The following is a 199,641-nucleotide window of genomic DNA, read 5'->3' on the forward strand; positions in this document are numbered from 1 at the left end:
GATGTCAACAACTTTCTGAAAAGCTTTTATCAACTGCCGGTCATCTAAGATAACCAGCGACTCGCTAGAAGCACGTTTGCTTCGTAACGAACAATAACTAGTATAGCGCCTACCCTCCTACTCGTCAATAGTTTTTCCATGTTTTTTAAAGAGATTCTAAAAGGGCGAAAGATACTTTTCTCGCCCTTTTATTAACGGATAAAACACGAACATTATTGCTATTGATTATTAAATCATCAATTAATATTTAACTAGCATCAAAGGATGTGAATGTTGATGGCTGAATTGTTGTCAACAATTCACGGATATCATCAGCACTCTTAAAGACCAATTCCTTCGGTAACTGCTTCTGTAATGCCTGATAATCAGTGACATGAAAGGAATATAATGACTCAGCATGACCTTCACCTTCGACTGCTGTGGCCAATTCACCCAAGCGCCAATCGTCAAAATTAGTCACACCAATCTTTTGAAATGCGGACAAAATCGTTCCCAAAGAGGTCTTTTCTTCATGATGGTGAACCTTGACCGCCCAAAAATGATCACCTGAATCCTTTTGATGGACTAAAAAATAGGGAATATCGTGGTCATATGCAATAACCGTCGCTGCTACCATTGTCATATAGTACTCCTCAGCTAATTCTTTTTTTTGCTTCCTCAATCCAACCTGGCAAGGCTAACGCAATTGGTTCAAAACCGTAGTCCAAATGATAGTTCGTCCAGAAATGTCGTTTCACGCTGTTGTTTTTAATAATCGGTGTGTCCTTGAGTGGCATGATGCCCACCTGACGAAGAGAGAGGGAAATCTTACCAGTGTACTGATCAATATCCAATACAATCACCTGTACCTGGTCACCGACTTTCAATTCGCCGTTCAAGTCCTTAACAATCCCTGATTTGAACTCCGAAATATGAACCAAACCTTGCGTTTGCTCGTCTAATTTAATAAAGCCACCATAGGGCTGAATACCAGTAACTGTTCCTGTCACCAGCTGTCCAATTTTATAAGGCATTTTTTTCTCCTACTGTCCTCATTATAGCAAAAAGCGCCCAACACTTTTAGTGAAGGACGACTTTTTCAATGACAATATCATCGATTGGGCGGTCAGCGTAGTCTGCTTTTGCCTTAGCAATCTTATCGACAACATCCATCCCAGAAACAACTTGACCAAAGACAGTATGCTTGCCATCCAACCATGGGGTTCCCCCATTTTCTTGGTAGGCAGTCTGAATTTCTTCTGGCAATCCCTTGAGGGCTGCCTTCATTTGCTTAGGAAAATGACTCGCTTGAACAATAAAGAATTGTGACCCGTTCGTCTTTGGTCCAGCATTCGCCATTGACAGAGCACCGCGAAGGTTAAACAAGTCATCTGAGAACTCGTCTTCAAAAGGCTTGCCCCAAATACTTTCACCACCGCGACCAGATCCTTCAGGGTCTCCCCCTTGAATCATAAAATCAGGAATCACTCGATGGAATATAACGCCATCGTAGTAACCTTCCTTGGCGTGCGTCAAAAAGTTTTCGACCGCCTTAGGTGCTTGTTCTTCAAAGAAAATCAGGTCAATATCACCATAGTTGGTTTGCAAAGTGGCTTGTGCTTCTTTTACCGCCAAATCTAACTGTGGAAAATCAGCCATCTTATTCTCCTTCATCCTGAACAACAGGGTTAATGACAACATCCCCTGCTTCAATTTCTTCTAGAGCTTGCCCAACTGATTTGTTGGAATCAAACTTAACCTTTGTTGCTGGCATCCCGGCATCCAATTCACGGGCGCGCTTTGAAGCTAAGGCAATCAACTTATACCGTGAATCAACTCGCTCTAACAACTTATCTACTGATGGATACAATAACATGTGCTACTCCTTTAGTCCGCAATTTGATCAAATACGCGGCTAACCTTCAAACGTTCAGCAGTAATAATTGCCTTAATTCGGTCAACGGCTAACTCGACGATATCATTCTCGACGGCATAATTATAATTGATCATTTTCTTCAATTCGTCCTTAGCGGCTTCAACACGTTGATTGATGACTTCAGGCGAATCAGTTCCCCGGCCCTCTAAACGGGTACGGAGATTTTTAATGTCAGGTGGGGTCAAGAAAATATAAACCCCTTCTGGCATTTTTGTCTTCACTTGCAAGGCCCCTTGGACATCAATTTCCAAGAATACATCCTTACCGGAAGCTAAAGTTTCATCAATGAAAGAACGTGGCGTTCCGTAGTAATTACCGACGTACTCGGCATATTCCAACATGTCACCTGCCTGAATCTTTTCTTCAAATTCCTCACGGGAAACAAAGAAGTAATCCTGGCCGTCCACTTCACCAACTCGTGGCTTACGAGTTGTTGCTGAAATGGAGTAACGGAAATCAACACCGTCATCTTCAAAGATTGCCTTACGAACTGTTCCTTTTCCGACACCAGATGGGCCTGAAAGGACGATTAACAAACCACGTTGTGTCATGCTCTTCCTCTTTAACATCAAAATCTACTTTAATGTTTGTATTTTACCAGAATTTTTCTCATTATTCAATGACGGGCTCAAGTGACCACTGATTTGTCAACCTAATTCTAACCTTCCCTGAGACATTTTAGAAAGTCTGTTCGCCTGAGGGGAACAAAGCCTTAAACGCCTTTAAATCAGCCTTAAATTAGTTCTTAATAAAAATTTAACCAAGAAAAGCACTTGCAATACCAAACATTTGTTCGTATACTAAAGGCAACAGTGAAAGAGGAGGCGGTCTCATGCAAGTCAATCTTGATAGCCGGACTTATTACAATCTAATCATTAAGCAAGGCAAGCATGTTTTTGCCCGCTTACGCGAACACTTTGCTGTCGTTCCATTGAAGCAACAACAAAATAGCCAGGAACTCATTACCCGCTTAGAGTTGGCCATTAATCTCCAAGAACCAGTGGACGTCCAAATGAACTATGGTTTTGATCAAGAACAAATCCAGGACTTCCATGGCGTCTTATCTCAGACGCCAGCTGGCGCATTGTTGATTCAGGATCAAAAGACGAAGCAAATTCATCAATTGATGCCGGACCTCTTGCGCCACATCTCATTTTCATAATTCTGCTAAAAATGCCTGTTGGTTTTCATTGAAGACCAGCAGGCATTTTTATCTTTACTTTTCTTTAACTAGTTCTTCAACGTCATCAACCGTTAGCTGTCCTAAGAGCTTGTTTAAGGCAGCAACATCCAGATAATGGTCGACGTCAGTTAAACCAGCTTCCATCTTCTTAAAGTCCGTCACGGCCTTCTTATTAGCTAAGAATTGCAAATAGCGGGTAATTTCGCCCCCTAAGCCATCCAATGAATAAAAAACAGGCTGCCAATAGTCAAAGAGATTCTCTTTGACAAAAGTAGCAATCAAGCTAGCCGTCCATTGGTGATGGTCAGCCTGCAACTTTTCTGCCAAGCCCTGATGTAAGGCCTGCAAAAGAGCCATTTCCTGGTCCGACACCACTCCGGCCGTCGATGTCTTTTGGAAGGTTTCCACCATCCGTTTTCCAAAGGCGATTTCTTCTTCCTGTTGCTCTGCCGTTAAAGCAGGTGTCAAAGGCTTTGCATCGGCATTTTTTAAATCAGGTAAGGTAACCGTTAAGCCACGAAAGACTTCTTGAATCGTTTCCAAGTCGAAGTCATCGGCGTCACCGTTTTGCTTTAAGAATTTAAATTGCAAGTCATCGATTGCTGATGACTCACTCATCAACTTGGCAACATCCTGGCCCTGGAAACGGAAGTAATTTACCGCCATGACCGTTCGCATAATCATTTTCCAGAAATTTGGATCAAACTTAGTCGTTTGTACGCCATAACGTGGTGAAACCTGCCCTTCCTTGGCCAAGAAGGCTTGAATATCATACAAAACCGGCGTCAGTAAGACAAAGTAGCGCCAGTCACGGTCTGTTGATTGAACCAAAGTGGCTTGCATCGCCTCGTTTAAGTTGACAATCACCCGTTCATCACTCGTAAAGGCAGAGAAATTTTGCTGCACCATGGTGGCAATCAAGTCATCCAAGAAAAATGAAGCCGCTTCAAAGACTGCTGGCTGGTAGGCAGTATTCTTAGTTAAAAAGAACCGTGCTCGCAAGAAACCAGCAAATTCATTGTAATCAAATGGTGCTAACTTCTTATTTTCACGAAACTTGTGCTTTGTATTTTGGTGTTTAAATGCTTTAATTTGTGCTGACTTTCCTTGTTTCACAATGGGCCTCCTACCTTAAATTGATAAATCGAGTTGGTAACGTCCGTGACCAAACTCACGCAACTTAAATTGAAAAATCTGTTCCTTACGCTCTAAGTTTGGTGTTTGGACCTTGGCCTGCAAGTCACCTTCAAGTTCTGCCACTTCAATGGCCTGGTTAATGGCTGACATGACCGGTGCAAAGCTCTTAGGATCGGCAGAAGCATAAAAGAGCTCCGCATTCCCGTAGGTATTGGAGCGACGAACTAAGTTCACGGACACTTTAAAGCGGTTGGCTTCAAAGACCAAGTGATTATAGTTAAAATCGCGAGCGTATAAAAATAGTGCGGATAAAAATTCTCCGGCTGGGTACTTATCAGACATGTTGTCTTCCCTTCTCGTTGTTTCAAGTAATTGGTGGCGGATTAAATACGTTACTAACATCAGGACTAAGCATGCTTTTTATAAATAAAGACGGGATTATTGGGCTGCTGCAAGGCTGATTTTTCAGTCCTGGCCAAATTCAAGCTTTAGCGCAAGGTCACGATCGTGGCGCCATCCCCGCCAGCATTGGCGGAAGCAAAATGGAAGTCCTTGACCCGGCGGTCGGACCGCAGAAAATCAGTGACACCCTTACGTAATGCACCGGTTCCCTTTCCGTGAATAATCTCCACGGAAGAGAGGTTGGCCAAAACTACCGTATCCAAGTACCGGTCCAAATCAGTAATGGCTGCCTCGTAGCGAACGCCACGTAAGTCAAGCTTGGCCTGCACGCGGCCGGTTGCTGAACCGCTATGGGCCGTCTTAGCAACCTTTTGTCGGTGTTGCCTCTGCTTTTCCTTTTGAGCCTTGGCAGTTGCTTCAGTCTTCGTCAGGTCATCTTCGTCAACCAGCATCTTTAAGATGCCCAATTGGACTTCCCACTGACCGTTCTTATGCTTTTTCACCAGAGTTCCCTGCTGGTTATAGGATTGAACCACCACGTCATCCCCAGGAGCAAGCACTTTGGCCTTCTTGGCTTTTTGAAGAATTTTATTTTTCTCCAAGTGATCACTTTGATGCAAGGAAGAGATGGCCTGCTTTTGCTTTTGCAATTCCTGCTCGGACAAGCCAGCCTTTTGGCCACCGGCCAAGCGTTCCTTGCGGATAGCCGCAATTAACTGGTCCGCCTCCTTTTTGGTCTTTGCAACCAAGTGGTTGGCTTCCTTTTTGGCATCCATCATGACCTTAGCCTGATTTTGCTCCAGCTTTAACGTCTTTTTTTCCAGAAGCGATTGTTCACTTTGAACCTGAGCAGTCTTTTTTGCCAAATCAGCTCGCTCGCTCTTGGCCAATTGGCGCTGGTCAACCAAGTCCTGAATCATCTTATTCAAGTTTTGATCCTCAGGGTTCACCAATGACTGGGCATCCGCCAACAACTCATCATCAAAGCCTAAGCGCTTGGCGATGGCCAGGGCATTTGACTGTCCTGGTACACCAATTAAGAGCTGGTAAGTGGGCTTGAGCGTTTCCACATCAAAGACCATGGAGGCGTTTTCCGTTTCTGGACGGTCATAACCATAAAGCTTCAATTCTGGATAGTGGGTCGTGGCAATGGTTTTAGCCTGCAAAGAGCGGGTTCGATCTAAAATCGCCATGGCCAATGCGGCCCCCTCTTGTGGATCCGTTCCGGCTCCCAATTCATCAAAGATGACCAGAGATTGGTCATTTGTCTGCTGCAAAATCTGCTTGATGTTGGCCATATGCGAGGAGAACGTGGATAAGTTCTGCTCAATCGACTGTTCATCCCCAATATCAGCAAAAATCTTGTCAAAGACCGCTACCGTCGATGGCCGACCGGTCGTAATAAAGAGTCCCGACTGAGCCAAAAGCTGCAAAAGTCCCAACGTCTTGATCGTAATGGTTTTTCCACCAGTGTTTGGTCCTGTAATAATCAGCGTTTGGTAATCAACACCAAGACTAATATCGTTTTTAACGGCCTTCTTTTCACCAATCAACGGGTGCCAGGCCTGGTTTAAGACAACCGACTGATCGGTTGACAAGGCTGGTGCCTGAGCATTTTGACTTTTAGCTAACCGTGCCTTGGCGTTGGCAAAATCCAATTGGCCCAAAATCAGCGCATTGGTGACCAGGTCTTCACTATGAAGGGCCAGTTCAGCAGAGAGCTCAGCTAAAATCCGATTTTCCTCAGCTCGGGCCAAAACATTTAATTCTGACCATTCGTTGGCTAATTCAACCACCACCTGCGGTTCAATGTAGTAGGTCTGACCACTTTGGCTTTGGTCATGGACGACTCCCGGAATTTGGTGCCGGTATTCGGCCTTCACCGGCAACACATAGCGGTCAGACCGCTTTGTGACAATCGGCTCCGAGAGGTACTGGGCTGATTTTCCCCGCGTATACCCCTGCAGCTTCTGTCGGATAGCATTCTCATGCCCCGTCATTCGCCGCCTAAGGCTTGCCAATGCCGAAGAGGCGTTATCCAATACTTGCCCCGTCTCATCGATGGCCTTATTGACCTGAACCGTCAATTCGGGCAAGAGCACTAAGTCAGCCGCCTTAGCAGCCAGACGGTCCACTGACCCCGCCAAATCATCCTGAATATTTTCAAAAAAATGAGCAATTGCGGCGGTAGCAGTTAACACTTGGGCCAAACTGACAATTTCCGCCCCATTGAGGCTTGCCTGAATTTCCAATCGACGAACCTGATCTTTAATGTCCACCAAGGCCGGCAACAACATGCCACCCTTTAATCGATCAATCAACACGGCCTCGTTGGTTTCCTGCAACCAAGCAGACACTTGATCAAAATCAGAAGACGGTTGTAAGTGATCAACTAGGACTTGTCCCTGTTCGGTCTGAATAAAGGGATACAGTTGGTCTTTGACCTTTTCATATTCTAATGTCTGTAAGACTTTTTTATTCATTCTATTTGTTCCTTATTACTTAAAGCCACCACTGATAAATTTGGTTCGAAAGAACCGGCGTGGTGTTCAAAAACTGATTTAAAATTGGGCTTTGGCTAAACTGCATTTGCAGCCAGGCATTGGGGACAACCGATAAGACCTGCAAAATGAAAAAGCTTAAAACAACTCCAATTCCAAAATACAAGATACCACCCAGTAAGCCGTCGAGTGCTCCTAAAATTGGCAAACGGCGGATAAAGCGAATGGGGCGCAATAAATAGTGGCCAACAAAAGAACCCAAGGCCATCACGACCATAAAGGCCAGACCCGATGATAAGAACTGGGTTCCTTGACGAGAAACCTCGTCTGGCACACCTGGACGGGAGAACTGGCCCGAAACCCAGTTAGAGAAGAGATCAGCGAGGGGCTTGGAGTAAACCGTGGCCATATAAAAGACCAAACAAAAAATCGCTAAACGGGCCAAGACGTGGACCAAGCCTTCCCGGTATCCGGACAAGGCCATGAGGAAAATTACAACAGCAAAAATCAGTGAAAGAATCATTTTCAAGCTCCTATTTCGGCGCGATTTTATCTGGCTCTCCCCAACCAAATGCGCTCAATTCACATACTTAATACCGTCAATTATACCATTAAAACTGCTATAATTAAGTGGTTACAACCCCATTTATCAAGAAGAAAGCGGGCTTCAATGCAAAGCGTACTATCCTTGTCAAAGGCAACCATTAAGAAATGTCAGGACTACTATGCAGGTCACATGAAAGAATCAGCACCGGCTGGCGCACTCTTCCAGGCCCAAACAAATGAGACGACCATCACAGCTTACCATTCCGGCAAAGTGCTCTTCCAAGGCAAAAATGCCAATCTAGAGTCAAACCGATGGGCTGATCAGCAATTAGACCTCAGTAAAAAGGGTGAAAAAAGAGTCAAGGTACGACCCCAGCAGAATCAACCTGGCCAAAATCTTCCTGCTGGCTTTCAAAATTGGAGCGTCATCGGTTCGGATGAAGTTGGCGCCGGTGCCTACTTTGGTCCACTAACAACGGCGGCTGTTTATGTGCCACAGGAACAAAGTGCTTGGGTCAAAAGCCTTGGTATCGCCGATTCGAAGACACTAACTGACGAAAAAATTAAGGCCATGGCGCCTCAGATCATCGAACGCCTCCCCCACCACGTTGTCAACCTCATGCCGGATAAGTACAACCAATTGCAACAAAGCGGACAAAACGTTGTGGCCATGAAGGCCCTTTCGCACAACTTTGTTTTAGCAACCGTCCTCGGAAAAATCAGCCCGACAAAACCGGATGGCTTCTTAATTGACCAATTCGTCACGCCCAATTCTTATTTTCGCTATCTAAAAAAGAACCACCAGCAGCCAATCGTTGAAAATCAGGTCTACTTCACCACCAAGGGTGAGCGTTACCACCTAGCCGTCGCCGCGGCTTCTATTCTCGCCCGCTACGTCGAACTGATTTCAATGGCCGAACTGAGCCAGGAAGCCGGTATTCACCTACCAATCGGTGCTGGTAAGGAAGCAGACCGCGTTGCTAGCCGCCTTATCAAAGAGGGAAAAGACTTGAACCACTTTGCCAAGGTCCACTTCGCCAACACCAAAAAGGCTGAAAAATTAGCCCGTGGGTGAGTTAATGCTAGTGAGCGTTAAAGGGTTCTAGGAACCCTCGGGCTCTTAAACCAAAACACTCCCCCAAAGCGGCTCTATTCCAAACCAAATTTTATTGATAAGAAAACCACTAAGCAGAATCACCTGCCTAGTGGTTTTCTTTACTTGTCATCGTTTAAGGACAAGTCATGTTCACTAATTTCAATATCATTGCGGTCCTGATCTTCTTGATCAACCACTTGGTTCGCCAATTCTACTTTCTTAGCAGCCAAGGTCTCCTTGGCTTTCGAAACATAGGGCGCCAAATTGTCTTGAACGCGACTAGCAGCCTGCTTCGCTTGGTCGGCCTTGGCCTGAACCTTTTCTTTGAGTTCATCTTTTTGTTCTTCGTGCATCAACTTGTAGGCCGCAGTGACACCAAGACCAAACAAGAAACCAGCAAAAATGCCATTCGTTGCTTTTGACATAGCAATTCCTCCGTTACTTTTTATTTTTTTTAGAAAAGAGACCGAAAACCTTCGACAATGCTAACGTAGCACCAGCCTTTGAGATTGTCCCCATCCCTGCTAAGTTATTTGATGCCTTGCGAACCGAACCATTCAAATCGGAAACTGTCTGCGATAAATCAGCAGCAGCCTGAACAGTAACGTCTAGCGTCGCCATCTTATCGTTGACATCATCCAACAACATGTTTGTGTTCGCCAAGACCTCGTTAGAAGAGCGGGCGATGGTATCGATATCAGTTGTCAAGATGCTGACCGATCGGGTTAATCGCAACAAAAAAATACCGATAAAAACAACCAAAAGCAAAAATGCTAAGGCAAAAATTAAAATTGAAAGTTCTCCAATAGTCATAAAGTGAGATTCTCCTCTCGTTGCAATAAAGGACAGGTGATTTGCTCTTATTGTAGCAGACTTGAAACATTATTGCAGGCTCAGACCTTAATTTAGTCCCTCAAATAAAAAAGCCCCAAAGGGCTTTTCATTAACGAGCGTAATCAACTGCTCTCGTTTCTCGAACAACTGTCACCTTCACGTGACCAGGATATTCGAGTTGTTCCTCGACTTCGGCCTTAATATCATGGGCCAAAACCGTTGCTTGAATGTCGGTCACCTTTGAAGGCTCAACAATCACGCGAACTTCGCGACCAGCTTGAATAGCATAGGCTGATTTAACACCCTGATAACCATCCGCAATATTTTCAAGGTCGGTCAGACGCTTCACGTAGTTTTCAAGCGATTCTGATCGAGCACCTGGACGAGCAGCAGAAATTGCATCCGCAGCTGCGACCAAGTCCGCTAGTGGTGAAATTGCCTCCGTATCGCCGTGGTGGGCGGCAATGGCATTCACAACCACTGGCTTTTCCTGATATTTCTCAGCTAAGCGAACGCCTAGTTCTACGTGAGAACCTTCCACTTCCGCATCAACAGCCTTACCAATATCATGTAAGAGACCAGCACGCTTTGCTTGTGCAACATCCATTTTAAATTCGGCAGCCATCAAACCGGTAATCTTCGCCACTTCAATTGAGTGTTGCAAGACGTTTTGTCCGTATGATGTCCGATAATTCATTCGACCAATTAACTTAATTAAGTCTGGGTGTAGGCCACGCAGTCCTAGTTCAAAGACAGCTTCCTCACCCTTTTGGCGAATATTTTCATCCATTTGGCGACGCGCCTTTTCAACAGCTTCTTCAATCTTAGCTGGGTTAATGCGCCCGTCAGAAATCAGAGCCTCTAAGGCGTTTTTAGCAATTTGGCGACGCAGGGGGTCAAACCCTGACAAGACAACCGACTCTGGCGTATCATCGATAATCAAATCAATCCCAGTCAATGCCTCAAGCGTCCGAATGTTGCGGCCTTCACGACCAATAATCCGACCCTTCATCTCCTCACCAGGTAAGTTCACAACGGAAACCGTGACATCTGAAACGGTGTCAGCAGCCGAACGCTGGATAGCTTCCACTACCACGTTCCTTGCCCGCTTTTCGCCTTCGCTTTTAGCATTAATTTCATACTCTTGAATCAAAGCTGCTCGTTCACGATCCAACTGAGCACTCGTTTCGGCTAAGATTTGCTCCTTGGCCTGTTCTCGAGTCAATGCCGCAATTTCCTGCAACTTCTCTTCCTGTGCAGTCAAAGTAGCCTGTGCAGCATCAGCCTTTTTTGTGGCTTCTGCTAACTGGCTTTGTACCTGGTTCTCTTTTTGAATCAGCGAAGCATCTCGCTGGTTCAAAGTTGCGTCTTTTTGATCCAAAGTATCTGTCCGATCCTGCAGACGACTTTCTTGGGCCTCGACCTTTTTTTCCCGACCTGACAGTGATTCAATCACTTCATGACGGTACTTTTGGACCAAGTCCTTTGCGTCAACTTCTGCATCCCGTTTGATACTTTTGGCTTCATCATTTGCTTGTTTTAAAATGTTTGCTGCAACCTGCTTGGCGCTATTGAAACGCATCTTGTCTAAGATTTGTTTTACAAAGTAGCCACCAGCCAAGCCGATTATCAAAGCAAAGAATGCTGAAATAATAATCATACCCATCGTATTTTCTTCCTTTCAGCAGTGAATTTTTTCAATTCACAATTCTAGTATAGACAAAAATAGTCTTTGGGTCAATTAGAAAAGAGAATGTCTTTTTCTTGTTTTTTAAATAAAATATTTTAAAAATCTTCGATAAAATCAAAACAAAGGCACAATTAATGAAAACAGGTCTGTTCTTAAATGCCACAAGAACAGACCTGTTATGCTTAATTTTTAAAACGACGATTTAAATCTCGTTCCTGGTCGCGCTTTTTAATTGATTGGCGCTTGTCATATTGCTTTTTTCCACGACCAACACCAATTAAAACCTTGGCAAAACCACGCTTCAGATAAACCTTCAACGGCACAATGGTTACCCCAGGTTCCTTCGCCAACCCGGTCAATCGGGCAATTTGTTTTTTGTGCAAAAGTAGCACCCGGTTGCGTAAAGGATCAACGTTAAATTGATTACCATTTTCATAGGCCGCAATATGAACATTGGTGAGGATTGCTTGACCATTGTTGATAGTCACAAAACCATCCCCAATCGTAATTTGACCGGCTCGAACTGATTTAATCTCGGTTCCGGTCAAAACAACTCCGGCCTCCAGGGTTTCTTCAATCGCATAGTTAAAGCGAGCCTTGCGGTTCTGCGCCAGGGCTGGATCGTCTTTGCTTTTCTTTTTGTCCATCCGGCTTCCCTTCTGCAAGTTTTAAAACTGCTTACTTTCGATGGTTAACCTTAAATTGGTGTCTACCGTTACTTGAGCCATTCTTTTGTTGGCCTGGTTTGGGTGAGCGACTCGAGTTATGACCACTAACACTACGATTAGCACCATGGTTGCGTTGTTGGCTACCAACTGACTTCTGACCGTTCTGTCCGCCATGATGACGGTTATCGGAACGGTTATTTGAACCATGACCGTTCGACTTCTGGTTAGAGCCGTTCCCATGACCAGCCCCCTTATTCTGACCACCACGACGGTTACCACGACCATTGCGGTCACGGCCAAACTTACCCTGATTTTGTTGTGGTACCCGAATATCGGTTGTGGGTGCTTCCTCAGGATTCAAGAGCACAAAGTCAACGGTTGATTCTTCCTTATTGGCACGAATGACCTTGATTTTGACCTTTTGCCCGATTTGGAAAATATGGTGCTTTGACCGACCAATTAAAGCGGCATGCTTTTCATCGTACTCATAGTGGTCGTCCGTTAGGTTCGAGATATGAACCAAACCTTCGACCGTGTTTTCCAGGGAAACAAAGAGGCCAAACTTGAGGGCAGCATTGACGACACCATCAAATTCCATGCCAACCTTATCTTCCATATACTCGGCCTTTTTCATCGAATCGACTAATCGTTCCGTATCGATGGCCCGACGTTCACGGGTTGACGTATCAATCCCGATTTGTCCCAATGAAGAAGCATACTTTTCTTGCGCTTCAGCACCCGTTCCATTCTTGGCATACCACTTAATCAATCGGTGAACAGTCAAATCAGGGTAACGACGAATTGGTGACGTGTAGTGCGTATAGTAATCAGCACCAAGACCAAAGTGGCCCAGTGGTTCCGGTGAATACTTAGCCTGCTTCATTGCTCGCAGCATCATCGTTGAAATCATTTGCTCTGCTGGATCATCTTTCACTTGGTCCATCAAGGTTTGCAACATCATTGGCGTGACCTTAGCCGGATCGCCTTTAACAGGATGTCCCAAAGCCTTACTAAATTCGAAGAAGGACTGTGCACGTTCTTCATCAGGCACTTCGTGAATTCGATAAAGGAATGGTACCTTCAGACGGTCATAATGTTCAGCCACCGTTTCATTGGCCGCCAACATGAATGATTCAATCATTCGTTCAGCTGTTCCTCGTTCGCGGACAACCACGTCAATTGCCTTCCCGTTTTCATCAACAACAATTGAGGCTTCTGGCGTATCGAATTCAATGGCACCACGGCGAACACGCTTTTGATACAAAATTTGATGTAACTCACCCATTTGATCAAACATGTCAGTCAAACCGCTATACTCTTCTCGGGTCTTATCATCCCCAGCCAAGATTTCGTTCACGGCCGTATAGGTCATTCGTGCATGAGAACGAATGACTGATTGCTTAATTTCATGCTTCACAACCTGGCCTTCGCGGTTAATTTCCATTTCCACGGACATAGCCAAACGATTGACATCTGGGTTCAAAGAAGCAATCCCATTTGACAATTTTTGCGGCAACATTGGAATCACACGGTCTGTCAAATAGACAGACGTTCCCCGGTTGTAAGCTTCCTTATCAATGGCTGAACCAGGACGCACATAGTGAGAAACATCTGCAATATGGACACCAAGGTGGTAGTTACCGTTATCCTTTTTCCAGACTACGACAGCATCGTCAATATCCTTGGTGTCGGCACCATCAATCGTTACCAATGGTTGGTCAGTAATATCCTGACGGCCTTGATAATCTTCTTCCAACACTTCATTTGGAATCGCATCGGCCTCAGCCATGACCTCATCAGGAAAATGGTTCGGTACCTTCTTATTTTCAACAATTTGCATGATATCCATGCCAGGTTCGTTTTCATAACCCAAAACCTGGGTCACGGAAACCAAAAGTTGCTTAGGATGAACACGGTCAGCAAAGCGGTCGACTTCTGCCACCACTACCTGGCCATCGTGCAATTCTAAGCCATCCTTAGCTTTTTGCACCAAAACCTGATAAGAACCCGCCTTCTTATCGTTTAAACGAATTTGACCCAGGGCACCCTCTTGTTGTGAACCTGCCGTATAAATGCCAACAAGGCGTTGGTAGGCATGGTCAATAATTTCTTCAACGTGGCCTTCAGGACCACGGTCATCAGACTGTGCCGGTTTCACCATCGAAACGCGAACAGTATCGCCTTGCATTGCCTGCCCAGTATTGTCAGGGGCGATAAAGTAGTCGGGTAAGTTTTCATCATAGCGGACAAAGCCAAAGCCCTTATCATTGGCCTTAAATTCACCCTCAATTTCACCGCTTACTGCTTGGTATTGATAGGCATCGCCCACCTGCTTAGCCGTCTTAGAAACGACCATTTGGTCCAAGACCCCAACTACCTGTCTGTAACCGGCTGCATCATTCATGCGCAGACCGTCAGCCAAGTTTTGTGCCGTAAAGGCCTGAGTTGAATTGGCCTTCAAAAAGCCCGCGATTTGTTCTTTTAATTGCTTTAATTCCATTATTTTCTTAATGTTCTCCTAAAAATGGTAAATAAAAAATCAGTCTACAAAAAAGTAAACTGACCTTTCAATTAATGAGCGGCAATATACATCAAGGCCAAGGCAATAATGAACCAGATGGCTCCCAAAATGGTTGTTGCCCGACGCAACACGGCTTCAAAACCGCGTGACTTTCGCTCGGTAAATAAATCGGCTGCTCCACCAGACAAAGCTGACAAAGCATCCTGTTGTTTGCTTGGCTGCATCATGACTGTCACGACTAACAGAAAACCGACAACCAGCAAAAGGATGGTGAGAATATTCGTCACAATGACCGCCTCCACTCGCTATTTCATATTTCTTAGTATAGCAGAACTTGCCTTAATTTCCAAGGCTCAGCCGGAACATCAAGATTCCGCCAGCCACGGCTACGTTCAATGATTCTGCTTGACCCAAAATTGGAATGTAGAGGTTAGCCGTTGTCTTCTTGGCGAATTCAGGGTTAATGCCCTGACCTTCATTTCCAACAATCAAAGCACCCGCCGACAACCCTTGAATTTCTTGGTATGGCTTGGCTTCCTGATTCAATTCGGAACCGTAAACGGGCAAGTTGTTGTCTTCAAAAGCAGCAATCCAATCGTTTAGGTCCCCCTGCAAAACTTCCAAATGGAAGTGTGAACCTTGCATAGCACGAACAACCTTCGGTGCATAGGCATCAGCAGTTCCTTCACCCAAAACAACTCCCTTAAAGCCAGCAGCATCCGCTGTTCGGATTAAGGTCCCAACGTTTCCTGGATCTTGGATGGCATCTAAGAAGAGCCAAAGCCCATCATGGACATAGGTAGGATCAAAAGTCTTTTCAGGTAAGGTTACTTCGGCAAAGATTCCCTGTGGCGTCTTTGACCCTGCAATATGGGCAGCAACTTCCTTTGAAATTTCAAAGGCGGGCACACCATGGGGAACATCTGGCAAGTGTTCTGCCATCTGCTCTTCTGTTGCCATGATAGCGTGGAACTTTGCCCCCGCTTTGATGGCTTCCTGCACTAGGTGCCAGCCATCAAGCAAGTAAGTCTTTTGCTCAAGCCGTCCCTTTTTTGTGGCTAACTTGGCCCAAGCTTTCACTTTGGCATTTTGTTTGGATAAAATTCGTTCCATTATATGTCCTTTATTAATTATTTCTCGTTCCGGCGTTGTTGCTTGCCGGCATTTCGTGGGCCAGATTGTTGGCTCTTGTCATCATCTGTTACATCTCGAGGGCGCAAATCTTCGGGGCGAACACGATTCTGATTTGTCCCAAAGGCAGCGGAAGCTGGTTGGCTCAACAAATCATCGGCACCCTTTTTAAGAACAAAGTTCTTATCCACGTCATCCTCTAACTTAGCATACATCAAATGCACGATGAATGCTTGCAAAACAACAGTAATTCCACCAACAATAAAGTAAAGACCCAAGGCCCCAGATGAAATCAGGGTAATCCCAGCAATCATTACTGGTGAAATCCACAGCATCTGTCCGGCTGTTTTCTTTTGTTCAGCTGGCATGTGGATCAATGACAAGTATGCTTGAGCCGCATAAATCACAAAGACGACCAGCGACAGCAAGATTTCAGGCTTTGACAAAGGTAAACCAAAGAAGGTAGCCGTCTTCAAGCCATCGGCGTGTTGGATAGCCAGGTACAAACCAGAGAAGATTGGCAATTGAATGGCCATCGTCAACCAGGAAATCCCGCCGGTCATCGAAACACCATTCTCACGGTACAAGGACATTGAAGCCATTGAAGCCGCCTGCTGCTCTTCTGCCGTCTTGGCACCCTTCACAGCCGCTTGAACCTTTTCCAATTCTGGTCGCAACTTTTGCATCTTTAATGATGACTTTGTCGTGTTAATTTGTTGGTTAACAAAAATTGGCAACAGGATTAAACGAATAATCGCCGTTAAGATAATAATGGCCCAACCAATGGCGTTGACACCGCCAACCCATTTGGCAATCTCCGTCAAAATATGGGCAATTGGTGTCGAAACAAACCGATACATTCGGCCATGAACGCCGTAACCACCGGTCATTAAGTAGATATCTAACAGGACAAACAAAATCGTGAATGTCCGCTTTGCTGATTTCATGAAAAAATTCCTCTTTTAATAATTTAATTAGTCTTAAACATTATAACAAGAATGTTCGCGAAAAACTGTCTTTTCTGAAAGCAAATAAAAAGACTAGTTCGTCGATACGCCAGAACTCCCAAAATTGGAAGTTAATAGCAAATCAGCCAATCAGTCTTTTTGATGGTTATCTGTTTCTTTAACCAGCGGGAAGCGCAACCGGAAAACCGAACCGGAACCAAGCGCTGATTCAACCTGAACCTGGCCACCATAGGCGGCGACCATCTTTTTCACGATACTCAAGCCTAAACCATTCCCACCAGTTTGGTGCACCCGCGCCTTATCGACACGGTAAAAACGATCAAAAACGCGATCCAAGTCCTCAGCGGCAATTCCTTGACCGAAGTCTTGAACGCCAATATCAACCCAAGAACCGGATTCCGCCAAAGCCAGGTGAATTTCCTTCCGGTCGGTTGAGTACTTCAGAGCATTATCGATCAAAATAATGAGGAGTTGCTCCAAATGATCTGAACGCACTGCCACTTCAGCCGGAGCTCCCAAAGCATTGTCCAATGTCCACGAAAAATCAGGATGGACCATCTGCAAGTCGTGGTAAACCCGTTCCAAAACGGGCGCCACCTCAGTCTTTTCAGGTTGACTGCTGACCGTTAAGTTTTCTGCTCGAGTCAACATCAGCATTTCGTTGACCAAGGTTTCCATCCGAGATATTTCAGACAACGAAGAGTGAATGGAATCTTCTAAGACCTCTGGATCATCCTTCCCCCAGCGTTCCAAAAGCTCCAAATGTCCCTTAACGATAGCCACTGGCGTCCGCAATTCATGCGAAACATCTGAGACAAAATCTTGCTGAGCGTGGATAAGACCCTGGACCTTATCCATCGTCTCGTTTTGCACCTGCCCCAAGTCATTGAGTTCCTTATTGTAGGCAACCGGCTTGACTCGGTCATCTGTCACAGGGTCCTCTTCAAAGGCCAGCATCGTTTCTTGTAACTTTTTAACTGGGCGCACCAAAAATTGAGCCAAAATCCAAGACAAGCAAATCGTCCAAATCACGGCGACAATGACTAGAAAAGCCCACCAATGGCTCAGCTTCTCAATCGTTTCACCATGAATATTTGGGCCTAAAATCAGGTCCAAACAAAATAAAATCACGGCTAACAATAGTAAAAAGCCCACCGACAAGGCCAGCGTCAATAACGTCTGGATTGAAAGGGTCGGTGAGACATCTTTTGTTTTCTGCTTGCTTGCTTTCATCTTAGCTCCGCATTACATAACCCGTTCCACGAACAGTTTGGATATAAGAAGTCTTTGATTCTGGATCATCCAACTTATTACGCAAGTAACGGATATAAACATCAACAACGTTGGTTTCGATTTGTGTGTCAAAGCCCCAAACTTCTTTAAGTAACTTTTCGCGTGACTGCACGACATTAATATTTTCAACCAATAGCAACAACAAATCGTATTCACGCTTCGTCAAGTTAATCACTTGATCATCACGGCGTGCAATCCGGTTTTCTTTTTCCAGTTGCAAGTTCTTAAAGCGAATAATCGAAGGTGACTTATCTGCTGGGTTTTGTTCAATATCGATTCGACGCAAAAGTGACCGCACGCGGGCCAACAATTCTTCAATGGCAAACGGCTTGACAACATAGTCATCAGCACCATAATCCAAACCTGAAACTCGGTCAATCACAGAGTCACGGGCCGTCATCATGATAATCGGCGTCTTCTTCACTTCACGCAAGCGACGAGCGACTTCAAAACCATTTAATTCTGGCAACATCAAATCAAGCAAAATTAGGTCGAAGTCCTCGTTTAAGGCCTTGTCCAAGCCCTCGCGGCCGTTTAAGACCGTTTCCACGTCATAACCTTCATGCTTTAACTCTAAACTGACGAACTTCGCCAAGTTTTCTTCATCTTCTACAATTAAAATCCGACTCATATTTTCCCTCACGACGTCCCTGGATGCTCAATAGCTCAAGTGCCATCGAACAAAAATGAATAAGTTCTAATCTTATTCTACCATAAACGTCAAAATTTTCTCATTTTTTAAAGAAATCATCCAGTTTCGACAGGCGGGGATCGAGAGCCTGTTTCTCATCTGTTGCTTCTTCTTTCTTTTCTTGTTCTTGTCTGGCAAAGTCCTCTTCTGAGATAACTTGCCAGTCCTGACCAGTTGGCAGATCTGCCCCTGCGGCCTCTTCTGTGGTCAAAATTTGACTTGGCAAAGCGGCTACCAAATTATCTAAGATAACCGAATCCAAGTCTAGGCTGCTTTCTTCTAAAACAAAAACTGCCTCATCCTCATCAAAACGTTGTAAGCGTTCTTCATCAGCCACATAGGTTTCATGGATATCAACAGCAGTTGACCAATCAACCGGTGCAAGTGACCTTGATGATGGCAGGATTAAATCAGCATGAACACTGGCAGACAAAACGATGTCTTCGTTTGCCAATGTTTTAATGGTCCCCTTAACCTGCACGAATGGCGCCTTAATAATTAAATCAGAAAAACGCTCATCAATCAAATATTGTAGGTCTAATTTTTCATCAATTACTAATGGGCTTTGTTGAAACTTTGCTAATTGTTGCTTGGCGTACTTCATGATTTCACTCCTGACTCTGATAAATTGGCTTACGACCGACGTCTTGCCCCTGCTTAGCATGAGTTTGACCAGCTAATACTTGCCAGATTTGACCGGCTTTATAATCGAGTCGTAAATTAGCTTTCGCCAGTGACATGTCCACTCGCGAAATAATTGGCAGCGTTGCTGTCCGCTTGACTTCACTCAAATAGGCCTGGCCCAAGTCATTAAAGCCGAGTAGACGAATATAAGAATCCGCCATGGCGGCCTGCATTTGATCGACCTTAATATTCAAAAGTGTGTACAACAACGTTCGTTGAATTCGAGCAAAGGTATAGCGCTTAGTCTTCACTGATTTAATAAAGGACTGGTAAGACTGTGGTCCTTCAACAGCTGAGGCAACACCCGCCAGTCGGTGTTCCAAACCTTCGGCCATTTGGTACACCTGTCCCAACTGCCCGACCGTATCAGTCAACAGGCGGTAGCGAAGCAACTCAAAGAAGGGCTTTTCAAACGCTAAAGCGGTTGGCTTTGTTGACAGGGCCTCGAAGGCTTGGTCCGAAACGACTGGCCTGATTTTTTCAAACTTTCCCTTGTGAAGAGCAAGTCGAATTGAAGAGGCCGAAGCAATCGTCTGCCCCTCCTCAAAGGTCTGATCATGGTAACCCGCTTCCAAACGGCCAATTGGGTACAATTTCATTTCCTGACCACTCGCAACCACGGCTTTGGCATAGGAAAATGCCAAAATATCGTTTGGGTCTTCCATTTTAAAGCCGGTCTGCTCTTCTAGCTGTTGAGCGTAGGCCGAAGCATAGGTCTGAGTCCGGTCAGTAAACTGCCCTTCGCTTTCAATAGCCAAGGCTTGCTTGGCCAAATCCAGAAAGTCAACTTCCGGGTGTTCCGAACCAAAAACCAGGTCTTTAACACCCAGCGCTTGCAAAATTTGAATGGCGCCAGCTGCAAACAAGTGGCCAGGTTGCACCGCATAAAAGATCGGTAATTCAACCACCAAATCAGCACCAGCAGCCAAAGCCAGTTTGGTCCGCTCCCACTTATCCAAAATGGCCGGTTCACCACGCTGGACAAAGTTGCCAGACATCACCACTACTGCTAAATCAGCATTCGTTAGCTCTTTGGCCTTTTGAATATGGTAAGCGTGGCCATTATGGAAGGGGTTATATTCTGCAATAATACCGACCGCTTTCATGATACTCCTCCTTTATGAGCCACAAAGAACCAACGATCATCCTGGTTATCAGCTGTTTTGCGACCAAAATCAGCGCTGATTTCCACTTGGTCAAAGCCAGCCTTGCGCAAGGCCTTTTGGTAGTAAGCCATGTCATAGGTCTGTTCGTGATGAACTTCGCGCACTAGGTTAAAGGCATCGATATCCTCATTGTACAAAAAGAACTTTAAATCATGATCAACGGAATTCTTTTCTTCACCGGGAAAACTAGTCCACATAAAGATTTGGTCCGGATCATCATCATTATTATAGCAGTAATTGTCATACAAAACGTTGACTTGGTAGGGCGTAATCACATCAAATAAGAAAGTCCCACCGGGCTCCAAGTGATCGTAAACCTGCTTAAGGCCCGCTTGAAAATCCGCTTTCCCAGGTAGGTAGTTAAAGGTATCCGCAAAGGAAACAATGGCTGGATACTTTTCTTCCCAATCTGAAAAGTCGCGAATATCGGCCTCCAATAAACGTAGGTCAACATTCGCCTCTTCGGCATGCTTTTGCGCCAAGGAGAGCATGGCGGGTGCCATATCTAAGAGATCAACCGTAAATCCTTTTTTCGCCAATAAAACAGCTAGTCGACCAGCGCCACCACCCAAATCAAGAATTTTACTAGCGGGTAGATGGTCTTCTACATAGTGCTGCCAGTCCACATACAAATCACCATCGAAGAGATTGTCATAGAGGCTAGCAAAGGTTTGGTATGGTGCATTATTTTCGTCAGTCATCTTTTTCTCACTTAAACAACATTGGCTGGTGGCCAGTCCATCAAAGACCAACCCCCAGCCAGATATCTTACTGATTGATTAATATACTTCTTCTGCGAGGTAATTCGTTAAGTCGACATTTTCAGCATCGAACCAAAGGCGGTCCAGATGGTAGAAATCACGAGACTCTTCATCAAAAACATGGACGATAATATCACCGAGGTCTAATGAAACCCATTCGGCACGGTCGTAGCCCTCAATATTGAGTACCTGTCCCCCGGCCTTTTGAACTTCTTCCTTGACTTCACGGACAATCGCTTGCACCTGGCGGCTAGAACCCGCCGATGCAATCACAAAATAGTCGGCCAGTAAGGATACCTTTTGCATATCTAAGGCGGTGATGCGATCACCGTGCTTACTATCAATGGCGGAAACAACTGTTTGCAACAAATCCTTTGAATTGATGGTTGTCATGTAAACTCCTTCTTATTCTGCAAAATGACGAGCCCAGTCATTATAACTGGTGAAGGTCTTGGGATAGATCACGTTACCATTCTCGGCCAAAAACGAGAGGGTGTGCTGTAACTGATAGAAAACACCCCGGTCCAAGGACTTATTCGTGATTTCTCGGGCCTCTTTGACGCCTGGAAAATCACGACCAGTTTCCAAGTAATCGGCCATGAAAACAATCTTCGCTAAAGTCGGCATCTCCACACCGTCTCCAGTTGTGTGCAACCGAACAGCATCTAGGATGGCTGGGTCATCAATCCCCAACTCATCTTGAATCATTTCTGCCCCAACAACACCATGCCAAATAGCTCGGCTCCAGTTTTTCAAATTAGGATCCAAGTGAAAACGGTCAATTGCTACTAAAAAGTCCTCAGCTGGCCGTTCCTTGGCATAGTCGTGGACCAAACCGGCCAATGCCGCTTGGTTTTCATCAACACCATTTTTTTGAGCCAACTTACGGGCATAATCTGAAACGCGTAAGCAATGTTGGAACCGGCCATCTGAAAGCTGGGCCGAAACCTTTTTTTCAACTGCATACAACTCTTCTTCAAAAGCTGTCATCTGTTCCCCCTCTTCACAAAATTTAGTGGAAAAGCTCTCTGTCTAGCGAATCTTTTCCACTTCAACTGAATACTTCACATATTTTGCATCCGTTGCTGGTTCATACAAGACCAAGGTTTTTCCAATTACCTGAGCAACCGTCACCGTTGATTCTTCTTCAATAAAGGCAGCCAAGTCCTTGGCTGACCAGTCACTTCCTTGTTGCAAGTTGACCTTAATCAACTCACGCTTAGCCAACGCCTTTTTGACCTCCGCCAACCATTCCTGGTTAGCTCCGGCTTTCCCAACAGAGAAGATCGGTGTTAACCCGTTCGCTTGTGACCGCAGGTAGCGTTTTTGTTTTCCAGTTAAATTTTGCATTAAATCATTGCCTTTCGTAAGAAGACCCCGACTCCCTTAGGAGCATAGGCCTGGACGTGAATTCCAGCTGGCAAGGTAATAAAGCCCAAACCAGCATAGACCAAGTCCATCTTTTCGTTAATTTTAAATTCGAATTTAGCGAAGTCAACATTTTCATCAGCTGGTGCTGGTGTCAATAATTGGCCTTTGTGCTTCGCATAGAAATCATCTGCACCCTGACGCTTCGTGCGATGAATCATCAGATTATTTTCAAAGTAGGCCGTGACAGCCGCTTTTGCTCCATCTGCAGGACCAATTACCAAATCAAAGCGTGCTAGAGCCCCAAAGAAAAGTGTTTGATCCGGATTTAATTGATAAGTCCGGGCTTTAATCTCAGCCTTTGGCAAAACGTACTTAAGGTCTTTATCAGTCACCCAATGGGCGTACTGGTCCTTTTTAATAATCCCAGGTGTGTCAATCAAAGATTGACCATCGTCCAATGGAATCGCAATTTGATCCAAGGTCGTTCCTGGGAAGCGTGAAGTCGTGATTAACTCTTGAACGCCTGTTTTTGACTTAATAATTTGGTTAATTAAGGTTGATTTACCAACATTGGTTGTTCCAACGACGTAAACGTCACGACCATCGCGCAGTGTATCAATTTTATCTAAAATTTGATCCAAATTTTTTGGATGGGCAGCAGAAACAAGTTCAATTCCAACAGGGTTAATGCCCTGTTCCTTTAACTGTCCTTGGACCCAATTCTTTAACTTATGTTCCTTTAAGGACTTAGGCAAAAGATCAACCTTGTTGGCAAGGACCAAAATCGGATTCTCTTGGCCAACAAAGCGTGGTAAGCCAGGGATGGTTGAGCCTGAAAAATCAAACAAATCCAAAACGTAGACAATCAAAGACTTCGTCTTAGAAACCTGATGAAGCAAGTTCGCAAAATCATCATCCGTTAGTTCAACGGGTTGAATTTCGTTATAATGGCGCAAACGGAAGCAACGTCGGCATAGTAATTCTTCGGCCATCAGTTGTTTCTTTAAGGCAGAAAGCGGCAAAAAACCCGCTTCTTCCTTATTATCAATTTGCATTTTAGCGCCACAACCAATGCAGTATAATCCCTCAGCTAAAGCTTCCTGGACCTCTTCATCGGTTGCAATCGTTTGCACTTGTTCTTGCTCAAATTCTTTTTCTGTCATTAATTTTTATCATTTTCCCTAGCAGAAACAGCTTCCTTGAAAGTTGCGTGCCAGATTAGCGGGTGCTTTTGGCTATAAATCAGTTTTTTAGCTAGCTTTTCAAGTGTCCGGTTAAACCATGTTTGCCACATGTCTGATTCGACCAATTGCTTGACCAAAACTGATTTAACGCCAGCCAAGTGAGCCGCCCAAACATCAGTTAACATCTGATCGCCAACCATCAACACGTCTTCTTTTTGCAAGCCCTGCTTTTTGAGTACCTTCAAAATACCACGCGGCATCGGCTTCAAGGACCAGGCAACATAGTCAACATCCAAACCAGAAACAGCCTTCTCGACTCGGTCCCAGGTGTTATTTGAAACCACAACAACCTCAATCCCGGCTGCTTTAATTTCTTTTAACCAAGCATGCAATTCTGGTGTCCCATCGGGGTTATTCCAAGCCAGCAACGTATTATCTAAGTCTGTTAATACGGCTTTTACACCTTGGTCTTTTAACTCCGCCACCGATAAGTTATAGACGGACTCAACCGTATAGGTGGGCTTTAAAAAATTAAGGGGCATATCTGTCTTCCTTTTTTATTTCCTTAGTCCCTATTATACACGATTAGGCCTTTCTTCGAGCAAAAAAGGACCCCTTAACGGGGCCCTTTGTTTTCCGATTTTTTATAGCTTAGTACCAACCATTACTTTGGAAGTGGCTAATAGCATTTGCTACAGAACCATAGCGGGCAGCAATATAAGCCTGCATAGCTTGTAATTGAACGGCATAATTACCTTGGTAGTTTTGGCCAGGTACATAAGTTGCATAGGCCGCAGGAGACAATTGCCCGATACCATAGAATTGTCCGTTTTGTGCATTCACGTTTCCGCCTGATTCACGAGAAATCAACCAGTTAATGTCACCAGAGGCTGTTGAAGTTGTTGCAGCTACTGATGTCGTTGCTGTTGATGCGGAAGAAGTTGATGCAGCTGCCGTGCTTGTCGATGAAGCTTGGGCAGCAGTTGAAGTGGCCACAGGCGTAGCTTGCGCTGCCTGAGTTGTCGTTGCAGACAACGAAGTCACTTGGCTTTGACTGTTGGATGTATCGTCAGATGAACTGGCAGTGTCATCATCAGATGAAGCAACAGTCTGGCTAGCTGCAGTATTTTCCAAGCTCTTGAGATTATCAACAGATGAAACGGCAGTAGAAACCTTCTTAGTGTTCACTGAATCAGTAACCTTGACCGCTTGGTCAGAGGTTGATTTTCCTTTATTAAATTGTGTGTTGGCGGCAGTCAGTGCTAAACCGGCTACGGCCATACTTGTAAGTAAAACTTTATTAAACATCATGGTTATTATTTTCCCCAATCAATATTACGAGAATATTAAAACAGATAACGCTTCCGTAACGTTCGTCAGGAAAATATACAAACATAGGATTTCTTGTATAAGAACTACTCGATTTCGAGAAATTCGCGCTTATCTAAGTGTTATTTCTTTCGATTCAACCACCCGTACAGTGGCAAACCAGCTAGAACTATGATAACCGAAATTCCGATTCCATGCAAATCGTTAATAATTTCAGAAATCTCAACGTAGAGTGAACCCAAGATAGCCACAATGGGAATAACAGGGTAAAACGGCATTGAGAAAGTTCTTTTCAGCCCCTTTGGATCTTGTCGGCGCAATTTAAAGGCACCGATAAAGACCAGGATATAGAACAAGAAAGTCACGAAGATCGCGTAATCCGATAATTGATCAGGGTCCGTCAAAGCCATCATCAGGTAGGCAATGGCAACCATTAACCAAATTGCGGCATTCGGCGTCTTGGACTTGTGGTTGATTTTAGCAAAAGTTTTAGCAAAAGGGAAGTCTCCTTTTTTAGCCATCACATACAAAATCCGTGGAAACGAGACAACCTTACCGTTTAACGTACCGATTAATGAAACCAAAACAGCAACCGAAAGGACACGGCCACCCCAGTAACCAAAAGCATTTGTGGCCATCTTCAATGTGGTGTTTTCCCCCAAAGCAACAATTTCATTAGCAGTTAATGAACGATAGGCCCCGTAAGAAATACCCATATAGGCCACAATCACAATCAAGATTCCGGTAATGATTGCCTTTGGCAAGACTTTTTGTGGGTTTCTGATTTCACCAGAAATGTTTGCTAATGTCACCCAGCCATCATAGGCGAAAAGCGTAGCCAAAACAGCGACTCCAAAACCACCAGCATTTGAGTGCGACATCGTCGTCACCATCTGACCTAAGGCATCATGCTTTCCAAAGAAAAGGCCGAAAATAATCAAGGCGATAATCGGCAACATCTTAATCACAGTTGTTAAGACCTGGAACCCGGCGGAAAAATGGTTTGGAATCGAGTTTAACAAACCAACCAGAGCGAGGGCCACCATGCCGGTAGGCAACGACCACACACTCTTTAAACCAAACAGAGAAACAAATAAAACACCAAAGTAAGCAGAGATTGCCCCCATCATCGCTGGACCGTAAAAAATCACCTGCATCCAACCAGCCAAATAACCGGTTGTTTTACCGTATAGATGAGTTAAGTAAGAATAGATGCCACCCGTTTCCGCCATTTGTGAGCCAACTTCGGCTACCGTCATTCCGGCGGTCAAGGTCAGGATTCCTCCCGCCAACCAAGCCCAAAGGGCAGTATTCGTATCACCTGCGGTTTGCAGGACAGATCCCTGCTTAAAGAAAATCCCAGAACCGATGATGGTTCCGATCACTAATGCTAACGATGACCAGAGACCAAATCCTCTGTTCAACTTTTCTTCTTCTGCCATGAGTGGCCCTCCAATTTAGATGAAAATTTAACATTCCTATTCTAGCATATATTCGGACATTCTGAATATATTTTCTCATAATTAATTTAATATAATAAAAAATCCGAACATTGTCAGCTTTTTATCTGATTTTATTTCTTTATATTTGCCGAAAGATTGAAAAAAGATACCATAATATTCTAACTAAGCTCTTCTCAAAAGGCAAGAAAAAAAGGACCTTGCGGTCCAATTTCATGTTTATTTTATAGTTCTTGCTTCAAATCTTCTGGTTCGAAAAGGTGCAAAACTTTGACGAAAATAAATTGAGTCAACAAACCTACCACAACAGGAATAACTACCCAGGCCAATAGCGCAACAACTGGTGAGATAAAGTTATTCATGACTGAACTTGGTACGGCAGCATCCTTAATCATTGATTGCAATGGTGAAACCAAACCAATATAACCGAAACCGGCCGTTGTTGGCGTTCCTTGGATGTCAAAGAGTGCCACTGCGACACTTGATAATGCACCCGAAAACATGAAGGACAAAATCATCACAGGCTTCTTAAAGATTGAAGGCATCATTCCCTTCATCGCTCCTAAGAAGATGGCAACCGTTGTTCCCTTCTTATTGACCTTCCATGAGTTCAAAAGCAAGATAATTGTTGTTGCAACAACACCCATGGCTGCTGCACCAGAAGCCATTCCATGTAAGTTAATCGCCAAGGCAATTCCAACTGTTGAAATTGGTGTGATAATAATGACGGCAAAAGCCATTCCAATCAAGATAGACATTGGTAATGGGGCTAATTTAGTGAAAACGTCCACCATATCCCCAATCCAAGTCGTAATCCGAGCGACATAAGGTGCAATTATCTTACCAAACAAACCAACGCCACCAGCAACAATAATTGGCGACAAGATAATCGCTACCGATCCAAAACCGGCCAGATAACGGTCAACCAGCCAGATAGCTAAAACAGCTAGACCAGCTACCAACATCGCATTGATCACATCACCAGCGCCGTTAGCAACAAAGAGACGCGTTGGAACAGCCAATGTCTTACCAGAAACGGGTTGTACCGTGCCAGCCTTAACCATTGCCCATTGAATTGAGTTTGAAGCAGCAACCGTTGCCAGTGCTACAACGCCCGTGTCAAGAGGCTTCATCTTGAAGTTCATCGCCACGGCCATTCCGATTAGGAATGGAATCATTGATGTAAAAAGTGTCAAAATTGCTGAGTAATCAGCCCCAAGGGGTGTCTTACCCAGACCTGAAAATTGAATGATGTACTTCATCACGGCTGATGGTAGCACACCGATTAAGATTCCTTGGGCGGACCCGGAAAGAACCTTAAAGAAGAAGTCCTTCACGCCCAATGGCGTTTTACCGGAAAATTGTTCTGCTGTTGTCATATTTTTCCTCCGCTTCACATCTTATAATTGTGAAGTTTTTATATTGCATAAAATAGTATAACAGGTCTTTTTGAAATTGTGAAGTCCATTACAGAAATTTTTGTGCCCATTGCCCCAATTTAATAGACTTTCACTTGTTTATAATCATTATCATTTCACTTATAAATCGCAAAAATGCATCGTGAAATTCATAATTATATCATCGAAATTCGGATTTTACAAAATTTTGTGCACAAAAAAGCTCAAACTATTCCTAATTTGAGCTAAAATTCTTAATATTCTAAAGCGTTATCCGATGGTTGACCATTCGCAAAGGCTAGTGCAGCACTCATTGATTGGTAAACCATTTCGTGGATTGCCTTTGTTGTGTAAAAGGCAACGTGTGGTGTGATTAAGACGTTATCACGAGCAATCAAGTCGGCCAATTTTTCATCAGGCAACTCTTCATGCGACCAATCATGTTCAAAGATACCAACTTCACCCTCGTAAACATCCAAAGCTAAATCAGAAATCTTACCAGAATCCAAAGCAGCAATCGCAGCATCCGTATCGATTAGGTTACCCCGTGATGTATTGACAATCACAACGCCATCCTTCATCTTAGCAAGACTTTCACCATTAACTAAGTGAACGTTTTCAGGAACACCTGGCACATGCAATGAAATAGCATCGGCTTGTGCAAAGAGTTCATCCAAGGTGTCAACGTACAAACCTTCTTCTTGCAACTCCTTGTTTGGGAATTTATCATAGGCAATGACTTTAGCGCCGAAGCCCTTCAAGATGTTAATGGCTTTACGACCAATGTTACCAGTACCGATAACACCAACAGTTTGCATCCGGACTTCACGACCAATTGTTGGCGCCCAGCGCAAATCATGCTTAGCAACCTTTGCATCCATTGGCTTCGTGCGGCGAAGCAAGCGAGACAATTGAATCATCGCATGTTCGGCGATGGCATTTGGTGAATAAACAGGAACATTTGAAAGGTTAAAGTCTAAACGCTTAGCAGCTTCAAAATCAATTGTTTCCGTTCCGACATTACGTAGGGATAGGTTCTTGATTCCTAAATCAGCCAAACCTTCTAAGACATCTGCCCCATAAGGGTCGAGCTGCAAAGTGACAACAGAATTAGCCCCCTTAGCCAGGGCAACTGTATCAGCTGTCAACACTTCGTTCGTGTAATCAACCTCAACAGTGGGGTTTTCTTCTTGCCAGCTTTTCAAAGCTGGTACTTCGTCATCACGAATTCCATAAGCAAAAACTTTCATTTCGACCTCCATCAATCCAGTTATTTATCGCTAGAAGTATAATACGCTCTTTTGAGTAAAAGGTCAATTAAATTGTCTAATTGTAAAAATCTAATTTAGCGCTTATAAATCGCTTGATAATCGCCACTCAGACTAAAAAAGGAATCTCACCGCTAATTTTTTAATCGACTCAAATGGCAAACAAATAAAAAAGCTAGGAACAATTATTCCTAGCTCTTTAAAATCAATTAAAACTTAACTGCGATGGCTGGTGTTTCGCCCTTAGCAAAAGCAACAGCGGCATCAAATGATTGGTGAACCATTTCGTCAACGGCCTTAGTAGTATAGAAGGCGATGTGTGGCGTAACCAAGACATTGTCGCGAGCAATCAAGTCCGCAATCTTTGGATCAGGGAATTCCTTACCTGACCAGTCTTCGTTGAACAAGCCAACTTCTTCTTCATAAACATCCATGGCAAAATCAGAAACCTTACCTGAGTTCAAACCATCGATAATAGCATCGATGTCCATCAAGTTTCCACGAGAAACGTTAACCAAGACAACGCCGTCCTTCATCTTAGCGATGCTGTCCTTGTTAATCAAATGATGGTTTTCAGGAACACCAGGAACGTACAATGAAATGGCATCGGCTTGTGCATACAAGTCATCCAATGAATCAACGTACAATCCTTCTTCTTGCAATTCCTTGTTTGGGAACTTGTCGTAAGCAATAACCTTAGCGCCGAAGCCCTTCAAGATATTGATTGCCTTACGACCGATGTTACCAGTACCGATAACACCAACAGTTTGCATCCGCATTTCACGACCGATAGTTGGCGCCCAACGCAAGTCATGCTTAGCAACCTTAGCGTCCATTGGCTTCGTACGACGAAGCAAACGAGACAATTGAATCATTGAATGTTCTGCAATGGCGTTTGGTGAATAAACTGGGACGTTTGAAACGTTGAAGCCCAACTCCTTGGCAGCATCGAAATCAATGTTGTCAGTTCCAACGTTACGCAAAGACAAGTTCTTAACCCCGACTTCAGCCAAGGCCGTCAAAGTTTCCTTTGTATAGTCCAATTGTTGGTAAACAACAGCTGAATCTGACCCCTTAGCCAATTGAGCAGTTTCGGGCGTCAACAATTCTTGCGTGTAACCAACCGTTACATCTGGGTTCTTCTTTTCCCAATCTTCCAAAGCTGGCTTTTCATCATCACGAATTCCGTAAGCAAAAATTTTCATTTTCGTCCTCCAAATTAACTTTCTAACAATATTATACACTAAAATTAATCAAAAAATATGGTTAAATTACTTATTTTTTCAAAGTAATTGGCTTTTCGCCAGCCTTTTCCATGATGCCGTCAATCAAACCGTATTCTAAGGTTTCTTCGGCAGACATCCAGAAGTCACGTTCTGTATCGTGTGCAATTTCATCCAAGCTCTTACCAGAACCATCGGCTAAAATCTTGTTCAACTTGTTACGCGTCTTAGTCAATTGGTCGGCAATAATGGCCATATCGGTTTGCTGTGTACCACCGGCTGCCCCACCCATTGGTTGGTGAATTAGGTATTCGGCGTTTGGCAACATAAAGCGGTGCCCCTTTTCACCAGAGGCGGCAATGATGGTTCCCATTGAAGCTGCCAATCCCATAACAATCGTTGTCACAGGGGCCTTAATGAAGTTCATCGTGTCTGTAATCGACAAACCAGCGGTCACAGAACCACCTGGTGAGTTAATATACATTGCAATTTCTTTTTCAGGATCTTGGGCTTCCAAGAAGAGTAGCTGGGCAACAATCGATGTTGCCATGCTATCCTCAACCTCACCTTGAACCAAAATAATTCGGTCCTTCAGTAAACGGGAAGGCAAGTCATAGGATTCACGCCCATTGGCGGTTTGTTCAATTACTCCTGGCCACATAGCAATACTCCTTTGTAGTGTTCTTAGAATATAATTGTAACGCACTTTATCAAGAAACTAAAATAAAGGCGAATGATTTCAAATTAAATATTGTCCAAATCAAAGTCACCACCAGATTGAATTAAATCAGCTAATTTCGCTAATTTACGCATACGATGGTTTGCTCCCGATTTAGAAATTTCTAAAATATCGCCAATTTCAGCCAAGGAACCATCAGGGTGGTCGAGTCGGGCTCTGGCAAAATCAGCTAACTTAGCTGGTAACTCATCAAGGTCACCAATTGCTTTTTGGATGGTCAAAATTGCTTGGACTTGGCTATTGGCTGCAACAGCCGTGCGCTGCATGTTGGCGACATCGGCGTTATTCATCCGATTGACCGAATTCCGGGTATCGCGAGCAATCCGAATATCGGCAAAATGAAGCATGGTTTGTACAGCACCAATTAGTTTTAGAAAATCAACAATTTTTTCAGCTCGTTTCATATAAACAATGTAACCAGAATGTCGGGGCGTCACCTTGACCTGAAGGTCAAAGTTTGTCATCAAAGCAACCAATTGCTCAGCTAGCTCCTCATGGCCAGTGTAGATTTCCAAATGGTAATTGGCCTTCTCCGGTGAGTTTACCGAACCAGCGGCCAAAAAAGCCCCTCGCAAGAAGGCTTGCTGCTTTTTTTTGCTGTTCAATAACCAAGCCGGTACTTCCTGGTCAATTCCCAATGGATCAACGCCCAGCTCTTTTAAAATTTGCTCAACTTGACTTTGTAAAACAACTAAAAGCTTTTTACGGTCAGATAAGGCGGCCCGCTGATTAACCTGAACTTCCACTACCGCTGTTGGGTAAATTTGCTTAATCAAAGTATAGATACGACGAGCAATAGCCGGATTTTCAGTTTGAACCCGGACTTCCTGCTCAATCCCCCAACTCGAAGCGCCATTCATTTGTAAAAGCGCAGCCAATTCTGATCTGGCAGCATCGTCTGAAACCGTTCGCCCGGTTAGTTCTTTTTTTACTTCTGCTGCGTACGACATCTTACTCCTCTGTCAGTGAAACTAACACGTCGGCAACCTTGTCTCCATCGTGAAAGGCTCCGGCATCACGCAGGGCCAAGAAGTCTTTAGAAATACTCTTAGCTCCAGCTTGTCTGATTTTTGCTGGGTCTTGAACAACTTGTTTGGAAATTTCGCCCCACTTTTGGTAGTCAACGAAATCTGCTGGCACCTCTTGATCATTCGTTAAAACATAATCAATCAAGTTTTGCCCTAAATGGTGATTTAGGACCGCTAAGTGTTCGGCATCAGTATAGGAATCCGTTTCCCCTTTTTGGGTCATGATGTTGGCAATGTAAACCTGCTTAGCCTTTGTTTCTTGCAATGCCTCTTTGATACCTGGCACCACAACATTCGGTAAAATCGATGTAAAGAGTGATCCCGGTCCAAAGACAATTAAATCAGCATCCAAAATAGCCGCAATGGCCTCCGGACTGGCGACAATTTCTTCACCTTTTTCATTTGGCTCTACCCAAACATGGTCCAAAGACTGGTGAGCAGCCGTAATGGCCGCCTCGCCTTCCAAAAATTGACCACTTTTCGTTTTGGCATGTAAAATCAACGGCTGCTTCGCTACAGGAAAGACATGGCCCTTAATTTTCAAATAATGGGCTAAACGGGCAATCGCTTCCGAAATATCACCGGTCATTTCCGTTAAAGCCGCAATCAGCAAATTACCAACTGCATGTTTAGCCAAAAAAGCATCATTCGTTTTAAAGCGGTACTGGAAAAGGTCTAATAGTTCCTGGTCCCCTTCAGACATGGCTACTAAGATATTGCGAATATCCCCAGGTGGAATAATGTTCACGTAGTCACGCAACAAACCAGAAGAGCCACCATCATCAGCAACCGTTACGATTGCCGTCAAATCGACATCGTGTTGGATTAATGGGCGAATGATGACGGGTAATCCCGATCCCCCACCAATCATCACAATTTTTGCAGTCATCTTTCGATCCTCTCTCGTGCTATTACTAACAATATTTTACCATTTTTACCGGTTTATCATGAGAGCGAAAGAAAGAAATTTCTAAACAAAATCAGTGGCTTCATCAATTTCACCACCCAGTAATTGGCCATTTTCTTGCATCGACCAATAGCCATCCTTGGCCACGATAAAGGCATCAAGGAGTGGCAAGTTTAAGTCCTGCCCCAAACAGTATAGTCGTTTGGTAAACTGTTTGTCTTGAACCGAAGGTCGTAAGTTTCCTGACGGATGGTTATGAGCAATGATGATAGCATAGGCATTGGCCAACAAGGCTCGTTGGAAAATCTCACGTGGTGAGGCGGCCACTTCGGTTAAGGTACCAACGAAAACGACTTCCCAACCAATCACGTCTAATTGCGTATTTAATAGGGCCAAAAATAGTTGTTCCTGCTTTAACGGTCCTAATTTTTCCTTTGCAAAAGCGCCAACCATGTTGGAATGCCGGGCAGAAAGTAAGATTGGTCGACGTTCCGATGCAAAGGTTACTCCTAAGTGCATCGCAATCAACAAGGCCCGGTTCGGGCCCGGATTTTCAGCGATAAAATCAGCCTTTGTCTCATAATCGAGTTCCCAAAAAAGATATTTTTCGGGAAAATACAGCTGAAAAATTTCACTATTCTTTTGGCCATCCTCGCCAATCGCCTCGTAAAAATTAAAAACCTGATTTTTCATCATATTGCAATTCTCCTTCATGCAATCAGACGAAAAAATCAGGTTCAAATCATCAAAAAAGAAAAGAGTCTTTAGTCCTTAATGACCATTGGACCATCACCAGCATCCTTCATGACCTTCAACGACAGATAAACGGCCAAAGCAATCAGAATCACATCAAAGCGATAAGTCCACTGAATACCATTCAAAGTTGCAGCAGACAAATTCGTTGCACCCTTTTGGAAAATGGAAATAATCGAGGCAGCCAAGGCGATTCCAACAGCGGCTGAATAATTATTAACTGCTGAAAAAATCGAGTTACCAGCACTATGAAAGACTCGGTCTAGGTGTGAAATGGCATTGGTCATATTGTTTCCAAACCAGAAGCCACCACCCAACTGGGTAATCACAAAGGCAATCGTCATCGACCAGACGGTAAATGGTACCAAGACAATCCATACCATGCCAAGAACAATGAATCCTAGACCAATCGCATTAGGCAACTTAGGGCCAAAGCGGTCATACAAGTTTCCAGAGATGATGGACATGATCGCAAAACCAATTGCACCAGGGAAAAGTGACAAACCAGCAACGCTTGAACTCTGCTTCAAAACCAGCTGCAGTCCCATTGGGATTGCATAGTTAAAGGTCAAGTTAACGACCTGAATTAAGACCGCCGCTAGGACCGCCTGGCGAAACATTGGCAGGGCAAACATCTTTGGTGAAAGCAGTGGTTCCTCTTCTTTTTGAGCATAGAAATAGTACCCGAAGATTCCAACCAACATCACTGCTAAAGCAGTTAAGCTCAAGATGTTGAACAGACCGTGACCAGACAAACGATCAACCGTGATTAAGCCGCCAACAAAGAAACAAGACAACAATAACCAGCCAATCAAATCAAAGCGGGCTTTCTTAAGCGGATCAATTTGCTGAATGGTGAACCAACCAACGATTAGGGCAAAGAGCTGGATTGGCAAAACCACCCAGAAAATCATGTGCCAACCATAATAGGCCGTTAAGAACCCACCAAAGGCTGGGCCCAAGGCAGGCGAAAAAGAAACAATTAAGGAGGCTAAACCAATCATCGTTCCACGGCGATTGTCGGGAACCTGTTCAAAAACGACGTTGTTCATGAGGGGCAAGCCAACGCCGGCTCCAACACCTTGCAGGAGGCGACCAAAAAGGATAAGACCAAATTGGTTGGAGGTCGCATCAATGAAAATTCCAATCAATGACACTACCCCGGCCACCATAAACTGAGACCGGTTACTAAAGCGGGCCTTCAACCAAGGCGACATAATGACAATCATCGACGTCAATAAGATGACCCCGGAGGTCAACCACTGAACCGTCGCTGAATCAACATGCAATTGCTTCATCAAAGCTGGGAAGGAAACGTTCAAAGCCGTCTCCAACATAATATCCGTAAAACCAAGTAAGGCAATTGCCAAAATACTCAAAATGAGCCGAGGGCTTAAGACTTTTTCTGGCATAATTCTCTCCTAACATCACTAATAAAGTACAAGGACCCTGTAATCACAACGTTTTGATTCTGATTTTCACTGAGGGCCTGGTCCAATGAATCGTACCAAATCAGGTCCTGATTTGCTAAGTCCACCTGGTCTTTTTGTAAGCCAGGGCGACCGGCAACACCCTCAAAGGGCACCAAGGCCAACGTAATCTGCGGGTCTTTTTCAAGTTCCAAGAAAGCTAAATCAACATTTTTATCGGCCAAAGAGCCAATGATGACTGTCACGGGGCCAGCCAAATTTTCCTTAATTGACTGGTGTAAGGCCTGAATACCAGCCTGGTTATGGGCACCATCTAAGTAAATCTTTGGCTTAATTTGTTCAAAGCGCCCGGCCAAAAAGGCCTGGTTCAAACCAGCTTGAATCACCTCATCTTGCAAATTGGGACGCCAAGTTTTCAGCGCTAGCACCGCGGTCGCCGTATTATCAGCTTGAAAGCTGCCAGACAAAGCCGAATGAAACGACCCAACCTGTGCCATCAAAACAGGACTGCCAACCGCTTTGGCCTGCGCTTCAATCACTTTTTTGGCCTCATTTGTGACACCAGGCCCAATCACCGTTTTTGATCCCGGCTTGATGATTCCGGCTTTTTGACCAGCAATTGCAGCAACGGTGTCGCCAAGCATTGCCTGGTGGTCCAAGGCCACGGTCGTCACCACGGCAACTTTGGTCATCTTTAAAATATTGGTAGAATCAAAGCGACCACCAATCCCTACCTCAATTACAGCCAAATCAAGGTCTTGGTCTGCAAAATACAGAAACATAATGGCCGTCACCACTTCAAATTCGGTTGGCGTCAACAGGCCAGAAGATGCCTGCTCCACCCGGTCGGTTGCTTCCTTCACCTTATTGGTATACAAAATCAGGTCAGCCGGTGTGATTAATTCCCCATTGATTTGAAAACGTTCCCGAAAATCGGTCATAAATGGCGAAGTAAAAGTTCCGACACGAAAGCCGGCTTCTTTAGCGACCGCCGTCACCATGGTCGCTACTGACCCCTTCCCATTGGTTCCAGTAATATGGATGGTTTCTTCCAGACGGTCTTCGGGATGACCCAAAACCGTCATCAAGGCGTCTAAACGGGCGAAGCTATCTTTTTTGCCAGCCCTTGGCCGACCGTGAATATAGGCTAAGGCCTCTTCAATTCTCTTCACTAACGGTTCTCCCAACTATAGTTCTAACACTCATTATAACGAGATAGGGACAAAAAAACCGCCTGATTACAGACGGTTTTACACTTTTTTAAGCGACCAATCCGCTCAATTTGTAGTGTATCTAATTTAGCCTTTTTCGCGGACGGTAAAGTCACGGCGACGACGGTTGCCACCACCTTGGTGTCCACCACGGTTATCGCGATTTTCGGAATGTGAACGGTTACCACCCCGGTAGCCGCCACCATTACCATTACGACGACCGCCGCCATTACCTCGGTAGCCACCACCGTTACCATTTGAACGACGGTTGCCACCACGGTAACCACCACGACGTGATGATGAACCACCCTTGCGACGAGGCAAAGGACGTTCGCGTGACAAAACAACTGGTGCGTTTTGCTTATCCAAGCCAGCCACGGCAGCCAACAAACCGGCGGCCAATTGTTCGGCTGTGAATTGTGACGTCATTTGGTTAACTTGGTCTTGCAATTCAGCTGGGTTCAAGCCCTTAATGGTTACGGCTGCGGTATCAATGGCACCATTAATCCGACCAATCCGAGCTTCCTTCAAAGTTGCTGGTTGCAATGGCGTCATGCGCTTCTTCGTCAATTCTTCAACGGCACGCAAGTAATCCATTTCGTTTGGTGCAACTAAGGTTACTGAAACACCTTCAGCACCGGCACGACCAGTACGACCGATACGGTGAACATATGATTCTGGATCTTGTGGAATATCGAAGTTATAAACGTGACTCACGTCCTTAACATCCAAACCACGGGCCGCAACATCGGTCGCAACCAAAAGATTGATTTCATGGGCCTTAAATTGGTCCAAGACACGTGAACGCATTTGTTGCGTCAAATCACCGTGCAAACCAGCGGCACGGTAACCACGAGCTTCCAAACCACGAGCCAATTCTTCAACTCGACGCTTTGTCCGGCCAAAGACAATGCCCAAGAATGGTTCTTGGATATCGATTGTTCGAGTCAAGGCATCAAACTTTTCTTCGTGACGAACGCGAATGAAGTATTGGTCAACCAAATCAGTCGTCAATTGCTTGGCCTTGATTTGGATGTATTCAGGATTCGTCATAAACTTCATCCCAATTCGCTTGATAGCTTCAGGCATTGTTGCAGAGAACAACAGTGTCTGACGGTGGTCAGGCACCTGAGCGATGATGGCTTCAATGTCATCCAAGAAGCCCATGTTTAACATTTCATCGGCTTCATCTAAAACCAATGTCTTAACACCGCCAAGCTTGGCAGTCTTACGGTTAATATGGTCTAACAAACGACCAGGAGTTCCAACTAAAATTTGTGGGTGTGACTTCAAGCCCTTAATTTGTGGGCGGATATCGGCACCACCGAAGACAACTTGGACGTTAACTGATTTGTCAGAGCCAAGCTTCTTCAATTCTTCGGCAGTTTGGATTGCTAATTCTCGTGTAGGTGAGATGATAACAGCTTGGATGTTTTGGTCATTCAAGTCGATGTTTTCCAAGATTGGCAAACCAAAAGCGGCTGTCTTACCAGTTCCTGTTTGGGCCTGGCCGATAACATCCTTACCTGCTAAGGTCAAAGGAATTGTCTTTTCTTGGATGGGGGTTGCTTCAACGTAGCCATGGGCTTCGATTGACTGCAAAATGGCTTGTGACAAGCCGAGTTCATTAAACTTCAAAATTATCTCCTTTTTGCGCACTGGTTCAGCGCGCCCTGACTCATCGCTGAGTCGTTTCCATCATAACGTGCCACCAGCACGTCAAAAATACGCCAAGCAGTTTATAGTCTAGCTGGGCTGACTAGTGTTTAGGAAGGAACCTTCGTTCCTGTTAGCTTCTCATATAGGTCACGTGAGAGACCCTCAAAACTGTGGCCATGGTAGTACTGATTTGCCAATAGAATCACAGCATCTTGGCTATTCTTGCCCAAAACAACGGATGGCTCAAAACCGTTAAAAATCCCATGAGAGGTATAAACGTTGCCATAACGATAAAGACCAGAGACATAGTGGGCCGGCAAATGCTGAACCAAGAGCTCCATTGGGTTCTGAAAGAAATCACCATGGAAGAAGAGCCAATAGGCTCGATAAAGCATACCAGCGGACATCGCGAGGTTTCCTGTTCCAGTTTCTCGCTCATTTTCAACCTTGGTGACACCAGTTGGGCTAGTAGTATCTTTTTGATAACCCAAGGCAGCCTGATTATCCTCTGCAAACTGTACATAATCGTCAATGCTGAGCTTGTACTGCTTGTTATAGTAGTCTTTAACCATTTTGTCAAAGGACTGACCCGAAATCTTCATTAAAATACCAGCCAATAACCGGTAATTAACTGGCTGATAAGACCAACCAGCCCCAGAACCAATGGCCGCTCCGGTATTCTCCGTATTATCAGCCGAGAATTGAGCGTTATCTTGATCAGACGTAAAAGTCGTTGGTTGCAACTTTTGCTGCAAAGAAGAGGTCATCGTCAACAAATCTCGGATCGAGATTTGATCAGCATTAGCAATGTTTGGATAAAACTGGCTGAGATGGTCATCATAGGAAAGCTTCTTTTCAGAAACTGCCTGACCGACTAAAACAGCTGTCAAAAATTTAGCAGAAGACGCAATATGATAAACCGTTTGGGCATTATTGTGCACCTGCTTACTATAATTAGCAAAGCCATAACCCTGGTTCAAAATGATTTTGCCATCCTTGATGACTAGGGCTGTTCCGGTGAAATTTTCACTCTTTAATTTTTGATCAATTGCTTCAGCAGTCTGATTCTGCGGACTAAGGTCCTTTTTTAAATTCTTGACATTATCAGCCGAAAATATTTTTTGTTCAGGCAAAATTGCTTGTGGACTAGCTTTGGTTAACTTTGCTAAGCCAATTGCTCCCCCAATAAAAAGAATAATCAAGGTAATCGTTGACAAAGCCAGCCAATGGTCCCTAAACCATAGTGATTTTACTTTTTCTGGGAAAAGATCGACCCGTTTAAGCATGGACACCTCCCTGCTTGCCTTGATCAGTGACCAAATGGTCTACAACTTTCTCCAAGTGGATGCCGTGACTGGCCTTCAAGAAGACACAATCATTTGAATCAAGGTCATTTGTCAAATCAGTCACGAGTGCTTCTAACTGGTCAGTTTGATATAAGTGAACCTGATCAGATGGCAACGTTTCTTTCAAAACTGTTCCTAGGTTTTCCACCATCAAAGGACCGACTAGGTAAACCGCCTTTGGTTGTGCCTGCAAAACAGCTTCCTTTAAGCCAGCGTGAAGGGCCGGTGCCGCTTCACCAAGTTCAAGCATGTCACCAAGAACTAAAACCAAATTTTCAGTATGATCCTTTGCCAACGCCAACAAAACTTCCTTGGTCGCCGTTGGGTTGGCGTTATAAACATCCGAAATGACCATTGCCCCATTAGCTGCCGTCAGCAACTGGGTGCGGTTTTTCGTTAACGCAAAATTTTTCAAGGCTGAAGCAATCGTTTGGAGGTCCAAATCGAAAGCTTGGCCAACACGAATTGCCGCCAAGGCATTCCTAACATTATAACGGCCCAGGAGCGGAATTGCAAATTCTTGACCCTGATCGCTAAATTTTGTTTCCTGCAGCGTTTCAACACAGTCCTTTGGTTCCGGTCCAAAACTAACCGTATTGGCTGGCAAACCCTCGGCATCCTGCAAGAGTGGTTCATCTTTTGGAATTAACAACTCCCCACCTGGCTTCAGACCAGCAATAATTTCCAACTTGGCCTTGGCAATGTTGGTTCGTGTCTTAAAGAATTCAAGATGGGCCTCACCAATCATGGTAATAACGTCCAAGTCAGGTTGCGCCAGCGTTGACAAAGCCGTCAGCTGACCCGGACGGTCCATGCCCATCTCCAAGACCAAGACCTCAGTTGTCGCTGGCATCGTCAGAATGGTGACCGGCAGGCCAATTTCATTATTAAAATTGGCTGGGGTCTTAAATGTCTGATACTTCGTGGCCAAAATCGCGGCAACCATATCCTTGGTTGTCGTTTTGCCGTTCGAACCGGTAATGGCAACGACCTTTGGCTGAATTGTTTGCAGGTAAAATTTCGCTAATTCCTGCAGGCCCGCTAAAGTATCATCAACAACCACCGCTGGTACGGCCCCATCGATAACATGTTGTGTCTGTGCTAGAACCCCGGTGGCACCGTTTTTGAGTGCCTGATCAATATAATCATGACCATCTTTGTCACCAACTAAGGCGACAAACAGGTCACCGGCTTTCACCTGGCGAGAATCGAAGGCGACACCCGTCACAGTCTGTTCGGCTGGTCCATGCAGACTTCCTTTAGTTGCTTGTGCAATTGTTTGTAACGAAAGATTCATAGCAATTGATTTCCTTACTTAGTAAAAATTTAGGTGGCACTTAATCTTGTTGCTTTTTAAACGACTAGCAGCTGATTTCAATAGCACTTAATTTTAACGCCTTTAAATGACCAGCAACTGATTTCAATAGCACTTAATTTTAACGCCTTTAAATGACCAGCACCCGATTTCAATAACACTTATAGCACTTAGTCTTCGCGCTTTTGTAAGACGGTAATCGTCTCGATATGAGCAGTCTGAGGGAATTGATCCACCGGAACAACCGGTCCTTTTACCTCATAACTCAGATCCTTAAACAGGGCAACATCACGAGCAGCCGTCACGGGATTACACGAAACGTAAACCACGCGGTCAGGGCCCATTTCAGCTGTCTTTTCAATTAACTTCGGCGTCAAGCCCCGGCGTGGTGGGTCGACAAAGACAACATCTGGTTGAATCCCTTGTTTTTGCCAATCCTCAAACTGATCAGGCGCATCGCGCTCAATATAGCTGGCATTGTCAATCTGATTTAATGCTAAATTCTTCTTGGCATCCATGACTGCCCCGGGAACAACCTCAACACCAATCACTTCCTTGACGCGGTCAGCAACTGAAATCCCGATTGTCCCAATTCCTGCATAGGCATCAACGACAACATCCGTCGGCTTTAAATCAGCCAAGTCGGCTGCCTTTTGATACAGCTTTTCCGTCATGACCGGATTAACCTGGTAGAAGGAATTTGGGCCGATCAAGAACTTTTTGCCGAGCAATGTGTCCTCAATGGTCGCTTGACCAAAGAGCACGCGGTTATTGGCACTTAATTGGACATAATCTTTTTTTGGTGCAAAGTTCAAAATTAAGGATGTCAAATCAGGCAAAGCTTCCACGATGTCAGCCACGAGGCCTGCCTCATCTGGCAAATTTTTCTCGTTGGTCACCAAAACCACCATTAACTGCTGGCTATAATAACCCCGGCGCACCATCACATAGCGAATTGCTCCTTCTTCTTGGTCCGGATCATAGGCAGAGACACCCCGTTTAGCAAGAATCTCACGAACAATGACAATCACTTCGTCTACCCGGGCATCATTAACATAGTAGTCTTCCATCGGTACCAAATGATGACTACCTCGTTGATAAAAGCCGGACAAAAGCTGGCCATCCTGCCACTTAAGGGGAACAACCGTTTTGTTCCGGTAATAAGTTGGCGTTGTGTCCATCGTAATCGGATTAACAACGGTTACCTCTAGACCAGCATCGTAAAAGTTTTTTTCCACAATTTGTTGCTTAAATTCTTTCTGATTTGCATAAGCCCAGTTAACCAAGGGCGCCGTACCGGCCTCAATCAAATATTGGCGGTTTTGATTTTTACGCCCAGTACTCTCTTTGACCCAGGTCAAAATTTTTCCGTAGGCGGAATACTTATCCACTTGGATAATGTCAATTTCAACTTCTTCACCAAGCATGGCATCAGCTAAATAAATCGGATAATCTGGCCGACCCTCTAAAAAGGCCATGCCCATCCCATTTTGGCGAATCTCCTTGATAGTGACCGTCAATTTTTCATGTAATTTAACAGGTACGATTGTCTTTGCCATCATGCCTCCAGCACTTTGCTTGGTGATAATTCACTGCAAACAAATTCTTTTTCCACAAGCCAAGAAAAAACGCCCACCGAGGTGAGCGTTTTTATAAAACAACTTAGTCGTTGTTCTTGAAGCCGAAGTTAGCAAACTTCTTGTTAAACTTGTCAACCGCACCATCAGCTTGAGTAAACTTCTGCTTACCAGTGTAGAATGGGTGTGAATCTGAAGTGATTTCCATACGTACTGATGGATATTCTTGACCTTCAAAATCAGTAGTTGTGTCAGTTGCAACAACAGATGCTGACAAGAACTTCTTACCAGTTGCGGCATCAATAAAGACAACTGGACGGTAATCTGGATGGATTTCTTTTTTCATGAGTATCTCCTTAGCGCCCTGATTTTATTAAATCAGAGTCAGTTATTAACTTAACTATTCTATCACAGGGATATTATCCATGCAAGGTTAAGGCATCAAGTTGATTAAATCAACACCTTCGATTTTTAAATCGACGCCCAGCGAAGCTAATTTATCAGCTAAGCGGTCGTAACCGCGCAAAATATGTGTGGCGTTTTCAATCACGGTTTGGCCGTCGGCCATAATACCGGCAATCACCAAAGCGGCTCCTGCACGAATCTCTGCCGCTTCCACAGTTGCGCCAACCAAACGTTCGGAATGGTTAACCCTAATTTCACCTGGGTTCAATGATGATAATTCTGCACCCATCCGTCGCAATTCAGCAATATGCTTATTGCGCATTGGATAAATGGTTTCAGTAATCGTGCTTTCACCTTCGGCTAAAAACAAGAGTGGTGTGATTGGTTGTTGTAAATCGGTGGCAAAACCTGGATACGGCATCGTCTTAATGGCAACCGGCTTCAAATCATGGCTTGGCCCGATAAAGACGGAGTCCTCACCGATTTGCATATCAACGCCCATTTCCAACAACTTTGAAGTGTATGACTCCAAGTGTTCTGGAATGACGTTTTTGATGGTTACGCCATCACCAAAGGCAGCGGCCATCGCCATGTACGTTCCCGCCTCAATTCGGTCAGGAATCACTGTGTGGGTATTGCGTGCTTCCAAACGGTCAACACCAGTAATACGAATTGTGTCGGTTCCAGCACCGCGAATATTGGCCCCCATGTTGTTCAAGAAGGTCGCAATATCAATGATTTCTGGTTCCTTAGCGACGTTTTCGATAATCGTCTGCCCCTTGGCCCTTACGGCAGCCAAGATAATATTGATGGTGGCCCCAACAGAAACCGTATCAAGAGTCACACGTGCACCAGTTAAACCATGGGCAGTTGCGTCAAGGGTAATAATATCACCGACTTCAGTCACCGTTGCACCCAAAGCTTCAAAGCCCTTGATATGCTGGTCAATTGGTCGTGATCCGAGGTTATCACCACCAGGGAAAGTTACCGTTGCTCGACCAAAGCGACCAAGCAACGCCCCCATGAAGTAATAAGAGGCGCGCAATGATTTAATGGCCGTTGAAGGCAATTCGGATTCCGTAATCGTGGTTGGATCAATCGAAAGGTCACCGTTTGCGAAATTAGAACGAACGTCCATCGCAGCGAGAATATACTGTAAGTTTTTAACATCTAAAATTTGTGGAACATTGTCAAAATTGACAGGCGTGTCTGCCAGAATTGCGGCTGGAATTAATGCAACCGTCGAGTTCTTAGCTCCGCCAATGGTCACCGCACCTGAAATCTTGTGGCCACCGTTAATAATAATTTTTGCCATAAGGGCTGTCCTACTTGCTTGTGGTTTTACCCTAATTATATCGTTTTTGTTACAACAAGACAATCCAAATCAGCGGATTTCCGCACCTAATTCTGCCGTTAAAGTTGTCGTCATCTTTTCAAAGGCATCCGTGACAACTGATTCAACTAAAGTATCAGTCTTATCTTGATAAGTCAACTGATAAGCCAATGACTTCTTACCAGCTGGTAATCCCCGGCCCGTGTAAAGGTCAAAGAAAGTCACATTTTGAAGGTAATCCCCCCCATTGGCTTTAATCATATCAAACACCTGTTGTTGGTCCAAACTGTCATCAACTAAGACGGCCAAATCACGACTGATTTGTGGGTACTTTGAAACAGGTTGATAAGCAACTGGTGCCTGTGAATGATCGATGACCACTTCTAGATCAATCTCAAAGGCAAAGGCTGCAGGCAACTTAGTATTCGCCAAAACGGCCGGATGAATTTGACCAACAAAGCCAAGGTAAGTCGAGCCAAGATAAACATCCGCTGTCTGTCCCGGGTGCATGGCTTCGTGTTGTGCACTTTGCTCAAAGCGCACTGCACTTGAATCAAGACCAATCGTCTGCAAATATGCCTCTAAGCGTCCCTTGATATCGTAGAAATCAGCAACTTCATCTTTTTCACCCGTTTGCCAGCTTGATTCAGCAACATTACCAACCAAAACGCCGGCTAGATGTTCACGTTCTTCCGGTTGAACATTCTCGCCTTGGGCCAAGAAAATTCGTCCCTGCTCATATAAGGCAAGGTCCTTAACAGACCGGGCAACGTTATAGGAAACATCATCCAACAGACCGGACAAAAGGTTCTGTCGAATAGTGGTCCGATCTGATGACATTGGATAATCCAAGGCCACCACGTTACGGTTCTGGTCCAAATTGAAGGCAGTTGCCTTTTCAGGAGTTGTCAGGGCATAGGAAATGGCCTGGTCAAATCCAAGGCTTTCCATAATTTCTCGACTAGCACGAATTTTCTTTTGCCGTGGTGTCAAATCACCCGGCGTGCTCTGTCCTTCAACTAGGGCAGTTGGCAAGTTGTCATAACCGTAAAGACGGCCCACCTCTTCAATCAAATCGGCTGGGATGGTCAAATCCGTCCGACGACCAGGAATAGTCACTAAGTACTGACCATCTTTTTCATCGATTGGCAAAGCCAAACGAGTGAAAATAGCAGAAATTGTGGCCACTGACAAATCAGTCCCCAGAATCTGATTAATACGATCGCGACTGATAGCAATCGTTTCCGGTGCTCGGTAAGCAAAGCCAAACTTGCTCAAACCAACAACAATCTTGCCCTTCGTCAACATGGCCATTTCGGCAGCCACTTGATCAAGAACTTCGAGAGTTTGATCCAAGTCAATTCCGCGTTCAAAACGGAATGACGACTCTGACCGCAACGTATGGCGGCGAGCACTTTGCCGCAAGAAGCTTGGGTTAAACTGTCCAGCTTCAACAATGACCTTCGTCGTATCAGCCGTCACAGCAACTGCTGGGTTCGTGGCAATTCCTGCCAAAGACAAAATTTGATCACCAGCTGCAACCACAATATCCTGGTCAGCACGGAGGGCCATTGCCTCTTCTTCACCCTGGGGCAACTTTTCACCCTCTTTTGCCAAACGAACTTCCAGCTGCATCGTGGCTAATTTATCCAAGTCATAGACGTGCAAAGGTTGTCCCGTCAGTAGGAGCCAATAGTTGGCTAAATCAACAATTTTGTTTTCTGGCTTGAAGCCTGCATTCCATAGACGGCTTTGCAACCAGAGCGGTGATGAATCGTTTTTAACTTGGCCCAAGACACGAACTGCATATCCAGTTGCCAAATCTTCGTTTCCGGCAACCGTCACCACCGCATTTGACTCTGATTGATCGCTCAAAACAGTTGTCTGTGGCAGCATCACCTTTTGGTCAGTCATGGCAGCCAATTCATAGGCCATCCCCCGCATTGACAAAAGATCAGCCCGGTTAGGGGTCAAATCAGTATCAATCATCGGATCTTTCAGGCCCAAGACTGCGAGTGCATCATCCCCGGGCTTAACATCATCTTCTTCTGTGAAGACATGAATACCTTCCTCAAAGTCCTGTGGTGCCACAGAATCGGCCAAGCCAATTTCTTGCAAGGCAACCAACATCCCATAAGAGATTTCCCCACGAAGTTGGGCCTCCTTGATGGTCACCAAGTCACCACTTTCACGGTCGACAATCTGAGCGCCAACACGAGCCAAGACAACTAACTGGCCTTCGGCCACATTTGGTGCACCAGTCACAACCTGGATGGTCTCTTTACCATCAAAAACCTGTGTGATCACCATGTGATCAGAATCTGGATGGGGCACAACCGAGTCAACTCGGACAACCACCAAACCAGACTGCTTGGCAGCAGCCGTTCCAACAGATTCCAATTCCACACTGGTCAATTCAATTTGCTGTGCCAAATCCAAGACAGCCTGCTCGCTTAAATCAAGCCCCGGCTGTAAGTATTCGTTTAACCATTTTAAGTTGGTCTTCATGATTAGTTCCCCCGCTTATTAAATTGATCCAAGAACCGGACATCGTTTAAGTAGAATTGACGAATGTCTTCCACGCCATACTTCAGCATGGCAAAACGATCAGGACCCAAACCAAAGGCAAAGGCTGAGTATTCTTCTGGATCAACGCCATCCATCTTCAAAACGTTTGGATGGGTCATCCCCGCTCCCAAAACTTCAATCCAACGGATATCTTCCGGCTTGGTGTCTTCCGTCACTTCGTTCCAAGAAACGTCAACTTCGACGGAAGGTTCCGTAAATGGGAAGTAAGATGGGCGCAGGCGAATTTGGTGCTTTTTACCGAAAAGCTCCTGCATGATTGACAATAATGTTCCCTTCAAATCAGCCATGGTAATGTTCTTACCAACAACCAACCCTTCCACTTGGTGGAATTGGTGTGAATGAGTCGCATCATCCGTGTCCCGCCGGTAAACCTTACCCGGCGCAATCATCTTCAATGGCCCCTTAGAAAAGTCATGCTTTTCCAAGGCGCGCGATTGAACGGGTGATGTCTGCGTCCGTAACAAAATTTCTGGCGTCACATAAAAAGTATCCTGCATATCACGGGCTGGGTGATCCTTTGGCAGGTTTTCCCGCTCAAAGTTGTATTCATCTGTTTCCACTTCAGGTGAGTCAATCGGGTCATCAATCACTTGATAGCCCAGTCCCAAGAAATGGCTTTCGATTTCATCCATGATTTGTTGCAACACATGGCGGTTCCCCAACTTGGGCTTTGTTCCCGGCAAGGTCACATCAAGCGTTTCCGCCTGCAACTTGGCATCCATTGCCGCCTTTTCTTGAACAGCCTTCATGGCTACTAAGCTATCTTGGATTTGTTGGCGGACCTGATTACCCACCTGGCCGACAGCCTTCTTTTCATCGATTGAAAGGTCCTTCATCGACTTCAAAACCGTCGTGATTTTTCCCTTTTTGCCAAGGTAAGCCACCCGGACTTGTTCCAAGTCGGCTCCTTTTGCTGCCAAATCAGCCTCAGCTTGCTTGGCGATTGCCTGTAATTCATCAATTAATGTCATTCATCTTCCTCTTTTTCCCAATAAAAAAGTCCCCTATGTTATTCACACAACATAAGGGACGTAAGAGAACTTCCGCGGTACCACCCAGTTTCTGACCAAAAGGCCAGCACTCTTGGCCGGTATCGGCGGCTTACCGTTGACTGTTAGGCCAAAGTCTCCAGACTGAAATTCGAGGCACCAGCAGACGGTCTTGCACTAGACACCGTTCGCTTTACTACTGGCTGACCCCTACTAGGTCCTTCATCGTAACTCTAGTATAACAAAAATCAGGAAAACCGCCTAGCCTGTTTTTAGCTCGACGGTTTTAAAAAATTCCTATTGATCTAATCGTTAACTTGGTCTTCGGCAGGCTTACCCTCGAAAACTGCTAAGACATTCTTAGCGGCCGTCTTGGCCACTTCAAAGTCTGCTTCCTTTGAGTGCGCTGCCACGTGTGGCAAAACAAAGGCATTTGGCAAGGACAACAGTTCGTTATCCGGACTAATTGGCTCTTGGTCAACCACATCCAGACCTGCAGCAGCAATCTTACCAGACTTCAAGCTAGCAATCATGGCTGCTTCATCAATCACTGGGCCGCGGCCAACATTGACCACCACTGTACTTGGCTTCATCTTGTCAAAAGCCTTTTGATCAATCAAGCCAGTCGTGCTTGGCGTTGCTGGCAATGCTGAAACAACGAAATCAGCCTGTTGGAAGATTTCATCAAGGTCAGCCATTCGGCCATTGGGAACATCACGGTCATGACGCGCATAGGCCAAGACGTGGACACCAAAGCCGGTCAATAATTTGGCAATTTCTTGTCCGATATGGCCAAAGCCGATAATCCCAACAATCTTGCCTGAAACTTGCTGGCCACTCTTGCCAACCATGTAGTCGGCTGCCTTCTTGTCCGTAATGGCGTCGTGGCTGGTTTCAAACAAACGGCCAGCCATCAACATCAACGTAATCGCTGTTTCAGCTACCGCACCGGCATTCGCACCAGGCGTGTTGGTCACAGCAATGCCACGTTCACTAGCAGCTTGCAGGTCAACGTTGTCATAGCCAACACCATGACGAGCAATGATCTTTAGGTTTGGGAAGCGGTCCATGACTGCTCCGTCAACTGGATACATCATCAAGATGATACCAATAACCTCATCATCACTTGCAAAATCCTCTGATGTTGCCTGTGGGTTTGAGACGATCTCCAATCCTGCTCGCTTCAATGGAGCAAGAGCGTTTTCATCAATCCCATCAAATACTAAAACTTTCGCCATGATTATCGAAACTCCCTTCTTACTTTGCCTGACCAAGTAATGCTTCTAGCTGATTTAACCGGTCTTCAAAGACGGCAAAGGCTTGGTCTAAGTATGCACCTTCTGTCATATCAACGCCAGCTTTGGCGATGACTTCTAATGGACTCGCTGAGTTACCGGCCTTCAAATAGTCCTTATAGCGTTCTGCCTCACCCTTTTCCAAAATGTTTTGGGCCAGCGTTGTGGCAGCCGCTTCACCAGTCGCGTACTGGTAAACGTAGAAATTGTAGTAGAAGTGTGGAATTCGTGACCATTCGTAAGCGATTTCTGGGTCCTTGGTCAAATCAGGACCATAGAACTTTGAATCCAAATCGCCATAGTAAGCAGCCATGGCTTCGGCTGTCAACGGTTGACCCGCAGCGTCCTGGTCATGAATCCAAGCTTCAAAGTCAGCAAATTCCGTTTGACGGAAGACCGTCCCCTTAAAGCCGTCTAAGTATTGGTTCAAAACGTAAGCTTGGACCTTAGGGTCATCATAGGTCTTCAAAAGGTAATCCGTCAAGAGGGCTTCGTTAGTTGTTGAAGCTATTTCAGCCAAAAAGATTGGATAATCGCCGTAGTGGTATGGCTGGTTGTGACGAGTCAAATAAGAATGAACGGTATGACCCATTTCGTGGACCAAAGTATAGACGTTATCCAATGTATCCTGCCAATTCAGCAAGATATAAGGGTTGGTATCGTATGCCCCACCAGAGTAGGCCCCTGACCGCTTTCCCTTGTTTTCAACAACGTCAATCCAGCGCTCGGCAAAGGTCTTCTTGACCACTTCCAGATAATCCTCGCCCAATGGTGCTAATGCCTTTAAGGCAATTGCCTTGGCATCTTCATAGGTAACAGGCAAGTCCACATCATCTGTCAAAGACACATACAAATCGTATGAATGAACTTCTTCCAAGCCCAAGACTTCCTTGCGTAATGAAACGTAGCGGTGCAAGAGTGGTAGGTTCTTTTCAACACGGTCCGTCAAGGTATCATAAACGGCCGTTGGAATCTGATTTGACAGCACGGCTGCTTCCTTAGCAGACTGATAGTGGCGTGTCTTCGCCAAGAAGTTGTGCTTCTTAACTGTTGAAGACAAGGTAGAAGCAAAGGTATTCTTTAACGCCATATAAGCATCATAAAGGGTCGTGAAAGCCTGTTGACGCGTTGGCTGGTTCTTAGACCGCAACATCACGCCATAGAGTCCGTTCGTCAATTCTTCAACTTCACCGTTTTCCGTCACTACATCACCAAAATCCATATCGGCATTGTCGAGGGCCGAGAAGGTTTGTTCAGCCGATGACAAAACAGTTGAAGCACCCGCTAGCAAGGCCTCTTGGTCGGCAGGCAGTGTGTGGGCCTTTTCTGAAAGCAAAACATCAAAGAAATGACGGTAAGGCACCAGTGCTTGATCTTCGAGATAAGTGGCTAGAGTCTTTTCATCAATCGCCAAAACTTCCGGTTGGAAGAAAGCAGTTGCTTGGCTCACAGCGGCCAAAAGGTCCTGAGCTTGAGCATAAACACCAGCATAGTGGTTATTCGCCGTGTCTTCATCATATTTTTGATTGGCGTAAACGTAAATCTTTTCAAATGACCGTTCGATTTGGAGGTCCGTTTCCAAACCGGCCAACAGGGTCTGGGCAGAATCACCAAGGTGACCGACATACTGGTCCAAGTCGGCCAGGCTAACCTTCAAAGCGGCAACCGCTTCTTCAAAGGCCTGGTCATCTGCAAAGACCGTGGTTAAATCCCAAGTCAGTTCCGTTGGCACTTCTTGTCGTGTGATTTGTCCCATATAGTTGTTGCCCAAGGCATTGGCTTGCTTCAGGCCCCCCTTTTCTGATATTTTACTCATTTTAACATAGCAATCTTAATCTGCGACAAATTGCAGGAGCTTTATCACTAAAATTTTGTTGTCCTGTAAGCAGATGACGCCGCTCGCTGCCAAATCAGCATACGTCGCTTTCAAAATTTTCTCGTGGTCTTGAAAACTGGGGTAAAAATACTGCCTTAACCGGGCACTAAGCCTTTCCTCAAAGATCCAATGATTAAGTCCAACTCTTTCCAACAACAAGACAAGAACCAACCGAAAGTGCCAATTGGGGACTGCTAGGCCAAAAGCTTGTCCCAGTAAACACCAATCTGGCAGTTGATCGAGCCGATGTCCCCGTTCATAAAGATAGTTAATCAGGTCAACCTTGACCCGGCCCTGCACCATCAGCAAGGTCAGTTTGGTTCGCTGGTAGAGTAAGTGCTGAACCAGGTCACTGGTTGAACTGACCAACCTTGTCTGATTAACGATTGGTTGGCCGGTTAACTGCCTCCCTACTCGCTCGTCATTATCAGTACCATTAGCCACGCTGGACAAGACGGCCCCAAAACCAGTCTGGCTTTCATACTGTAGTTTATGAAAGTCCGTTTTAGAAAAATTAAACCGGGTATCAAAGCGTTTCTGCTTGGGCACATAAAAAAATAGTCGGCCGCAATAAATAAACCGACAAATTAATTCGCCTGACAAGCGCCGTTGATAGTAGGCAGGCCCCAAAACCCACAAGACCTCTAATCCGAGACTCTGCAGGCCTTGATTGCGCTCTTGCAGTCTTTTTTTGCCAATTGATGAACACTGGTATTCAATTGCCAAATCTGTCCCTCGCGGACGTTTAACCAATAGATCCGGGCGCTGACTAATTTGACTTAAAACTGGTTCGACCACTACCTGATAGTCTTTTGCAAAATACCGATAGAGTGCCATCTTACCCAAGAGATGATCGATTGTTTCGCCCTCCGTAAAAGAGTGGCAGCCCGCCTGCACCTGGTGAGCAAAGTGGGCCACATTTTGTTGACCGTGACGAAGCACCACAGGCTTTTTGCAGGCCGGACATCGGTAATTTTCGCTTCGATTAGCCAAATTGGCAAAGCAGTATTGATTGGATGAATTAATCGCAAGTAACATAAAAAGGGCCTCTCAGTCAGTTAGACGAGAGAGCCCTTTAAAATCATTTTTAATTAATCTAAACGCTTCTTTAACCAGTTCGAGAACCAAGTCAACAGCGTAATCACAATCATGTAAATCAAACCGATAATGGCCCAAACACGGAATCCTTGTGAGTTACGAGCAACAATCAATGTTCCCGTTTGTGTCAGTTCCAAAATTCCGATGGCAGACAAGATTGACGTGTCCTTCAAAGTAATGATGAACTGGTTAACAAACGATGGCACCATAATCTTCAAACCTTGTGGCACCACGACCTTAGACATTGCCTTACCGTAAGGCAATCCCAATGAACGAGCAGCTTCCATCTGTCCTCGGTCAACGGCTTCAAAACCACCGCGAACAAAGGCCCCGGTATAAGCACCCTCATTCAAAATCAGCGTCAACAAGCCGGCCGTAAAGGCAGGAATCTTCGTTCCGATAACACCTGGCAAACCAATATAAATGAAGAAGGCCAAGACCATCAGTGGCAAACCACGGAAGGCGTAGATAATCGTTGTGGATAACCCACGCAAGAACTTTGACTTAGCCACACCCATCAAACCAAGGACCATGCCCCAAAGAGAAGCGAGGATAATACCAGCGACGGTCAACTCGATTGTTTGAACCAAGCCGTCGAAGAATGCCTTCTTGTTTGAACGCAAGATACCCCAAGTAGAGTTATTATCAGCAGATGAACCCGTAAAGTTTTTCTGGTCTGATTTCAAATACTTATCAACAATCTTTTGATAAGAACCATCGGCCTTCATTTCCTTCAAGGTCTTGTTAAAATCAGCAATCAACTGTGGGTTTTGCCCCTTCTTAACGAAGAAGCCGTAGCCACCGGCGTTACCAGGGTTATTTGGATTCTTAACTTCCAAATCTAGGCCGTTTTTAATGGCATACTGGATAACAGGCATATCTTCAAAGGTAGCAGCACTGTTACCGTTGACAACATCGTTGTACATTGTGTCCGTATCGTTGAAATACTTAACCTTAAAACCGTACTTCTTTTGCAAGGACAAGCCGTAGTTTGAGGCAGCCGTCCCAGACTTCAAGGCAACTGTCTTCCCTTTCAATTCGGATAATGACTTAATCTTGGAGCCCTTCTTGGTAATCCAAGCAACACCAGTCTTATAGTATGAATCCGAAACATCATAGACTTGCTTTCGTTCATCCGTGATGGCCATTCCCGCAATAATTCCATCTGCCTGGCCGTTAGCAACCATTTGAGCAGCGGCATTAAAGGACATTGGCTTCAATGTGTAGGTGAAGTGGTTTCTTTTCGCCACTTCCTTCAAAATATCTTGGTCAATACCGACGTACTCATTATTTTTGTCTTGGAAATCAAAGGGTGCATAAGTTGCATCCGTTGAGATGACATAATTAGGTTCAGCAGCATTTGCCTTCGTTCCAAAGGCAAAAAGCCCCAAGAAAAGCGTGAACGCCACCAAAATCGGCTTTACTCGTTGGTTGACCATTGTATTCATTCTTCCTATCTTTTCGTGTTAAGCGACCAATTGACTTTAGGCTTGCATCACCTTTGACAAGAAGGTTTGCAAACGCTCATTCTTTGGTGCATTAAACACTTCTTCAGGCGTACCAGATTCTTGAATCTTACCAGATTCGAAGAAGACAACCCGGTCAGCCACTTGCTTGGCAAAGCCCATTTCATGGGTAACGATAATCATCGTCATTCCTGACTTAGCCAAATCCTTCATCACATCCAAAACATCGCCAACCATTTCTGGATCCAAGGCTGATGTTGGTTCATCAAAGAGCATGATGTCTGGGTCCATTGCCAAGGCACGGGCAATGGCAACACGTTGCTTTTGTCCACCTGACAATGAGTTCACTGATTTGTCAGCCTTATCTGACAAACCAACAGTTGCTAACAATTCCTTACCACGCTTATCTGCTTCTTCCTTTGTCATCTTACCCAATTGAACAGGTGCCAAAGTAATGTTTTGCAAAACAGTGTAGTTGTTAAAGAGGTTAAAGTTCTGGAACACCATTCCGATGTTTTCGCGAACCTTATTAATATCAGTCTTTGGATCAGAGATGTCGTAACCATCAACTTCAACCAAACCAGAGTTTGGCATTTCCAACTGATTTAACATCCGCAAGAAGGTTGACTTTCCTGAACCAGAAGGCCCAATCATTACAACAACTTCGTTGGCCATCACGTCCAAAGAGATGTCACGCAAAACGTGGTTATCGCCATATGACTTGTTAACCTTGTCTACGTGTACTTTCACTTGCTTTTCTTCACTCATGCTCGTGTCCTTTTTTCAACCCAGTTACTCAACCATGTAAGTAACGTAATTACAATTAAGTATATCACAGCGATAATTGCCCAGACACGGAATCCCTGTGAATTCCGAGTAACAATCAACGTACCAGTCTGTGTCAATTCCAAAATACCGATAGCAGACAAAATTGATGTGTCCTTCAAGGTAATAATGAATTGGTTAATAAAACTTGGAATCATTAACTTCAAGCCTTGCGGAATAATAACCTTGCGCATAGCCTTTGAATGAGAAAGTCCCAATGAACGTGCGGCTTCCATTTGACCACCGTCAACAGAATTGAAACCACCACGAACGAAGGCCCCTGTATAAGCTCCTTCATTTAAAATCAGTGTCAAAACACCAGCCGTAAAGGCAGGAATTTTAACGCCAATCACACCAGGCAAACCGATGTAAATGAAGAAGGCCAAAACCATCATTGGCATTCCACGGAAGATATAGATAATCGTTGTTGACAAGCCACGCAAAAACTTTGATTTCGCCACACCCATGACACCCAAGAGCAAGCCCCAGATAGTTGCCAGGATAATTCCAACAATCGTCAAGTAAAGTGTTTCCTTCAAACCTGTCCAGAAAGCTGATGAGTTTGAACGCAAGATACCAAAGACGGAGTTGTTATCAGAAGCTGAACCAGTAAAAGTTGATGCCTTCGCATCCAGGTACTTGTTGACAATCTTGTCGTAAGTACCATCCTTCTTGATGGCAGCAAAGCCTTTGTCAAAGGCAGCCAACAAAGCAGCGTTAGCACCCTTCTTAACGGCAAAGCCATAGTCACCGGCGTTAAATGGATCCTTAGGGTTTTGAACCTTCAATTCTGTTCCGTTCTTAACGGCATACTGCAAAACAGGAAGGTCACCAAAAGTAGCGGCTGTGTTCCCGTTAATCACATCACGGTATGAAGTATCGGAATCAGAGAAGTAAGTAATCTTGAAACCATACTTTGATTGGATTGATTCGGCATACTGTGCACCGGCAGTTCCAGTCTTCAAAGCAACTGTCTTACCCTTCAAATCAGACAAAGACTTGATTTTTGAATCCTTGGCAGTTGCCCAGCCAATTCCACTACGGTAGTAAGGCGTTGAGAAATCAAAAACCTGACGACGGGCATCCGTAATTGACATTCCAGCAATTACCCCATCGGCTTGGTCAGAAGCAACAGCCTGGGTAGCAGCGTTGAAGGACATTGGCTTTAATTCATATGTAAATCCTTCACGCTTGGCAATAGTGGCCAAGATGTCTTGGTCAATTCCAACGTACTTGTTATTCTTATCTTGGAAATCAAAGGGTGCGTAAGTAGCATCCGTGGCGATAATGTAGTGGGGTTCGCTGGCCGAAGCTGGCTTTTGGCTTGCCACACCAAAGGCCAGGAAGGCTGCCACTACAGTCACCAAAGTCATTAGTACTTTTTTCATAATAACCTCTTTTTCATAATGTTCCCATTATATCAAAAACTAACAAGGCATTTACTAACAATGTTAGTTTTTATTACGTTAGTGGTCTAGTCCGAAAGGGTGGATAGAGTCTGCTATAATAGACTTCATGACTAATTGGATTACCCAAACAATTGAACCATGGATGCCAAAAGGCGCTTTGAAGGCCAAGGACGACTATGCTAAAATCGCTCAAGCAAGCGGTTTCTCTCACCTTCCTCTTGAGCGTTACAACGATCAACGTTTCTCAAAAACCGAACGTCAAGAGCGAATCGAGGAGGCACTCAAGCTGATTGTACCAGGTGATACCGTGGTTCATCAATTCCCAACTTACATGAGTGCTGATTTTGAAGCCGAATGGTTGGCAGCTATTAAAGACAAAAAAGCTAATTATGTCTTATTAATTCACGACTTTGAACCATTCCGAGTAACAAAAGCTAACCCGACAGAATTTGCTCTGGCCCAAAAGACCGACCTCATCATCACCCATTCAGAGGCGATGAGCCAATCTTTAGCAAAAATGGGCGTTAACCAAAAAACGATTGTCCAACCCCTTTTTGACTATTTGGGGTCAAATCCTCCCCTAGCTAGTTACCAAAAAATTCTAAATTATGCCGGCACTTGGCAAAAAGCCCCCTGGTTAAAAAATTACCAAGGACCGACACTGAAGCTCTTTGGTAATCGGCCTAAGAAGTGGCGCGATTGGCAAGCGCCGGCTGACATCGAATGGGCTGGCAACTTTGAACCAGACGACATCCAAAATCACTTGGACGCTGGGTTCGGCTTACTTTGGGATAGCGACTTTGGTACCCTTCACTATCAAAGCTACACGAAAATCAATGCCCCACATAAGGCAAGCCTCTACCTCAAGGCCGGTCTGCCCCTCATCGCTTGGCAAGAAAGCCATATTGGCCGGTTGATTGACCTCTACCAGATTGGCTTCACCATCAACGATTTGGACGAACTAGAAGGCCTGATGAAAACCTTGACGGCCGACCAGTATCAAAATTGGCAGGCTAATCTCTTGCCACTGCGAAAACAGATCAGCGAAGGGTTCTTCACTAAAAAAACGCTTGAGGCTGTCACTGATTTCTTCAATAAAAACTAACTAACTGCATTAGCACATAGAAAAAGCACCGCGAAGCGGCCAATTTTACTTGGTCGTCCGCAGTGCTCTTTTTTATACACCAAAGATTTTAGCAACTTGCGCTTGAACCTTGTTCAAGTAAGTTTCCTGATCAGCTTCAGATTGAGCAAATTTCTCGTCGTCAACCTTTTGGCCATCAAGGATCAATGCATCAGCCATCATGGCTGTCGCGTCAGCGTAATCCTGGTAAGCCTTTGCCAACGTCTTGTGAGCACCCATAAAACGAACAGGTACGGTCAAGGCGGCTAAAGTCTTAGCGTTTTCTTGGTAAACAGCCACAGCATCATCAAATTCCGCCTTTACTTCGGCAAAATCAGCCTTGGGCATGTCAGCGACTGCTGATTCTTGCTTAGCTGAATCTAATTTGACGAAGAATGGTGAAACGTGGTCAGCTGTCTCCTGTGTCTTTGTCAAGACATCTTGGAGTGCTTGGAGATAATACTGTAATTGCTTGGGGTTAAATTTTGCCACTATGCTTTATCCTTTATTGAAAAATTGTCGTTGCACCCATTTTACCAGTTCGACAATCACAATGATAGAGAAAGCTGCTAGGACAACGGTCAACCACTGGTGACTATCAAGGTAAGTCACGTGGAAGATTGGGTTCAATGGCTTGATAAAGACAACGGCCATCATAGCAAAGAGTGAGAAGACCAAGGCCCAGTTGAAGAACTTGTTGGCAAAGGCCTGTGGTCCCAACTCTGATTGGTAAACGCTCTTAACGTTAATGGCATTAAACATTTGCATCAATCCTAAGGTCATAAAGGCCATCGTCAAGGCATCCCCGTGAATCAATTCTGATCCTTGGTGCTCTGGGAAGGCCAAGGCAATGCCATAAACTGCCAAAACAAGGATGGCCTGCATCGTTCCCTGCCAGATAATAGCTGGGCCGACCCCACCAGACAAGAAGTTAGCGGTCTTACCACGTGGCTTCTGTGACATCACGCCCTTTTGAGCTGGTTCCAGTCCCAAGGCAATCGCTGGCAAGGTATCCGTTACTAAGTTAATCCACAAGATCATCACGGGTGCGAGCACTTCCCAACCAAGCAACGTCATCATAAAGATGGCAATCACTTCGGCCAAGTTTGATGCCAGCAAGTATTGCAAGGCCTTTTGAATATTGGCAAAGACCTTCCGGCCTTCCTTTACGGCCGCAACAATCGTTGAGAAGTTATCATCGGCCAAAACCATGTCGGCCGCTTCCTTAGAAACTTCCGTTCCAGTAATTCCCATGGCCACCCCGATATCGGCAGTCTTCAAGGCTGGCGCATCGTTCACACCGTCTCCAGTCATGGCCACGACCTTGCCCTTGCCTTGCCAAGCCTGAACAATCTTAACCTTGTGGGCTGGTGCCACTCGGGCATAGACACGAACATCCTTAACTCGGTCTTGGAAGTCTTCTTCCGGCATTTCATCCAATTCCGCACCCGTCATCACGGCCTTGGTACGGTCATCTTCATCCGTTAAGATACCCAAACGACCGGCAATCGCAGCGGCAGTCTTAGGGTGGTCACCCGTAATCATAATTGGCTGGATACCGGCCTTCTTGGCTTCAGCAACGGCGCCCTTAACTTCGGGACGTTCCGGATCAATCATGGCGATTAGGCCAACCAAGATTAAGTCCTTTTCCACATCATCGGCTTGTGGATTTTCTGGCACTGCTGCCAAATCCTTGTAGGCAAAAGCCAAGACACGGAGGGCCTGATCGGCTAACTCAGCGTTGATGTCTTGGTACTTGGCCAAATCAGCATCGGTCACGGGCCTGATTTCACCGTGGTCTAAGACCTGGCTGACGCGAGCCAAAATCGAATCTGGTGCCCCCTTAACCGTTGCTTCAAAACCACTAGCAACTGGGTGAATCGTCGTCATCAGCTTTCGTTCGGAATCGAACGGAATTTCACTGACACGTGGCATTTGAGCAAGCGTTTCCTTATAAGCCGGACGGTACTTCTTATTAAAGGCAATCAAGGCAGTTTCGGTTGGATCACCCACCAAGCCGTCATCGATTTCCTTTGTATCGTTATTCAAAGCCAGCAAGTCGGCCAACTTCAGCAAATCAGGGTTCACCTGGTCGGCCTCGAAAGGATTTTCAGCCTTCAAATCAACGATTTCCCCATCCAAGACCAACTTTTCAACGGTCATCTTGTTTTGGGTCAAGGTTCCAGTCTTATCGGAACCAATGATATCCGTTGATCCCAAAGTTTCAACGGCGGGCAACTTCCGAACCAAAGCGGCCTTCTTGGCCATCCGGGCTGTTCCCAAGGCCAGAGTAACCGTGACGATGGCTGGCAACCCTTCAGGAATGGCAGCCACGGCCAAGGAAATCGAAGTCAAAATCAAGTCAATCACTTTAGCATCCTGGGTAAAGTAACCAACCACGAAGGTCAAGGTTGCAATCGCCAAGATCAGGTAAGTCAAAATCCGACCCAACTGTGCCAAATTTTCCTGCAATGGTGACTTGGTTTCATCTGTTGACTGCAGTGATTCCGCAATCTGACCAACCTGAGTCTGCATTCCGGTCGCAATCACGATACCAGTTGCCTTTCCATAGGTCACATTGGCGTTCATAAAGGCCAAGTTCGCTTGGTCACCCAACGGCAAGTTGTCACCGGTCAAAACGGCATCCGTCTTTTCCACCGGTACTGATTCACCGGTCAACGTTGATTCTTCCACTTGTAAGTTAGCGACAGAAACCAAACGCAAATCAGCTGGGACAACGTCCCCTGCTTCCAGGTACACGAGGTCACCCACGACCAAATCAGGTGCGAGTACTTCTTGGTCTCGACCAGCACGCACTACTCTGGCCTTCGGTGTTGCCAAAGCCTTCAAGGCTTCGATTGCGCCTTCGGCCTTGCTTTCTTGGAAGACACCGAAGACCGCGTTAATAATCACGATGGCCAAAATAAAGGCAGCATCGGTTGTTTCGCCCGTAAAGGCAGCCACTAAGGCGGCGGCCAACAGGATACCAATCATCAAATCCTTAAATTGGTCGACAAACTTTTGAAAAAGGCTACGCTTTTTCTTAGCGACCAGGGCGTTTGGCCCATCCTTTGCCAAGCGTTCTTGGACTTGTTCTTCGGTTAAACCAGTTTGCACATTGGTTTTGAGCTCGCTGGTCAAATCAGTGACATCAATTTGATACGGTTGTTTTGCCACAATTCTCTCCTTTTCTGACTACTCTCTTTTTTATCTGGTCTGGGTAAAAGAAAAAAGACCCATACCAAACGCAAAAAAAGCGTTATGGTATGAGTCTCACTGTTTAAGGCTGAGCCGGTGCAATAAAGCTTGCACGATATAAAACACTACTGTTTTGCTTTGACGGTTATCAGCCACGAACATTTCGTCAGTTACTCCCTCAGAAATTTTATTATGTCTTTAGTATAACAGAATTTTTACGTCTGTATAGTTCTTTTTGTTATTTCTAAATGAATTAAAGAAATTAGAACAGCAAGGTCCTTCCGACCGGCAATTAATCGCATTTTGCCGACAACAACAAGTAGGATAAAATAGGAAATAATTACAAATCAGCCAAGCATATGCTTGCACGAGAAACTACGGTCAAAAAGCAGATTTTTCTCGTCCAATTAAGCGAAACAATCAAAACACAATTAGCACCACTGATTTTTCACTCTTAAACACGGATAGACAAAAGTAAGTTTTTAATAAGGAAAATAAATGGCAAAAACAAGTATTATGTGGTTTCGCAGGGACCTGCGACTGACCGATAACCAGGCGCTGCATGCCGCCATACAAAATAGCGACCAGGTCATCTTCATTTTTATTATTGACCCACAACAACTCCAAAGTGATGCAAGCGTTAATCAGAGCGCCTTCTTTGCCAGTGTCTTACATTTTAAAGAGACCCTTGCCAAAGACAACATCTCCCTCTTAATCCAAACTGGTTCGGTGACCGACGTTATTACAGAAATCAAAACAAAAGTTCCTTCCGTCAGCGACATCTACCTCAATTTCGATGAGCGTGGTTACGGTCGCAAAAGGGACCAACAAACCATCCGCTACCTCTCACAAAAACTTGGCATCATCGCTCACCCCTTTTTGGACTTTACCTTGACCAGCGCCTCTTCAATCAAAAAACCAGACGGAAGCGCCTACCAAATCTTTACTCCTTACTATAAAAAGTGGTTACCTTCTAAAAAAGACCAGCCATTGCCGGTTCTAGCCAGCACTGCAATTCGTAATAAACAGGTGGCGGAACCGTTCGAGGACCGCATTGATGACCTAAAAAAATTAATCAATCCCAACCACAGCTATGCCTACCAGGACAGTCTTGGTGAGCAGCAAGCAATCAACACTTTAGAGGACTTTGTCTCTAATAAATTAGCCGACTACGACCAAAACCGAGATATTCCAGCGCTGGATGGTACCAGCCATTTATCACGGTACTTAAGAACTGGTGAAATTTCCATCCGAACGGTTTACGATGCGGTCAACCGCCAACCTGATAGTCTGGGCAAAGAGACTTTTATCAAGGAACTCTGCTGGCGCGACTTTTATAATATGATTTACACCGTTTACCCTGACCAAAAGGACCAGGCTATTAACACGAAGTTCCAAAGCATTCCCTGGATTAACGACGAATCCCAATTTAACGCCTGGAAAACCGGTACGACCGGCTTTCCTATTATCGATGCGGCCATGCAGCAGTTGAACCAAACCGGTTGGCTCCATAACCGTTTGCGCATGATTGTTGCTTCCTTTTTAACTAAGGACTTACTGATTAATTGGACATGGGGCGAGCAATATTTTCAAGAAAAATTAGTTGATTATGATCCCGCTAGCAATATCGGTGGTTGGCAATGGGCTGCCTCAACCGGAACGGACAGTGTCCCTTATTTTCGAATTTTTAATCCGTTCACCCAGGCCGAAAAATTTGATCCGGATGCAAAATTCATCAAACAATACATCCCCGCCCTCGCTGATTTGCCAGCCGATAAAATCCACCACATCGACCGCCTAAGCGAAGCCGACCAGCAACAATACCAGGTAATTCTTGGAAAAGATTATCCAAAACCAATCGTCGACCATGCCCTTGCCCGCAAACGGGCAATCGCTACCTATAAGAATTTAAACGCATAAAAAGAAGAAGGAACTTGGATGCAAGTTCCTTCTTCTTTTTTCGTTCAATCAATTACTATGAAAAATCAGTTTAGCTTTCTGCACCGATCTTCTTACTAAAGATAATTCCGAATCCTAAGAAGCCCAAGGAAATTGCCAAAATCAAGTAAATCGTAAAAATCATATCCCAAGAATGGAACATGTTAATCAAATAACCAGAAGCAATCGGACCGATTGCGGCCAACAAGTAACCGGCTGACTGAGCGGTTCCCGATAATTCGGCCGTTTGTTCAAAGCGCACCGTCTTCTGTTGGAAAAAGACAATACTTAAGGTAAAGGCAGCCGCTGTCCCCATTCCAGACAGAGCTGACCAAAGGGCGTTCAAGAAAAAACTATGAGTAGGGAAAAGCATCCCAAAAGTTGCCACTGAAACAGCAATAGCACTAAATAACGCCATCCCAATCATCCCTGGCTTCCGCTTGGCAATCATTGGTGTCACAATGGCCATTGGAATCCCAAAAATCTGGAAAAAAGTAGCCAAGACGCCGGATGTTGTTGCCACAAAGCCATTATCAATCCAATATTTTGGCATCCAAGTCATTAATGAGTAGGCCAACAATGACTGAATCCCAAAGAACAACGTAATCAACCAGGTTACGCGATAATTTTTGACCGAAAAATCACCTTCAGCTTCTTCTTCGCTTTCCAGCTGATGGTTAGTTTGTGGTAATTGCTTAAAAGCACTTCCCCATACGATCAACGTTAAGACCGTTAAGACGGCAAAAACCATCATAGTTGTGGAAAAATTTGTGGCCTTTAAAATTGGTACCACCGTTGCTGTCCCGATACCAGAAAAGAGCGTCATCATGGCTGGGTAAATGCCCGTCAGTAAAGCACTTTGCTTTGGAAAATACTCTTGAATAATACTTGGTAACAAGACGTTCCCACCGGACAGACCAATACCAATCAAAACCATTCCCACAAAGAGCAAAATCGGATTCGTAATGACCCGAATAGCTACTCCAAACGTTAATAGTAACAGAGAATAGAATAAGACTTGCGGATTCCCAGCACGCACGCCCCATTTTCCAATTGCTGGTGATACTAAGGCAAACATCAAAACTGGAATCGTGGTGAGCCAGCCACTCACGCTGGTTGGCAAACCTAAAATGGTATGTAATTGAGGCAAAATTGGTGGCAAAATCGTAATTGGCAAACGCAAGTCAGCACCAATTAAAATGATGCCGAGTCCGGCTAACAAATAAACTCTTTTTTTCAAAAATCAGTTCCTCACATTCTATAAAATCGCACAAAAAAGGTCGCTAACGCGACCAGAGCAAGTTTTGCTTCTTTCGTATATTTTTATCTTAACCCCAAAATTGACATACGTATAATACTTATTAAGCTGATTTTCATGCCTTTTAGGCATTTTTAACCAATTGAATAAATTCCTGAGCAGTTGGGTTTAAAATGCGGTCCTTCTTCCAGACCAGCATTCGCTCATTTTCCAATCGTGGCTCTAGAGGAATAAACTTTGTCCCGTCCGTATTTTCATTGCTGGCCCCCTCGATGGCCAAAGCAACGCCAACCTCCTCTCGAACCAGTGGTAGAACATTAAAGAGCAAATTATACATGCCAATAATATTCATCTTCTCGGGATCAAACTGGCCCCACTGATAAAAACTTTCTTGAACTGCAGCCCGCTTGGCGCCAATAATTGGTAAAGGCAAAAGATCGGCGGCCGTCACAAACTTTTTATCGGCTAGTGAACTTTGCGAAGCAACCACAATCCCCAAGGCTTCAGTACCGGGTAACTTGACCACATTAAAATCAGCCTGGTCAAGGGTCAAAGGACCAACCATAAAGGCCAAATCAAGCAGCCCCTTCTCAAGCTTATCTAAGAGATCGTTTCCATTGCCACTATAAAGTTCAAAGGTCACCCGGTCGTGCTGTTTTCGCATGGTTTTCATAATTTTAGCCAAAAAAGTTGAGTTATCCGACTCAATACAACCAATAGTGACCTTCCCAGTTAGTTCCCGGTCCTGATAGGTTGCAAATTCTTGCTCGGTTTTCTGATCCAAAGCGACTAGTTCTTCTGCTTTGGCCTTCAAAAATCGGCCCGAATCAGTCAACGTCAGCTTTTTATTATCACGGATAAACAAATTAGTCTGCAAGCGTTCCTCAAAGGCGTGAATTTGCCGGCTTAATGTTGGCTGCGTAATATGTAAATCAGCAGCAGCCTGCGTGATATTTTGCGTTTCCGCCACCTTTAAAAAATATTGTAATAAGCGAATTTCCATCCGTCACTCCTTCAGAATTCATCGATAGTCATATAGGATGGTTCCTTTAATCAGCACTAAATTCAAGTAACCTAACATACCCTTAATGAGCTAAATCAGCCATGATTTTTCGAACAACTGCTTCTTGGCCAAGGCTCGGGGCAATGACCCTTTCACCTGTAACCTGTAATAAATCATGGGGTTGAAACCACTTTGCCAAATCAGCTTCATCAAAACCTGGATTCGTTTTTCCTTGATGTCGTTTGACCGTCTCTTCAAATGGCAAATCATAATAATAGATAAAGCTTTTCTCAGCTTGATTGATAATTTCGGACAGCATTTGGCCATACTTCGAAGTCGGAAGAATCCCCTCAACAATTGTATAACGACAATTTTTAATCCCAAACAAAGCCATCTCCTTGATCAGATTAATTGCTAGATTGTTGGGTGTATCTTTCACTCGTAACATTGTCCGCCGGACATAATCCTGCGGAATTAATAAATTATTTTCACCAAGTTGTTCATGTAAAGCGTTCGCAGTGACCGTTTTGCCACTACCCGAATTTCCTCGAATCACGATTAGATTTCCCATTTATGTCCCCCCACCATCACCTCATTGCTACTACTATATCAATAAATCAAAAGCCACATTCAAATGCTACGCCGGCCCGAATAAAACACCGAAATTTCAACCTAATTGTTTCAATGAAATCAGTAATATTTTTGATATAATAGTTCTAAACAAAGACTAATTTAGCACTTTTATTAAAATTTTTATCATTTTTGTTGACAAGGAAGCTAACATCTTGTAATATAAACACATCATATCAAACAAGTTGATCAGGAAAGTAAAAAGTAACTTTAGCCTAGAGACTTACCGGTTGGTGCAAGGTAAGGTAAAGAAGCTTTTGAAAATGACCTGTGATTGGCAACTACGAATCGGTTTACCGTTAGTAGTTGACGGACTGGCCCTCGTTACTTGGGCACACCATTCGGCTAGGATCATTCCCCGGGGCCCGATGGTTAGTGAGCAGCCTAAAGGCAACTTTTGGCTAAAACTCAGAATGGTAACGCGAAAGTCGCTTCTGTCTTAAATCTTAAAGATAGAAGCGGCTTTTTTTGTTGCTAAAATTAAAATAAAGATATAAGGAGATAATAACAAGAAAATGTCAAAAAAAGGTTGGTTGATTTCCGGTATCGCAGTCGTTGCTGTCGCTGCACTAGCTTACGTCAGCTTTGGTCATCACGGTACAAGCAATAATAAAACGGTGACAGTCGGCATTATGTCAGCGAACAAAGATGACGATGATATTTGGAAGAGTGTTGCTCAAACGGCCAAGGATAAGTACGGTGTGACGATTAAGTTCAAGCAGTTCTCCGATTACTCACAGCCAAACAAGGCTTTGCAAAACGGCGACATTGATTTGAACTCTTTCCAGCACTACGCTTTCCTGGATGCCTACAACAAAAAGAACGGCAACGAATTAACCTCAATTGGTGAAACGGCCATTAGCCCAATCCGCTTATACTCGAACTCATACAAGAATGTCAGCGACTTTAAGGATGGCAACACCATCGTCGTTCCAAATGACCCATCAAACGAAAGTCGGGCCCTTTACCTCTTGAAGTACGCTGGATTGATTGAGTTGAAATCAGGATTGACGCTGGCAACAACGAAGGACATCACTTCAAATCCAAAGAATTTGAAGATTAAGGAAGTTTCAGCAGATCAAACCGCTCGTAACCTTCCAGATGTTCAGGGGGCCGTTATTAATGGTAATTATGCACAGTCAGCTGGCCTAAAGTACCAAGATGCCATCTTCGTGGAACCTTTGAACAAGGATTCACACCAGTGGGTCAACATCATCGTTGCCCAAAAGAAGAACAAGAACAAGAAGTTTTACCAAGACGTCGTTAAGGCTTACCAAACAAGCAAGACCAAGCAATTGATCAAGGAAAAGTATGGTGAATCAGAAGTCGCCGCTTGGGACAAGCAATTTAATTAAAATAATTGAGTAACATAGGAAAGAGAGAAAGATATTATGAGTGCAAAAAAGACGATTATTGGAATTGTAGCCGCCGCAGCCATTGTTGGAATTGGTTACTTCAGCTTCTTCAACCACGGTAGCCAAGACGACAAGGTGGTTAAGATTGGTGTCATGAACGGTGACAAATCAGAAGACCAAATCTGGGCAGAAGCAGCCAAGACTGCCAAGGATAAGTATGGTATTACTTTGAAGACCGTTAAGTTCTCTGATTACTCACAGCCAAACAAGGCCTTGAGCAACCACGACATCGACTTGAACGCCTTCCAAAACTACCCATTCTTGGAAAACTGGAACAAGGCTAACAAGACAGACATCGTTTCAATCGGTGACACTTGGACTACACCATTGCGTGTCTACTCAGACAAGTACAAGTCAATCAAGGACATCCCTGATGGTAGCCAAATCGCCGTTGCCAACGATGTTACTAACGAAAACCGTGGTATCCACCTCTTGGCCGAAGCTGGTTTGATTAAGGTGAAGGACACGAACAAGGCCACACCAAACGACATTACTTCAAACCCTAAGAACTTGAAGATTGTGCCAGTTGATGCTTCACAAACTGCAACTTCATTGAAGGATCCTAAGTTTGCCGGTGCTGTTATCAACACAAACTTTGCTAAGTCAGCAGGAATCGACTTTAACTCTGCCATCTATGTTGAAGGTTTGAACAAGAACACGACTCAATTCTTCAACTTCGTTGCGGCTAACAAGTCTGACAAGGATAAGAAGATTTACAAGGATGTTGTGAAGTCTATCCAAACTGCTAAGACCAAGGAATTAGTTAAGAAGAACTACGACGGTGCCGAAATCACTGTTTGGGATTACAAGAAGTAATTCGACAAGGCGGGCTTGTCCCGCGTACATATTTAATCATCACCACGAAAGGAAAATTACTCATGTCAAATCGTAAAGAAGAATACCTCACTTTCTTAAAAGAATTGATTGCCCTCCCCAGTGTTTCAGCAAAGCACGAGAAGCTACCTGAAACGGCTGCCCTTCTCGGTCAAGCATTGGAAAAGCTTGGTGGCCAAGTCGAAATCGACGACAGTTACTTTGCCCCACTGGTCATTGCGCACTTTAATAGTAACCAAGCCGATGCAAAAAACTTGATTATCTATAACCACTACGACGTGCAGCCAGCGGAACCCTTTAACCTGTGGGACCAAGACCCCTGGACTTTGACTGAAAAAGATGGCCATCTGATTGGTCGCGGTGTCGATGACGATAAAGGGAATATCACGGCCCGTTTCACGGCCTTAGCCGAATACTTAGACGAAAACGATGGCCAATTACCCGTCAACATTACCTTCTTAATTGAAGGTTCTGAGGAAACCGCCTCACAGCACTTGGATGACTATTTAGCCAAGTATCCAGAATTAAAAGCTGATTTAATCATCTGGGAGTCCGGTAATAAAGACGAGCAGGGACAAATCGAACTTGGTGGTGGTAATAAGGGAATCGTGACCTTCGATGTGACGGCCAAGACGGCTGGCATCGACCTCCATTCCTCATTAGCAACCGTTGTTGATTCCGCTGCCTGGCGCTTAAGCCAAGGGTTATCAACCCTTTTTGATCCAAAGACGGGCCGCATTCAAGTCCCTAACTTCTATGAGGACGTCATCGCCCCTAACCAGCGCGAAAAAGACTTGGTTGCCGCTTTGCCTGGCACCAAGGAAGAATTTATCAAGGGCCATCAAATCACTGCCCCACTATTAACCGACAAGCGTGGTGACGATTGGAAGGAAGCCCTCTACTTCGAACCAAGTATTAATATCGAGGGTATCTCCTCTGGCTACGAAGATCAGGGTGTCAAGACAGTGCTACCAGCGGAAGCAACCGCTAAGCTGGAAGCCCGTCTGGTTCCCGGTATGGATCCAGACAAAACCTTAAAGCAGATTCAAGACTATTTGATCGACCAGGGCTTTGCTGATTTGACAGTAACAAAGACCCTTGGTCAACCTGGCTACCGGTCAGATATGTCGGATCCTGAAATCAAAAAGGTCATCGACCTGGCTAAGGACTTTTATCCAGGTGAACCCGTTGTTTCCCCAACTTCACCAGGAACCGGCCCAATGGCCTATGTCAACAATGCTATCAAGGCCCCCATTATTTCTTTGGGTGTCGGCTACCAAGGCGCCTTAGACCATGCTCCAAATGAAAACATTCGCCTGACTGATTACGAAGACAACATAAAGTTTGTTAAACTAATCATTGGTAGCTATGCTAATCACTAGTAGCAAACAGAAAGGAAAGTGCGCAAGCACCAGAATTTATCAATGACGAATCCAATTATTTCTTTAAAAAATATTGATGTGACCTTCCAACAAAAAAAGCGGACCATTGAGGCGGTTAAAAACGTTTCCATTGACGTGAACCGTGGCGACGTCTTCGGAATCGTTGGTTACTCCGGCGCCGGTAAGTCAACTTTGGTCCGGGTCATTAACCTGCTCCAGGTCCCAACAAACGGCCAAGTCATCGTGAATGGCGAAACCTTCTTTGACGGTCAAGGTGCTGGTAAGAGCGGTGTCCAGATTAAGCCAAATGAGCTTCGCGACCGCCGCCGCAAGATTGGAATGATTTTCCAACACTTTAACTTGCTCAACGAGCGTACGGTGGCTGAAAACGTGGCCTTTGCCTTGCAGCATAGCCCATTAAAGGCCGACGAAAAGCAGGCAAAGGTTGCTGAGCTGCTTGAATTAGTCGAATTGACTGATCGAGCTGACCAGTTCCCTGCCCAACTTTCCGGTGGTCAAAAGCAACGTGTCGCCATCGCCCGCGCTTTGGCCAACGACCCTGAAATTTTGATTTCTGATGAAGCAACCTCTGCCTTGGATCCAAAGACGACCAACCAGATTTTGGCCCTTTTGAAGAAGTTAAATCAGCAATACAACTTGACCATTCTTTTGATTACCCACGAAATGGATGCGGTCAAGGAAGTGGCTAACAAGGTTGCCGTGATGCAAGATGGTCAGGTCCTAGAAGAAGGTTCAACTTTGGACATCTTCACGAAGCCACAAGCCGCCTTAACTAAGGAATTTATTGAAACGGCCACAAACCAGGATAAGGCTTTGGCAACGATTGCTGAATCGGATGCCATTACAACCTTAAACGACAACGAGGTCTTTGCCCGTCTGACTTACTCTGGTAACAGCACGAACGAACCATTAATCACCACCCTCTATCAGAAGTATGAAGTTGTCGCCAACATCCTGTACGGTAACGTTGAGATTCTACAAGGAACCGAAGTTGGTTCCCTGTTAGTCATCCTCTCAGGCTCAGCCGATGGTTTGGCTGCCGGTTTGCAGTCCTTAAAAGACCAAGGCGTTTCTGTTGATATCTTGAAAGGAAAGCAAGCATGAGTAATTGGTTTTCACAAACATTTCCAAACGTCGTTTATCAAGGCTGGTCCGGTGATACCGGTTGGCTAACTGCAATTAACCAAACAATTTTTATGACCTTCTGGTCCGCTATCTTCGGTGGTCTTTTGGGCTTAATCTTTGGCTTTGGCCTTGTTGTCACAAGCCCTCGTGGTATTACCCCAAACAAAGTCCTCTTCTGGATCTTTGATAAGATTGTTTCGATTTTCCGAGCAATTCCGTTCATTATCCTGTTGGCTTTCATTGCTCCCGTCACTAAGACCATTGTTGGAACGCAAATCGGTTCTACTGCCGCTTTGGTGCCATTGTCATTGGGAGTCTTCCCCTTCTATGCCCGTCAGGTTCAAGTTGCCTTGACTGAAGTTGATTCTGGGATTGTCGAAGCTGCCCAAGCAGTTGGGGCTTCCTTCACTGAAATCGTCTTTGGTGTCTACCTCCGCGAAGGTCGGTCCGAATTGATTCGTGTGTCAACGGTGACACTGATTTCCTTGATTGGGTTAACAGCCATGGCCGGTGCCATTGGTGCTGGTGGTCTGGGAAACATGGCCATCGCCTACGGTTACAACCGTTTTGCCAATGATACAACCTTGGTGGCCACTTTCTTGGTCCTCGTCCTCGTCTTGATTGTCCAAGTCGTTGGTGACTACCTAGCAAAGCGCTATAACCACAAATAAAAAATCAGTACAAAAGGAGCTCAACACAATGTGTTGAGCTCCTTTTTTTCAAACTATTAATGATTCATTAGCGAGTCAATTGGAATTCAAAGCGATCACCAACGTAGTATGAGCGCACGTATTCAAAAGGGTGGTCTTCCTGGTCGTAAGAGACCTGACGGACGGCCAAAATTGGATCGCCACGCTTAATTTGCAAGAAATCAGCTTGTCGCTCCGTTGCCAGCGCCGCTGTGACCGTTTGTTCGGCCCGGCCTGGCTGAATGCCGGCCTGGATTAAAGTGGCGTAGAGCGACTCTGTCAGGCTTGAACGGGTAAAGTTATTGACCAGCTTTACAGGTAAGGTCGTCTGTTCCAACAAGATTGGTTCATCATCACCCAAGCGCAAGCGCTCCATCACCAAAACTTCGTCCTCTGGTTTGAGTTGCAAATGCTCCAACTCCGAAACGGATGGGGTCGTCACCTTATAAGAAACGGTCACGGTCTGCGCTTCACGACCTGATTTTTTCATCAATTCCGTAAAGGAAGTCACACCGAGCGCCCGTTCTGAAACCTTTTTCTCAGCCACATAGGTCCCGGATCCAACACGGCGTTCCAAGATGCCTTCATCAACTAGGGTCTGAATCGCCTGGCGGAGGGTCATCCGGGAAACGTGAAAGGATTCGGCCAAGTCACGTTCGGCCGGAAGGCGTTTATTCGTCCCCCATTCACCAGCTGCAATGCGCTGACGAATCTCATTATGAATCTCAATATAGCGTGGTATAGCCATAATTATTGCCGCTCCTGACTGTCATTATTGGTTGAAAACTAGGATAACTTGCTAGCATCTCTTTTCTCATTATAATTGGTCTAGGCAGATATTTCAAATCAGTCCCCTCTTTTTACCAATTTTTTGATTCACTCCGCTCCATCTGTTTTTTATAGAATTCATTACAAAAAAATCCAGAAAATTCTAAAAAAACCTTGCAAAATGAGAGAAAAGCGGGTAATATATATCAAGTAATTGCCCCTTAGCCAAGCGGTAAGGCGGTGGCTTCTGGTGCCATTATGCGCTGGTTCGAATCCAGCAGGGGCAATACGATAACTTAGAAAAGGCGGTCTTGCTAGTGTAAGGCCGCCTTTTATGTTATCTTGGTAGTATAGCGTAATTCCTTTACTAGATATTCTAGTAGCAGACGAAATGGAGACAAAAGTGAACATCCGTCCTCTTGCTAAGCAAGATTTGCCCCATATCTACCAGCAAAAAAATTCACGGTCTGTGATGGCCCTCTGGTTCGAGGAACCTTTTAATTCCCTAGATGAATTAAGCATCCTCTACGACCGCCACGTCCTCGATCAAAGCGAACGGCGTTTCGTGATTGAGGAAGACAACCAATTTGTCGGTGTCGTTGAATTAATCGATATCAATACCATTCACCGTCACTGTGAAATCCAAATCATTATTGACACTAAATTTCATGGCCAAGGTTTGGCCCAAGAAGGTCTGCACGCCGGAATCGAATATGCCTTCTCTGTTTTAAATCTTCACAAGATTTACCTATATGTCGATGTTGAAAATCCGGCTGCCATCCACATTTATAAAAAGTTCGGCTTTCAAGAGGAAGGCCGACTCCGCCAACACTACTTTGCAGAAGGACGTTACCATGATTCCTTAATGATGGGACTCTTCGCTAACGAATTTTATCAAGAAAAATAACCATTATGAAAACCGATGCCCGTTATACCAAAGCCGATGCCGCTATTCGTGCTACCTTTTTAGAAATTTTGGCTCATAAGGACTTTCATAAAATTTCTGTCCAAGAAATCATTAAGCAGGCTGATATTAACCGTTCAACCTTCTACGCTCATTTCTTAGATAAGGATGATTTGATGGAAACCATCCAACTGGACCTCTTAGAAGAGACTATGGGGGCTCTTCCCTCGCTTAATATTGAAAATTTCGACGTCGCTGAAATCTTTCAGCATCGAGCTGATTTTTTGGTTCAAAAGCTCTACGAGCAAAAGGAATTAGCCGCCCTTCTGCTTTCAAAGCATGCTGAGCATTCCTTTGAAAATCGAATGGTTGAACAGGCTAAAAAAGCTTTTTTCAATACAACTGATGGCCACGATTTAGCGATTCCACCGCGGTATGCTCTCAATATTTTGACAGGAACCGCCACAAATTTGATTATTACTTGGATTCGTTCTGGCTTTCAAGAGTCAACTGAAGAGTTTTCGGCCATCCTTGTTAGGGTTGTCCCACCACTTTTGACTAAGGTCATTCATGCCCAGAACTAATTTTTTCAACCAAACCACCCACCAATGGGTGGTTTTTTGTTGGATAAGTGGCCTAAAATCAGCTTATCCAACTTTTAAGCAACGATTGTTGGTTTTCTTTTTTTGTCGATTTCATATACTAAAATCAGTAAATGAAAAGAGGAAGTACACATGAAATCATCCAATAAGTTGATTTTAGGTTTGGCTCTTGGTTTGACAGTTGTCTTAGGAATTATGATGACTGCCTTCTCATTGCCAGCCGTTAAATCAGGTATTAACAATGTACCAATTGGTGTCGTTGCTCAAAATGACGCAACGTATGAAAAGTTGGCCAAGCCGTTGTCCGATAAGGGATTTAAGGTTAGCCAATATGGCAGCGAAAAAGACGTTAAGTCTGCTATCAAGGAACGTAAGATTTACGGTGCCTTTGAAATATCAGCAACTGGTGACTTGAGCTTGTACCAAGCAACAGCCGCTTCTGCAGCCGTTGCGCAAGGCTTGAACCAAATCGGTCAGGGTGTTGTTACCCAGCAAAAGGCTGCTGCTAAGGCTCAATTAGCACCAATGATGGCCCAAGCAAATGATGCCAACACATTGAAGACTTTGAGCCAAAAGTCAGCAGCAATCGATGCTAAGACATTGAAGGTTGTTGAATTACGTGCCTTCCCTAAAGATGACTCTAAGGGAACTGGTTTGGCCGCTGGTGCCTTACCAATTGCCCTTGGCGGTTGGATTGGTGCCGTTGCCATTGCCAACGTGATTAAGGGTAAGAAGCAAAAGTTCTTTGCTGCCTTGGCATTCGCCTTCGTTGGTGGACTTGGCCTTGTTGGTGTTATCCAATTCGGTGTTGGTACTTTCGATGGTAACTACTGGTTAACTTCACTTGGTGCCATGATTGGTATCGCCGCCACTGCATTCTTTGTTCTGGGTATTTTGGAAGTGATGGGCAATGGTGGTTTGATTATCGCTGCCATCATGTTGATCTTGCTTGGGAACCCACTTTCAGGGCTCTCATCAGCTCCTGAAATGTTGCCAAAGGGCTGGGGTTTCTTCGGACAACTCTTGCCACCTGGGGCAACTGGAACAATTTTGCGGAACATTGCCTTCTTTAATGGCAATGCCATTGCCTTGCCGTTAACAGTTTTGCTTAGCTATATTGCCTTTGGCATGATTCTCTTCGCCCTCGGTAAGAAGTCAACAATCGTTGTTTCAAAAACAACGGCTGACTAATCCAAATATTTTTTCTGCTTGAAAAACCGCTCGCAAGTCTGATTTCAGACAAGCAAGCGGTTTTTTGTTTTACTCTTTTCTTTTCATGAGGGGCCGATATTAAGCAACCAAGAACTCGATTCAATGAACCAGTTCGATTGCACCCCTATCCTTTGTTTGGTTAGCTTCAAAAATTGTCTTAGTGGCATCCCAGATTTTCTCAGCGATTTCCGGCTTATTCATCGTATATAAATGAATACCGTCGACCCCTTGGGAAACCAAATCAACGATTTGTTCGATTGCATAAGCAATACCGGCGTCTTTCAGCGCCAAGGGATTATCCGCATAGCAATCAAGCATTTTTTGATACTTTTTGGGCACTGGCACACCCGAAAATTTCGTTATCCGCTCAATTTGCTTTTTATTGGTACAAGGCATAATGCCAGCTTCAACCGGAACTGTTATGCCAGCCAGGGCTAGCCGTTCCTGAAATTCATAAAAATGCTGATTATCGAAAAATAGCTGTGAAATCAGGTGGTCCGCTCCTGCATCAACCTTGCGCCTCAGCCCTTCAATATCAGCCACCACAGATGGTGATTCCTGGTGCACTTCCGGATAGCAAGCAGCGGCAACATCAAAATTAGGATACTCGCGGTCAATATAAGCAACCAAATCAGAAGCATGGTAAAAGGTCCCATTTGGTGATAACCCATCTACCGGATCACCGCGCAGTGCCAGTACGTTTTGAATATTATCGGCCGCCAGTTGGTCAAGCAATTCGTCCACCTGATCTTGGTTCCGATACAAACTAGGAATATGGGCAACCGCTGGTACGTGTAGCTGATTTTGAATAAGATTCGCAACCTCAATCGTTTCATTGCCCTGGGCCGTTCCGCCCGCACCCAATGTGACCGAAATAAAATCAGGTGAAATATCATTTAACGAAGATAGCGTTGGCAGAATACTTTCTTTGGAAGTATTCTTTCGTGGTGGAAAAACCTCGAGGGAAAAAACTGTTTTTTTCTCAAATAAATCAACTAGCTTCATCGACATCCTCCCTGATTGCTTGAATGGCAGCAATCATGTTTTCTAAACTGGCGAAGGATTCCGCCTCGGACCGGGTCTTCAAACCGCAATCTGGATTGATCCAAACGTTTTCAGCAGGAATTTTTTCGATTACCTGCTCAATCAAACCTTGAATTTCATTTTGACTAGGCACCCGTGGTGAGTGAATATCATAGACACCTGGCCCTACCTGAGTTTGGAACTGGTGGTCAACTAGGTCATCAATTAAGGTGAAATCAGCTCGAGAGGCTTCAAATGAAATCACATCGGCATCCAAGTCATCGATTGCTTGGAGAATATCTGAGAACTCGCTATAGCACATATGAGTGTGAATTTGTGTTGTTGGCGCGACACCAGAGTGAACCAGGTGAAAGGCCGGAACGGCCCAATCTAGGTACTGGCTAAACCAATCTGATTTTCTTAATGGCAAATTCTCACGTAGAGCTGGCTCATCGATTTGAATAATCTTAATCTCATGCTTTTCCAAATCCAAGACTTCATCACGCAAGGCCAATGCAATTTGGGTCACGACTTCCTTGCGCTCGATGTCCTCACGAGGGAACGACCAGTTAAAGATGGTCACTGGACCCGTCAGCATCCCCTTCACGAGCTTATCCGTCAAACCATTTGCATAAACTGAGGCTGCAACCGTAATCGGTGCCGTGCGGCTAACATCCCCCCAAATAATTGGTGGTTTAACAGCTCGGCTCCCATATGACTGGACCCAACCATTTTGCGTGAAGACAAAACCACCTAATTTTTCACCAAAGTATTCGACCATGTCATTGCGTTCGTATTCCCCATGAACCAAGACATCAAGGCCTAACTCCTCCTGCTTACGGATAATCCGAGCGATCTTGTCTTCGTTGAATTGGTCATATTCTTCTTGACTGATTTCATGGTGCTTAAATTGACGACGGTTGGCTCGAACATCAGCTGTTTGTGGGAAGGAACCGATTGTCGTCGTTGGGAACAGTGGCAAGTCTAATTCTTCGTTTTGCAAAGCAATCCGTGTTTTTCGATCTGGCAGCCGAGTGTAGTCATCGTCGCGCAACGCCTCCACTCTCTTCTGAACCACCACATTAACTGGGTGTTTGACGTCGGCAAAGAGTCGTTGATTTTCTGCCAAATACTTCTCGCTACCTTCTCGGCCAGCAACAATCGCAGCCAATTCACTGAGTTCGTGCAATTTTTCAATAGCGAAGGCCAAATGTTGGGCAACATCTTGGTCCAACTGATTTTCATTAGCAACGGTATAAGGCACGTGCAACAAAGAGGAAGAAGTATTGAGGACCACGGATACTTCTGCTGGTAACTGGTGCAATTGCTGCAAAATTGTCTGGTAATGATTGCGCCAAACGTTCTTTCCGTTCACAACCCCAGCAAAGAGCGCCTTATCGGTTGGAAAACCGTATTGCTCAATCAATTGCCAATTTTCTTGCCCTTCAACAAAGTCCAAGCCGATTCCCGCAAAAGGCTTTTGAATCAAATCTTGGTAGACATCCCTGACATCACCAAAGTAAGTCTGCAAAATCACTTTGACTGTAGTTGGTTGGGCCAATATTTGGTCATAGAGTTGATCAAACAATTCTTGGTCTTGTTGACTGACATCAAACGTGAGGGCCGGTTCATCAACTTGTAAATAGTCGACCCCTAACTCCTGCAGGTTAGCCAAAAGTGCTTGATAGGCCTGGACCAAATCAGTAATGAAATCAGTTGGCTTGGCACCATCCACAAAACGCGCTAATTTCAAAAGCGTGTAGGGACCGATGAAGACAGCCTTAATCGAATTAATTCCTGCTGCCCGGGCTTCACGAATTTCATCAAGTAGCCTTTGACCATTAAACTGCACGTGTGTCTCTGGCGTAAATTCAGAAACGATATAGTGGTAATTCGTATTAAACCACTTCTTCATTGGCAGCGCCTTAACCGTTTGGTCACCATCCTGGTAACCCCGAGCCTGAGAAAAATACTCATCTAATTTTGACAATCCTAATTGTCGATAGCGGTCAGAAACAATATTTAAATCGTTGGCAACGTCCAAAAAATTATCAAAGAAAGAAAAGTCGCCAACTGGAATCAAGTCAATGCCAGCTTCCTGTTGGGCCTGCCAATGCGCCAACTTAATCTCATGCGCCTTTTTCAATAACTCGTCCTGGTTCAACTGCTTCTTCCAATAATGCTCTGTCGCAAACTTGAGTTCTCGCTTTTCACCAATCCGTGGGAAACCAATAATTGTTGTTGTCATATCCTTTTCTCCTCATCTTTTCTTTACTATTCTTGTCCGCACATAAAAACGCCCCTAGATAAACAATTACGTCTATCTAGGGGCGCCTTTTGGCACGGTACCACCCTAATTGTCTGATAACCATCAGACTTACTCAATACCCCAATTAGCATCGGAGCCACACAAGATAACGGTTGTGAACCGTGTCCATCTCACGCAAAATGTGCTCGACCGGCCAGTAACTCCAAGACCATCTTCTCTAACCATTTTTCTACCAATTCTCATCATCATGGCTCTCTGTCAGAAATTCGGATTAGATACTCATCTTTTCATTGTTTGTTTTCATTCTTTAATTTTCAAAAAGGCCTGGTGTAAATCAGCCTTCAAATCGTTGATATCTTCGAGGCCAACCGAGTAGCGGACCAAACCATCCGTAATGCCACGGTCATGGCGTTCTTCCGTGTTCATTTCAGCATGGGACATCTTCGGCGGATAGGAAATAATCGATTCCACAGCCCCCAAAGAAACCGAAAAAATTGGAATCTTTAATTCGGCTACTAGCTGACGCACATTGTCTTCACTACCAATATCAAAGGACAAGACCGCCCCACCTGATTTGGCCTGACTACTGTGAACTGCATAGCCAACATCCGCTTCCAGGCCTGGATAATTAACCTTTGTCACAAGTTCCTGTTGTTCGAGCCACTGAGCTAGTTCCAGGGCATTTTGCGACTCCTTTTCCATTCGGACCGCTAAGGTCTTAATGCCACGCATCAAGAGCCAGGAATCCGAAACGCCAAGCGTCGCACCCATGGCATTTTGGAGGAAGTAGATTTGCTTGCCAAACTCTTCGTCCTTGGTGACCACTAATCCAGCCAAAATATCACTATGGCCGGCTAAGAATTTCGTGGCACTATGCACGACCAAATCAGCACCAAGGTCCAGTGGCTTTTGCAAAACCGGGGTCATAAAGGTATTGTCGGCAAAAACTAAGGCACCATGGTCGTGGGCAATTTGGGCCACTAACCGAATATCCGTGACCTGCAAAGTTGGGTTGGAAGGGGTTTCCACATATACTACCTTGGTATTATCCTGGAAGGCCTCTTCCAAATCAGCCGGGTTCCCCAAGTCCACAAAGGTATGCGAAATCCCATACTTGGTCAAAACTTCTTCTACCAAGCGAAAGGTCCCACCATAAACGTTCTTGGTCAAAATCACGTGATCGCCCTGGTTCAACGTCAACAAGGCCGTCGAAATCGCTGCCATCCCCGTTGCAAAGGCAAAGCCCCTAGTGCCATGCTCCAGCTCTGCAATACTTTCTTCCAAAACATCTCGCGTGGGGTTCCCTGACCGGGCATAATCCCAGTGACCGAAATGATCAAAATCACGCTGCTCGAATGTCGAGGACAACTGGATTGCTGGGTTAATCGCCCCGCTTTCCTTATCGGGTTTGGTCGTGGTTTTAATGACCTTTGTCCAATCAGAAAATGCATCCTTAGTCATGAATTAACTCCTTTTCTACGCCAAACGTCTCTGCCACCTGTTCTTTAACCGAATTGGCCGCAGCCACATTGTCATCCTTTGCAGCAGCAAGGGCCTGATGGAAGTCTAAAATCAGGTCCGAACTAGCTTCAATCCCACAGGAGACACGCAACAAGTTTTCCGTAATCCCTGTTTTTTCACGTTCAGCTGGTGTCATGTCGGCATGGGTTTGCACGGCTGGAACGGTCACCAAGGTTTCCGTCCCACCCAGGCTTTCAGCAAAGGAAATCACCTTCAAGGCGCCCAAGAAGCGGTCAATATGAACTGATTTGTTCACATAAATGCTGACCATACCACCACGGCCAGGGTAGCGCACTTCATCAATCAACTCACTTTGGTTAAAATCCGCCACCAAGTCCTGAGCGTTTTCTTCCTGCTTGGCCAGGCGCAAAGGCAGCGTCTTCAGGCTACGCAAGAGCAACCAAGAGTCGAAGGGTGCCAAATTAGGACCCGTCGTGATCAGATTTTGACCAATGACTGCGGCCATTTCTTCGGTTTTACAAACCACCACACCGGCCAACAGGTCATTATGCCCTGACAAATACTTCGTGGCAGAATGAACCACGATGTCTGCTCCTTCATTCAAGGGTTGTTGAATCAAAGGTGTGTAGAAAGTATTATCTACGAACAATTGAGCCGAAGCCGCATGCGCATGGTCGGCCGTCTTTTGGATATCAATCACCTTCATGGTTGGGTTTGAAGGAGTCTCAATCCAAACAGCCTTCCCGCCATCTGCCAAAAGCCGGTCAAATTCTTGGTAATCCTGACCATCCCACTTGCTGAAGCGTAGATGGTACTGATTTGCTAAAAGATCAAAGAAACGGAAGGAACCACCATATAAGTCATCGGAGACGATGATGTGGTCATCACTCTTAAACTGGCTAAAGACCAGTTGAATGGCCGCCATCCCCGAGGAAACGGCAAAGGCTTTCACCCCATTTTCCATCTGAGCCAAGACGTCCTCTAAGACATCCCTAGTTGGTTCCGTCATCCGGGAATAGTCATAACCCGTTGACTTACCCAAACCCTCATGTCGGTAAGCGGTCGAAAAGTACAGGGGCATCGAAATCGACCCCGTCACATTATCAATTCGGTTACCCGCTTGAGCCAAAATCGTTTCAATCTTCTTTTGCCAAGAACAGTCAATTGCCATTAATTTTTACCTTTCCTTATTCCCATCTTTTACACGACCTGTTTTTTTTGCCAGGCCCTATAGCGCTTTTTAAATTCAGTCAATGCCAACATCACCGCACACATTTTTAATACATAGCCTAGGTTTCATCAGCACGCACGCCTTTAAATCTTAGCCAAGGCCTGGTCCAAATCAGCGATAATATCGTCAACATTTTCCACCCCGATTGAGAGGCGAATCAAGTCTGATGTCACACCGGCTGCCCTCAGTTCTTCCTCATTCAACTGGGCATGGGTTGTAGAAGCCGGATGGATAATCAGCGACTTCGCATCGGCAACATTGGCCAAGAGCGAGAAGAGTTTCAAGTTCTTAATCAATTCCTTACCGGCCTCTTCACCGCCAGTCAAACCAATGGTGAAAATCGATCCGACCCCATTAGGGAAGTACTTTTCTGCCAAATCATGATAAGGGCTATCAGCCAACTTGGGATACTTGACCCAGGCAACCTTTGGATGGTTATTCAGGTAGTCAACCACCTTTTCGGCGTTTGAAACGTGACGCTCAACTCGCAAGGACAGCGACTCCAATCCCTGCAGTAACAAGAAGGAATTAAAAGGACTAATCGTTGCCCCCAGGTCGCGCAAACTTTCGGCTCGCACCTTGGTCGTAAAGGCTGCCGGCCCCAAATCAGCAAAGACCAAGCCGTTATACTGCGCGTTTGGTGTTGTGAAACCTGGGTACTTACCGCTAGCCTTGTAATCAAAGTCGCCCTTTTCAACAATGACCCCGCCCATCGTTGTCCCGTGGCCACCAATAAACTTCGTGGCTGAATGAATCACGATATCAGCGCCGTGGTCCAATGGCCGGACTAAGTAAGGCGTCCCGAATGTGTTATCCACAAAGAAAAGGATTTGGTGACGGTGGGCAATTTCGCCAATGGCCTCAAAGTCAACCAAGTTAATATTGGGGTTTCCGATACTCTCCACATAAACCGCCTTGGTCTTGTCTGTAATCGCCTTTTCAAAGTTTTCGGGATCATCTGGATCAACAAAGGTCGTTTTAATTCCTAGTTTTGGCAGGGTGACCGCAAAGAGGTCATAAGTTCCGCCATACAGTGTGCTGGCAGCAACAATCTCATCCCCCTGACCAGCAATATTAAGAATCGCAGCCGTAACGGCCGCTGACCCTGTGGCTAAAGTCACCCCGGCACTGGCGTTTTCCAAAGCCGCTACACGGTCATCAACAACCGCCGTTGTTGGGTTTGTCAAGCGCGTATAAATATTGCCGGGTTCCGTCAAAGCAAAACGGTTGGCTGCCTGATTAGCGTCCTTAAAAACGTAAGAAGTTGTTTGATAAATTGGCACGGCCCGTGACCCGGTTTCTGGATCAACAACTTGGCCAGCGTGGACTTGCAGGGTTTCAAAGTGTAATTTCTTGTCGGTCATAATTTTTCTCCTTATTGACAACCAGGTTCAACCAGTTTTGATAGAGCTGGCGACTGCTAGCCATCCAGGTGTTTTCAATCTCTTCGCCACGGTCGTAATAACCTTCTGGGTAGTAGTTAGCTGGTTCGTGGATGGCCAAATGCTTAGCCAGGTCGCGCCGGTATTCGGCATCCAACGTTTTCGTTTGATATTCTGAATGCCCCGTCAGGTAAGTTTGCTTTCTCTCGGCCGAATGTAGCAGAAGCGGTCCTGCTTGGTCATTAGTTAAGAGGACTTGTAAATCAGCTGGCAAGTCTTCAATGTCAATCACCGATTCCGAATACCGCGACTGCGGTGTCTTGAAGTTTGCGAGGCCAGTGGTCAGTCCTGATTTTTCAGTGGCAGTTTCTTGGGTTGGTTGCTTGGCCTCATAGATACCAAACAATTTTGCCGGTAAGCGCCGCTTTTTGATACCAAAGTCTTGGTACAGTGCTGCCTGAGCCGACCAACAGGCGTTGATGGTTTGGCCGACATGGTCTTTCGCCCAATCCTTAATGGTCAAAAATTCCTGCCAGTAATCAACATCCTCGAAAGGCAACTGTTCCACCGGTGCCCCCGTCAAAATCAGCCCATCGAAGTTTTGATCCTTAATTTGGTGCCAACAGGCATAACAGTCGGCGACCGCATCCTTTGGAACAGTCTTGAAGTGGTGACTGCAGGCATATAAAAAGGTTACTTCAATATCCTGGTCCAAATCATTTAACAAGGACAAAAACTGTTGCTCTGTATTTTCCTTGGTTGGCATCAGGTTCCAAACCAAAATTTGCAGTGGTTGAATTAATTTCTGATTGTACCACGCTTGCTTTTGGTGCAAGAGCCCATTCTTTGCATTCGCCGTCATCGCCACTCTCCTTTTTTAAAACAAAAAAAATGCCCCTAGAATCACTATAAAAGTCATTCTAGGGGCGCCAAATAGCCTGGCACGGTACCACCCTATTGCTGGCTTATTGGCCAGCACTTAAGACACTAAAAAAGCTATCTCTTAACACGGTAACGTGTGTCACTCCGTAAGGGGCTCATCGACAAGACTCACCGCTTATACCGTAACCAAAGACCATCTTCAACATTTGCTCAAATACCCGCTTACACCAACCCAGGCTCTCTGTTAAAATCAGCTGAACGTTTACTCATCTTTTCTCAGTAATTTATAATTTATCTGTTGACACGTATAGTAAACTGTTCTTTTTTCTTTGTCAACAGTTATTTTATTTTTTAATAAAATTAGTCACCGATGGTTGACTCAAATAAAAAACCTCATCTAGAAGATAAAGGCTTAGTTATTTTATCGACCCCTTAATTTTACTTAATTAGTGTCAAAATTATTTTAATATTAGGGTCTGTTCTAAAGACCATCTTTACATGTAAGCATCACTAATCGGCATTTCATTTAAACAAATCAAACCAACTAAATGTCGTTTTGCTATAAACCTTGTTATAAACCTTCCTTTTGGGATTCAGCCACCCCCGCCCCTTCGTTCCATAACCTGGAATTAAATCCTTCTTAACCGCCCGCGTTGCCCGGCCGGAAGTTCGAGCCGCAATTGACTTCTTCAAACTCGGTGTCCGCATCCCATACTTCATATTCTGTCCCCTTTTTCTTCTCATTCTAGGTTGAGTATAGCACTTTTATCAGAACCATTCCTTTTTAAACGTTAAAAGAGTCATCGTGATTTTTATCATAAAAGTCTGATAACCCTTGAAAATCAGTCACTTTATCCACGCAAACAAGGCAAAATACAGTACAATAGTATCCGTATTGGAGGTGACGGATTTGTCTAAAAATTTATTTCCATCACATGAACGACTTCTCTTTGGAAGTCTCTTAACCTTCACCGCCGGATCACTAGATGCCTATTCTTATCTAATCCACGGTGAAGTCTTTGCCGGTTTACAAACCGGAAACTTAATCTTGCTCGGCATTAACGTGGGCAAAATGCACTTTTCAATGGCAAGTCACTACCTGATTTCACTGCTTACTTTCGGCTTTGGTACCCTTTTAATCAAGGTTATCCAGCATGGATTGGAAAAAAGGGGGGCCAGCAAGACGGCTGAGCGCCGCTTCATCCTTTGGTATATGACGGCCATCCTTGTTTTGTCCGCAATCCTGCAGGACCACGTTCCCAACCTTGTGGGCACATCAATTCTTTCCTTTGCCGCTGCTGCCGAATTACAAGAATTCCGCAAGCTCAAAGGGGAACCATTTATGCCACTGATGATGACTGGCAACTTCCGGACATTCTATGCAGCCCTCTATGAAGGCCTTTTTCGTGGCAACACTAAAATGGCACAAACGGCCATTGACATTGCCACAGTGATTTCCACCTTCTTCTTGGGAGCACTCTTGATTAGTGTCACTGTTCCCTTCCTGGACGGGTTGGCCATACTCATTCCAGCCCTGGTGACACTCATTATGGGCCAACTGGTCACAATGGAATAAGTGAACAGTCTCTAGCCATTTTGTTAGAGGCTTTTTCTTTTGGTTTATTTGCCAAATAACGCCACCGAACCACCACAGAACAAACTGATTGTACATAAAAAGGTAAGACATTTAAAAACGTCTTACCTTGAATCACTATTGGACACCCACCAGGTCCGCTAGCTACTTTTTAAAAGCATCCTTTGTTTTGTCGGCAAAATCTTTAGTGGCATCTTTAGCATCGGCTGCAAATTCCTTTGCCTTGCCCTCAGCCACTTTAGCCTCACCTTCCAACTTATCCTTTGCTGCATCAAATTTTTCTTCGAATGACATATAATGTTCCTCCTTTAAATTTGATTTCCCTTAGTATACACCAAAGTCCGTTGATGTAAACAAAAAATAAAAAAATTACGACAAAAAAAAGGTAGAACACTTTGTGTTCTACCTTTTTGAAAAGTCTTGCTCTACGAGCCTTATGCCGACTAGCGGTATTATAAACGCTGATTTATCAACGTTTGAAAGAAAATACGTGCAAATATCGTGCATTATTATGTATGTCATAACAGGATTTTTATTTTTTACAGAAAGTAGCACATATTTATTGATAAATCATATTTGCCAACGCTTTAACATTTTATTAAATTACCCAAAAAACAGCCTAAATCGGCTGTTTTTTGTTGTCATATGGAAGCCGACACAACAGTGCCCACATAATCATTATAAAAAAATAGCCAAGCTATCTGATCGGCTATCTCTTGGACGTAATATTTAGAATTCAAATCGTCCTACCATTAATGATGTAGTGGTTATTAATGAATGTATTCGTAAGAAGATGCATTATTCACCCATCGCGAAGACACAACACCTACACCATGAGCGTTCATCTCTTCAATATAAATACTATTGCCATTTACCTGTCGAACAACAGCTACGTGTCCATATCCCCAAGCAGCTCCAGCTTGTCCCCCTTGAAAAACAACTGCTGTTCCAACTGCAGGATTATGATCAACCGAATACCCGGCGTTCCTTGCACTATTAGCCCACTGATCGGCATTACCCCACCAATTACCAACATACCCAAGTTGTTGTTTCACATAATAAGTGCATTGTCCCCAAGGATAGGTGTTGTTACTTGATGCCTGTGGATGATTATACCCACCACCAATCAATTGGCCATCACTATTAAAGTGGTACAATTGACCATCAATCCAGCGGTCGCCAGTTACTTTTAAGTAAGTAGTTGAATCAAAATAGTATCGACTACCATACCAATCCGACCAGCCTGTAACAATCCGGCCATCTGATCCAAACATATACCACATTCCCCAAGAACTTTGAACATAGTTATTGCGAATCATGTTATATCCGTTACGATCAAAGGCATAATAAGTACCATCAATCGCCTTTACATCGTTATAAAACTTACCATCTGGCCCTGCGTAATATTGATTCCCCCATTGGCTAACCCATTGATCACTACGCTTAAAATAGGTATTATCTTCCCCAAAATAATAATAGTCGTTCCCAATACGTTGAACACCTTGGACCGCTTTTCCATCTGATCCAATGTAGTAATCATGTCCCCAGGCAGAAACCCACTGATTGTATACCTTTTGCCCATTTACGTAGTATTCATATCCTGAACTTGTACCACTAAACCCATCAGCCGAAGCGCTTATACTTTCACCTGTCAACGAACCAATTTCAGTATGGTTAACAGCAAAAAAACCGATACCAGCAGTTGCGGCCGCTACTACAACAAAATGTTTGAAATTCATTTTTGATTTCCTCCTTGTGAATAAAATAATTTGTGATAACAACAATAATAGTAACACTTTTATTATTAAAATCAACATAATTTTTGAAAAATAAAAAAAACCACGAGCACCCGACAACTCCATGAGTTGAAAAGATATGCTGAACTGCATGGCGACATGTAGAAGTGTCGGATAAAAAAACCAGCACGGTAACAACTCGAAAGCAGCTAACGCAGGAGGTGAAGCTATGAAAAACATGCAAGATACAGTTAAGAAAGCAAACGAACTTATTGGAAAATCACACGTTTCTATGCCAAAAGTAACAATTCCTGACGTTTCAGAAATCGGTAATACAGTCACCTATATGGTGGCTTTTTTGTTGCCGGACACTCGTTGACTGATTATTGTTAGCTATCTATGCTTGCTCATTAAAACCAAATGTCGCCCTTGTAATCTGTAAAATCAAACAGCTTACTTAAATTCTTACGTGCCACATTGCCCTTGGCTGATCCGTTCAAGAGTTGGCGCACATATGAAGGTGACTTACCAATTACCGATGCTAACATTTCCGGAGTTAAACGCTTCTTCTTACGATGCTTTTCAAAATCAAGCCGGTCATCTTCCAACGTATCTATTGCTTTTTGCGTAGTCATGTTCATTCTCCTTTCTAATTAACTGTAAAAAGTTTGTAAGTTTTACTTTACAAGTTGGTTTTTCCCAACTATAATGACAGCATAAAACAACCTAGCTATTACTTATTGAGCCAGCCAAGACACTTAAGTTCTATCTATTTTTTGTTTGCGTAATTAACTTACAAGACATATTATAATTGGCTATTTTCAACAAACCAACAATTTTGTTGGCTTTTCACAACTTTAATTATGTATTGAGACTGGAAACATTGATATGACAACACTTTATGAACGAATAAAAGAAGCATCAAATGTCCGAAAAATGTCGATTGATGAGGTAAATGACAAAGCTGGACTAAGTAATAAGGCAATTTATGGTTGGAAAAAGTCAACACCAAAGGCTGACAATTTACAAAAAGTTGCTGACGTTTTAAACGTATCAGTTGATTTCTTACTAGGTCGTACGGACGAGATGTCAACCATCAGGAGCGAGGAACAAGATGACATTGTTTTAAAAGCATTTGATGGGAAACCAATTGATGATGAAGACCGTGAAAAAATTCTTGAATATGCTCGGTTCATCATGAGCCAGAAAAAGGGGAAGTAATCAGTGTCTGAAAACATCAGAAATGACATTCTATATGATTTAGAACAAATTGCTCGATCAAATGATATTACAATCATTGACGTTGACCAACTATCAGAATCAGCTCCAGATTCTTCTATCGAAAAATCAAAGCTAATTTTAATGAACCCAGCATATGACAAATCTAGCTATGAATTTCGTTTAGCGCATGAAATGAACCATATTTTATATGTGAACGAATGTCCTGACGAGGTATATCAATTTAGTCCATATATCAAACATGGAGAAGAGTTGTCAGTACATTGACATGCCATCGAGATGTTGATGAAAATTGAAATGCCAACTAGTCCTATGACTTTCATGGAATATTTGAACGTCCCTAGTTGGTTGCTTGATGAAGTAACAACTCAATTCAATGAATTAGCTTAAAACCTACGTGCAGAGCCGGAACCACGTTAAAAGCTGACAGGAGAAATATTATGGAAACTACAATTACTGGGAATGTAAAGGTTAATAAAATTAATAAGCATATTTTTGTCTGGATTGGCACTTGGGTTGCTGGGTGTTTGGGGGTTGACCGCTTCATGCGTGGACAAATTGGATTAGGAATTTTCAAGTTGCTATTGGGATCGTGGATTACTTTGGGCATTTGGCCATTAGTTGACTTCATCATTGCTGTTGTTAAGGCTTATTCGACTTACAGCGATACAAACGAATTAACATTCATTAACGGAAAATACTCAAAGTAATACACGCCCTTTCGGGCATACATAAAAGGAGTACAAAACATGAAAAACAAATTTGATAAATCAATCTTGTCTGATATGAAAAATGACATCAAAAACAATGTACAAGAAATCAAAACCAGTGCCAAAGACGTTAAGGAAAATGTTAAATCAAAAACAGAGGAGTTATTCGACCACACGTCTTCGAATTTTGAACAGTTCAAACAGTTTATGTTCGCACCATTTTTGTTAACATTTGTCATTTCAATCGTGATTGGGTACAACTTTAGTGACGTCATAAAGAGTCTAACAAGCTTTTTAGCAAATCTTATCGGGTATATTTGGATGTGGATTTTTGCATTTAATGGTAATCACCCTACCCACACATTAGAATCTTCATTTGTATCATTACTTCAAAACTCCCTAACACTATTCTTCATTTCATATATTGTTTTCTACCTCATCAAGACAATCAACAAATACTTAAAGAAAAACAGAGAACAGCAATGGGGATATGACCAGGCACACGAAGATGCAATAAAAATCCAAAAACTTCAAGAAGAAAATATTAAGCTACAAAAACAATTAATTGAAAAGCTTGATGGTTTAAACAATAAAGAATTGTAACCACACATATTCGTTCAATAATAATTTAGACGCCCTTTGGGGCATACATACACTATGAAGGCGTAAGCCTTTTTATTTGACCAAAAATGGAGGAATTATGGCTAGTTTTGTAAAATTAAGTCCAAATAATTGGAGAGCATTTGCATCAATCACAGTAAATGGCAAAAAAACGTCCTAGCAAGCAGGGATTTAAAACAAAAAAAGAAGCTCAATTGTGGGCAGCATCGATTGAATCTGGCGCTATTGATTCAGAAATAAATAAATATGAGGATATGTTGTTATCTGATTATTTTGAAAACTGGGTAGATACGTACAAAAATGATTTGGAAAGTTCTACTGTTTATCAGTACAAAAATACGTTAGATAATATCATCAAATATTTGCCAAAAGCTCGATTACTTGATTTTACTCGTTCTGATTTTCAAAATTTTATCAACGAATTCGGCGAAACACATTCAAAAGAAACGGTTGCCAAGCGAAAAAATCATATGAGCCAAGCATTAAGAGATGCTTATGCTGATGAGATCATTGACAAAGACCCCACTATCAGAATCAAGTTGACGGGCCTAGATGGTAAATCAGCTGATGAGAAATTCCTCGAAACCGATGAACTGATTAAATTGAATAATTATGTATTGAGAAAATTAGCTGAATTTCCACATGCTCGTTCTTATCTGGCTATTTATATATCCATCCATACTGGTATGAGAATTGGGGAAATACGAGCACTTGATTCATCTAATGTCGATTTCCAAAATAAGACAATTTCAGTCAATAAAGCGTTAGATCAATACGGCCACGTCAAATCAACCAAAACAGAATATAGTAATCGTGTCATCACAGTTGATGATGAGTTATTGAATCAGCTAAAAGGTATCGCTGGAAGAGTGGCAAGCATTAGCAATTATGGAGCTGGTAAAACGCTCAAGAAAGCCATTAAAGAGTTAGGGATAAAAGAAGTGACATTTCACGCTCTTAGACACTCACATGGTAGTCTGTTATTATCGCAAGGCGTTGACATCAAATACGTTTCAAAACGTCTTGGGCACAAAAATATATCCACGACAATTGACATCTATACCCATCTTTTGGATGCTCAACGGAAGACAGAAGATGAAAAGACATTCGATATTATGTCTTCTATTTTTTAACCAAAAAGTGTGATAAAAGTGTGATAGACTTTTTAAAAAACGTCTGAAAACGACTTAAAATGCCTGGAAAATAGATATTCAAAAACAAAGAAAAACCGCTCTAAACTAACCATTAAGGCTGATATAGAGTGGTTTCTAGAATGTGATGAAAATTATAGCAAATGCCGACTAGCGGACTCAAACCGCTGACCCCCTCATTACTAGTGAGGTGCTCTATCAACTGAGCTAAGTCGGCAAAATCAGTACCTAAATATTATATCAAAACATTTTGAATACTTCAACAATATTTTTTAAATATTGTGATACGGATGACAGGAATCGAACCTGCACGGATTACTCCACTGGAACCTAAATCCAGCGCGTCTGCCAATTCCGCCACATCCGCAAATCTTGACGTACCAGGCTAACTCCCGATTTTAAACAACCGACAGACGCTTTGGCAACCATTTAATAATACTGGATTTTTTTCTCATCGTCAAGTAAAACTTTAGAAAAAATCATTATTTTTTAAAGCACACCCAACAAGTAATCGCCAAGAAGATTCCCCCACTAAAAAAGCGCCACAGGCTTTGTCTGTGGCGCTTTTTTATCAATTGTTATTCATTATCAAGGGTTTTCTTCGTTAATTCCGAAACAGACTGCTCTTTTCGTTGCGCTAAATGCAGTTTATAGGCATATAGGATAATTGTTCGAGCAATAGCGTAAACCGGCACAACAATGATCATGCCGACGATACCCCAAAGGTTCCCAGCCCCAAGCAAGAGCAGCATCACCGTCAGCGGATGAATCTTCAGGCTCTTACCGATCAATGCCGGATAAATGATTGAACCATTAACCTGCTGGACAATTGCCATCGTAATCACGATTCCGATGATCATCTTCCAGGAAATCGATAGAGCGACCAAGACTGCCGGCACAACCCCGATAAAGGGTCCCACATAAGGAACGATGTTAGCGACCCCGGCAATGAAGCCAAGGAGCCAAATATATGGTAATCCAGTCATCCAATAACCAATACTCATGGCAAAGCCAACAAAGACCATCTGAATGGCCTGACCCGAAATATAGCGTTCAATGGTCTTATCGAGTTGTCCCCCAAGTTCAAAGACGTCCTGCGCCTTGCTCTTCGGAAAGAAATTTTTGACCGTTGGCAAAAAATGGTCCGCGTCGTTCAGCATATAAAAGAGAATAATTGGGACCATCAAAGCGTTGATGGTAAAAGAAGTCGCTCCCGCAATCACAGCTTGAAGAGTACCGGCAGTAACTGAGAGGACAGAAGTCCCATACTTGGTCACAGACGTCTTAATATCGGTATCTGAAACCGAGATATTCATGCGCTTAAACCAGGGTTCCTTGACCATTTCATTGGCCAAATCTTGCACATGCTTGATAAACGATGGAATGGCGGTAATCATATTCGTAATTTCATTTAAAATCAGTGGCACAAAAATAATCAAGGCCCCACCAACCACAATCAAGAACAAGGCAAAGGTAATCCAGACGGCCAAAAACCGGGGCATCTGCCAGTTTTTAATTCTGATTTTTTCAATTGCCTTTAAAATCGGCTTCAAAACATAGTAAAAGAAGCCAGCAACCAATAACGGCATAAAAACCGTGTTAGCAAAGACTGCAATCGGATGCATTAAAAAGTCAAAGCGAAAGACTAAGAAAATTAAACGGGCTAGAGCCAGCGCCTCAATCGTCCAAAAGAATATGGTCCTTAATTTATCATTTGGAAACATCATCAATCTCCCTTAATTGATCTAATAGCTTATGTTGTACCTTCGGCAGGGCCAATGCCTCTTGCTCTGCTGGCGACAAAAAGGCCATGTTGGTGGGTAGGTTTTGCTGATTTTTAACCGGTAGGTCAACTAACCAAATTTCCCAGCGGCGGTGAGAAAAGACATGCACAACTGGCTTTAAGGTCAGCTGGTTGCCGGCCAATTCTTCAATTGACTCAACCTGTTTCAATGGCAAGGTCCAAAAATTAGCTAGCAGACCTGTTTTTGGCCGTTGTTCATACAACAGCCTGCCCTGGTCGTCATAAGCCACCTGAGCTTGATAAATCTGTCGCACTGGCTTTTTCTTTTTTGTCTTCACCGGATACTGGTCCTCAACCCCATCTCGAAAGGCCGCGTTATACTTTTTAACGGGTGAATGCAGGGTATCTGGATTATCCGTCTTCATATAAGTTGTGCCCAAGTCCATAATTGCTTGGTTAAAGTCACCAGGCCTCTCTGGGTCGACGATTGGTTCAATTGCTTGATAAAAAACCTTACGGGTTTTTGGTTGGGCAATATCATCATCAATCTTTAACAGGCGGGAAAAGACTCGAAAGAAATTACCGTCAATGGCTGGTACTACTTGACCAAAAGCGATTGAGGCGATCGCCGCTGCCGTATAGGGCCCAACCCCAGGCAAGTCCTGGAGGTCATCATATGATTCTGGCCAGTGACCCTGAAGGTCATAGACTACATACTTAGCCGCCTTATGCAGGTTTCTAGCCCGTGAATAATAACCGAGCCCTTCCCAAAGTTTTAAGACCAAATCTTCATCAGCAGCAGCCAAATCAGCCACCGTTGGCAAAGCTTCCATGAAACGGTTAAAATAGGTGATGACCGTATCAACTCTTGTCTGCTGGAGCATTAACTCCGAGACTAAAATTCGATAAGGATCCGTGTTTTGTCGCCACGGCAAAGCTGCTCGACCCTCTTGGTCGTACCAGGCAAGCAAGTCTTTGCGAAAGGCGTTGATTGTCGTTTGACTCCAATTCTCCATAACCACTATTATAGCACTTGAAAACCAATCTCTTATCAGGTATAATTGTTTTCTGTACGATACATTTATTTTATCTAATATAAGGAGTTACACCATGGCAGTTAAGACACCATTGAATTCATTTGCCCGCGGCCGTAAGGTCGGACATGACTCTTCTAAGAAGAAGCGTCAAGCTGCTGTTGCTCAATTGCAACAATGGGCTAAGGGAAAGACAACAGAAATCCCTAACACAAGCACTAAGTAAGGAAAACTAGCGTTCAGCTAGTTTTTTTTCTTGATTTTTTCATAAATCTGAAGAAAACTGCTTGTCTTGCCTGGTGGCCATGCTTATACTAAATGTTGAGCAATCACTTATTTGGAGACCAAACCTATGATTATTTCCGTCGAAAATAAACAACGCCGCCGGGCAGTCTTTGCCACCCTGCTCTTTATCGTTCTGGCCGTTTTAATTGGCACCAATGCGTCTTTTTTGTATGAAATGAATGAGTCAGTTCGCTTCTTTATGACTGGAATTCAAACGAGTTACGGTAATGCTATTATGTCGGCAGCAACCTTCTTAGGTTCGCCACTCATGTGTCTAATTTATGCCGTCCTCTTAGCAAGCGTCCTACTTTTGGCAAACTTAAAAATCCCGGCATTTTGGGTAATCTTTACCGCCTTTGGTCAAATTATTTTGGCCCAAATCATTAAGTTCTTTATTCATGCCTCGCGCCCCGTTGGCCACCTCTTAACGGACACCGGCTACTCATTCCCGTCACAACACGTCGTTGCCATTTGGTCAATCGTTTTTATCCTGTTCTTGTTGGTGACACCAAACATTAATTCGATGATCTTACGAATCTTGATTGACTGGATTTTAATTACCCTGGCGCTGATGGTTATGCTCTCGCGACTCTACTTTTCTTCGCAATTCGCCTCAGATGTTATTGCTGGCTACCTGCTTGCTTACGCTTGGGTTGTCCTCTGCGCTAGCCTTTATCCGGCAGTCGCAACCACATTGAAGAAAAACTTTTGGGCGTTCAAAGAACAGGAAATTTAATATTGATATGACTCAATCATTAGTGATTGAGTTTTTTTATTTACCATTCATAAGCATAACCCCCTAAAAAATCAACCTTCTGGCAAACAAAAAATGCCTACCGCTCAAGGCGGTGGGCATTCTGATTTGATTTATTAGAAGTTTAGTCTTCCTTATAGTCGTCGTCAGACATGGCTTCAACTTGTCCCAACAAGTAACCATTACCAACTCCTGAGAAGAAGTCATGGTTTGATGTTGAAGTTGAAATACCATTCATCACAACTGGGTTAACCTGGTCGGCATTATCTGGGAACAATGGTTCCTGTCCCAAGTTCATCAAGGCCTTATTGGCGTTGTAGCGCAAGAAGACCAAGACGTCATCCGTCCAACCAATTTGATCATAAATTTCGTGGGTAAACTTTTCTTCATTGTCATACAAGTCGTACAACAAGTCATACATCCAAGTCTTCATCTCTTCTTGTTCCGCTTCTGAAAGCTTGTTGAAGCCGATTTGGAACTTGTAACCGATGTAAGTACCGTGCACAGACTCATCACGCAAAATCAGCTTGATGATTTCGGCGACGTTCAACATCCGGTTGTGACCCAAGTAGTACAAAGGCGTGTAGAAACCTGAGTAGAACAAGAAAGTTTCCAAGAAGACCGAAGCAACCTTCTTTTGCAATGGTGTGCCATTTTGGTAAACATCATTAATCTTATTGGCCTTGTACTGCAAGAATTCATCGTGGTCGGCCCATTCGAAGGTCGCATCGATTTCTGACTTGTCGTTCAACGTTTCAAAGATTGAAGAATATGACTTGGCGTGAACAGATTCCATAAATTGGATGTTGTTCAAAACCGCTTCTTCTTTTTGGTTAACAGCATCGCGACGCAATGAAGCCATTCCGTCCTGTGACTGCAAAGTATCCAAAGTCGTCAAACCACCGAAGACCAAGTTGTAAACCCGGCGTTCCGTATCATTCAAATCACCACGCCAGTTGCGCAAGTCGTTTGAAATTGGGACACGGGTATCCAACCAGAATTGTTGGGTCAACTTTTCCCAGGTAGCCTTATCCAAGGCGTCTTCAATGTCGTTCCAGTTAATGGCAGTATATGAGCCGTTATTCACGTGTTCAACCATGTTTTTCTCCTAATGTTTCCCTGATGCTTTGGTAAATTTTTTCTGCGTCGTAAGAAGTCCCACGTAACTCGTAGTCCCCAATCACCGGTACCTGATACTTTTTGGCGTAGCGCTTCGCGGTCAAAATATATTGATCGTTGAAGTTACGGTTCCCCGACCCAACTACTCCCTTTATTAGTGTAGCATTGTCTTCAAAATCAATATAGTCCGCGAGAGCATTCGTAAAGATTTCAACAACTGCAGGACCGGTCCCGGTTCCGCCCGTCAGGTAGGTGGGCACAATCGCCACAAAGGGTTGGTGTTCAGCTTCATAATCGGTTTCATCACCGACTACCTTCACATCAATCGTGTCACCCTTTTCTTCAGCAACTGCTTGTAGCTTATTAATAAACGACTGTGTATTGCCTTCAATGCTGGCATATAAGAGTCGGTATGTTGCCATCGAACTTTCCTTTCTAAACAGCGCAGGCTGTTTTTCAGAACTTTGAATTAGAATAATTTGGTAATATTTGAACAAAGTTCACGCAACGTATTCAATTTAACAGCTGGGTTGACAGCCGTCAACCTCTAAAATATGTACGACTGAGCAGTGCTCAGTCATTTGTGAACCTGGTAAACAAGACCAGGCTAACAATTGAACACTTATTCACAATCGCATTTTGGTCAGAAAAAAATTCTAACTTAAATTCCTGTAAGCGTATCCAATTAGAATTAAATCGTCATTAAATTGAGCAAGACTCACATTCGTTGATACCAGCCTCTTGGTTATCATCCGTATATGTTCGGACATAATACAAAGACTTGATGCCCTTCTTGTAAGCATAATTACGTAACTTAGACAAATCACGGGTGGTCATCTTCTCCGTCCGACCGTTCTTCCAATCATAAAGGCCTTCAGGAATTGTTGAGCGCATGAAGAATGTCAAAGACATTCCCTGGTCAACGTGTGGCTGAGCGGCTGCATAAATATCAACGACCTTTTTCATGTTCGTGTCATAGGCAGAAACATAGTAAGGCAACGTCTCATTTGACAGACCGGGTGCTGGGTAGTAAACCTTCCCAATCATCCCTTCTTGACGTTCTTCAATCTTGTTAACGATTGGCAACAAAGAAGCCGTGGTGTTATTGACGTATGAGATTGAACCAGTTGGCGCTACCGCGTGACGGTAAGCGTTATACAAACCGTTCTTTTGCACTTGATCGCGCAATTCTGCCCAGTCTTCCTTTGTTGGCACGGGCAGGTTGGCAAACAGTTCCTTCACCTTATCAGTTTCTGGGCCCCAGTCTTGGCTGACATACTTTTCAAAATACGTACCGTCAGCGTAAGCTGATTTGTCAAAGTCCTTGAAAGTTTCTTGGCGGTCAAAGGCGATGTTCATTGAGGCCTTCAATGAGTAGAAGTTCAAGGTCATAAAGAAGACCTTGGTAAAGTCCAAAGATTCTTCATCACCATACATCATCTTATTTTGAGCAAAGAAGGCTGCCAGCCCCATGGCGCCCAAACCAACAGCGTGATTTTGCTGGTTACCGTTTTGCACAGATGGGACCACGTTCAAATTAGACTGTTCAGAAACAAAGGACAAAGCACGAATCATCGCATCGACAGAACCGGCGAAGTCATCCGTCTTCATCATGTTGACAATGTTAATTGAACCCAAGTTACATGAGATATCCTCACCCAACGTTGTATATTCTTGCTCGTCATCAATTGTTGAAGGTGTTTGCACCTGCAAAATTTCAGAACAAAGGTTTGACGAAATCACCTTTCCAGCAACTGGGTTAGCGCGGTTAACTGTATCGATATTAACAATGTAAGGGTAACCAGACTCTTGCTGAAGCTTTGAAATTTCTTCTTCAACCGTTCGAGCAGGAATCATCTTCTTCGTGATTTTGTCGTTCTTCAACATGTTGTCATATTCGGCAGTGATATCAACATAGTTGAATGGCATGCCGTACTCGCGTTCAACATCAACTGGTGAGAACAAGGCCATTTCTTGACCCTTTTCAATCAAGTCATAATACTTGTCAGGCACAATCAAGCCCAATGACAGGGTCTTCACGCGGACTTTTTCGTCGGCGTTTTCCTTCTTGGTAGCCAAGAAGGTCATCAAATCAGGATGGAAGATGTTCAGATAAACAACACCTGCCCCCTGACGAGCCCCCACCTGTGATGAAAAAGTAAAGGAATCTTCCAATAACTTCATTACTGGCACAATTCCACCGGCGGAATTGGCAATGCCCATCACGGGTGCGCCGGCTTCACGAAGGTTTGAGAGGTTAATTCCAACTCCTCCACCCATCTTTGACAACTGCAAAGCTGAGTTGATTGTTCGGCCGATAGAGTTCATATCATCGCTTGTTTGCAAAACGAAACAAGAAACCAATTCACCACGACGAGCACGACCAGCATTCAAAAATGATGGTGTTGCCGGTTGGTAGCGCTGGTGAATCATTTCATTGGCCAAGGCCATCGCTAAGTCCTCATCGCCATTAGCATAGAACAAGGCATTCAAGGCTACACGGTCTAAGTAAGATTCAACGTAGTAAGCCTTATCGTTTGTCTTTTGCGCATATTGATTATAAAACTTAAAGGCCGCCATAAAGGAACTGAAGTGAAAGTTCTGTCCCTCTAAAAAGTCATACAACTGGTTAATGAAGGCCATGTCATATTTTTTAACCAGGTCCTTATCCAAAAAATCGTTTTCAATCAACCAATCATAGTGGGCTTCAACAGAGTCAAACCGTTTTAAGTTTGGTTCAACGTTTTCCTTCATGAAGGCTGCCAAAGCTTCCTGATCCTTGTTTAACTGAATCTGGTTGTCCTTTGGAATATTGATTTCGTTATTTAAATCAAAGTAGGTGACCTGTGTGAGGTCAAGGTCCAATAATGACATATAATTCTCCTCGCTTTATATAATTTGTTCGTTTTCCCCTTGAGAAGAAAAATTCCGCATAGACCAATCGGGACTAGGCGGAAAAATTCGTGACACCAAAAAACTTAGGCCGTCAAAGACTTCAAGGCGTCAGGTTGGAAACCAGAAAAGGCTTCCTGACCAGCGATTTGAACAACCGGGGTTTGCTTAAAACCGGCATCCTTCAATTGAGCAAGGTATTCTGGTTGTTCTTCGATATTAATTTCTTCGTAGCCAACCCCCATGTTGTCGAGGTAGCGTTTTGTCATCTTGCACTGTACACAATTATTTTTGGTAAAGACCGTTACTTGAGCCATACTTTTGGTCCCACTTTCTTTTATATTTTTCAAGCAATTCCCCGCCGCACCCGCATTTACAGGCACTAACAAGCAATTGAGCTAATTACTAGTTTAGCCGATTTTTCTTAGAGTTCAAGGCCTAAAACTGTCCGCACAAACATTTGTTCGCCCAAAGGCCTTTCTAATGGGCTTTTGATTTTGCATATTTTTTAATTCACAATATTCACTGTATTTTTAAAAGCGCAATCTAATCCCTTTTGTTTATCCATGTGTGCTTACTTTGCCCCTATATTAGCGCCTTCTTTTGTCAAACAAAAAGAATTTTGTTTGTGAAATCAGTCTGGGCAAGAATACTAGACCAATTCTAACGCTGATAAAGATTGTCTCCTTTGTGTCATAAAGTTTGCTATAATAGAGGAAATATCTAAATTATATAAGTGAGGTAATAACTGTGGATTCTGGTCCCTCGTTCTTGTTGAATGCGTTCGTCATCATCTTTGTGTTGTTGTTGGCGGTTTTATTTACACTAACGGAATATTCTCTTGTTAAGGTGCGCTTGTCGGCCTTGGAGGCTCTTCAAGAAGATCGCGAAAAGCCATCAAAAAACATTGCACATGCCATTCACATGGTATCGCACCTAACGGAGTTCTTATCGACTGCTCAAGTCGGAATTACATTAACATCATTAATCTTAGGTTGGGTTGGTGAAGAAACCGTTGCTGATTTGATTTTAGCAACACATATCCTGCCAGCTGAATACGCCAAGCCAGTCGCTTCTGTTGCGGCCATCGTGATTTTTACGATTATTCACGCCGTCTTCACCGACTTGGTGCCAAAAAACATCGCGATTCAAGAGCCGATTAAGGTCTTGTTGTTAATTGTGCGTCCAGTCCGCTTCTTTCATGTTGCCCTCTTCCCATTCATTTGGATTCTAGATCACTTATCAAATTGGTTAACCCGTTTAATTGGTTTCCAGGTCACAAATGACGACGACATTTACTCACAGACGGAAATCCTTTCCTTGTCAAAGAGTGCTGCCGAAGCCGGTGAGTTGGATACTGAAGATTTAACCTTTATGCAACGTGCCTTTGAAATGAATGATAAGGTCGCCGCAGACGTCATGATTGATCGAACATCAATGGATGTTATCGATGTCCACGATACGATTGCTAAAGGACTTGATGAGTACCTACAAAAGCGTCATTCTCGTTTCCCAGTTGTTGCTGACAATGATAAGGATAAGGTTTTAGGTTATGTCTTTAACTACGACCTTGTTCGTCAAAATCGAATTTCGGGGAAAAACCCCGTTGCTCAAATTATGCGTGACATTCCAGCAGTTCCTGAAAACATGGACTTGCACGATGTCATGGATGAAATGACCATCAAGCGTTCACCAATTGCAGTGGTCGTCGATGAATACGGTGGTACTGCCGGAATCATTACTGATAAAGATATCTACGAAGAACTTTTTGGTTCCGTTCGTGATGAAATCAATGATGAATCCGATGAGTACATCGAAAAGCTTGGTAACCAACGCTATAAGGTTTCTGGTAAGACGACCCTGTATGATTTCCAACGTTACTTCCAAATTCATGTGAAGGAATTTGACGACGATGAAGCCGTGACCTTGACCGGTTACGTTTTGAAACGTGACCCTGATTTTCGAACTGGCGACTCATTGCGAATTGCAAACTATCAAATCACGGCGCTTGATTACGAAAACGCCTTTATCCCTGAATTTGCCGTCAAAGAGCTTGAGACCAAACCAGAACCTGATAACACAGATTCTGACCATGACGACAGCCAAGGCGCTTCTGAAAGCAAGCCCTCCATGTCTGAAAAAGATCGTGAGCGCTTAAAGTTTCAGCTTAAGGGTAAGGATACTGACCCCGAATAATATTTCGAAAAGTCGACGAAAATTCGTCGACTTTTTTGATTAAAAATCAGCCCGAAAGACCGGCAAAGCATTTGGCTCACCTGCCTTTCGTGGTACACTAGAAACAAGAAATCTTCTAACAAAAGAAGAAGGAAAACAGATTTGAAGGAGTCTTATTTCATGGCAGGAATTGATGTTTATATGGTCCGCCACGGCCAAACTTACTTTAACCTTTTACGCCGTTTCCAAGGATTTTCCGACGCACCATTAACCGATGCCGGCATCCAAGATGGGCATAAGGCCGGTCAACGCCTTGCCAAGATTCACTTTGATGGTGCTTATTCTTCTGATTTAACGCGGGCGATCCACACTGCCCGCTATGCCTTAAGTGAAAATCAGGCTCAGTCACCAGTTGAACCAACCACTCTGCCCAACTTCCGTGAAGAAAATTTCGGATCTTTTGAAGGTCGCGACTCCCAGGTAACATTAACGGACCTGAATGCTCGGGTAGCAAAACCCTACAATGATTACGCTGACATGGTTGAAGACCTCGGTATGCCAGTTGTCATGGACATTTTCCATGACGCAGATCCTTACCACCTAGCCGAATCTTACCAAGAATTTGTCGACCGAATCGAGGCTGGCTTCAAGGACCTTAAAAGTCGCCACCAAGACGGAGACAAGGTCCTTCTTGTCTCCCATGGAACAACCATTCGGGCAATCGCCAATTACTTTGGCTACCCTGAAATGGCCGCCCACTCGGTCCATAATGGTGCTGTCATGCACCTCCGCCTTAAAGATGATGGCGCAGATATCTTGACCTTCAACGACAACACGACCGTTTTTGACTAAAAAACCTTTTTATCGAATTGTTCCCCAACCGCTACTGCAAAACAGGGCGGTTTTATTTCACAGAAAGGCCTGTGTATGCCAACAACCTTTAAAGAAAGCTCACAACAACCTAGCCGACCTGTTTTGTTAGCCGGCTTGCGCACAGATCAAAAGCAAAACCTGGAATATGAATTAACGGAATTGAAAAACTTGACCTTAGCCAATAACTTACAACCAGTTGAGACATTCCTCCAGTCCTTGGACAGGCCCAACCCTGCCACCTACTTCGGTAAAGGAAAGGTTGATGAGCTCAAGGTTGCCGTTGAAACCTATGGTGCTGATTTAATCGTAACCAACGATGAGTTATCCCCATCACAAATCAGAAACCTAGAAGCTGAAACAGGCGCCACCGTTGTTGATCGGACCGGCCTAATCCTCGACATCTTTGCTAAACGGGCTCAAACCAAGGTTGCCAAGCTCCAAGTCCAATTAGCCCGCCTCCAGTACCAATTACCCCGGCTGCGGACTTCGATGTCCGTTTCGTTAGACCAGCAAACTGGTGCTGGGGGGGCCGGTTTCACCAGCCGTGGTTCCGGTGAAACAAAGCTTGAGCAATCCCGCCGACGACTCACCAACGAAATGGTCGCCATCAAGAAGGACTTGGCAGAATTGCAAAAGGATGCCTCAACCCAAGCCAAGCAACGACAGGAATCCGAACTACCAACCGTTGCCTTGGTGGGTTATACCAACGCCGGTAAGTCCACATTAATGAACCAACTCTTGGCCCGGTTCGGCCAGGGCGCCGGAAGTGACCAAAGCAAGCAGGTTTTCGAAAAAGACATGCTCTTTGCAACCTTGAACACCACTATCCGCCAGTTAACGCTGCCTGATAAGACTCAATTCCTCCTTTCGGATACGGTTGGTTTTGTTTCCAAGTTGCCCCACCACCTGGTGGCTGCCTTTGAATCAACTTTGCAAGAGGCCGCCCAAGCTGATTTACTCTTGCAAGTAGTTGACATTTCCGATGCTCATTACCAAGAGATGATGGCCACAACGCAAGAAACTTTGAACCGGCTAGGCATTACGGATAAACCAATGATTACCATTTACAACAAAGCAGATGTAGCTGAAATGGCCTTCCCACTGGTCGATGGCGATCAATCGATTACCATTTCTGCCCGCGACCGAACTTCCCAAGACGAAGTCTTGACACTCATTAAAAAAACACTCTTTGCCGACATGGCCGAAGTCAGCCTGCACGTTCCCTTTGCAGACTCCAAGGTTGTTGCTGAAATCTTAGACAAGCACGCCCTCCTGGATCAAGATTTCAACGAATCCGGGACAACTATCCGCGTTTCCTTGAAGCCAAAAGAAATCGAACAATACAAGCAATACCTAGCCTAAAAAAGGCCTGACAATGATGTCAGGCCTTTTTTATTTGCTTGTTGGTAAATAGGTATAGATTAATGATTTAATGTAGAAATCAGCATTAAGTCAATAAAAACATTATGGTCCTTCGAAGCTGACTTAGGCTTTGCCCTTATCTCCAAAAGGAGGTTGTGGCAAAAAATAGATACTACTTGTTAGAACAAAAATACGAGCAGCATCACCACAAATCATACCTAATCGATAGCTAGGACTCCCATGTAAACTCTTAAAGACTGCAAAACTTAAGAAATACAGCAATGCAACTATAATAAGAGCCAGCGCCCAACGATTTTTTAACAAATTAACCGGATGTTTGATTGTTGTGTACATCACTACAATAGCAGCAGTTCCAATAATCATTAATCCAATGCGCATCGCTGTTTCCAACTGGACATAGTTATTTATCATTGAGAGTCCCAGAAAAATAATATTAACAATATAGGCAAAGGTATACAATTTTCTTTGTCGGTTGAACTGACCATCAATCACTTCATAATGTTGAATCAATTCCATATCCTCCTTCATTAGTTCATCCAAAGAAACATCAAACTGATTACTAATTGCTACAATTTCCGCTATTCCTGGATAACTTTTTCCATTTTCCCAATTCGATATCGTTTGCCTGGTTAAATGTAATTGCTCTCCTAATTGTTCTTGAGTCATCTTTTCAGACTCCCGAATCATCTTTATTTTTTCACCAATTAACATGCTATACTCATCTCCTTTGTGTTCAATATAGCGAGACACGGTAACATTTCCTAGCAATTCTTTTTAACATTCTCCATATCATTACCATGTCAAAGAATTTTGACAGTCAGAATGAAGAAATTGTTAAAAGAACAGCTGTTTTGACACAACTTTTTCGTAATTTTAGTATTGAACAATCACAACAAAAAAAGACTAACAAGAAATTTCTTGTTAGTCTTTTTACTTATCATTGCCCCTGCTGGGATCGAACCAGCGCATGGAGGTACCAAAAACCTCTGCCTTACCACTTGGCCAAGGGGCAATCGTAAAGCAGTGGCTGTCACAGGGGCAGCGATGGGAGCGGTAGGATTCGAACCTACGAACCCGAAGGAACGGAGTTACAGTCCGTCGCGTTTAGCCAGACTTCGCTACACTCCCGTATATCTTTACGACTATAATAGTATATCAAGATTGGTACCCCTTTGCAATCATTTTTTTAATTTTTCTCCTTTTCCCAATCATCAGTTTCGAAATAGTCAAGCAAGCGAAAAACTGACTATTGCTGGTCTTGGATTAATGCAATTGACATGACCTATTTACTGACATTGACAAATAATCGATAATATTTTGAAAAAGTTCTATAATATGCTTAAAATGTACTTTGCTGGTCGGTTTATGGCAAAACTAATTGTACTAACTAGACCACAAAATGAATAAGGAGGTTTTTGATGCTTGGAATTATTGGATTAATTATTGTGATTTTGTCCATCTTAGTCTTAATTGCGGGGAACACCGCCCCACTGCTCCGCCTGTACTTTGGTGACCGCAGTGTCATCTCTCAGATCTTTTGGGGAGTCATTTTGTTTGCTATCGGCGCCTTAATCTTAGGCTACAATGCACTCCATCTTTAAGATTATAATCTAATAAAAAAGGCTAGTTTGCTGTTGCTGGCAAGTAAGAAAGCTCTTCACTTCCTTGCTTGCCAGCACTGCTCACTAGTCTTTTTTACGCTCAACTTCAGCCTTCTATTTTGTCTAAGAGCTCTTGAAGGTCACGAGGAACCTTATTTTTATTCACGACCTCTGGCCCATACACAACCCTGGTTTTAGAAATATTCGCCTGCAAATATGCACCGGGTTGGTAAGCTTTGACAGTGCTACCTGACAAGGCAAAATCCAACTTTCGCTGAGAACCATCAATCAAAACGAAAGTAAAGGTATAATTATACGAATATGAGTTTGGCACTACTTTACCGCTATCGTCTTTGGTCACCACTTTTTTTGGAACTTGGTCTGGAACTTTAGTATATGCAATTTGGTCGGCATAGGTATTTTGATAGTAATTGACCCCCTGGTAAAAGAGACCAAGGCCAAATAAAATAGTAATCAAACCCACTGCAGACAAAGCAACCTTCTTTTTCATTTGCTTACCCCCTTCTATCACCTAAACAAAAAAGCTATTTACTATCAATACCAGGGCTAAAATAGCATGAAAAACCTTGTGCTGTAATAAAATGGCGACATACTCCCGAATCAGGGCGTTGGGCAAAAAATACCGGCTCGTTTTGGCACCCAGGCCATCAATTTCTAGTCCGACAAATCGAGCAAAGCCTGCCGCGCGAAAGACATGGTAATCATTAGTGGCAAAGAGCCCCTGCTTTAAGGACCAACCATGCTTTAGCACAATTTTTTTAGAAAAAGCCATGTTTTGGTAGGTGTTTTTTGACTGGTCTTCAACCAAAATAGCATCAGCGGGAATGCCAATTTTCTCAGCATAAACTTTCATGGCCATTGCTTCAGGCAGCTTTTCATCCCCACCTTGGCCACCAGACATAATTAATTTCAAAGGCTTTTGCGTCTTATTTAACTGGCGTTGACGAAAGTCTGCAGCAACTTGGATCCTGGAAGCCAACAAGGGTGATACTTGATCACCATGGAGTAAACCTGCCCCTAAAACAATAATGTATTCACGGTCATAGCGATAACGAATTATTTTAGTTAAAAGATATGACGACAAAAATGACAAAACCCAAAACAGTAAATAAAGCTGAAATGAATTAGCTAATTTTTCAACCACCATTACCCAGTAGTTTTCAGCCCAAAACCGGTTTAACAGTCGAAAAAACGCTGGAACCACCAAGAGCAGGACCCCTAGCCACAAAGTCAAAGTATTCCCAAATGAATGACTTTCACGACGCCAAACCAAGTAGGCGTTCCAGAGAAACAGATAAGAACTGGACAAAACAAGCAAAAAAATTGGAATTAAAACCAAAAAGGCTCCAGCAACAAAAATTGTCCGTAGCCAGCCTTGGTTAACCTGGACAACAACAGCGGCCACCGTCAGAATGTAAGTGATTAACGTTACGTTCAACGCAATACCGCACAGTAATCGGTACCGATTTTTCTGAATTAAGTACCAACTACCTCCAGTTGCCAGTACCGAAGCCACCAATAAAATAATGGTGATTGAGTAGACACCTTGCATAAATACTCCTTCAAAACACTTTCTTAACTAACTGCTTCCTTAGCTAGGCACCTGCAATCAGGGCCAAGGACTTAATAGTCTTGTTGCTCGACTAAGCGCACCAGCGTTGGCTTTTTCTTACGCCACATGACTAAGGCATAAATGAAAATGCCAACCTTCAACCAGGTCATCGCGGCCAAGGCCCATAGGCCAAATTACCCACCAGCCGTTGTAGCTGTGTCATGCGCTGTTCGCATAAAATCATCCGTAAAATGTAGGGCAATCGGGTACCAGAGAGTGCCTGTTTGCAAGTAGATTACGGAAAAAACTAAACCAGAGATAAAGGCTAAAATGGACTGTAGCAAGACATAATTCAGTCCCGATTGGCCCAAATTGGTGAAGTGCATCAGCGCAAAAATCAAATTTGACCAAAAAATTGCTGCAAAAATTCGATCGAGGCTATATTTTTTCGAACAAAGTAGCTGGGCATTTTCCCTAAAAGGACACCTCGAGCTAAGAATTCTTCTGAAAAACCGCCCATTAAGCCCACCGCAATACTCGTGGTTAAGTCCTTAGTTAGCAAAAACGGTACGGCCATCAAGATGATGACAAAGCAAAGGCATAGGCTAACCCAATGGAATTGCCGGCTAAAATACAGTTGCTGTTTGGTCAGCAGGCAGTTAATAGCAATAACAATCAACAACTCATCAAATTTGAACAAAAAATTCGATTGTAACTCTGTCATCGATCAAGCATGGCGGAACCAAACCAGGCCACTATAGAGGACAACCTGAGTCAAAACGAGCTCGACAACCAGGAAAAGTGCAATGGTAAAGATTAAGTTCGATAATGTATTTTTTTATTTTTCATCAAAACAACCTCAAAAAAATATTGCAATTACTTTAGTTTTAAATTACAAATTCGAAACTATTATATACTATTTTCCCACAACCCGCTGTGGATTACCATTTGTTTTGACCCAAACTATGGGCGCACATTTCAAAATGAAGAGTGAAGAAGCAATTTGACCGAACCATAATAACGTCAGTCGTTTTTTATCAGAAATAAGCACACTCGCTATTTAGGGAATGAAGGAATGTTTTCTAATGCACTACGGGACCATTAAAGACTTGCCAAAAAGCAAAAAAGCCAGCTCAACTGAGCTAGCTTTTCCTTGACCTTCAATTTTTATTAAGCAGCAAAACTATGAAAGGTGTCGGTTTTTTATTTTTTATGACCCGGGAAAACCCAGTTGACTTTCCCAAAAATCTTTAACATTGCTGGCACGAAAAGCAAGCGAATAATAAAGGCATCGAAGAAAATCCCAAACGAGAGGGCCAAACCAATTGATTTGATTGTTGGATCCGGATCCAAAGCAAATGATCCAAAGACCGCAATCATAATCAAAGCAGCCGTTACCACAATCGGACCAGATGACTGCATAGCCACCGTGACAGCACGGTCATTATCGCCAGTCTTAACGTATTCTTCTCGGGCACGTGAGACCATAAAGACTTCGTAGTCCATTGCCAAACCAAAGATTAAGGCCGTTGTGATAATTGGCAAGAAGGCAAGGATTGGTGCCCCCTTAGCAACACCGAAAAGCCCCTTCATAAAGCCTTCTTGGATAACCAATGTGGTAAAGCCAAATGATGCTAACAGTGACAAGCCGAAGCCAACCATAGCCACAGCAGGAACAACGAATGAACGGAAGACAACCATCAACAAGATGAATGCCAGGACAATAATCGTCACTGCAAAGAGTGGTGTAGCATCGTTCAACTTCTTCGTGATGTCCAAGTTAACGGCATTGACACCAGTCATCGTAATCTTAGCATCATACTTTGACTCCGTTGTGTCAGAGTAATCCTTAATCTTGTGAACCAAGTCAGTTGTTTGCTTAGCAGCTGATCCCTTGGTTGGAATCACAACCATCATTGCGTACTTTCCATCCGCACTGATTTGATAAGGCTTTGATGCCTGGGCAATAATTGCTTGCTTAATTTGAGCTGCTGCTTGGTCCTGCTGAGCCTGAGTAGGTGCTTGACCCGTTGCTTGCGCTTGGGCCATCATCTTTTGCTGTGCTTCTTGGGTCAATTGCGTCTGCAAAGTGGCAGCCTTTTGCTGATCAACAGTCAATGGGCTCATCATCTTAACGCCCTTCATGTCAGCAATATAGCTGGCAATCTTGATCAAATTAGCTTCATTTTCTGTTTGCCCCTTATCAGTGTCCATCTTAACGACCGCAATCAAAGGTGAGTTCACCCCTTCACCAAACTTGTCAGAAATCATGTCATAAGCCTGACGCTCTGTTCGGTTATCAGGCAATGAACCGTTATATGGCATTCCTAAACGCATATTTTGCGCCGGTAGGGCGATTCCAACCAAGACCAAGACTGCCACAATCGAAACTGTCCAAGGGTGGCCTGTAATAAACTTAGTAATCTTTGATGGGTTCTTAGCCATATGTTCAACAGTCTGATTATTTGGCTTAATGAACTTAGCACAAGCCGCAATCAAAGCTGGCAAGAACGTCAACGCTGAAACAACGGCCACGGCTGTTGCCAATCCCATCGTCGTCACGAATTCGATGCCCGCAAAGGCCAAACCACAAACGGCAATAATAACTGTCACACCGGCGAAGATGACTGAACTACCAGCCTCTGAAAGCGCCAACCCCAGCGCCGTTTTCCGGTCACCGTTCGTATCAGCCAAATCAGTCCGATAACGGTTCAAAATAAAGAGCGAGTAATCAATTCCAACAGCCAATGACAACATGACGGCCAACGTTTGACTAACGCTAGCTAATGTAACAAAGTTGGTGCCGATAGTAATCAACAATACCCCTGCAATTAAACCAACCAAGGCTGAAATGATTGGCATTCCAGCTGTCACGAAGGAGCGGAACAATACCAATAACAGCACGAAGGCGATGACAATTCCAATTAGCTCAGACTTGCCGCCAACTCCGATTGGTGTCACCTTGACTGACCCAGTAAAGGCGACCTTAGTATCGGAGTCCTTCACCTTATCGTTAAACGTATCCTTTACGCCATCAATTGCATCCTGGGAAACGTTTGTTGAATCATCCTTGAAGGTAATGTCAACGTAAGTTGTCGTCTTATCAGAGCTGATTACCCCTGTTGTATAGGGGTTTGAAATTGACTTAATGTCTGAAGAATACTTCTTTTGCAACTTATCGATAGCAGAGGCCACTTCGGCCTTGGTCTTATCGTCAGCAACACCATCCTTCTTATTTTGAATAACGGCCTTCATCGTTCCGCTATTCGGGTTCATCTTAAACTCTTTTTCAAGAGTGCTTTGTATGTTGGTTGATGGAATGCCAGTAATTGTCAAATTAGTTGTGTAGTGAGAACCGAATCCCACTGCCCCACCAATTAAAACAGCAATGGCAACCAACCAAACAAGAAAGGTCTTGAACTTATTTTCATAAATCCATTCTCCAAGACGCTTGAGCATGGTTGCTCCTCCTTTTATTTAATCATTATGTCTATTTTATTAACGAACTGGCCACTTTTAAAGAGTTAAAATTGTTATACTGTTACAAAGAGCAACAAATCCAAGAAAGTGTCTCAGTTACCATGGCCAACAAGACCTACGAATTAATGCATAAACATATTATGGAGACAGCTGCTGGCTTATTTAGCACAATCCCCTTCTCTAAACTAACAGTGAAGCAAATCTGTGAAGCCGCCAATATTAATCGCAATACTTTTTACCGGCATTTTGACGATAAATTTGATTTACTGGAAGTCATGCTCACAGAAGCCTTTCAGCACCTTTTTCAGCATGTTAATATTGATCACTTCAAAGAGTACCCCTTCGAAACCCTGACTGCCTTAGAGTTCGCAGGGCCCCTGGCCACGTTAGACTTTCAATTTTCTGACCCACAATTTCAAGATATCTTTGACAGCTTAATTTTTAAAATCGTCACTCGGATGGCTAGTGACCCTTCTTCGCTTTGGAAATTAGGAAACATGTATATCATCCGCCTCTGGAATCACAATCAGGAAAAACCCTATACACTAGCTGAGGGCTATCAAATTTTCGACCAAATGTACCGCGAGAAAAAATTTCCTGGTGAAAATAATTGAAAATAATTGTAGAAGAAAAAATTTTTTAAACAAGCAAAAAGCCAGCTCAATTGAGCTGGCTTTTTCTTTATCTTCAATTTTTATAAGCAGAAAAAATTTAAAAGATGTCGGATTTCTTAGTTTTTATTACCCGGGAAAACCCAGTTGGCTTTCCCAAAAATCTTTAGCATCGCTGGCACGAAGAGCAAGCGGATAATAAAGGCATCAAAGAAGATACCAAAGGCTAAGGCCAAGGCCAAAGACTTGATGGTTGGGCTTGGATTCAAAGCAAATGAGCCAAAGACCGCAATCATAATCAAAGCCGCCGTCACCACGATTGGACCGGAGTCCTGCATGGCAACAGTCACTGCCCGGTCGTTATCACCTGTTTTCAGGTATTCCTCACGAGCGCGAGAAACCATAAAGACTTCGTAGTCCATCGCCAAACCAAAGAGAATGGCTGTAACGATAATTGGTAAAAAGGAAAGGACCGGTGCTGCTTTGGCGACGCCAAAGAGTTCCTTCAAGAAACCTTCTTGGATCACCAGTGTGGTGAAGCCAAAGGAAGCCAAGAGTGACAGGCCAAAGCCGGCCATTGCTACCGCTGGGACAATTAAGGAGCGGAAGACGACCATCAACAGGATAAAGGCTAGGACAATAATGGTGAACACAAAGATTGGTGTTGCATTATTAAGCTTCTTCGTAATATCTAAGTTGACGGCGTTAACCCCAGTCAAAGTAATCTTAGCAGCGTACTTTGATTTTGTTGTCTGGTCGGAGTAGTCCTGAATCTTGTGGACCAAATTAGTCGTCTCAACTGCTTCAGAACCCTTCTTTGGGATGATGACTAACATCGCATACTTACCGTCAGCGGAAATCTGATAAGGCTTCGTTGCCTGCTCCATAATCACTTGCTTAATTTGAGCGGCCGCCTGATCCTTTTGTGCCTGGGTTGGCATCTGACCAGTTGTTTGGGCCTGTAAGGCCATCTTTTGTTGGGCTTCTTGTGTCAGTTGCGCTTGCAAGGTCGCTGCCTTTTGCTGGTCAACTGACAATGGCGACAATGTCTTTGTGCCAGAGAGGCTGTTCAAATGGCTGGCAATCTTGGCCACATTGGCTTCGTTGACCGCAGCTGATTTGTCAGTATCTAATTTCACAACGGCAATCAATGGTGAGTTAATTCCCTCACCAAACTTATCGGAAATCATGTCATAAGCCTGGCGCTCCGTCTGCTTTTCTGGCAAAGAGCCGTTGTAGGGCATTCCTAAACGCATATTTTGCGCTGGCAAGCCAATGCCAACCAAAACCAAAACGGCAACAATCACCACCGTCCATGGGTGACCAGTCAAAAACTTCGTAAACTTTGATGGGTTCTTGGCCATGTGTTCAACCGTCTTTGTATTTGGTCGAATAAACTTAGCACAAGCCGCAATCAAAGCTGGCAAGAAGGTCAAGGCGGACAAGACGGCGATAGCCACCGCTACGGCAGCAGCAAAGCCCATGGTTGTCACGAATTCGATGCCGGCAAAAGACAAACCGCAAACGGCGATAATGACCGTCACACCGGCAAAGATAACCGACTTACCGGCTTCGGACAAGGCACTTCCCAAGGCTACCTTTTGATCACCGTTTGTCTCGGCCAAATCAATCCGATAGCGGTTCAAGATAAAGAGCGCGTAATCGATTCCAACGGCCAAGGCCAACATGACAGACAAAGTCTCGGCAACATTGGCAAGCGTTGCAAAGTTCGTCCCAATAATCACGAGGAACAAGCCAGTAATCAAGCCAACTAGGGCAGAAACGATTGGCATTCCGGCAGTAATAAAGGAACGGAACAATACAAACAACAAAACAAAGGCAATCACAACCCCAATAATTTCTGAAGGACCACCGATTTCAAATGGCTTTAACTGGACGGTTCCAGTATAAGCCACCTTCGTTCCACTTGTCTTCACTCGATCATCAAAGATGGAGCGGATACCGGTAATCGTACTGTACGCCACCGATGTCGAGTTGGCCTTGAAGGTAATATCGACATAAGTGGTCGTATTATCAGAACTGATAGTGTTGTTGGTATAAGGATTGGCAATGGTTTTGATATCAGAACCATACTTATCCTGAGCTTTAGCGATGGCCTTGGCAACATCTGCCTTTGTTTGGTCATCGTTAATCCCCTTCTGATTTTGAACGACAACCTTTAACGTACCGCTGTTAGGATTCTGATGGAATTCCCGTTCCAGGGTACTCTGGATATTTGTCGATGGCACACCACTAATCGTCAAATTCTGTGAAAAGTGCGAACCAAGACCGATTGCACCACCACCGATAAGGACAATGGCTACTAGCCAAATCAGGAAGGTTTTGACTTTATTTTCATAAATCCATTCCCCGAGTTTTTTGAGCATTTCTACCCCTCCTTTTTAATCATCACTAATATTTTAGTAAGGAATTTAGAAGATTTGAAGAGTCAAAAAATGTTACACTGTTCTAAAATGAAACAAAAACAAAAAAATGTTGCTTTTAAGCGAGGTGGAAAACTTTTATGGAAAATAAACGCTATGATTTAATGCACCGCCACCTGCTGATGACTGCCGGAAAATTGCTCCATGACATCCCCTTTTCCAAAATAAAAGTGAAGGGAATTTGCGTCGCTGCCGAGATTAACCGCAACACCTTTTATCGTCACTTTGTGGATAAGTATGAACTTTTAGATGAATTGTTAAACACAAGTGTCCAATCAATCTATACGACACTTGACATTGATAAGTTTAAAAAATACCCCTTTGAAACGATTAAAGCCTTTCACTTTGATGGCACCATTGAGGTTTTAGAATTTCAATTACAAGACCGTACATTTGAGGACCTATTTTATAAGTCAATTTTTAAAGCCCTCTCGACCGTCACAACGGACCAAGAACTCCTCTGGTTGGTCGGTAACCTCTACGTTGTCCAGCTGTGGAATACCAACCGTGACGTCCCCTATGATTTACGCCGTGACTACCATATTCTTGACCAAATCGTTACTACCAAGCAGTTCCCACCGGCTGAAACGAACGGTCCCCTCAATTAAAAAACGCTCAACAGCTGACCTTACTCTGCAAGCTAACTTTGCTTACAGAGGATGGCCAAGTAGTTGGACGTTTTTTTAAAACCAATAGGTGGCGAGGGCTAGTGCAAAGAAGACTGCACTGATAAGCATGACAGCCACCACAACGATTAGTTCAATTAAAAATCTACTATAATATTTATCATCATCCTTCATCTTCTCCCCCCTCTTTTAATTATCTAATATAGATTGATTTTTATCAACAATTGTTGGTACAGAAGTTAAAAATAATTCTAAAAATATTTTACCGTTTTTTGTCAAATATAACAACAAAGTTACAGTGTCCGTTGTGCCGGATAATGGCCATCCTTCCAGCTAATTTCATTATTTGCCTGATTTTCCGACCATTCCAATGGTATTTGTATCTTTTCAAGTTCATACCTGCTATAATATTGGTACCGTATTGGAGTTATATCCGGCTTTTAATGCTAGCCAAGTCTCTACCGCCCGGCAAAAAGGGCGACTATCACCAAGGGTTTTTTGAGCACGCTTGGGTACTGCGTGCTTTTTTTGTTGTCTGTGGGATGAGACTACTCCGATATTTTTTGTTTTTTATCATAACTTTTGGCCAACCAAGGATGGTTGGTCAAGCACAGGAGATCTCATGGAAACACCCAACCACCCCCTTCCAAAGTTTCAGGCCCTACTCTTAGGGTTGCAACACGTGCTGGCTATGTACGCCGGCTCCATCCTAGTACCACTGTTGATTGGGACGGCCCTGCACTTCAATAGTACGCAACTGGCTTACTTGATTTCAGTTGATATTTTCTGTACTGGTTTGGCAACGCTCTTCCAATTGAAGCAAACGCCAATCACTGGTATCGCTTTACCCGTTGTTTTGGGCTCATCAATCCAAGCAGTATCACCATTGATTAACATTGGCTCAAGCCTCGGCTGGGGTGCAATGTACGGCGCCACAATTGTGGCTGGTCTCTTCGTCATTTTGATTTCCGGGACCTTTGCTCGCCTCCGCGCCTTCTTCCCACCAGTCGTGACTGGTTCATTGATTACCGTCATTGGTTTAAGCTTAATTCCGATCGCCCTCCAAAACTGGGGTGGTGGCAGCTTAACGGCTAAGTCGTTTGGTGAATGGCAAAACCTCGTGATTGGTTTTGTGACTATCGTTTTGACATTATTGTTGATGAAGTTCGCCAAGGGCTTTTTGAAGGCCATTGCCGTCTTAATGGGGATTATTTTGGGAACCCTCTTCGCAGCCGCCCTTGGCCGCGTGTCATTGACGCCGGTTGCTGATGCTGCCTGGTTCCACCTTCCCCAACCATTCTTCTTGGGAACACCAACTTTCTCATGGTCTGCCTCATTGACGATGATCATCATTGTCTTGACTGCCATGGTCGAAGCCACTGGTGTTTACTTTGCCTTGGCTGATTTGACCGGTAAGAAATTAGAACAAAAGGACTTGGCCCGTGGTTACCGTGCCGAAGGTTTGGCCGTTGTTCTTTCTGGAATTTTCAATACCTTCCCCTACTCAACCTTCTCACAAAACGTGGCCGTTGTTCGCCTTTCAGGTGTAAAGACCAAGCAACCCATTTACTATGCCGCTTGCTTGCTTTTGGTCTTAGGGCTCTTGCCAAAGTTTGGTGCCTTGGCCACCATCATCCCTTCAGCCGTCTTGGGTGGCGCCATGATGGTCATGTTCTCAACGATTGCCATCCAAGGTTTGCAAATTCTTGGTAAGGTCGACTTAAACAAGGAAGGTAACCTCTTGACTGCTGGCTTGTCAATCGCTGCTGGCTTAGGCATTAGCTCAGTCCCAACCCTCTTGGCTCACTTGCCAGAGCAATTGCAAATGGTGATGACCAATGGCGTTGTCATGACGACCGTTGTTGCCGTGATCCTAAACTTGCTCTTGAACGGCTGGCCAAAGGCTGATCAAGACGTTAACGCTTAAGTTCATCCAGCTAAAAAATCTGCTGTTCTCCCAGCTGAAAAATCAGTCTCGCTGATGATCGACCTGGGTAAAAGAACAACAGATTTTTTTATTTTTCCACACGGATTTGGCAAGCGATCACCTACTTGTTTAACTGCCGGTTCATCTGCTCTTTAACCGGCCGTCCAATTGTTGCTTATGCTTAACCGTCGACCCACCTACTCTTTAATCCACCAAAAAAGGCCTGCGATTAAGCAGGCCTAATTAATAGAAGATAAAATCAGTGTTGGAGCAAGGTGATAATCGAGATAACTTGGATCCAACCATTGTGGAAAACGTGCATGATAATCGATGATGATAATTTGTCCGTTTTCTTGTAAACGTAAGCCAGCGAGAATCCGATAATCGCGTACGGTGGCAGATCCAAGAGCGATACCCAAGTGTAAGAGCTCAGGTGATAAAGGCCAAAGGACAAAGCCGACAGCACGACGACCAACCAAGGGAACTTCACCGATTTGAAATAACGGAAGAAGAGTCCGCGGAACAGGATTTCTTCCATCACCGGTCCTAAGAAAACAATAATCAACGAAAACATGACCAATGAATAGTGGCCGCCAGCCTGCATGATGTTATCAATCGCCGACTGGTTTTCCGTTGTCCCGTGGGTCAACTTATAAAAGAACAAAATTTCAATTTCGTTCCAGATGACCATCCCCGACCAACCTAACAGGTAGGCCGCAATAATTGTTCCAAATTCTGATTTGGTTGGCCAGGCAATTTTCTTCAAAGAAAAAGATAACTTAGCCTTATTATCTTTAATGGCCTGCAGGCCAAAGCGCACAAAGCAATACACCAAACCAAGGCCAAGTACCAACAGCCCATAACGGTGCTGACCGGAAAAATAAACTGAACCCTGGATAAAGACCATCGCCGCATATTCAAGGGCGAAGAAGCCTAAAAAGGCAGCTAGATTTAATAGAAAGGTTTTGCTAAGCCTCATCCACCTGATGAGCTTGTCTTGCTGATTTGGCATCGACATAATCCTCGTTTCATTAGTTTTTAATGTACCATATCTCTTAATGAATGCCAACTTTTGCCCTTGTAGCAAGCTTTTACCCTTGGTAAAATATTAATTAGATTACCGCTTGTAAGCGGTCTTAATAAAGGAGTCCTCATGAAGGAATTAGAAGCACGAATTAAAGAAGACGGCCGCGTCTTAGGCGCTGATATTTTGAAGGTTGATTCCTTTTTAAACCATCAAATTGATCCGAAGTTGATGCAGGCCATGGGTGCCGAATTTGCCCGTCTCTTCAAAGACCAGGGCATCACCAAGGTGATTACGGTTGAAGCCTCTGGTATCGCCCCAGCTGTGATGGCTGGCTTGAGTCTTGATGTCCCCGTCGTCTTTGCCCGCAAGTCCAAGTCCCGCATTCTCTCAGACGATGCCTATACCGCGGACGTCTACTCATACACAAAGCAAAGCACCAACCAGATCAGAATCGATAAGCGCTTCTTATCGGCCGATGACCACGTCTTACTAATCGACGACTTCCTCGCCAACGGCCAGGCCTTACTCGGTATGAAGGCCTTAGCCGATGATGCGGGTGCTACAATCATTGGCGCCGGCATTGTGATTGAAAAGTCATTCCAACCTGGTCGCCAAGCTGCCATCGAAGCCGGCTTAACGAACATCCACTCTTTGGCTAAGATTGCCGCCTTTGAAAACGGCCAAGTCGTTTTTGAAGAGGCGGACTAAGAGTTCCACCTCATTTCAACACAATTCAAAAAGACCCCTGATTTCGAATGGAAATTAGGGGCCTTACTTTTATTTATTTTATCAGAACTTCATGCGGCCTGGTCGTGACTAACAGTAAAATCAACTCGTCATTATTCGAGCCGATAAAACACAATCCAGCCATCATACCGTTTTCCATAACTGCCATATCTTGCTGGATGAAATTCCCGATAACCTTGCTACTTTCCTTTTCAGGTATGGTCTTTAATGCGCTTTAGCTCGTTCACTAATTTCCGGGGTCACACGAGTCGAAACTGTTTTATTTTTGATAGTTGCAAGGCTCATCGACGCTCCTCCTTTGTTTACGAACGTATTAAACATTGCATTATAACTACGATTATTCAGCATAGCAAAGACTACTGCAAGAGAATCAATTATCTATAGCACAAATAAAACCATTGACCGGTTGACGGCCAATGGCTTTTTAGATTTTATTAAAAGTACCCGTCGGCAAAATTTTAATCAAAAAATCCGCCAATACCAACACCAGTAAGACTGGAATTAGCCACAAAGGCATGCTGATATTACTCTCATAGACCTTCGTTTGGTAGTAATAAACGGCTAAGGATAGGCAGATTGCTACCGGTTCAATAGTGAAAGCCCAGGCCGTCAAGCCCGTATCGCGATAACGCCGATAGGAAATCGACAAAAACGGAATGACGTTAACCAACCAAAAAACCGTTAATAGAAAGGTAACTAGAACTAAGGTCACTAATACGACCCAATAAGCCTTCGAGTTGTCAGCAACCGACACAACCGTTTGCACCAAGTTACCCAATAGGTACAAGACCAACCAATAACCTAACAGACTAATCGCTGAGTTAATGAATATGACCGACCAATACTCCGAGCGAGAAGTCTGACCCCTAAAATGAAAATAGTTTTCCCAATATTTTTTATATGATTGTATCATCCTTCTCACCCCCTCTCCGGATAAATCAGCCTCCGACATTATAACATCAAGAAGCATTCTAAAAAAGCATTTTGGCCTCTTTAACACTAAAAAGCAGCCCGGCCGGGCTGCTTTGCACACAAATCAAGAACGGTGCCGACCGAAAGCATCGGTTGGTGTTAAGTTAATCACCAATAGAACAATTTCAACAATGACCCAAAGGATCATGAGCCAAAGAGAATTTGATGTACCGCTGCCATTAGCAGCGTGATAGGCATCGCTTAGTAAAGCTACTAGCGAAGCCCATGGCAAGAGATAAGCTAAAACGACCAGAATAAACCACCAGCCACTCAAGCCAGTGTCAATAATCCGTCGACTTTGCAAAGACAAATTGGGAATAATTGTTAGCAATTGATACAAAACAATAAAAACGACCGTAAAACCAGCCAAGCCAGTCGCTGCTTGCTCCTGATTGCCATTATTAAAGGCAGATCCCAGTGCAGCAAAGACTGAACCGTTACTAATCATTGTTACCAAAATACCAATTAAAATGTTAGCCAAGATAACCCACCAAAAATCAGACCGGGTTGACCGACCAGAAAAACGGAAATACTTCTTCCAATAATCCTTGTAAGCAGATAACATTTATATCTCCCATTTTACTTTTCTCTCAATCGTTCTTATCTTACCACGCTTCTTAAATCAGAACTACTAAAAAATGACTGATTTTTAACGCTTTAGTATCATAAGTCAACTTGCCTCAAAAAAATTATTGTCGTATAAAAAAGCCCGACCAACGGCCAGGCTTCAAAAAAAATTAACGTTTATGTGAAAAGCGATTAGTTCCGGCTAAGTTAATGACCAGAAGGACTAGTTCCACAACAGCCAAAGCTAAAAGCAAGAGGCCATTTTGAAAAATGGCATAAAAAATGACTAATACCCAAGCCACAACAGGGAGGGCAAACCAACGGGCGCTCAGTCCAGTATCCAAGATACGGCGGTACTGCAATGACAGGTTGGGAATAATGGTTGCTAAACCGTAAAATAGCGAAATAATCAAAGCCAACGCTGCTATCCCAACAACACCTAAACCAATGCCGGAAACATCATTGTCTAGCAGTTGTTGCGTCAATCCCCAAATGGATCCGCCTGTTAGCAAAAGGACCACAACCGTCAAGAGGATGTTGTCAAAGACCACTAACCAAAAATCAGCTAGACAAGCTCGACCAGAAAAGTCCAAATACTTTCGCCAATAATTTTTATATGCTTGTACCATAATCATTTGCTATCCGACCTTTCGAACTCTCTATTGCTCATTGTAGCACCAGCGTTGACGAATGTTTAGCACAAACCAAAAAAGGACCCACTTTCGTGGATCCTTTCCTGCAACTAACTTTTGTACGCTGAACTTATTTTTCTTTCTTGAAGGCATCTGTCTTAGACACGCTGATGACAAAAACAGCTAAGTTTAGGAAAAAAACAGCAGCTGTGATTGCGTTGTTTTGTGCCGCAGCACTAACTGACAAGAACTTGCCAATCACAACTAAGAGGAACCACCATGGGCTAAGACCTGTATCCACGATTCGTCGGTATTGCAGTGATAATCTGGGAATGAAGGTTGCCAATGCATAAAAGAGAGCCAGTAAAAGCAAAACGATTAATAGGCCTAACATTGGCGTATCGGCTTGCGTGAAACGCCCATGGTCGACATACTTCATAATTGGCCCAACAGCAACACCAGCAAAGACCGCTATCCAAAGTAACCAAATAATGGTATTGGCCAAAGTAAACCACCAATAGTCAGCTCGCGTTGTTCGACCGTTAAAGTTAACGTAATGCTGCCAGAACTTTTTGTACGCTTTAAACATTTTTTCTCCTTATCGCGTTACTGAAGTTAAAACCGCTCTGACTATTTTAGCATAAGACTTGGTATGATGACCAACGGGCTTAGTGGAGTCTGAAAAGAGAAAAGTTCAGATAGCAGTAAACCGTGACATACATGATACCTTTTCCGAAAATGATGAATGGGCTGAGGAACTGTTTTCGTTTAAGGCACTGTCGGCAACACCGCAAATGCCGATGGTTCGTTCTCGGGGATGCGATTATTTTGACATAGTAAACCTGATTTAAACGGGTCTGTTGAGTTTCATTAACACAATAATAATTAAACTGATTTATTACGCCTATTTGAACCATTCGGGCGCCTGTGTTTTGGCGCTGTTGCATTTTGATGGAATGTGATGTTGCCGCATTGCCATTGTTCATAGCAGTTAACCTCCTTTTGTACTAAGTTAGTGACATGGAGCTGCACTCGAAAGTTATCCGTGTGCCGCCCAAAAAAAGAATCGGTTAAGTGCTTGAAAACATACTTGATGCAAATGACCACCAATCGAATCAAGCTACTCATGTTCTACCTCCTTTCGTTTCGATACTTCATTTATAAGGTAAAAGCCAAAAATTCGCTACCAATAATTTTCATTTTTTGAATATGTAGTCAGTTAATTGTCATAATCAAAATCAATAGAACCAATTGGTTCTAAAAGTCCTATCATTTGGCATACATGACATGCTCTACCAGCAAAATTTTTCTAAAAAATCAGCAAAAAAGGACAAGCCGTTAGCGGATTGCCCTTTTCGTTAATTTGGGTTGTCAATATTTTTCAAATCAATAGGTCTTTTTAGTTGTCACTTATCGAAAATCATCATATCATTTCGATACTCTTTGCAAATAAATATTAATTTGCTTGCGTATTGCTAAATTAATTCCATCCAATTTAGATAAATCAGCAGGTGATCGTGTCTTATGTTCCGAATCAAATTCGTTAATTGCTTTTTCTGCAATACTTACCGCCTCTTTTATTGTCTCTTCAGTAATGTGCAAACCTCTTTCTTCTGTCATTGCAATTGTCAAATCCTGAGAACTAGGAGAAGATTTTTGAGTAATAATCGATGCAACAATCCACGCTACATGAAGAGAATAATATTTTTTAACATCATCAAAATACTTCGACGAAGTTCCAAACTCAATTTTTTTCATCAACATATCGACCGTTTTTCTAATTTTAACAACAGCTAAATAGGCTTCTAATTTAATTGTTCCACCAAATAAGTCATTATAATCTTCATCTTTCTTTATCAATATTGTTGGATTACTGCGCGCCTTGGATGGCTTTTGCCTTAAAATAGAAACTAAAGCCTGTACTAAATAATTTGTATCAAAAATTTTAGTTGCATCAATTCCCTGATTTCGATAGTAATTTTTCCTACGATCATAATAATAGCCATTTTCCTTTAGGTATATTTCAATATTTCGTTGAATAGGGTCTGTCGCATGAAGACTAGATGGAGCAAGTGCATTTTGAGAATTTGTCGACTTTATAATTTCATCCCGCACTTCGTTATCAGTCGTAATAATTATTTTCACAAACACACTATGACTATCCTGTTGTAAATCTTCATTATTTATATTTTTTAAGGCTCTAAATATTGAATACGAAGTTTGCAAACCATTTACTATTTGAATATTTTCTAAATTAAAAGACATTCCACGAACTGTCCCTTCATCGGCTAAAATCGTAATTCCATTGTTCAACCACCAAAAATCAGCCTTCATATCTTCCTGTGATTCTCTAGCCCCTGCACTCACAGTATTTTCTATCTGTTGATTAATAGTAGATCTGTTCATGTAGTCACGTATATTAGCATCAAATATTTTTTCATTCAGTTTACGATCCCCATTGTCGGTCTCAAAACTAATAAAATTAAAATAATCTTTAATTTTAACTGTTGCAATATACCCTATATTTTCTCCTTCAACTCCAAATTCCGTACTTAGTGGTGTTGAGCTAGAAATTAATTTTGCATTTACAGGAACTTCCTTACGATTTAAGATAACTAATTCGCCAGCTCCTATCTGTCCAAATTTAACCTCGTCAATTAGATTTGATTTTTCAAATTTTCCTTCCAGCAAATTTTTCTTTTCGATATAAGTATTTTGAATTTTTTCTGTATCACCTTGTGACGCGTGTATAACATTTAAAGAAATTTTATTTTTCGTATTATTCAAATTTAGAACTAAATATTGGAATATCGCCATATTTTTCAACAAATTCGGATTCATCGCATTTTGCTTTTTCATAGCCAAATAATCTTCATTCAAATTTAATAGTTTATCTGCGAAAATGTTCAATTTATTAATTACATTTTCTTCAAATTTTTCCTTATTTTTGAATTGAAAAATATAAATTTCAAAATTAAATACACTACGATTATTAAAATCGTATCCTAACTCTTCAAAATATTCCTCATCACTCATTTCTAGATCATCAGGGACAAAAATTTGCTGATCATTCAAAAACAAGAACATTCCATCTACGCCCCAATCATTTGAACCACCAACCAACCCTCGGCTTATATCAGATATACCAAGGTTCCGTTCTTTGAGATAGTTATCAGTAACAAAATACTCAAAGATTTTATCATCATTTAGTGTTTCATCCCCCAACTGGTCTCTGTATTTTCGCAGTTCTGTCTTAAGCAACGCTTTGGCATTTTCTTGATCTATAGATGTTCCCATATATATCGTTCCCCCCATATCATTTTGAGTAACATGATCACATAATCACATTATAAAAAATCTCCGTTATGAATTATTTATCTAAAAAATTAATTAATCCGCCTCTATACTATCAACTCACACCTTTTAATGAACATAACCAACATCTTTTTTTTATATAAATACTTAAACTAACGTAATTACTATAATTTTCACAGTCATGCACTTAATCTGTTAATAATTGAGAAACACAAAGCTCTCTCCAACCCAAACTAATCTTCTGTGGCTCTGATGATAATGTACTTTTAAATACTTCTATTATTTTCGAATCCATACGTGTCCCTTTTTCTAACAATTTTATTAGTTCGAAAGTAGTAAGAGCAAAAATACCAACACCCTCCGTAACTAATTCCTTATTAGATGAATCTTCTAGCGTAATCCATTGAACTGATCTGAAAATGTTAACTACGTTATTGTCCAATTCTGTAGCAACAAACAAGCCATACCAAGGTTTTTTCTTTATTGAAGTTCGCGTATTTAAATTCACTGTATGTCGAATAACAGGTTCCATCTCACCAGCTTTTTGCGAATTTTTATTCTGAACAGTAGCCTCCAACAACAGACCAAAATCATTATAGTCAATTTCAATATCACCTTGGCCACCAGATGCTGCACCTGTAGGCATAAAGTTACTATCTAAACGCAAATTATAAGCAAAATAAATATTGACATTTTTATCTGTAAGGTACCACCAAGCGATTCCTAACATATATTCAAAGATGCTAGGCGTATTTACATTATGCGTAACCTGATCCATAACACGATTATCCGCGGCAGATCCTTTTCGACCGTCATAAGCGACAATATCTCGAAGTATTTGAATTGTTTTATTTCGTGGGAACTTTTGTTCAACCATTTCATAAAATTCTTGTGATTCATTATGGCGATAATACTTAACTAAATCTGCCTCATTTTTAATAGAGCTAGAGGATTCAATATTCGCTTTACGTATTTCATTTTTTATGATTTGTGTTAATTTAATGTTACCTATACCTAAAATTTCTGATAACGTTTGTTCAGTCTTAAATATTCCATCTCTATCTTCTTCATACTTTTTTCTATTATCACTACCAAGCCAAATATTTTCTGTATATTTAAATAACTCCGAGAATAGTGGTTTCAAACGAAGTTTATATAATTTATTTTCACTACTAATTATTCGAGAAACGTTTAAATAACGAGTGATTAAATCAGCATATTCTGAAACATTATTAATAAATTTTTCTAATATAAATTGTGAATAAATTTCTTTGTATGTTCCTAACCATAATTTTGATCCTGGTTTTCCGGCTAACAATTGCTTTCTATAATTTTGATTTTGATTTTGATTAAATTTTTCAAAAGTGTTTCCTCTGGCAACTATTGCTTCCCTTCCAAAGGCACTATTAATTGAGGTCTTAACATCCGACGATTGATACTCTTTAATCAATGCAATAATTGATTCGTCATTTTTTTTAACTCGTGCTGTAATTAGCAAAAAAAGAAAACCAGCATAACGTTTTACATATGTTGATCCTTTACTATTTTTAAATATAGACCCAAATTTTTCAATATAGTACGGATTATCGAGATATTTATCAGTGAAAACTTCCAACGTCATCCCTTCATTAATAAACGTTTCGATCTCGATTAATAATCTCTCAGCTATATTTTCATCATCTTCATTTGTAGAAATATGTTTTGTAAAATGATTGTAATAATATGTAAAAAATTCCTCCTCACCTGAATATACTTTAGAATAATCATCCCTCAAGGCAACTAACTCTTCCTTAGTCATTGATGGACGTATACCCTCTAAAATATAATTCATATCGCGTGAGGGTACCCTGTCAAAATGCAATAAAAATTCTAAAGTATACAAAAAAGGTGAAAAGTATTTTTGCTCACTTAAACTATCATGACCACTATATATCCTGACCTTCAATAACTGTCGTAGAAACGTGCTACTTAAGGAATCTAAGTTAATTATTCGTTCCAAAGCGTCCAATGGTTTAGTTGACTCAGAAACTAGTGCTTGACCTATTGGCGTTAAATCATTTCCATTGGTAAAACCTAATTTAGAAATTGCCTGAACTAAAGTACGGGCACGTAATCCATCATTTGTTCTTTCATTTTTGTCACTCTTTTGTCGCTCAAATAAGCTTGTACTCTCAACGAGATCATCATACCATCGTTGTTGAACGATCTGCTTACTTTCACCTTTGTAATTGCTCCAACTATTTTGTTGCTTTTTATTTTCATCTAAAGATTTTAAAATTTCAGGAATAGATGTGTCATAGTCAGCACGCCTAAATGATGTATCTCCAATTCTAAACGCTGATGTTTCATTTGATAATTTCATTTTATACATTCTCCCAATAAAAAAGCCTATGTTTATTTAAACATAGACATTTTACCATTTAAGCTCAGTAATTGATAACAAGGACTTCATCGCTATACCCGTGTTTTTCACTAGTTTGATAATTTGAATTCGCATATGATTTATTCAAATGAATTACTCTGTATCTGTCCCCATTTTGTAGTAACCAATCTCGCAAAATATTGTTTGATTTTCCTTTACTCGTTAATACATTTGACAGAGCGAATTTATTACCACTTTGATGAATTTTATCCAAATAGCTCAATAAATCTTTCTCATCGGCGACAGTCCATCCACCGTTCTCGTTATAAACAGCAGTAGTACTCAAATATGGTGGATCCACGTAGAAAAAAGTATCTGGAATTAAAGTTGAAACATCACGAAAATCTGACATTACAAAAGTTATTTTTAAACTATTTATTCTATTTTTAAACTTAAAAAGCTTTTCACGCATCTGTCTGTTAAAATCGCGCTTACCAACTGGGTTATTAAAATTTCCCTCTTTATTAAATCTCATTTGATTATTGAAGCCAAATATAATCAAAACATACAACAAACTATAATCAACGTAACCATTGTTTACTTGATCGTTAAACGTTTTTCTTAATAAATTATAATTAGCCTTATTTATGGAACCAAGACCTTCATTTGAACTAACATTGTAATACATATACCCATTGTTGAATGTATCAGTTAAATTGAAATGTTGTATATTTTTTAATGTATTTGCTAATATTTCTTCAACATCCGTATCACAAACATACTGTAACAATCCAATTAAATATTGATTATTATCATAAGCTGATATACTAACGCTACTTGCAGGAATATTAGTTGCAACAACCGCAGATCCAGCAAATAAGTCTATAAAATGAACATACTCTTTTGGAAAATACTGTTTTAGTTGTGGTAATAATTTATATTTACCACCAGGATAGTTGATAAAAGACTTAATCATATATAGTTTACCTTTCTACTCTAACCAGATAAAGATATTCCATATGTTCTTGAACATTCGTCTTTCCTGTTGTATAAACCTGAAAAGGTAATTCATGCCTTACGACACGGCCACGCATGCTTAAAATGTCAGTTATCTCTTCGTTACTAATTTTTGCATTCGACCTACCCGACCCCTTATGTGCCATATTATTATATGAAACCAAAATATAACGAGCCTGAATGTTCATAATTAAATCTTTAAATGTCTGCGGGGCCTTGGCTGTACTATATAAACTTTTCTTACCAGATCTATCTTTAGGTTTCATAGCAACTCCGTATAATTGAGGTTTATTCCAATCAATTACATTTTCGAGGACATGATATACATCACCATATTGTCGACTATTATAGGGAGTATCAATATACACTAAGTCCGCTTTAATATGCCGTACTAATTCATTTGCATCACTATGATAAATAAAAGTTTTAGCATTCTTTTGGGCAATATTAGGTAACTTAAACACAATGGAGTCTGTTGAATCCATTACTTTTCGATATGCATCATAATGCCCCACAGTATTTGCCACTTTATCCATGGCATACAGGAGTGAAGTCAGCAAGATCGCTCGTTCTCGTTCATTAACGTCTTGTTCTTCAATAAACTCTCGTGCCTGACCAATTTTACGAGCATTACTCATAGAAAAAAATTTATTTCCGTAGTTCCTGCTAACATAATTATCGTTACCTGGCAGCTCGTTCATACTATTAAAAAGCTGATTTAATAAAATCCAATCTATTTTTTCTGATCCAAAGAAAGTTCGATAAGCCATATAATTACTATCTAAAATATCATTGACAATAATATTCTTTCCTTTACCTAAAAAATAATTAGCAACAGATCCGGTACCACCAAAGATATCAGCAACTGTGTTTACATTGTTTGTGTTTTCAGTAACAACTTTGCCAATAAAATCAAGCATCCTTTTTTTAGAACCCAAATATCTTCTGTTCCAAATGTCAAATTTCATTATTTCGTCACTTTTTTTCTTTATCTTTTTTTGTTCCATTTTATTCCTTGCAGCATTATTAAAATTTTCAAAAGAAAATTTATCCGCTATTATTCATTAAGTTATTGATTTTTAACAAAAAATTTTTACCCTGTAATCAACAAATACTGGTTTGAACACAACATAATAATTTGGTTAGTATCTCAATTTCATTAATATATAAAAATAATTGTATATCTTGCTTTTTTCTTAATTTATTATACACATATTCATCACAAAACACTTAAACCACTAATTACTCACACTATCGATCCTTTTTGTTACTTCTTCAAATAAATATTTTTTATCAACCTCTAATGCCGCTGCTAACATTACCAAGTTCTCTATCGAAGGAATATTTTTTCCTAACTCATAATTACACAAAGTTTTTTCACTAATCCATTCCTCATTATTAAACAGTTTTATACTTCTATCTTCAATAAAACCAATTCTACTCTTAGGAATATCTTTCAGTTCTTTTCTCAGCTGTTTCAAAAAAAAAACCCAACTCCTTATTTTCACTATTTTTGTGCCGAATTGTCATAAAATACGAACCTAGGTTCCTTTTCTTATTTTAATTATATTATATTATTTATTTACATCTTGTATAGAAACAATTATTAATAATAAATCATGGAGACAGTAGATATGGACCAAAAAGTTAATTTTAAAGTTTCAACACTGCGGACAATTAGCTCGCCCTCTCAACCGGATGTAACAACATACATTGCGTATGTTAATTTTCGCGATCTACCAAATACTTTTTCACTCGATATTAATCCACGTAAACCAAAAATGACGACTGCTGTCGCAAAATCATTAATTGAAGCAGTTAAATCCCCTGACACTGATTTCGATATTAACAATCGTGGTATTGTTATTGTAGCTAAATCTCTTACATTCAATACAAAAAGTGATTCAATTACACTAGATTTTGGTGCAGATTCAACACAAGCTGGTATTTTGGATGGTGGACACACTTATACAGCTATTACAGAGAATCGCAGTGAAATGGAAAACGATCTTGAGAAATATGTTCGCTTGGAAATTATAGTCGGCAATGATTTAACGGTTTCACGAATCGCTGATGCTCGTAATACTTCGGCTTCAGTTTCTGATATCGCTCTTTATGAATTAGATGATAAGTTTGACTTTATTAAAGAAGCAACAATAGATGAACCTTATGCAAATGACATTGCCATTAAAGATAATTCAAAAGAGCGTTTACCAATTATTGAATTACTAAAATTATTATTTGCTTACGACGTCTATGATTTCACATCTTCTAATGATACTCCAACGCAAGCCTATTCAGGTAAAGCTACCGTTTTTAAAAGTGTTAAACGTGATTTAGACGATGGTACGGAAAAGTACAAAAAACTTGCAAAACTATTACCTGACCTTGTTAGTTTATACGATTATATTGAACTTACCATTAAAGATAAGTATTTAGAATATACGCCAAATGGAAAATTCGGTGGTGTAAGAGGAATTACAGTAGCAAAAAATAATCAAAAAAAGTTTAATACTTTATTTTTAGAAAATAAAACAGAACATCAAGTGGCTACTGGTTATTTACTTCCAATTTTTGGATCTTTTCGAGTTTTAGTTGATCCGAAAACACTACAGTGGAAGCTCAATCCAAAAGATCTCTGGGATAAAATTGGAGCAGATCTTGTCAAAAATACTCTAGACAGTTCGAGAAATAATCCTCAGGATGCTGGTAAGAATACCGCTATCTGGTCAAATAATTATTCAAAGGTAGAAAACGAAATGTTCCGTCAAATGCTATCTGCTAAAAATTAAATAACGGTATTAATAAAACATTTTCCGCACTGCAAGAACATCCGTTCCCCTTAGTGTTTTTGATTGTACCACATCCACCCAATTAATTTCTCAACACATCCAAAAGCCCCCCTCACACTCATCTCGCAGCCCATACTGCTACCGAGTTTGAAGGGGGTTTTGTTTTATCTAGTTTGAGCTGATTGATGATTGAAATTGGTTGATTAGGCGTCCATCAAAAGCCACCCTACTCTCAAATTCTAATACCAAATTTCATACAGCTGAACCGCTAGACGCATCTTTTCATTGTCGTCTGCATTGTTGAGATCCATGTCGAGAATTTTTTCAATTTTTTGCAGGCGGTAAAAGGCCGTGTTGCGGTGGATGAAGAGCGCTTCAGCCGCTTTGGCGATGGATTCGTTGGAAGAAAAGAAGGTCATTAAAAGGGAAAGGTACTGTTCTTGGTCAGCGACCTTGAGCTCGAAGAGCGGTTGGAGGACCGCATCGATAAAGATGGTCGCTTCTTTTTTGGGAACCAGTCGTAAGACGTCCGTGACTTGTTGGGGGTTGTACTGGTGCGGCCTTTGCAACTGGCGATTTTTAGCCGTATCAAGGGCCTTGTCGGCTTCGTCGAGCAATTGTTGGAAGTTGATCAACGATTTTTGGTACATCGTATAGCCGATTAGATTGCGCTCATTGGGGAAATGAGCAAGCAGGAATTTTTCCAAATCCGGTAAAATATCCGGCAAATCAGATGTTTCCTTCACCAAAGCGAAAATTTTGAAATTCCAATTCATCAAAATGACTGGCTGCTTGATTTTATTGAAATACCAATAAATATAATCCGCGACCCGATGCATAACAAATTGGTGGTTGCCGGTATTTTGTGACCGTGCCTCATCAACCGCAAAGGCCTGGTACTGGTCATCAATATTTAAACCATTTAACTTGAGGATGCCGGCAAACGATTCCTTGGCAATCGGTTGGGCGATGATTGTTTCAAAGACCTCGCTCTTGCGTTGGCGTTCATTTTTGACGTTGATGTGGACCTGCAAACTTTCGAGACTAAGCAGGTTAACCATGTTTGAAATCAGCAAGTCCTCCGCTGATTTTTTAGCAGGAATCGCCGCAAAAATGACGAACCGGCGCGTCAGCTTATCGATGGTCTTAAGGGGGTAGATGGTGTAACGATCGAAGAGCATTTGAGGCTTTTCCATGTTGATTAAATCAAGATCTTTGCTGGTGTAAGCAAGCAATTCTTCGTCAATATCAGCCGTACTATTCTTGGCTTTCAGCCGGCCAAAGGAGTCGATGATATAGGCATCGACGCCGAGCATCGCTGTGATCTGATTTAGAATCTGATCATCTGGCTGTTTGGCAAGAATGTACTTCGAAATGGCCAAATTTTGATCCATAATCGCCGATAGTTGCTCGTTTTCTTCCGCCAAAATGGCATTTTCAACTTTATGCAGCATAGTGATTCTCGGGTCCACTCAAAAGAATCTTCACTTACTTATCCCAACATCTTTTTTTCTCGACCCTCTTCCCTTCGATTTGTTTCACATATCTTAAGCCTCTTGTGACTTTAATGCAAGGTCATCTGCCACTAAAAAATCAGTCAAGCGGTCCATTGCCATTTCTAAGTTAGCCGTACTCGTGGCATAACTAATCCGGAAATAACCTTCGCCACCAGGGCCAAAAGCATCCCCCGGCACCACGCCAACCCGGGCCTGCTCCGCCAAAGCCGTGCAGAATTCCAGGCTACTTTCGTAGTTTGCCGGAATTTTGGCAAAGATATAGAAGGCGCCCTCAGGAGTGACCGCCTCAATGCCAACTTTTTCAAGGGCGGCCAGCACCAAGTCCCGCCGTTCCTTGTAAACTTTTTTCATTGGATCGATATCATTAATTCCCACCGTGAAGGCCTCAATCGCTGCTTTTTGCACAATCGAAGACACATCGTAGCTATTAAAGACGTGGACCTTGGCGATGCCTTCCATCAAGGATTCGGGGGCGAAAATGACTCCAAACCGCCAGCCGGTCATCGCATGCGACTTGGACAAGCCATTAAAGACAATCGTCCGTTCCGGAATAAACTTTGCAATCGAACTATGCACCTTGTCATAAGTGATTTCCGCATAGATTTCATCGCTAATCACCGTCAAATCAAATTCACGGGCAACGGCAGCCAAAGCCTCCAACTCATCGTCTTCATAACTAACGCCGGTTGGGTTACTAGGCGTCGTCAACAAAATCGTCTTTGCCCTTGGGTTTTCCTGAGCCTCCTGACGGAGACGCTCAGGAGTCAACTTAAAGTTGTCGTTGGCCAGGTTAATATAGTCAACCTTTCCACCGGCGATGCTAATCGCCCCTTGGTAGACTGGGAAAACCGGTGAGGGCAAGAAAACCTCATCGCCCGGTTCCAGCAGTGCCAAGAAAACATCCAGGATGGCCTCACTCACGCCAATCGTTGTGACGACTTCTGTTTTCGCATCGTAGAAAATCCCATACTTTTTCGCTACGAAGTCGGCTGCCGCTTGGCGGACTGCCAAGGTTCCCAGCGGATCCGTATAGTGGGTATCGTTTTCTTGGATTGCCCAAATCCCAGCTGATTTAATATGGTCGGGGGTATCGAAATCCGGTTCCCCGACGGTCAACTTAATGATGCCCGGAATGTCTTCAATTTGCTTACTAAAGGTTGAAATGCCCTCTGGTGGCACCGACAAAATCGCATCGCGAATAATACTGTTTTGGTTCATTTTCACACCTCGATTCTTTTCATTCAGTTCATAATCAGTCAACACTCTTTTTTAATTACATCAATCCAATTCGTTGTCTGCTTCCGTCCGTTAGGTTCCGTTCTTTTTCATCAATCGCAACGAAACACAACGCCCCTAACAGTTGAAAAGTAGCCAACGAAGTTGATTATCTAATTAAAATTGGCGCTGACCAGCTTGGTAAACTTGCTTGTCTTCTTGTTGAACAGCCTTGACGTCTGCCAATGGATTGTCCTTCAGAACCAAGAAGTCAGCGTACTTACCGGCAGCCAATTCACCATATTCTCCGAGCTTCATCAAGGTAGCTGAGTTATGTGAACTCGACAAAGCGTCAAAATTCGTCATGCCGAGTTGGTCGACCATGATTTCAAATTCCTTTGGCGTTTCATCAAAATTAGTAAAGGGGCAGCCAGCATCAGTTCCCAAGGTAAGCTTAACGCCCGCCTTGTAAGCCTTGCGGAAATTGCGGAAGCCAGCTTCTTTGACCTCCGCGTTCTTTTGAGCTTCCCAATCGGGCAGCTCATCACTGTGGTCGACCATGCTTTGGACAACCAACAACGTTGGTGTCAGATAAGTCCCCTGGTCAACCATCATCTGAATTTCTTCATCCGTCAGATAGTCACCGTGCTCAATTGAATCAACCTTGGCCTTCAAGGCATTCATGATTCCTGGATTTGCTTCCGCATGGGCGGCTACGATACTGCCCTTGCTGTGCGTTTCTTCAACGGCGACCGCGATTTCAGGAATCTTCAACTGTGGTTGGACCATGTTATCGTTGATTGACATGACACCACCGGTTGCCATGACCTTGGTACACTGGGCGCCGTCGGCAAAGTTTTCTCGAACTTGCTTGCGCATTTCGTCAGGGGAATCCGTGACATTACCGCCGTGGAATAAAATCCCGTGGCCACCGGACATGGTCATTGGTGCACCGGAAGGCATGATTTGTGGTACTTTTTCCAACTTTCCTTCTCGTTGCAATTTAGCCAAAGTTCGATCAACCCCGTAGCTACTACCACAACCGCGGACATAGGTCACACCTGATTTCAACAGCTGGCGCAAATGTTCAACCGAGCGAACCGTGACGGTCACGATATCAGCGAACCCATCTCCATCATGGGTGTTGGGGTCCAAGGATACATGGGTATGGGCATTAATCAAGCCGGGCATCACGTATTGACCATTCAAATCAACTGTTTCGCTGGCAGTTGGCGCCGCGCCAGTGCCCGTTTCACTGATTTTGCCGTCGTCATCGACCAAGAACCAAGCGTCCTTGGCGATTTCATCTTTGATACCATCGAAAATGTTTGCATTTGTAAATACCGTACTCATAAGAATTTATCCTTTCTTTTGTTTAAAACAGCGACTAAATAATTACAACAACTTCAAGAAAATCGAAGCGATAATAACGGAGGCAACGGAGACTGTTGCAAACCCACCGACCAACATCTTCGGCAACGTGTTCGCTAAAATATAGCTTTCTTCCTCCGGCGTTTGAGCTAGGTTCTTGGCTGACTCATGCGTCACAATGTAGTCAGCTGGGAAACCAAAGAGTGCGGTTAGGGCACTGGCAAAGGCCATTTCCCGTGAGAAACCTAGCGGCTTAGCCAAGAGGAAGGAAACGATGAACATGCCCAAGATTCCTAGTAGAATCATCGTCACGATTGGGATCAAAATGTTGACCAAGTTCTGTGGCGTGACGGTTGCCAAGAACGAGAAGATGTAGGAAAGCAGACCATACATCAGCCAGTTAAAGACACCGGCCTTTTCCAAAACATGGCTAGGGAGCAAACCAGCCTGATGACCGATAACCCCAAAGACTAAGCAAATGATGTAAGGGTTAATGGTGTTTTTCAACAACGTTCCCAAACCAAGGGCCAGGCCGGCAAGAGCCATGACCGTAAAGATTTGAAAGGCCGATGTTTGATAAATCTTGGGTAGTCGATCAACAAACTTTGGCTTACTTTCCTCCGGTTGTTCAGGTTCGACGATCTCCTTGAATTCACCACGATGGTAATTCGTGAGCAGGCGTTTGCCCTCTTTCTTCAACAGAAAGGCGGTTAATGGATAACCGATGATGCTGTGAACAACGAACATCGAAACTGGGAAGGAAATCAAAGCCGTGATATGGGCCGCCTTTAGCCCGTTACTCATCAAGAAGGCGGCCACGATACCACCGGTCAACGGTGGCACACTGGCAATGACCGTCTGCCAGTTGAAGAGTAACAAGCCACCACCCATGGCCAACAGGGCCGTACCGGCGACACCACACAGGGCAATCACGACGGCGCGCCACTGGTGAAGCAAAGTCTTAAAGTCCATCAGCGTTCCCATGTGAACCAGCAAGGCCGCCTGAATCATGGTCGTAAATGCTGGCGTAAAGGTCGCGGTAGTGGTCACGTTCTTTGGAACAATCGTCCAATAACCAATTAAAAACAGCACGGCTGTGACAAAGACCGATGGAATATAGGCCTTACTTAGCGTCGACACCCACTCCCCAATGAAGAGGAAGAGCATGATGACGCTAAGAGCAATGACAGTCTGCATATGAATCACCTCATTTCTTGCGTGAATTTGTATTGCTTGGTCCCAAGTATAGAGACTTCCAAAAAATAATAATTTGAACAAATGAACAAAAAGTGCAGTAGATCCTCGTGAACAATGACCAAAAGAAATCAGCATGTAATCTTTGACTAAAATCAGCACCCGGATGAAGATTCATTCCAAACAATTGCTAAATGGGGGATTGAAAGCCCTTTCTCTTTGACCTTCTCTTGGCTTTTTTTCGTCTTGTTTTTGTTACAAAGACGTAAAAAAGCGCCCCTCTTCATCAACTTTTAGTTGATTTGGAAGAGCGCTTGCTCAATAATTTGTTGTTTTGGTATTTTTCTAGCGCACGGTCAACAAAGCTCGGGACGTGCAATCGCTAGGCCGCCCCCAGCCTATGCCTTCACTAATTCTTTGATAAAAATCATCAGCTTAAAGGTTTCATCTGCTGAAAGATAAGCCGCCTTGTAGCACGCCACCGCCTCCGCCGGACTAGTTGGCTGTTCACCCTCAATATACCACTTTTCAATTTGTGGCTTGAGTTCTTTCTCTAATTCAGCATAGCCAAACTCTTGCTTGCTTGCAATGGCAATCAAAGCATGCAAGATGGCATGCTCGATTAAGTTACAGTACACCAATCGGGTCTTTTGTTGACTAGCATAGGGGTACTGCTGAACCTTAATCATAGCCGGATCGGCCAGATTCAGGTACCGACTTTCATCGATATGGTGGCAATAAAGGCCCTCTGCCGTCCGGTCAATCGCTGGATTCTTTGGCAAAGAATACGTTTCACCAGCCAAAAAAGCCTGGTAGTTATCTTCAGCAAAGTAACTGTCCTTGGCTGGACCATACTTTTGCAAAAGTTCCGCCACGGCATCCGAATAGGATAATTTCAGCAATTGCATATATTGGTCAAGTTGTTCTGTCATGACGTATCTCCTTCTCGTTTTCTGCAAGCTCTTTTCCCCCATCTTACCGCAATAATTGTAAAATTTCTGGTCCTTTCTCAGTTTTACCAAAATTTTCCCTTGAAAAATCAGCAGAATCTTAAATATTTTTTATCGGCAACAAAAGATCCGCCAAAGTCGCGCCCAGACTAATTTTATAGATGAATTTTAACCAAGAAAAGGCTCACACTTTTCTCACTTTTCTCTAATTAATCCTTGACAGGCGAGAAAATATTCATTATGCTGTTGTCAACAAGTTGGCAAACAGCCAATGTTAATCAAAAAACGATGATCGGAAATTTTAGTTGACTTTGTTTTCACAGAAAAGCTGGATGTTAATTCGTGAGAACCGGCCAAACAAACCAACTAAATCGTGCCCGTGAGTTATCTTTCGAAATGAGTAGAAAGAATCGGTCAATGGCCCGTTACCGCCAAAGTCTTTTTTGACTTGCTAAGCTAGGAGTGTGCAAACCTTCTAGGAACTGAGGTGGTACCGCGCAAAAACGCCCTCTGACAGAATGATTTTCTGTCAGAGGGCGTTTTTTATTTGATTTATCGGCTAGAGGAGAACAGATTATGACAACCACAACATTTTTTCAAAACCAATTTTACGGTAAGAGCATTTTGAAGGAGACTGATTTATCAGTCAACGAACTAAACTACTTGGTCGACTACGGTTTGCACCTTAAGGGACTGGCCATGCAAAACATTCACACCAAGCTGTTGGCCGACAAGAACATCGCCTTAATTTTTGAAAAGAATTCAACGCGAACCCTATCAGCCTTTACCACGGCCGCCAACGAACTTGGTGCCCATCCCGTTTTCTTGGGCAAGGATGAAATCCACTTATTCCACAAGGAATCGATTGAAGATACCGCTAAGGTTTTGGGTTCCATGTACGACGCCATTGAATTCCGTGGCTTCCGCCAATCAAGCGTCGAAGCTTTAGCTAAGTACTCCGGCGTTCCCGTTTGGAACGGCCTCACAGATGACTGGCACCCAACGCAAACCATCCCCGACTTGATGACCATCAAGGAAAACTTCGGTCACTTGGCCGGCTTAAAGGTTGCTTACCTCGGTGATGGTCGCAACAACGTTGCCCACTCGCTGCTAGTTGGCTGTGCGATGGTCGGCGTTAACGTTGCCATTGTTAGTCCGGAATCATTGCAACCGGCTGCTGAAGTCTTAGAAATTGCCCAGGGCTATGCCAAGGAAACCGGCGCCGAAATCACCATCACTTCTGATTTGGCCACCGGTCTACAGGATGCCAACGTTGTCACCACCGACGTTTGGGTTTCTATGGGTGAGGATAACTGGAAGGAACGAATTGACCTACTCCTTCCCTACCAGGTCAACATGAACGCCTTGGCCATGACCGGCCACCTCGATGACGGTCAATTGATTGTCCTACACTGCTTGCCTGCCTTCCACGACCTTCGTACCGAAGTTGGTAAGGAAGTTTACGTCAAGTACGGTCTCAAGGAAATGGAAATCACCGACGAGGTCTTCCAAAGTGAATACGGCCGCCAGTTCGATGAAGCCGAAAACCGCAAGCATGGTATCAAGGCCATGATGGCCGCCACCCTTGGCACCCAATTTATTCCAAAAATTTAAAGCCATTGATTGGCTAAGCGGGAAAATGACCCACGCGGCCTGAATCCCTACCTACTAACACAGAAAGGAAGCTTGCTATGAATGCCGCGATTACAGGCGTGACCGGTTATGCCGGCATGCAACTTTACGCCCTCTTACAAGAACACCCCGAAGTCGAAACCATCAACGTCTACCAACACGATTTAGACGATGCCATCCCCCTTGTCGACCTCAACCCCCGTTTGAACCTTCCTCATCCCCAGCTCGCCTATCCATACGATAGCCAAGAAATCATGGCCAACAACGACCTGATTTTCCTAGCGACGCCGGCCGGAGTGGCCATCAACTTGGCCGAACCTTTCTTGAAGGCCCACTTCCCCGTGATTGATCTTTCCGGCGATTTTCGCCTGAAGGACCCAGCCGAATATGAGAAGTGGTATCATCTCAGCCCAGCCAAGGAAACTGATTTGCAAAACGCATACTACGGCCTGGCCGACATCTACGAAAATCCGGGTGCCTCATACATCGCTAACCCTGGCTGCTACGCAACGGCAACCCTCTTGGGACTAGCCCCCGCTGTCATGGGCGATTTGATTGAACCCGACTCAATCGTTGTGGATGCCAAATCAGGATTGTCCGGTGCCGGCAAGTCACTGAGCTCGTCATCACACTTTAGCCGGTCGAACGAAAACCTGCAAATTTACAAGGCGAACCAGCACAAGCATATTCCAGAAATCTTGGCCGAGCTCAGCAAGTGGAACCCCAAGGTGCAACACCTGCAATTCATGACCACCCTGGTACCAATCGACCGCGGGATCATGGCCACGATTTATGCTAAGGTTAAGCCTGATATTGACGAGATGGCCATCCTCAACTACTACCATGACCTCTACGACGAGGATCCATTCGTCCAAATTTGCGACGATTACCTGCCCGACATCAAGTCGGTCATCGGAACCAACAACTGCAAGATTGGCCTGACCTTTAACCCCGTTACTGGTTACCTAACCATCGACGCCGTCATTGACAACATGCTCAAGGGCGCAGCCGGTCAAGCCATCCAAAACATGAACCAGTTACTAAACTACCCAGTAACTGCTGGACTGGAATTAACGGCATTGGCCTTTTAAGAATTTGGGGCAGCATGAAGCCAAATAAAACTTCTGCTAAACCACAAAGAGGTCACTTAGACCCTTTCATCATCCCACCAATCTTGCCAGCACCTAGACCAAAACCAACACAAACACCCCCCCTTTTTATATAGAAGAAAAGGAGAACTTCTTATGCAAGAAATTGACTTTACCTGGCCCAAAGGTTTCCAAACGGGCACGGCCCATGCGGGCTTTAAAGAAGACCAGCAACTCGACATGGCCTGGATTGTTTCAGACGTTCCAGCCGTAGCCGCTGGCGTTTATACCAAAAACCAATTCCAAGCGGCTCCGGTGCAGTTCACCAAAAACCTGATTAACCAAAACCACGAACTCCAAGCCATCGTGATTAACTCTGGTAATGCGAACTCCTTCACTGGACAGGAAGGCCTGGACCACGCAGATGAAACCCACCAATTGGCTGCTAATAAATTAGCTATCGACCCCGACCTCGTGGCCGTTGCCTCTACCGGTGTCATTGGTAAACAACTGGAAATGAACAAAATTGAAAACGGCCTGGACCAATTAGGTTTGGCCCCCGAATCAGACATTGCCCACGCCATTTTGACAACCGATTCCTGTGAAAAGAAAACAACGGTTTCCGTCATGATTGCTGGCCAACCCGTGACCATTACAGGAATTGCCAAGGGTTCTGGCATGATTCACCCAAACATGGGTACTACCTTAGGCTTTGTTACCACGGATGCCAACATCACGGGTGAAGCCCTCCAAGGCCTTCTGTCTGATTTGATTCAATCTTCCTTCAACCAAATCACGGTCGATGGCTGCATGTCCACCAACGACATGGTCCTTGTCCTCGCTAATAGCCAAGCGGAAAACGCACTGCTTGACCAAAGTGCGGCCCAGGCCGACAACTTGGCTGATTTTAAAGCCGGACTAAAGGCAGCTCTGGTTGCCTTGGCCAAGATGGTTGCCCAGGATGGCGAAGGATCCAACAAATTTGTCCAAGCAACCGTTGTCAACGCTGCTTCAGTAGTTGAAGCCAACCAGGTTGCCCGGGCTATCGTCGGTTCCAACCTGATCAAGGCCATGCTCTTTGGCGAAGAAAACAATTGGGGTCGAATCGTCCAGGCCATTGGCCAAACCCAAGCGCAAATCAGCCCCAACCACCTCGATATTTTCTTGGCCGATGTGCCCCTTGTCAAGGACAGCCAAAAAGTCTTAGCTGACCAAGAACAAGTAGCGGCCATTCTTGCCCAAGATAAAATCGATTTGACCATTGACTTGCACGTTGGCGAAGCAACCGGCCAAGCCTGGGGCTGCGACTTGACCTACAAGTATGTTGAGATTAACGCTGCTTACGAGGGTTAAGACCATGATTGTCATTAAAATCGGTGGCAATGCCATCAGCCAACTAAAAGACGATTTCTTTCACCAAGTCAAGGAATGGACCAAGGAGGGCCAGCAAGTGGTCATCCTGCACGGTGGCGGGCAATTAATTTCTTCCACCTGCGCCTTCTTTGACTTGCCAACAGAAAAGATTGACGGGATTCGCGTCACGCCGCCAAGTGTTCTGGCCTTAACCAGCCACCTCCTGACCAACGTTATCCAGCCTCATTTTCAAAATCAGCTGGCCCAGGCGGGCATTTCGGCCCTGGCCGTGAACCAGGAAGCCGGTCCCCTCTTCACCGCCGACTACCTTGATCAGGATGCGTATGGCGAGGTCGGTGAGGTCACGGGCATCGATGAAGCGGTGTTGGCAGAGGTCAGCCAAGCTGGCAACGGGCAAAACCCCGTCTTATTGGTCAACTCACTCGCTATTGGCCCAAATGGTCCACTGAATGTGAATGCCGACTCAGCAGCTCAGGCACTGGCTACCATGGCATCAGCCGACCAATTGATCCTCTTAACCGATGTCCCCGGGGTCCTCGTCAATGAAGAGGTCGTCACGGCCCTTAACCCGCTCAAAGCCACCCAACTGATTGACCAGGAGTTGATTACCGCTGGCATGGTGCCCAAGCTCCAGGCCGCATTTTCCGCCCTGCACCATGGTGTCCACAAAATCACCATCACCAATCACCTTGGCCAAGGAACAAAGTTAGAACTATGATACGGACAAAAAATCGACAATTTTATCTCGCTTTTTTGGGGACTGCAAGCCCAAGCTTTTTTAAGTGCGCCTTCTTGACCACCTAGCGGTAGAAAACGACGAACAAGTCCCTGATTTTTCCATCCTAAAACAGACCAGTAGAACCAACAGGAGGCTTTACCATGACAACGACTATGCATACTTACGACCAATTCCCTTTTGATATCGTAGATGGACACGATGCTTATCTCATCGACGACCAAGGTAAGGAATACCTCGACCTGACTGCCGGTATCGGTGTCTGCAACTTTGGCTACAGCAACCAGCAAATTAAGCAGGCCGTGGCTAAGCAAGTGGAAAAGGTCTGGCATATTACCAACTTATACCAAAACCAGTTAGCAGAAGAAGTCGCAGAAGACCTTTGCCCAGCCAGTTACCAGGCCTTCTTCTGTAACTCTGGGACCGAGGCCAACGAGGCTGCGATTAAATTAGCCCACAAGGCGACTGGCAAGCACGAACTCGTTGCCTTTGACTATGGTTTCCATGGCCGCACCACCGGGTCGCTGTCTGTGACCGGTTATCCCCACATCCAAGAAGGATTTGCGCCGTTAATGCCAGCAGTCAAGATGGTACCCTTTAACGATCCAGCTGCCCTAAATGCCATTACCGAAGACACCGCTGCCGTGATTCTCGAAGTCATTCAAGGTGAAGGTGGGATTAATGTTGGGCAGGCAGACTGGCTCCATCAAGTGCAAGACAAGTGTCATGCAACCGGTACCCTATTGATTATTGACGAAGTCCAAAGCGGCATGGGTCGGACTGGGCACCGTTTTGCCTTTGAACACTACGGTTTGGAACCAGACATGATTACAGTTGCCAAAGGATTGGCTAATGGTCTGCCGGTTGGGGCCCTCCTCGCCAAGGAAAGTGTTGCCAAGCACTTCCAACCCGGCGACCACGGCACGACCTTTGGTGGCAACAAGGTCGTAATGTCCGCCGCGAAAGAAGTCCTGAAGCAGCTGAACCCAGAATTCTTAGCCACAGTCCAAGCCAAGGGTGACTGGCTCTTTGACCAACTGGAACAAAAGCTCAGCCCGCTAGAAGTCGTCACTGGTATCAGTGGTGCCGGCTTAATGGTTGGTATCCATTTGGCTGATTCCCTGCCCGTTGGCCAGGTCATTCAGGCCCTCCAAAAGGAAGGCATCTTAACCCTCTCTGCCCGTGGCAACACGTTGCGTCTTTTGCCACCATTGATTGTAGATCAAGACGATTTAGCCCAAGCCATCGATCAAATCAGCCAAATCATTCAACAACTGAGTAATGCTGACCAAGCCGCTGCCGTTAAATGACCTTCGTGGTCATTTTTTATTTTTTGGCAATTTTCTGATGGATTTAAGGTTTAAAATTTTCGTCCGCAAAGATTTGATTAGCTCATCTGAACTCAAACTATTTCGTCAAAAAACGTCAAGTTATTTTTTTAACAAGATAAAATTCCCCATTGTTTTATTTTTTTGACGAAATTTTTTTAGAATCATTTTCCTTTTCATAAAAATCCCCAAAACGCCAAATTTTCACCTTTTTCATAACGCTTCCTCCTATCTAACCCCAGAGCAAATGTTATATTTCCTAACAAAAATTCTTTTCGCATAATTTTTTCATTCTATTATAGACGAAATCGCAACGAAACACAGACTTATATTAGGAATTGATGATAATTGTTCGTTTGAATCTAAGATTCAAAGTAGAAGGAGGATGCTTATGGAACAACCTATTCAGGAGACCGAGGTGAACCAAGACGGAACCAAGCGCTCCTTGAGCAACCGTCACGTGCAAATGATTGCCATCGGTGGTACCATTGGAACCGGACTTTTCTTAGGTGCGGGCTCAACGATTTCAAAATCAGGCCCCACGATTTTACTTCTCTACGCCGTATTAGGTACGCTCTTTTTCTTCATGATGCGCGCCATCGGTGAAATGCTTTACTCACAACCCGACCAACACACCTTCGTTGGTTTTATTTCTAAGTATTTGGGCAAGGGTCCCGGAGTCTTTGCCGGTTTGACTTATTGGCTGGCACTAATTTTCGCCGGCATGTCTGAATTGACGGCCATTGCAACCTACGTCAAGTTCTGGTTTCCAACCTGGAACACGGCTGCAATTGAAATCTCTTTCCTCGCCGTCTTGGTTTTGCTAAACATCTTAGCAGCCAGGGCCTTCGGTGAAACGGAATTCTGGTTCGCGATGATCAAAATCATCGCCATCATTTCCTTGATTGTAACCGGAATCTTCATGGTCATGACCGGTTTTAAGAGTCCTGGTGGGGCCGAGGCTAGCTTTTTGAACATTTTCCATAACTTTAGCCTCTTCCCTAATGGTTTCCAAGCCTTCCTTGGCTCCATCCCAATGGTCTTCTTCGCGATGGCCGGGATGGAATTCGTTGGCATCACCATTGGTGAAACCAAGAACCCTCGTAAGGTTTTGAAGAAGGCCATTAATGAAACGGTTTACCGGGTCTTGTTGTTCTACATCGGTGCCTTGATCATCATCATGTCCATCATGCCATGGACGAGCATCACTGCCGGTAACAGTCCATTCGTTCAAGTCTTCAAGTTGGCTGGTTTGCCAGCAGCCGCAGCCGTGATTAACTTCGTGGTTTTGACTTCTGCTTCCTCAGCTTTGAACAGTGTTCTCTTCTCAAGTGGTCGACACCTCTACCAGCTTTCTCGCGAACTAGATTGGAAGCCATTGGCTAAGATTGCTAAGGCTGGTATTCCAGCACCTGCCATTCTCTTCTCCGGTGCACTTTTGCTCTTCGCACCTGTGATTGCTTCCATCCCATCCATCAACGATGCCTTCCAGTTCGTTACTGGTGGTGCCAGTGACCTTTACTTGGTGGTTTACTTGATGACGATGGTTGCTCACCGACGCTTCCGCGTTTCACCGGAATTCATGCCGGATGGCTTCAAGATGCCTTGGTATCGTTACACGAGTCCAATCACCATCGGGGCCTTTGTCCTCGTCTTCTTGTCACTTTTCGCTAATCCAAACGACGTTATCCCCGCTACCGGGGCTATCATTTGGGTTATCGTCTTCGGTGGCTACTGCTACTTACGCTTCCGCAACCAAGAAATGGCAACAATTTAATTCACTGTGTTTAGTTAATCAAAGTGTCCGGATTCACACGGGCACTTTTTTTGTTCGTTTAAATCAGCTTCCTTCTATTTATATAGGGTCCTTTCTCTTGCCAAAAACGTGTACCAATCCCCTGCTCTTGCCGTTAATTCAAACCGATTCTACACTCCGAGATTGTTAATCTGCTGATTTGATAAAAACTGTTTAAATTTATCCAAAACTCAGGTTTCAGTAAGAGGCTTTGTGGTAAACTGATTTTGACGATGAATTCTAACCTATCTAAGGCTAAAGCACCGCCAGATGTCGCCTGGCCCTTCTTTTTCAAGAAACGGGCGGCTCTTGTTTATTATTACAAACCGTAACCGAATGCCTATGGGTATTCGGTTGCGTTTTGCATTCCAGAAATACTAGGAGAGATTATGCTTGACATTTTTAAAGCCATTATTATTGGTATTGTCGAAGGATTAACAGAGTTCTTGCCAGTCAGTTCGACTGGCCACATTGATTTGGTGAGCCAATTCGTCCAAATCAGCCAAGGTAAAGATTTTGAAAACATGTTTGAATATGTAATTCAATTCGGCGCCATCATGGCTGTTGTGATTTTGTACTTCAGCAAGCTGAACCCATTTAGCGCCAAGAAGACAGTGCGAGAGCGCCAAGACACTTGGGTCCTCTGGTTCAAGGTCATTATCGCCTGCCTTCCATCAATCATTATTGGCTTGCCATTGAATGATTTCATGGATGAGCACTTGCACAAGCCAGCCGTGGTGGCGACTGCTCTGATTGTCTATGGTATCTTGTTCATCGTGATTGAAAACATCTACAAGAACAAGGCCCCTAAGATTAGCAGCTTAGCAAACATTGGTTACAGCACAGCCTTCTTTATTGGTTTGTTCCAGGCTTTGTCAATCGTGCCTGGTACAAGTCGTTCAGGGGCAACCATCTTGGGTGCCATCATCTTGGGTGCCAGCCGTTACGTGGCCACTGAATTTAGTTTCTTCCTGGCTATCCCAACTATGGTTGGGGTTACCATCCTCAAGGTTGGTTCTTACCTCTTGAAGGGCAACACCTTCACGGGCGAACAATGGGCCGTTTTAGCAACTGGAACTTTCGTTTCTTTCATCGTTGCCGTCGTTGCCATCAAGTGGTTGTTGAAGTTCGTGCAAACACACGATTTCAAGGCCTTTGGTTGGTACCGAATCATCATTGGTTTGATTGTCTTCGCCGTGATGTTTATGTAATTTGATCTTGAAAGTCCCCGCTTGGGGGCTTTTTTTATGCCCAAAATTTATAGAAAATCAGCTTAGCCGCCGGCCTTTCAAATACAAAAAAACCAGCAATTGCTGGTTTTTTGACTAATTTATTGGTTGTGAACGGCCTTAATAACCTCTTTAACGAGGTAAAAGGAACCCGTCGCCAAGATAACATCGTTCTCCTGGTCAAAGTGTTCCAGCGCATATTGGGTTGCATGAGCCGGATTGACAATCGTCAACACCCGCTTTGCATCGGTAAACTTCAAAAATTCTTGGTACAGGTCCTCAGCGGCTAACTGTCGGTCTTGGTTATCCGGCGTGGTCACGATGAAAGTCGTATCGTTCAAGGCACACAGGTCTTGAACGCAAGTTAGCGTATCCTTATCCGCCAAAAAACCGACAATCAGGACCTTGCGCCGGTTAGCAAACGAGCCCTGCACGGTTTCAATCAGGGCGTTAATCCCATCAACGTTATGAGCCCCATCGACAATCACCGGCCGGGGTTCTTCTTGCAAATATTCAAAGCGTCCGGGCATGTGGGCCGTGGCAATCCCTGATTTTAAGGCGGCCAATGGGATTTGACTGACACCATCGATTTGGGACAGGACCTGCCAGGTGGCAATAGCCGTCTGTAAGTTACCCAATTGGTAAGACCCCTGTAAGCCCAGGTGGATGTCCTTAATTTCCTGACCACCAACCGTGACGGCGACCGTTCGCTTTGTGCCGCTTTCTGCCACCTGGTTAAGTTCGACCATGGTGGCTGAAAAGACCCGATTGCCCCGCTCTTGGGCAATTTCTGTCACTACCTCATCGACCTCCGGCCGTTGTGACGCATAGGAAATAATGGTTTCACCCTCGCGGACCATCCGCACCTTGGTTTGGGCGATGGTGGTTAAATTATCGCCCAAAATCCGCATATGGTCCATGCCAATCCGAGTCAAAATCGTGTAGTCTGAGCGAGGAATCGCATTGGTTGCATCCAACTCGCCGCCAAGGCCGGCCTCCAAGACCAGGTAGTCTGGGTTCTGGCGAATGTAAAAGGCCATGGCCGTTAAGAAGGACGCCTCAAAACTAGAAATTTCAGTCAGCAAGTTCACTCCGTGATTGTCCAAGACGGCCAACAAATCAAAGAAGGCTTGGGCAAAATCAGCCTCCGCAATTGCATCCCCATTCCAGGTAATCTCTTCTCGAATTTCAAACAGGTGCGGACTGTTAAAACCGGCAACGGTCAGCCCACTGGCCACCAAGAAGTTTGTCACCATCTTTCCGGTCGAACCCTTACCGTTCGTGCCGGCCAAGCGCATAACCTTGCTTGAAAGGCGGTCAAAGCCTAACCAACCAATAATTTGGCGCAAGAAAGCCACTCGGTCAATTTCTTCCTTGTACTTCATCCCGGCCGGAATGCTCTCCAGGATGGCCAACGCCTGTTGATAAGTTTGGTCTTTATCTATGCTTTTCACCGTGACCTCCTGTGTTTTCACTGGCTAGACGAACTGCAAACCGCTTGCGCTGCTACTCAACTGACTGGACGACCTACAAACTGCTTGCGCTGCTGCTCAACTGACTGGACGAACTACAAACTGCTCACGCTGTTGGTCAACCGAATCAGCACCAGTCATCAACTTATCTAGCTGGATTGCAACCGCAGCCGACAGCCCAATTCTGTTTTTTTCAGCGACACTTATGCCTGTTGCAAAAAGAGACTTTGCTTGGCCAAATCACCCTTGAACTCACCCATATAGTAGGTCGTTTCCGTGATGTTGCCGACACTGCGCACCCCACGCATTTCCATGCACATGTGACGGGCACGGACAACGATGGCAATCCCCTTAGGGTGGATTAGCTCGTCTAACTTCTGGGCAACCTCAGAGGTTAAGCGTTCCTGAACATTGGGCTTCTTAGCAACGTGGCCAATCAACCGGGGCACTTTACTCAAGCCGACAATCTTCCCGTCATTCGGGATATAGGCCAACGAAACCTCGCCAAAGAATGGCAAGAGGTGGTGCTCACACATTGAGTAGAAAGGAATCTTCTTGACCGTGATGACTTCCTGGTCAACATCGTCTTCTGTTGAGTCAAAGACGGTAAAGTTGGTGAAATCAGTATTGACCGCGCCAAAGACTTCGGCATACATCTTAGCTACCCGCTCTGGCGTTTCCAACAAGCCCTCTCGGTTCACATCTTCGCCGACCGCCGTCAAAATGGTCCGCACTGCATCTTCAATAATTTTTTGATTTTTACTATCCATGGTCTTTTCCATTAATTAATATTCTAATTTTTCAGCAACAACTCGGACCGCCTGGTCGGCCGGTAAAGCCTGACTGGCTTCCTGAAACTTTTGGTAAGCGGGCTCGTCAACATCAAAGAGGTCTAACAGCGGCACTAAGACAAACTTCCGCCGGTAAAGTTCCGGATGTGGGACCTGCAGCACCTCATCATCGATTTGGTCATCCCCGTAGAAAAGAATGTCTAAGTCAATGGTTCGCGGACCCCAGTGAATCTCACGAACACGGTGCAAATCGGCCTCAATTTGATGAATCTTATCTAAGAGGTCGTGGGCCGAATAGGTTGTTTCCACCTTGGCGGCGATATTGTAAAAGTCATCTTGCTTGACACCACCAACTGGACTCGTCTCGTAAATTCGTGACACCTGGTCCACCGTGATTTGGTCATCGCCAGCCAACGCCTGCAAAGCAGCATTGATGGCTGCCAACCGGTCGTTCAGGTTACTACCAATACTTAAATAAGTGATCATTGGTCGACACCCCGCTTGCCAGTATCCGTCAATGTAATTTCCACACTATCGAAAATGCCATTGACCGGCACGGCTAATTTGCGAATATTCAGCGACATGGCCTCGATTTCGGCATCGTAGACGGCCCGAATATCATCAAAGATTTGTTGGCCCAAGCGTTCAACGAGGTCAACCTTACTGTCGGCAACGGTCTTTTCGATGATCCGATAGATAGCCCCATAGCTGACCGTATCCGTCAGGTTATCCGTGTAACGCGACTGGTCCGACTGCATTTGACAGGCCAAATCAATTTCGATGTTTTGCCCGATTTTCTTTTCCTCGGCGTAAACTCCGATATAGGAATGAAACTTCATATTATTTAACTTAATTGTCAACATGACACGACCTCATAATGTAAACAGAAAACCCTATTTCTTATCATAAAAATGATGATATTATTAATTGATAGGGTTTTAACGAATTAATTACCATTATACCTTAAAAGTGCCCCTTAATGACCGAAAGAACGAGGAGACTAGCAATGTCCATCAAGCACATTGATCAAGCAACTTTCAACCCATTAATTGCCGGCAGTCAGATGACGATTGCCTTCACTGATTTAACCGCGGACCAAAAAAGCGGCCTGGCCAACTATTTTGCCCAGCACAACCAACGCTTTACCACTCAGGAAAATCAGGACCTACTCCAAATCACCCACCGCGACCTGGAAACAGTGATCGCCGACTTCAAGCAAAACGCAATCATCGCCACGGACGAACTCGAGGCTATCTACAAAGACAGCCAAATCTTTTTCGCGGCCGGTAACCGGTCCTTTGATATTACCGATAAGCCCATGATTCACTCCATCATGAACTTGTCACCCGAATCCTTTTACGATGGCAAGGACCACAACTTAAAGGAATACCTCGGTCGTATCGAAGAGCAAATTGCCATGGGCATTTCCTTCTTTGACATCGGTGGTAAGTCCACCAACCCCAAGGCCGATGACATGAGTGCCGATGAGGAATTCAGCCGAATGGAACCCTACTTGAAGGAAATCAGAAAGGCTTTCCCCGACATTATCCTGTCAGTTGACTCCAACAACCCGATTACTATCGAACGAGCCTTGGACCACGGTGTTCAAGTGATTAATAGTATCTCCGGCTTTGACACGCCAGAAATGCTCGACTTGGTTGAACGCTACCAGGCACCTGTAATCACAACCTACAACAACCGTAACAAGCCAACCGACAATGTCCACCAATCCTTGCTTGACTACCTCGATGACCAGGTCAGCAAACTGAAAGCTCGTGGCTTGAAGGACGAAAACATCATCTTGGATCCAGGAGTCGGCTTTACTTCCCGTTACGAAGGTATCACCAAGGAAGAAATTGCTGCCGAAGACGTTACTAAGATTAAGGCTATTCGGGCCATGGCTGACTGCCGTCTGCCAATCTTGGTCGGCGTTTCCAACAAGAGCTTTATGGGCACGCTCTTCGACCGCGAGATTGATGACCGCCTCATCTCATCTTTGTTGGTCGAATACAACATGGTCATGAACGGTGGTCGGTTGATTCGTGTCCACAACATCGAAGAAACGCGCTTGATGATGGATATTTTCAATACTTTGGCTTTGTAAACTAGGGCAAAACGACAGCCACCGACGTAGCAACGTCTGCGTTAATGCAATCATAGAATCTTGTAAGCCACAGTAAATAGACAGTCGCTAACGTGGTCATATCCACGTCAACGCGGTCACAGAACTCTGTAAGCCAAAGCCAATAGACAGTCACCAAAGTGGCTGTCTATTTTTTGTGCACAGAAAAAGACGAACCAGACCGCCATTGCAGCAGGGTTCGTCTTTATTTTGAAGTCATAGAAGCTGATTTTCCAGAGTCCAGACCATTCTTTTATTGGTTAACAATTTGTTGGTAACGCTTGGATGTTAGCCAGTAAATCACCAGGTAAATCAGAATCACAATCACTGTGACCGTGACCATCACTGAAATAAAAATTGTTGGATCAAAGAGGCCCAAAGTCTTGAAGACCGTCTTCAAGATTGGGAAGGCAAAGAAGGCGTTCAACACCAGTAACAAGAGTGGCAAACCGAAGAGCAAGCGGATTTGGCGGTTAATCATTTGCTTGGTTTCCGCCAAGCTCAGGCCAATTCGTTGCATCTTCTTAAAGTTTTGCCGGTCAACCATTCCTTCGGCGACTTGCTTGTAGTAAACAATCAAGACCGTGGTAAAGGTTAACACAACAGCCGTTAAGACTCCAACGAAGACCAAACTACCAAAGACAGTTTCGATGCTTTGCACAGCGTCGGCTCGGTCCATGACCTGGCCACCCGTCTGTTGGAAAATCTTAGTCAAGTCTTTGCTAAAGGAAATTTCGTTGTTTTTAGTCCCTTTAACATCGTAGGCATAAATATAGTTAACCGCATCTGGCATCGCAGAGGCCCCTACTTGTTCATCAGCGGTCGCCGGTACTTGGATATCCTTCAAGAAGGCATCTAACTGGCTTTGCTGGTTCACGACCAAGTAATAATAGCTTGGACCGGATGGTGCAGTTGAATCAGGTGAGGTAAGTTGACCGATAGTCTTCACCTTATAGGCCTTACCACCAATTTGTAGTTGTGTTGGCACCTTTTTCTGGCGGGCGGCATAAATACCAACCTCATCACTGGCCAATGAAACGGATTTTCCTTGCCACTTTTGCAAACTTGCTGTCGTCATGGCCCGGAAAGCTGGCGTCGACATGATGTCACCTGTACCAGTAAAGCGACTCAACTTTCCCTGGCCACTCACGTTCACCAAAGTGGCGCTCGTTGCTTCCAGTTCGTGACTAGCGCTCAAAGTTAAGTTGTGCTGTTGGGCGCTCTGTTGAACCTGATTTAACTGGTCCTGTGACAACGCCTGGGTACTCGTAATCGTTGTATCGTAAGGCAGGTACTGGCCAAACTTGCTGGTTACTTGCTGCATCGAAATCGCTGCCGTCAAGGCCACAACGATGGTCGTGAATAGCAAGGCAACGGTGGCCAAGCCGGCCCCATTGTTCTTCACTCGGAATAAGAGTCCCGAGACAGGAACAAAATGCTTGTCCTGATAGTAGTACTTTTGGTTCTTGCGCAAGCGCTTTAAGAGCCAACCAATGCCGACAATCATCACCAGATAAGTGCCGACAATCACCAGGCCGACCGCCCAGATAAAGGAGAACAGGGCGTTCAAACTTGGCTTCGTTGTCAATGCCAGCCAGTAACCAGCGATTAAGATGACGAAGCCTGTGATACCTAGGAAGGCTTTCGCTTTTGGTTCTTTGGCAACCCTTTGATCGGACTTGGTCAAATTAATCAAGCTTGTCCGGCCGATTTTAAACCCTTCAATTAGGGTCATCAGGAAAAACAACGCTGCGTAAATCAGCCCAACAGTGACCACCGTGTTCCAGTCAAAGGAAACCCGGTAATGCTGACCACCTGCTAACTGATTTAACACGGGGAAGGCAATGAACAGGGCGCCAAATGAAGCTGCCAGTCCGATGACCGTCGTGATGAACCACAGGCCAAGTGACTGCCAGACCACCACCATGAAGCCCTGAAAGCGCGACATTCCCAACATCGAGAGCGTCCCGATTTGACGTTGCCGCCGACCTGAGACAAAGGAATTGGCGTAGAAAATAAAGACTGCCCCAACCAACAGTGACAAGACTAAGCCTAAGACCATCACAGCCTTGATAATCTTGCCATATTCGGAAGTAGCGATGCTATGGTTATTGCGAATGGCGAAGAACATCGCGTTAACCATCAACAAGAACGCATTAGCAAAAATAAAGAGGGCGTAGTGACGAAAATCCTTTTTGAGTGTTTGTAGTGCAAAGCGAAGACTCAACATCTTATTCACCTACTTTCGTCAACTCCGTTAGCTGGTTGGAGATGGCTGACAGGTATTCCTCCTGCGTCATCTCACCCCGGTCTAAGGCAGTTTGAATTCGACCATCCTTGATAAAGAGGGTCTTCTTAGCATAGGAGGCGGACAATGATGAATGAGTGACCATGACGATGGTCTGCCCCGCTGCGTTCACGTCCTGGAAAATTGATAGCATTTCTTGAGCAGTCTTAGAATCCAATGCCCCGGTTGGTTCATCGGCCAAAATCAGTGCTGGGCGCGTAATCAAAGCGCGAGCAGCAGTCACTCGTTGCCGTTGTCCACCAGAAATCTGACTGGGATACTTGTCCAAGAGGTCTTGGATCCCCAGTCGTGGAGCCAATTCGCTCAAGCGACTGTCCATTTGGGACTTAGGAGCCTTGGTCAAAACCAATGGCAAATAAATATTGTCGCGGTTGTTGAAAATGTCCAAAAGATCGAAAGACTGGAAGATAAAGCCGAGGTTTTCTCGTCGGAAAACCGCCTTTTTGCCGTCTGATAAATCAGTGGTCTCCACCCCGTTCAACTTAATGGATCCATTGGTTGGGTTATCAAGGGTGGCCATAATGTTTAACAGCGTGGTCTTACCCGCACCGGACTCACCCATGATAGCGACATAGTCCCCTTCATTAATTGTCAGTGAAATATCCTGCAAGACCTGCTTGTTTTGGCTGTCCGGATAGGACTTCTGTACGTGTGTTAGTTCTAGTATTGCCATTGTTATTCTCCTTTAGTCCAGATTAACATCGCCGGACTGATTCATTAAATGTAAATTAGCGCCATCGCCGTAACCGACATGGTAGGCCCGCTTCATTGAAAGCGAACCAGACTTGGTCTCAGCCTCAACGATTGGCAACTGGCTTTGTTCCACTTCGATATCACCATTTTCATTGGTAACATTGCCACCACCGTCGATGGTCACTTGCTTCAATTCAATGTCACCATTGGTATTGGTTAATTGAACTTGGTTCGTGCTGATATTTTTTAGCTTAATATCGCCATTCTTGGTTTGAATGTCCAACGTTTGCAGCTTGATATTCTTTGGCACCGTGATTTCTAATCGCTGGTCACCAGCTTGAAAGTTATTGGCCTTTCTTGATTTCTTAACCACAACTAACTGCTGATTTTCAACCTTGGTCTCAAATACTGCGTGCTCAGAAGAGTCAGTCTCCTCCACAGCGTACTTGTCACCACTTTTAACCACGATGTCAAAATTATTGGTATCAACTTTTAAGCCTTGAACATTTTCATTTGTCAGCTGACTTTTTTCTGGGCTGATATCGTGCGTTTCCGTTTTGACGTGAGATAAGTCACGCGTCAGCACCCTGGCAAAATCAATTTCTCCAGGCTTGGCTAAGACAAAGGAAACACTGGACAGCACTACCCCAACGCCCATCAAAAAGACACCTAATTTTAACGATTTTTTCATTATCTTAAATCCTTTCCCAAAGTTGTACAAGCCAACGACTCAGAGCAACAATGCCCTGAATCACCTTTTTCGTGACAAAAATAATACCCGGAATCACCAAGAACATCAGCCCGATAAAGATGATACCCAAGCCAGTAAAGAACAGTCCCGACCAGAAAGTGTGGAACAACGTGAAGAGGCCGTAAATAAAGAAGGCGACTCCCGCGGCCGTGGCCAATAACATCAAAATCGAGAAGAAGAAGATAAGCATAAAGAGTGAAAAGAAGATGCCACCAAAGAATGGTAGGGTTAACGGCAACGTGATGATGATCAAAGCTAAAATCAGAACCCGATAAGCCGTTGTGTGCTGCGACCCATAGGGCGGCACTTGTTCACCATTTTCGGTATAATAGTCAGTTTTAATTTTTGTTGCTAACTCTTCCGGTGTGCCTAGGCTTTCAACCGCCTCTGCATCGGATAATCCGCCATCCTCAAGGTATTCACGATAATACTCTAAGATATCGTCTTTTTCTTTTGTTGGTAATCCTTTAAGTGCTGCTGCTAATTTTTCTAAATAGTTCATGTTACTCTCCCAAAATGCCGTTCACCTGCTCAACAAAGGTCTGCCACTCTTTTTTCGCGTCAGCCAGTTGTGCCTCTCCCTCTTTCGTTAACTGATAGTATTTCCGGGTTCGTTCATCAAAGATTGCCGACCGGGTGGTCACAAAGCCTTTTTGTTCGAGCCGTCGTAAGATGGGATAGGTTGTTGAATCAGAAATCGGAATGACTTCCTGTATTTTTTTTGTGATTACGTAGCCGTAAAGTTCTTCTTCGGACAATGTCTGTAAAACAACCGCCTCAAGAACCAGATTCGGAATCTTTATTTTCATCATCATACTCCTTAACATCTAATACTATACGTCATATAATATAGTTTGTCAAATAGGTTGAAACAATTTTTAAATACTTATTTCTTCAATTTTGAAGAAATAATGCTATAAATCACCATTTATAAGGTTTATTTCATCCAGCCATTACCTTCATGACAGCACAAAAAAAGCCAGCACCATCGGTGATGGTGTTGACTTCTGGCAATCATGATAATCAAACAGACAATTATCTTGATTACATATAGTACTAGCAAACATGTTCATACAGATGAAGACCCAATTCAGCAAATTATTCAAAAATACAAAGCCATTAAAAAAAATTGGGCCCACTCTGTTCCGATTTTTAATCATCCCCATTCAATAAAAATTATGGAATCGCTTCATCTTATCCTAACGGCTTTTTTCGATCCTCTGGCCGGCCTAACGCCCCATACTGCAAAAATAATTGGAGTCCTTCAATTTTTTGCTTACTCAAATTTTCTTCCATTTTTCCCAGATAAGTAAAGACCCACGAAGCGACCATCAACATCACGTCATCACTTGCGGGCGTATTGATTTCCCCACTTGCTCGACCCTTTTTAATCAAAGTCGATATCAAAGACATTTGGGTATTGTATAAGTAATCGTAAACAATTTTGGAATGCTTAATCACTCGCTGAAATTCATAAAAAATATTCTCGCCCAAAAGTCGTTCACACTCTTTCTTCTCCTTTTTAAAGGCATTAATAACCTTGGCAAAAGTGGCATCTGAACCATCTGCCATCTCAATAATCGGCTTAAATCGGGTTTTATAAAAGTCCAAAACGACTTGCTCGGTTAGCTCCTCTTTTGTCGGAAAATACTTATACATAGTAACAATCGAAATATCTGCTTTTGAGCTAACGCCTTTCATACTGGTAGCCCGAATACCCTGGTGCGTCATCAAGTCAGTGGCAGCAGCTAAGATTTTCTGCCGGTTTAATTGTTTTAATTCTTCTCTTTTCACAGGGGTTTGTCTCCTTGGTCGATAATTTATTTTATTATAGGTGACTTTATTTGCAATAAAAGGTTTAATATAGCTTAACAATATTAAAGTTTATTGTGAAAGGACACGTATGGCATATTTAGAATTAAAGAACATTAGGAAATCCTATTTCCTCGGAAAGGAAGAATTTCCGGTCTTAAAAGGCATCGATTTAAACTTCGACCTTGGCGACTTCGTTTCCATCCTGGGTGAATCAGGTGGTGGTAAGTCAACACTGATGAACATCATTGGTGGGCTGGACCGTAACTTCTCTGGTGAAGTTTTAGTCAAGGGCAAGTTGCTCGACCACAAGCAAGAAAAGGAATTGGACCGTTACCGTCGAGAAACGATTGGCTACATTTACCAGTCCTATAACCTGGTTTCACACTTATCCGTCTTAGACAACGTCTTAGTTTCATTAGACATGACGACGCTAAACAAGAAGGAACGTGAAGACCGCGCCAAGGAACTCTTGCAAAAAGTTGGCTTGGAAAAGCAAATCAAAAAGTATCCAAATCAGCTGTCTGGTGGACAGAAGCAACGAGTAGCCATCGCCCGTGCCTTGGCCTCTGACCCGAAGGTCATCATTGCCGATGAGCCAACCGGTGCCTTGGATGCCGAAAATACGCTCGAAGTATTGGAATTATTAAACGACATCGCCAAAGAAGGTCGTTTGGTTATTACCGTTACCCACTCACAGGCCGTTGCCGATGCCGGTACGCGAATTGTGCGTTTGGCTGATGGCCAAATCGAGTCTGACGAGCGTCTCAAGCCAGCCTTTGAAACGGCCGATAAAGAAATGCTTGGTTCTCGTCCATTGCCTTTGATGGCTAGTATGCGAACAGCCGCTAAGCACTTTAAGTACAACATCAAGCACAATTCATTGATTATCTTGGGAACTGCCATTGGTTTGTTTGCCGTGGTCTTGTTCTCAGGACTTGGAAATGGAATTTCCGGCTATATTGGTGATCAGATTGCCAAGGTAGCCAACCCACAGTCAGTCACCGTTTCTCGTTATAGTAAAGAAACTGACGGCGAATCAAGCGCTGCCACCCTTCTTGGTGGTGGCAGCACGGAAGCCTTTACTGCTGACCAAATTAAGCAAATCAAAGACGCTTCCCACGTGTCAAAGGTTGAAAACTCTTATAACGCTTCCAATGTCAATACAACCTACAATGGCAAGTCAACAACCGTCACATCATTGACCAACTGGACCTCACAAAACACAATCGACTCAATCAAAGCCGGTCGCGCTCCGAAGACTAATGAAGTCCTCTTAGATGAAACAACCGTGACAAAGCGTCTTGGCTTCAGTAACTACAAGGATGCCATCGGTAAGGAAGTCACTTTGACTTACCAAGTCCAAAATGGGCAATCCGCTACTCCCGTGACATTCACTGCTAAGATTTCTGGTGTGACAAAGGCTAACAGCCAAGGTATCCCGCAAGCTTCTACAAGCACACGGACAATCGAAGCAGCCATGGAAAAAGCCGGCTTATCAACTGCCCCAAGCACATTGAGCTTGAAGGTTGACGATATGGACAACGTCAAGGCAACCACGAAGAAGATTGACGACATCAAGGATGGTTCTTCTAACCGCCTTTACAAGACTTCTTCTGTTATGAGCATCATTGACCAAGCTCAGACTTACGTCAACTTGGCAACTAACGTTTTGGCAACCATTGCAGGTATCTCATTGATTGTTTCAGCATTGATGATTATCGTCACGATGTACATGTCAGTTTCTGCCCGGACTAAGGAAATCGGAATTCTCCGTGCCATCGGTGAATCAAAGGGTGATATCCAATGGTTGTTCATTACTGAATCATTGATCACTGGTCTGATTTCAGCAGTCTTTGCTACTGGTTTGGCCTTCTTGGCCGAAGCTGGGGTCAACGCTGCCTTGAAGGGCACTGCTGATTACGCCTTCGTTCAAATTACTGTCGGCAATGTGACGACAGCGTTCGTCTTAGCAATCTTGATTTCATTGTTGGCCGCTATGCTGCCAGCCCGTCGAGCTTCTAAGTTGAACCCAATCGATGCATTGTCAGCTGACTAAGCTTTCATCATTGAATAGATAAATAAATAATATGAAACCTCAGAATTGAAACATAATTCTGGGGTTTTTGTTATGGGCAAATTTGGGCTACAACCCTAGACTAGTTTTATATTTTTTTATCGATTTTTCTTAATATGAATGACAAGTCAGCTAAATCATAATGACGGAATCTATTCGACCCATTAATTGATTTTCGATGTCAAAAAGCATAAAATGACATCGAAAGGAGAAAGTGACATTGAAAAATTTTGATTATCAAACACTCAATCACCTTGTTATTTCTCCAGAAATGATTAACAAAATGAATCAGATTTTTGAATTACGTGGTAAACTCACTGGCTTAAACAAAGTAAAAACACCCATTTTAGATCGTTTAGTCGAAGTTGCAAAAATTCAAAGTACAGATTCTTCTAATCGAATCGAAGGCATCTACACTAGTGATACCCGGCTGAAGCAATTAGTTGAAAAGAAAACCTCACCGCATAACCGAAGCGAGGCTGAGATTTCTGGGTACAGGGATGTTTTAGAACTTATCCATGAAAGTTACCCTTACATTCCGGTTTCTGGGAATACGATTTTAACCCTACACAAACGCTTACTTAGTTTTACAGAAAGTACTTGGGGCGGTCATTTCAAAGACATCAATAATCAAATCATCACGCAATACGCTGATGGTTCAACCAAAGTCAGGTTTACTCCGCCTGCAGCTCACATGACCCCCACACTGATTGAAGAGCTCTGTACTGACTACAATGAAGCACAACAACTAAATAAATTCCCCACGATTCTCCTTTGCGGTGCCTTTATTTTTGATTTTGTTTCGATTCACCCTTTTAGAGATGGCAATGGACGCATGTCGCGCTTATTAATGCTGTTAACCCTGTATCAGTCACAATTTGATGTGGGCAAATATATCAGTATCGAAGCACTAATTGAAAAAACAAAGAATGATTACTACGAGTCTTTAGAAAATAGTTCTACAGGCTGGCATGAAAATACTAACGATTATGCGCCGTTTCTCAATTACTTTTTAAGCGTCGTACTGCAAGCATACCGTGAATTAAACGAGCGAATTACTCTTTCAGAACAGGATAAAACGTCTGCAGAAGAGCTCATTCTACAAACATTGCAGGATCAATTAAAGCCCCTGTCAAAATCCGAACTTATTTCACTTATTCCGACGTACAGTAAAAAGACGATTGAAAGAGCCTTACTGGAATTGAGAGAAGCGAATAAAATTCAGATGACTGGTGTCGGACGTTCAACAAAATATATTCTAATTGGGTAAAAATAATCGTCCAGCTTTTACCAACACCAGTTATTACTTTAAATGAACGACAAAAAAGCACCAACCGCAATCGGTTGGTGCTTTTCCATGTTCTCGTAAAACGATAATGTAAAGATTAACGCTTTGAGAATTGTGAAGCCTTACGGGCCTTCTTCAAACCTGGCTTCTTACGTTCCTTCATTCGAGCATCACGGGTCAAAAGACCAGCTTGCTTCAATGCAGAACGGAAATCTGGGTCAACAGTGAGCAAGGCACGGGCGATACCGTGACGAGTGGCTCCAGCTTGACCAGAGAAACCACCACCATTAACGTTAACCAAAACGTCATAGTTACCCAATGTATCTGTAGCGTTGAATGGTTGCAAAACAACTTCACGCAAGTTAGGGAAAGGAATGTAGTCTTCGATTGACTTGCCATTCATAGTGATGGCACCGTTACCAGGAACCAAACGGACCCGAGCAACTGAGTTCTTACGACGACCAGTTCCGGCATATTGTACTGCTGCAGTCATATTATCGGCACTCCTTTCTTAGACCAACTTGTTGATGTCAAGTACTTCAGGCTTCTGAGCAGCATGGTTGTGGTCTGCTCCAGCGTATACGTGCAAGTTCAAGCCTTGCTTACGTCCCAAAGATGTCTTAGGCAACATACCCTTGATTGACAATTCCAACAACTTTTCTGGATCATATTGACGGTAGTTACCGGCAGTACGTTCCTTCAATCCACCTGGGTGGTTTGAGTGATGGTAGTAAATCTTGTCAGTTGCCTTCTTACCAGTCAACTTTACTTCACCAGCATTGATGATGATGACATTGTCACCCATATCAACGTTAGGTGTGAAAGTTGGCTTGTTCTTACCGCGCAAAATAGAAGCAACTACTGTTGACAAACGTCCCAAAACGACGTCCTTGGCATCAATAATGTACCACTTCTTTTCGATTTCGCTAGGCTTTGCTAAAAATGTTGTACGCATGGCGCGCTCCTTTGATTAGTTGTTTACATGTCAGGTCGTTCCTTACCTAACTTTTACAATAAGTTTCCGGGGCTTATCGTGAGGTAAACAATACCAACAACTATTATATCCATTAAGGCCGGCACTGTCAATTATTTTCCCGATTTTCTTGCTGGTTTTACATCAAAAAAATCAGTTTTATTCAAGCCCATTTTCTTCAGCAAAGAGCCCAAAGAATTCTAATTTTCAACATTATGTTACAAAGCATTTAATTTAATGTGACAAATAAGTCACAGTCGTGTTATAGTACCTTTAAAGGAGGAATCCGTATGCTACATCTTAGAGATATATGGAAAACAAAACCCTTCTGGATTTTTATCGTCTTAATGAGCTTAATCGTCCTTGGTGGTAACACCGCCATTGCTTCAGTGGGGCCTAGCCCCTTACAGCAGCAGCAAGCCCCCACCAAGGTCGCTCAACCAAGCACACCGATTACAAATACCAATGCTAAACACATCCTGATGAAGCAGGTAGATATCGCAAAAAAACATGCTGAGTAATGTGGGTGTGCATTGGTTTACTTCTGCTATCGACAAAATCCGGATTCAATAATCGAGAACACTGGCTACCCGAACGCTGCCCAGTTTGCTAACAAAGACAAATTGGAGTCCCATACTCTTCTCCCCGTCATCTCCTTTAGTAAACCGTCGGCCTAGCCACGACCCTACTTCTCCTCAATAAACTTTTCAGTTCACTGGCAGCACTGATAAAAAAGGAGCCCCAACCGTGATTCATCGGTTGGGGCTTTTTGTTGTTTGAATTTAAAGGTAAAAAAATTACGATTAATCGCCTGGCCTTCGCTACTAACACCGTTACTGCTTGGCTGTAGGCTATCGACCCGCTAATTAAGCAAAAGTTACTACTTCAGTACCGGCATAGGCGGCTAAACGAGCAGACTTAAAGGTTAATTCCAACAACACTTCTTCTTCAGGGTGTGGGTGGTTCTTCAAGAAAACAGGGTTGGTAAAGTAAGATTGCACATCCTGCCAAGTTTTCTTGGAACGCACCATGGTCACTTGGTTGGATTCGATTCGGGCACCGTTTTCATTCAAAGGCGTCATGATAGCCACCTTGGCGTTCTGGTCCAAATCGGCAATCTTCGCCGTATCTGGTTGTGAAACCAGGTACCAAACATTGGGGCGGTCCGGATCAGCCGCAAAGCCCATAATCCGCAGGCTTGGTTGATCATCCTTGGCCGTTGCCACAAAAATCAATCCTCGAGCAGCCTGAATATATTCTTCAAATAATGTCATGTTAACCTCCGTGTGTCGACTACCATCACTTAATCAGCCAGCAAAAGTGCAAGCTGATTTTTTAAAGCGAAAAATTATCCTAACTCACAAACTATTATACGCTACTTCATCCAAATATAAACCGGCTGCGGGCGCCGTGTAGCGCGCCTGCTCACGGTCCTTGGCAGCAATCAAAGCAGGAATGGCATCAACAGCCCGCCGGCCCGTGCCGATTTCCAGCAAAACGCCAACCATAATGCGAATCTGGTTATACAAGAAGGCGTTCCCCTCAAAGGTAAAGACCAGTTCGTGTTCGTCTTCTTTGACCTCGATTTCGGCCTTCGTGATGGTCCGGACGGTTGTCGCCGTCTGGTTTCCAGAGGCAGCAAAGGTGGCAAAGTCGTGTTCGCCAATCAAATCAGGCAGAGCCTGCTCAATCCGTTTCGGGTCCAAATGCCAGTGGAAGTGGCCGGTATAGCGGCGCTTAAAGGGATCGACATAGTCTTGGGTCGAAACCCGGTAGTAGTAACGCTTCTGGTGGGAAGCAAAACGGGCATGAAAGTCGTCTGAGACCTGGTCCACCTGCTTAATCAAAATGTCCCTGGGCAAAATGGTGTTTAGCCCCTTGCGGACGCCCTCACCCGGAATATTAAAAGGCAGGTCGAAGTGAACGACCTGACCATTGGCGTGAACGCCCGTATCAGTCCGTGAGGCCCCGACAACCTTAATTCGTTCAGCAGGATTCTTGCCCATCTGGTTGACGGCCTTGATTAATTCTCCCTGAACAGTACGGTGGCGTTCCACCCCATTTTTACTTTGTACTTGAAAGCCTAAAAAATCAGACCCGTCGTAAGCGACAATCGCACGATAACGCGGCATCGGCGGCTCCCTTCTTGCTAGTGTTGTTTAATTGATCCATAGTAATCCGATAAAAAGAAGGACAAACAATCCAGTGCCCAAAGCAGCCACTAAGTCTTGCTTGCTAAAGGATAAGACCCGGTACCGTGTCCGATTATCCGCAGATTCAAAACCGCGAACTTCCATGGCATTGGCTAAGTCTAACGCCCGTTGCAAGGCCCCGATAAAGAGCGGAATCAACAGGGGTAAAACGGCCTTCGACCGCTTGATGAGTGACCCGGTGGACAGTGACATCCCCCGCGACTTTTGCGCCTTCATCACCTTATCCGTTTCCAGCATCAGCAATGGCACAAAACGCAAAGCAATCGAGAGCATCAGTGCCAGTTCCGCAACTGGTACCTTAATCGCCTTCAGGGGCTTTAAGAGCGACTCGATGGCACTGGCAATAGCCGTTGGCGGCGTCGTCAGCGTTAGCGCCGTTGACATCAGGACGATCAGGACAAAGCGCAAAACTACATAGAGGGCGTTAATCAAGCCCGGCAACGTAATTTTTAAGAACTGCCAATGGAACAAGACGGGCGTGCCACCAGTAAAGAAGAGCTGGAGGCAGACGGTAAAGATGATAAGCCACATCACGGGTTTAATCCCCCGCCAGTAAAGTTCCAGGCTTTGTCCCGTTAAGACCAACGTTAGGGCCAAAAACAAGGTGGCAAGGGCGTAGGCCGGCCAGGTATTGGCAAAAATTAAGAGAAAGACATAGACTACCGTGACCAAAATTTTGGTTCTAGGATCAACCCGGTAAAGCCAAGCCTTGCCAGGAATAAATTGACCAATCACGAGGTTATTCATCTCGGTCACCTCCCGTCAAAGAATTTGGCATGGTCACCCGGTCCCAATCGACCTGGCACTTAATTTGCTCGGCCAAGTCCGCCACTGATTTTGGCAAATGGTCAAAATGATAACCATGGTCTTCGAGGTCCTTGGCGAAAGCCACTGGCTCCGGCAAGTCCAAGGCGTGGTCCAAGAACCATTGTCGGTCACGCAAAAAAAGCTGGTCGGGGGCTTCGATGGCCGCCACGCGACCGTCTTGCATCACGACCACTTGGTCTGAGAGCGCTAGCACCTGGTCCATCTGGTGAGAAATCAGGACCACCGTCTTCTGGGCGGCCTTTAACTCCTGGAGCAAGTCCAAAAGTTCCTCTTGGCCCTTGGGGTCGAGACCGGCAGCTGGCTCATCAAAAACCATGGCCTGCGGGTCCATTGCTAAAACACCTGCCAGCGCCACCCGGCGCATCTGTCCACCCGAAAGGTCAAAGGGCGAGTGCTGCCAAAATTCTTCCTTCATGCCGACCTGGATTAATGCTTCTTTCGCGAGGGCTTCCGCTTCCTCGTCATTCTTGCCAAAGTTTTTGGGGCCGTACATGACATCCTCTAAAACTGTGCTGGCGAAAAGCTGATTTTCCGGAAATTGGAAAACCATCCCCACTTGCGCGCGGACCGGTCCCAACGCCTTTTCCTTGGTCTTGCTGGTGACAACTTGGTCGCCAACCACAACTTGTCCACCACTTGGCAACAAGAGCGCATTCAGGTGTTGAACCAAGGTTGACTTGCCCGACCCAGTTTGGCCAACAATGGCTGTAATCTGACCGGCTTCAACCGTTAAATTGATATCGTCGAGAATCTGTTTGGCATTTTTCCCGGCGCCATAGTGAAAGCTTAATCCTTCAATGTTGATAGCCATGCTGCCAACTCCTGCTTCGTTAAATACTGATTGGGGGCCTTTGGCAAGGCCTGAGACAGCTGGGATTCAAAAGGTTGGTCTAAACCAAGCTCTTTGAGTGCCTGTCCCTGGACAAAGAGGTCTTGTGGCCGTTGATCAAAGGCTAACTGACCGTCGTTAATGACGACCACGCGGTCCGCCAGGGCGGCCTCCGCCATATCGTGAGTGATGACGATGAGCGTCAATTGGTCCTGATACTGATTTTTCAGGTCTTTTAAAGTCTGCAAAACAGCACTCTTCCCGGCTGGGTCGAGCATGGCCGTTGCTTCGTCTAAAATAATCACCTTGGGCTTCAGGGCCAAAACGGATGCCAATGCGACTCGCTGCTTCTGGCCACCCGAGAGCGTGTGTGGTTCCCGATCGGCAAAATCAGCCATCCCCACCTGCTTCAAGACTGCCTCAATCATCTTCGGCATTTCCTCAGACGGGACCTGGCGGTTTTCCAAACCAAAGGCAACGTCGTCAGCGACGGTAGCGCCGACAAACTGGTTATCTGGGTTTTGAAAAACCATCCCCACCTGGGCACGGGCTTCTGCCAGTGTCTCATGACCAAAGATACTAATCGTACCACTGTTGGCTTCTAAGAGGCCCAGGATTAGCTTGGCGAGCGTCGATTTCCCCGATCCATTATGGCCAACAATCGATAACCACTGGCCCTCTTGGACTTCGAGGTCAAAATCATGAAAGAGTGGGTCCTGGTCTGGGTACCCATAAGTCAAATTGTTAATTGTAATTGCGTTTGTCATTATCAAACATTTTACCATATTTGTAGGCTGAGGGCCGGTCACGGTGCCTTGCTTGGTGACAAGTTTGAAACGAACCAATTTTGATTTGGCTGAGATAGTTGACGAGCGCCACGAAAAAAGCCGACCAGTACGGTCGACTTATTATTCAATCCTTAGGCGGCAGCCCTTAAGGTTTTCGTAGTAGACCGCAATCCCAAGGCTTCGGGCTTAAAGTTCTCGTGGAGCACCACAACTCTTAGGCCTCGGGCTTAAAGTTCCTTTACCAGTTTGCTCGAATCACCGATTTCATTTTGTCTGGGTTCTTTTCAAGGCGGCATTGATTCGGTCCACCTGCGTTTGCTGGTCAACCTTGATAATCAACCAGATCACCAAGTAGGCGGTCACAAAAATCAACCAAAAGTTCAGGTTTAAGATGCCATGGAAGACACCAGCCAACCGATCCGTAAGGACGACCAAGGCAAAGGTCCCCAACAGATGAATGATAATGGCCGCCAAATAAGATAGGCGGTCAATGGTAAAAATCAAAGTTAATAGGCCAATCGCAGCACTCATCAGCAAGACGCCAACGATATCCTTTGTTGTGATTTCAATTGTCTGGACAGAAACCAGCAGGGCCAGTAAGTAGGTTAACGAACCATATTCCATACCACGAATTATTTTTAAGAATATTTTCTTCATTTTGTCTCCTATAGGCCTAAGTGGGCCATCAGGGCCTTCACGTAACGCCGGCTGACTAAGGCCTGATTGCCACCAGCCAATTCCGCCGTCATATTCCCAGAAAAGCTGTTTGACAGCGACTGCAAGTGGTCGAGGTTAATCACGGCGTGCTTGGAAATTTGAACAAAGTTCGCCTGACCCAACCGGTCAACAAAATGTCCTAACCGCTCCTTCGCCAAAACCTGCCGGTTTGTAGTCGTAATCACGAGCTGACCGGCTTCCACATCAATCAAAATCAGGTCAGCGACCTTCAACAAAATAATTTCATCGGCTGTTTTGACCGAGAGAATACCGGATTGAGCCGTCGTTGCCTGTTTGGCAGAAAGCGCCGAGTGGTCACCACTCTCATCTGAGTTTGAATTTGCTGAGTGGGCCGTGAGCTCCTGTGAATACGCCAACAGGGATTGGTCAGCCATTACGACAGACGATTTTAGCGTTGCGTCTGAATTAGCTGCTTCTCTCGATTGGTAGCGCCGCAAATAAGCCAACAAGTTGGTCACCTCTTGGGTAGTTTCTACCGCTTCTACCGTGACCTCCACCTGGTCAGTTTTCATTTGCTGATTTTTTCGAAAATGAACTTCCACTAAGCTTCTCCAACAAATTTTATTTCGTCTTCGCCTGGCTCCCACCGTCGTGCAGAACCTGTGCCAGTAATAAGAGACAACCGATTCCTATTAATCCTAACACAACTAGGTTGCTTTCCAGCCCCGTCAACAAGTGCCCCCATTGGGCCCGAATACCCATTTCTTGGTCAAAGCTCTTGATGACCGTGCTCTGTCCGGCAAAAGAGGATGAAATTGTCTTGTTCATCAGTACCTGGCGAAAAAGCGTCGCCACATAGAAGCTCGGGGTCACCTTCATCATTGTCTGGGCAAAATCAGGTAAGGAGCCGATTGGAATATAACCACCAACCAAAAAGCCACTGGCGGTCCCGACAATCGTTGCCACCTTTGACAAATTATCGACCGTTTCAATTCGGTTCAGAATCAAGGCATTCATAATCGTCGATAGAACAGCGCTTAACAGCATGACCCAAACGAGGCCCACCAAGCTTTCCACCGTCAAACTCAGACCATCAACCATCATAAAATAAACCGCCATCACTGCAAATACTGCTACCTGCATCAAGAAGCCCACAACCGCTGCACTCAAAAGATAGGCAGCACGACGGACAATTGGCTTTGTATCCGTTAAGAAAAGGTCCGCACTGACATGAGTCTCCTTGTCCTTCACCAGCTGTGAGAGGGCCGTCAGCGTTGTTGTAACCCCAGTAATAGTCAAAGTCCCACCAATCAACCAGGTATCAAGGAGCTGATTTTTATGGGGAATACCGGTCCAAGCTGAACTAATCCCCTTCTTCAAGAAAACAATGTAAAGAATAAAGGAAATCAGAGCGCCCATCAAGGACATCACCACACCACTGCGGTTACGGAAATACAATAATTGGTTTCGTTTCATTAAGGCAAACATTAGCGCACCTCCTGCCCGGTTAAAGCAATAAAGGCATCGTCCATTGTGCCTTGTAAGTATTCAAAATCAGTCACGACGTCTTTATTTTGACTCAGCAAGGCAATCACTTCGCTAGCCGTTAGTCCCCTGATCAGTAACTGGCCCTCGCCTTGGTTGCTCTCAAAGTCATAGCCCTGGCTCAACAACCGTTCTGGTCCATCAGCATGGACCTCCAAGCGCAATTGACTCGGTGCATACTGGTGTTTAATTTCCTTTGAGGACCCACTGGCAATTACCTGGCCGTGATCGATGATATAAACTTGATCAGCCTGGTCCGTTTCATCCAAGTAATGTGTCGTCAAAACAATCGTGAGCTGGTCTTTTTTCTGCAGGTCCGCTAACAAGTGCCAAATTGCCCGCCTTGTCTGGATATCCAAACCGGTCGTCGGTTCATCTAAAAAAAGAATATCCGGCTTGTTCAGCAATGCCCTGGCAATATCAACCCGTCGTTTTTGACCACCGGATAATGTCCCATAACGTTGATCAGCAAAGGACGTTAGTCCTAAATCGTGGATTAAGATTTCTATTCGATCTGTAGGAACTCCCTTGTACTGGGCAGCCCGAATTGCAAGGTTTTCATGAACAGTTAGTTCCCCGTCTAGGACACTGTTCTGAAAGACCACGCCGATCTTAGTTTTTTCTGCATAAACGACTTCCCCACCGGCTGCTTGATCCAAACCCGTCAGCATTCGCATCGTGGTTGATTTACCCGCCCCGTTTGGTCCGAGCAACGCCGTTAAGGAACCCTTTTGTATTGATAAATTAATTTGCCTAACAGCCTCAAAGCTGCCATAGCGTTGACTCAAGTTAATCGCTTTTAAAATCATTCGTCTCTCCTCCAACTTCTTTATTCTAACCATATTTTAGTTTGCTGTCTCGCAATCCTCGCTAAGCGGTTAACTTTTGACCTTAAGCGGTTAACAAATCAGTAGTGTTGACTGATTTACCACTGTATTTTGAATATTTTTCGAATTAATTCTAATATATGTCAGCATATTCCATATTATCCGCATTTTTGTAAAAAAACCTGTGTATAATAGGTTGAAATAGAGGAAAAGGGATCCATGAATGTCCAAAAACACCATTGCAATCGTCGGAGCAGGATTATCTGGCGTTTACATTGCTAAGCGGTTAGCCCGCAAACTCCGCAGAACTGATCACCAAGTTCTGCTTTTTAATGATGGCAGCAACGCGATGACCTTACAAAGCGTCTTACCACAAATCGCTGTTAATACTGTTCCCGTTGAGAGCGCCCGTTACGACCTCTACCAGCTTTTTAAAAACGACAAAAACGTCACCTTCATCAACCAACGAGTTGACGACATCAACTTTAACAAACGCATCTTGATGACTAAGAAAAACGATTACCACTATGACTATCTAATTTTAGCAATGGGTAGTATCGGTTCTGATTTTGGTATTCCCGGTGTGGCTGAACACGCCACATTATTTAACTCATTTGATGGGGCATTAGCGGTTCGAGCTGATTTAGAGGAATTTTTGGAACAGCAAAAAAACAATCCTGAGCAAAGCTTAAATATTACAGTTGTTGGTGGTGGTCCGAGCGGGGTCGAACTGATGGCCGAACTAGCAAACTTTAAAAACTATCACCAAATTGATCCAGAACGCATTACACTAACCTTGGTGAATGCTAGTCAAGTTCTCTTGCCAGCCTTAACAGAGCCTGAGTTAAGTCAAAAGGCAAAAGATTTTTTGACGAGGCGAGGTGTTGAAGTCTTGAATGATACGCGGGTACTGGGGATGACCAAGCACCGACTAACTCTGCTAGACGGACAGCAACTATTAACCGATAAGGTCTACTGGGCAACCGGCTTACAAGTTGAACCAATTTCTAATCGTTGGGGAATTGCCATCAACGATCATGGCCAGCTAACCGTCGATAAGCACTTCCGTGTCCTCACCGAAGAGGGTGTGCCACTCTCAAACGTTTTTGCGGCTGGTAACATTGCCGCCTTTACGCAAAACAATCAGGAAGGGCTGCCCCAATTAGCGCTAGCGGCCGAATATGCTGGTAATATCATTATCAACAGATTGATTTGCCAATTAGGACTAGCTAAGGATCATGGACAAAGTGCTAAAGAGCAAAAAAATCCAGGTTATTTTGTTTCCCTTGGTAAGAACTATGGCCTCTCAAACGCCTATGGTCGCAATGGTTCTGCGGGACTAGTTGCTCGCTGGGCAAAGCATGCCATTAACCTATCCTTTTTCGCTGGAATTGGATCTGCTTACGGTTTCTTCCGTTACTTCCGCTATGGTCGTCCAAAGCGATAATCATTGGGTGATAGACAACTTAACAACACAAAAGATGCAAAGCATTTCGTGATATGAACCCCGAAATTTGGACAACCAAATTTCGGGGTTTTACTATGTCCCAATTATCAAAAGAAGACAAAATTAATATTTATTATCTTTGGAAGAACCAACATTATAGTTCAAGACAAATTGCTAAAAACTACAACCTTAGTTTTAGCAATATCGAGTCCTTAATTGCTTTAATTGATAAAAATGGTTTATCTGTTTTAAATCCTCCTCATCAGTCATACTCAAATGTTTTGAAACTTGAAATTATACGGAAGATCCTTTATTCTAATCAATCAATACGGTCTATCTCACTTGAATTTGCTCTAGCAAGTAATGGACTTCTTTACAACTGGCTTCGTTCTTTCCATGAAAACAGTTATACTATCGTTACTAAGAAAAAAGGACGAAAGCCAAATGATCGATCAGGAGAAAGAACGGTTCGAAGCGGAAAATCGCAAGCTCAAGAACGAAAACCAAGCCATACAAGAGAAGAACTTGAGGCTGCGTACCATCAACAAATATACAAAAAAATTGGATGCCTTAGTGGACGAACGAATCGAACGCGAAAAACAGGACAAGCCGAAAAAAATCACCCAAGCGGTAACCCAACTAAGGCGAAAACTGAAAATACCCCTCACATTCATCTTGAATACCATTAACGGTAATCCGGATTTACCACACCTGTCTCGTAGCGATTACTACTACACCTTGAAAAAAGTTGGCAAGGACGTCAAGAATGAAAAGCTCATGAACCGAATTCGTGAGTTATTTGAGGAACATCATGCTCTCTATGGTTATCGTTGCATCACACTAAAGTTAAAGCGTGAAAGGATGATTGTGAATCATAAGAGGGTCAAAAGACTCATGACAATCATGGGCTGAGTGGCTTTGCACAATCGTAAGCACGCAAAATATAGTAGTTACCAGGATACGATTGGCGTGATTAAAGAGAATAAGATCAAACAGTCGTTTCACTCAAAACGCCCTGACCTAAAGTGGTATGCCGATATTACTGAATTTAAATTAAATGGTCAAAAGACTTATTTGTCCGCCTTACTGGACGCTTGTACACAAGAAATCGTTTCTTATGAAGTGTCAGGCATCCAAATTTAGCCCAAACAATTAGTATGATGGAAAAGGATGTGAAACGCTATCCGATCGCTGCTAAGCTAACCTTTCATACTGATCAAGGTTGGCAATATCAAAATCGTTACTTCCAACAGTGGCTATCGAGCCATGGTATGAGTCAGTCCATGTCACGCAAAGAAAAGTCAACAGATAATGGCTTGATTGAGAGTTTCTTCGGCACGTTGAAACGAGAAATGTTTTTTGAGTTTCAACAAAACTTTCAATCACTTACCGAACTCAATCAAGCCATCAAAGAATATATTCACTATTACAATACAAAACGAATTAAGAGCAAATTAAAAGGACTGACACCGATTGAATATCGGGTGTCGGTCCTCAAGGCTGCTCAATGACATGTTTTAATTTTGAGGTTCATATCGGAAATGTTTTGCACCTTTTTTAGTTTAAAAACAAAGTTGATAAAAAAGCTCGAAACCAATTAAGGTTTCGAGCTTTTTGCTTATCGAGCAATTAGTCAACTAACTCCAAGATAACCATTTGTGCAGCGTCGCCACGACGTTGAACAGTCTTTAAGATACGAGTGTAACCACCATTACGTTCTGCAAAACGTGGTGCCACTTCTTCAAACAACTTTTGCAAAGCAGTTTGTACGCGAATGTTGTCGCCATCTTCCTTGACATCAGCAACTTCGTTACGCACGAACTTAGCGGCCTTACGACGGGCAGCCAAATCAGCGTGCTTACCAAGCGTGATCATCTTGTCAGCTGTCTTGCGAACTTCCTTGGCGCGGGCTTCAGTAGTTTGAATCCGACCATTGATCAACAAGTCAGTAGTCAAGTCACGCAACATTGCCTTACGTTGTGATGAAGTACGGCCTAGCTTACGGTATGACATCGGTTAATCCTCCTTTTTCTAAACTTTTGATGAATATTAATCTTCTTGACGGAAGCCTAAGCCCATTTCGGTCAACTTCTCTTGAATTTCGTCTAATGACTTACGTCCTAAGTTACGGACCTTCATCATGTCGGCTTCTGAACGATCAGTCAACTCTTCAATCGTGTTGATTCCTGCTCGCTTCAAGCAGTTGTATGAACGAACGGACAAGTCCAAATCTTCGATTGGAGCGGCATCAGCTGCAGTACTTGTAGCCTTTTCCGTTTCAACCATGACTTTAGTCTCTTGGGCAACAGGGGAAATATCCGTGAACAAGTTCAAGTGTTCTGTTAGAATCTTTGAACCAAGACTCAAAGCATCGCTTGGCTTGATTGAACCGTTAGTCCAAACTTCCATGGTCAGCTTATCGTAATCGTCGCGAGAACCAACACGCTTGTTTTCAACGTGGTAGTTAACTCGTTCGATTGGTGTATAAATCGAATCAACCGTTAAAACACCGATTGGCATTTCATCACGTAATTGCTTGTTTTCTTCAGCTGAAGAATAACCCCGACCCTTTACAGCCGTAACGGTCATGTGTAATGACTTTCCAGCTGACAAAGTTGCAATATGCAAATCTGGGTTCAAGACTTCAATGTCAGCTGATCCTGTCAAATCAGCTGCAGTAACGTCCTTTGGTCCTTGAACATCAATTTCCAAAGCGTGCTCTTCAGCTGAGTCCGTAGCGAAAACAACTTTTTTCAAGTTCAAAATCAACTGGGTCACGTCTTCTACGACACCATCAACGGTTGAGAATTCGTGGACCACACCGTCGATTTGGACGGTGTTGACCGCTACGCCAGGAAGCGATGATAGCAAGACACGACGAAGGGAGTTACCCAAAGTCGTACCGTAGCCACGCTCCAGAGGTTCCACGATGAACTTACCGTAGTTGGCATCCTCTTCGATGTTATGAATATCTGGCTTTTCAAATTCAATCATCTGTTAACTCTAACCCCCTCTTTCAAAGCAAGCGCAATGAAATTAATTAAACACGACGACGCTTTGGTGGGCGTGATCCGTTATGGGGAACTGGGGTAACATCCTTGATTGACGTTACTTCAAGACCAGCTGCGGCCAATGCACGAATTGCTGATTCACGACCGGAACCAGGGCCCTTAACCGTAACAGCAACAGTGCGCATGTTAACTTCCAATGCGGACTTAGCAGCTGCTTCCGCTGCTTGTTGAGCAGCGAATGGTGTTGACTTACGTGATCCCTTGAATCCAAGGGCACCAGCTGATGACCAGGCAACAGCGTTACCTTGGGCATCGGTAATCATGACGATAGTGTTATTGAAAGTTGCGTGGATATGTGCCACACCAGATTCAATGTTCTTTTTCACACGACGCTTGCGTGTAGTACGAACTGCCATAATTTTGCCTCCTTTTCAATTTCTTTATAATTTCTCGGGTTAGTGATGACTAACCAACATTACACAACTGTGGTTGTGATAATCATTTCTCACAAAAGTGAGGCTCTTTTAGAAAAGGACAGCAGTCTTGCGACAATATGCCGTTTTCTTGTTAAAGAGATTAGTAAAAAGTCTTTTACTTCTTCTTACCAGCAATTGCCGTAGCTGGGCCTTTGCGAGTACGGGCGTTGTTCTTCGTGTGTTGTCCACGAACGGGCAATCCCTTACGGTGACGAATACCACGGTATGAGGCGATTTCTTGCAATCCCTTGATATCAAGTGATACCTTACGACGCAAGTCACCTTCCAACTGCAAGTTCAAAGCAGCGATAGCTTCACGGATTTGATCTTCTTGATCAACCGTCAAGTCGCGAACTCGAACGTCTTCAGAAACCTTAGCAGTAGCCAAGATCTTTTGGGCAGTTGTATTACCGATTCCGTAGATGTATGTTAAACCAATGACAATTCGCTTGTCACGTGGCAAATCGATACCTTCAATACGAGCCATAACAATTTACCTCCTTTTAATATTTTGAAAGAACTTCTAAGTTCATTTTCAAGCGTTTTTTATCTTTGTAAGTAAAAATTACTTACCTGCGCGTTGCTTGTGCTTAGGGTTAGCTGGACAAATAATCATTGTCCGGCCGTTACGCTTAATCACACGGCAAGATTCGCACATTTTTTTAACTGATGGACGTACCTTCATAATCTATTCCTCCTATTCGGTTAACTGATTATAGACCGCCTCGCTGATTTTTAGCGGAAACGGTAAGTAATACGACCCTTTGTCAAGTCGTATGGTGACATTTCAACCGTGACACGGTCACCTGGCAAGATCCGAATATAATTCTTACGAATCTTCCCGGAAACGTGTGCTAAAATGACCGCACCATTTTCAAGTTCGACTTGAAACATTGCATTTGGCATCGTTTCTTTCACTTTGCCTTCAATTTCAATGACATCGTTGGCCACGCAGATTACCTCCTATGTAACCATCATTCAACATAATCGATAAGGCGGTCAACCTTATTGATTATACCAGGATTCCCCTGAATTATCAAGAAAAGCCTTTTAGTCCAAGGCATTCAAGACCGATTTTACATCAGCGTAAATTCGATCTAATTCACCATTACCATCGATGGTGTGCAAGACACCATGATTTTCATAGTAATCAACCAAAGGCAAGTTGGCCTTCTTGTTGACTTCCAAACGGTGTGCGATGACATCCTTTGTGTCATCGGCCCGTCCCCGGTTCATTAACCGGTCAACCAAAACTTGGTCAGGAACTTCAAAATACAAGGTAGCCGAAACCTTGTCGTTCTTTTCGGCTAAGAATTGGTCCAAGAACTTGGCCTGTTCTTCATTACGTGGGTAGCCGTCAAGCATAAAGCCGTTTTCAACTACGTCAGGTTGTGATAGTCGATCAGCGACCATCGCATTTGTAATTTCATCAGGAACTAAGTTACCAGCATCCATGAAGGCTTTTGCTTGTTGTCCAAGCTCAGTTTCTTCTTTCATGTTGGCCCGGAAGATATCGCCAGTACTAATGTGAACCATTGGGTAGTCAGCAATAATCTTCTCAGCTTGGGTTCCCTTACCTGCACCAGGTAGACCCAATAAAATTAGGTTTTTCGTCATGATTGAACTCCTTTTAAACCAGCTTAACGGATGAAGCCTACGTAGTTCTTCTTTTGCAAGAGACCATCAATTTGACGAATCAAATCAAGGGTAACCCCGATGGCAATCAGCAAAGAAGTTCCACCCAAGCCAATCTTTTCATTAAGTCCCCATACATCAGATGCAATCAATGGTACCAAGGCAACAAAGCCAAGGTACAAAGCCCCAACAAACGACAAGCGTAAGAGCAACTTTGTGACGAACTTTTGCGTTTCGACACCAGGACGAACATCAACAATGTAAGCCCCCTGCTTTTGCAAGTTTTCGGCCAACTTTTCAGGGTTAACCTGTACAAAGGCGTAGAAGTAAGTAAAGAGAATAATCAAAACGGTGTAGAAAATCGCTCCGGTTGTTGTTTGCATGGAGAAAATCTGTTGTAAAATTTTAAACCAGCCAACATTACTATACTTACTCTGGAAGGCGAAGAGAATTGTCTGTGGTGTTGAAATCAATGACGAAGCAAAGATCACAGGAATCACCCCAGAAACATTTAACTTCAAAGGTAGGTAAGCTTCCGCCCCATAGGAGGAAGCTGACCGTGTATATTGGATTTGCAAACGACGACTTGCTTCATAGAACCAAGTCGTAATTCCCACAACCAAAATGATTGCCGTCAGCAAAACCGCCATGAAAATCCAGCCGGTAACCTTGTCGTTGCCACTAGATTGCAGAACATTTTCCTTGAAAATTTCCCACAAACCAGAAGGCGTTTGAGAAATAATTCCAGAGAAGATAATCATGGAAACACCGTTTCCAAGACCCTTTTCGGTAATCATTTCTCCCAACCACATGGCAAAGAAAGTTCCAATTGTCATGACCGACCCAATCAGTAGGAAGGAGGTCACGTTATTGGTCTGCTTCACCAAACCATAGGCGGCTAAGGAGTTGAACCCAGCGGTAATTCCCACTGATTGCAAAAAGGCAAAGATAATGGTCAAGTACCGGGTAGCTTGATTCAGCTTCCGGCGACCAACTTCGCCTTGTTTACTCCATTCAACAAAACGTGGCACGATATCTAACTGCAGCAACTGCACAACAATCTGTGCAGTAACATAAGGCGAGACCCCCATCGCAAAAAGCGAGAAGTTCAGTAAGCCTCCACCCGAGAAAATATTTAAAATATTCAGCAAGCCTGAGCCAGAAACTGAATTCAAGGCAGCAGGATTAACACCTGGAACAGTGATATGAGTCCCGATGCGGTAAACAAAGAGAATCAAAATCGTCCAAAGCATCTTCTTACGAATATCTTTTTGTCGGATTGCATTAAATAGCGTGCGCCACATTTTAGATCACCTCGGTTGTACCACCAGCTTGTTCGATGGCCTTAACTGCAGCAGCAGAGAACTTGTGGGCCTTAATCGTCAACTTCTTTTCCAATTGACCATTACCCAAGACCTTGATTCCGTCTTTTTGGTTCTTTACTACACCGTTTTCAATCAACAAAGCAGGTGTTACTTCAGTGCCGTTATCGAAGTTGTTCAACTTGTCCAAGTTAACAACTGCGAATTCCTTGCGTGAGATGTTTGTAAATCCACGCTTTGGAATACGACGGTACAAAGGCATTTGTCCACCTTCGAACCCAAGACGTGTCTTACCACGGGCCTTTTGTCCCTTTTGGCCTCGACCAGCAGTCTTACCGTTTCCAGATGAAGTACCACGACCCACACGGTTACGTGTCTGGCGTGAACCCAAAGCAGGTTGCAATTCGTTCAAATTCATCGTTTGGTCCCTCCTTTTTCTAAAATTTTTTTATTTTACTTCTTCAACAGCAACCAAGTGAGCAATATGGAAAATTGCGCCACGAGTAGCTGCGTTATCAGGCTTCACCACTGAGCTTGACACACGGTTAAGTCCAAGTGACTTAACAATGGCACGTTGCTTAGGCAAGCGATGAGCCGCACTCTTAATCAAAGTGATTTTCAAATCAGCCATGTTATCGCTCCTTATTCAGCCAAGTGTTCCAATGAAACACCACGTAACTTTGCCACTTGTTCAGCATCCTTCAAGTTGTTCAATGCATCAAAAGTTGCACGAACAACGTTGACAGGAGTTGATGAACCCAATGACTTAGCAGTCACATCGTTGATACCAGCCAATTCCATTACGGAACGAGTAGCACCACCGGCGGCAACCCCAGCACCTTCCTTAGCAGGCTTAACCAGGATCTTACCACCAGCCCATTCACCAAGAACTTCGTGAGGAATAGTAGTACCAACTGTTGGTACAGTGATCAAGTTACGCTTTGCGTCTTCAACGGCCTTACGGATAGCTTCTGGCACTTCTTGTGCCTTACCAGTTCCAAAACCAACGTGACCTTGCTTGTCACCAACGACAACCAAAGCACCGAAGCGCAAACGACGTCCACCCTTAACAACCTTGGTAACACGGTTAATTGCAACAACGTTTTCTTCTAATTCGCCTAATTCCTTAGGGTTTACGAATTCAACCATTTGTATTATTCCTCCTTTCCTTAGAACTTCAAACCGTTTTCACGAGCAGCGTCGGCCAAGGCCTTCACACGTCCGTGATAAACATAACCACCACGATCGAAGACAACTTCTTCGATGTTAGCAGCCTTAGCATTCTTAGCGATCATCTCGCCAACCTTAACGGCTTGTTCAACCTTTGTACCGGTAACATCGGCACTTTGTGATGAGGCACTTGCTAGCGTTACACCCGCTACGTCATCAATTAATTGAGCGTAGATGTTGACATTAGAACGGAAAACGTTCAAACGTGGGCGAGCAGCAGTACCAGAGATCTTGCCGCGGACACGCTTGTGGCGTTGTACGCGAAGCTTATTCTTATCTGGTTTCGTAATCATAGCTGTGCTTTCCTTTTCTTTAAGTGGTTCAACCACTTTCAAATAATCTTTGTTTATTAAATGTAAAACGGGTTAAGAAGCTAAAAGCTTACTTACCAGTCTTACCTTCCTTACGACGGACAACTTCGCCTTCGTAACGAATTCCCTTACCCTTATATGGTTCGGGTGGGCGAATTGCGCGAACTTCCGCAGCAAAATCACCAACTGCTTGCTTTGAGATTCCAGAAATCTTGATAGTCAAGGCATCAGGAACTTCAACAGTCAAACCTTCGCGGTCTTCAAAGTCAACTGGGTGTGAATACCCAACTGACAAAGTCAACTTTGAACCAGACTTTGCGGCACGGTAACCAACACCAACCATCTTCAAAGTCTTTGAGAAGCCGTTAGTAACGCCTTCAACCATGTTTGAGAAGTTTGCAGTAGTCGTACCGTGCAATGCACGGTGCTTCTTATCTTCCGCTGCACGAGTAAATGATACTTCAGTACCATCCATGTGCATCGTGATTTCAGGGTTGATCGTGTAGTTCAATTCACCCTTAGGTCCCTTAACAGTCACAAATTGACCATCTTGCTTAACTTCAACGCCAGCAGGGATCGTAACGATTTTGTTTCCAATACGGCTCATGGTAAGTCTCCTTTCTTAGATATATTACCAAACGTAAGCCAGCACTTCGCCACCGACTTGCTTAGCACGTGCTACCTTATCAGTTACAACACCGTTTGATGTTGAAACAATGGCGATACCAAGACCATTCAAGACCTTTGGCATTTCTTCGGCCTTAGCATACTTACGCAAACCAGGCTTTGAAACACGCTTAATACCAGTGATGACACGCTCTTGATCTTCTCCGTACTTCAAAAATACACGGATAACACCTTGCTTGTTGTCTTCCAAGTATTCTACATCACGGATGAAACCTTCTTGCTTCAAGATCTCGGCAATGCTCTTCTTCATTTTTGATGCTGGAATTTCAACGGAAGCGTGACGCGCCATGTTGGCGTTACGGATTCGAGTCAAAAAATCAGCGATTGGATCAGTCATAGACATCTATCGATATCCTCCTTTTATATTTTGAACGTCATCAAGAATTTGACACGCTCTTAAGTGTTCAAGACACTTGTCACAAACACTTAAAAACGCGCCACCCAAATGAGTGACCGCATTTTTAAATTACTTACTTGGCAAAAGGCATACCCAAGCCAGAAAGCAATTCGAAACCTTCTTCGTCGTTTGCAGCAGTCGTTACAATAACGATGTCCAAACCACGAACGCGGTTAACCTTGTCAAAGTCGATTTCAGGGAAAATCAACTGTTCACGGATTCCCAAAGTGTAGTTTCCGCGACCATCAAAGGCCTTAGAAGAAACACCGTGGAAGTCACGAACTCGAGGCAAAGAGATGTTAATCAACTTGTCCAAGAATTCAAACATACGTTCTCCACGCAAAGTAACCTTTGTACCGATAGCCATTCCTTCACGAAGACGGAATCCAGCGATTGACTTCTTTGCACGAGTGATAACTGGTTGTTGTCCAGCAATCAACTTCAATTCTTCAACCGCTTCATCGAGGTTCTTTGAGTTTGAAACCGCATCACCAACACCCATGTTCAAAACGATTTTTTCGATCTTTGGGGCTTGCATTGGTGAAGTAAAGTTAAACTTCTTGATCAAAGCAGGTTGAACTTCATTAACATATTTTACTTTTAATTCATTTGCCATGATAATGATTTCTACCTTTCAAAATAGATTATAGCTTTTTTTAGCCTAACACATTGCCAGACTTCTTAGCAAAACGTACTTTCTTGCCATCTTCAAACTTGAAGCCAACCTTGGTTGGTTCGTTAGTTGATGGGTCAATCAATTGTACGTTTGATGCGTGGATAGGTGCTTCGATATCGATAACACCACCCTGTGGGTATTCGTTAGAAGGCTTTTGATGCTTCTTAACGAGGTTTACGCCTTCGACAACGACACGGTTCTTGGCAGCAACAGTCTTAGTGATTGTTCCTTCCTTACCCTTGTCCTTACCAGCGATGACGCGAACCTTATCACCTGTTTTTACAAACATGATTGGCTCCTCCTAGTAGTATTAAAGCACTTCTGGTGCCAATGAAACGATTCGCGTAAAGTTGTTGTCACGCAATTCACGTGCGACAGGGCCAAAAATACGCGTTCCAACTGGTGACTTGTCATCCTTAACGATAACAGCAGCGTTTTCATCGAAGTTGATGTATGAACCGTCAGTCCGACGTACGTCAGATACAGTTCGTACGATGACAGCCTTAACGACGTCACCCTTCTTAACGTTACCACCAGGGATAGCTTGCTTGACAGTAGCAACAATCATGTCACCAATACCAGCAACTTTACGGCCAGAACCACCGAGCACTTTAATCGTCAAGATTTCACGTGCGCCAGAGTTATCAGCCACTTTCAAACGACTCTCTTGTTGAATCATGGTTCATCCTCCTTGTTAGCAATAGTTTACGACGATTGGATTAAAGTCCGATTAGAGGATAACTGCCTCTTCAACAACCTTTACCAAACGGAAGTGCTTCGTTGCAGACAAAGGACGAGTTTCCATGATTTCAACGATATCGTTCATCTTAGCGATGCTCTTTTCATCATGGGCCTTGAACTTCTTAGTATAGCGAACTCGCTTACCATAAACTGGGTGGTTGACATAAGTATCAACGGCAACAGTGATAGTCTTGTCCATCTTGTCAGATACGACACGACCACGATAAGTCTTACGAGCGTTACGTTCTTCACTCATTTTTCAGCTTCTTCCTTTCGTCTTATTTGTTGGCTTCTGCCAATTGTTGTGCACGAATGACAGTCTTCACACGTGCGATGTCCTTACGAACTTTTGAAATACGGGCCGTGTTTTCTAATTGACCAGTAGCCAATTGAAAACGAAGGTTGAACAATTCTTCCTTGAATTCGGCTTCGCGCTTTTGCAAATCCGCAAGTGACAAAGCTTTTAATTCATTTGCTTTCGTCATTATTCAGCCTCCCGAGCAATAATCTTTGTACGTACAGGCAACTTGTGTTGTGCAAGACGCAATGCTTCTAAGGCAACAGGCTTAGCCACGCCACCAACTTCAAACATTACCTTACCACGCTTAACTGGGGCAACCCATCCTTCGGGAGCACCCTTACCGTTACCCATTCGAACACCAACACCCTTAGATGTATATGACTTGTGAGGGAAGATCTTAATCCAAACCTTACCACCACGCTTCATATAACGGGTCATTGCAATACGGGCAGCTTCGATTTGACGGTTGGTAATCCAGCTTGAAGTTGTTGCTTGCAAGCCATAATCACCAAAAGCCACCGTCTTTCCACCTTTAGCTTCGCCACGCATGTGACCACGGTGTACACGACGGAATTTAACACGCTTTGGTACTAACATGTCTGCTTCCCTCCTTACTTGTTCTTCTTCTTTGGCAACACATCACCACGGTAGATCCAAGTCTTGATACCCAAGTTTCCGTAAGCAGTAGCTGCTTCGTCCCATGAGTAGTCGATGTCTGCACGAAGTGTGTGGAGTGGAACAGTTCCTTCAGTATACTGTTCGATACGTGACATATCTGCCCCGTTCAAACGACCTGAAACAACAATCTTGATTCCCTTAGCACCGGCACGGCGGGCACGTTGGATAGCACCACGCATTGCACGACGGAAAGCGATACGACGTTCCAAATCACCTGCAACTTGCAAGCCCACCAAGTGAGCTGACAAATCAGGCTTCTTAATTTCAACGATGTTGATGAAGACACGCTTGTGGCGTCCACGTTCGTCAACATTCGTCAACTTAGCTAATTGAGTCCGCAACTTTTCAACTTCGGAACCACCCTTACCAATAACCATTCCTGGCTTGGCAGTGTGCAAAGTCAAATCGATACGTGACTTAGTTGAGCGTTCGATTTCTACGCGATCAACTGAAGCGTCCGTCAAGTTCTCTTCGATGTACTTACGAATACGCAAGTCTTCAAGAAGTTGGTTAGAAAAGTCTGCCTTATCAGCAAACCACTTCGCATCCCAGTCACGGATGACACCGACACGGAAGCCAGTTGGGTTAATCTTTTGACCCATTACTTTTCCTCCTTCTCAGCTACCACAATTGTGATGTGGCTTGTGCGCTTGTTAATTGCAGAAGCAGAACCCTTGGCACGAGGACGGAAACGCTTAAGCGTTGGTCCTTCGTTGGCAAATGCTTCCTTAACGATCAAATCTTCACGGTCAAGTGAAAAGTTGTTTTCAGCGTTAGCAACTGCTGAGTTCAAAACCTTATAAATATCTTCAGTAGAAGTATTAGGCAGGAACTTCAAAATTGCGAATGCTTCGTTGACATTCTTCCGACGAATCGTGTCAAGAACTAAGCGCGCCTTACGAGGGGCAACGCGAACGATCTTGGCGGTCGCCCGAGCTGATGTTACTTGTTCAGCCATTTTTCATTTCCTCCTTACTTAGTCTTCTTATCGTCGTTCTTGTGACCCTTGAACGTACGAGTTGGCACAAATTCACCTAACTTGTGACCAACCATGTCGTCTTGGACATAAACTGGAACGTGCTTGCGGCCATCATAGACTGCAATTGTAAATCCGATAAAACTTGGGAAAATTGTTGAGCGACGTGACCATGTCTTGATCACTGACTTCTTTTCTTGGTCCGCTTGGGCCTCAATCTTCTTAAGCAAGTGTGGGTCCGCAAATGGTCCCTTTTTCAAACTACGAGCCATTAGTTATCTCCTTCCCTTACTTACTCTTCCGACCGCGAACGATGAACTTTGTTGAGTTCTTCTTCTTATCGCGAGTCTTCTTACCAGCAGTCTTCTTACCCCATGGAGAAAGTGGACTTGGACGGCCAACAGGGGCCTTTCCTTCACCACCACCGTGTGGGTGATCGTTAGGGTTCATTACAGAACCACGAACGTGAGGACGCTTTCCACGCCAACGGTTACGTCCGGCCTTACCCCAGTTGATCAATGAGTGTTCTGAGTTACCAACTTCACCGATAGTGGCGCGGTTAGTGCTCAAAACCAAACGTACTTCACCTGAAGTTAAACGAACGATAGTGTACTTACCATCACGTCCCAAAATCTGAGCAGATGCTCCAGCGGAACGTGCCAATTGACCACCCTTACCGTTCTTCAATTCGATGTTGTGAATCAAAGTACCTTCAGGAATAGCACTCAATGGCAAGGCATTACCGACCTTAATGTCGGCATCAGGACCAGATTGAACCTTATCGCCAACCTTAAATCCCTTAGGCGCCAAGATGTAGGCCTTGATACCGTCTTCATAAACGAGCAAGGCGATGTTAGCCGTACGGTTTGGATCGTATTCGATTGCCTTAACCGTTGCGAACTTGTCGTCCTTTGTACGCTTAAAGTCAATAATACGGTAGGCTTGCTTGTGTCCACCAGCCTTGTGGCGAACTGTCATGCGACCTTGTGCGTTACGCGCACCGGTCTTTGACTTCTTTGCCAACAAACTCTTTTCGGGCGTTGACTTCGTGATTTCTGCAAAATCAGAAGTCGTCATGTTACGACGTCCGTTAGAGGTTGGCTTGTATTTCTTGATAGCCAATGTCTTATCCTCCTATTAAAAATTAACCTTCGTTAAAGATTTGAATATCTTTTGAGTCAGCCTTCAAAGTAACGATAGCCTTCTTCATCTTACGAGTGAATCCAACATAACGTCCTTGACGCTTCTTCTTGCCGCGAACATTTGCGGTATTCAAACGTGCAACTTGTACATCGAAGATTTCTTCGATAGCACGCTTGATTTCTGGCTTAGTAGCCCGAACATCAACTTCAAATACGTAACGCTTCATTTCTGTTTGCGCCATTGAAGCTTCGGTAATGATTGGGCGGCGGATAATATCGCGTGCATCCATTAGGCGAGACCTCCTTGGATTTCTTCGATCGCTGCTTGAACAACCACCAGCTTATCAGCGTTAACAACGTCCAAGACGTTGATACCGTTTGTTGTCATCACTTGAACATTTGCCAAGTTACGAGCTGACAACAAAGCGTTTTGGTTACCTTCATCAACGATTACCAAGGCCTTTGAATCAACAGCCAAGTTTGCCAAAACTTCCTTGAAGTTCTTTGTCTTAGCTTCATCAAATGCCAAAGCATCAACTACGACCAACTTGTTGTCAGCCAACTTTTGTGACAAAGCTGACTTCAAGGCTAATTGATAAGCCTTCTTGTTGATCCGGTAAGAGTAAGAACGTGGGGTTGGACCGAATACGATTCCACCACCACGCCATTGTGGCGCGCGGATAGAACCTTGACGGGCACGACCAGTTCCCTTTTGCTTCCATGGCTTACGGCCACCACCAGAAACAGCGGAACGGTTCTTAACCGCATGCGTTCCCTGACGCATTGATGCGCGTTGCATCAAAACTGCGTCAGTAATCACAGCATTGTTTGGTTCAACGGCGAAAACTGCTTCGTTTAAGTCCAAGTCAGCAGCCTTTGAACCATCTTGCTTTAATACAGCAACTTTTGTCATGATTGATTGTTCTCCTTTCTATAAAGTATTAAGCTTCTTCAGCCTGAGCTTCAGCAGCTGGCTTTGCGCCGGCCATCTTCACTTCAGGGTGCTTAGCATTTGTCTTAACAGTTGACTTGATTGTCAAAAGTGACTTGTTTGCTCCAGGAACGTTTCCCTTCAACAACAACAAGTTGTTTTCAACATCAACGTGAACAATCGCAATGTTTTGCATTGTCCGCTTCTGGTTACCCATACGACCAGGCAAGAGCTTACCCTTGAATACCCGGTTGATGATGGCACCCATTGAACCTGGGCGACGGTGGTAACGAGAACCGTGACTCATAGGACCACGTGATTGACCCAAGCGCTTGATAGCACCTTGGAAACCGTGTCCCTTAGTAATACCGGTAACATCAACATATTCACCGGCTTGGAAAGTGTCAACAGCAATTGCATCCCCAACGCTGTATTCGCCTTCCGCATCACGGACTTCACGAATGTAGCGCTTAGGGGCTGTGTTGGCTTTTGCAACGTGGCCTTGTTCAGGTTTGTTTGACAAAATCTCGCGCTTGTCTTGGTAACCCAACTGCAAAGCGTTGTATCCATCAGTTGCTTGCGTCTTAACTTGCAAAACAACGTTTGGAGTAGCTTCAACAGCAGTCACGGCGATCAATTCACCAGATTCAGTAAAAACCTGAGTCATACCGACTTTACGGCCTAAGATACCTTTAGTCATGACTAATCTCCTTCATTTCATCGCTAAACTATTTTATCTAGCGGGGTGGTACTTTAAATTAGAGCTTGATTTCGATCGCAACACCAGCTGGCAATTCAAGTTTACGCAATGCGTCAACTGTCTTGTCAGTAGGGTTCACAATGTCGACCAAACGCTTGTGAGTTCGCATTTCGAACTGTTCACGAGCATCCTTGTACTTGTGGGGTGAACTAAGCACCGTGTACAATGTCCGTTCAGTAGGCAAAGGAATAGGACCGGCGATTTCTGCGCCAGTACGCTTTGCTGTTTCAACAATCTTGTCTGCTGATTGGTCCAAGATACGGTGTTCGTATGCCTTCAAGCGGATACGGATCTTCTTTTGTGCCATTTTCGTGCCTCCTCGTTGATTTTGTAAATCAGCTAACTCCGATCAAAAACCGACAACACCTTTTGCGGTGTTTTGCGCGCCCTTGGCAACGCGGCCGCGCGTGTCGCAACCTTAATCATCATCGCTAAACGTTGATACACCAGTCTTTTTAAGGGGTTTGCATCGGCAACCCCAAAAGGCGTACTTGAATATAATAACAGAAAAACCCTTGACTAGCAAGGGTTTTCACTGATTTATTTTATTTTTTTGCCAAATTCTTTTCGTTTAGAATCAGCAATTATTTTTTACAATATTTGTTAATTCTAACAAAAATTCTTCGTTTTAACCACTCACGCGGATTTTATCCATCAAAAAATCAGTAAAATCATTCATTTTATGATGGTCGTGAAATTTTGAATTCTAGGAAAGCGTCATTATAGCGTTGTGTCCACTCTTGATTGAAGGTTTGATAAACCTGCAACCGGTCCAAAGTGGCAGCGGATGGATAAAAGGCTGGGTCAGACTTCTCATCAGCCGGCAACAGGGCATAGGCCCCCTTGTTTGCCGTCGCATAGCCAACGTATTCAGCATTTTGCTTTGCGTTCTCGGGTTTATTTAAGAAGTTAATCAAGGCGTAGGCCGCATCCTTATGCTTGGCATTCTGTGGGATCACCAAGTTATCAAACCATTCGTTTGAGCCATCTTTAGGTACCAAATAGGCTAAGTCCGAGTTTTGCGACATTGCCTGAGCCGCTTCACCAGAGTAAGTTACCCCAATGCTAGCTTCTCCTTGGGCCATATAAATCTTTAACTCATCAGCCACAATAGCTTTGACGTTTGGCATCAAAGTATCTAACTTCCCCTTAGCCGCCGCCAAATCCGCAACATTTTGGTCGTTAACGGACTTACCTTGGGAAATCAGGGTCATCCCCAAAATATCACGGGCTGAATCGACCAACATAATTTGTTTCTTGAATTGCGGTGACCACAACTTCGCCCAGGTATCAATTTGATCAGCACTGACCTTCTTTTTATTATAAAGAATTCCCAGCGTTCCCCAGAAATATGGAACGGAATATTTATTGTGCGGGTCAAAGGTCTGATTTAAGAAGCGTGAATCGATGTTGTTCATGCCCGTAATCTTGGACTTGTCTAATGGTGCCAGCAGGCCCTCCTGGGCCATCTTATCTACCATATAATCGGATGGGACCGTTAAATCATAGTTTGTCCCACCCTGCTTAATCTTGGTGTACATAGCCTCGTTCGAGTCAAAGGTCTGATAGTTCACCTTGTAGCCAGTCTCCTTGGTAAACTTTGTCAGTAAATCAGGATCGATATAATCGCCCCAATTATAGAAGTTCAAGACTTTTTCACCTGTCACCTCATCCTTGCGGCTATTGTCAAAGACGGCTTTCCCAGCCACCAGGCCAACAACAACCAGTAAAATGGCTAAAATACTTAAGAAAACTTTTTTCATTTAACCTTCTCCCTTAGTTCCGGGGCCTTTTGGCGCTGATTTAACCGGTTAATAAAGTAGTAGGCCACGGCAATTACCAGAGAAAAGAGGAAAATCAGTGCCGACAAGGCATTAATTTCCAATGAAACCCCCTGGCGGGCACGTGAGTAAATTTCAACAGCCAAAGTCGAAAAACCGTTTCCAGTGACAAAGAAGGTCACGGCAAAGTCATCCAATGAATAGGTCAAGGCCATAAAAAAGCCCGCCACAATCCCTGGCGTAATTGCCGGAATGGTGACCTGCCCCAAGACCTGGGTTGGCCGAGCCCCTAAATCCTGGGCGGCCAAGACCAAGTCCGGGTTCATTTCCTGCAATCGAGGCAAGACCATCAAAACTACAATTGGAATTGAAAAGGCAACGTGAGCCAGCAACACCGTGACAAAGCCAAGCGAGAACTTAAAGGTCGTAAAGAGAATCAAGAACGCCGCCCCAATAATAACATCGGGCGAAACCAATAAGACGTTATTCAGGGAAAGCAAAGCCCCTTTAACCGCTCCCCGGTGAACACGAAAGATTGCCAATGCACCCAATGTTCCAATAATGGTTGCTAATAAGGAAGACAGCAAGGCTACAATTCCCGTTTCAAAAACGATGTCGATTAGGCGGGTATCCTGCCACAGTTCGCCATAGTGCTTAAAGGAGAAGCCCGCGAAGCCCTTCATCGTTGTCCCCGCATTAAAGGAATAGAAGACAAGGTACAAAATTGGCAAGTAAAGAATCAAAAACATCACAATCAAATATGGGGTTCTGATTTTTTTCATGACCGGCCTCCCTTCTGCTTATCCTGTGTTAAGAGCATCGTAATCACCATCGCTACGATGAGGATGACACCAATCGTTGATCCAAAGGCCCAGTTTTGAGTCACTAAGAAATGCTCTTCGATTGCTGTTCCCAAAGTAATCACTCGGTTACCACCAATCAAACGGGTAATCATAAAGAGTGACAGGCTGGGGATAAAGACCGCTTGAATACCGGCTTTTACCCCAGGCATCGATAAGGGCCAGATTACTTTTTTCAAAGTTTGCCAAGAGTTTGCCCCAAGGTCGCGACTAGCAGCCGTCAGCAATGGGTCGATATCACTTAAGGCGTTAAAAATCGGTAAAATCATGAAGGGCAACTCCACGTAAGCCGCCACCAAGAGAAATGACCAGTCAGTAAACAGTAACTGCATGGGGTGCAAACCAACCGCCGTCAAAGTTGAATTAACTAAGCCCCCCTGCCCTAACAAACCAATAAAGGCATAGGTTTTCAGCAACAAGTTAATCCAGGTTGGCAATATGACTAGCAACAGCCAAAACTGCTTATTTTTCAGCGTTGTCAAAAAATAAGCGGTTGGATAAGCAAAGACCAGCGTAATCACGGTAATCAAAAAGGCGTACCAGATGGAATTAAAGGTCATGGCCAAATAGGAACCCGAGGTAAAAAAGGCCTGATAATTCGCCAGCGTAAAGTGGTGGTTCTGGTCCTGCAAGGATTCAACGAGGAGCAACAAGAGCGGCAACACTACAAAGCCCAAGAGCCACAGACCATAAATCCCCATATAAGCAGAGGTAAAGCCCTGCTTTTGTTTTTTAAAAGACAGTGCCATTAGCCTTGTCCTCCTGATTGCGACTGATCATCCTTAGCAGCTTGCAAAGCCGCTTCGGCCTCTTCATCTTCATAGGATTCCAGCCGGGCATCAAAGGCAGCTTCACTTTCGTTATAGCGCATAATGTGAATATCCTCAGGGTCAAAGGTCAGGCCAACCCGAGCACCAACAGTTGCTGGGTTTGTCGCCTGGACCTGCCAGGTATTCATGTCATCATCAACGGCTGTGATCTCGTAGTAGTCCCCACGGAAAAGTTGGTCTTGAATGGTGACCACTAATTTACCATTAGCGGGATCAGTCAAATCCAAGTCTTCTGGCCGCAAGACCACTTCCACCCGTTCGTTTGGCCGCATGCCGGCATCAACGTTTTCAAAATCCTTACCGACAAAGTGAACCAGGTAATCATGTTTCATAATCCCGGGCACGATATTGGTTTCCCCAATAAAATCAGCAACGAAGTGATTAATCGGTTCATCATAAATATCTTCTGGCGTCCCATTTTGTTGGATTAAACCATCATGCATGACAAAAATCCAATCCGACATCGCCAGGGCTTCTTCTTGGTCGTGCGTCACGAAGACAAAGGTGATCCCTAAGCGCTTTTGGATATTACGCAATTCCTGCTGCAATTCCTTACGCAACTTATAGTCCAAGGCCGACAACGGCTCATCCAAAAGAAGGACCTCTGGGTCGTTAGCCAAAGCACGGGCAATAGCCACACGCTGTTGCTGCCCACCTGAAAGTTCGCTGATTTCTCGGCGCTCAAAGCCTGACAGCTTGACCAATCCCAACATTTCTTTAACCTTGTCTTGAATGTCTTTTTCAGACATTTTCTTTAATCGCGGACCAAAGGCCACGTTATCAAAGACATTCATATTTGGAAAGAGGGAATAATTCTGAAAAACCGTGTTGACCCGTCGTTTTTCAGCCGGCACATCATTGATCACCTGGCCTTCAAAAAAGATTTTGCCCGCATCGGCCTGTAACTGACCAGAAATCAGTTTCAAAATCGTCGACTTTCCGGAACCGGATGGGCCCAATAAGGTATAAAACTTACCTGATTCTAAGACCAGGTCAATTTCCTTTAATACTTCCGTATCGCCAAAAGAAAGGGCGACCTTGGAAAATTCAAGAATTGGCATCTTTTCAACCATGTTACTTCTCCAATCATTATTGTCACCATCTTACAACAAATGAGACAACAGACCAAACTTTAAAATTTTATCGGAAACAAAAAACCAGGCTGCCGCAGCAACCTGGTTTTCAGACAATGAGTGAAAGAAGCAATTAAGCTTCCTTACCTTGTGCTTTGATAATTTCTTCTTGAACGTTCTTAGGAACGGCTTGATAGTGGTCGAAGACCATCTGGAAAGTACCACGTCCTTGCGTAGCTGAACGCAAAGTCGTTGCATAACCAAACATTTCTGACAAAGGCACTTGTGCCTTAACAGCCAAAACAGGTCCACGGTTTTCTTGTCCTTCAATCAAACCACGACGTGCAGAAACGTGTCCCATCACATCACCAAGGTTTTCTTCAGGAACAACGATATCAACAGCCATGATTGGTTCCAAAATAACGGCACCGGCAGTCTTTGAAGCTTCCTTCAAAGCCAATGAAGCGGCAATCTTAAAGGCAGCTTCAGAAGAATCGACATCGTGGTAAGAACCATCGTACAACTTGGCCTTCAAATCAACCAATGGGAAGCCTGCCAAAGGACCAGCATTCAAGGCATCCTTCAAACCTGCTTCAACTGAAGGGATGTATTCACGAGGAACAACACCACCGACGATAGCATCTTCGAATTCGAAGCCAGCACCTTCTTCGTTTGGTGAGAATTCAATCCAAACGTCACCATACTGTCCCTTACCACCAGACTGACGCTTAAAGAATCCACGAGCTTGAACAGTCTTCGTAAATGCTTCACGATAAGCAACCTGAGGGGCACCAACAGTGGCTTCAACGTTGAATTCACGCTTCATACGATCCACCATGATATCCAACTGCAATTCACCCATTCCGGCAATCAAAGTATCACCAGTCTCCTGGTTCGTTGTGGCACGGAATGAAGGGTCTTCTTCAGCCAACTTCTGCAAAGCAGTTGCCAACTTGTCTTGGTCGGCCTTTGTCTTTGGCTCGATGGCCAATTCAATAACTGGTTCTGGGAATTCCATTGATTCAAGAATCAATGGGTGGTCCACAGCAGTCAAAGAGTCACCAGTAGTAGTGTTCTTCAAACCAATCGCAGCAGCGATATCACCTGAGAAGACTTCTTCAATTTCAGTACGTGAAGTAGCGTGCATTTGGAGCAAACGACCAACACGTTCACGAGTATCTGAAGAAGTGTTTTGTACGTATGAACCGGATTGCAAAGTACCAGTATAAACACGCATAAATGTCAAACGACCAACGAATGGATCTGTCATGATCTTGAAGGCCAAAGCAGCAAATGGCTTTGAGTCATCGGCAACCAAGTCAACTTCTTCATCAGTCTTAGGGTCAGTTGCGACATAAGGACGAACTTCTAGAGGACCTGGCAAGTAATCAACAACAGCATCCAACATCATTTGAACACCCTTATCCTTGTAGGCTGAACCAGCCAAAACAGGATAGAATTCCAAATTCAATGTGGCACGACGGATAGCAGCTTTCAATTCATCAATAGAAATTTCTTCACCTTCAAGGTACTTTTCCATCAATTCTTCATCAACATCCGCAACGGCTTCAATCAAAGTTTCGCGCTTTGTTGAAACGATGTCTTGGTAGTCAGCTGGGATTTCACGTGGTTCCCACTTTGAACCCAAGTCATCAGTAGGCCAGTAAGCCTTTTCTTCGATTAGGTCAATAACACCCTCGAAATCATCTTCGGCACCAATTGGCCATTGAATAGCTTCGGCGTTAACTTGCAAACGTTCGTGCATTGAGTTAACTGACATTTCAAAGTCAGCACCCAACTTGTCCATCTTATTAACGAAAACAATCCGGGGAACGTTATAAGTCGTTGCCTGGTGCCAAACAGTTTCAGTCTGTGGCTCAACACCAGCAGCACCATCCAACACGGCTACGGCACCATCCAAGACACGCAAGGCACGTTCAACTTCGATTGTGAAGTCCACGTGACCTGGAGTATCGATGATGTTAACACGGAATGGGTTCTTTTCATATTGGTCGAAGAAGCCACGCCAAACAGCAGTAGTAGCGGCTGATTGGATCGTGATTCCACGTTCCTTTTCCTGTTCCATGAAGTCCATTTGTGAAGCACCATCGTGTGTTTCACCAATTTTGTGAATCTTACCTGTATAGTACAAGATTCGTTCTGTCGTCGTCGTCTTACCGGCATCGATGTGGGCCATGATACCGATATTACGAGTGTGATCAAGCGGGTATTCACGCTTTGCCATGATGATCTCCTAATTTTTTTATCCTAGTTGCAACAAAAAGCGAGCAATATTTGTTCGCTTTTTTAAAAATTATGAGCCTATTAGTAGGCCCGTAAAAGCGAACCAAAGTCCACTTTTACGAAAATCCTACCAACGGTAGTGTGCGAAGGCACGGTTGGCTTCAGCCATCTTGTGCGTGTCTTCACGCTTCTTAACAGAAGCACCGTTTTCGTTGGCTGCGTCAATAATTTCCTTAGCCAAACGTTCTTCCATTGTGTGTTCGTTACGCAAACGAGCGTAATTTACCAACCAACGCAAGCCCAAAGTAGTCCGACGGTCTGGACGAACTTCGATTGGCACCTGGTAGTTAGATCCACCAACACGGCGGGCCTTAACTTCCAAAACTGGCATGATGTTTTCCATTGCTTGTTCGAAAACTTCCAATGGTTCGTTACCAGTAGTTTCCTTGATGCGGTCAAAAGCTGCATACAAGATAGTTGAAGCAGTTCCGCGCTTTCCATCAACCATCAACTTGTTGATCAAACGTGAAACTAACTTTGAATTGTAAATTGGGTCAGGCAAAACTTCCTGACGCTTCGTATAACCTTTACGTGGCATGAGTTGTCCTTTCCTTACTTCTTAGGAGCTTTCGTTCCATACTTTGAACGTGAAGTCATACGGCCGTCAACACCGGCAGTATCCAAGGCTCCACGAATAACGTGATAACGCACACCAGGCAAATCCTTAACACGACCACCACGGATCAAAACAACCGAGTGTTCTTGCAAGTTGTGACCAATACCTGGGATGTAAGCAGTTACTTCGTACAAGTTTGACAAACGTACACGAGCGTACTTACGCAAAGCTGAGTTAGGCTTTTTTGGTGTCAAAGTTCCGACACGAGTCGCAACTCCACGCTTTTGTGGGGCAACATTGTTTGTTGCCTTCTTCTTCATTGAGTTGTAGCCGAAGTTCAAGGCTGGTGACTTTGACTTAGTCGCTTGAGACTTACGTGACTTACGAACCAATTGGTTAATTGTAGGCATCCTACTATACTCCTTCATTCTTGTTTTTTCACAGTTCCAGGCGTATCATTTTTGTTCATAAACAAAAGTGCTCCTGGAAGTCCTGCTTCGACTTGCCTTTACACAGGCCTTTTGCCGGCTTTACCCGCGCAAAAGGACTAATGACTTAAAAGCACGTTGAATATAATAGCAGGTTTAGAGCTAATGTCAAGGGCTTTTTGCCAGTTTTTTAAGGGTCGATTTCAATTTTTAGGGTCGACTTTCGTCTAACTCCCTATGACTAACATTTTACTATATTTAACCAACTTAATCATCGTCTCACTGATTTTTTGCCTGGCCGACCGCTCCAGTCAACATCTTTTTCTGTGGACAAAGCGTTCATTTTGTTTCAGTTGTCACCACATTCTGTTTTGGTATGACCTCATCCCTGTTTTCTCAGCTTGGTTTTTGAAAGGACGCTGTCGTTACTGTAAACAACCTTTTGCCAACTGGCCGTTACTGGCTATCCTTGAAGGAATTCTACCGCTTTTCCTCACAGCTCTTTTTCACCAGAATAACCTGTGGGTTCTTGGCTCTGCCTACCTTTTGCTTTATTTAGCCAAGGAAGATTGGTCCACCATGACCTGCTCAGCATGGTTAGCCTGGCTGTGGGTTGCCGTCTTAATCTCGTTCGTTCACCATCCCTATAGTGGTTGGTTTCTCACCGCCTTGATTCTTCTAGTTCTATGGCTAACACTCAATGACTTTCTTGGCATAGGTGATATACCAGTTTTAGCAATTGGTTTTTTCTCACTAACTGAGCAAGCCTTCTCCCTCTTCTTACTCTTGTCTAGTACCAGTGTATTGATTTATTTAGCGTTTCAACAAGAAAATCAGCAAAGGTGTCTCCCCTTCATCCCCTTCTTGTTTGTCGGTTTTGTTTTGGCCGAACTGCTTAACCCCCTCTTAACATAGGACTGGCGATGATTCAGGCAATTGCTGACACAAAAACAGAGGTCAAGCCCTGGGGGCTTAACCTCTGTTTTCAAAAGCTCGGTTTCCCTAGCTCTGTGCACGCTGGCTACCAGATTGTTACCACTCTGGTGGCCATTTGTTGTGCTATTCCTTAACGAGTTCGCCCTTCTTTTCGGGCGTTTCGCATTTCTTAATCTTTAGCTTAATTTGACCGTGTTGTGCGCCAATCGTGACAACATCTTCCGTGGTAATTTCACCGTCCAGAAGCGCCTCTGAGAGCCGGTCCTCAACCTCGGTCTGGATAACCCGCCGAACTGGCCTTGCACCGTATTCGCGGTCATAGCCAGCGTCAGCGATGGCATCAATTGCAGCCATCGTCATCTTAACCTTAATGCCTTGCTCTGCTACTCGGCGGAGCAATGACTTGGTCATCAAGCGCACAATTTGTCGAACCTCGTCCTTGGTCAATGCATCAAAGACCAAGACTTCGTCGATTCGGTTGATAAACTCTGGGCGGAAAGTTTCCTTAACCGTCTCGCGAATCTTTTTGGCCACAGCCTGGTCATCATTTTTCAAATCAGTTGAGCCAAAGCCAAGCATCTTCTCGTCTCGCAATCGAGTTGCGCCCAAGTTTGAGGTCATGATAATCACGGTATTACGGAAATTAACCTTCCGGCCCTTCGCATCCGTCAAAAAGCCATCATCAAAGACCTGTAACATCAAATTAAAGATGTCTGGGTGAGCCTTTTCCACCTCATCCAAAAGAATAATGGAATAAGGATGGTTGCGCACCTGTTCTGTTAATTGCCCACCTTGGTCATAACCAACATAACCAGGGGCTGAACCAATCAAGCGTGAAGCAGAGTACTGTTCTTGGTACTCGGACATATCAACCCGAATCATATTATCTTCCGAACCAAACATGATTTCAGACAGAGCCTTGGCTAACTCAGTTTTACCAACACCAGTTGGGCCCAAAAATAGGAAAGTTCCAATTGGGCGGTTGGGGTCAGACAAGCCTGACCGTGATCGGCGGATCGCACGGGAAACCGCTGAAATCGCCTTTTTCTGGCCGATGACGCGTTTACCCAATTCCTTTTCCAGGTTCACCAAATGATCGGATTCTGATTTTTCAACCTGAGTCAACGGTACCCCGGTTTGCTGAGAAATGACTTGGGCAATGTTGGCCGGTGCCACCTTCAAACCAAAGCTTTGGTCCTTTTCTTGCTTCTTTTCCTTGCGAAGCAAAGCACGGTCAATCTTCTTCCGCAAACTCATTTCCTTCAAGCGCAAATCAGCAGCCTTTTCAAAGTCCATTGCAGCAATGGCCTCATCCTTGGCCTTTTGAATCTTGACTAATTCAATTCGGTCCTTGTGAAGTGGCGTTGCGCGATCGACATCGTCAATCCGCACCTTTGCCGCCGCTTCATCCATCAAATCGATGGCCTTATCAGGCAGGAAGCGGCCGGTAATATACCGCGATGATAGATTAACAGCAGCTTCAACAGCTTCTGGTTCGATATCAACCTGGTGGAAGTTTTCAAACTTCTTTTTAATCCCATTCAAAATCGTCATTGCTTCGGCCGTTGATGGTTCATTAATCGTTACCTGAGCAAAACGGCGTTCCAAAGCAGCATCAGACTCAATGTATTGTTGGTACTCATCAAAGGTAGTCGCACCTAACATCTGCAAATCGCCCCGGGCAAGGGCAGGCTTTAGAATGTTGGCCGCATCAATGGCCCCCTCAGCGCCACCGGCACCAACAAGCGTATGCAATTCATCAACAAAAAGAATCACATGCCCATCCGCCTCAATTTCTTCGATAACCTGCTTCAATCGGCTTTCGAATTCACCACGGTACTTGGTACCCGCGACCAATGACCCCATATCCAAGGCCATCAGGCGCTTTTTCTTCAAAGAATCCGGTACCAAACCGGCCACAATGCGCTGGGCCAATCCTTCGGCAATCGCGGTCTTTCCAACACCTGGTTCACCAACTAAGACAGGATTGTTCTTTGTCCGCCGTGACAAAATTTGGACAACACGCCGGACTTCAGTATCGCGACCGATGACGGGATCCAAGTTACCAGCCTTGGCAACTTCGGTCATGTCCCGAGCTAATTTATCTAAAGTGGGCGTGCCCAACTCCTTGGATTTCTGCTGTTTTGCCTGTTTGCGTAAATCAGTCACGCCTAGACGCCGCAAAATCGCCTTGTTCATGTCTTTCAAGTTGACGTCTAAGCCGATCAAAATGCGTGATGACAAGATGCTTGAATCCTGGAGCAGTGACAGGAGCAAGTGCTCCGTTCCCACTTCAGTCTGACCCATCAAATCTGCTTGATCAGCGGCCCACTTCAAAATTGAAGCCGCCTTAGGTGAGTATGGCAGGTAGGATTCCTGGTTGGCATCCTGGTCCATCCCATAGCCCGTAAACCGCTCGATTTCCTCTTTGATTTTGTCACTATTGACGTTAAATTCAGCCAAAACTTTAGCTGCCACACCCGCTTGTTCCAAAGACAAGGCTAGGAGTAGGTGTTCCGTCCCAACGGCACGGTGTTGAAAATACTTTGCTTGGTCTTGTGCCAATGACAAGACGTTTTCTGCAGAACTAGTATACTTGTTTTCCATTTTCCCTCCTTATATCATAACGGGGAATGTCAAATCCGATATTGGTACATATTATAACGCAAGTTTATTTTTTCGGAAATAATTCTGAAATAAGAAAAAGAAAACCAAGGAAATTCCTGGTTTTCTTTTCTGTGTTTTAATCTGGATTCTTCAGACTTAGTTGCCATTGGAGATAAGCATTAATCAATGGGTCTAAATCGCCATCCAAAACTTCTTGTGGTTGGTTACTTTCGTAATTGGTCCGGTGGTCTTTGACCATCTGGTAAGGGTGCATGACATAAGAACGAATCTGAGATCCCCAGCCGTTTTCCATCTTTTCCCCTGACAAGGCCGCCCGTTCCGCTTCCTTCTTCTCCAACTCTAACTGGTAGAGCTTTCCCTTCAAGAGGCGCATGGCATAATCACGGTTACCATATTGTGTTCGTTCAACGGTTGAAGAAACAACGATTCCTGTTGGTTCGTGGGTCAAACGGACACCCGTTGAAACCTTGTTGACGTTTTGTCCTCCAGCTCCACCGGAACGGAAGACATCCATCTTAATGTCATCATCGCGAACTTCGACTTCGATACTGTCGTCCAACTCTGGCATCACATCAACGGAAACGAAAGATGTGTGTCGCCGGCCAGCAGAATCAAAAGGTGAGATCCGGACAAAACGGTGAACACCCTTTTCAGACCGTAAAAAGCCATAAGCATTGTGACCGGTAATCTTCAAGGTTGCTGAATCAATACCAGCCTCATCACCAGCGTGATAGTCCAAAACATCAACCTTAAAGTCATGGGCTGAAGCCCAGCGGGTATACATCCGGTACAAGTTGGCGCCCCAGTCGGTTGACTCGGTTCCACCAGAACCAGGATGAATTTCCAAAATGGCATTGTTAGCATCGTACTCACCCGTCAACAATTGCTCCAGGTTATAAGCCTCAACGTCTTTTTGTGTCTTTTCAACCAAGTTGGTTAATTCTTCTTGGCTGTCTTCATCTTCAGGATCTTCTTCCACCATCTCAATCAAGACCTCGATTTCATCGGCCTGTTCGGATAGGTTCAAGAAAGAATCACGCCGATTTTTCAATACATTGCTTTGCTCAATGATTCCCTGGGCCTTTTCTTGGTCATCCCAAAACCCCGGTTCTGTCATTTGGTATTCAAAATCAGCAATTTCTTCTGTTAGCGCATCCAAATCCAACGTTTTGGCAAAACGTTCGATATCCTCTTGGATGGCTGTTAGCGCCTGTTTGGCTGCCACTGTTTCCATGGCGGGTCCTCCCACATAAGAAAAGCGAACTGAGCGTTCGCTTTTTGTTTACGCTGTTAAGTTCGTACGAATCTCGGCCTTCATAAAGGTCCGGGTAGCATCGTATTCGATATCAGCAATCATTCGATTAAAGTTTGCAAAGGCTTCATTTTGATACTCCACCAATGGATTTAACTGGCCATAACCACGCAAGCCGACTCCTTGGCGCAAACGATCCAAGGCATCAATGTGGTCCGTCCAGTGTTGGTCAACTGTTCGCAAGATAACAATGCGCTCGAAAGCCAACAATTGTTCTGCTTCCTGCAAGTCTTGCTTCTTTTCGGCCAGATTATCAAGGGCCAACTGGTACAAGCGGTCCTTGATTTCTTGGCGGTTCAAGTTTTGCAAACGAACAGCACCGAGGTCCTTAGAGGTTAATGACGTTTCTACGAAGGCAGAGAGGGCCTCCAAATCCCATTCCTTTTCGTCCTTACCAGGCGTTTGGGCATCAACCACACGGTTGATTGTCCGCTTAACCATTGGCAACAAAACATCATCCAAGCTCTTCTTTTCATCCAAAACTTGGTCACGTTCACGATAAATCAGCTCACGCTGCTCACGGACAACATCATCATACTGCAAGACGTTCTTACGAGTATCGTAGTTGTTTCCTTCAACTCGCTTTTGAGCTGATTCAACCGAACGCGTAATCCAACGGTGAGTAATTACCGTATCTTCGTCGTCCATGTTCATCCGCTGCAGCATCGTCCGTACTCGTTCGGCACCAAAACGAATCATCAAGTCATCTTGCAATGACAAAAAGAATTGTGAAGATCCGTGGTCTCCCTGACGACCAGCACGACCACGCAACTGGTTATCAATTCGACGTGATTCGTGACGTTCCGTGGCAATCACGGCCAAGCCACCCAAATCGTCGATACCAGGGCCTAATTTAATATCAGTTCCACGACCGGCCATGTTCGTCGCCACCGTAACGGCACCACGTTGACCAGCATTAGCGATAATTTCGGCTTCCTTTTCGTTGTTCTTGGCATTCAAAACGTTATGTGGAATCTTGTGCGCCGTCAACAACTTCGCCACTAATTCAGAAGATTCAACTGAACCTGTTCCCAACAAGACGGGTTGGCCCTTCTTGTGCAATTCCGCTACCTTATTGATAACCGCATTAAACTTAGTCTTCAATGATGGGTAAAGCAAATCAGGCAAGTCCTGACGTTGGATTGGCCGGTTGGTTGGAATTTCAACGACTTCCATGTTATAGATTTCGCGTAATTCTTCTTCTTCCGTCTTAGCCGTTCCAGTCATACCAGACAACTTCTTGTACATCCGGAAGAGGTTCTGATAAGTGATTTGAGCCATTGACTTATTTTCTTCACGAACCTCGACGCCTTCTTTGGCTTCGATAGCCTGGTGCAAACCATCAGACAAACGAGTTCCTTCTGAAATACGGCCAGTTGATTGATCAATCAACTTGACTTCACCATCCTGAACAACATAATCTTTATCGTTCAAGTAGTTGAAGTTGGCACGCAAAGCCTGGTCCACGTGGTGGGTCAAAGCTGTGTTTTGCGCATCGTACAAGTTATCCAAGTTAAAGAAGACTTCAGCATTCTTGATCCCTTCACTCGTGAGTGAAGTATTCTTGCTTTCTTCATCGACCTTATAGTCTTCGTCACGAGTTAAAGTCTTAACAAATCGGTCAACCTGTTGGTACAAAGGTGAAACCCCTGAACCAGGACCAGAAATAATCAATGGCGTTCGTGCCGTATCGATCAAAATTGAATCCGCTTCATCAATCAAAGCGTAGTTCAAACCACGTTGCATCACGCGGTCTTCTGCCCGAGTAACCATGTTGTCACGGAGGTAGTCAAAACCAATATTAAAGTTTGTTGAATAAGTGATATCAGCGTCGTAAGCAGCCCTCTTTTCATCAGGAGCAGCATCACCAACGTTCACACCAACAGTCAGACCCAACCAATTATAGAGTTGACCCATCTGTTCCGCATCACGCTTTGAAAGGTAATCGTTCACCGTCACAACGTGGACACCTTGGCCGGCCAATGCGTTCAAATAAACTGCCATTGTGGCCGTTAATGTCTTTCCTTCACCGGTCTTCATTTCGGCTAGGTTTCCACCATGCAAAACGATGGCACCCATGATTTGTACTCGGTATGGATAAAGACCCAAGACACGCTTAGCACCTTCTCTTGCCACCGCGAAGGCTTCAGGCAAAAGGGCATCAAGCTCTTTAGCCGTTGCCTTTTGCTTTTCAGCTGCACTTGTCTTACCAGCTAAAGCTGCTTGAATTTGAATTTGAAAGTCTTGCGTCTTCTTTTGCAAGGCTTCATCAGACAGGGCAGCAACCGTGTCTGCGTATGACTCTACCTGGTCAGCAATCTTTTCAATCTTTTTTAATTGACGCTTTGAATTGTCGTAAAGTTTACGGACTGGATTAACCATGCTTATATCGGTGACCGTTAAAAAACGGACACACTCCCTTCATCACAAAATGTTCATTAAAATTTAAGAATACTACAGCCTAGTATAGCAAAAAAGCCGTGGAAATAACAGACGTGGCAGTCTGAAATCAGCCAACAGCTTGGTTGTTTTTAATGATGTGGCGTTGCCTGCAATGTTTCTTGACCACCCAAATATGGACGCAAAACTTCTGGAACCGTTACTGTTCCATCTTCATTTTGGTAGTTTTCCAAAATGGCAGCCACTGTTCGACCAACGGCCAAACCGGAACCGTTCAATGTGTGAACCAATTCCAACTTACCATCTTCATTTCGGTAAGTAATGTGCATTCGGCGGGCCTGGAAATCACGAGTATTTGATACCGAAGAAATTTCACGATACATTCCCTGAGCTGGCAACCAAACTTCCAAGTCATGCGTCTTAGCAGCAGAGAAGCCCATATCGCCTGTTGACAACGTAATCACGTGATATGGCAAACCTAATTTTTGCAGAATATTTTCGGCATTGTTCGTCATCTTTTCCAATTCTTGATCGGACTGGTCAGGCTTGGCAAACTTCACCATTTCAACCTTATTAAATTGGTGCAAACGAATTAATCCGCGCGTATCACGACCCGCAGCACCGGCTTCCTTTCGGAAAGATGGTGACAAAGCCGTGATGGAGATTGGCAAGTCCTCTGCAGGGATTGTTTCCCCAGAATAGTAATTCGTCAAAGATACTTCGGCCGTTGGGATATAGGTTTGATTTAACCCTTCCACCCGGTAAGCATCATCTTGGAACTTAGGATACTGGCCAGTTCCAAACATGGCCGAATCATTCACCACGATTGGCGTAATCATTTCGGTGTAACCTTCTTCACGGTGCTGGTCTAGCATGAAGTTATACAATGCTCGTTCCAAACGTGCACCATCACCAACGTAGTACAAGAACCGTGCACCAGAAACCTTGGCTCCACGTTCGAAGTCCAAGATTCCCAAGTCCTCACCTATTTCATAGTGAGGCTTCAGCCAGGCTGGTGCTTCCGTCTTAACCAATGGACGGCCTTGGTAGTCTTCAGGTTCCCAAGTTCTGATTTCAACGTTTGCTTCTTCATCAGGACCAACTGGCACATCATCCTCGGCAATGTTTGGCAAGTGTGCTGCCTGGTCCTTAACCACTTTGTCTAAGCCTTCTAATTCTTGGTCGAGATCCTTGATTTTCTTGGCAACGGCTTGCATTTCCTGAATAGCTGCCGAAGCATCTTCTTTTTGACGCTTTGCAAAGGCAATCTTATCAGATGCCTCATTGCGCTTAGCCTTGAGTTCTTCCACCTTGGCGATCACGTCTCGTCGTTTCTGGTCTGCGGCTAACAAATCAGCTAAAACGTCGCTTTGAACGCCACGATCTGCTAATTTTTGTCTTGCAACTTCCTGATTTTTTCGCAAGTACTTCAAATCTAACATGGTTTTTTCTCCTCTTTTGGATAATAAAAAGCGCCTTTTCATCCAACTATTCCTAGTCAAGGGACGAAAAAAGCGCAATCCGTGGTACCACCCTAGTTCTGCAAAGTATGCAGCACTCAATTAAGGCCTGATAACGGTGGTAAACCGAGCGACATTACTCGCTAACGTAAATCTGTCGGAGTTTCGATCTGACCCTTTTCACCAACCAGGGCCTCTCTATGTTTATCTACTTATAACAGATATTTGCTTAAATTTAGTATAGCTATTTTAATCAAAAAAGGCAAGACAAGGCGGCGTTCAATCACCAAATCGGCAAAAATATCTGTAGATGACTTAGTAACAGACCAAAGAGGCAATTCGTATGCGGTATGAGGCTTAGCAAACAATCTGTGCACACCACAATGCACAAAAAAAGAAGACCGGAGTCTTCTTTGTTATGGGCCATCCAGGACTCGAACCTGGGACCTCTGCGTTATCAACACAGCGCTCTAACCAACTGAGCTAATGGCCCATCTCTTCGGCTTCTTGCCTAAGCGAATGACGGGAATCGAACCCGCATAGCCAGCTTGGAAGGCTGGAATTCTACCATTGAACTACATTCGCATCTTTTCTGGGTTCCCCCAATGGCGCTGGACGGAATCGAACCGCCGACACATGCAGCTTCAATGCATTGCTCTACCAACTGAGCTACAGAGCCAACTTTTCTTTTTTCAGAAAACGGTCACAACGGGGTTCGAACCCGTGATCTCCTGCGTGACAGGCAGGCGTCCTAACCAGCTAGACCATGCGACCAATTGCGGGAGTAGGATTTGAACCTACGACCTTCGGGTTATGGGCCCGACGAGCTACCGAACTGCTCCATCCCGCGATAATATTATTTTTGGGTAACACCCGTAAGGAGAATGGGGGATTCGAACCCCCGCGCCGGTTTCCCGACCTGACGGTTTTCAAGACCGTTCCCTTCAGCCAGACTTGGGTAATTCTCCATGCTTTTTTAATCCACTTCCATGGACCATGTTGGACTCGAACCAACGACCGGACGGTTATGAGCCGTCTGCTCTAACCAGCTGAGCTAATGGTCCCAGCTCGAGTCATCGCGGCAGGGGGAATCGAACCCTCGACCTCTCGGGTATGAACCGAACGCTCTAGCCAGCTGAGCTACACCGCGATACTTTGCTGTAGTACTCACAGCGATCGGGACGACAGGATTCGAACCTGCGACCCCCTGGTCCCAAACCAGGTGCTCTACCAAGCTGAGCTACGTCCCGCTTTCTTTTTGGACTTCTTCGCCCTAGACCTTTTGGGGCCTTATGCACCTAGCAGGAGTCGAACCTGCAACCTTCTGATTCGTAGTCAGACACTCTATCCAATTGCGCTATAGGTGCATTATGCCGGCGACCGGGATCGAACCGGTACGATGTTTCCATCGCAGGATTTTAAGTCCTGTGCGTCTGCCTATTCCGCCACGCCGGCATCCAAGCGAACGACGGGATTCGAACCCGCGACCCCCACCATGGCAAGGTGATGTTCTACCTCTGAACTACGTTCGCATAATCATGCCGACTAAAGGATTCGAACCTTCGACCCCCGCTTTACAAGAGCGGTGCTCTACCAGCTGAGCTAAGTCGGCTGGATTGCCCGACGCGGCGTGCATATCTTGGCCTTCGCCAATGGACGATACAGGGATCGAACCTGTGACCCCCTGCTTGTAAGGCAGGTGCTCTCCCAGCTGAGCTAATCGTCCAAAATAAAAAAAGAAGTCCCCTTCTTTTTTATATGTATCGGCATCGCGTCGTCCTATCCTCGCAGCCAGCGTTCCGGCAACTACTTTCGGCGCTATAGAGCTTAACTTCTGTGTTCGAGATGGGTACAGGTGGTTCCTCTATGCCATCAACACGACACC

At 44.2% G+C, this 199,641-nt stretch carries 204 protein-coding genes, 19 tRNA genes, 1 rRNA gene, 2 pseudogenes and 2 other annotated features; of the genes and pseudogenes, 50 read left to right on the plus strand and 176 right to left on the minus strand.

The window, feature by feature from the left end; translation table 11 throughout:
* Positions 1-247 precede the first annotated feature (247 nt).
* Genes AABI20_RS03295 through gmk form a run of 5 tightly spaced genes read right to left on the minus strand, consistent with a single transcriptional unit; the run spans position 248 to position 2,466 of the window.
* Entirely contained in the window at positions 248-622 is a 375-nt protein-coding gene (locus AABI20_RS03295) for a hypothetical protein (protein WP_047974326.1), read from the minus strand.
* A gap of 10 nt (positions 623-632) precedes the next feature.
* Positions 633-1,013 carry a CvfD/Ygs/GSP13 family RNA-binding post-transcriptional regulator gene (locus AABI20_RS03300; RefSeq protein WP_047974325.1) on the minus strand — a complete coding sequence of 127 codons (381 nt, stop codon included), beginning with the start codon at positions 1,011-1,013 and terminating at the stop codon, positions 633-635.
* 46 nt (positions 1,014-1,059) lie between these two features.
* Positions 1,060-1,638, minus strand: a complete 579-nt coding sequence (locus tag AABI20_RS03305) for a peptidylprolyl isomerase (protein WP_047974324.1) — start codon at positions 1,636-1,638, stop codon at positions 1,060-1,062.
* A gap of 1 nt (position 1,639) precedes the next feature.
* Positions 1,640-1,855 (minus strand): DNA-directed RNA polymerase subunit omega, encoded by a 216-nt coding sequence (gene rpoZ / locus AABI20_RS03310; protein WP_047974323.1) that lies wholly within the window; start codon positions 1,853-1,855, stop codon positions 1,640-1,642.
* An 11-nt stretch (positions 1,856-1,866) separates the two neighbouring features.
* The gene (gene gmk, locus AABI20_RS03315) at positions 1,867-2,466 is read right to left on the minus strand and encodes a guanylate kinase (RefSeq protein WP_047974322.1); all 600 of its coding nucleotides are present in this window, start codon (positions 2,464-2,466) and stop codon (positions 1,867-1,869) included.
* Positions 2,467-2,747: 281 nt separating this feature from the next.
* On the opposite strand from gmk, the gene AABI20_RS03320 reads away from it, so the two are divergent.
* Positions 2,748-3,077 carry a hypothetical protein gene (locus tag AABI20_RS03320; protein WP_047974321.1) on the plus strand — a complete coding sequence of 110 codons (330 nt, stop codon included), beginning with the start codon at positions 2,748-2,750 and terminating at the stop codon, positions 3,075-3,077.
* Positions 3,078-3,131: 54 nt separating this feature from the next.
* On the opposite strand, the gene AABI20_RS03325 is transcribed toward AABI20_RS03320, so the two are convergent.
* The 4 genes from AABI20_RS03325 to AABI20_RS03340 all read right to left on the minus strand — a co-directional run bounded on the left by AABI20_RS03325 (position 3,132) and on the right by AABI20_RS03340 (position 7,661).
* Positions 3,132-4,214: a metaphase chromosome protein 1 gene (locus AABI20_RS03325; protein WP_338346772.1), complete on the minus strand. Its 1,083-nt coding sequence runs from the start codon at positions 4,212-4,214 to the stop codon at positions 3,132-3,134.
* A 15-nt stretch (positions 4,215-4,229) separates the two neighbouring features.
* A complete protein-coding gene (locus AABI20_RS03330) occupies positions 4,230-4,577 on the minus strand; it encodes a hypothetical protein (RefSeq protein WP_047974319.1) in 348 nt (115 codons plus the stop codon).
* A gap of 146 nt (positions 4,578-4,723) precedes the next feature.
* Positions 4,724-7,120: an endonuclease MutS2 gene (locus AABI20_RS03335; RefSeq protein ID WP_288846760.1), complete on the minus strand. Its 2,397-nt coding sequence runs from the start codon at positions 7,118-7,120 to the stop codon at positions 4,724-4,726.
* A 19-nt stretch (positions 7,121-7,139) separates the two neighbouring features.
* Positions 7,140-7,661 (minus strand): CvpA family protein, encoded by a 522-nt coding sequence (locus tag AABI20_RS03340; protein WP_047974317.1) that lies wholly within the window; start codon positions 7,659-7,661, stop codon positions 7,140-7,142.
* Between the two features lie 147 nt (positions 7,662-7,808).
* Here AABI20_RS03340 and rnhC point away from each other — a divergent pair, with 147 nt between their 5' ends.
* Complete coding sequence (rnhC, locus tag AABI20_RS03345; RefSeq protein WP_338345940.1) at positions 7,809-8,759, plus strand: ribonuclease HIII; 951 nt, start codon at positions 7,809-7,811, stop codon at positions 8,757-8,759.
* Between the two features lie 140 nt (positions 8,760-8,899).
* Here rnhC and AABI20_RS03350 read toward each other — a convergent pair whose 3' ends face one another.
* From AABI20_RS03350 to AABI20_RS03560, 43 genes are all read right to left on the minus strand, one after another.
* Positions 8,900-9,205, minus strand: a complete 306-nt coding sequence (locus AABI20_RS03350; RefSeq protein WP_047974315.1) for a hypothetical protein — start codon at positions 9,203-9,205, stop codon at positions 8,900-8,902.
* Positions 9,206-9,218: 13 nt separating this feature from the next.
* Positions 9,219-9,593 carry a DUF948 domain-containing protein gene (locus tag AABI20_RS03355; protein ID WP_047974314.1) on the minus strand — a complete coding sequence of 125 codons (375 nt, stop codon included), beginning with the start codon at positions 9,591-9,593 and terminating at the stop codon, positions 9,219-9,221.
* 130 nt (positions 9,594-9,723) lie between these two features.
* On the minus strand, positions 9,724-11,280 hold the full coding sequence (gene rny / locus AABI20_RS03360) for a ribonuclease Y (protein WP_338346774.1): 1,557 nt from the start codon (positions 11,278-11,280) through the stop codon (positions 9,724-9,726).
* A 206-nt stretch (positions 11,281-11,486) separates the two neighbouring features.
* A complete protein-coding gene (smpB, locus tag AABI20_RS03365) occupies positions 11,487-11,951 on the minus strand; it encodes an SsrA-binding protein SmpB (RefSeq protein ID WP_047974312.1) in 465 nt (154 codons plus the stop codon).
* Between the two features lie 31 nt (positions 11,952-11,982).
* Positions 11,983-14,472, minus strand: a complete 2,490-nt coding sequence (gene rnr / locus AABI20_RS03370; protein ID WP_338346775.1) for a ribonuclease R — start codon at positions 14,470-14,472, stop codon at positions 11,983-11,985.
* A 71-nt stretch (positions 14,473-14,543) separates the two neighbouring features.
* Positions 14,544-14,780 carry a preprotein translocase subunit SecG gene (gene secG, locus AABI20_RS03375; RefSeq protein ID WP_047974310.1) on the minus strand — a complete coding sequence of 79 codons (237 nt, stop codon included), beginning with the start codon at positions 14,778-14,780 and terminating at the stop codon, positions 14,544-14,546.
* A gap of 52 nt (positions 14,781-14,832) precedes the next feature.
* Positions 14,833-15,606 (minus strand): TrmH family RNA methyltransferase, encoded by a 774-nt coding sequence (locus AABI20_RS03380; protein WP_338346776.1) that lies wholly within the window; start codon positions 15,604-15,606, stop codon positions 14,833-14,835.
* A gap of 17 nt (positions 15,607-15,623) precedes the next feature.
* Positions 15,624-16,571 (minus strand): membrane protein insertase YidC, encoded by a 948-nt coding sequence (gene yidC / locus AABI20_RS03385; RefSeq protein WP_288846747.1) that lies wholly within the window; start codon positions 16,569-16,571, stop codon positions 15,624-15,626.
* 150 nt (positions 16,572-16,721) lie between these two features.
* The gene (locus AABI20_RS03390; RefSeq protein WP_047974307.1) at positions 16,722-17,825 is read right to left on the minus strand and encodes a sensor histidine kinase; all 1,104 of its coding nucleotides are present in this window, start codon (positions 17,823-17,825) and stop codon (positions 16,722-16,724) included.
* 1 nt (position 17,826) lies between these two features.
* Complete coding sequence (locus AABI20_RS03395; protein ID WP_047974306.1) at positions 17,827-18,516, minus strand: response regulator transcription factor; 690 nt, start codon at positions 18,514-18,516, stop codon at positions 17,827-17,829.
* 100 nt (positions 18,517-18,616) lie between these two features.
* A complete protein-coding gene (locus AABI20_RS03400) occupies positions 18,617-19,180 on the minus strand; it encodes a YceD family protein (RefSeq protein ID WP_047974305.1) in 564 nt (187 codons plus the stop codon).
* Between the two features lie 4 nt (positions 19,181-19,184).
* Entirely contained in the window at positions 19,185-20,366 is a 1,182-nt protein-coding gene (locus tag AABI20_RS03405) for a nucleotidyltransferase (RefSeq protein WP_338345933.1), read from the minus strand.
* Entirely contained in the window at positions 20,363-21,127 is a 765-nt protein-coding gene (locus AABI20_RS03410; protein ID WP_047974303.1) for a class I SAM-dependent methyltransferase, read from the minus strand. The genes AABI20_RS03405 and AABI20_RS03410 overlap by 4 nt, the downstream gene beginning before the upstream one ends.
* Positions 21,128-21,205: 78 nt before the next feature.
* Positions 21,206-21,580 (minus strand): ribosome silencing factor, encoded by a 375-nt coding sequence (rsfS, locus tag AABI20_RS03415; RefSeq protein WP_047974302.1) that lies wholly within the window; start codon positions 21,578-21,580, stop codon positions 21,206-21,208.
* A 12-nt stretch (positions 21,581-21,592) separates the two neighbouring features.
* Positions 21,593-22,177, minus strand: coding sequence for a bis(5'-nucleosyl)-tetraphosphatase (symmetrical) YqeK (yqeK, locus tag AABI20_RS03420; protein WP_288846742.1), 585 nt, complete (start codon positions 22,175-22,177; stop codon positions 21,593-21,595).
* A 42-nt stretch (positions 22,178-22,219) separates the two neighbouring features.
* Positions 22,220-22,537, minus strand: coding sequence for a ribosome assembly RNA-binding protein YhbY (gene yhbY / locus AABI20_RS03425; protein ID WP_047974300.1), 318 nt, complete (start codon positions 22,535-22,537; stop codon positions 22,220-22,222).
* Positions 22,537-23,691, minus strand: coding sequence for a ribosome biogenesis GTPase YqeH (gene yqeH, locus AABI20_RS03430; protein ID WP_338345955.1), 1,155 nt, complete (start codon positions 23,689-23,691; stop codon positions 22,537-22,539). Before yqeH ends, yhbY begins: the two co-directional genes overlap by 1 nt.
* 29 nt (positions 23,692-23,720) lie before the next feature.
* On the minus strand, positions 23,721-24,284 hold the full coding sequence (locus tag AABI20_RS03435; protein WP_047974299.1) for a YqeG family HAD IIIA-type phosphatase: 564 nt from the start codon (positions 24,282-24,284) through the stop codon (positions 23,721-23,723).
* 109 nt (positions 24,285-24,393) lie between these two features.
* Entirely contained in the window at positions 24,394-25,053 is a 660-nt protein-coding gene (locus AABI20_RS03440; RefSeq protein ID WP_053068891.1) for an aggregation-promoting factor C-terminal-like domain-containing protein, read from the minus strand.
* A gap of 140 nt (positions 25,054-25,193) precedes the next feature.
* Positions 25,194-26,513, minus strand: a complete 1,320-nt coding sequence (locus AABI20_RS03445) for an APC family permease (RefSeq protein ID WP_047974298.1) — start codon at positions 26,511-26,513, stop codon at positions 25,194-25,196.
* 242 nt (positions 26,514-26,755) lie between these two features.
* Positions 26,756-27,910, minus strand: coding sequence for a PTS sugar transporter subunit IIC (locus AABI20_RS03450; RefSeq protein WP_288846741.1), 1,155 nt, complete (start codon positions 27,908-27,910; stop codon positions 26,756-26,758).
* A gap of 272 nt (positions 27,911-28,182) precedes the next feature.
* A complete protein-coding gene (locus AABI20_RS03455; protein ID WP_338345929.1) occupies positions 28,183-29,178 on the minus strand; it encodes a D-2-hydroxyacid dehydrogenase in 996 nt (331 codons plus the stop codon).
* A gap of 227 nt (positions 29,179-29,405) precedes the next feature.
* Entirely contained in the window at positions 29,406-30,401 is a 996-nt protein-coding gene (locus AABI20_RS03460) for a D-2-hydroxyacid dehydrogenase (RefSeq protein WP_047974297.1), read from the minus strand.
* Positions 30,402-30,471: 70 nt separating this feature from the next.
* On the minus strand, positions 30,472-31,080 hold the full coding sequence (locus tag AABI20_RS03465) for an ATP-dependent Clp protease proteolytic subunit (RefSeq protein ID WP_047974296.1): 609 nt from the start codon (positions 31,078-31,080) through the stop codon (positions 30,472-30,474).
* Positions 31,081-31,163: 83 nt separating this feature from the next.
* On the minus strand, positions 31,164-32,108 hold the full coding sequence (whiA, locus tag AABI20_RS03470) for a DNA-binding protein WhiA (protein WP_047974295.1): 945 nt from the start codon (positions 32,106-32,108) through the stop codon (positions 31,164-31,166).
* A gap of 1 nt (position 32,109) precedes the next feature.
* Positions 32,110-33,075 carry a gluconeogenesis factor YvcK family protein gene (locus AABI20_RS03475; RefSeq protein WP_047974294.1) on the minus strand — a complete coding sequence of 322 codons (966 nt, stop codon included), beginning with the start codon at positions 33,073-33,075 and terminating at the stop codon, positions 32,110-32,112.
* An 81-nt stretch (positions 33,076-33,156) separates the two neighbouring features.
* Complete coding sequence (locus AABI20_RS03480) at positions 33,157-33,789, minus strand: JAB domain-containing protein (protein ID WP_338346778.1); 633 nt, start codon at positions 33,787-33,789, stop codon at positions 33,157-33,159.
* 68 nt (positions 33,790-33,857) lie between these two features.
* Entirely contained in the window at positions 33,858-35,258 is a 1,401-nt protein-coding gene (locus AABI20_RS03485) for an MFS transporter (protein WP_047974292.1), read from the minus strand.
* Entirely contained in the window at positions 35,240-36,448 is a 1,209-nt protein-coding gene (locus AABI20_RS03490) for a bifunctional folylpolyglutamate synthase/dihydrofolate synthase (protein WP_338346780.1), read from the minus strand. The genes AABI20_RS03485 and AABI20_RS03490 overlap by 19 nt, the downstream gene beginning before the upstream one ends.
* Positions 36,449-36,574: 126 nt before the next feature.
* Positions 36,575-38,125 carry a degradosome RNA helicase CshA gene (gene cshA / locus AABI20_RS03495; RefSeq protein WP_288846737.1) on the minus strand — a complete coding sequence of 517 codons (1,551 nt, stop codon included), beginning with the start codon at positions 38,123-38,125 and terminating at the stop codon, positions 36,575-36,577.
* 128 nt (positions 38,126-38,253) lie between these two features.
* The gene (locus AABI20_RS03500; protein WP_338346782.1) at positions 38,254-39,432 is read right to left on the minus strand and encodes a serine hydrolase domain-containing protein; all 1,179 of its coding nucleotides are present in this window, start codon (positions 39,430-39,432) and stop codon (positions 38,254-38,256) included.
* Positions 39,425-40,789, minus strand: coding sequence for a UDP-N-acetylmuramoyl-tripeptide--D-alanyl-D-alanine ligase (locus tag AABI20_RS03505; protein WP_338346783.1), 1,365 nt, complete (start codon positions 40,787-40,789; stop codon positions 39,425-39,427). Before AABI20_RS03505 ends, AABI20_RS03500 begins: the two co-directional genes overlap by 8 nt.
* Before the next feature lie 188 nt (positions 40,790-40,977).
* The gene (gene rlmD / locus AABI20_RS03510; protein WP_288846732.1) at positions 40,978-42,366 is read right to left on the minus strand and encodes a 23S rRNA (uracil(1939)-C(5))-methyltransferase RlmD; all 1,389 of its coding nucleotides are present in this window, start codon (positions 42,364-42,366) and stop codon (positions 40,978-40,980) included.
* A gap of 103 nt (positions 42,367-42,469) precedes the next feature.
* Positions 42,470-42,730: a type B 50S ribosomal protein L31 gene (locus AABI20_RS03515; protein ID WP_047974287.1), complete on the minus strand. Its 261-nt coding sequence runs from the start codon at positions 42,728-42,730 to the stop codon at positions 42,470-42,472.
* A gap of 87 nt (positions 42,731-42,817) precedes the next feature.
* On the minus strand, positions 42,818-44,104 hold the full coding sequence (locus tag AABI20_RS03520) for a UDP-N-acetylglucosamine 1-carboxyvinyltransferase (protein ID WP_338345923.1): 1,287 nt from the start codon (positions 44,102-44,104) through the stop codon (positions 42,818-42,820).
* A gap of 69 nt (positions 44,105-44,173) precedes the next feature.
* Positions 44,174-46,630, minus strand: a complete 2,457-nt coding sequence (gene pheT, locus AABI20_RS03525; RefSeq protein ID WP_047974285.1) for a phenylalanine--tRNA ligase subunit beta — start codon at positions 46,628-46,630, stop codon at positions 44,174-44,176.
* Positions 46,631-46,632: 2 nt separating this feature from the next.
* Entirely contained in the window at positions 46,633-47,682 is a 1,050-nt protein-coding gene (gene pheS / locus AABI20_RS03530) for a phenylalanine--tRNA ligase subunit alpha (protein ID WP_338346784.1), read from the minus strand.
* Positions 47,683-48,005: 323 nt separating this feature from the next.
* A complete protein-coding gene (locus AABI20_RS03535) occupies positions 48,006-48,938 on the minus strand; it encodes a phosphoglycerate dehydrogenase (protein ID WP_288846729.1) in 933 nt (310 codons plus the stop codon).
* 19 nt (positions 48,939-48,957) lie between these two features.
* Positions 48,958-50,751, minus strand: a complete 1,794-nt coding sequence (pepF, locus tag AABI20_RS03540) for an oligoendopeptidase F (protein WP_338346870.1) — start codon at positions 50,749-50,751, stop codon at positions 48,958-48,960.
* 75 nt (positions 50,752-50,826) lie between these two features.
* Positions 50,827-51,909 carry a competence protein CoiA gene (locus AABI20_RS03545; RefSeq protein WP_288846728.1) on the minus strand — a complete coding sequence of 361 codons (1,083 nt, stop codon included), beginning with the start codon at positions 51,907-51,909 and terminating at the stop codon, positions 50,827-50,829.
* 53 nt (positions 51,910-51,962) lie between these two features.
* Positions 51,963-53,408 (minus strand): ABC transporter substrate-binding protein/permease, encoded by a 1,446-nt coding sequence (locus AABI20_RS03550; RefSeq protein WP_338345951.1) that lies wholly within the window; start codon positions 53,406-53,408, stop codon positions 51,963-51,965.
* Between the two features lie 45 nt (positions 53,409-53,453).
* Complete coding sequence (locus tag AABI20_RS03555) at positions 53,454-54,203, minus strand: amino acid ABC transporter ATP-binding protein (RefSeq protein ID WP_047974281.1); 750 nt, start codon at positions 54,201-54,203, stop codon at positions 53,454-53,456.
* Positions 54,200-55,648 (minus strand): ABC transporter substrate-binding protein/permease, encoded by a 1,449-nt coding sequence (locus tag AABI20_RS03560; protein WP_338345918.1) that lies wholly within the window; start codon positions 55,646-55,648, stop codon positions 54,200-54,202. Before AABI20_RS03560 ends, AABI20_RS03555 begins: the two co-directional genes overlap by 4 nt.
* 127 nt (positions 55,649-55,775) lie before the next feature.
* On the opposite strand from AABI20_RS03560, the gene AABI20_RS03565 reads away from it, so the two are divergent.
* A complete protein-coding gene (locus AABI20_RS03565) occupies positions 55,776-56,774 on the plus strand; it encodes a glycosyltransferase (RefSeq protein ID WP_338345917.1) in 999 nt (332 codons plus the stop codon).
* A 72-nt stretch (positions 56,775-56,846) separates the two neighbouring features.
* On the opposite strand, the gene AABI20_RS03570 is transcribed toward AABI20_RS03565, so the two are convergent.
* A complete protein-coding gene (locus AABI20_RS03570) occupies positions 56,847-57,284 on the minus strand; it encodes a hypothetical protein (protein ID WP_047974276.1) in 438 nt (145 codons plus the stop codon).
* Between the two features lie 6 nt (positions 57,285-57,290).
* Positions 57,291-59,969, minus strand: a complete 2,679-nt coding sequence (locus AABI20_RS03575; protein WP_338346785.1) for a cation-translocating P-type ATPase — start codon at positions 59,967-59,969, stop codon at positions 57,291-57,293.
* A gap of 519 nt (positions 59,970-60,488) precedes the next feature.
* On the opposite strand from AABI20_RS03575, the gene AABI20_RS03580 reads away from it, so the two are divergent.
* The gene (locus AABI20_RS03580) at positions 60,489-61,910 is read left to right on the plus strand and encodes a cryptochrome/photolyase family protein (protein ID WP_288846723.1); all 1,422 of its coding nucleotides are present in this window, start codon (positions 60,489-60,491) and stop codon (positions 61,908-61,910) included.
* 70 nt (positions 61,911-61,980) lie between these two features.
* On the opposite strand, the gene AABI20_RS03585 is transcribed toward AABI20_RS03580, so the two are convergent.
* The 3 genes from AABI20_RS03585 to AABI20_RS03595 all read right to left on the minus strand — a co-directional run bounded on the left by AABI20_RS03585 (position 61,981) and on the right by AABI20_RS03595 (position 64,760).
* Positions 61,981-63,168: an MFS transporter gene (locus AABI20_RS03585; RefSeq protein WP_338346786.1), complete on the minus strand. Its 1,188-nt coding sequence runs from the start codon at positions 63,166-63,168 to the stop codon at positions 61,981-61,983.
* Positions 63,169-63,310: 142 nt separating this feature from the next.
* Positions 63,311-64,189 (minus strand): LysR family transcriptional regulator, encoded by an 879-nt coding sequence (locus AABI20_RS03590; RefSeq protein WP_047974273.1) that lies wholly within the window; start codon positions 64,187-64,189, stop codon positions 63,311-63,313.
* Positions 64,190-64,271: 82 nt separating this feature from the next.
* Complete coding sequence (locus AABI20_RS03595; RefSeq protein ID WP_288846719.1) at positions 64,272-64,760, minus strand: P-loop NTPase family protein; 489 nt, start codon at positions 64,758-64,760, stop codon at positions 64,272-64,274.
* Between the two features lie 235 nt (positions 64,761-64,995).
* Positions 64,996-65,258 (plus strand) — a binding site (T-box leader).
* 76 nt (positions 65,259-65,334) lie between these two features.
* Between AABI20_RS03595 and AABI20_RS03600 the strand changes: the two genes are divergently transcribed.
* The 5 genes from AABI20_RS03600 to AABI20_RS03620 all read left to right on the plus strand — a co-directional run bounded on the left by AABI20_RS03600 (position 65,335) and on the right by AABI20_RS03620 (position 70,267).
* On the plus strand, positions 65,335-66,174 hold the full coding sequence (locus tag AABI20_RS03600) for a MetQ/NlpA family ABC transporter substrate-binding protein (protein WP_338346788.1): 840 nt from the start codon (positions 65,335-65,337) through the stop codon (positions 66,172-66,174).
* Positions 66,175-66,210: 36 nt separating this feature from the next.
* On the plus strand, positions 66,211-67,050 hold the full coding sequence (locus AABI20_RS03605; protein WP_047974271.1) for a MetQ/NlpA family ABC transporter substrate-binding protein: 840 nt from the start codon (positions 66,211-66,213) through the stop codon (positions 67,048-67,050).
* Positions 67,051-67,112: 62 nt separating this feature from the next.
* Positions 67,113-68,450 (plus strand): M20/M25/M40 family metallo-hydrolase, encoded by a 1,338-nt coding sequence (locus tag AABI20_RS03610; protein ID WP_338345913.1) that lies wholly within the window; start codon positions 67,113-67,115, stop codon positions 68,448-68,450.
* A 42-nt stretch (positions 68,451-68,492) separates the two neighbouring features.
* A complete protein-coding gene (locus AABI20_RS03615; protein WP_047974269.1) occupies positions 68,493-69,575 on the plus strand; it encodes a methionine ABC transporter ATP-binding protein in 1,083 nt (360 codons plus the stop codon).
* Complete coding sequence (locus tag AABI20_RS03620) at positions 69,572-70,267, plus strand: methionine ABC transporter permease (protein ID WP_047974268.1); 696 nt, start codon at positions 69,572-69,574, stop codon at positions 70,265-70,267. The genes AABI20_RS03615 and AABI20_RS03620 overlap by 4 nt, the downstream gene beginning before the upstream one ends.
* A 67-nt stretch (positions 70,268-70,334) precedes the next feature.
* On the opposite strand, the gene AABI20_RS03625 is transcribed toward AABI20_RS03620, so the two are convergent.
* The gene (locus tag AABI20_RS03625; RefSeq protein ID WP_047974267.1) at positions 70,335-71,033 is read right to left on the minus strand and encodes a GntR family transcriptional regulator; all 699 of its coding nucleotides are present in this window, start codon (positions 71,031-71,033) and stop codon (positions 70,335-70,337) included.
* Positions 71,034-71,268: 235 nt separating this feature from the next.
* On the opposite strand from AABI20_RS03625, the gene AABI20_RS03630 reads away from it, so the two are divergent.
* The 4 genes from AABI20_RS03630 (at position 71,269) to AABI20_RS03645 (ending at position 73,750) form a co-directional block, all read left to right on the plus strand.
* Positions 71,269-71,340: transfer RNA gene (locus AABI20_RS03630), tRNA-Gln, on the plus strand.
* 116 nt (positions 71,341-71,456) lie between these two features.
* Complete coding sequence (locus AABI20_RS03635; protein ID WP_288846763.1) at positions 71,457-71,960, plus strand: GNAT family N-acetyltransferase; 504 nt, start codon at positions 71,457-71,459, stop codon at positions 71,958-71,960.
* A gap of 5 nt (positions 71,961-71,965) precedes the next feature.
* Entirely contained in the window at positions 71,966-72,541 is a 576-nt protein-coding gene (locus AABI20_RS03640) for a TetR/AcrR family transcriptional regulator (RefSeq protein WP_288846713.1), read from the plus strand.
* 150 nt (positions 72,542-72,691) lie between these two features.
* Entirely contained in the window at positions 72,692-73,750 is a 1,059-nt protein-coding gene (locus AABI20_RS03645; RefSeq protein ID WP_288846712.1) for an ABC transporter permease, read from the plus strand.
* A 120-nt stretch (positions 73,751-73,870) separates the two neighbouring features.
* Here the strand turns inward: AABI20_RS03645 and metF are convergent, their stop codons facing one another.
* The 7 genes from metF to AABI20_RS03680 all read right to left on the minus strand — a co-directional run bounded on the left by metF (position 73,871) and on the right by AABI20_RS03680 (position 82,760).
* Complete coding sequence (gene metF, locus AABI20_RS03650; RefSeq protein WP_338345909.1) at positions 73,871-74,776, minus strand: methylenetetrahydrofolate reductase [NAD(P)H]; 906 nt, start codon at positions 74,774-74,776, stop codon at positions 73,871-73,873.
* Positions 74,763-77,042: a 5-methyltetrahydropteroyltriglutamate--homocysteine S-methyltransferase gene (gene metE / locus AABI20_RS03655; RefSeq protein WP_338346789.1), complete on the minus strand. Its 2,280-nt coding sequence runs from the start codon at positions 77,040-77,042 to the stop codon at positions 74,763-74,765. Before metE ends, metF begins: the two co-directional genes overlap by 14 nt.
* A 75-nt stretch (positions 77,043-77,117) precedes the next feature.
* Positions 77,118-77,363 (minus strand) — a binding site (T-box leader).
* On the minus strand, positions 77,364-78,524 hold the full coding sequence (locus AABI20_RS03660) for an aminotransferase class V-fold PLP-dependent enzyme (protein WP_288846709.1): 1,161 nt from the start codon (positions 78,522-78,524) through the stop codon (positions 77,364-77,366).
* Positions 78,517-79,716 carry a PLP-dependent transferase gene (locus AABI20_RS03665; protein WP_338346790.1) on the minus strand — a complete coding sequence of 400 codons (1,200 nt, stop codon included), beginning with the start codon at positions 79,714-79,716 and terminating at the stop codon, positions 78,517-78,519. Before AABI20_RS03665 ends, AABI20_RS03660 begins: the two co-directional genes overlap by 8 nt.
* 143 nt (positions 79,717-79,859) lie before the next feature.
* Positions 79,860-81,140 (minus strand): O-acetylhomoserine aminocarboxypropyltransferase/cysteine synthase family protein, encoded by a 1,281-nt coding sequence (locus AABI20_RS03670; RefSeq protein ID WP_338346792.1) that lies wholly within the window; start codon positions 81,138-81,140, stop codon positions 79,860-79,862.
* Positions 81,115-82,020, minus strand: a complete 906-nt coding sequence (locus AABI20_RS03675) for a homoserine O-acetyltransferase/O-succinyltransferase family protein (RefSeq protein WP_288846705.1) — start codon at positions 82,018-82,020, stop codon at positions 81,115-81,117. Before AABI20_RS03675 ends, AABI20_RS03670 begins: the two co-directional genes overlap by 26 nt.
* A gap of 542 nt (positions 82,021-82,562) precedes the next feature.
* Positions 82,563-82,760, minus strand: coding sequence for a hypothetical protein (locus AABI20_RS03680; RefSeq protein ID WP_338346795.1), 198 nt, complete (start codon positions 82,758-82,760; stop codon positions 82,563-82,565).
* Between the two features lie 190 nt (positions 82,761-82,950).
* Here AABI20_RS03680 and AABI20_RS03685 point away from each other — a divergent pair, with 190 nt between their 5' ends.
* Positions 82,951-83,616, plus strand: a complete 666-nt coding sequence (locus AABI20_RS03685) for a YoaK family protein (protein WP_338346797.1) — start codon at positions 82,951-82,953, stop codon at positions 83,614-83,616.
* Positions 83,617-83,778: 162 nt separating this feature from the next.
* Here the strand turns inward: AABI20_RS03685 and AABI20_RS03690 are convergent, their stop codons facing one another.
* Both AABI20_RS03690 and AABI20_RS03695 read right to left on the minus strand, forming a co-directional pair.
* A complete protein-coding gene (locus AABI20_RS03690; RefSeq protein ID WP_168779055.1) occupies positions 83,779-83,928 on the minus strand; it encodes a hypothetical protein in 150 nt (49 codons plus the stop codon).
* Positions 83,929-84,404: 476 nt separating this feature from the next.
* A complete protein-coding gene (locus tag AABI20_RS03695; RefSeq protein ID WP_338346800.1) occupies positions 84,405-85,373 on the minus strand; it encodes a CHAP domain-containing protein in 969 nt (322 codons plus the stop codon).
* A gap of 226 nt (positions 85,374-85,599) precedes the next feature.
* Here AABI20_RS03695 and AABI20_RS03700 point away from each other — a divergent pair, with 226 nt between their 5' ends.
* Positions 85,600-85,749 carry a hypothetical protein gene (locus AABI20_RS03700; protein ID WP_338345899.1) on the plus strand — a complete coding sequence of 50 codons (150 nt, stop codon included), beginning with the start codon at positions 85,600-85,602 and terminating at the stop codon, positions 85,747-85,749.
* 31 nt (positions 85,750-85,780) lie between these two features.
* Here AABI20_RS03700 and AABI20_RS03705 read toward each other — a convergent pair whose 3' ends face one another.
* Entirely contained in the window at positions 85,781-86,005 is a 225-nt protein-coding gene (locus AABI20_RS03705) for a helix-turn-helix domain-containing protein (protein ID WP_338346802.1), read from the minus strand.
* Between the two features lie 253 nt (positions 86,006-86,258).
* Between AABI20_RS03705 and AABI20_RS03710 the strand changes: the two genes are divergently transcribed.
* From AABI20_RS03710 to AABI20_RS03730, 5 genes are all read left to right on the plus strand, one after another.
* Complete coding sequence (locus AABI20_RS03710; RefSeq protein ID WP_338345896.1) at positions 86,259-86,591, plus strand: helix-turn-helix domain-containing protein; 333 nt, start codon at positions 86,259-86,261, stop codon at positions 86,589-86,591.
* Between the two features lie 3 nt (positions 86,592-86,594).
* Positions 86,595-86,876: a hypothetical protein gene (locus AABI20_RS03715; protein WP_338346804.1), complete on the plus strand. Its 282-nt coding sequence runs from the start codon at positions 86,595-86,597 to the stop codon at positions 86,874-86,876.
* A 173-nt stretch (positions 86,877-87,049) separates the two neighbouring features.
* Entirely contained in the window at positions 87,050-87,319 is a 270-nt protein-coding gene (locus AABI20_RS03720; protein WP_338345893.1) for a TM2 domain-containing protein, read from the plus strand.
* A gap of 39 nt (positions 87,320-87,358) precedes the next feature.
* Complete coding sequence (locus AABI20_RS03725; protein WP_338345892.1) at positions 87,359-87,922, plus strand: MscL family protein; 564 nt, start codon at positions 87,359-87,361, stop codon at positions 87,920-87,922.
* 158 nt (positions 87,923-88,080) lie between these two features.
* Positions 88,081-89,073 carry a tyrosine-type recombinase/integrase gene (locus AABI20_RS03730; protein WP_338346805.1) on the plus strand — a complete coding sequence of 331 codons (993 nt, stop codon included), beginning with the start codon at positions 88,081-88,083 and terminating at the stop codon, positions 89,071-89,073.
* Positions 89,074-89,235: 162 nt separating this feature from the next.
* On the opposite strand, the gene AABI20_RS03735 is transcribed toward AABI20_RS03730, so the two are convergent.
* The 4 genes from AABI20_RS03735 to mutY all read right to left on the minus strand — a co-directional run bounded on the left by AABI20_RS03735 (position 89,236) and on the right by mutY (position 91,851).
* Positions 89,236-89,308, minus strand: a tRNA-Thr gene (locus AABI20_RS03735).
* 68 nt (positions 89,309-89,376) lie between these two features.
* A tRNA-Leu gene (locus tag AABI20_RS03740) sits at positions 89,377-89,458 on the minus strand.
* 211 nt (positions 89,459-89,669) lie between these two features.
* Positions 89,670-90,815 carry an AI-2E family transporter gene (locus AABI20_RS03745; protein ID WP_338346872.1) on the minus strand — a complete coding sequence of 382 codons (1,146 nt, stop codon included), beginning with the start codon at positions 90,813-90,815 and terminating at the stop codon, positions 89,670-89,672.
* The gene (mutY, locus tag AABI20_RS03750) at positions 90,802-91,851 is read right to left on the minus strand and encodes an A/G-specific adenine glycosylase (RefSeq protein ID WP_338345890.1); all 1,050 of its coding nucleotides are present in this window, start codon (positions 91,849-91,851) and stop codon (positions 90,802-90,804) included. The genes AABI20_RS03745 and mutY overlap by 14 nt, the downstream gene beginning before the upstream one ends.
* A gap of 94 nt (positions 91,852-91,945) precedes the next feature.
* Between mutY and AABI20_RS03755 the strand changes: the two genes are divergently transcribed.
* Complete coding sequence (locus tag AABI20_RS03755) at positions 91,946-92,095, plus strand: hypothetical protein (RefSeq protein WP_168779053.1); 150 nt, start codon at positions 91,946-91,948, stop codon at positions 92,093-92,095.
* A 126-nt stretch (positions 92,096-92,221) separates the two neighbouring features.
* Positions 92,222-92,890 (plus strand): phosphatase PAP2 family protein, encoded by a 669-nt coding sequence (locus AABI20_RS03760; protein WP_047975090.1) that lies wholly within the window; start codon positions 92,222-92,224, stop codon positions 92,888-92,890.
* 142 nt (positions 92,891-93,032) lie between these two features.
* Here the strand turns inward: AABI20_RS03760 and nrdF are convergent, their stop codons facing one another.
* The 4 genes from nrdF to nrdH form a co-directional block, all read right to left on the minus strand.
* Positions 93,033-94,007, minus strand: a complete 975-nt coding sequence (gene nrdF / locus AABI20_RS03765; protein WP_047975091.1) for a class 1b ribonucleoside-diphosphate reductase subunit beta — start codon at positions 94,005-94,007, stop codon at positions 93,033-93,035.
* Positions 94,000-94,449, minus strand: coding sequence for a class Ib ribonucleoside-diphosphate reductase assembly flavoprotein NrdI (gene nrdI / locus AABI20_RS03770; protein ID WP_047975092.1), 450 nt, complete (start codon positions 94,447-94,449; stop codon positions 94,000-94,002). Before nrdI ends, nrdF begins: the two co-directional genes overlap by 8 nt.
* 280 nt (positions 94,450-94,729) lie before the next feature.
* Positions 94,730-96,901 (minus strand): class 1b ribonucleoside-diphosphate reductase subunit alpha, encoded by a 2,172-nt coding sequence (gene nrdE / locus AABI20_RS03775; protein WP_338346808.1) that lies wholly within the window; start codon positions 96,899-96,901, stop codon positions 94,730-94,732.
* A gap of 104 nt (positions 96,902-97,005) precedes the next feature.
* Positions 97,006-97,236 carry a glutaredoxin-like protein NrdH gene (nrdH, locus tag AABI20_RS03780; protein WP_047975094.1) on the minus strand — a complete coding sequence of 77 codons (231 nt, stop codon included), beginning with the start codon at positions 97,234-97,236 and terminating at the stop codon, positions 97,006-97,008.
* A 433-nt stretch (positions 97,237-97,669) separates the two neighbouring features.
* Between nrdH and AABI20_RS03785 the strand changes: the two genes are divergently transcribed.
* The 3 genes from AABI20_RS03785 (at position 97,670) to hflX (ending at position 101,329) form a co-directional block, all read left to right on the plus strand.
* Positions 97,670-99,115, plus strand: a complete 1,446-nt coding sequence (locus tag AABI20_RS03785; protein ID WP_288846930.1) for a hemolysin family protein — start codon at positions 97,670-97,672, stop codon at positions 99,113-99,115.
* Between the two features lie 159 nt (positions 99,116-99,274).
* The gene (locus AABI20_RS03790) at positions 99,275-99,946 is read left to right on the plus strand and encodes a histidine phosphatase family protein (RefSeq protein WP_288846929.1); all 672 of its coding nucleotides are present in this window, start codon (positions 99,275-99,277) and stop codon (positions 99,944-99,946) included.
* A gap of 75 nt (positions 99,947-100,021) precedes the next feature.
* On the plus strand, positions 100,022-101,329 hold the full coding sequence (gene hflX / locus AABI20_RS03795) for a GTPase HflX (RefSeq protein WP_288846928.1): 1,308 nt from the start codon (positions 100,022-100,024) through the stop codon (positions 101,327-101,329).
* Positions 101,330-101,452: 123 nt separating this feature from the next.
* Here hflX and AABI20_RS03800 read toward each other — a convergent pair whose 3' ends face one another.
* The 3 genes from AABI20_RS03800 to AABI20_RS03810 all read right to left on the minus strand — a co-directional run bounded on the left by AABI20_RS03800 (position 101,453) and on the right by AABI20_RS03810 (position 102,478).
* Positions 101,453-102,061, minus strand: coding sequence for a helix-turn-helix domain-containing protein (locus tag AABI20_RS03800; RefSeq protein WP_047975098.1), 609 nt, complete (start codon positions 102,059-102,061; stop codon positions 101,453-101,455).
* A 229-nt stretch (positions 102,062-102,290) separates the two neighbouring features.
* Positions 102,291-102,362 (minus strand) — tRNA-Gln (locus AABI20_RS03805).
* A gap of 33 nt (positions 102,363-102,395) precedes the next feature.
* Positions 102,396-102,478: transfer RNA gene (locus tag AABI20_RS03810), tRNA-Tyr, on the minus strand.
* A gap of 290 nt (positions 102,479-102,768) precedes the next feature.
* On the opposite strand from AABI20_RS03810, the gene AABI20_RS03815 reads away from it, so the two are divergent.
* Complete coding sequence (locus AABI20_RS03815) at positions 102,769-102,951, plus strand: hypothetical protein (protein WP_047975099.1); 183 nt, start codon at positions 102,769-102,771, stop codon at positions 102,949-102,951.
* Between the two features lie 106 nt (positions 102,952-103,057).
* On the opposite strand, the gene AABI20_RS03820 is transcribed toward AABI20_RS03815, so the two are convergent.
* From AABI20_RS03820 to AABI20_RS03830, 4 genes are all read right to left on the minus strand, one after another.
* Entirely contained in the window at positions 103,058-103,462 is a 405-nt protein-coding gene (locus AABI20_RS03820; protein WP_047975100.1) for a YxeA family protein, read from the minus strand.
* A 21-nt stretch (positions 103,463-103,483) separates the two neighbouring features.
* Positions 103,484-104,524 (minus strand): YdcF family protein, encoded by a 1,041-nt coding sequence (locus AABI20_RS03825; RefSeq protein ID WP_047975101.1) that lies wholly within the window; start codon positions 104,522-104,524, stop codon positions 103,484-103,486.
* A 194-nt stretch (positions 104,525-104,718) separates the two neighbouring features.
* A complete protein-coding gene (locus tag AABI20_RS07570; protein ID WP_421825117.1) occupies positions 104,719-104,910 on the minus strand; it encodes a CPBP family glutamic-type intramembrane protease in 192 nt (63 codons plus the stop codon).
* A gap of 11 nt (positions 104,911-104,921) precedes the next feature.
* Entirely contained in the window at positions 104,922-105,248 is a 327-nt protein-coding gene (locus AABI20_RS03830) for a hypothetical protein (RefSeq protein WP_047975103.1), read from the minus strand.
* 82 nt (positions 105,249-105,330) lie between these two features.
* Between AABI20_RS03830 and AABI20_RS03835 the strand changes: the two genes are divergently transcribed.
* The gene (locus AABI20_RS03835) at positions 105,331-105,531 is read left to right on the plus strand and encodes a hypothetical protein (protein WP_047975104.1); all 201 of its coding nucleotides are present in this window, start codon (positions 105,331-105,333) and stop codon (positions 105,529-105,531) included.
* Positions 105,532-105,727: 196 nt separating this feature from the next.
* Here the strand turns inward: AABI20_RS03835 and AABI20_RS03840 are convergent, their stop codons facing one another.
* A complete protein-coding gene (locus tag AABI20_RS03840; RefSeq protein ID WP_338346810.1) occupies positions 105,728-107,983 on the minus strand; it encodes an MMPL family transporter in 2,256 nt (751 codons plus the stop codon).
* Between the two features lie 122 nt (positions 107,984-108,105).
* Between AABI20_RS03840 and AABI20_RS03845 the strand changes: the two genes are divergently transcribed.
* Positions 108,106-108,618 carry a TetR/AcrR family transcriptional regulator gene (locus AABI20_RS03845; protein WP_338346811.1) on the plus strand — a complete coding sequence of 171 codons (513 nt, stop codon included), beginning with the start codon at positions 108,106-108,108 and terminating at the stop codon, positions 108,616-108,618.
* Between the two features lie 116 nt (positions 108,619-108,734).
* Here AABI20_RS03845 and AABI20_RS03850 read toward each other — a convergent pair whose 3' ends face one another.
* On the minus strand, positions 108,735-111,002 hold the full coding sequence (locus AABI20_RS03850) for an MMPL family transporter (RefSeq protein ID WP_338346813.1): 2,268 nt from the start codon (positions 111,000-111,002) through the stop codon (positions 108,735-108,737).
* Positions 111,003-111,139: 137 nt separating this feature from the next.
* Here AABI20_RS03850 and AABI20_RS03855 point away from each other — a divergent pair, with 137 nt between their 5' ends.
* Both AABI20_RS03855 and AABI20_RS03860 read left to right on the plus strand, forming a co-directional pair.
* Entirely contained in the window at positions 111,140-111,667 is a 528-nt protein-coding gene (locus AABI20_RS03855) for a TetR/AcrR family transcriptional regulator (RefSeq protein WP_338346815.1), read from the plus strand.
* A gap of 640 nt (positions 111,668-112,307) precedes the next feature.
* Positions 112,308-113,612, plus strand: coding sequence for a nucleobase:cation symporter-2 family protein (locus tag AABI20_RS03860; protein WP_047975706.1), 1,305 nt, complete (start codon positions 112,308-112,310; stop codon positions 113,610-113,612).
* Between the two features lie 259 nt (positions 113,613-113,871).
* Here the strand turns inward: AABI20_RS03860 and AABI20_RS03865 are convergent, their stop codons facing one another.
* Positions 113,872-114,591: a CPBP family intramembrane glutamic endopeptidase gene (locus tag AABI20_RS03865; RefSeq protein ID WP_338346817.1), complete on the minus strand. Its 720-nt coding sequence runs from the start codon at positions 114,589-114,591 to the stop codon at positions 113,872-113,874.
* Between the two features lie 174 nt (positions 114,592-114,765).
* Here AABI20_RS03865 and AABI20_RS03870 point away from each other — a divergent pair, with 174 nt between their 5' ends.
* The gene (locus AABI20_RS03870; protein WP_338346819.1) at positions 114,766-115,347 is read left to right on the plus strand and encodes a xanthine phosphoribosyltransferase; all 582 of its coding nucleotides are present in this window, start codon (positions 114,766-114,768) and stop codon (positions 115,345-115,347) included.
* 73 nt (positions 115,348-115,420) lie between these two features.
* Here AABI20_RS03870 and AABI20_RS07575 read toward each other — a convergent pair.
* The 10 genes and pseudogenes from AABI20_RS07575 to AABI20_RS03915 form a co-directional block, all read right to left on the minus strand.
* Positions 115,421-115,565 (minus strand): annotated as a pseudogene (locus AABI20_RS07575) (type II toxin-antitoxin system mRNA interferase toxin, RelE/StbE family); the annotation flags it as partial.
* Positions 115,566-115,810: 245 nt separating this feature from the next.
* Positions 115,811-116,299, minus strand: a complete 489-nt coding sequence (locus AABI20_RS03875; protein WP_047975610.1) for a DUF805 domain-containing protein — start codon at positions 116,297-116,299, stop codon at positions 115,811-115,813.
* Between the two features lie 123 nt (positions 116,300-116,422).
* Positions 116,423-116,923 (minus strand): DUF805 domain-containing protein, encoded by a 501-nt coding sequence (locus AABI20_RS03880; RefSeq protein WP_338346821.1) that lies wholly within the window; start codon positions 116,921-116,923, stop codon positions 116,423-116,425.
* Between the two features lie 172 nt (positions 116,924-117,095).
* The gene (locus tag AABI20_RS03885) at positions 117,096-117,554 is read right to left on the minus strand and encodes a DUF805 domain-containing protein (protein WP_161795115.1); all 459 of its coding nucleotides are present in this window, start codon (positions 117,552-117,554) and stop codon (positions 117,096-117,098) included.
* Positions 117,555-117,687: 133 nt separating this feature from the next.
* On the minus strand, positions 117,688-118,146 hold the full coding sequence (locus tag AABI20_RS03890) for a DUF805 domain-containing protein (RefSeq protein WP_338346823.1): 459 nt from the start codon (positions 118,144-118,146) through the stop codon (positions 117,688-117,690).
* Positions 118,147-118,985: 839 nt separating this feature from the next.
* Entirely contained in the window at positions 118,986-120,854 is a 1,869-nt protein-coding gene (locus AABI20_RS03895; protein ID WP_338346825.1) for an AIPR family protein, read from the minus strand.
* 205 nt (positions 120,855-121,059) lie between these two features.
* Positions 121,060-123,234: an AlwI family type II restriction endonuclease gene (locus AABI20_RS03900; protein ID WP_338346826.1), complete on the minus strand. Its 2,175-nt coding sequence runs from the start codon at positions 123,232-123,234 to the stop codon at positions 121,060-121,062.
* 64 nt (positions 123,235-123,298) lie between these two features.
* Entirely contained in the window at positions 123,299-124,210 is a 912-nt protein-coding gene (locus AABI20_RS03905; RefSeq protein ID WP_338346828.1) for a Dam family site-specific DNA-(adenine-N6)-methyltransferase, read from the minus strand.
* A 7-nt stretch (positions 124,211-124,217) separates the two neighbouring features.
* On the minus strand, positions 124,218-125,258 hold the full coding sequence (locus AABI20_RS03910) for a DNA adenine methylase (protein WP_338346829.1): 1,041 nt from the start codon (positions 125,256-125,258) through the stop codon (positions 124,218-124,220).
* A gap of 231 nt (positions 125,259-125,489) precedes the next feature.
* Entirely contained in the window at positions 125,490-125,732 is a 243-nt protein-coding gene (locus AABI20_RS03915; RefSeq protein WP_338346830.1) for a helix-turn-helix domain-containing protein, read from the minus strand.
* Between the two features lie 153 nt (positions 125,733-125,885).
* Between AABI20_RS03915 and AABI20_RS03920 the strand changes: the two genes are divergently transcribed.
* Positions 125,886-127,043, plus strand: a complete 1,158-nt coding sequence (locus tag AABI20_RS03920; RefSeq protein WP_338346831.1) for an AIPR family protein — start codon at positions 125,886-125,888, stop codon at positions 127,041-127,043.
* A gap of 239 nt (positions 127,044-127,282) precedes the next feature.
* On the opposite strand, the gene AABI20_RS03925 is transcribed toward AABI20_RS03920, so the two are convergent.
* From AABI20_RS03925 to AABI20_RS03945, 5 genes are all read right to left on the minus strand, one after another.
* Positions 127,283-128,497 carry a PucR family transcriptional regulator gene (locus AABI20_RS03925; RefSeq protein WP_338346832.1) on the minus strand — a complete coding sequence of 405 codons (1,215 nt, stop codon included), beginning with the start codon at positions 128,495-128,497 and terminating at the stop codon, positions 127,283-127,285.
* Positions 128,498-128,590: 93 nt separating this feature from the next.
* Positions 128,591-129,778: an aminotransferase class I/II-fold pyridoxal phosphate-dependent enzyme gene (locus AABI20_RS03930; RefSeq protein WP_338346834.1), complete on the minus strand. Its 1,188-nt coding sequence runs from the start codon at positions 129,776-129,778 to the stop codon at positions 128,591-128,593.
* A gap of 174 nt (positions 129,779-129,952) precedes the next feature.
* Entirely contained in the window at positions 129,953-131,128 is a 1,176-nt protein-coding gene (locus AABI20_RS03935) for a metal-dependent hydrolase family protein (RefSeq protein WP_047975631.1), read from the minus strand.
* Positions 131,129-131,170: 42 nt separating this feature from the next.
* Complete coding sequence (locus tag AABI20_RS03940; RefSeq protein ID WP_338346835.1) at positions 131,171-132,343, minus strand: hypothetical protein; 1,173 nt, start codon at positions 132,341-132,343, stop codon at positions 131,171-131,173.
* Positions 132,344-132,738: 395 nt separating this feature from the next.
* Complete coding sequence (locus tag AABI20_RS03945; protein ID WP_047975632.1) at positions 132,739-133,272, minus strand: SAV1803-related protein; 534 nt, start codon at positions 133,270-133,272, stop codon at positions 132,739-132,741.
* 594 nt (positions 133,273-133,866) lie between these two features.
* On the opposite strand from AABI20_RS03945, the gene argF reads away from it, so the two are divergent.
* The 7 genes from argF (at position 133,867) to AABI20_RS03980 (ending at position 142,454) form a co-directional block, all read left to right on the plus strand.
* Positions 133,867-134,904 carry an ornithine carbamoyltransferase gene (gene argF / locus AABI20_RS03950; RefSeq protein WP_338346836.1) on the plus strand — a complete coding sequence of 346 codons (1,038 nt, stop codon included), beginning with the start codon at positions 133,867-133,869 and terminating at the stop codon, positions 134,902-134,904.
* 77 nt (positions 134,905-134,981) lie between these two features.
* Complete coding sequence (argC, locus tag AABI20_RS03955) at positions 134,982-136,013, plus strand: N-acetyl-gamma-glutamyl-phosphate reductase (RefSeq protein ID WP_288846907.1); 1,032 nt, start codon at positions 134,982-134,984, stop codon at positions 136,011-136,013.
* A 153-nt stretch (positions 136,014-136,166) separates the two neighbouring features.
* On the plus strand, positions 136,167-137,363 hold the full coding sequence (gene argJ, locus AABI20_RS03960; protein WP_338346837.1) for a bifunctional glutamate N-acetyltransferase/amino-acid acetyltransferase ArgJ: 1,197 nt from the start codon (positions 136,167-136,169) through the stop codon (positions 137,361-137,363).
* A 4-nt stretch (positions 137,364-137,367) separates the two neighbouring features.
* Positions 137,368-138,102, plus strand: coding sequence for an acetylglutamate kinase (argB, locus tag AABI20_RS03965; RefSeq protein ID WP_338346839.1), 735 nt, complete (start codon positions 137,368-137,370; stop codon positions 138,100-138,102).
* 161 nt (positions 138,103-138,263) lie between these two features.
* Positions 138,264-139,430, plus strand: a complete 1,167-nt coding sequence (locus tag AABI20_RS03970; RefSeq protein ID WP_338346841.1) for an acetylornithine transaminase — start codon at positions 138,264-138,266, stop codon at positions 139,428-139,430.
* A 409-nt stretch (positions 139,431-139,839) separates the two neighbouring features.
* Positions 139,840-141,225 carry an amino acid permease gene (locus AABI20_RS03975; RefSeq protein ID WP_338346004.1) on the plus strand — a complete coding sequence of 462 codons (1,386 nt, stop codon included), beginning with the start codon at positions 139,840-139,842 and terminating at the stop codon, positions 141,223-141,225.
* A 407-nt stretch (positions 141,226-141,632) separates the two neighbouring features.
* Positions 141,633-142,454: an undecaprenyl-diphosphate phosphatase gene (locus AABI20_RS03980; protein WP_288846900.1), complete on the plus strand. Its 822-nt coding sequence runs from the start codon at positions 141,633-141,635 to the stop codon at positions 142,452-142,454.
* Between the two features lie 119 nt (positions 142,455-142,573).
* Here AABI20_RS03980 and AABI20_RS03985 read toward each other — a convergent pair whose 3' ends face one another.
* The 4 genes from AABI20_RS03985 to folB all read right to left on the minus strand — a co-directional run bounded on the left by AABI20_RS03985 (position 142,574) and on the right by folB (position 145,598).
* Positions 142,574-143,926 (minus strand): bifunctional folylpolyglutamate synthase/dihydrofolate synthase, encoded by a 1,353-nt coding sequence (locus AABI20_RS03985; protein ID WP_338346842.1) that lies wholly within the window; start codon positions 143,924-143,926, stop codon positions 142,574-142,576.
* A 221-nt stretch (positions 143,927-144,147) separates the two neighbouring features.
* Positions 144,148-144,714 carry a GTP cyclohydrolase I FolE gene (gene folE / locus AABI20_RS03990; protein WP_047975639.1) on the minus strand — a complete coding sequence of 189 codons (567 nt, stop codon included), beginning with the start codon at positions 144,712-144,714 and terminating at the stop codon, positions 144,148-144,150.
* A gap of 15 nt (positions 144,715-144,729) precedes the next feature.
* Positions 144,730-145,221, minus strand: coding sequence for a 2-amino-4-hydroxy-6-hydroxymethyldihydropteridine diphosphokinase (gene folK / locus AABI20_RS03995; protein ID WP_288846896.1), 492 nt, complete (start codon positions 145,219-145,221; stop codon positions 144,730-144,732).
* Entirely contained in the window at positions 145,218-145,598 is a 381-nt protein-coding gene (folB, locus tag AABI20_RS04000) for a dihydroneopterin aldolase (protein ID WP_338346844.1), read from the minus strand. Before folB ends, folK begins: the two co-directional genes overlap by 4 nt.
* A 143-nt stretch (positions 145,599-145,741) precedes the next feature.
* On the opposite strand from folB, the gene folP reads away from it, so the two are divergent.
* Positions 145,742-146,839, plus strand: coding sequence for a dihydropteroate synthase (gene folP, locus AABI20_RS04005; protein ID WP_288846893.1), 1,098 nt, complete (start codon positions 145,742-145,744; stop codon positions 146,837-146,839).
* Positions 146,840-147,110: 271 nt separating this feature from the next.
* Here folP and AABI20_RS04010 read toward each other — a convergent pair whose 3' ends face one another.
* The 6 genes from AABI20_RS04010 to AABI20_RS04035 form a co-directional block, all read right to left on the minus strand.
* Complete coding sequence (locus tag AABI20_RS04010) at positions 147,111-149,087, minus strand: FtsX-like permease family protein (RefSeq protein WP_338346845.1); 1,977 nt, start codon at positions 149,085-149,087, stop codon at positions 147,111-147,113.
* Between the two features lies 1 nt (position 149,088).
* Positions 149,089-149,838: an ABC transporter ATP-binding protein gene (locus AABI20_RS04015; RefSeq protein WP_047975642.1), complete on the minus strand. Its 750-nt coding sequence runs from the start codon at positions 149,836-149,838 to the stop codon at positions 149,089-149,091.
* A 12-nt stretch (positions 149,839-149,850) separates the two neighbouring features.
* Positions 149,851-150,549, minus strand: coding sequence for a DUF4097 family beta strand repeat-containing protein (locus tag AABI20_RS04020; RefSeq protein WP_047975643.1), 699 nt, complete (start codon positions 150,547-150,549; stop codon positions 149,851-149,853).
* A 4-nt stretch (positions 150,550-150,553) separates the two neighbouring features.
* A complete protein-coding gene (locus AABI20_RS04025; RefSeq protein WP_047975644.1) occupies positions 150,554-151,111 on the minus strand; it encodes a DUF1700 domain-containing protein in 558 nt (185 codons plus the stop codon).
* A 1-nt stretch (position 151,112) separates the two neighbouring features.
* Positions 151,113-151,418, minus strand: coding sequence for a PadR family transcriptional regulator (locus AABI20_RS04030; RefSeq protein ID WP_047975645.1), 306 nt, complete (start codon positions 151,416-151,418; stop codon positions 151,113-151,115).
* A gap of 385 nt (positions 151,419-151,803) precedes the next feature.
* Positions 151,804-152,403, minus strand: a complete 600-nt coding sequence (locus tag AABI20_RS04035) for a TetR/AcrR family transcriptional regulator (protein ID WP_053068992.1) — start codon at positions 152,401-152,403, stop codon at positions 151,804-151,806.
* 109 nt (positions 152,404-152,512) lie between these two features.
* Between AABI20_RS04035 and AABI20_RS04040 the strand changes: the two genes are divergently transcribed.
* Together AABI20_RS04040 and AABI20_RS04045 are read left to right on the plus strand one after the other, a co-directional pair.
* Entirely contained in the window at positions 152,513-154,480 is a 1,968-nt protein-coding gene (locus AABI20_RS04040) for an ABC transporter ATP-binding protein/permease (RefSeq protein ID WP_338346847.1), read from the plus strand.
* A gap of 238 nt (positions 154,481-154,718) precedes the next feature.
* Complete coding sequence (locus AABI20_RS04045; protein ID WP_338346849.1) at positions 154,719-155,768, plus strand: Fic family protein; 1,050 nt, start codon at positions 154,719-154,721, stop codon at positions 155,766-155,768.
* Between the two features lie 115 nt (positions 155,769-155,883).
* Here the strand turns inward: AABI20_RS04045 and rpsI are convergent, their stop codons facing one another.
* Together rpsI and rplM are read right to left on the minus strand one after the other, a co-directional pair.
* Positions 155,884-156,279 (minus strand): 30S ribosomal protein S9, encoded by a 396-nt coding sequence (gene rpsI, locus AABI20_RS04050; protein WP_047974990.1) that lies wholly within the window; start codon positions 156,277-156,279, stop codon positions 155,884-155,886.
* Positions 156,280-156,297: 18 nt separating this feature from the next.
* Positions 156,298-156,741 carry a 50S ribosomal protein L13 gene (gene rplM, locus AABI20_RS04055; RefSeq protein ID WP_059393906.1) on the minus strand — a complete coding sequence of 148 codons (444 nt, stop codon included), beginning with the start codon at positions 156,739-156,741 and terminating at the stop codon, positions 156,298-156,300.
* Positions 156,742-157,049: 308 nt separating this feature from the next.
* Between rplM and AABI20_RS04060 the strand changes: the two genes are divergently transcribed.
* The gene (locus AABI20_RS04060; protein WP_288846883.1) at positions 157,050-157,280 is read left to right on the plus strand and encodes a hypothetical protein; all 231 of its coding nucleotides are present in this window, start codon (positions 157,050-157,052) and stop codon (positions 157,278-157,280) included.
* A gap of 345 nt (positions 157,281-157,625) precedes the next feature.
* Here AABI20_RS04060 and AABI20_RS04065 read toward each other — a convergent pair whose 3' ends face one another.
* The 9 genes from AABI20_RS04065 to AABI20_RS04105 form a co-directional block, all read right to left on the minus strand.
* On the minus strand, positions 157,626-158,033 hold the full coding sequence (locus tag AABI20_RS04065; protein ID WP_168778928.1) for a pyridoxamine 5'-phosphate oxidase family protein: 408 nt from the start codon (positions 158,031-158,033) through the stop codon (positions 157,626-157,628).
* Positions 158,034-158,117: 84 nt separating this feature from the next.
* Positions 158,118-158,891 (minus strand): tRNA pseudouridine(38-40) synthase TruA, encoded by a 774-nt coding sequence (gene truA / locus AABI20_RS04070; protein ID WP_288846881.1) that lies wholly within the window; start codon positions 158,889-158,891, stop codon positions 158,118-158,120.
* A 27-nt stretch (positions 158,892-158,918) separates the two neighbouring features.
* Positions 158,919-159,719, minus strand: a complete 801-nt coding sequence (locus AABI20_RS04075; RefSeq protein ID WP_047974995.1) for an energy-coupling factor transporter transmembrane component T family protein — start codon at positions 159,717-159,719, stop codon at positions 158,919-158,921.
* The gene (locus tag AABI20_RS04080; protein WP_338346852.1) at positions 159,712-160,611 is read right to left on the minus strand and encodes an energy-coupling factor transporter ATPase; all 900 of its coding nucleotides are present in this window, start codon (positions 160,609-160,611) and stop codon (positions 159,712-159,714) included. The genes AABI20_RS04075 and AABI20_RS04080 overlap by 8 nt, the downstream gene beginning before the upstream one ends.
* Entirely contained in the window at positions 160,587-161,396 is an 810-nt protein-coding gene (locus tag AABI20_RS04085) for an energy-coupling factor transporter ATPase (RefSeq protein ID WP_288846877.1), read from the minus strand. The genes AABI20_RS04080 and AABI20_RS04085 overlap by 25 nt, the downstream gene beginning before the upstream one ends.
* A 285-nt stretch (positions 161,397-161,681) precedes the next feature.
* Entirely contained in the window at positions 161,682-162,074 is a 393-nt protein-coding gene (locus tag AABI20_RS04090; protein WP_047974998.1) for a DUF3021 domain-containing protein, read from the minus strand.
* A gap of 8 nt (positions 162,075-162,082) precedes the next feature.
* Entirely contained in the window at positions 162,083-162,697 is a 615-nt protein-coding gene (locus AABI20_RS04095; protein WP_338346855.1) for a LytTR family DNA-binding domain-containing protein, read from the minus strand.
* Between the two features lie 19 nt (positions 162,698-162,716).
* On the minus strand, positions 162,717-163,583 hold the full coding sequence (locus AABI20_RS04100; protein WP_288846873.1) for an ABC transporter permease: 867 nt from the start codon (positions 163,581-163,583) through the stop codon (positions 162,717-162,719).
* Positions 163,583-164,449, minus strand: coding sequence for an ABC transporter ATP-binding protein (locus AABI20_RS04105; RefSeq protein WP_047975000.1), 867 nt, complete (start codon positions 164,447-164,449; stop codon positions 163,583-163,585). The genes AABI20_RS04100 and AABI20_RS04105 overlap by 1 nt, the downstream gene beginning before the upstream one ends.
* 241 nt (positions 164,450-164,690) lie before the next feature.
* Between AABI20_RS04105 and AABI20_RS04110 the strand changes: the two genes are divergently transcribed.
* The 5 genes from AABI20_RS04110 (at position 164,691) to AABI20_RS04130 (ending at position 167,425) form a co-directional block, all read left to right on the plus strand.
* A complete protein-coding gene (locus AABI20_RS04110) occupies positions 164,691-165,914 on the plus strand; it encodes an NAD(P)/FAD-dependent oxidoreductase (RefSeq protein ID WP_338345975.1) in 1,224 nt (407 codons plus the stop codon).
* Between the two features lie 95 nt (positions 165,915-166,009).
* A complete protein-coding gene (locus AABI20_RS04115) occupies positions 166,010-166,603 on the plus strand; it encodes a transposase (protein WP_338346877.1) in 594 nt (197 codons plus the stop codon).
* Between the two features lie 88 nt (positions 166,604-166,691).
* Positions 166,692-166,826 (plus strand): IS3 family transposase, encoded by a 135-nt coding sequence (locus tag AABI20_RS04120; RefSeq protein ID WP_338346873.1) that lies wholly within the window; start codon positions 166,692-166,694, stop codon positions 166,824-166,826.
* Between the two features lie 57 nt (positions 166,827-166,883).
* A complete protein-coding gene (locus AABI20_RS04125) occupies positions 166,884-167,057 on the plus strand; it encodes a hypothetical protein (protein WP_338346857.1) in 174 nt (57 codons plus the stop codon).
* Positions 167,058-167,086: 29 nt separating this feature from the next.
* Positions 167,087-167,425 carry an IS3 family transposase gene (locus AABI20_RS04130; RefSeq protein WP_288846861.1) on the plus strand — a complete coding sequence of 113 codons (339 nt, stop codon included), beginning with the start codon at positions 167,087-167,089 and terminating at the stop codon, positions 167,423-167,425.
* A 118-nt stretch (positions 167,426-167,543) separates the two neighbouring features.
* Here the strand turns inward: AABI20_RS04130 and rplQ are convergent, their stop codons facing one another.
* The 35 genes from rplQ to rpsL all read right to left on the minus strand — a co-directional run bounded on the left by rplQ (position 167,544) and on the right by rpsL (position 189,002).
* Complete coding sequence (gene rplQ / locus AABI20_RS04135) at positions 167,544-167,927, minus strand: 50S ribosomal protein L17 (RefSeq protein WP_047975003.1); 384 nt, start codon at positions 167,925-167,927, stop codon at positions 167,544-167,546.
* Positions 167,928-167,963: 36 nt separating this feature from the next.
* Positions 167,964-168,908 carry a DNA-directed RNA polymerase subunit alpha gene (locus tag AABI20_RS04140; protein ID WP_338346860.1) on the minus strand — a complete coding sequence of 315 codons (945 nt, stop codon included), beginning with the start codon at positions 168,906-168,908 and terminating at the stop codon, positions 167,964-167,966.
* Positions 168,909-168,954: 46 nt separating this feature from the next.
* Entirely contained in the window at positions 168,955-169,341 is a 387-nt protein-coding gene (rpsK, locus tag AABI20_RS04145; RefSeq protein ID WP_047975005.1) for a 30S ribosomal protein S11, read from the minus strand.
* A gap of 175 nt (positions 169,342-169,516) precedes the next feature.
* Positions 169,517-169,888 carry a 30S ribosomal protein S13 gene (gene rpsM / locus AABI20_RS04150; protein WP_047975006.1) on the minus strand — a complete coding sequence of 124 codons (372 nt, stop codon included), beginning with the start codon at positions 169,886-169,888 and terminating at the stop codon, positions 169,517-169,519.
* Between the two features lie 78 nt (positions 169,889-169,966).
* Complete coding sequence (gene rpmJ, locus AABI20_RS04155) at positions 169,967-170,086, minus strand: 50S ribosomal protein L36 (RefSeq protein ID WP_074717856.1); 120 nt, start codon at positions 170,084-170,086, stop codon at positions 169,967-169,969.
* A 50-nt stretch (positions 170,087-170,136) separates the two neighbouring features.
* Positions 170,137-170,352: a translation initiation factor IF-1 gene (gene infA / locus AABI20_RS04160; protein ID WP_010691205.1), complete on the minus strand. Its 216-nt coding sequence runs from the start codon at positions 170,350-170,352 to the stop codon at positions 170,137-170,139.
* Positions 170,353-170,451: 99 nt separating this feature from the next.
* On the minus strand, positions 170,452-171,018 hold the full coding sequence (locus AABI20_RS04165) for an adenylate kinase (RefSeq protein ID WP_047975007.1): 567 nt from the start codon (positions 171,016-171,018) through the stop codon (positions 170,452-170,454).
* Positions 171,019-171,041: 23 nt separating this feature from the next.
* Entirely contained in the window at positions 171,042-172,340 is a 1,299-nt protein-coding gene (gene secY / locus AABI20_RS04170; protein ID WP_047975008.1) for a preprotein translocase subunit SecY, read from the minus strand.
* Position 172,341: 1 nt separating this feature from the next.
* Positions 172,342-172,776: a 50S ribosomal protein L15 gene (gene rplO / locus AABI20_RS04175; protein ID WP_047975009.1), complete on the minus strand. Its 435-nt coding sequence runs from the start codon at positions 172,774-172,776 to the stop codon at positions 172,342-172,344.
* Between the two features lie 30 nt (positions 172,777-172,806).
* Positions 172,807-172,989, minus strand: coding sequence for a 50S ribosomal protein L30 (gene rpmD, locus AABI20_RS04180; RefSeq protein WP_047975010.1), 183 nt, complete (start codon positions 172,987-172,989; stop codon positions 172,807-172,809).
* Positions 172,990-173,000: 11 nt separating this feature from the next.
* Positions 173,001-173,507 carry a 30S ribosomal protein S5 gene (rpsE, locus tag AABI20_RS04185; RefSeq protein WP_047975011.1) on the minus strand — a complete coding sequence of 169 codons (507 nt, stop codon included), beginning with the start codon at positions 173,505-173,507 and terminating at the stop codon, positions 173,001-173,003.
* Positions 173,508-173,527: 20 nt separating this feature from the next.
* Complete coding sequence (gene rplR, locus AABI20_RS04190) at positions 173,528-173,881, minus strand: 50S ribosomal protein L18 (RefSeq protein ID WP_047975012.1); 354 nt, start codon at positions 173,879-173,881, stop codon at positions 173,528-173,530.
* 88 nt (positions 173,882-173,969) lie between these two features.
* Positions 173,970-174,506: a 50S ribosomal protein L6 gene (gene rplF / locus AABI20_RS04195; protein WP_047975013.1), complete on the minus strand. Its 537-nt coding sequence runs from the start codon at positions 174,504-174,506 to the stop codon at positions 173,970-173,972.
* Between the two features lie 24 nt (positions 174,507-174,530).
* Entirely contained in the window at positions 174,531-174,929 is a 399-nt protein-coding gene (gene rpsH / locus AABI20_RS04200; protein WP_047975014.1) for a 30S ribosomal protein S8, read from the minus strand.
* A gap of 127 nt (positions 174,930-175,056) precedes the next feature.
* Positions 175,057-175,599, minus strand: coding sequence for a 50S ribosomal protein L5 (gene rplE, locus AABI20_RS04205; protein WP_047975015.1), 543 nt, complete (start codon positions 175,597-175,599; stop codon positions 175,057-175,059).
* Between the two features lie 40 nt (positions 175,600-175,639).
* Complete coding sequence (gene rplX / locus AABI20_RS04210; protein ID WP_047975016.1) at positions 175,640-175,948, minus strand: 50S ribosomal protein L24; 309 nt, start codon at positions 175,946-175,948, stop codon at positions 175,640-175,642.
* Between the two features lie 21 nt (positions 175,949-175,969).
* Positions 175,970-176,338 (minus strand): 50S ribosomal protein L14, encoded by a 369-nt coding sequence (gene rplN, locus AABI20_RS04215; RefSeq protein WP_047975017.1) that lies wholly within the window; start codon positions 176,336-176,338, stop codon positions 175,970-175,972.
* Between the two features lie 51 nt (positions 176,339-176,389).
* A complete protein-coding gene (rpsQ, locus tag AABI20_RS04220; protein ID WP_047975018.1) occupies positions 176,390-176,656 on the minus strand; it encodes a 30S ribosomal protein S17 in 267 nt (88 codons plus the stop codon).
* Between the two features lie 22 nt (positions 176,657-176,678).
* Positions 176,679-176,885: a 50S ribosomal protein L29 gene (gene rpmC, locus AABI20_RS04225; RefSeq protein ID WP_047975019.1), complete on the minus strand. Its 207-nt coding sequence runs from the start codon at positions 176,883-176,885 to the stop codon at positions 176,679-176,681.
* A complete protein-coding gene (gene rplP / locus AABI20_RS04230) occupies positions 176,885-177,298 on the minus strand; it encodes a 50S ribosomal protein L16 (protein WP_047975020.1) in 414 nt (137 codons plus the stop codon). The genes rpmC and rplP overlap by 1 nt, the downstream gene beginning before the upstream one ends.
* A gap of 14 nt (positions 177,299-177,312) precedes the next feature.
* Positions 177,313-177,981, minus strand: a complete 669-nt coding sequence (rpsC, locus tag AABI20_RS04235) for a 30S ribosomal protein S3 (protein WP_047975021.1) — start codon at positions 177,979-177,981, stop codon at positions 177,313-177,315.
* On the minus strand, positions 177,981-178,337 hold the full coding sequence (rplV, locus tag AABI20_RS04240; RefSeq protein ID WP_010691186.1) for a 50S ribosomal protein L22: 357 nt from the start codon (positions 178,335-178,337) through the stop codon (positions 177,981-177,983). The genes rpsC and rplV overlap by 1 nt, the downstream gene beginning before the upstream one ends.
* A gap of 14 nt (positions 178,338-178,351) precedes the next feature.
* Entirely contained in the window at positions 178,352-178,627 is a 276-nt protein-coding gene (gene rpsS, locus AABI20_RS04245) for a 30S ribosomal protein S19 (RefSeq protein ID WP_047975022.1), read from the minus strand.
* Positions 178,628-178,643: 16 nt separating this feature from the next.
* On the minus strand, positions 178,644-179,477 hold the full coding sequence (gene rplB, locus AABI20_RS04250; protein ID WP_338346862.1) for a 50S ribosomal protein L2: 834 nt from the start codon (positions 179,475-179,477) through the stop codon (positions 178,644-178,646).
* Positions 179,478-179,499: 22 nt separating this feature from the next.
* Positions 179,500-179,787 (minus strand): 50S ribosomal protein L23, encoded by a 288-nt coding sequence (gene rplW, locus AABI20_RS04255; RefSeq protein WP_047975024.1) that lies wholly within the window; start codon positions 179,785-179,787, stop codon positions 179,500-179,502.
* The gene (gene rplD, locus AABI20_RS04260; RefSeq protein ID WP_047975025.1) at positions 179,787-180,410 is read right to left on the minus strand and encodes a 50S ribosomal protein L4; all 624 of its coding nucleotides are present in this window, start codon (positions 180,408-180,410) and stop codon (positions 179,787-179,789) included. The genes rplW and rplD overlap by 1 nt, the downstream gene beginning before the upstream one ends.
* A gap of 28 nt (positions 180,411-180,438) precedes the next feature.
* Positions 180,439-181,128: a 50S ribosomal protein L3 gene (gene rplC / locus AABI20_RS04265; RefSeq protein WP_047975026.1), complete on the minus strand. Its 690-nt coding sequence runs from the start codon at positions 181,126-181,128 to the stop codon at positions 180,439-180,441.
* A 58-nt stretch (positions 181,129-181,186) separates the two neighbouring features.
* A complete protein-coding gene (rpsJ, locus tag AABI20_RS04270; RefSeq protein ID WP_047975027.1) occupies positions 181,187-181,495 on the minus strand; it encodes a 30S ribosomal protein S10 in 309 nt (102 codons plus the stop codon).
* A 373-nt stretch (positions 181,496-181,868) separates the two neighbouring features.
* A complete protein-coding gene (locus tag AABI20_RS04275) occupies positions 181,869-182,951 on the minus strand; it encodes an ABC transporter substrate-binding protein (RefSeq protein WP_288846854.1) in 1,083 nt (360 codons plus the stop codon).
* Complete coding sequence (locus AABI20_RS04280; protein WP_047975029.1) at positions 182,948-183,751, minus strand: ABC transporter permease; 804 nt, start codon at positions 183,749-183,751, stop codon at positions 182,948-182,950. The genes AABI20_RS04275 and AABI20_RS04280 overlap by 4 nt, the downstream gene beginning before the upstream one ends.
* Positions 183,748-184,578: an ABC transporter permease gene (locus AABI20_RS04285; protein ID WP_288846853.1), complete on the minus strand. Its 831-nt coding sequence runs from the start codon at positions 184,576-184,578 to the stop codon at positions 183,748-183,750. The genes AABI20_RS04280 and AABI20_RS04285 overlap by 4 nt, the downstream gene beginning before the upstream one ends.
* Entirely contained in the window at positions 184,578-185,732 is a 1,155-nt protein-coding gene (locus AABI20_RS07580) for an ABC transporter ATP-binding protein (RefSeq protein WP_047975031.1), read from the minus strand. Before AABI20_RS07580 ends, AABI20_RS04285 begins: the two co-directional genes overlap by 1 nt.
* A gap of 133 nt (positions 185,733-185,865) precedes the next feature.
* Entirely contained in the window at positions 185,866-187,977 is a 2,112-nt protein-coding gene (fusA, locus tag AABI20_RS04300) for an elongation factor G (RefSeq protein WP_288846852.1), read from the minus strand.
* Between the two features lie 126 nt (positions 187,978-188,103).
* The gene (gene rpsG, locus AABI20_RS04305) at positions 188,104-188,574 is read right to left on the minus strand and encodes a 30S ribosomal protein S7 (RefSeq protein WP_047975033.1); all 471 of its coding nucleotides are present in this window, start codon (positions 188,572-188,574) and stop codon (positions 188,104-188,106) included.
* Between the two features lie 14 nt (positions 188,575-188,588).
* On the minus strand, positions 188,589-189,002 hold the full coding sequence (gene rpsL / locus AABI20_RS04310; protein WP_047975034.1) for a 30S ribosomal protein S12: 414 nt from the start codon (positions 189,000-189,002) through the stop codon (positions 188,589-188,591).
* A 255-nt stretch (positions 189,003-189,257) separates the two neighbouring features.
* Here rpsL and AABI20_RS07585 point away from each other — a divergent pair.
* Positions 189,258-189,506 (plus strand): annotated as a pseudogene (locus AABI20_RS07585) (prepilin peptidase); the annotation flags it as partial.
* A 93-nt stretch (positions 189,507-189,599) separates the two neighbouring features.
* A complete protein-coding gene (locus AABI20_RS04315; protein WP_338346863.1) occupies positions 189,600-189,935 on the plus strand; it encodes a hypothetical protein in 336 nt (111 codons plus the stop codon).
* A gap of 144 nt (positions 189,936-190,079) precedes the next feature.
* On the opposite strand, the gene AABI20_RS04320 is transcribed toward AABI20_RS04315, so the two are convergent.
* The 19 genes from AABI20_RS04320 to rrf all read right to left on the minus strand — a co-directional run bounded on the left by AABI20_RS04320 (position 190,080) and on the right by rrf (position 199,639).
* A complete protein-coding gene (locus AABI20_RS04320; protein WP_338346865.1) occupies positions 190,080-192,563 on the minus strand; it encodes an ATP-dependent Clp protease ATP-binding subunit in 2,484 nt (827 codons plus the stop codon).
* Positions 192,564-192,699: 136 nt separating this feature from the next.
* Positions 192,700-193,818, minus strand: coding sequence for a peptide chain release factor 2 (gene prfB, locus AABI20_RS04325; protein WP_047975037.1), 1,119 nt, complete (start codon positions 193,816-193,818; stop codon positions 192,700-192,702).
* Between the two features lie 48 nt (positions 193,819-193,866).
* Positions 193,867-196,278, minus strand: a complete 2,412-nt coding sequence (gene secA, locus AABI20_RS04330; RefSeq protein WP_047975038.1) for a preprotein translocase subunit SecA — start codon at positions 196,276-196,278, stop codon at positions 193,867-193,869.
* A gap of 149 nt (positions 196,279-196,427) precedes the next feature.
* A complete protein-coding gene (gene serS, locus AABI20_RS04335) occupies positions 196,428-197,738 on the minus strand; it encodes a serine--tRNA ligase (protein ID WP_338346868.1) in 1,311 nt (436 codons plus the stop codon).
* 437 nt (positions 197,739-198,175) lie between these two features.
* Positions 198,176-198,249 (minus strand) — tRNA-Ile (locus AABI20_RS04340).
* A 21-nt stretch (positions 198,250-198,270) separates the two neighbouring features.
* Positions 198,271-198,341: transfer RNA gene (locus tag AABI20_RS04345), tRNA-Gly, on the minus strand.
* 21 nt (positions 198,342-198,362) lie between these two features.
* Positions 198,363-198,435: transfer RNA gene (locus AABI20_RS04350), tRNA-Phe, on the minus strand.
* A 21-nt stretch (positions 198,436-198,456) separates the two neighbouring features.
* Positions 198,457-198,530, minus strand: a tRNA-Asp gene (locus AABI20_RS04355).
* A gap of 2 nt (positions 198,531-198,532) precedes the next feature.
* A tRNA-Met gene (locus AABI20_RS04360) sits at positions 198,533-198,606 on the minus strand.
* A gap of 28 nt (positions 198,607-198,634) precedes the next feature.
* Positions 198,635-198,724, minus strand: a tRNA-Ser gene (locus AABI20_RS04365).
* A gap of 22 nt (positions 198,725-198,746) precedes the next feature.
* Positions 198,747-198,820, minus strand: a tRNA-Ile gene (locus AABI20_RS04370).
* 12 nt (positions 198,821-198,832) lie between these two features.
* Positions 198,833-198,906 (minus strand) — tRNA-Met (locus tag AABI20_RS04375).
* Positions 198,907-198,932: 26 nt separating this feature from the next.
* A tRNA-Pro gene (locus AABI20_RS04380) sits at positions 198,933-199,006 on the minus strand.
* Between the two features lie 43 nt (positions 199,007-199,049).
* A tRNA-Arg gene (locus tag AABI20_RS04385) sits at positions 199,050-199,123 on the minus strand.
* 4 nt (positions 199,124-199,127) lie between these two features.
* Positions 199,128-199,211 (minus strand) — tRNA-Leu (locus AABI20_RS04390).
* A gap of 5 nt (positions 199,212-199,216) precedes the next feature.
* A tRNA-Gly gene (locus AABI20_RS04395) sits at positions 199,217-199,288 on the minus strand.
* 7 nt (positions 199,289-199,295) lie between these two features.
* A tRNA-Thr gene (locus AABI20_RS04400) sits at positions 199,296-199,368 on the minus strand.
* Between the two features lie 41 nt (positions 199,369-199,409).
* Positions 199,410-199,482: transfer RNA gene (locus tag AABI20_RS04405), tRNA-Val, on the minus strand.
* A 40-nt stretch (positions 199,483-199,522) separates the two neighbouring features.
* Positions 199,523-199,639: ribosomal RNA gene (gene rrf / locus AABI20_RS04410) — 5S ribosomal RNA — on the minus strand.
* Positions 199,640-199,641: the final 2 nt, after the last annotated feature.

Source organism: Fructobacillus cardui (assembly GCF_963580785.1).
In the GTDB taxonomy this organism is placed as follows: Bacteria; Bacillota; Bacilli; order Lactobacillales; family Lactobacillaceae; genus Fructobacillus; species Fructobacillus cardui.

What these genes read in the sequence shown, in the direction of transcription:
- smpB (WP_047974312.1), bottom strand. Translation starts at nt 11,951, where the DNA reads ATGGACAAAAAGAAAAGCAAAGACGATCCAGCCCTGGCGCAGAACCGC.
- AABI20_RS03555 (WP_047974281.1), bottom strand. Translation starts at nt 54,203, where the DNA reads ATGAGTGAAGAAAAGCAAGTGAAAGTACACGTAGACAAGGTTAACAAG.
- AABI20_RS03295 (WP_047974326.1), bottom strand. Translation starts at nt 622, where the DNA reads ATGACAATGGTAGCAGCGACGGTTATTGCATATGACCACGATATTCCC.
- folK (WP_288846896.1), bottom strand. Translation starts at nt 145,221, where the DNA reads ATGATCACTTATTTAAGTATTGGTAGTAACCTGAACGACCGGTTGGCA.
- AABI20_RS03890 (WP_338346823.1), bottom strand. Translation starts at nt 118,146, where the DNA reads ATGTTTAAAGCGTACAAAAAGTTCTGGCAGCATTACGTTAACTTTAAC.
- AABI20_RS03700 (WP_338345899.1), top strand. Translation starts at nt 85,600, where the DNA reads ATGAAAAACATGCAAGATACAGTTAAGAAAGCAAACGAACTTATTGGA.
- nrdH (WP_047975094.1), bottom strand. Translation starts at nt 97,236, where the DNA reads ATGGCTCAAGTAACGGTCTTTACCAAAAATAATTGTGTACAGTGCAAG.
- rpoZ (WP_047974323.1), bottom strand. Translation starts at nt 1,855, where the DNA reads ATGTTATTGTATCCATCAGTAGATAAGTTGTTAGAGCGAGTTGATTCA.
- AABI20_RS03695 (WP_338346800.1), bottom strand. Translation starts at nt 85,373, where the DNA reads ATGAATTTCAAACATTTTGTTGTAGTAGCGGCCGCAACTGCTGGTATC.
- AABI20_RS03520 (WP_338345923.1), bottom strand. Translation starts at nt 44,104, where the DNA reads ATGGCAAAAATTATTATTAACGGTGGCCACAAGATTTCAGGTGCGGTG.
- AABI20_RS03760 (WP_047975090.1), top strand. Translation starts at nt 92,222, where the DNA reads ATGATTATTTCCGTCGAAAATAAACAACGCCGCCGGGCAGTCTTTGCC.
- rpsK (WP_047975005.1), bottom strand. Translation starts at nt 169,341, where the DNA reads ATGGCAGTTCGTACTACACGCAAGCGTCGTGTGAAAAAGAACATTGAA.
- AABI20_RS03395 (WP_047974306.1), bottom strand. Translation starts at nt 18,516, where the DNA reads ATGAGTCGGATTTTAATTGTAGAAGATGAAGAAAACTTGGCGAAGTTC.
- AABI20_RS03580 (WP_288846723.1), top strand. Translation starts at nt 60,489, where the DNA reads ATGGCAAAAACAAGTATTATGTGGTTTCGCAGGGACCTGCGACTGACC.
- AABI20_RS03880 (WP_338346821.1), bottom strand. Translation starts at nt 116,923, where the DNA reads ATGTTATCTGCTTACAAGGATTATTGGAAGAAGTATTTCCGTTTTTCT.
- rplR (WP_047975012.1), bottom strand. Translation starts at nt 173,881, where the DNA reads ATGATTACGAAACCAGATAAGAATAAGCTTCGCGTACAACGCCACAAG.
- AABI20_RS03830 (WP_047975103.1), bottom strand. Translation starts at nt 105,248, where the DNA reads ATGACAGAGTTACAATCGAATTTTTTGTTCAAATTTGATGAGTTGTTG.
- rplP (WP_047975020.1), bottom strand. Translation starts at nt 177,298, where the DNA reads ATGTTAGTACCAAAGCGTGTTAAATTCCGTCGTGTACACCGTGGTCAC.
- AABI20_RS04285 (WP_288846853.1), bottom strand. Translation starts at nt 184,578, where the DNA reads ATGGCACTGTCTTTTAAAAAACAAAAGCAGGGCTTTACCTCTGCTTAT.
- rplO (WP_047975009.1), bottom strand. Translation starts at nt 172,776, where the DNA reads ATGAATTTGAACGAATTGCAACCTGCTTTGGGTTCACGCCAGACACGT.
- gmk (WP_047974322.1), bottom strand. Translation starts at nt 2,466, where the DNA reads ATGACACAACGTGGTTTGTTAATCGTCCTTTCAGGCCCATCTGGTGTC.
- rpsG (WP_047975033.1), bottom strand. Translation starts at nt 188,574, where the DNA reads ATGCCACGTAAAGGTTATACGAAGCGTCAGGAAGTTTTGCCTGACCCA.
- AABI20_RS03730 (WP_338346805.1), top strand. Translation starts at nt 88,081, where the DNA reads ATGGCAAAAAAACGTCCTAGCAAGCAGGGATTTAAAACAAAAAAAGAA.
- rnhC (WP_338345940.1), top strand. Translation starts at nt 7,809, where the DNA reads ATGCAAAGCGTACTATCCTTGTCAAAGGCAACCATTAAGAAATGTCAG.
- AABI20_RS03620 (WP_047974268.1), top strand. Translation starts at nt 69,572, where the DNA reads ATGAGTAATTGGTTTTCACAAACATTTCCAAACGTCGTTTATCAAGGC.
- AABI20_RS03710 (WP_338345896.1), top strand. Translation starts at nt 86,259, where the DNA reads ATGACAACACTTTATGAACGAATAAAAGAAGCATCAAATGTCCGAAAA.
- AABI20_RS03460 (WP_047974297.1), bottom strand. Translation starts at nt 30,401, where the DNA reads ATGAAAATTTTTGCTTACGGAATTCGTGATGATGAAAAGCCAGCTTTG.
- AABI20_RS03790 (WP_288846929.1), top strand. Translation starts at nt 99,275, where the DNA reads ATGGCAGGAATTGATGTTTATATGGTCCGCCACGGCCAAACTTACTTT.
- AABI20_RS04060 (WP_288846883.1), top strand. Translation starts at nt 157,050, where the DNA reads ATGCTACATCTTAGAGATATATGGAAAACAAAACCCTTCTGGATTTTT.
- AABI20_RS03600 (WP_338346788.1), top strand. Translation starts at nt 65,335, where the DNA reads ATGTCAAAAAAAGGTTGGTTGATTTCCGGTATCGCAGTCGTTGCTGTC.
- argB (WP_338346839.1), top strand. Translation starts at nt 137,368, where the DNA reads ATGATTGTCATTAAAATCGGTGGCAATGCCATCAGCCAACTAAAAGAC.
- rpsL (WP_047975034.1), bottom strand. Translation starts at nt 189,002, where the DNA reads ATGCCTACAATTAACCAATTGGTTCGTAAGTCACGTAAGTCTCAAGCG.
- AABI20_RS03925 (WP_338346832.1), bottom strand. Translation starts at nt 128,497, where the DNA reads ATGCTGCATAAAGTTGAAAATGCCATTTTGGCGGAAGAAAACGAGCAA.
- AABI20_RS03865 (WP_338346817.1), bottom strand. Translation starts at nt 114,591, where the DNA reads ATGAGGCTTAGCAAAACCTTTCTATTAAATCTAGCTGCCTTTTTAGGC.
- AABI20_RS04090 (WP_047974998.1), bottom strand. Translation starts at nt 162,074, where the DNA reads ATGAAGAAAATATTCTTAAAAATAATTCGTGGTATGGAATATGGTTCG.
- AABI20_RS03665 (WP_338346790.1), bottom strand. Translation starts at nt 79,716, where the DNA reads ATGGCAATTGACTGTTCTTGGCAAAAGAAGATTGAAACGATTTTGGCT.
- AABI20_RS04140 (WP_338346860.1), bottom strand. Translation starts at nt 168,908, where the DNA reads ATGATTGAATTTGAAAAGCCAGATATTCATAACATCGAAGAGGATGCC.
- metE (WP_338346789.1), bottom strand. Translation starts at nt 77,042, where the DNA reads ATGACAACAACAATTATTGGTTTCCCACGGATTGGTGAAAAGCGAGAA.
- AABI20_RS03675 (WP_288846705.1), bottom strand. Translation starts at nt 82,020, where the DNA reads ATGACGGCGAATGCAAAGAATGGGCTCTTGCACCAAAAGCAAGCGTGG.
- AABI20_RS03505 (WP_338346783.1), bottom strand. Translation starts at nt 40,789, where the DNA reads ATGAATCTTTCGTTACAAACAATTGCACAAGCAACTAAAGGAAGTCTG.
- AABI20_RS04120 (WP_338346873.1), top strand. Translation starts at nt 166,692, where the DNA reads ATGAACCGAATTCGTGAGTTATTTGAGGAACATCATGCTCTCTATGGT.
- folP (WP_288846893.1), top strand. Translation starts at nt 145,742, where the DNA reads ATGTCCATCAAGCACATTGATCAAGCAACTTTCAACCCATTAATTGCC.
- yhbY (WP_047974300.1), bottom strand. Translation starts at nt 22,537, where the DNA reads ATGCAAAATTTAACTGGAAAACAAAAACGCTACCTGCGGTCACAAGCG.
- AABI20_RS03340 (WP_047974317.1), bottom strand. Translation starts at nt 7,661, where the DNA reads ATGATTCTTTCACTGATTTTTGCTGTTGTAATTTTCCTCATGGCCTTG.
- AABI20_RS03565 (WP_338345917.1), top strand. Translation starts at nt 55,776, where the DNA reads ATGACTAATTGGATTACCCAAACAATTGAACCATGGATGCCAAAAGGC.
- AABI20_RS03450 (WP_288846741.1), bottom strand. Translation starts at nt 27,910, where the DNA reads ATGACAACAGCAGAACAATTTTCCGGTAAAACGCCATTGGGCGTGAAG.
- AABI20_RS04030 (WP_047975645.1), bottom strand. Translation starts at nt 151,418, where the DNA reads ATGAAAATAAAGATTCCGAATCTGGTTCTTGAGGCGGTTGTTTTACAG.
- rplN (WP_047975017.1), bottom strand. Translation starts at nt 176,338, where the DNA reads ATGATTCAACAAGAGAGTCGTTTGAAAGTGGCTGATAACTCTGGCGCA.
- AABI20_RS03815 (WP_047975099.1), top strand. Translation starts at nt 102,769, where the DNA reads ATGCTTGGAATTATTGGATTAATTATTGTGATTTTGTCCATCTTAGTC.
- folE (WP_047975639.1), bottom strand. Translation starts at nt 144,714, where the DNA reads ATGGATAGTAAAAATCAAAAAATTATTGAAGATGCAGTGCGGACCATT.
- nrdF (WP_047975091.1), bottom strand. Translation starts at nt 94,007, where the DNA reads ATGGTTGAACACGTGAATAACGGCTCATATACTGCCATTAACTGGAAC.
- AABI20_RS03680 (WP_338346795.1), bottom strand. Translation starts at nt 82,760, where the DNA reads ATGAAGTATGGGATGCGGACACCGAGTTTGAAGAAGTCAATTGCGGCT.
- hflX (WP_288846928.1), top strand. Translation starts at nt 100,022, where the DNA reads ATGCCAACAACCTTTAAAGAAAGCTCACAACAACCTAGCCGACCTGTT.
- AABI20_RS03615 (WP_047974269.1), top strand. Translation starts at nt 68,493, where the DNA reads ATGACGAATCCAATTATTTCTTTAAAAAATATTGATGTGACCTTCCAA.
- rpmC (WP_047975019.1), bottom strand. Translation starts at nt 176,885, where the DNA reads ATGACGAAAGCAAATGAATTAAAAGCTTTGTCACTTGCGGATTTGCAA.
- AABI20_RS03390 (WP_047974307.1), bottom strand. Translation starts at nt 17,825, where the DNA reads ATGAAAGCAAGCAAGCAGAAAACAAAAGATGTCTCACCGACCCTTTCA.
- rpsI (WP_047974990.1), bottom strand. Translation starts at nt 156,279, where the DNA reads ATGACTGCAGCAGTACAATATGCCGGAACTGGTCGTCGTAAGAACTCA.
- rplV (WP_010691186.1), bottom strand. Translation starts at nt 178,337, where the DNA reads ATGGCTGAACAAGTAACATCAGCTCGGGCGACCGCCAAGATCGTTCGC.
- AABI20_RS03690 (WP_168779055.1), bottom strand. Translation starts at nt 83,928, where the DNA reads ATGTCATTCGAAGAAAAATTTGATGCAGCAAAGGATAAGTTGGAAGGT.
- argF (WP_338346836.1), top strand. Translation starts at nt 133,867, where the DNA reads ATGACAACCACAACATTTTTTCAAAACCAATTTTACGGTAAGAGCATT.
- argC (WP_288846907.1), top strand. Translation starts at nt 134,982, where the DNA reads ATGAATGCCGCGATTACAGGCGTGACCGGTTATGCCGGCATGCAACTT.
- AABI20_RS03855 (WP_338346815.1), top strand. Translation starts at nt 111,140, where the DNA reads ATGGAAAATAAACGCTATGATTTAATGCACCGCCACCTGCTGATGACT.
- secA (WP_047975038.1), bottom strand. Translation starts at nt 196,278, where the DNA reads ATGGTTAATCCAGTCCGTAAACTTTACGACAATTCAAAGCGTCAATTA.
- AABI20_RS04275 (WP_288846854.1), bottom strand. Translation starts at nt 182,951, where the DNA reads ATGAAAAAAGTTTTCTTAAGTATTTTAGCCATTTTACTGGTTGTTGTT.
- AABI20_RS03835 (WP_047975104.1), top strand. Translation starts at nt 105,331, where the DNA reads ATGGTAAAGATTAAGTTCGATAATGTATTTTTTTATTTTTCATCAAAA.
- AABI20_RS03885 (WP_161795115.1), bottom strand. Translation starts at nt 117,554, where the DNA reads ATGGTACAAGCATATAAAAATTATTGGCGAAAGTATTTGGACTTTTCT.
- AABI20_RS03920 (WP_338346831.1), top strand. Translation starts at nt 125,886, where the DNA reads ATGGACCAAAAAGTTAATTTTAAAGTTTCAACACTGCGGACAATTAGC.
- metF (WP_338345909.1), bottom strand. Translation starts at nt 74,776, where the DNA reads ATGAAGCTAGTTGATTTATTTGAGAAAAAAACAGTTTTTTCCCTCGAG.
- AABI20_RS03330 (WP_047974319.1), bottom strand. Translation starts at nt 4,577, where the DNA reads ATGTCTGATAAGTACCCAGCCGGAGAATTTTTATCCGCACTATTTTTA.
- AABI20_RS03725 (WP_338345892.1), top strand. Translation starts at nt 87,359, where the DNA reads ATGAAAAACAAATTTGATAAATCAATCTTGTCTGATATGAAAAATGAC.
- AABI20_RS03560 (WP_338345918.1), bottom strand. Translation starts at nt 55,648, where the DNA reads ATGAAAAAAGTACTAATGACTTTGGTGACTGTAGTGGCAGCCTTCCTG.
- AABI20_RS03645 (WP_288846712.1), top strand. Translation starts at nt 72,692, where the DNA reads ATGAAATCATCCAATAAGTTGATTTTAGGTTTGGCTCTTGGTTTGACA.
- nrdI (WP_047975092.1), bottom strand. Translation starts at nt 94,449, where the DNA reads ATGGCAACATACCGACTCTTATATGCCAGCATTGAAGGCAATACACAG.
- AABI20_RS03745 (WP_338346872.1), bottom strand. Translation starts at nt 90,815, where the DNA reads ATGTTTCCAAATGATAAATTAAGGACCATATTCTTTTGGACGATTGAG.
- AABI20_RS04115 (WP_338346877.1), top strand. Translation starts at nt 166,010, where the DNA reads ATGTCCCAATTATCAAAAGAAGACAAAATTAATATTTATTATCTTTGG.
- AABI20_RS03670 (WP_338346792.1), bottom strand. Translation starts at nt 81,140, where the DNA reads ATGACCGACAAGAAATTACACTTTGAAACCCTGCAAGTCCACGCTGGC.
- pepF (WP_338346870.1), bottom strand. Translation starts at nt 50,751, where the DNA reads ATGGGACAAATCACACGACAAGAAGTGCCAACGGAACTGACTTGGGAT.
- AABI20_RS03870 (WP_338346819.1), top strand. Translation starts at nt 114,766, where the DNA reads ATGAAGGAATTAGAAGCACGAATTAAAGAAGACGGCCGCGTCTTAGGC.
- AABI20_RS04085 (WP_288846877.1), bottom strand. Translation starts at nt 161,396, where the DNA reads ATGACAAACGCAATTACAATTAACAATTTGACTTATGGGTACCCAGAC.
- AABI20_RS03535 (WP_288846729.1), bottom strand. Translation starts at nt 48,938, where the DNA reads ATGGCGAAAGTTTTAGTATTTGATGGGATTGATGAAAACGCTCTTGCT.
- AABI20_RS03605 (WP_047974271.1), top strand. Translation starts at nt 66,211, where the DNA reads ATGAGTGCAAAAAAGACGATTATTGGAATTGTAGCCGCCGCAGCCATT.
- rpsJ (WP_047975027.1), bottom strand. Translation starts at nt 181,495, where the DNA reads ATGGCACAAAAGAAGATCCGTATCCGCTTGAAGGCATACGAACACCGT.
- AABI20_RS04015 (WP_047975642.1), bottom strand. Translation starts at nt 149,838, where the DNA reads ATGGCAATACTAGAACTAACACACGTACAGAAGTCCTATCCGGACAGC.
- AABI20_RS04100 (WP_288846873.1), bottom strand. Translation starts at nt 163,583, where the DNA reads ATGTTTGCCTTAATGAAACGAAACCAATTATTGTATTTCCGTAACCGC.
- AABI20_RS04315 (WP_338346863.1), top strand. Translation starts at nt 189,600, where the DNA reads ATGACCTGCTCAGCATGGTTAGCCTGGCTGTGGGTTGCCGTCTTAATC.
- pheT (WP_047974285.1), bottom strand. Translation starts at nt 46,630, where the DNA reads ATGAAGACCAACTTAAAATGGTTAAACGAATACTTACAGCCGGGGCTT.
- rplM (WP_059393906.1), bottom strand. Translation starts at nt 156,741, where the DNA reads ATGCGTACAACATTTTTAGCAAAGCCTAGCGAAATCGAAAAGAAGTGG.
- rpsQ (WP_047975018.1), bottom strand. Translation starts at nt 176,656, where the DNA reads ATGAGTGAAGAACGTAACGCTCGTAAGACTTATCGTGGTCGTGTCGTA.
- AABI20_RS03945 (WP_047975632.1), bottom strand. Translation starts at nt 133,272, where the DNA reads ATGACAGAACAACTTGACCAATATATGCAATTGCTGAAATTATCCTAT.
- AABI20_RS03515 (WP_047974287.1), bottom strand. Translation starts at nt 42,730, where the DNA reads ATGAAAAAAGAAATCCATCCAGATTACCGTCCAGTTGTCTTTATTGAT.
- AABI20_RS03850 (WP_338346813.1), bottom strand. Translation starts at nt 111,002, where the DNA reads ATGCTCAAAAAACTCGGGGAATGGATTTATGAAAATAAAGTCAAAACC.
- AABI20_RS04065 (WP_168778928.1), bottom strand. Translation starts at nt 158,033, where the DNA reads ATGACATTATTTGAAGAATATATTCAGGCTGCTCGAGGATTGATTTTT.
- AABI20_RS03440 (WP_053068891.1), bottom strand. Translation starts at nt 25,053, where the DNA reads ATGATGTTTAATAAAGTTTTACTTACAAGTATGGCCGTAGCCGGTTTA.
- AABI20_RS03595 (WP_288846719.1), bottom strand. Translation starts at nt 64,760, where the DNA reads ATGGGAAATCTAATCGTGATTCGAGGAAATTCGGGTAGTGGCAAAACG.
- serS (WP_338346868.1), bottom strand. Translation starts at nt 197,738, where the DNA reads ATGTTAGATTTGAAGTACTTGCGAAAAAATCAGGAAGTTGCAAGACAA.
- AABI20_RS03845 (WP_338346811.1), top strand. Translation starts at nt 108,106, where the DNA reads ATGGCCAACAAGACCTACGAATTAATGCATAAACATATTATGGAGACA.
- AABI20_RS03475 (WP_047974294.1), bottom strand. Translation starts at nt 33,075, where the DNA reads ATGACTGCAAAAATTGTGATGATTGGTGGGGGATCGGGATTACCCGTC.
- AABI20_RS03860 (WP_047975706.1), top strand. Translation starts at nt 112,308, where the DNA reads ATGGAAACACCCAACCACCCCCTTCCAAAGTTTCAGGCCCTACTCTTA.
- AABI20_RS03500 (WP_338346782.1), bottom strand. Translation starts at nt 39,432, where the DNA reads ATGCTTAAACGGGTCGATCTTTTCCCAGAAAAAGTAAAATCACTATGG.
- rsfS (WP_047974302.1), bottom strand. Translation starts at nt 21,580, where the DNA reads ATGACAACCATCAATTCAAAGGATTTGTTGCAAACAGTTGTTTCCGCC.
- AABI20_RS04105 (WP_047975000.1), bottom strand. Translation starts at nt 164,449, where the DNA reads ATGATTTTAAAAGCGATTAACTTGAGTCAACGCTATGGCAGCTTTGAG.
- AABI20_RS03625 (WP_047974267.1), bottom strand. Translation starts at nt 71,033, where the DNA reads ATGGCTATACCACGCTATATTGAGATTCATAATGAGATTCGTCAGCGC.
- AABI20_RS03455 (WP_338345929.1), bottom strand. Translation starts at nt 29,178, where the DNA reads ATGAAAGTTTTTGCTTATGGAATTCGTGATGACGAAGTACCAGCTTTG.
- mutY (WP_338345890.1), bottom strand. Translation starts at nt 91,851, where the DNA reads ATGGAGAATTGGAGTCAAACGACAATCAACGCCTTTCGCAAAGACTTG.
- AABI20_RS03905 (WP_338346828.1), bottom strand. Translation starts at nt 124,210, where the DNA reads ATGATTAAGTCTTTTATCAACTATCCTGGTGGTAAATATAAATTATTA.
- folB (WP_338346844.1), bottom strand. Translation starts at nt 145,598, where the DNA reads ATGTTGACAATTAAGTTAAATAATATGAAGTTTCATTCCTATATCGGA.
- argJ (WP_338346837.1), top strand. Translation starts at nt 136,167, where the DNA reads ATGCAAGAAATTGACTTTACCTGGCCCAAAGGTTTCCAAACGGGCACG.
- AABI20_RS03610 (WP_338345913.1), top strand. Translation starts at nt 67,113, where the DNA reads ATGTCAAATCGTAAAGAAGAATACCTCACTTTCTTAAAAGAATTGATT.
- yidC (WP_288846747.1), bottom strand. Translation starts at nt 16,571, where the DNA reads ATGAAATCAGCAAAGCGGACATTCACGATTTTGTTTGTCCTGTTAGAT.
- rny (WP_338346774.1), bottom strand. Translation starts at nt 11,280, where the DNA reads ATGGGTATGATTATTATTTCAGCATTCTTTGCTTTGATAATCGGCTTG.
- AABI20_RS03320 (WP_047974321.1), top strand. Translation starts at nt 2,748, where the DNA reads ATGCAAGTCAATCTTGATAGCCGGACTTATTACAATCTAATCATTAAG.
- AABI20_RS03465 (WP_047974296.1), bottom strand. Translation starts at nt 31,080, where the DNA reads ATGTGGCCAGGAGTAATTGAACAAACCGCCAATGGGCGTGAATCCTAT.
- AABI20_RS03930 (WP_338346834.1), bottom strand. Translation starts at nt 129,778, where the DNA reads ATGAACCAAAACAGTATTATTCGCGATGCGATTTTGTCGGTGCCACCA.
- rpsS (WP_047975022.1), bottom strand. Translation starts at nt 178,627, where the DNA reads ATGGCTCGTAGTTTGAAAAAGGGACCATTTGCGGACCCACACTTGCTT.
- AABI20_RS03480 (WP_338346778.1), bottom strand. Translation starts at nt 33,789, where the DNA reads ATGATGAAAAATCAGGTTTTTAATTTTTACGAGGCGATTGGCGAGGAT.
- AABI20_RS04020 (WP_047975643.1), bottom strand. Translation starts at nt 150,549, where the DNA reads ATGAAAAAATCGTTAAAATTAGGTGTCTTTTTGATGGGCGTTGGGGTA.
- AABI20_RS04080 (WP_338346852.1), bottom strand. Translation starts at nt 160,611, where the DNA reads ATGGCTATCAACATTGAAGGATTAAGCTTTCACTATGGCGCCGGGAAA.
- AABI20_RS03400 (WP_047974305.1), bottom strand. Translation starts at nt 19,180, where the DNA reads ATGAAGTACGCCAAGCAACAATTAGCAAAGTTTCAACAAAGCCCATTA.
- AABI20_RS03755 (WP_168779053.1), top strand. Translation starts at nt 91,946, where the DNA reads ATGGCAGTTAAGACACCATTGAATTCATTTGCCCGCGGCCGTAAGGTC.
- AABI20_RS03840 (WP_338346810.1), bottom strand. Translation starts at nt 107,983, where the DNA reads ATGCTCAAGCGTCTTGGAGAATGGATTTATGAAAATAAGTTCAAGACC.
- AABI20_RS03970 (WP_338346841.1), top strand. Translation starts at nt 138,264, where the DNA reads ATGACAACGACTATGCATACTTACGACCAATTCCCTTTTGATATCGTA.
- AABI20_RS04165 (WP_047975007.1), bottom strand. Translation starts at nt 171,018, where the DNA reads ATGACGAAAAACCTAATTTTATTGGGTCTACCTGGTGCAGGTAAGGGA.
- rpsH (WP_047975014.1), bottom strand. Translation starts at nt 174,929, where the DNA reads ATGTCTATGACTGATCCAATCGCTGATTTTTTGACTCGAATCCGTAAC.
- AABI20_RS03640 (WP_288846713.1), top strand. Translation starts at nt 71,966, where the DNA reads ATGAAAACCGATGCCCGTTATACCAAAGCCGATGCCGCTATTCGTGCT.
- rpsE (WP_047975011.1), bottom strand. Translation starts at nt 173,507, where the DNA reads ATGGTTGAATTCGTAAACCCTAAGGAATTAGGCGAATTAGAAGAAAAC.
- rlmD (WP_288846732.1), bottom strand. Translation starts at nt 42,366, where the DNA reads ATGGCAAAGACAATCGTACCTGTTAAATTACATGAAAAATTGACGGTC.
- AABI20_RS03900 (WP_338346826.1), bottom strand. Translation starts at nt 123,234, where the DNA reads ATGAAATTATCAAATGAAACATCAGCGTTTAGAATTGGAGATACATCA.
- truA (WP_288846881.1), bottom strand. Translation starts at nt 158,891, where the DNA reads ATGCCGCGTTATCGTGCGATTGTCGCTTACGACGGGTCTGATTTTTTA.
- AABI20_RS03705 (WP_338346802.1), bottom strand. Translation starts at nt 86,005, where the DNA reads ATGACTACGCAAAAAGCAATAGATACGTTGGAAGATGACCGGCTTGAT.
- rpsC (WP_047975021.1), bottom strand. Translation starts at nt 177,981, where the DNA reads ATGGGTCAAAAGATTAACCCAACTGGCTTCCGTGTCGGTGTCATCCGT.
- AABI20_RS03405 (WP_338345933.1), bottom strand. Translation starts at nt 20,366, where the DNA reads ATGAAAGCGGTCGGTATTATTGCAGAATATAACCCCTTCCATAATGGC.
- AABI20_RS07570 (WP_421825117.1), bottom strand. Translation starts at nt 104,910, where the DNA reads ATGCACTTCACCAATTTGGGCCAATCGGGACTGAATTATGTCTTGCTA.
- AABI20_RS03980 (WP_288846900.1), top strand. Translation starts at nt 141,633, where the DNA reads ATGCTTGACATTTTTAAAGCCATTATTATTGGTATTGTCGAAGGATTA.
- nrdE (WP_338346808.1), bottom strand. Translation starts at nt 96,901, where the DNA reads ATGTCATTATTGGACCTTGACCTCACACAGGTCACCTACTTTGATTTA.
- AABI20_RS03445 (WP_047974298.1), bottom strand. Translation starts at nt 26,513, where the DNA reads ATGGCAGAAGAAGAAAAGTTGAACAGAGGATTTGGTCTCTGGTCATCG.
- AABI20_RS03410 (WP_047974303.1), bottom strand. Translation starts at nt 21,127, where the DNA reads ATGACTGACGAAAATAATGCACCATACCAAACCTTTGCTAGCCTCTAT.
- AABI20_RS04010 (WP_338346845.1), bottom strand. Translation starts at nt 149,087, where the DNA reads ATGTTGAGTCTTCGCTTTGCACTACAAACACTCAAAAAGGATTTTCGT.
- AABI20_RS04075 (WP_047974995.1), bottom strand. Translation starts at nt 159,719, where the DNA reads ATGAATAACCTCGTGATTGGTCAATTTATTCCTGGCAAGGCTTGGCTT.
- AABI20_RS03660 (WP_288846709.1), bottom strand. Translation starts at nt 78,524, where the DNA reads ATGACTAAGGATGCATTTTCTGATTGGACAAAGGTCATTAAAACCACG.
- AABI20_RS03305 (WP_047974324.1), bottom strand. Translation starts at nt 1,638, where the DNA reads ATGGCTGATTTTCCACAGTTAGATTTGGCGGTAAAAGAAGCACAAGCC.
- rplD (WP_047975025.1), bottom strand. Translation starts at nt 180,410, where the DNA reads ATGACAAAAGTTGCTGTATTAAAGCAAGATGGTTCAAAGGCTGCTGAC.
- rplQ (WP_047975003.1), bottom strand. Translation starts at nt 167,927, where the DNA reads ATGTCATACCGTAAGCTAGGCCGTACTTCATCACAACGTAAGGCAATG.
- AABI20_RS03550 (WP_338345951.1), bottom strand. Translation starts at nt 53,408, where the DNA reads ATGGTCAACCAACGAGTAAAGCCGATTTTGGTGGCGTTCACGCTTTTC.
- AABI20_RS03935 (WP_047975631.1), bottom strand. Translation starts at nt 131,128, where the DNA reads ATGAGTACGGTATTTACAAATGCAAACATTTTCGATGGTATCAAAGAT.
- rnr (WP_338346775.1), bottom strand. Translation starts at nt 14,472, where the DNA reads ATGGAATTAAAGCAATTAAAAGAACAAATCGCGGGCTTTTTGAAGGCC.
- yqeK (WP_288846742.1), bottom strand. Translation starts at nt 22,177, where the DNA reads ATGACAGCTTTTGAAGAAGAGTTGTATGCAGTTGAAAAAAAGGTTTCG.
- AABI20_RS03435 (WP_047974299.1), bottom strand. Translation starts at nt 24,284, where the DNA reads ATGCCCCTTAATTTTTTAAAGCCCACCTATACGGTTGAGTCCGTCTAT.
- AABI20_RS03820 (WP_047975100.1), bottom strand. Translation starts at nt 103,462, where the DNA reads ATGAAAAAGAAGGTTGCTTTGTCTGCAGTGGGTTTGATTACTATTTTA.
- AABI20_RS03350 (WP_047974315.1), bottom strand. Translation starts at nt 9,205, where the DNA reads ATGTCAAAAGCAACGAATGGCATTTTTGCTGGTTTCTTGTTTGGTCTT.
- AABI20_RS03975 (WP_338346004.1), top strand. Translation starts at nt 139,840, where the DNA reads ATGGAACAACCTATTCAGGAGACCGAGGTGAACCAAGACGGAACCAAG.
- AABI20_RS03875 (WP_047975610.1), bottom strand. Translation starts at nt 116,299, where the DNA reads ATGATACAATCATATAAAAAATATTGGGAAAACTATTTTCATTTTAGG.
- rplF (WP_047975013.1), bottom strand. Translation starts at nt 174,506, where the DNA reads ATGAGCCGTATTGGAAACAAAATCGTTACGATCCCTGCTGGCGTTGAA.
- rpmJ (WP_074717856.1), bottom strand. Translation starts at nt 170,086, where the DNA reads ATGAAGGTACGTCCATCAGTTAAAAAAATGTGCGAATCTTGCCGTGTG.
- AABI20_RS03825 (WP_047975101.1), bottom strand. Translation starts at nt 104,524, where the DNA reads ATGCAAGGTGTCTACTCAATCACCATTATTTTATTGGTGGCTTCGGTA.
- AABI20_RS03380 (WP_338346776.1), bottom strand. Translation starts at nt 15,606, where the DNA reads ATGGAACGAATTTTATCCAAACAAAATGCCAAAGTGAAAGCTTGGGCC.
- rplC (WP_047975026.1), bottom strand. Translation starts at nt 181,128, where the DNA reads ATGACTAAAGGTATCTTAGGCCGTAAAGTCGGTATGACTCAGGTTTTT.
- AABI20_RS04280 (WP_047975029.1), bottom strand. Translation starts at nt 183,751, where the DNA reads ATGAAAAAAATCAGAACCCCATATTTGATTGTGATGTTTTTGATTCTT.
- AABI20_RS03940 (WP_338346835.1), bottom strand. Translation starts at nt 132,343, where the DNA reads ATGCAGACTGTCATTGCTCTTAGCGTCATCATGCTCTTCCTCTTCATT.
- AABI20_RS03895 (WP_338346825.1), bottom strand. Translation starts at nt 120,854, where the DNA reads ATGGGAACATCTATAGATCAAGAAAATGCCAAAGCGTTGCTTAAGACA.
- AABI20_RS03545 (WP_288846728.1), bottom strand. Translation starts at nt 51,909, where the DNA reads ATGTTACTTGCGATTAATTCATCCAATCAATACTGCTTTGCCAATTTG.
- AABI20_RS03335 (WP_288846760.1), bottom strand. Translation starts at nt 7,120, where the DNA reads ATGAATAAAAAAGTCTTACAGACATTAGAATATGAAAAGGTCAAAGAC.
- AABI20_RS03355 (WP_047974314.1), bottom strand. Translation starts at nt 9,593, where the DNA reads ATGACTATTGGAGAACTTTCAATTTTAATTTTTGCCTTAGCATTTTTG.
- fusA (WP_288846852.1), bottom strand. Translation starts at nt 187,977, where the DNA reads ATGGCAAAGCGTGAATACCCGCTTGATCACACTCGTAATATCGGTATC.
- AABI20_RS04025 (WP_047975644.1), bottom strand. Translation starts at nt 151,111, where the DNA reads ATGAACTATTTAGAAAAATTAGCAGCAGCACTTAAAGGATTACCAACA.
- rplW (WP_047975024.1), bottom strand. Translation starts at nt 179,787, where the DNA reads ATGGATGCACGCGATATTATCCGCCGCCCAATCATTACCGAAGCTTCA.
- AABI20_RS03910 (WP_338346829.1), bottom strand. Translation starts at nt 125,258, where the DNA reads ATGGAACAAAAAAAGATAAAGAAAAAAAGTGACGAAATAATGAAATTT.
- pheS (WP_338346784.1), bottom strand. Translation starts at nt 47,682, where the DNA reads ATGACATTAATTGATGAATTACAGGCAATCGCCAAGCAAGCTGAGGCT.
- AABI20_RS03300 (WP_047974325.1), bottom strand. Translation starts at nt 1,013, where the DNA reads ATGCCTTATAAAATTGGACAGCTGGTGACAGGAACAGTTACTGGTATT.
- rplX (WP_047975016.1), bottom strand. Translation starts at nt 175,948, where the DNA reads ATGTTTGTAAAAACAGGTGATAAGGTTCGCGTCATCGCTGGTAAGGAC.
- whiA (WP_047974295.1), bottom strand. Translation starts at nt 32,108, where the DNA reads ATGTCGTACGCAGCAGAAGTAAAAAAAGAACTAACCGGGCGAACGGTT.
- AABI20_RS07580 (WP_047975031.1), bottom strand. Translation starts at nt 185,732, where the DNA reads ATGGTTGAAAAGATGCCAATTCTTGAATTTTCCAAGGTCGCCCTTTCT.
- secY (WP_047975008.1), bottom strand. Translation starts at nt 172,340, where the DNA reads ATGTGGCGCACGCTATTTAATGCAATCCGACAAAAAGATATTCGTAAG.
- prfB (WP_047975037.1), bottom strand. Translation starts at nt 193,818, where the DNA reads ATGGAAACAGTGGCAGCCAAACAGGCGCTAACAGCCATCCAAGAGGAT.
- rpmD (WP_047975010.1), bottom strand. Translation starts at nt 172,989, where the DNA reads ATGGCTGATTTGAAAATCACTTTGATTAAGAGTGCGGCTCATCGCTTG.
- AABI20_RS04040 (WP_338346847.1), top strand. Translation starts at nt 152,513, where the DNA reads ATGGCATATTTAGAATTAAAGAACATTAGGAAATCCTATTTCCTCGGA.
- AABI20_RS03485 (WP_047974292.1), bottom strand. Translation starts at nt 35,258, where the DNA reads ATGCCAGAAAAAGTCTTAAGCCCTCGGCTCATTTTGAGTATTTTGGCA.
- rpsM (WP_047975006.1), bottom strand. Translation starts at nt 169,888, where the DNA reads ATGGCTCGTATTGAAGGTATCGATTTGCCACGTGACAAGCGAATTGTC.
- AABI20_RS04110 (WP_338345975.1), top strand. Translation starts at nt 164,691, where the DNA reads ATGTCCAAAAACACCATTGCAATCGTCGGAGCAGGATTATCTGGCGTT.
- AABI20_RS03590 (WP_047974273.1), bottom strand. Translation starts at nt 64,189, where the DNA reads ATGGAAATTCGCTTATTACAATATTTTTTAAAGGTGGCGGAAACGCAA.
- AABI20_RS03800 (WP_047975098.1), bottom strand. Translation starts at nt 102,061, where the DNA reads ATGTTAATTGGTGAAAAAATAAAGATGATTCGGGAGTCTGAAAAGATG.
- AABI20_RS04320 (WP_338346865.1), bottom strand. Translation starts at nt 192,563, where the DNA reads ATGGAAAACAAGTATACTAGTTCTGCAGAAAACGTCTTGTCATTGGCA.
- AABI20_RS03720 (WP_338345893.1), top strand. Translation starts at nt 87,050, where the DNA reads ATGGAAACTACAATTACTGGGAATGTAAAGGTTAATAAAATTAATAAG.
- rplE (WP_047975015.1), bottom strand. Translation starts at nt 175,599, where the DNA reads ATGGCAAATGAATTAAAAGTAAAATATGTTAATGAAGTTCAACCTGCT.